The sequence below is a fragment of the Limnohabitans sp. Rim8 genome (assembly GCF_943326455.1).
Lineage (GTDB): Bacteria > Pseudomonadota > Gammaproteobacteria > Burkholderiales > Burkholderiaceae_C > Limnohabitans_A.
Genome location: NZ_CALPTI020000003.1, coordinates 1 through 229,109, shown reverse-complemented (window position 1 = coordinate 229,109; position 229,109 = coordinate 1). Strand labels below are relative to the sequence as shown.

The 229,109-nt window shown below is 55.5% G+C and carries 221 protein-coding genes, 4 pseudogenes and 1 riboswitch (1 of these 226 running past the window's edge); of the genes and pseudogenes, 106 read left to right on the top strand and 119 right to left on the bottom strand.

Features of this window, described 5'->3' with window-relative positions; all coding sequences use genetic code 11:
* A protein-coding gene (locus Q1M54_RS03635; RefSeq protein ID WP_300554019.1) for a tripartite tricarboxylate transporter substrate-binding protein crosses the window boundary here: on the top strand, positions 1-637 show its 3' portion. The gene continues 323 nt to the left of window position 1, outside the view; 637 of the gene's 960 nt are visible here — the last part of the coding sequence; its start codon lies beyond the left edge, outside the window; the stop codon is at positions 635-637.
* Between the two features lie 99 nt (positions 638-736).
* Here Q1M54_RS03635 and murB read toward each other — a convergent pair whose 3' ends face one another.
* Positions 737-1,789 (bottom strand): UDP-N-acetylmuramate dehydrogenase, encoded by a 1,053-nt coding sequence (gene murB, locus Q1M54_RS03630; RefSeq protein WP_300554016.1) that lies wholly within the window; start codon positions 1,787-1,789, stop codon positions 737-739.
* A 40-nt stretch (positions 1,790-1,829) separates the two neighbouring features.
* On the opposite strand from murB, the gene Q1M54_RS03625 reads away from it, so the two are divergent.
* Complete coding sequence (locus tag Q1M54_RS03625) at positions 1,830-2,315, top strand: YajQ family cyclic di-GMP-binding protein (RefSeq protein ID WP_026039263.1); 486 nt, start codon at positions 1,830-1,832, stop codon at positions 2,313-2,315.
* A 16-nt stretch (positions 2,316-2,331) separates the two neighbouring features.
* Here Q1M54_RS03625 and Q1M54_RS03620 read toward each other — a convergent pair whose 3' ends face one another.
* The 5 genes from Q1M54_RS03620 to Q1M54_RS03600 form a co-directional block, all read right to left on the bottom strand.
* On the bottom strand, positions 2,332-2,694 hold the full coding sequence (locus tag Q1M54_RS03620) for a RidA family protein (RefSeq protein WP_300554009.1): 363 nt from the start codon (positions 2,692-2,694) through the stop codon (positions 2,332-2,334).
* Positions 2,691-3,320, bottom strand: coding sequence for a glycerol-3-phosphate 1-O-acyltransferase PlsY (plsY, locus tag Q1M54_RS03615; protein WP_300554006.1), 630 nt, complete (start codon positions 3,318-3,320; stop codon positions 2,691-2,693). The genes Q1M54_RS03620 and plsY overlap by 4 nt, the downstream gene beginning before the upstream one ends.
* 28 nt (positions 3,321-3,348) lie before the next feature.
* On the bottom strand, positions 3,349-3,840 hold the full coding sequence (locus Q1M54_RS03610) for an aminoacyl-tRNA deacylase (RefSeq protein WP_300554003.1): 492 nt from the start codon (positions 3,838-3,840) through the stop codon (positions 3,349-3,351).
* 9 nt (positions 3,841-3,849) lie between these two features.
* Positions 3,850-4,911, bottom strand: a complete 1,062-nt coding sequence (locus Q1M54_RS03605) for an aldo/keto reductase (protein ID WP_300554000.1) — start codon at positions 4,909-4,911, stop codon at positions 3,850-3,852.
* Between the two features lie 78 nt (positions 4,912-4,989).
* On the bottom strand, positions 4,990-6,759 hold the full coding sequence (locus tag Q1M54_RS03600; RefSeq protein WP_300553996.1) for an AMP-binding protein: 1,770 nt from the start codon (positions 6,757-6,759) through the stop codon (positions 4,990-4,992).
* A 25-nt stretch (positions 6,760-6,784) separates the two neighbouring features.
* Between Q1M54_RS03600 and Q1M54_RS03595 the strand changes: the two genes are divergently transcribed.
* The 5 genes from Q1M54_RS03595 to Q1M54_RS03575 all read left to right on the top strand — a co-directional run bounded on the left by Q1M54_RS03595 (position 6,785) and on the right by Q1M54_RS03575 (position 13,290).
* Entirely contained in the window at positions 6,785-7,699 is a 915-nt protein-coding gene (locus tag Q1M54_RS03595) for an alpha/beta hydrolase (RefSeq protein WP_300553993.1), read from the top strand.
* 44 nt (positions 7,700-7,743) lie between these two features.
* Entirely contained in the window at positions 7,744-8,274 is a 531-nt protein-coding gene (locus Q1M54_RS03590; RefSeq protein ID WP_300553991.1) for a hypothetical protein, read from the top strand.
* 92 nt (positions 8,275-8,366) lie between these two features.
* Positions 8,367-9,471 (top strand): peptide chain release factor 2 gene (gene prfB / locus Q1M54_RS03585; protein WP_300553990.1). Its coding sequence is split into 2 segments (ribosomal slippage): positions 8,367-8,447 and positions 8,449-9,471, totalling 1,104 coding nucleotides; the frame shifts between segments, so codons are not numbered across the junction.
* A 33-nt stretch (positions 9,472-9,504) separates the two neighbouring features.
* Positions 9,505-12,228 (top strand): aminopeptidase N, encoded by a 2,724-nt coding sequence (pepN, locus tag Q1M54_RS03580; protein ID WP_300553988.1) that lies wholly within the window; start codon positions 9,505-9,507, stop codon positions 12,226-12,228.
* Positions 12,229-12,282: 54 nt separating this feature from the next.
* Positions 12,283-13,290, top strand: a complete 1,008-nt coding sequence (locus Q1M54_RS03575) for a class 1 fructose-bisphosphatase (RefSeq protein WP_300553986.1) — start codon at positions 12,283-12,285, stop codon at positions 13,288-13,290.
* 53 nt (positions 13,291-13,343) lie between these two features.
* Here the strand turns inward: Q1M54_RS03575 and Q1M54_RS03570 are convergent, their stop codons facing one another.
* Positions 13,344-14,240, bottom strand: coding sequence for a hypothetical protein (locus tag Q1M54_RS03570; RefSeq protein ID WP_300553984.1), 897 nt, complete (start codon positions 14,238-14,240; stop codon positions 13,344-13,346).
* Between the two features lie 115 nt (positions 14,241-14,355).
* On the opposite strand from Q1M54_RS03570, the gene Q1M54_RS03565 reads away from it, so the two are divergent.
* Positions 14,356-15,090 carry a CoA pyrophosphatase gene (locus tag Q1M54_RS03565; protein WP_300553981.1) on the top strand — a complete coding sequence of 245 codons (735 nt, stop codon included), beginning with the start codon at positions 14,356-14,358 and terminating at the stop codon, positions 15,088-15,090.
* A 7-nt stretch (positions 15,091-15,097) separates the two neighbouring features.
* The gene (locus tag Q1M54_RS03560; RefSeq protein ID WP_300553979.1) at positions 15,098-16,060 is read left to right on the top strand and encodes a CobD/CbiB family protein; all 963 of its coding nucleotides are present in this window, start codon (positions 15,098-15,100) and stop codon (positions 16,058-16,060) included.
* A 14-nt stretch (positions 16,061-16,074) separates the two neighbouring features.
* Here the strand turns inward: Q1M54_RS03560 and rsgA are convergent, their stop codons facing one another.
* The 3 genes from rsgA to Q1M54_RS03545 are packed head-to-tail and all read right to left on the bottom strand — an operon-like array spanning position 16,075 to position 18,629.
* Entirely contained in the window at positions 16,075-17,055 is a 981-nt protein-coding gene (gene rsgA / locus Q1M54_RS03555) for a ribosome small subunit-dependent GTPase A (protein ID WP_300553976.1), read from the bottom strand.
* A gap of 6 nt (positions 17,056-17,061) precedes the next feature.
* The gene (locus Q1M54_RS03550) at positions 17,062-17,373 is read right to left on the bottom strand and encodes a 4a-hydroxytetrahydrobiopterin dehydratase (protein WP_300553973.1); all 312 of its coding nucleotides are present in this window, start codon (positions 17,371-17,373) and stop codon (positions 17,062-17,064) included.
* Complete coding sequence (locus Q1M54_RS03545) at positions 17,370-18,629, bottom strand: M48 family metallopeptidase (RefSeq protein WP_300553971.1); 1,260 nt, start codon at positions 18,627-18,629, stop codon at positions 17,370-17,372. The genes Q1M54_RS03550 and Q1M54_RS03545 overlap by 4 nt, the downstream gene beginning before the upstream one ends.
* A gap of 95 nt (positions 18,630-18,724) precedes the next feature.
* Between Q1M54_RS03545 and orn the strand changes: the two genes are divergently transcribed.
* Together orn and Q1M54_RS03535 are read left to right on the top strand one after the other, a co-directional pair.
* Positions 18,725-19,315: an oligoribonuclease gene (gene orn / locus Q1M54_RS03540; RefSeq protein ID WP_300553969.1), complete on the top strand. Its 591-nt coding sequence runs from the start codon at positions 18,725-18,727 to the stop codon at positions 19,313-19,315.
* 263 nt (positions 19,316-19,578) lie between these two features.
* Positions 19,579-21,657, top strand: a complete 2,079-nt coding sequence (locus tag Q1M54_RS03535) for a DEAD/DEAH box helicase (protein ID WP_300553966.1) — start codon at positions 19,579-19,581, stop codon at positions 21,655-21,657.
* 174 nt (positions 21,658-21,831) lie between these two features.
* On the opposite strand, the gene rplS is transcribed toward Q1M54_RS03535, so the two are convergent.
* The 4 genes from rplS to rpsP all read right to left on the bottom strand — a co-directional run bounded on the left by rplS (position 21,832) and on the right by rpsP (position 24,044).
* Positions 21,832-22,215, bottom strand: a complete 384-nt coding sequence (gene rplS / locus Q1M54_RS03530) for a 50S ribosomal protein L19 (RefSeq protein ID WP_300553963.1) — start codon at positions 22,213-22,215, stop codon at positions 21,832-21,834.
* A gap of 116 nt (positions 22,216-22,331) precedes the next feature.
* Positions 22,332-23,129, bottom strand: coding sequence for a tRNA (guanosine(37)-N1)-methyltransferase TrmD (gene trmD, locus Q1M54_RS03525; protein WP_300553960.1), 798 nt, complete (start codon positions 23,127-23,129; stop codon positions 22,332-22,334).
* A 29-nt stretch (positions 23,130-23,158) separates the two neighbouring features.
* Positions 23,159-23,776: a ribosome maturation factor RimM gene (gene rimM / locus Q1M54_RS03520; protein ID WP_300553957.1), complete on the bottom strand. Its 618-nt coding sequence runs from the start codon at positions 23,774-23,776 to the stop codon at positions 23,159-23,161.
* Between the two features lie 16 nt (positions 23,777-23,792).
* Positions 23,793-24,044: a 30S ribosomal protein S16 gene (rpsP, locus tag Q1M54_RS03515; protein ID WP_019425579.1), complete on the bottom strand. Its 252-nt coding sequence runs from the start codon at positions 24,042-24,044 to the stop codon at positions 23,793-23,795.
* 137 nt (positions 24,045-24,181) lie between these two features.
* Here rpsP and Q1M54_RS03510 point away from each other — a divergent pair, with 137 nt between their 5' ends.
* Complete coding sequence (locus Q1M54_RS03510; RefSeq protein WP_300553954.1) at positions 24,182-24,703, top strand: GNAT family N-acetyltransferase; 522 nt, start codon at positions 24,182-24,184, stop codon at positions 24,701-24,703.
* A 7-nt stretch (positions 24,704-24,710) separates the two neighbouring features.
* Complete coding sequence (locus Q1M54_RS03505; RefSeq protein ID WP_300553951.1) at positions 24,711-25,157, top strand: DUF4153 domain-containing protein; 447 nt, start codon at positions 24,711-24,713, stop codon at positions 25,155-25,157.
* Here Q1M54_RS03505 and folK read toward each other — a convergent pair.
* From folK to Q1M54_RS03480, 5 genes are read right to left on the bottom strand one after another with little or no spacing between them, the layout of a single operon-like run.
* Entirely contained in the window at positions 25,147-25,647 is a 501-nt protein-coding gene (gene folK / locus Q1M54_RS03500; RefSeq protein ID WP_300553949.1) for a 2-amino-4-hydroxy-6-hydroxymethyldihydropteridine diphosphokinase, read from the bottom strand. The genes Q1M54_RS03505 and folK overlap by 11 nt on opposite strands.
* A 25-nt stretch (positions 25,648-25,672) precedes the next feature.
* Positions 25,673-27,238 (bottom strand): polynucleotide adenylyltransferase PcnB, encoded by a 1,566-nt coding sequence (gene pcnB / locus Q1M54_RS03495; RefSeq protein WP_300553947.1) that lies wholly within the window; start codon positions 27,236-27,238, stop codon positions 25,673-25,675.
* Positions 27,235-27,903, bottom strand: coding sequence for an HAD family hydrolase (locus tag Q1M54_RS03490; protein WP_300553944.1), 669 nt, complete (start codon positions 27,901-27,903; stop codon positions 27,235-27,237). Before Q1M54_RS03490 ends, pcnB begins: the two co-directional genes overlap by 4 nt.
* The gene (hda, locus tag Q1M54_RS03485) at positions 27,900-28,586 is read right to left on the bottom strand and encodes a DnaA regulatory inactivator Hda (protein WP_300553941.1); all 687 of its coding nucleotides are present in this window, start codon (positions 28,584-28,586) and stop codon (positions 27,900-27,902) included. Before hda ends, Q1M54_RS03490 begins: the two co-directional genes overlap by 4 nt.
* On the bottom strand, positions 28,583-29,698 hold the full coding sequence (locus Q1M54_RS03480) for an AI-2E family transporter (RefSeq protein ID WP_300553938.1): 1,116 nt from the start codon (positions 29,696-29,698) through the stop codon (positions 28,583-28,585). Before Q1M54_RS03480 ends, hda begins: the two co-directional genes overlap by 4 nt.
* A gap of 130 nt (positions 29,699-29,828) precedes the next feature.
* Here Q1M54_RS03480 and purM point away from each other — a divergent pair, with 130 nt between their 5' ends.
* Positions 29,829-30,860, top strand: a complete 1,032-nt coding sequence (purM, locus tag Q1M54_RS03475) for a phosphoribosylformylglycinamidine cyclo-ligase (RefSeq protein ID WP_300554072.1) — start codon at positions 29,829-29,831, stop codon at positions 30,858-30,860.
* A gap of 78 nt (positions 30,861-30,938) precedes the next feature.
* Here purM and Q1M54_RS03470 read toward each other — a convergent pair whose 3' ends face one another.
* Positions 30,939-31,799 (bottom strand): tetratricopeptide repeat protein, encoded by an 861-nt coding sequence (locus tag Q1M54_RS03470; protein ID WP_300553936.1) that lies wholly within the window; start codon positions 31,797-31,799, stop codon positions 30,939-30,941.
* Between the two features lie 10 nt (positions 31,800-31,809).
* Positions 31,810-33,375 (bottom strand): murein biosynthesis integral membrane protein MurJ, encoded by a 1,566-nt coding sequence (gene murJ / locus Q1M54_RS03465; protein WP_300553934.1) that lies wholly within the window; start codon positions 33,373-33,375, stop codon positions 31,810-31,812.
* 152 nt (positions 33,376-33,527) lie between these two features.
* On the opposite strand from murJ, the gene rpsT reads away from it, so the two are divergent.
* On the top strand, positions 33,528-33,830 hold the full coding sequence (gene rpsT / locus Q1M54_RS03460; protein WP_300553931.1) for a 30S ribosomal protein S20: 303 nt from the start codon (positions 33,528-33,530) through the stop codon (positions 33,828-33,830).
* Between the two features lie 236 nt (positions 33,831-34,066).
* Here the strand turns inward: rpsT and Q1M54_RS03455 are convergent, their stop codons facing one another.
* Positions 34,067-34,387 carry a DUF3579 domain-containing protein gene (locus Q1M54_RS03455; protein ID WP_300553928.1) on the bottom strand — a complete coding sequence of 107 codons (321 nt, stop codon included), beginning with the start codon at positions 34,385-34,387 and terminating at the stop codon, positions 34,067-34,069.
* Between the two features lie 187 nt (positions 34,388-34,574).
* On the opposite strand from Q1M54_RS03455, the gene Q1M54_RS03450 reads away from it, so the two are divergent.
* The 6 genes from Q1M54_RS03450 (at position 34,575) to Q1M54_RS03425 (ending at position 41,181) form a co-directional block, all read left to right on the top strand.
* Complete coding sequence (locus Q1M54_RS03450; RefSeq protein WP_300553925.1) at positions 34,575-35,777, top strand: aspartate aminotransferase family protein; 1,203 nt, start codon at positions 34,575-34,577, stop codon at positions 35,775-35,777.
* A complete protein-coding gene (argF, locus tag Q1M54_RS03445; RefSeq protein ID WP_300553923.1) occupies positions 35,774-36,742 on the top strand; it encodes an ornithine carbamoyltransferase in 969 nt (322 codons plus the stop codon). Before Q1M54_RS03450 ends, argF begins: the two co-directional genes overlap by 4 nt.
* A 1-nt stretch (position 36,743) precedes the next feature.
* Complete coding sequence (locus Q1M54_RS03440; RefSeq protein WP_300553920.1) at positions 36,744-37,052, top strand: YkgJ family cysteine cluster protein; 309 nt, start codon at positions 36,744-36,746, stop codon at positions 37,050-37,052.
* A gap of 24 nt (positions 37,053-37,076) precedes the next feature.
* On the top strand, positions 37,077-38,372 hold the full coding sequence (kynU, locus tag Q1M54_RS03435; protein ID WP_300553917.1) for a kynureninase: 1,296 nt from the start codon (positions 37,077-37,079) through the stop codon (positions 38,370-38,372).
* Positions 38,373-38,449: 77 nt separating this feature from the next.
* Positions 38,450-38,917: a (2Fe-2S)-binding protein gene (locus tag Q1M54_RS03430; RefSeq protein ID WP_300553914.1), complete on the top strand. Its 468-nt coding sequence runs from the start codon at positions 38,450-38,452 to the stop codon at positions 38,915-38,917.
* Entirely contained in the window at positions 38,914-41,181 is a 2,268-nt protein-coding gene (locus Q1M54_RS03425) for a molybdopterin cofactor-binding domain-containing protein (protein ID WP_300553912.1), read from the top strand. The genes Q1M54_RS03430 and Q1M54_RS03425 overlap by 4 nt, the downstream gene beginning before the upstream one ends.
* Positions 41,182-41,183: 2 nt before the next feature.
* Here the strand turns inward: Q1M54_RS03425 and Q1M54_RS03420 are convergent, their stop codons facing one another.
* From Q1M54_RS03420 to Q1M54_RS03380, 9 genes are all read right to left on the bottom strand, one after another.
* Positions 41,184-42,413: a lytic murein transglycosylase gene (locus tag Q1M54_RS03420; RefSeq protein WP_300553909.1), complete on the bottom strand. Its 1,230-nt coding sequence runs from the start codon at positions 42,411-42,413 to the stop codon at positions 41,184-41,186.
* 88 nt (positions 42,414-42,501) lie between these two features.
* Complete coding sequence (locus Q1M54_RS03415; RefSeq protein WP_300553906.1) at positions 42,502-43,701, bottom strand: FAD-dependent monooxygenase; 1,200 nt, start codon at positions 43,699-43,701, stop codon at positions 42,502-42,504.
* 54 nt (positions 43,702-43,755) lie between these two features.
* The gene (locus Q1M54_RS03410; protein WP_300553903.1) at positions 43,756-44,751 is read right to left on the bottom strand and encodes an aldo/keto reductase; all 996 of its coding nucleotides are present in this window, start codon (positions 44,749-44,751) and stop codon (positions 43,756-43,758) included.
* Positions 44,752-44,915: 164 nt separating this feature from the next.
* The gene (locus Q1M54_RS03405) at positions 44,916-45,878 is read right to left on the bottom strand and encodes an MBL fold metallo-hydrolase (protein WP_300553900.1); all 963 of its coding nucleotides are present in this window, start codon (positions 45,876-45,878) and stop codon (positions 44,916-44,918) included.
* A gap of 148 nt (positions 45,879-46,026) precedes the next feature.
* Positions 46,027-47,049 carry a hypothetical protein gene (locus Q1M54_RS03400; protein WP_300553897.1) on the bottom strand — a complete coding sequence of 341 codons (1,023 nt, stop codon included), beginning with the start codon at positions 47,047-47,049 and terminating at the stop codon, positions 46,027-46,029.
* A 174-nt stretch (positions 47,050-47,223) separates the two neighbouring features.
* Positions 47,224-49,815: a bifunctional aconitate hydratase 2/2-methylisocitrate dehydratase gene (acnB, locus tag Q1M54_RS03395; RefSeq protein WP_300553894.1), complete on the bottom strand. Its 2,592-nt coding sequence runs from the start codon at positions 49,813-49,815 to the stop codon at positions 47,224-47,226.
* Between the two features lie 31 nt (positions 49,816-49,846).
* Positions 49,847-50,434: a hypothetical protein gene (locus tag Q1M54_RS03390; protein ID WP_366146246.1), complete on the bottom strand. Its 588-nt coding sequence runs from the start codon at positions 50,432-50,434 to the stop codon at positions 49,847-49,849.
* A gap of 164 nt (positions 50,435-50,598) precedes the next feature.
* A complete protein-coding gene (locus Q1M54_RS03385; RefSeq protein ID WP_366146247.1) occupies positions 50,599-51,513 on the bottom strand; it encodes an aldolase/citrate lyase family protein in 915 nt (304 codons plus the stop codon).
* Between the two features lie 110 nt (positions 51,514-51,623).
* A complete protein-coding gene (locus Q1M54_RS03380) occupies positions 51,624-52,610 on the bottom strand; it encodes a malate dehydrogenase (protein WP_300553887.1) in 987 nt (328 codons plus the stop codon).
* A gap of 236 nt (positions 52,611-52,846) precedes the next feature.
* On the opposite strand from Q1M54_RS03380, the gene Q1M54_RS03375 reads away from it, so the two are divergent.
* From Q1M54_RS03375 to leuB, 10 genes are all read left to right on the top strand, one after another.
* Entirely contained in the window at positions 52,847-53,632 is a 786-nt protein-coding gene (locus tag Q1M54_RS03375) for a GntR family transcriptional regulator (protein ID WP_300553885.1), read from the top strand.
* Between the two features lie 128 nt (positions 53,633-53,760).
* The gene (sdhC, locus tag Q1M54_RS03370; RefSeq protein ID WP_300553882.1) at positions 53,761-54,192 is read left to right on the top strand and encodes a succinate dehydrogenase, cytochrome b556 subunit; all 432 of its coding nucleotides are present in this window, start codon (positions 53,761-53,763) and stop codon (positions 54,190-54,192) included.
* Between the two features lie 38 nt (positions 54,193-54,230).
* Positions 54,231-54,599, top strand: coding sequence for a succinate dehydrogenase, hydrophobic membrane anchor protein (sdhD, locus tag Q1M54_RS03365; protein WP_300553880.1), 369 nt, complete (start codon positions 54,231-54,233; stop codon positions 54,597-54,599).
* A 51-nt stretch (positions 54,600-54,650) separates the two neighbouring features.
* Entirely contained in the window at positions 54,651-56,456 is a 1,806-nt protein-coding gene (gene sdhA, locus Q1M54_RS03360) for a succinate dehydrogenase flavoprotein subunit (protein ID WP_300553878.1), read from the top strand.
* 61 nt (positions 56,457-56,517) lie between these two features.
* Entirely contained in the window at positions 56,518-57,222 is a 705-nt protein-coding gene (locus Q1M54_RS03355; RefSeq protein WP_019427020.1) for a succinate dehydrogenase iron-sulfur subunit, read from the top strand.
* On the top strand, positions 57,222-57,530 hold the full coding sequence (locus Q1M54_RS03350) for a succinate dehydrogenase assembly factor 2 (RefSeq protein WP_300553873.1): 309 nt from the start codon (positions 57,222-57,224) through the stop codon (positions 57,528-57,530). Before Q1M54_RS03355 ends, Q1M54_RS03350 begins: the two co-directional genes overlap by 1 nt.
* Before the next feature lie 42 nt (positions 57,531-57,572).
* Positions 57,573-58,871 (top strand): citrate synthase, encoded by a 1,299-nt coding sequence (locus Q1M54_RS03345; protein ID WP_300553870.1) that lies wholly within the window; start codon positions 57,573-57,575, stop codon positions 58,869-58,871.
* Between the two features lie 253 nt (positions 58,872-59,124).
* Positions 59,125-60,546: a 3-isopropylmalate dehydratase large subunit gene (gene leuC, locus Q1M54_RS03340; RefSeq protein ID WP_300553868.1), complete on the top strand. Its 1,422-nt coding sequence runs from the start codon at positions 59,125-59,127 to the stop codon at positions 60,544-60,546.
* Positions 60,547-60,566: 20 nt separating this feature from the next.
* Positions 60,567-61,220 carry a 3-isopropylmalate dehydratase small subunit gene (leuD, locus tag Q1M54_RS03335; protein WP_300553865.1) on the top strand — a complete coding sequence of 218 codons (654 nt, stop codon included), beginning with the start codon at positions 60,567-60,569 and terminating at the stop codon, positions 61,218-61,220.
* Between the two features lie 26 nt (positions 61,221-61,246).
* Positions 61,247-62,332, top strand: a complete 1,086-nt coding sequence (gene leuB, locus Q1M54_RS03330) for a 3-isopropylmalate dehydrogenase (RefSeq protein ID WP_300553862.1) — start codon at positions 61,247-61,249, stop codon at positions 62,330-62,332.
* A gap of 65 nt (positions 62,333-62,397) precedes the next feature.
* On the opposite strand, the gene Q1M54_RS03325 is transcribed toward leuB, so the two are convergent.
* Together Q1M54_RS03325 and Q1M54_RS03320 are read right to left on the bottom strand one after the other, a co-directional pair.
* Positions 62,398-64,152 (bottom strand): amidohydrolase family protein, encoded by a 1,755-nt coding sequence (locus Q1M54_RS03325; protein WP_300553859.1) that lies wholly within the window; start codon positions 64,150-64,152, stop codon positions 62,398-62,400.
* On the bottom strand, positions 64,133-65,008 hold the full coding sequence (locus Q1M54_RS03320) for a bile acid:sodium symporter family protein (protein WP_300553856.1): 876 nt from the start codon (positions 65,006-65,008) through the stop codon (positions 64,133-64,135). Before Q1M54_RS03320 ends, Q1M54_RS03325 begins: the two co-directional genes overlap by 20 nt.
* A gap of 311 nt (positions 65,009-65,319) precedes the next feature.
* Between Q1M54_RS03320 and asd the strand changes: the two genes are divergently transcribed.
* From asd to accD, 6 genes are all read left to right on the top strand, one after another.
* Positions 65,320-66,450, top strand: a complete 1,131-nt coding sequence (gene asd / locus Q1M54_RS03315) for an aspartate-semialdehyde dehydrogenase (RefSeq protein WP_300553853.1) — start codon at positions 65,320-65,322, stop codon at positions 66,448-66,450.
* A gap of 81 nt (positions 66,451-66,531) precedes the next feature.
* Positions 66,532-67,317, top strand: coding sequence for a tRNA pseudouridine(38-40) synthase TruA (gene truA / locus Q1M54_RS03310; protein WP_300553850.1), 786 nt, complete (start codon positions 66,532-66,534; stop codon positions 67,315-67,317).
* Positions 67,314-68,021 (top strand): phosphoribosylanthranilate isomerase, encoded by a 708-nt coding sequence (locus Q1M54_RS03305; protein WP_300553847.1) that lies wholly within the window; start codon positions 67,314-67,316, stop codon positions 68,019-68,021. Before truA ends, Q1M54_RS03305 begins: the two co-directional genes overlap by 4 nt.
* 84 nt (positions 68,022-68,105) lie before the next feature.
* Positions 68,106-69,389: a tryptophan synthase subunit beta gene (gene trpB, locus Q1M54_RS03300; RefSeq protein WP_300553844.1), complete on the top strand. Its 1,284-nt coding sequence runs from the start codon at positions 68,106-68,108 to the stop codon at positions 69,387-69,389.
* Positions 69,390-69,399: 10 nt separating this feature from the next.
* Entirely contained in the window at positions 69,400-70,209 is an 810-nt protein-coding gene (gene trpA / locus Q1M54_RS03295) for a tryptophan synthase subunit alpha (protein WP_300553841.1), read from the top strand.
* A gap of 51 nt (positions 70,210-70,260) precedes the next feature.
* The gene (gene accD, locus Q1M54_RS03290) at positions 70,261-71,133 is read left to right on the top strand and encodes an acetyl-CoA carboxylase, carboxyltransferase subunit beta (protein ID WP_300553838.1); all 873 of its coding nucleotides are present in this window, start codon (positions 70,261-70,263) and stop codon (positions 71,131-71,133) included.
* A gap of 80 nt (positions 71,134-71,213) precedes the next feature.
* Here the strand turns inward: accD and Q1M54_RS03285 are convergent, their stop codons facing one another.
* Positions 71,214-71,762, bottom strand: coding sequence for a YggT family protein (locus tag Q1M54_RS03285; RefSeq protein WP_300553836.1), 549 nt, complete (start codon positions 71,760-71,762; stop codon positions 71,214-71,216).
* Between the two features lie 33 nt (positions 71,763-71,795).
* Here Q1M54_RS03285 and Q1M54_RS03280 point away from each other — a divergent pair, with 33 nt between their 5' ends.
* Positions 71,796-72,458 carry an LON peptidase substrate-binding domain-containing protein gene (locus tag Q1M54_RS03280; protein ID WP_300553834.1) on the top strand — a complete coding sequence of 221 codons (663 nt, stop codon included), beginning with the start codon at positions 71,796-71,798 and terminating at the stop codon, positions 72,456-72,458.
* Positions 72,459-72,608: 150 nt separating this feature from the next.
* Positions 72,609-74,186 (top strand): lysine--tRNA ligase, encoded by a 1,578-nt coding sequence (lysS, locus tag Q1M54_RS03275; RefSeq protein WP_300553832.1) that lies wholly within the window; start codon positions 72,609-72,611, stop codon positions 74,184-74,186.
* Between the two features lie 54 nt (positions 74,187-74,240).
* Here lysS and Q1M54_RS03270 read toward each other — a convergent pair whose 3' ends face one another.
* From Q1M54_RS03270 to Q1M54_RS03185, 18 genes are all read right to left on the bottom strand, one after another.
* The gene (locus tag Q1M54_RS03270) at positions 74,241-74,561 is read right to left on the bottom strand and encodes a hypothetical protein (RefSeq protein WP_300553830.1); all 321 of its coding nucleotides are present in this window, start codon (positions 74,559-74,561) and stop codon (positions 74,241-74,243) included.
* An 18-nt stretch (positions 74,562-74,579) separates the two neighbouring features.
* Positions 74,580-75,665, bottom strand: a complete 1,086-nt coding sequence (gene nagZ, locus Q1M54_RS03265; protein ID WP_300553828.1) for a beta-N-acetylhexosaminidase — start codon at positions 75,663-75,665, stop codon at positions 74,580-74,582.
* A gap of 37 nt (positions 75,666-75,702) precedes the next feature.
* On the bottom strand, positions 75,703-76,110 hold the full coding sequence (gene acpS, locus Q1M54_RS03260) for a holo-ACP synthase (RefSeq protein WP_300553826.1): 408 nt from the start codon (positions 76,108-76,110) through the stop codon (positions 75,703-75,705).
* Positions 76,107-76,868, bottom strand: coding sequence for a pyridoxine 5'-phosphate synthase (locus Q1M54_RS03255; RefSeq protein ID WP_300553824.1), 762 nt, complete (start codon positions 76,866-76,868; stop codon positions 76,107-76,109). Before Q1M54_RS03255 ends, acpS begins: the two co-directional genes overlap by 4 nt.
* Positions 76,865-77,614: a DNA repair protein RecO gene (gene recO / locus Q1M54_RS03250; protein ID WP_300553821.1), complete on the bottom strand. Its 750-nt coding sequence runs from the start codon at positions 77,612-77,614 to the stop codon at positions 76,865-76,867. The genes Q1M54_RS03255 and recO overlap by 4 nt, the downstream gene beginning before the upstream one ends.
* A gap of 11 nt (positions 77,615-77,625) precedes the next feature.
* Positions 77,626-78,681, bottom strand: a complete 1,056-nt coding sequence (gene era, locus Q1M54_RS03245; RefSeq protein ID WP_300553818.1) for a GTPase Era — start codon at positions 78,679-78,681, stop codon at positions 77,626-77,628.
* On the bottom strand, positions 78,678-79,388 hold the full coding sequence (gene rnc, locus Q1M54_RS03240) for a ribonuclease III (protein ID WP_300553815.1): 711 nt from the start codon (positions 79,386-79,388) through the stop codon (positions 78,678-78,680). Before rnc ends, era begins: the two co-directional genes overlap by 4 nt.
* Position 79,389: 1 nt before the next feature.
* Entirely contained in the window at positions 79,390-80,355 is a 966-nt protein-coding gene (lepB, locus tag Q1M54_RS03235) for a signal peptidase I (protein ID WP_300553812.1), read from the bottom strand.
* Positions 80,355-82,163 carry a translation elongation factor 4 gene (lepA, locus tag Q1M54_RS03230; protein ID WP_300553810.1) on the bottom strand — a complete coding sequence of 603 codons (1,809 nt, stop codon included), beginning with the start codon at positions 82,161-82,163 and terminating at the stop codon, positions 80,355-80,357. The genes lepB and lepA overlap by 1 nt, the downstream gene beginning before the upstream one ends.
* Before the next feature lie 493 nt (positions 82,164-82,656).
* Positions 82,657-84,129 carry a DegQ family serine endoprotease gene (locus Q1M54_RS03225; protein ID WP_300553808.1) on the bottom strand — a complete coding sequence of 491 codons (1,473 nt, stop codon included), beginning with the start codon at positions 84,127-84,129 and terminating at the stop codon, positions 82,657-82,659.
* Between the two features lie 586 nt (positions 84,130-84,715).
* Complete coding sequence (gene fabF, locus Q1M54_RS03220; RefSeq protein WP_300553806.1) at positions 84,716-85,960, bottom strand: beta-ketoacyl-ACP synthase II; 1,245 nt, start codon at positions 85,958-85,960, stop codon at positions 84,716-84,718.
* Between the two features lie 6 nt (positions 85,961-85,966).
* Positions 85,967-86,203 (bottom strand): acyl carrier protein, encoded by a 237-nt coding sequence (acpP, locus tag Q1M54_RS03215; protein WP_019427049.1) that lies wholly within the window; start codon positions 86,201-86,203, stop codon positions 85,967-85,969.
* Positions 86,204-86,264: 61 nt separating this feature from the next.
* Entirely contained in the window at positions 86,265-87,008 is a 744-nt protein-coding gene (gene fabG, locus Q1M54_RS03210) for a 3-oxoacyl-ACP reductase FabG (RefSeq protein WP_300553803.1), read from the bottom strand.
* Positions 87,005-87,955, bottom strand: a complete 951-nt coding sequence (fabD, locus tag Q1M54_RS03205) for an ACP S-malonyltransferase (RefSeq protein ID WP_300553799.1) — start codon at positions 87,953-87,955, stop codon at positions 87,005-87,007. Before fabD ends, fabG begins: the two co-directional genes overlap by 4 nt.
* Positions 87,956-88,032: 77 nt before the next feature.
* Positions 88,033-89,010: a beta-ketoacyl-ACP synthase III gene (locus Q1M54_RS03200; RefSeq protein ID WP_300553796.1), complete on the bottom strand. Its 978-nt coding sequence runs from the start codon at positions 89,008-89,010 to the stop codon at positions 88,033-88,035.
* Positions 89,007-90,071, bottom strand: coding sequence for a phosphate acyltransferase PlsX (gene plsX, locus Q1M54_RS03195; protein ID WP_300553793.1), 1,065 nt, complete (start codon positions 90,069-90,071; stop codon positions 89,007-89,009). The genes Q1M54_RS03200 and plsX overlap by 4 nt, the downstream gene beginning before the upstream one ends.
* 108 nt (positions 90,072-90,179) lie before the next feature.
* The gene (rpmF, locus tag Q1M54_RS03190; RefSeq protein WP_005794249.1) at positions 90,180-90,362 is read right to left on the bottom strand and encodes a 50S ribosomal protein L32; all 183 of its coding nucleotides are present in this window, start codon (positions 90,360-90,362) and stop codon (positions 90,180-90,182) included.
* A gap of 124 nt (positions 90,363-90,486) precedes the next feature.
* Positions 90,487-91,035 carry a YceD family protein gene (locus tag Q1M54_RS03185; protein WP_300553789.1) on the bottom strand — a complete coding sequence of 183 codons (549 nt, stop codon included), beginning with the start codon at positions 91,033-91,035 and terminating at the stop codon, positions 90,487-90,489.
* A gap of 50 nt (positions 91,036-91,085) precedes the next feature.
* On the opposite strand from Q1M54_RS03185, the gene Q1M54_RS03180 reads away from it, so the two are divergent.
* Positions 91,086-91,706 carry a Maf family nucleotide pyrophosphatase gene (locus tag Q1M54_RS03180; RefSeq protein ID WP_300553787.1) on the top strand — a complete coding sequence of 207 codons (621 nt, stop codon included), beginning with the start codon at positions 91,086-91,088 and terminating at the stop codon, positions 91,704-91,706.
* Positions 91,703-92,476 (top strand): SAM-dependent methyltransferase, encoded by a 774-nt coding sequence (locus Q1M54_RS03175; protein ID WP_300553784.1) that lies wholly within the window; start codon positions 91,703-91,705, stop codon positions 92,474-92,476. The genes Q1M54_RS03180 and Q1M54_RS03175 overlap by 4 nt, the downstream gene beginning before the upstream one ends.
* Positions 92,477-92,495: 19 nt before the next feature.
* Here Q1M54_RS03175 and Q1M54_RS03170 read toward each other — a convergent pair whose 3' ends face one another.
* The 4 genes from Q1M54_RS03170 to Q1M54_RS03155 are packed head-to-tail and all read right to left on the bottom strand — an operon-like array spanning position 92,496 to position 95,549.
* Positions 92,496-93,512 (bottom strand): S49 family peptidase, encoded by a 1,017-nt coding sequence (locus Q1M54_RS03170; RefSeq protein WP_300553782.1) that lies wholly within the window; start codon positions 93,510-93,512, stop codon positions 92,496-92,498.
* Positions 93,513-93,514: 2 nt separating this feature from the next.
* On the bottom strand, positions 93,515-93,880 hold the full coding sequence (locus Q1M54_RS03165) for a Rieske 2Fe-2S domain-containing protein (RefSeq protein WP_300553779.1): 366 nt from the start codon (positions 93,878-93,880) through the stop codon (positions 93,515-93,517).
* 12 nt (positions 93,881-93,892) lie between these two features.
* A complete protein-coding gene (locus Q1M54_RS03160; RefSeq protein ID WP_300553776.1) occupies positions 93,893-94,561 on the bottom strand; it encodes an HAD-IA family hydrolase in 669 nt (222 codons plus the stop codon).
* Positions 94,533-95,549 carry an RluA family pseudouridine synthase gene (locus Q1M54_RS03155; protein WP_300553773.1) on the bottom strand — a complete coding sequence of 339 codons (1,017 nt, stop codon included), beginning with the start codon at positions 95,547-95,549 and terminating at the stop codon, positions 94,533-94,535. The genes Q1M54_RS03160 and Q1M54_RS03155 overlap by 29 nt, the downstream gene beginning before the upstream one ends.
* A gap of 591 nt (positions 95,550-96,140) precedes the next feature.
* On the opposite strand from Q1M54_RS03155, the gene Q1M54_RS03150 reads away from it, so the two are divergent.
* Positions 96,141-99,164, top strand: a complete 3,024-nt coding sequence (locus tag Q1M54_RS03150) for an Rne/Rng family ribonuclease (RefSeq protein ID WP_300553770.1) — start codon at positions 96,141-96,143, stop codon at positions 99,162-99,164.
* A gap of 124 nt (positions 99,165-99,288) precedes the next feature.
* Here Q1M54_RS03150 and Q1M54_RS03145 read toward each other — a convergent pair whose 3' ends face one another.
* The 4 genes from Q1M54_RS03145 to hemC are packed head-to-tail and all read right to left on the bottom strand — an operon-like array spanning position 99,289 to position 103,432.
* Entirely contained in the window at positions 99,289-100,584 is a 1,296-nt protein-coding gene (locus Q1M54_RS03145; protein WP_300553766.1) for a heme biosynthesis HemY N-terminal domain-containing protein, read from the bottom strand.
* A 6-nt stretch (positions 100,585-100,590) separates the two neighbouring features.
* Positions 100,591-101,652, bottom strand: coding sequence for a uroporphyrinogen-III C-methyltransferase (locus Q1M54_RS03140; protein WP_300553763.1), 1,062 nt, complete (start codon positions 101,650-101,652; stop codon positions 100,591-100,593).
* Positions 101,649-102,500, bottom strand: a complete 852-nt coding sequence (locus Q1M54_RS03135; RefSeq protein ID WP_300553760.1) for a uroporphyrinogen-III synthase — start codon at positions 102,498-102,500, stop codon at positions 101,649-101,651. Before Q1M54_RS03135 ends, Q1M54_RS03140 begins: the two co-directional genes overlap by 4 nt.
* Before the next feature lie 14 nt (positions 102,501-102,514).
* Positions 102,515-103,432 carry a hydroxymethylbilane synthase gene (gene hemC / locus Q1M54_RS03130; protein WP_300553758.1) on the bottom strand — a complete coding sequence of 306 codons (918 nt, stop codon included), beginning with the start codon at positions 103,430-103,432 and terminating at the stop codon, positions 102,515-102,517.
* A gap of 74 nt (positions 103,433-103,506) precedes the next feature.
* On the opposite strand from hemC, the pseudogene Q1M54_RS03125 reads away from it, so the two are divergent.
* Positions 103,507-103,728 (top strand): annotated as a pseudogene (locus Q1M54_RS03125) (phosphoenolpyruvate carboxylase); the annotation flags it as partial.
* Positions 103,729-103,774: 46 nt separating this feature from the next.
* Positions 103,775-105,223: an argininosuccinate lyase gene (argH, locus tag Q1M54_RS03120; RefSeq protein ID WP_300553755.1), complete on the top strand. Its 1,449-nt coding sequence runs from the start codon at positions 103,775-103,777 to the stop codon at positions 105,221-105,223.
* Positions 105,224-105,232: 9 nt separating this feature from the next.
* On the opposite strand, the gene Q1M54_RS03115 is transcribed toward argH, so the two are convergent.
* The gene (locus Q1M54_RS03115; protein ID WP_300553752.1) at positions 105,233-105,961 is read right to left on the bottom strand and encodes an SOS response-associated peptidase family protein; all 729 of its coding nucleotides are present in this window, start codon (positions 105,959-105,961) and stop codon (positions 105,233-105,235) included.
* Between the two features lie 75 nt (positions 105,962-106,036).
* Between Q1M54_RS03115 and Q1M54_RS03110 the strand changes: the two genes are divergently transcribed.
* The 4 genes from Q1M54_RS03110 to Q1M54_RS03095 all read left to right on the top strand — a co-directional run bounded on the left by Q1M54_RS03110 (position 106,037) and on the right by Q1M54_RS03095 (position 108,291).
* Positions 106,037-106,573, top strand: coding sequence for a pseudouridine synthase (locus Q1M54_RS03110; protein ID WP_300553748.1), 537 nt, complete (start codon positions 106,037-106,039; stop codon positions 106,571-106,573).
* A 94-nt stretch (positions 106,574-106,667) separates the two neighbouring features.
* A complete protein-coding gene (locus Q1M54_RS03105; protein ID WP_300553745.1) occupies positions 106,668-107,306 on the top strand; it encodes an NAD(P)H-dependent oxidoreductase in 639 nt (212 codons plus the stop codon).
* A gap of 117 nt (positions 107,307-107,423) precedes the next feature.
* Positions 107,424-107,564 carry a hypothetical protein gene (locus Q1M54_RS03100; RefSeq protein WP_019427071.1) on the top strand — a complete coding sequence of 47 codons (141 nt, stop codon included), beginning with the start codon at positions 107,424-107,426 and terminating at the stop codon, positions 107,562-107,564.
* 40 nt (positions 107,565-107,604) lie between these two features.
* Positions 107,605-108,291 (top strand): RluA family pseudouridine synthase, encoded by a 687-nt coding sequence (locus tag Q1M54_RS03095; protein WP_300553740.1) that lies wholly within the window; start codon positions 107,605-107,607, stop codon positions 108,289-108,291.
* A 4-nt stretch (positions 108,292-108,295) separates the two neighbouring features.
* On the opposite strand, the gene Q1M54_RS03090 is transcribed toward Q1M54_RS03095, so the two are convergent.
* Positions 108,296-109,195 (bottom strand): DMT family transporter, encoded by a 900-nt coding sequence (locus tag Q1M54_RS03090; RefSeq protein WP_300553738.1) that lies wholly within the window; start codon positions 109,193-109,195, stop codon positions 108,296-108,298.
* A 112-nt stretch (positions 109,196-109,307) separates the two neighbouring features.
* On the opposite strand from Q1M54_RS03090, the gene Q1M54_RS03085 reads away from it, so the two are divergent.
* The gene (locus Q1M54_RS03085) at positions 109,308-109,598 is read left to right on the top strand and encodes a 2Fe-2S iron-sulfur cluster binding domain-containing protein (RefSeq protein ID WP_300553735.1); all 291 of its coding nucleotides are present in this window, start codon (positions 109,308-109,310) and stop codon (positions 109,596-109,598) included.
* Positions 109,599-109,647: 49 nt separating this feature from the next.
* Here the strand turns inward: Q1M54_RS03085 and ntrC are convergent, their stop codons facing one another.
* The 6 genes from ntrC to Q1M54_RS03055 all read right to left on the bottom strand — a co-directional run bounded on the left by ntrC (position 109,648) and on the right by Q1M54_RS03055 (position 116,402).
* Positions 109,648-111,150: a nitrogen regulation protein NR(I) gene (gene ntrC / locus Q1M54_RS03080; RefSeq protein WP_300554068.1), complete on the bottom strand. Its 1,503-nt coding sequence runs from the start codon at positions 111,148-111,150 to the stop codon at positions 109,648-109,650.
* Positions 111,151-111,186: 36 nt separating this feature from the next.
* The gene (gene glnL / locus Q1M54_RS03075; protein WP_300553732.1) at positions 111,187-112,248 is read right to left on the bottom strand and encodes a nitrogen regulation protein NR(II); all 1,062 of its coding nucleotides are present in this window, start codon (positions 112,246-112,248) and stop codon (positions 111,187-111,189) included.
* Positions 112,245-112,799: a hypothetical protein gene (locus Q1M54_RS03070; protein WP_300553731.1), complete on the bottom strand. Its 555-nt coding sequence runs from the start codon at positions 112,797-112,799 to the stop codon at positions 112,245-112,247. The genes glnL and Q1M54_RS03070 overlap by 4 nt, the downstream gene beginning before the upstream one ends.
* Before the next feature lie 122 nt (positions 112,800-112,921).
* Positions 112,922-114,337 (bottom strand): type I glutamate--ammonia ligase, encoded by a 1,416-nt coding sequence (gene glnA, locus Q1M54_RS03065; protein ID WP_300553729.1) that lies wholly within the window; start codon positions 114,335-114,337, stop codon positions 112,922-112,924.
* Positions 114,338-114,610: 273 nt separating this feature from the next.
* Positions 114,611-115,426, bottom strand: a complete 816-nt coding sequence (locus tag Q1M54_RS03060) for a molybdopterin-binding protein (protein ID WP_300553727.1) — start codon at positions 115,424-115,426, stop codon at positions 114,611-114,613.
* 37 nt (positions 115,427-115,463) lie between these two features.
* On the bottom strand, positions 115,464-116,402 hold the full coding sequence (locus Q1M54_RS03055) for an EI24 domain-containing protein (RefSeq protein ID WP_300553725.1): 939 nt from the start codon (positions 116,400-116,402) through the stop codon (positions 115,464-115,466).
* Between the two features lie 109 nt (positions 116,403-116,511).
* On the opposite strand from Q1M54_RS03055, the gene Q1M54_RS03050 reads away from it, so the two are divergent.
* Positions 116,512-117,336, top strand: coding sequence for an alpha/beta hydrolase (locus Q1M54_RS03050; protein WP_300553722.1), 825 nt, complete (start codon positions 116,512-116,514; stop codon positions 117,334-117,336).
* Here Q1M54_RS03050 and Q1M54_RS03045 read toward each other — a convergent pair.
* Positions 117,326-118,045 (bottom strand): 16S rRNA pseudouridine(516) synthase, encoded by a 720-nt coding sequence (locus tag Q1M54_RS03045; RefSeq protein ID WP_300554066.1) that lies wholly within the window; start codon positions 118,043-118,045, stop codon positions 117,326-117,328. The two genes, Q1M54_RS03050 and Q1M54_RS03045, sit on opposite strands and share 11 nt — an antisense overlap.
* 155 nt (positions 118,046-118,200) lie before the next feature.
* On the opposite strand from Q1M54_RS03045, the gene Q1M54_RS03040 reads away from it, so the two are divergent.
* Positions 118,201-118,404, top strand: a complete 204-nt coding sequence (locus Q1M54_RS03040; protein ID WP_300554063.1) for a hypothetical protein — start codon at positions 118,201-118,203, stop codon at positions 118,402-118,404.
* Between the two features lie 72 nt (positions 118,405-118,476).
* On the opposite strand, the gene Q1M54_RS03035 is transcribed toward Q1M54_RS03040, so the two are convergent.
* The 5 genes from Q1M54_RS03035 to Q1M54_RS03015 are packed head-to-tail and all read right to left on the bottom strand — an operon-like array spanning position 118,477 to position 121,393.
* A complete protein-coding gene (locus Q1M54_RS03035; protein WP_300553719.1) occupies positions 118,477-119,064 on the bottom strand; it encodes a malonic semialdehyde reductase in 588 nt (195 codons plus the stop codon).
* Positions 119,065-119,093: 29 nt separating this feature from the next.
* On the bottom strand, positions 119,094-120,101 hold the full coding sequence (locus tag Q1M54_RS03030; protein ID WP_300553717.1) for a tripartite tricarboxylate transporter substrate binding protein: 1,008 nt from the start codon (positions 120,099-120,101) through the stop codon (positions 119,094-119,096).
* Positions 120,102-120,136: 35 nt separating this feature from the next.
* Entirely contained in the window at positions 120,137-120,754 is a 618-nt protein-coding gene (locus Q1M54_RS03025) for a nuclear transport factor 2 family protein (protein WP_300553715.1), read from the bottom strand.
* Positions 120,755-120,772: 18 nt separating this feature from the next.
* Positions 120,773-121,075 carry a Dabb family protein gene (locus Q1M54_RS03020; RefSeq protein WP_300553712.1) on the bottom strand — a complete coding sequence of 101 codons (303 nt, stop codon included), beginning with the start codon at positions 121,073-121,075 and terminating at the stop codon, positions 120,773-120,775.
* 12 nt (positions 121,076-121,087) lie between these two features.
* The gene (locus tag Q1M54_RS03015) at positions 121,088-121,393 is read right to left on the bottom strand and encodes a YciI family protein (protein ID WP_300553710.1); all 306 of its coding nucleotides are present in this window, start codon (positions 121,391-121,393) and stop codon (positions 121,088-121,090) included.
* Positions 121,394-121,703: 310 nt separating this feature from the next.
* On the opposite strand from Q1M54_RS03015, the gene Q1M54_RS03010 reads away from it, so the two are divergent.
* From Q1M54_RS03010 to Q1M54_RS02995, 4 genes are read left to right on the top strand one after another with little or no spacing between them, the layout of a single operon-like run.
* A complete protein-coding gene (locus Q1M54_RS03010) occupies positions 121,704-122,597 on the top strand; it encodes a dioxygenase (protein ID WP_300553707.1) in 894 nt (297 codons plus the stop codon).
* Between the two features lie 29 nt (positions 122,598-122,626).
* A complete protein-coding gene (locus tag Q1M54_RS03005; RefSeq protein WP_300553704.1) occupies positions 122,627-123,430 on the top strand; it encodes a citryl-CoA lyase in 804 nt (267 codons plus the stop codon).
* Positions 123,427-124,605 (top strand): CoA transferase, encoded by a 1,179-nt coding sequence (locus Q1M54_RS03000; protein WP_300553701.1) that lies wholly within the window; start codon positions 123,427-123,429, stop codon positions 124,603-124,605. The genes Q1M54_RS03005 and Q1M54_RS03000 overlap by 4 nt, the downstream gene beginning before the upstream one ends.
* A gap of 50 nt (positions 124,606-124,655) precedes the next feature.
* Positions 124,656-125,642, top strand: coding sequence for a tripartite tricarboxylate transporter substrate-binding protein (locus tag Q1M54_RS02995; protein ID WP_300553698.1), 987 nt, complete (start codon positions 124,656-124,658; stop codon positions 125,640-125,642).
* Positions 125,643-125,747: 105 nt separating this feature from the next.
* Here the strand turns inward: Q1M54_RS02995 and Q1M54_RS02990 are convergent, their stop codons facing one another.
* On the bottom strand, positions 125,748-126,734 hold the full coding sequence (locus tag Q1M54_RS02990; RefSeq protein ID WP_300553695.1) for a tripartite tricarboxylate transporter substrate-binding protein: 987 nt from the start codon (positions 126,732-126,734) through the stop codon (positions 125,748-125,750).
* A 148-nt stretch (positions 126,735-126,882) separates the two neighbouring features.
* Complete coding sequence (locus tag Q1M54_RS02985) at positions 126,883-128,925, bottom strand: fused MFS/spermidine synthase (protein WP_300553692.1); 2,043 nt, start codon at positions 128,923-128,925, stop codon at positions 126,883-126,885.
* Positions 128,926-129,520: 595 nt separating this feature from the next.
* On the opposite strand from Q1M54_RS02985, the gene Q1M54_RS02980 reads away from it, so the two are divergent.
* Genes Q1M54_RS02980 through Q1M54_RS02970 form a run of 3 tightly spaced genes read left to right on the top strand, consistent with a single transcriptional unit; the run spans position 129,521 to position 133,419 of the window.
* The gene (locus tag Q1M54_RS02980) at positions 129,521-130,378 is read left to right on the top strand and encodes a class I SAM-dependent methyltransferase (RefSeq protein ID WP_300553689.1); all 858 of its coding nucleotides are present in this window, start codon (positions 129,521-129,523) and stop codon (positions 130,376-130,378) included.
* A gap of 40 nt (positions 130,379-130,418) precedes the next feature.
* Positions 130,419-131,786, top strand: coding sequence for an amino acid permease (locus tag Q1M54_RS02975; protein WP_300553686.1), 1,368 nt, complete (start codon positions 130,419-130,421; stop codon positions 131,784-131,786).
* Between the two features lie 4 nt (positions 131,787-131,790).
* Entirely contained in the window at positions 131,791-133,419 is a 1,629-nt protein-coding gene (locus tag Q1M54_RS02970) for an AMP-binding protein (RefSeq protein WP_300553684.1), read from the top strand.
* 2 nt (positions 133,420-133,421) lie between these two features.
* Here the strand turns inward: Q1M54_RS02970 and Q1M54_RS02965 are convergent, their stop codons facing one another.
* The 7 genes from Q1M54_RS02965 to Q1M54_RS02935 form a co-directional block, all read right to left on the bottom strand.
* A complete protein-coding gene (locus Q1M54_RS02965) occupies positions 133,422-134,723 on the bottom strand; it encodes a serine hydrolase (protein WP_300553681.1) in 1,302 nt (433 codons plus the stop codon).
* 79 nt (positions 134,724-134,802) lie between these two features.
* Positions 134,803-135,234, bottom strand: a complete 432-nt coding sequence (locus tag Q1M54_RS02960; protein ID WP_300553679.1) for a hotdog fold thioesterase — start codon at positions 135,232-135,234, stop codon at positions 134,803-134,805.
* A 289-nt stretch (positions 135,235-135,523) separates the two neighbouring features.
* On the bottom strand, positions 135,524-136,501 hold the full coding sequence (locus Q1M54_RS02955; RefSeq protein WP_300553676.1) for a D-2-hydroxyacid dehydrogenase family protein: 978 nt from the start codon (positions 136,499-136,501) through the stop codon (positions 135,524-135,526).
* 20 nt (positions 136,502-136,521) lie between these two features.
* A complete protein-coding gene (locus tag Q1M54_RS02950) occupies positions 136,522-137,565 on the bottom strand; it encodes a tripartite tricarboxylate transporter substrate binding protein (protein ID WP_300553673.1) in 1,044 nt (347 codons plus the stop codon).
* Between the two features lie 106 nt (positions 137,566-137,671).
* Positions 137,672-138,070, bottom strand: coding sequence for a cupin domain-containing protein (locus Q1M54_RS02945; protein WP_300553670.1), 399 nt, complete (start codon positions 138,068-138,070; stop codon positions 137,672-137,674).
* Positions 138,071-138,106: 36 nt separating this feature from the next.
* Positions 138,107-139,177 (bottom strand): Ldh family oxidoreductase, encoded by a 1,071-nt coding sequence (locus Q1M54_RS02940; RefSeq protein ID WP_300553667.1) that lies wholly within the window; start codon positions 139,175-139,177, stop codon positions 138,107-138,109.
* Between the two features lie 9 nt (positions 139,178-139,186).
* The gene (locus Q1M54_RS02935; RefSeq protein WP_300553664.1) at positions 139,187-140,167 is read right to left on the bottom strand and encodes a tripartite tricarboxylate transporter substrate binding protein; all 981 of its coding nucleotides are present in this window, start codon (positions 140,165-140,167) and stop codon (positions 139,187-139,189) included.
* Positions 140,168-140,291: 124 nt separating this feature from the next.
* On the opposite strand from Q1M54_RS02935, the gene Q1M54_RS02930 reads away from it, so the two are divergent.
* Positions 140,292-141,221 carry a LysR family transcriptional regulator gene (locus tag Q1M54_RS02930; RefSeq protein WP_300553661.1) on the top strand — a complete coding sequence of 310 codons (930 nt, stop codon included), beginning with the start codon at positions 140,292-140,294 and terminating at the stop codon, positions 141,219-141,221.
* Between the two features lie 29 nt (positions 141,222-141,250).
* Here Q1M54_RS02930 and Q1M54_RS02925 read toward each other — a convergent pair whose 3' ends face one another.
* From Q1M54_RS02925 to Q1M54_RS02915, 3 genes are read right to left on the bottom strand one after another with little or no spacing between them, the layout of a single operon-like run.
* Positions 141,251-141,706, bottom strand: a complete 456-nt coding sequence (locus Q1M54_RS02925; RefSeq protein WP_300553658.1) for a BLUF domain-containing protein — start codon at positions 141,704-141,706, stop codon at positions 141,251-141,253.
* 37 nt (positions 141,707-141,743) lie between these two features.
* A complete protein-coding gene (locus Q1M54_RS02920; RefSeq protein WP_300553655.1) occupies positions 141,744-142,271 on the bottom strand; it encodes a demethoxyubiquinone hydroxylase family protein in 528 nt (175 codons plus the stop codon).
* 48 nt (positions 142,272-142,319) lie between these two features.
* Entirely contained in the window at positions 142,320-142,709 is a 390-nt protein-coding gene (locus Q1M54_RS02915; RefSeq protein ID WP_366146245.1) for a DUF411 domain-containing protein, read from the bottom strand.
* Between the two features lie 454 nt (positions 142,710-143,163).
* On the opposite strand from Q1M54_RS02915, the gene Q1M54_RS02910 reads away from it, so the two are divergent.
* Together Q1M54_RS02910 and Q1M54_RS02905 are read left to right on the top strand one after the other, a co-directional pair.
* The gene (locus tag Q1M54_RS02910) at positions 143,164-144,150 is read left to right on the top strand and encodes a tripartite tricarboxylate transporter substrate-binding protein (RefSeq protein WP_300553649.1); all 987 of its coding nucleotides are present in this window, start codon (positions 143,164-143,166) and stop codon (positions 144,148-144,150) included.
* 70 nt (positions 144,151-144,220) lie between these two features.
* Positions 144,221-145,147, top strand: coding sequence for an NAD(P)-dependent oxidoreductase (locus Q1M54_RS02905; protein ID WP_300553647.1), 927 nt, complete (start codon positions 144,221-144,223; stop codon positions 145,145-145,147).
* 98 nt (positions 145,148-145,245) lie between these two features.
* On the opposite strand, the gene Q1M54_RS02900 is transcribed toward Q1M54_RS02905, so the two are convergent.
* Positions 145,246-145,671 (bottom strand): heme-binding protein, encoded by a 426-nt coding sequence (locus Q1M54_RS02900; RefSeq protein WP_300553644.1) that lies wholly within the window; start codon positions 145,669-145,671, stop codon positions 145,246-145,248.
* 318 nt (positions 145,672-145,989) lie between these two features.
* On the opposite strand from Q1M54_RS02900, the gene Q1M54_RS02895 reads away from it, so the two are divergent.
* Both Q1M54_RS02895 and Q1M54_RS02890 read left to right on the top strand, forming a co-directional pair.
* Positions 145,990-146,766: an SDR family oxidoreductase gene (locus Q1M54_RS02895; RefSeq protein WP_300553641.1), complete on the top strand. Its 777-nt coding sequence runs from the start codon at positions 145,990-145,992 to the stop codon at positions 146,764-146,766.
* 27 nt (positions 146,767-146,793) lie between these two features.
* Complete coding sequence (locus Q1M54_RS02890; protein WP_300553638.1) at positions 146,794-147,702, top strand: alpha/beta hydrolase; 909 nt, start codon at positions 146,794-146,796, stop codon at positions 147,700-147,702.
* Positions 147,703-147,778: 76 nt separating this feature from the next.
* Here the strand turns inward: Q1M54_RS02890 and Q1M54_RS02885 are convergent, their stop codons facing one another.
* The gene (locus tag Q1M54_RS02885) at positions 147,779-148,573 is read right to left on the bottom strand and encodes an IclR family transcriptional regulator C-terminal domain-containing protein (RefSeq protein ID WP_300553636.1); all 795 of its coding nucleotides are present in this window, start codon (positions 148,571-148,573) and stop codon (positions 147,779-147,781) included.
* A 129-nt stretch (positions 148,574-148,702) separates the two neighbouring features.
* Between Q1M54_RS02885 and Q1M54_RS02880 the strand changes: the two genes are divergently transcribed.
* The 5 genes from Q1M54_RS02880 to Q1M54_RS02860 are packed head-to-tail and all read left to right on the top strand — an operon-like array spanning position 148,703 to position 153,396.
* Entirely contained in the window at positions 148,703-149,698 is a 996-nt protein-coding gene (locus Q1M54_RS02880) for a tripartite tricarboxylate transporter substrate binding protein (protein ID WP_300553633.1), read from the top strand.
* Between the two features lie 8 nt (positions 149,699-149,706).
* On the top strand, positions 149,707-150,939 hold the full coding sequence (locus tag Q1M54_RS02875; protein WP_300553630.1) for an aromatic ring-hydroxylating dioxygenase subunit alpha: 1,233 nt from the start codon (positions 149,707-149,709) through the stop codon (positions 150,937-150,939).
* Positions 150,936-151,400 carry a nuclear transport factor 2 family protein gene (locus Q1M54_RS02870; protein WP_300553628.1) on the top strand — a complete coding sequence of 155 codons (465 nt, stop codon included), beginning with the start codon at positions 150,936-150,938 and terminating at the stop codon, positions 151,398-151,400. The genes Q1M54_RS02875 and Q1M54_RS02870 overlap by 4 nt, the downstream gene beginning before the upstream one ends.
* A 5-nt stretch (positions 151,401-151,405) precedes the next feature.
* A complete protein-coding gene (locus tag Q1M54_RS02865) occupies positions 151,406-152,386 on the top strand; it encodes a 4-hydroxythreonine-4-phosphate dehydrogenase PdxA (RefSeq protein ID WP_300553625.1) in 981 nt (326 codons plus the stop codon).
* Between the two features lie 2 nt (positions 152,387-152,388).
* On the top strand, positions 152,389-153,396 hold the full coding sequence (locus tag Q1M54_RS02860) for a 2Fe-2S iron-sulfur cluster-binding protein (protein ID WP_300553622.1): 1,008 nt from the start codon (positions 152,389-152,391) through the stop codon (positions 153,394-153,396).
* 113 nt (positions 153,397-153,509) lie between these two features.
* Here the strand turns inward: Q1M54_RS02860 and Q1M54_RS02855 are convergent, their stop codons facing one another.
* Together Q1M54_RS02855 and Q1M54_RS02850 are read right to left on the bottom strand one after the other, a co-directional pair.
* Positions 153,510-154,694, bottom strand: coding sequence for a serine hydrolase (locus Q1M54_RS02855; RefSeq protein ID WP_300553619.1), 1,185 nt, complete (start codon positions 154,692-154,694; stop codon positions 153,510-153,512).
* A 389-nt stretch (positions 154,695-155,083) separates the two neighbouring features.
* Complete coding sequence (locus Q1M54_RS02850) at positions 155,084-155,962, bottom strand: class II aldolase/adducin family protein (protein ID WP_300553616.1); 879 nt, start codon at positions 155,960-155,962, stop codon at positions 155,084-155,086.
* Positions 155,963-156,079: 117 nt separating this feature from the next.
* On the opposite strand from Q1M54_RS02850, the gene Q1M54_RS02845 reads away from it, so the two are divergent.
* Positions 156,080-157,084, top strand: coding sequence for a tripartite tricarboxylate transporter substrate binding protein (locus Q1M54_RS02845; RefSeq protein ID WP_300553613.1), 1,005 nt, complete (start codon positions 156,080-156,082; stop codon positions 157,082-157,084).
* A 142-nt stretch (positions 157,085-157,226) separates the two neighbouring features.
* Here the strand turns inward: Q1M54_RS02845 and Q1M54_RS02840 are convergent, their stop codons facing one another.
* The 3 genes from Q1M54_RS02840 to Q1M54_RS02830 all read right to left on the bottom strand — a co-directional run bounded on the left by Q1M54_RS02840 (position 157,227) and on the right by Q1M54_RS02830 (position 159,884).
* Positions 157,227-157,847, bottom strand: a complete 621-nt coding sequence (locus tag Q1M54_RS02840) for a histidine phosphatase family protein (RefSeq protein ID WP_300553611.1) — start codon at positions 157,845-157,847, stop codon at positions 157,227-157,229.
* A 24-nt stretch (positions 157,848-157,871) separates the two neighbouring features.
* On the bottom strand, positions 157,872-158,666 hold the full coding sequence (locus Q1M54_RS02835; protein WP_300553609.1) for an alpha/beta hydrolase: 795 nt from the start codon (positions 158,664-158,666) through the stop codon (positions 157,872-157,874).
* Between the two features lie 108 nt (positions 158,667-158,774).
* Entirely contained in the window at positions 158,775-159,884 is a 1,110-nt protein-coding gene (locus Q1M54_RS02830) for a VWA domain-containing protein (protein WP_300553605.1), read from the bottom strand.
* Between the two features lie 272 nt (positions 159,885-160,156).
* Between Q1M54_RS02830 and Q1M54_RS02825 the strand changes: the two genes are divergently transcribed.
* The 6 genes from Q1M54_RS02825 (at position 160,157) to Q1M54_RS02800 (ending at position 165,896) form a co-directional block, all read left to right on the top strand.
* Positions 160,157-160,885, top strand: coding sequence for a trypsin-like peptidase domain-containing protein (locus tag Q1M54_RS02825; RefSeq protein ID WP_300554061.1), 729 nt, complete (start codon positions 160,157-160,159; stop codon positions 160,883-160,885).
* Positions 160,886-160,980: 95 nt separating this feature from the next.
* Positions 160,981-161,940, top strand: a complete 960-nt coding sequence (locus tag Q1M54_RS02820; protein ID WP_300554059.1) for a MoxR family ATPase — start codon at positions 160,981-160,983, stop codon at positions 161,938-161,940.
* Positions 161,930-162,823: a DUF58 domain-containing protein gene (locus Q1M54_RS02815; protein ID WP_300553603.1), complete on the top strand. Its 894-nt coding sequence runs from the start codon at positions 161,930-161,932 to the stop codon at positions 162,821-162,823. The genes Q1M54_RS02820 and Q1M54_RS02815 overlap by 11 nt, the downstream gene beginning before the upstream one ends.
* Before the next feature lie 166 nt (positions 162,824-162,989).
* Entirely contained in the window at positions 162,990-163,817 is an 828-nt protein-coding gene (locus tag Q1M54_RS02810) for a VWA domain-containing protein (RefSeq protein WP_300553600.1), read from the top strand.
* 233 nt (positions 163,818-164,050) lie between these two features.
* On the top strand, positions 164,051-164,317 hold the full coding sequence (locus Q1M54_RS02805) for a hypothetical protein (RefSeq protein WP_300553597.1): 267 nt from the start codon (positions 164,051-164,053) through the stop codon (positions 164,315-164,317).
* Between the two features lie 193 nt (positions 164,318-164,510).
* Positions 164,511-165,896, top strand: coding sequence for an MFS transporter (locus Q1M54_RS02800; RefSeq protein WP_300553595.1), 1,386 nt, complete (start codon positions 164,511-164,513; stop codon positions 165,894-165,896).
* Here Q1M54_RS02800 and Q1M54_RS02795 read toward each other — a convergent pair.
* From Q1M54_RS02795 to Q1M54_RS02785, 3 genes are all read right to left on the bottom strand, one after another.
* On the bottom strand, positions 165,893-166,864 hold the full coding sequence (locus tag Q1M54_RS02795) for an NAD(P)H-binding protein (RefSeq protein WP_300553592.1): 972 nt from the start codon (positions 166,862-166,864) through the stop codon (positions 165,893-165,895). The two genes, Q1M54_RS02800 and Q1M54_RS02795, sit on opposite strands and share 4 nt — an antisense overlap.
* Before the next feature lie 263 nt (positions 166,865-167,127).
* Positions 167,128-167,577 (bottom strand): CBS domain-containing protein, encoded by a 450-nt coding sequence (locus Q1M54_RS02790; protein WP_300553589.1) that lies wholly within the window; start codon positions 167,575-167,577, stop codon positions 167,128-167,130.
* A gap of 93 nt (positions 167,578-167,670) precedes the next feature.
* Positions 167,671-168,030 (bottom strand): phosphate-starvation-inducible PsiE family protein, encoded by a 360-nt coding sequence (locus Q1M54_RS02785; RefSeq protein WP_300553587.1) that lies wholly within the window; start codon positions 168,028-168,030, stop codon positions 167,671-167,673.
* Between the two features lie 437 nt (positions 168,031-168,467).
* Here Q1M54_RS02785 and Q1M54_RS02780 point away from each other — a divergent pair, with 437 nt between their 5' ends.
* The 3 genes from Q1M54_RS02780 (at position 168,468) to Q1M54_RS02770 (ending at position 171,958) form a co-directional block, all read left to right on the top strand.
* Positions 168,468-169,304 carry a phytanoyl-CoA dioxygenase family protein gene (locus tag Q1M54_RS02780; protein ID WP_300553584.1) on the top strand — a complete coding sequence of 279 codons (837 nt, stop codon included), beginning with the start codon at positions 168,468-168,470 and terminating at the stop codon, positions 169,302-169,304.
* A 42-nt stretch (positions 169,305-169,346) separates the two neighbouring features.
* Complete coding sequence (locus Q1M54_RS02775) at positions 169,347-170,498, top strand: mandelate racemase/muconate lactonizing enzyme family protein (RefSeq protein ID WP_300553582.1); 1,152 nt, start codon at positions 169,347-169,349, stop codon at positions 170,496-170,498.
* Positions 170,499-170,737: 239 nt separating this feature from the next.
* Complete coding sequence (locus tag Q1M54_RS02770; RefSeq protein WP_300553580.1) at positions 170,738-171,958, top strand: MFS transporter; 1,221 nt, start codon at positions 170,738-170,740, stop codon at positions 171,956-171,958.
* Positions 171,959-172,057: 99 nt separating this feature from the next.
* Here the strand turns inward: Q1M54_RS02770 and Q1M54_RS02765 are convergent, their stop codons facing one another.
* Positions 172,058-172,936: a LysR family transcriptional regulator gene (locus Q1M54_RS02765; RefSeq protein WP_300553577.1), complete on the bottom strand. Its 879-nt coding sequence runs from the start codon at positions 172,934-172,936 to the stop codon at positions 172,058-172,060.
* Positions 172,937-173,047: 111 nt separating this feature from the next.
* Here Q1M54_RS02765 and Q1M54_RS02760 point away from each other — a divergent pair, with 111 nt between their 5' ends.
* The 10 genes from Q1M54_RS02760 (at position 173,048) to Q1M54_RS02715 (ending at position 185,399) form a co-directional block, all read left to right on the top strand.
* Positions 173,048-174,034: a tripartite tricarboxylate transporter substrate binding protein gene (locus Q1M54_RS02760; RefSeq protein WP_300553574.1), complete on the top strand. Its 987-nt coding sequence runs from the start codon at positions 173,048-173,050 to the stop codon at positions 174,032-174,034.
* 12 nt (positions 174,035-174,046) lie between these two features.
* Complete coding sequence (locus Q1M54_RS02755) at positions 174,047-175,246, top strand: M20 aminoacylase family protein (protein ID WP_300553571.1); 1,200 nt, start codon at positions 174,047-174,049, stop codon at positions 175,244-175,246.
* Between the two features lie 124 nt (positions 175,247-175,370).
* Positions 175,371-175,469, top strand: a riboswitch (glycine riboswitch).
* A gap of 170 nt (positions 175,470-175,639) precedes the next feature.
* The gene (locus Q1M54_RS02750; RefSeq protein ID WP_300553569.1) at positions 175,640-176,893 is read left to right on the top strand and encodes a D-amino acid dehydrogenase; all 1,254 of its coding nucleotides are present in this window, start codon (positions 175,640-175,642) and stop codon (positions 176,891-176,893) included.
* 273 nt (positions 176,894-177,166) lie between these two features.
* Positions 177,167-178,642, top strand: a complete 1,476-nt coding sequence (locus tag Q1M54_RS02745) for an NADH:flavin oxidoreductase (RefSeq protein WP_366146244.1) — start codon at positions 177,167-177,169, stop codon at positions 178,640-178,642.
* A 151-nt stretch (positions 178,643-178,793) separates the two neighbouring features.
* On the top strand, positions 178,794-179,774 hold the full coding sequence (locus Q1M54_RS02740; RefSeq protein WP_300553566.1) for a tripartite tricarboxylate transporter substrate binding protein: 981 nt from the start codon (positions 178,794-178,796) through the stop codon (positions 179,772-179,774).
* A gap of 106 nt (positions 179,775-179,880) precedes the next feature.
* Entirely contained in the window at positions 179,881-181,065 is a 1,185-nt protein-coding gene (locus Q1M54_RS02735; RefSeq protein ID WP_300553563.1) for a dihydrodipicolinate synthase family protein, read from the top strand.
* Positions 181,066-181,144: 79 nt separating this feature from the next.
* On the top strand, positions 181,145-182,146 hold the full coding sequence (locus Q1M54_RS02730; protein ID WP_300553559.1) for a tripartite tricarboxylate transporter substrate binding protein: 1,002 nt from the start codon (positions 181,145-181,147) through the stop codon (positions 182,144-182,146).
* Positions 182,147-182,149: 3 nt separating this feature from the next.
* Positions 182,150-182,953: an alpha/beta fold hydrolase gene (locus Q1M54_RS02725; protein ID WP_300553556.1), complete on the top strand. Its 804-nt coding sequence runs from the start codon at positions 182,150-182,152 to the stop codon at positions 182,951-182,953.
* Positions 182,954-183,156: 203 nt separating this feature from the next.
* The gene (locus Q1M54_RS02720) at positions 183,157-184,266 is read left to right on the top strand and encodes a hypothetical protein (protein WP_300553554.1); all 1,110 of its coding nucleotides are present in this window, start codon (positions 183,157-183,159) and stop codon (positions 184,264-184,266) included.
* Between the two features lie 263 nt (positions 184,267-184,529).
* Entirely contained in the window at positions 184,530-185,399 is an 870-nt protein-coding gene (locus tag Q1M54_RS02715) for a class I SAM-dependent methyltransferase (protein WP_300553551.1), read from the top strand.
* 19 nt (positions 185,400-185,418) lie between these two features.
* On the opposite strand, the gene Q1M54_RS02710 is transcribed toward Q1M54_RS02715, so the two are convergent.
* Complete coding sequence (locus Q1M54_RS02710) at positions 185,419-186,372, bottom strand: LysR family transcriptional regulator (RefSeq protein ID WP_300553549.1); 954 nt, start codon at positions 186,370-186,372, stop codon at positions 185,419-185,421.
* Positions 186,373-186,477: 105 nt separating this feature from the next.
* On the opposite strand from Q1M54_RS02710, the gene Q1M54_RS02705 reads away from it, so the two are divergent.
* Positions 186,478-187,908: a sulfatase-like hydrolase/transferase gene (locus Q1M54_RS02705; protein WP_300553546.1), complete on the top strand. Its 1,431-nt coding sequence runs from the start codon at positions 186,478-186,480 to the stop codon at positions 187,906-187,908.
* Positions 187,909-187,926: 18 nt separating this feature from the next.
* Complete coding sequence (locus Q1M54_RS02700) at positions 187,927-188,901, top strand: tripartite tricarboxylate transporter substrate binding protein (RefSeq protein WP_300553544.1); 975 nt, start codon at positions 187,927-187,929, stop codon at positions 188,899-188,901.
* Between the two features lie 135 nt (positions 188,902-189,036).
* Here Q1M54_RS02700 and eno read toward each other — a convergent pair whose 3' ends face one another.
* From eno to Q1M54_RS02665, 7 genes and pseudogenes are all read right to left on the bottom strand, one after another.
* On the bottom strand, positions 189,037-190,323 hold the full coding sequence (gene eno / locus Q1M54_RS02695; protein WP_300553541.1) for a phosphopyruvate hydratase: 1,287 nt from the start codon (positions 190,321-190,323) through the stop codon (positions 189,037-189,039).
* The gene (locus Q1M54_RS02690; RefSeq protein ID WP_300553538.1) at positions 190,320-191,327 is read right to left on the bottom strand and encodes an aminoglycoside phosphotransferase family protein; all 1,008 of its coding nucleotides are present in this window, start codon (positions 191,325-191,327) and stop codon (positions 190,320-190,322) included. Before Q1M54_RS02690 ends, eno begins: the two co-directional genes overlap by 4 nt.
* Positions 191,320-192,276, bottom strand: a complete 957-nt coding sequence (locus tag Q1M54_RS02685; protein ID WP_366146243.1) for a 2-dehydropantoate 2-reductase — start codon at positions 192,274-192,276, stop codon at positions 191,320-191,322. The genes Q1M54_RS02690 and Q1M54_RS02685 overlap by 8 nt, the downstream gene beginning before the upstream one ends.
* 195 nt (positions 192,277-192,471) lie before the next feature.
* Positions 192,472-193,220 (bottom strand): annotated as a pseudogene (locus Q1M54_RS02680) (transposase); the annotation flags it as partial.
* A 108-nt stretch (positions 193,221-193,328) separates the two neighbouring features.
* Positions 193,329-194,120: pseudogene (locus Q1M54_RS02675) on the bottom strand (carbon-nitrogen hydrolase family protein); the annotation flags it as partial.
* 32 nt (positions 194,121-194,152) lie between these two features.
* The gene (locus Q1M54_RS02670; protein ID WP_300553535.1) at positions 194,153-194,569 is read right to left on the bottom strand and encodes a hypothetical protein; all 417 of its coding nucleotides are present in this window, start codon (positions 194,567-194,569) and stop codon (positions 194,153-194,155) included.
* 404 nt (positions 194,570-194,973) lie between these two features.
* Positions 194,974-195,885 carry a LysR family transcriptional regulator gene (locus Q1M54_RS02665; RefSeq protein WP_300553533.1) on the bottom strand — a complete coding sequence of 304 codons (912 nt, stop codon included), beginning with the start codon at positions 195,883-195,885 and terminating at the stop codon, positions 194,974-194,976.
* A gap of 112 nt (positions 195,886-195,997) precedes the next feature.
* Between Q1M54_RS02665 and Q1M54_RS02660 the strand changes: the two genes are divergently transcribed.
* Genes Q1M54_RS02660 through Q1M54_RS02650 form a run of 3 tightly spaced genes read left to right on the top strand, consistent with a single transcriptional unit; the run spans position 195,998 to position 199,257 of the window.
* Positions 195,998-197,287 (top strand): Rieske 2Fe-2S domain-containing protein, encoded by a 1,290-nt coding sequence (locus Q1M54_RS02660; RefSeq protein WP_300553531.1) that lies wholly within the window; start codon positions 195,998-196,000, stop codon positions 197,285-197,287.
* Positions 197,288-197,298: 11 nt separating this feature from the next.
* Positions 197,299-198,210, top strand: a complete 912-nt coding sequence (locus Q1M54_RS02655; protein ID WP_300553529.1) for a TauD/TfdA family dioxygenase — start codon at positions 197,299-197,301, stop codon at positions 198,208-198,210.
* 30 nt (positions 198,211-198,240) lie between these two features.
* Positions 198,241-199,257: a tripartite tricarboxylate transporter substrate binding protein gene (locus Q1M54_RS02650; RefSeq protein ID WP_300553526.1), complete on the top strand. Its 1,017-nt coding sequence runs from the start codon at positions 198,241-198,243 to the stop codon at positions 199,255-199,257.
* A gap of 226 nt (positions 199,258-199,483) precedes the next feature.
* Here Q1M54_RS02650 and Q1M54_RS02645 read toward each other — a convergent pair whose 3' ends face one another.
* Both Q1M54_RS02645 and Q1M54_RS02640 read right to left on the bottom strand, forming a co-directional pair.
* On the bottom strand, positions 199,484-200,806 hold the full coding sequence (locus Q1M54_RS02645; RefSeq protein ID WP_300553523.1) for a TRAP transporter large permease: 1,323 nt from the start codon (positions 200,804-200,806) through the stop codon (positions 199,484-199,486).
* Positions 200,799-201,440, bottom strand: a complete 642-nt coding sequence (locus tag Q1M54_RS02640) for a TRAP transporter small permease (RefSeq protein WP_300553520.1) — start codon at positions 201,438-201,440, stop codon at positions 200,799-200,801. The genes Q1M54_RS02645 and Q1M54_RS02640 overlap by 8 nt, the downstream gene beginning before the upstream one ends.
* 671 nt (positions 201,441-202,111) lie before the next feature.
* Between Q1M54_RS02640 and Q1M54_RS02635 the strand changes: the two genes are divergently transcribed.
* From Q1M54_RS02635 to Q1M54_RS02605, 7 genes are all read left to right on the top strand, one after another.
* Positions 202,112-203,176 (top strand): C4-dicarboxylate TRAP transporter substrate-binding protein, encoded by a 1,065-nt coding sequence (locus tag Q1M54_RS02635; RefSeq protein WP_300553518.1) that lies wholly within the window; start codon positions 202,112-202,114, stop codon positions 203,174-203,176.
* 189 nt (positions 203,177-203,365) lie between these two features.
* Positions 203,366-204,847, top strand: a complete 1,482-nt coding sequence (locus Q1M54_RS02630) for a coniferyl aldehyde dehydrogenase (protein WP_300553514.1) — start codon at positions 203,366-203,368, stop codon at positions 204,845-204,847.
* Between the two features lie 407 nt (positions 204,848-205,254).
* Positions 205,255-206,046, top strand: a complete 792-nt coding sequence (locus Q1M54_RS02625; RefSeq protein WP_300553511.1) for an SDR family oxidoreductase — start codon at positions 205,255-205,257, stop codon at positions 206,044-206,046.
* 1,065 nt (positions 206,047-207,111) lie between these two features.
* The gene (gene dctP, locus Q1M54_RS02620) at positions 207,112-208,146 is read left to right on the top strand and encodes a TRAP transporter substrate-binding protein DctP (protein ID WP_300553508.1); all 1,035 of its coding nucleotides are present in this window, start codon (positions 207,112-207,114) and stop codon (positions 208,144-208,146) included.
* Positions 208,147-208,158: 12 nt separating this feature from the next.
* Entirely contained in the window at positions 208,159-208,653 is a 495-nt protein-coding gene (locus Q1M54_RS02615; RefSeq protein WP_300553506.1) for a TRAP transporter small permease, read from the top strand.
* A gap of 26 nt (positions 208,654-208,679) precedes the next feature.
* A complete protein-coding gene (locus Q1M54_RS02610; protein ID WP_300554051.1) occupies positions 208,680-209,948 on the top strand; it encodes a TRAP transporter large permease in 1,269 nt (422 codons plus the stop codon).
* A 16-nt stretch (positions 209,949-209,964) separates the two neighbouring features.
* Positions 209,965-211,515: an AMP-binding protein gene (locus tag Q1M54_RS02605; protein ID WP_300553502.1), complete on the top strand. Its 1,551-nt coding sequence runs from the start codon at positions 209,965-209,967 to the stop codon at positions 211,513-211,515.
* A gap of 26 nt (positions 211,516-211,541) precedes the next feature.
* Here Q1M54_RS02605 and Q1M54_RS02600 read toward each other — a convergent pair whose 3' ends face one another.
* Complete coding sequence (locus Q1M54_RS02600) at positions 211,542-212,510, bottom strand: nitronate monooxygenase (RefSeq protein ID WP_300553499.1); 969 nt, start codon at positions 212,508-212,510, stop codon at positions 211,542-211,544.
* Positions 212,511-212,570: 60 nt separating this feature from the next.
* On the opposite strand from Q1M54_RS02600, the gene Q1M54_RS02595 reads away from it, so the two are divergent.
* Positions 212,571-214,130, top strand: a complete 1,560-nt coding sequence (locus tag Q1M54_RS02595; protein ID WP_300553496.1) for an AMP-binding protein — start codon at positions 212,571-212,573, stop codon at positions 214,128-214,130.
* Between the two features lie 81 nt (positions 214,131-214,211).
* Complete coding sequence (locus Q1M54_RS02590) at positions 214,212-214,874, top strand: TetR/AcrR family transcriptional regulator (protein ID WP_300553493.1); 663 nt, start codon at positions 214,212-214,214, stop codon at positions 214,872-214,874.
* Positions 214,875-214,908: 34 nt separating this feature from the next.
* Here the strand turns inward: Q1M54_RS02590 and Q1M54_RS02585 are convergent, their stop codons facing one another.
* Genes Q1M54_RS02585 through Q1M54_RS02570 form a run of 4 tightly spaced genes read right to left on the bottom strand, consistent with a single transcriptional unit; the run spans position 214,909 to position 219,137 of the window.
* Positions 214,909-216,165 carry a thiolase family protein gene (locus Q1M54_RS02585; protein ID WP_300553491.1) on the bottom strand — a complete coding sequence of 419 codons (1,257 nt, stop codon included), beginning with the start codon at positions 216,163-216,165 and terminating at the stop codon, positions 214,909-214,911.
* Between the two features lie 25 nt (positions 216,166-216,190).
* Positions 216,191-217,405, bottom strand: coding sequence for a cytochrome P450 (locus Q1M54_RS02580; RefSeq protein ID WP_300553489.1), 1,215 nt, complete (start codon positions 217,403-217,405; stop codon positions 216,191-216,193).
* The gene (locus tag Q1M54_RS02575) at positions 217,402-218,391 is read right to left on the bottom strand and encodes a PDR/VanB family oxidoreductase (RefSeq protein WP_300553486.1); all 990 of its coding nucleotides are present in this window, start codon (positions 218,389-218,391) and stop codon (positions 217,402-217,404) included. Before Q1M54_RS02575 ends, Q1M54_RS02580 begins: the two co-directional genes overlap by 4 nt.
* The gene (locus Q1M54_RS02570; protein WP_300553484.1) at positions 218,388-219,137 is read right to left on the bottom strand and encodes an SDR family NAD(P)-dependent oxidoreductase; all 750 of its coding nucleotides are present in this window, start codon (positions 219,135-219,137) and stop codon (positions 218,388-218,390) included. Before Q1M54_RS02570 ends, Q1M54_RS02575 begins: the two co-directional genes overlap by 4 nt.
* Positions 219,138-219,268: 131 nt before the next feature.
* On the opposite strand from Q1M54_RS02570, the gene Q1M54_RS02565 reads away from it, so the two are divergent.
* On the top strand, positions 219,269-220,111 hold the full coding sequence (locus tag Q1M54_RS02565) for an enoyl-CoA hydratase/isomerase family protein (RefSeq protein ID WP_300553482.1): 843 nt from the start codon (positions 219,269-219,271) through the stop codon (positions 220,109-220,111).
* 31 nt (positions 220,112-220,142) lie between these two features.
* On the top strand, positions 220,143-221,180 hold the full coding sequence (locus tag Q1M54_RS02560) for a zinc-dependent alcohol dehydrogenase family protein (RefSeq protein ID WP_300553479.1): 1,038 nt from the start codon (positions 220,143-220,145) through the stop codon (positions 221,178-221,180).
* Positions 221,181-221,274: 94 nt separating this feature from the next.
* Here the strand turns inward: Q1M54_RS02560 and Q1M54_RS16395 are convergent, their stop codons facing one another.
* From Q1M54_RS16395 to Q1M54_RS02535, 7 genes and pseudogenes are all read right to left on the bottom strand, one after another.
* Positions 221,275-221,496, bottom strand: coding sequence for a tyrosine-type recombinase/integrase (locus tag Q1M54_RS16395; RefSeq protein WP_366146242.1), 222 nt, complete (start codon positions 221,494-221,496; stop codon positions 221,275-221,277).
* An 18-nt stretch (positions 221,497-221,514) separates the two neighbouring features.
* Complete coding sequence (locus Q1M54_RS02555) at positions 221,515-222,249, bottom strand: hypothetical protein (protein WP_300553476.1); 735 nt, start codon at positions 222,247-222,249, stop codon at positions 221,515-221,517.
* Between the two features lie 178 nt (positions 222,250-222,427).
* A complete protein-coding gene (locus Q1M54_RS02550; RefSeq protein ID WP_300553473.1) occupies positions 222,428-223,207 on the bottom strand; it encodes an SDR family oxidoreductase in 780 nt (259 codons plus the stop codon).
* Between the two features lie 10 nt (positions 223,208-223,217).
* Positions 223,218-224,099 (bottom strand): amidohydrolase family protein, encoded by an 882-nt coding sequence (locus tag Q1M54_RS02545; RefSeq protein ID WP_300553470.1) that lies wholly within the window; start codon positions 224,097-224,099, stop codon positions 223,218-223,220.
* Between the two features lie 127 nt (positions 224,100-224,226).
* Positions 224,227-224,856, bottom strand: a complete 630-nt coding sequence (locus Q1M54_RS02540; RefSeq protein ID WP_300553468.1) for a zinc-binding dehydrogenase — start codon at positions 224,854-224,856, stop codon at positions 224,227-224,229.
* Between the two features lie 105 nt (positions 224,857-224,961).
* Positions 224,962-225,216: pseudogene (locus tag Q1M54_RS16390) on the bottom strand (alcohol dehydrogenase catalytic domain-containing protein); the annotation flags it as partial.
* Between the two features lie 88 nt (positions 225,217-225,304).
* Positions 225,305-226,099 carry an IclR family transcriptional regulator gene (locus tag Q1M54_RS02535; RefSeq protein WP_300553465.1) on the bottom strand — a complete coding sequence of 265 codons (795 nt, stop codon included), beginning with the start codon at positions 226,097-226,099 and terminating at the stop codon, positions 225,305-225,307.
* Between the two features lie 94 nt (positions 226,100-226,193).
* Between Q1M54_RS02535 and Q1M54_RS02530 the strand changes: the two genes are divergently transcribed.
* Together Q1M54_RS02530 and Q1M54_RS02525 are read left to right on the top strand one after the other, a co-directional pair.
* The gene (locus Q1M54_RS02530; RefSeq protein WP_300553462.1) at positions 226,194-227,171 is read left to right on the top strand and encodes a tripartite tricarboxylate transporter substrate binding protein; all 978 of its coding nucleotides are present in this window, start codon (positions 226,194-226,196) and stop codon (positions 227,169-227,171) included.
* 1,643 nt (positions 227,172-228,814) lie between these two features.
* On the top strand, positions 228,815-229,109 hold a 295-nt coding region (locus tag Q1M54_RS02525; protein ID WP_300553460.1), incomplete at its 3' end, for a hypothetical protein.

The following is a 229,109-nucleotide window of genomic DNA, read 5'->3' as shown; positions in this document are numbered from 1 at the left end:
CATCAAAAGTTTTGCACCAGTTGGTTCGGTCGGTGCCCTCCCTTTGGTGGTGGTGGCTCACCCTTCTCTTCCTGCCAAAAATACGACAGAACTTGTCGCCTTGCTCAAGGCCAATCCGGGCAAGTACAGTTATGCGTCCCCAGGTGTTGGTACCGTACACCATCTGGCCATGGAGCTTTTCAAAAAGCAAGGCAATTTTGACTTCGTGCATGTGCCCTACAAGGGCGCAGCGCCGATCATCCCGGATTTGATCGGGGGCCAGATTCCGTTGGCCATTATTTCTGCATCTCCGGCCTTGGTACAAGCCAAAGCAGGCAAACTCAAAGCCATTGCGCTGACCAGTCCTGGCAAGCTCAGCAGTGCACCAGACTGGCCGGCTTTGGCAGATACTTTTCCCGGTTTTGATGCATCACCGCGTCTTTTCGTTCTGGCGCCTGCAGGAACACCACCGGCCATCATTTCCCGACTCGATAACGCCATCAAGTTGATGTTGACCAAATCAACCGTGCAGGAAGCACTCGTTTCTCAGGGTGCAACAGCAGTCCCTGGAAGTGCAGAGGAACTTGGCGTTTTCATGGCCAACGAAGTCCGAAAATGGAGTGTGGTCGCGAAAAATTCTGGCGCAACTGCTCAGTGATAACAGCCACTGCAAGACCCGATAGACTCATTCAAAAGCAAGGCCGCTTGGCCATTTGGTCCTGAACGCTGTTGAAACGGCCATCCCAATGGAGCCTTCTCAAATGACCACAGGTTCAGGCTCCAGCCGAATTCCAAACCGCTCGTACACGCTGGTCTGTATGGCCTTGGCCAGCGTCATCACCTCACCGCCTGTACAGGGGCTCTCTCGCCCACCCCGGTTCACCAAAACAAGCGCCTGCTTTTCATACACGCCGGCGTGGCCCACGGTTTTGCCTTTCCAGCCACAGGCATCGATCAACCAGCCTGCCGCCAGCTTGATGCTGCCATCTGGCATGGGGTAATGCACCACCTTGGGGTCTCGGGCGATGATGTCGGCGCACTGCTCTGCGGTGACCGTGGGGTTTTTGAAGAAACTGCCCGCGTTGCCAATCACCTGCGGGTCGGGCAGTTTGGCGCGGCGGATCGCCACCACCCAGTCGAAAATCTGCCGGGCATCGGGGCTGTCGATGCCGGTCTCGGCCATCTTGCGCTCCAGGTCCAGATAGCCCAGCTCAGGCTTCCAGCGCTTGGGCAGCGCAAAACGCACCCGCAAAATGACGGCTCGGCCTGCCAGGCCCAGACCCTCGGGGCCGCCCGAGGCATGTTTGAACACAGAATCGCGGTAACTGAAGCCGCATTGGGCTGCGTTCAAGCTGAACAACTCGCCGGTGAACATGTCCATGGCATCCAGCGAGTCAAACCTGTCTTGCAGCTCCACGCCGTAGGCACCGATGTTTTGCACGGGTGAAGCGCCCACCGTGCCAGGGATCAGGGCCATGTTTTCCAAACCTGGATAGCCGTTGTCCAGCGTCCAGGCCACAAAAGCATGCCAGTCAACGCCCGCGCCCGCCTCGATCACCCAATGCTTATCGGTCTCGCTGGCCAGGCGCAGTCCAGGCACTTCGATTTTGAGCACCAAGGCTTTCACATCACCGGTGAGGACAATGTTGCTGCCCCCGCCCAGCACTTGCCGAGGCAGACTCGCCAATTGCGGGTCAGCCAACACGGCCAGCAGGTCACCATCGGAGCGTATGCGCACCAAAGCCTGGGCCTTGGCGGCGATGCCGAAGGTGTTGTAGGGCTGCAGGGCGACATTTTTCTCAAGGAACATGGGAGAATTGTCGCATTCTCAACCTTTGACTTTTATCACCATGCCCTCGTTTGATACCGTTTGCGAACCCAACATGGTCGAAGTGCGCAACGCTGTTGACACCTCTGCCAAAGAAATCGGCACCCGCTTTGACTTCAAAGGCACTTCGGCCAACATCGAACTCAAGGACAAAGAGATCACGATGTTCGGTGATGCCGAATTTCAACTCACGCAAGTCGAAGACATCCTGCGCAACAAGCTGACCAAGCGCAACGTGGACGTGCGCTTTCTGGACATCGGCAAGGTCGAAAAAATCGGTGGCGACAAGGTCAAGCAAGTGGTCAAGGTCAAAAACGGAATCGAGACCGAGGATGCCAAAAAGATCACCCGCCTCATCAAGGACAGCAAGATCAAGGTGCAAGCGTCCATTCAGGGCGACGCTGTGCGCGTCACGGGCACCAAGCGCGATGATTTGCAGGCCGCCATGGCGATGCTTCGCAAAGACATGCCGGACTTGCCCCTGTCTTTCGACAACTTCAGAGATTGACGCGTCCCGTCAGCCCTCAGCGGCTATTCACAGCCGCAGTGACCACCACCTCGATCAAATAAGCCGGATTGGCCAGGGCGGCCTGCACCGTGGCTCGGGGCGGTGCGCTGCCTGAGACCACCCAGGCATCCCATACCTCGTTCATGGCCGCGATGTCGGTGATGTCCTTCAGGAAAATCTGGGTGCGCAAAATACGGGTTTTGTCGCTGCCCGCCTCGGTCAATCGCTGATCGATCTGGCGCAGCACATCGGCCGTCTGACTCCGGATGTCGGTGGCTTCGCACTCAGGCACCATGCCCGCCAGGTACACCACGCCGTTGAAGACGGCTGCCTCGCTGTATCGGACAGCCACATGCAGTCTTTGAATGTCCTGGCTCATGCTTTTTTCTTTCCCAGTTGGGACTCGGTGCCCGCCAACAATCGCTGGATGTTCTCGCGGTGCCGCCAAACCAGCAGCAAGGCCATGACCGCCAAGCTCACAACCTCGGGCGCAGACGCTTGCCAAGCGACCCCATCACCGAACAGGTAAAAAGCGGGGGCGAACACCGCGGCGACCATCGAGGCCAAAGACACGTAGCGCGAGAAAAACAACACGATGGCAAAGCTGAGAACCACCGCCAGCGCCAAGATGCCGTTGACACCCACCAACACGCCCACAGCCGTGGCCACGCCTTTACCCCCGGCAAAGCCAAAAAAAACCGGGTACAGGTGCCCTAAAAAAGCGGCCAAACCAGCCACAGCTGCCAGCTCCGGACCCAAGCCAAATTCTGGGCCCCAAGCCAGAACCAAAGCCACCGGCAACCAGCCCTTGAAAGCGTCCAGGAACAACGTCAAGATGGCGGCCTTTTTGCTACCGGATCTCAACACGTTGGTGGCTCCTGGGTTTTTACTGCCATAACTGCGTGGATCGTTCAGGCCCATCAACCGGCTCACGATCACCGCAAAACTGAGTGAACCCAACAAATATCCGGCCACCACCACGGCCACTGGCATCAACGCATCCATCCTAAGCACCCTTGTTCTTGTATGAGCGTCATTCTGCCAGTGCGCAGTTCACGGGCTTGGCATCCAGCAGTTGAACGCAGACCTGCGGGTTGATGCCCACCAAATAACCTCGCCTGCCGCCGTTGATGCAAATGCGCGGCAAAGTCAAGATGCTCTGTTCGATGAAAACCGGCATGGCACGACGCGTTGCAAAGGGCGAGGTGCCCCCGACCAGGTAGCCGCTGTGCCGGTTGGCCACCTCGGGCGCGCAAGGCTCGACCGATTTCAAGCCGATCTGACGCGCCAAATTTTTTGTAGAGACTTTGCGATTGCCGTGCATCAGCACCACCAGGGGTTTGGCGTCCTGGTCTTGCATGATCAGGGTTTTGACGACGGCAAAGGGGTCGATGCCCAGCACCTGCGCACTGTGCTGGGCGCCGCCATGCTCCAGGTAATCGTAGGGGTGCTCGGTGAAGCTCACCCCCTGCTGGCGCAAAAGCGCCGTGGCCGGGGTTTCGCTGACTTTGTCTTTTTTGGCCATGGACCGGAATCACAAAGCCGGGTCGCGCATTTCCCAACGGATGGCGTCAATGGCCTTGAGCACATCGGGACTCAACTCGGTGTTCCAAGCCCCCAAGTCTTCGTTCAACTGCGCCACCGAGGTCACCCCGATGATGGTGCTGGCCACGCTCCAGCGGTGGTAGCAAAACGCCAGCGCCATCTGCGTGGGCGTCATGCCGTTGTCGCGGGCCAACTGGTTGTAGCGGCGTGCGGCGGCAAGGGCTTCGGGGCGGCCCCAGCGCTGCTTGCGCATCGATTCGTAGCGGGCAATGCGGCCGCCATCGGGCACCAAGGGGCCAGATAAATCTTCTTGATCGTATTTGCCAGTGAGCAAGCCAAAACCCAGCGGCGAATACGCCAACATGGACACGTTCAAACGGTAGCAAGTCTCGTCCAAACCGTTGTCGTAAGCGCGGCTGACCAAGCAATAAGGGTTTTGTACCGTGGTCACGCGCGGAAGACCGTGCTGCTCGGCCAAGCGGACAAATTCGTGAACACCATACGGGCTTTCGTTGGACAACCCGATGTAACGCACCTTACCTGCCTTGACCAATTTGGAAAGCGCTTCGAGTTGCTCGTGGATCGGGGTGACGGACTTGTCTTTACTCGGGTCAAAGTAGGCCATGCCAAACACCGGCACATGGCGCTCAGGCCAGTGGATCTGGTACAGGTCGATCACATCCGTTTGCAAACGGCGCAAACTGGCATCGCAAGAATTCAGAATGTCTTGCCCTGTCATGCCCGAGCCCTCGCGAACCCAGGGCATGCCTCGCGAGGGGCCCGCCACTTTGGTGGCCAACACGAGCTTTTGACGAACACCAGGATTTTTGGCGAACCAGTTGCCGATGTAGGTTTCGGTGAAACCACAAGTGTCTGCGGTGGTGGGCACGGCATAGATCTCGGCGGTGTCGATGAAGTTGATGCCTGCGTCCAGAGATCGGTCCAAGATGGCGTGCGAATCGGCTTCATTCACTTGCTGGCCAAAGGTCATGGTGCCCAGGCAAATGGGGGTGACGTGTAAATCGGATTGTCCGAGTTGAACGGTTTTCATGGTGTTTCCTTGGGGTTTCGTGTCAGCTGCTGCGCCCCAAACTCAAGCCCAGGGCGAATGGGAAGATTTTGTCACGCGTTAGGCCTTGGCAGCGACGCCGGCTGTCGCGCGTGCTTCCTCCAGCAAACGCAACACGCGGCGCTGCACCTTGCCCGTGGTGGTCATGGGCAGTTGGTCGATGAACTCGATCTCTTTGGGGTATTCGTAAGGGGCCAGCAAACCTTTCACATGGGACTGGAGTTCGCGGCGCACCGCGTCGTCAAAGTCAGCTTGCTGCACACCCGAAGGCCGGCGAGCCAGCCAGTCGGGCGACAACACCACATAGGCCTTGACCACCGCACCACGGTCAACATCGGGCTTGGGCACCACAGCGGCATTCTGCACGGCCGGATGTTTCACCAAACAGTTTTCAATCTCGCCCGGCCCAATGCGGTAGCCCGCCGCTTTGAACATGTCATCGGTGCGGCCTTGGTACCAAAGGTAGCCGTCCTCATCCGCCACCGCCATGTCGCCTGTGCGGCACCAGTCGCCCGTGTATTTGGCCTTTGTGGCCTTGTCGTTGTTCCAGTAACCCAAAAAGAACACCGGATCGGGCTGGCCGTGCACATCCAAACGGTTCACGGCCACCTCGCCCGGCGTGCCGGGTGGGCACAACCGGCCTGCCTCGTCGATGACCGCGACCTGGTGGCCCGGGTAGCCCTTGCCCATGCTGCCGGGCTTGGCCGGCCATAGGCGGGTGCAATTGCCCACCACGTAGTTGATCTCGGTCTGACCAAACATCTCGTTCACCGTGACGCCCATCTGCTGCTGGACATAGGCAAACACCGCGTCACCCACCGCTTCGCCTGCGCTCATCATGGCTTGCAGCTTGAGCTTGTAACGGGCTTTCACGTCGGGCACGGCCTTCATCATGGCTTTGAGTGCGGTGGGGAACAAAAAGGTGTGCGTCACGCCCTGTTTTTGCAAAATCTCAAACGCCGCTTCGGGCGAAAAGCGCCCGTTGAAGGCCACGATCGGCCGCCCAAAGTACAGACTGGGCAGCAAGGCGTCCATCAAGCCCCCGGTCCAGGCCCAGTCCGCCGGTGACCAAAACACCGCTTTGGACGCTCGGCTGGCGTCAAACGGGTCAAAACCAAACCAATTCTGGCTGCACACAAACCCCGTCAGGTTGCCGATCAGCGCCCGGTGCGGGATGAGTGCGCCCTTGGGGTTGCCGGTGGTGCCACTGGTGTAGATCAGCACAGCCGGGTCTTCGGCCAGAGTGCTGACAGCTTTGAACGATGTAGCTTGGCTGGCCATGGCCTGCGCGCAATCCAAATCGGCCAGTGCCCCGGCTTGCCCCACCCCGATCAGGGTTTGCAAACCAGGGCAATCGGGCCTTGCCTGTTGCAAAGCCTGCACAGTCGATTCATCGCACACCGCCACGCGGGCCTGGCTGTCGTTGATGCGAAAAGACAGCGCCTCAGGCCCGAACAGCATGGACAAAGGCATGGCCACCGCCCCCATTTGCAACACGGCCATGTAAGCCACAGCGGTTTCAAAACGCTGGGGCATGACAATCGCCACCCGGTCACCGCGCTGCACGCCTTGGCTGTGCAGCACATGGCTCAAGCGGTTGGCCGCATTTTGAAGCTGACCGAATGTCCAGCTTTGCCCCAAACCCTGCCCCGCTACATGCTCTTGAATGGCCACACGCCGCGAGGTGGCAGCTTGCGCCGCCCATTGCCCGCAGCACGCTTGGGCCATGTTGAAGCGACGCGGCACTTTCCAGCCAAAGCCCTGATGAATAACCGCATAGCGGTCCAGGGTGACTGGGTTGTTGCGGTCTTGGTTGCGACTGACGCTCATCGTGTGTCTCCTTATGATCGAAAGTATGTACCAAGTTTTACGCGAATCACACAGCCACTGGGTGCCGCTGCGCGGCTGCCGCTACCACGTCCGTCAATGGGGGACACCCTCACCCGCTGCGACGCCGCTCGTGCTGGCCCACGGCTGGATGGACGTGGCCGCCTCTTACCAGTTCATGGTCGACGCCTTCAGCGAGGCTTTTGTCAGCCAACGCCCCATCGTCGCCATGGACTGGCGAGGCTACGGCCTGACTGAGACCCCGGCCACCGACAGCTACTGGTTCCCCGATTACCTGGCCGATCTGGACGCCCTGCTCGATGTGCTCTACCCCGGACAAGCCATTGACCTGGTCGGCCACAGCATGGGCGGCAACGTGGTCATGATGTACGCGGGCACCCGCCCAGAGCGCATCCGCCGCTTGGTTAACCTCGAAGGCTTTGGCATGGCCGACACCCAGCCTGCCCAAGCCCCCACCCGCATGGCCCAGTGGCTCGACGAACTCAAAGCGCAACGCGCGGGCGACAACTCGCTCAAACCCTACCCCGACGCCGCGGGTGTGGCGGCCCGCCTGATGAAGACCAACGCTCGCCTGGGCCAAGACAAAGCCAACTGGCTGGCCCAACACTGGGCGCAACCGGACCCCAACGGCCAGTGGCGCATACTGGGCGACACGGCGCACAAGGTCATCAACCCGTATCTTTTCCATGTCGAAGAAGCGCTGGCCATGTACTGCCGCATCAGCGCCCCGGTTCTGGTCGTGGAAGCTTCAGATGACTCGCTCAGCCAGTGGTGGAAAGGCAAATACACGTTGGCCGAGTTTCACGAGCGCCTGAAATCCGTGCCCACCCTGCAACAAGCCGTGATCCAGGAAGCCGGACACATGCTGCACCATGACCAACCTCAGGCTTTGGCTGCACTGCTTGAAAATTTTCTGAGCTGATCGGCAACTTACAATCCGCCAACTTTTTTCACAACGAGCTCCTCATGAAACTGTTGGCCCACTCCAAAATTCAGGTCATCCTCTGCGCCTTGGCACTGGCGGCCCTGCCCGCGATGTCCCAAGAAACCCGCTATTGCCCTTCTTTTTTGGGTGTCAAAGGCGCAGCTGAGCCCGTAAAAAGGGGTGAAATCACGTTTTCCCCTTATACCCATCACTGGAGTCACAACCCGGAACACAAACATGTGGTGCTCTTGGCCTTGGACGAGCAACTGCCAGGCAACCGTTTTTGCGGAGTGAGCTTTTTCAGCAACTCATTTGGTCAACCCTCGGTGTATCTCTACGCTGGTCAACAATTCAATGGCTTGCTGGGTTCGCCTAAATTGTTTGTGAAAGTGACGGCAGGCATTCTTTACGGCTACGTGGCGCCCTACGAAGACAAAGTGCCCTTGAACCACCATGGTTTTTCACCCGCCATCATTCCTTCTTTGGGCTACAAGATCAGTCCACAAGACTCTCTGCAAATGAAAATTTTGGGTAATGCGGGATTGATGTTCTCTTGGGGTCGTCTTTTTTAATTTTTCTGGAGCCACCTGACAGCGCTGATCAGCACAGCTTGAAGCGGGCAAGTCATGAGAAAATGCCCGGTTTACCGGATCGGAGTTTCCCCATGGACGCAGAACACATCAACCAAATCGGCGCATCCCTCACAGACCTGACCGCTCGTACCCACGAGTTACGGGGGTATCTTTGACTACGATGCCAAATCTGAACGGCTGAGAACCGTCAACGCATCCCTCGAAGATCCTGCGGTCTGGAATGACCCCAAAAAAGCCCAAGAACTGGGCAAAGAAAAAAAAGCCTTGGACGGCGTGGTGGTGACCATCACCAACCTGACCAGCGAACTGGCGGATAACCTTGAACTCTTCGAGATGAGCAAGGAAGAAGGCGATGACGATGGACTGAGGACCATTGAAGCGGAAGCCGCCAAATTGACTGCACTGGTCGAAGACCTCGAGTTCCGCCGAATGTTCCGCCACGAAGCCGACCCGCTCAATTGCTTTGTCGACATCCAAGCGGGCGCGGGCGGCACCGAAGCCTGCGATTGGGCCAGCATGCTGTTGCGCCAATACATCAAATACGCCGAGCGCAAGGGCTTCAAGGCCACCGTGGAAGACGAAACACCGGGTGATACCGCAGGCATCAAGGGCGCTACCATCAAGATCGAAGGCGAGTACGCTTTTGGCTTGCTGCGCACCGAAACTGGCGTCCACCGTTTGGTCCGCAAGAGCCCGTTCGACTCATCGGGTGGCCGTCATACCTCATTCGCCTCGCTGTTTGTTTACCCCGAAATCGACGACTCGATTGAGATCAACATCAACCCGTCTGATGTACGCACCGACACTTTTAGAGCCAGTGGCGCGGGGGGTCAGCACATCAACAAAACCGACTCGGCTGTGCGCCTGACGCACATTCCCACTGGCATCGTGGTCCAGTGCCAAGATGGCCGCAGCCAGCACAGCAACCGCGACGTGGCTTGGCAACGCCTGCGCTCACGCCTGTATGACTTTGAAATGCGCAAACGCATGGAAGAACAGCAAAAGCTGGAAGACACCAAGACCGATGTGGGATGGGGTCACCAGATCCGCAGCTATGTGCTGGACAACAGCAGGATCAAAGATCTGCGCACCAACGTCGAGATTTCGGCCACCCAAAAAGTGCTCGATGGCGACCTCGATGCTTTCATCGAAGCCTCACTGAAACAAGGCCTCTGAGCTGCTCAGACCTCAAAGAAAATGGAGTTAGTGATGCGTGAAGGACAACCCACCGCAATCCACCGGGAGGCTTATGTCGCCCCGGCTTTCTGGATTGACACAGTCGATTTGACGTTCGACTTGGACCCCGCCAAAACCCGGGTTTTGAACAAAATGCGCTTGCGTCGAAACACTGGCGTAGCGGCACAACCCCTGCGCTTGGATGGCGAAGAGTTGAACTTGGCCCGCGTGTTGGTCAACGGTGCGGGCACCTCATTCAAGATGGATGGTGGGCAGTTGGTATTGGAAAATTTGCCTGAAGACTCTGAAGCCTTCGATCTGGAAATTTTCACGACCTGCAACCCCGAAAAAAACACGCAGCTGATGGGCTTGTACGTCAGCCAGGGGACGTTCTTTACGCAATGCGAGGCTGAGGGTTTTAGACGAATCACCTATTTTTTGGACCGTCCGGACGTGATGGCCAGCTACACCGTCACGCTGCGTGCCGACAAGGCCAAGTACCCGGTGCTGCTGAGTAATGGCAATTTGGTCGAGCAAGGCGCTCTGGAAGACGGCCCCAACGGCCCGAGACATTTTGCCAAGTGGGTCGATCCGCACAAAAAGCCCTGCTACTTGTTTGCACTGGTCGCGGGCCAGCTGGTCGCGCGTGAGCAACGCATCACCAGCCGCAGCGGCACCGAGCATTTGCTGCAAGTGTTTGTGCGTCCTGGCGACCTGGACAAAACCGAACACGCCATGAACTCGCTCATGGCCAGCGTGGCTTGGGACGAAGCCCGCTTCGGTCTGCCGCTGGATTTGGAACGTTTCATGATCGTCGCCACCAGCGACTTCAACATGGGCGCAATGGAAAACAAGGGCCTGAACATCTTCAATACCAAGTACGTGCTGGCCAACCCAAACACCGCCACCGACATGGATTTCGGAGGCATCGAAAGCGTGGTGGGCCATGAGTACTTTCACAACTGGACTGGCAACCGCATCACCTGTCGCGACTGGTTTCAATTGTCCCTCAAAGAGGGCCTGACGGTCTTCCGCGACCAAGAGTTCAGCCAGGACATGGCGGGCGAAGCCAGCGCCCGCGCAGTCAAGCGCATCGAAGACGTGCGTGTTTTGCGCACCGTGCAGTTTGCCGAAGACGCTGGACCCATGGCACACCCGGTGCGCCCCGACAGTTATGTGGAGATCAACAACTTCTACACGGTCACCATCTACGAAAAAGGCTCCGAAGTCGTTCGCATGATGCAAACGCTGGTGGCCACACCTGCTGACAGCCAAGGCCGCGATGGATTCGCAAAGGGCATGAAGCTCTATTTTGAACGCCACGACGGCCAAGCTGTGACCTGTGACGATTTTGCGCAAGCTATTGCTGATGCAAACCCTGGCTCGGCACTGGCCAATCACTTGGCTGAGTTCAAAAACTGGTACAGCCAAGCCGGTACACCGCGCCTGCAAGCCAGCGGCGCCTTCAACGCCGCTGAGCGAAGCTATACCCTGACACTCAGCCAAAGCTGTCCAGCGACGCCTGATCAAAACCACAAAGCGCCCTTCGTCATTCCCGTCACTTTGGGTTTGCTCAGTCGCGAAGGGGCAGCCATGCCCTTGCAACTCGCAGGTGCTGATGATTCTGCAGCACAAGTGACCTTGGTGCTCACACAAGCCAGCGCCAGCTACACCTTTGTCAACATCGACAGCGAGCCCGTGCCCTCTTTGCTGCGTTCCTTCAGCGCCCCTGTTGTGCTGGAAGATGGCCTGAACGCCGACGACCTGCTGATCTTGTTGGCCCACGACAACGATCCCTTCAACCAATGGGAAGCAGGCCAACGCCTGATGCTGCGAAGCGCATTGGAGGCGATCCAAAAAAACAAGGACTTGACGGGCCAACCCGTGCTGTCCGAGGCTCTGGTCGCGGCCTTGCGAAATGTGCTGCGCCATCCCAAGTTGGATGCGGCTTTCAAAGACTTGGCGCTCACGCTACCGTCTGAGAATTACATCGCCGACCAGCTGGATGTGGTGGATCCCCAGCGCGTGCACGCCCTTCGCGAGAACATGCGTCTACAACTGGCCTCAACCCTCCACGCCGACTGGCAATGGGCATGGGATGCCCACAAGCACAACGGTGCCTATACGCCCGACGCCAAGTCGAGCGGTCGACGTGCCTTGGCAGGTCTGTCCATGACCATGCTGTGCGTGGCCGCCGTGCACAGCGGTGACTCAATCACGCCCGGACGCGTTTACCAGCAGTTCAAGGACGCGGGCAACATGACCGACCGTTTCAACGCCCTGTCAGCCTTGGTGGTGAGCGGGCATGCATTGGCACAGGAAGCCTTGGCAATGTTCCACAAGCAGTTCGAGCACGAAGCCTTGGTGATCGACAAATGGTTTGCCTTGCAAGCCGGTGCCCCCGACCGCGCCGGCGACGTCTTGCCGCGTGTGCGCCAGCTCATGCAACACCATGATTTCAGCCTGCGCAACCCTAACCGCGCCCGCAGCCTGATCTTCAGCTACTGCAGTGCCAACCCGGCTGGCTTTCACCGCGCCGACGCTGCTGGCTATGTGTATTGGAGCGAACAAGTATTGGCGCTTGACGCCATCAACCCGCAAGTGGCTGCCCGCTTAGCCCGCGCCATGGACCGCTGGAGCCGTCTGGCAGAGCCCTACCGTAGCGCAGCCAAAGTCGCCATTGAGCGCGTGGCCGCCAAAGCTGACCTCTCCAACGACGTGCGCGAAGTCATCAGCCGTGCCCTGAAAGGGGCATGACGTCAAGCTCGAAGTGCAGCACCAGACCTCGACGCCAGAACCCAAGGAATGAAGATGAGCTCGAAAATTTCCCTCTCCCGCTACCTTGTCGAACAACAACGCGACAAAGGCCACATCCCGGCCGATTTGCGCTTGTTGCTCGAAGTGGTGGCTCGCGCTTGCAAAAGCATCAGCCACGCCGTGAACAAAGGTGCTTTGGGCGGGGTACTGGGCAGCGCTGACAGCGAGAACGTGCAAGGTGAAGTGCAAAAGAAACTGGACATCATCGCCAACGAGGTGCTGCTCGAAGCCAACGAATGGGGTGGGCACCTAGCGGCCATGGCCAGCGAAGAGATGGACAGCATCTACCTGGTACCCAACCGTTACCCACAAGGCGAATACCTGCTGATGTTTGACCCACTCGATGGCTCTTCCAACATTGATGTCAACGTCAGCATCGGCACGATTTTTAGCGTGTTGAAAAAATCCGACGGTGGTCAAGGCGTGACCGAGCAAGACTTTTTACAACCGGGCAAACAGCAAGTGGCCGCCGGCTACTGCGTCTATGGTCCTCAAACCACGCTGGTGCTCACCGTGGGCGATGGCGTGGCGATGTTCACCCTGGATCGCGAGCAAGGCTCCTTTGTTTTGACGCAGGAGAACGTGCAGGTACCCGCCGACACCAAAGAATTCGCCATCAACATGAGCAATATGCGCCACTGGGACGAGCCCGTGCGCCGCTACATCGAAGAGTGCCTCCTAGGCAAGGACGGCCCCAGAGGCAAAGACTTCAACATGCGCTGGATCGCCAGCATGGTGGCCGATGTGCACCGCATCTTGACCCGTGGTGGTGTGTTCATGTACCCCTGGGACAAGCGCGAACCGCACAAACCCGGCAAACTTCGCCTGCTTTACGAAGCAAACCCTATGAGCTGGCTGATTGAACAAGCTGGCGGCGCTGCCACCAACGGCAAGGAACGCATTCTGGATTTGCAACCCAGCCAGTTGCACGAACGCGTGAGTGTGGTTTTGGGATCCAAAAACGAAGTCGATCGTGTGACGCGCTACCACACCCAAGCCTGAATTCGCGCCGCTGAGACATTTGCAAAAAAGCAACCACGCAGGGCGCGGCTTGATCAATCGTCAGTGTCTGGCGGCAACCCGGCCAATGCTGAAGATGCCTGAGGTGAAGGTGCAGCAACCACTGTCCGCAGGGTTTCGCGCAACATTTTTTTCTCAGGGAGGCTCAAGGCTCGGGTCAAACGCTGACGCATGCGCAGCAAAAGCTGGCGGTCCACCTCTTGCGGAATGCCGCGGCTGACTTGCAGCGCGTCGCGCAAATCTTCACGCAGGTCTTCGGGTTCATCGGTCCACCAAGCCGTGATGACCTCGTGCATGGATTGACGCAGTTCTTCCACATCCTCAACAGCCAAACCCATACCAACAGGCAACTTGCCTTGCAGCATGTCGGCCAAAACTTGTGAATTGACCACCACCCTGCGGTCCGCTTGAGCCAACAAACGCGCCCAGCCCGGGTCGGTACGGACCATTTGAGGCATGTTCCGAGCCGATTCATCCGCCAAAATGTGTACACTGATACCGCCAAGTTGGGCCTCATCAATGAGGGACAAAAAGCGCTCATCGTCACTGGCCATCAACACATGGTCACACGCATGGTGCTGGACCAACTGCTTGAGGTCATGACCCAAGGAACGGATCAAAGAGGCACCACCATCGGTATCGTGTGTTTGAACCAAGCGCACAATTTGATCGTCGATGACCAAACCATCTGGTCGATCGCTGTACCAATAAATGCGTCGCACATCGACATCCAAACCCGATTGCGACAGTGCCAACGACAACAAGTTCAACAAACCCTGCCGATTGACCGAATCACCCGTGGCCCCTGTGGCACCTTGTTGTGCAAGCCACATCAAAAATCTGCCATCGATCAGGGCCATGCATGTGCCGCCGCGGTGCTCGCCAAAGCGTCGCTCAGTTCGGTTGTCTTGGGAGGAAAAATCGCGTTTCATCACTATTCCGTATTTCTAAATCAATAACGTTGCTAAGGTACGCAACATGTCGATTTTACGGCTTGAACTGAGGGCGAGGCAGAGCCCTTGATCTTCTCGGTTATAAATACCCACTGTGTCCAAAAAACCTCTCTTTGATCCGCGTCAGGTGCCCGTTTGGCAGATCGATCACGATTTGCCCGCCGTGCCGTCCTCGCATCTCTCGCCCCAAGCATTGAGAGCGCGTTTTTTGAATCCACCGTTCTGGCAACCCGAGGTGGTGAGGGAAAACTTTTCTTCCGATCGAGCTCCGGCGCAGGCTGCAGTATTGGTGCCGATCATCATGCGTGGACCCAATGCCTGCTCGCCAACGGTTTTATTGACGCAGCGTGCCGCACACATGAACACACATTCCGGACAAATTGCCTTTCCGGGTGGCAAAGTGGACCCCGAAGATGCCAACCACCAGGCAACGGCTTTGCGAGAGGCGCAAGAAGAGGTCGGACTCGACGCCAAGCATGTTCAAGTCATTGGTGAATTGCCCACCTACATCACGGGCACTGCATTTTGGGTGACGCCAGTGGTTGGCTTGGTCTCACCCGATCTGGTGCTTTGCCCCAATGCAGACGAAGTGGACGATGTTTTTGAAGTGCCCCTTTCTTTTTTGATGAATCCAGCCAATCACCAACGGCACGCCATGGATTGGCAAGGCCAAAAGCGACACTGGTTTTCCATGCCCTACCTCGAAAGTCGCGCCAACCAAACCACTCAAAACGGCGAGCTTGAGTCGATTGAGCGCTTTATTTGGGGCGCTACGGCCGGCATGTTGCGAAACTTTTACCGCTTTCTAGCGGCCAAACCGACCCCATGAGGCAACCATGAGTTTTTTTGCCATCTTGCTGGCTCTTGTCCTGGAGCAGGCACGCCCACTCAAGGCCGATAACGTGGTGTTTTCGACGGTCAACCGTTGGATACTGTGGACTGTGCGCACGCTTGATGCGGGCGCTCGCTCTCAAGCCTGGATCACATGGGGTGTGACAGTGATTGGGCCTGCCCTGCTGGTCATGCTGGTGCATTGGGTGCTGACATGGGGACTGGGTTGGTGGGTGGCTGTGTTGTGGAATATCGCCCTTCTATATGCCACGCTGGGATTTCGCCAATTCAGCCACCATTTCACGGGTATCCGTGAAGCTTTGGACGGGGGCGACGAGGACAAGGCCCGAGAGCTTTTGGCCCAATGGCAACAGGTGCAGGTCGGTCAAATCCCCCGCAGCGAAATTGTTCGCCACGTGATCGAGTACTCGGTGATCGCCGCACACCGCCATGTGTTCGGTGTCTTTTTTTGGTACGCCGCCTTGTCCATCTTCGGACTCGGTCCCGTGGGCGCCGTGATTTACCGGCTGACCGAGTTGGCGCAGCGCCGCTGGCAAGAACCCGCAGCTGATGGTTCGTGGGCCAGCGAGGTGCTGCGCTCTGTCAGTTTGCGGGCATGGCGAGCCATGGACTGGCTTCCCTCTCGCATGACCGCCTTGGGTTTTGCCATCGTGGGCAGCTTTGAGGACGCCATGGATGGATGGCGAAACCATGCGCAAAGCTTTCCGGACGACAACGATGGTGTCATTCTGGCGGCCACCGCTGGCGCCATCAATATCCGCTTAGGTGGCGCTGCCCTCGCAACCTCCAACGAGGATGAGTCCAACGAACAGGGTGACAGCAGCAGCACACCAGGACGAATCGCCAGTTTGGCTCACTTCGCACAAGTGGTTGGGCTGGTTTGGCGCACCGTGATCTTGTGGCTGCTGTTATTGGCCTTGTTGACCATGGCCAATTTGGTGGGCTGAAAAGGCCTGCGTCTTCACCAGCGTTGCTGGCCCAACTCTTCAAACAGCTGCGCATAAATACGGTGGCGACGCACGCTGATGGTGCCCGACTTTTCTGCGCTTTCCACCTGCGCCAAAACGGCGCAACCGGGCTCATGCAAATGCGTGCAGTTATAAAATTTGCATCCACCCAAGTGCTTTCGCAAATCGGGCATGCAGTCGGCCAAGCGGGCGGGTTCGATGTGGTTCAAGCCAAACTCTTGAAAGCCTGGCGAATCAATCAGTGCTCCGCGCATGGCCCCCGATTCGGCAGAGGCATCGAGCGCAGGCACCCAATACCAGCGCGTGCTGGTGGTGGTGTGTTTTCCTGAATTGAGTGCCAACGAAATTTCGCCAGTTTCGACCTGCGCATCGGGTACCAATCGGTTGATCAGCGTGCTTTTACCGCTGCCCGACGGCCCCAGTACCAGCGTGGTCAGGCCTTGCAATAAAGCGCACAATTGCGCCACGCCGTCATCGGTCACAGGGCTGCGTGGGCTCAAGCTGATGGGCATGACGCTGTAACCCATGGCACGGTAAGGGGCCAAGCGCTCCCAAGCCAGGGCAAATGGCTGAGCCAGATCGCTTTTGTTGAGCGCAATGATGGGCGTGATGCGCTCGGCTTCGGCCGCAACCAGCGCACGCGAAAGCTGACTTTCAGAGTATTCAGGGTCAGCGGCGATCAGGATCAGCACGCGGTCCAAGTTGGCAGCAAAGGATTTGGTGCGGATTTCGTCTTGGCGATAAAACAGATTGCGGCGATCCTGCAATTTTTCGATGCTGCCCTCGTCACCGGCTGTTTGCCATAAGACTTGGTCGCCTACCACCACCTGGTTTTTCTTACCCCTGGGGTGGCAAATCAGGCGTCGGCCTTCGGGCGTCTCAACCAAGCAGTGACGGCCATAGGTGGCGACCACAAAGCCTGTCTCCAGATCTTGGGCTTGGGGCAAGGCCGGACGCGCTTTGGGTTTATTCATGCCGCATCATGCCGGTAACAATGCATCGGTTTGGGTCGCGGCCTCAAAGTCCAGTCGGCTCAAACCGCGCACATCGTGCGTGTTCCAGCGCACCACGCAGCGGCGGTAGGTCAACACCAGCTCCGGGTGGTGGTTGAGCATTTCAGACAACCAACCCACGCTGTTGACGAACAGCAGCGCATGGGTATGCTCAGCAAATTGAAAGGTTTTCTCAATCGCGACGTTCTCGCCATCACCCGTTAATCGCCATCCTGCAATCTGGCCAAGCGCCATGATGATTTCGGTGGGTTTCAGTGCGCGAACTTCAGGGGTGTTCATGCGGCTTTCATCCTCAACAAACGCTCACTGGCGGGTGGGTGTGAGTAATAAAACTTCACATACCAAGGGTCTGGCGTCAGGGTTGCGGCGTTGTCTTGATAAAGCTTGAGCAAGGCAGAAGTCAAGTCTTTGCTTGGAGTTTGAGACACTGCATAAGCATCGGCCTCAAACTCTGCTTGGCGTGAACGCCATGCAGAAATCGGGGCAAAAAAGAAGGTGAATACAGGGATGACCAACATGAACAAGACCAAAGCCAGCGCATCGTTACTGCTGGTCAAATTGGGCATCACACCCAAACCGGTGTAAAACCATAGCTGCTTTGCCAACCAGCCCAACAAAGCCAAGCAGCCCAAGGTCATGGCAAAGCTGGTCGCCATCATTTTGACAATGTGTTTGTGCTTGAAATGCCCCAGCTCATGGGCCAGCACCGCTTCCATTTCAGCCGGGCTCAGTTGCTTGAGCAAGGTGTCGAAAAACACCACGCGCTTGCTGGCCCCAAAGCCTGTGAAAAACGCATTCGAGTGCGCCGAGCGACGGCTACCGTCCATCACAAAAAACCCTTTGGCGGTGAAACCTGCGCGTTGCATCAATGCCTGCACGCGCTCCTTGAGCGACTCGTCCTCCAAGGGCGTGAATTTGTTGAACAGCGGCATGATGACGTTCGGCGCAATCGCCATCAAAAACAACTGCCAGCCCACCAACACGCCCCATGCCCACAGCCACCACCACTCGCCCCCGGCCTGCATGAGCCACAGCACCACCCACAGCAGAGGCAGGCCCAGCAGAAGGCCCAATGTCAGACCTTTGACCATGTCGCCCAGCCACAAGGCAGGCGTGATCTTGTTGAAACCAAACTGCTGCTCCACGCCAAAGGTTTGCATCAGCGACAAGGGCAAACCGATCAGGCCGCCCACCAAGGTGAAGCCCAACACCAAGGCCATTTGCTGAACCAGACCAGGACCCATCCAGCCCAGCAGCACTTGGTTGAGCGCATCGAGCCCACCCAGAAGCGTCCAGCCCAGCAGCACCGCGGCATCCAGGGCGATGTCAATTTGCGACAGACGTGCTTTGGCCAAGGTGTAGTCAGCCGCTTTTTGGTGGTCAGTCAAGCCCATGGTGTCAGCGTAAGCCAACGGCACCGAATCGCGGTGGCGGGCCACATTCCGCACTTGGCGTGCGTTCAGCCAGAACTTAAGAGCCACATGGGCCAGTAAGGCCACCACCAGTGTCAGAGTCAAAGTCAGAGATGCATTCATGCTGTCATTGTAGAAGCCGCATGCGGCAAGCTCTTGAGAGCGCAGCGATTCAAGCCCACCACCAAGGGGCTCATGGCATCGGCGACAATCTTGGCATGTCTGATGCGAACCCCCACACCCCCTCCACTGAAGTTGCAGAGCTGCCAAAGTCCGATCAAAACTTGGTTTGGATCGATTGCGAAATGACGGGCCTCGACCCTGAAAAAGAACGCTTGCTTGAAATTGCCGTGATCGTGACCGGCCCACACCTGTCCCCCCGAATCGAAGGCCCTGTTCTGGTCATTCACCAAAGTGATGAACTGCTCAATCAAATGGACAAATGGAACAAGGGCACACACGGCAAGAGTGGGTTGATCGACAAGGTGAAGGCCTCGACCACCAGCGAAGCCGATGCCGAAGAACAAATCCTGGCCTTTTTGAAAAAGTACGTCCCCAAGAACAGTTCACCTCTTTGCGGCAACACCATCAGCCAGGACCGCCGCTTTTTGGTCAAGTTCATGCCCAAGTTGGAAGCGTTTTTTCACTACCGAAACTTGGATGTGAGCACGCTCAAGGAACTGTCGCGTCGCTGGAAGCCTGAGGTCTACGCCAGTTTCAAAAAACAGCAAAAGCACACGGCACTGGCCGATGTGCATGAATCCATTGATGAATTGACGCATTACCGTGATCAATTCATTCGACTTTGAAATTTTTCAGGGAAAACCCTAGATTTTTTCTTTGGGTCATGTCATAATTGTTATCTTGCTGCACTACAGGTGCTGCATTTCTCACATCTCCCTTCATGCCTTGACCCAAAGATAGGGTCACTCACAGCGGCCAGGCAACATGCCAAGCGCCACTCGCGAGCACCGTTTGATGGTTGATGTTTTTTCAACCTTGCGGTGCCTGCGGCCATCAGCAACAGTTATCTGTTAGCGGCCGTTGTTCCGTGCGAGTTTTATACACACACATGACTGACACTTTGAACACAGTGCAGGACGACTTGTCGCCTGCCCAAATCACATCCATGACCGACGATACGACTGCTCAAGCCGCCCAGAAAAACTTGGCCACCGAAATCATGGTCGCCGCAGCGGCCGAGGTTGTCCCTGATGCATTACAAGAAGCCACGACTGAAGTGGCCGAAGAAATTGAAGCCATCTCTGATGTGCCCAATGGCTTCATCGAACTGGGCCTAGCCCCTGAACTGGTTCAAGCCGTGGCCGATCTGGGCTACACCCAGCCTACCGCCGTGCAATTGCGCGCCATTCCCTTGGCATTGCCCACAGCGGGTGGCTCCAAAGACGGCAAGTCCAATGGCTACACCGACTTGATGGTTTCCAGCCAGACCGGCAGCGGCAAAACCGCAGCCTTCTTGCTGCCCGTGCTGCACACGCTGATTCAGCAAATGGCCGATCAAGAAGCCGCCGAGCGCGCTGAATTTGACCAGGCCTGCGCCGATGCCGTAGCCAAAGGTGAACCAGCCCCCAAACGCGCCAAACGCAAAGACCCTACCAACCCACGCAACTTCAAGGCCCCAACACCTGGTGCGCTGATCTTGTGCCCCACTCGCGAGTTGGCCCAGCAAGTGGCGCAAGACGCCATTGAACTGGTCAAGCACACACGCGGTCTGCGCGTGGCCAACGTGGTCGGCGGCATTCCATACCAATTGCAAATTGCCAAGTTGCAAAATGCCAACTTGGTGGTGGCCACCCCTGGCCGTTTGCTCGACCTGCAACGGTCCATGCAAATCAAGCTGGACAAGGTGCAATTTTTGGTTGTGGACGAGGCCGACCGCATGCTCGACTTGGGCTTCTCGGACGACTTGGCTGACATCAACGACATGACCAGCCAGCGTCGCCAGACCATGATGTTCAGCGCCACCTTTGCGCCACGCATTCAACAATTGGCGATGCGTGTCATGCACGACGGCGGCTCTTCGGTCCAAAAAATCCAAATCGACAACCCCCAGGAAAAGCACAACAACATCAAGCAGGTGTTGTTTTGGGCTGATAACGCTCAACACAAGCGCCAGATGCTTGACCACTGGTTGCGTGACGCCACGATTGACCAAGCCATCGTGTTCTCCAGCACCCAAATCGAATGCGACGGCTTGGCCGCAGACTTGCAGCAAGACGGCTTTTCTGCTGTGGCCCTGCACGGCGCTTTGAGCCAGGGCATCCGCAACCGCCGCTTGATGGCGCTGCGCAATGGCCAAGTTCAGATTTTGGTCGCCACCGATGTGGCCGCTCGCGGCATTGACGTGCCCACCATCACCCACGTGTTCAACTTCGGCCTGCCGATGAAAGCCGAAGACTACACACACCGCATTGGCCGCACAGGCCGTGCTGGTCGCGATGGCTTGGCCGTGACCTTTGCTGAGATCCGTGACCGCCGCAAGATCGGGGACATCGAGTCCTACACACGGCAGCCCTTCAAGGCCGAAGTGATTCCGGGCCTGGAGCCCAAGGTTCGCATGCCTGAAGCCCGCAAGCCCATGGGACGTGGCGGTGACCGCTTTGGTGGTGAGCGCAATTACGCCAATGCCGGTGGCGGTTTCCGTGGTGGTCGTCCTGTCCCGGGCGGTCGCGACTTCGGTGGTAACCGCGACCGTGACCATGGTGGTGGTTTTGATAACCGCGCTCCGCGTGGCAACTTCCGCGACGAGCAGCCACGCTTTGACGCCCGCAAAGAAGGTGGTGGTCGTTTTGATGCCCCTCGTGGCGACAGCCGTCATGACAACCGCGGCGGTGACCGTTTTGAACAGCGTGCGGCTCCAGCCCATCCTTGGGACAAAGGCGATAGCCGCCCTGCCCCGCGTCAAGACGCGCGTCAAGACGGTCCTCGTCAAGGTGGCCGTTGGGAAGAGCGCGGCGGTGACAACCGCAACGCAGCCCGTCCAGCACCACGCGGTGCCGCCGGCGCCGGTGACAAGTTTGCCCGTGGCCCCAAGCAATTTGGCGCCGGCAACTTCAAACCACATGCTGCAGGCGATGGCCCTGCTGGCAAGCGCGGCGGTACCCGTGTCTTGAAAATCACTCGCGGTTGATCGTATTCCTGGGCCGATCCCAGGACTTCAAGATCCTATGAAAGGTCTTGCCCTCACCGGCAAGACCTTTTTTCTTGAGCATCAAAATTTGATGGTTTGATCGCTTTGAACGTGCCCATAAAAAAACCGCCCTGGGCGCAAACCCGGGCGGTTTTTCATTGGGCCGAAAAGGCTTTACGCTTTGACAGCAGGTGCTGCTTTGCGCTGGGGCAACTTTTCTTTGATACGAGCCGACTTGCCGCTGCGGTCACGCAGGTAGTACAACTTGGCGCGGCGCACATCACCACGGCGCTTGACTTCAATGCTGGCGATCACAGGGCTGTAAGTCTGGAACGTACGCTCCACACCTTCGCCACTGGAGATCTTGCGCACAGTGAAGCCGCTGTTCAGACCACGGTTACGTTTGGCGATGACAACACCTTCGTAGGCTTGGACACGCTTGCGCGCACCTTCCACCACGTTGACGCTGACAATCACAGTGTCGCCAGGGGCGAAATCAGGAAATACTTTACCCAAACGGGCAATTTCTTCCTGCTCAAGAGTTTGAATCAAATTCATTTTTGAACTCCGTCCGATCATGCCTCGCTACACAAGGGGCGTTCTGTGTTGTAAGGGCCATGCATACAACATGACTGAACCAGATCGCGGCGGGTAGAGGATCGAAAAGCCCTTGATTATAGCTTTTTCTTTGGACTGGGCTGTGCAACTTGGGTCATGTTGGCTTTTAACCTCTGGAGCGAAGACTCGTCTTGACGGCTGAGCTTGCCAAGCTGTCGGGCCTGCTCCAGCAATTCGGGGCGGTGAATGGCCGTCAAACTCAGGCTTTGTTCGCGCCGCCACCGTTCGATGTGCGCGTGGTGGCCCGACATCAATTCAGGCGGTACAGCATGGCCTTGCCAAACTTCGGGGCGGGTGTAATGCGGGCTGTCCAGCAAACCATCGAGCGACGGATTGAAGCTGTCCAGTTGATGGCTTCCCTCGTCGTTCAACACACCCGGCTGCAAACGGGCTAAAGCATCCAGCAGGGCCATCGCCGCGATTTCGCCTCCCGAGAGCACAAAGTCGCCCAAGCTGATTTGTTGGTCAACATACTGGTCTATGAAACGTTGGTCAACGCCTTCGTAACGGCCACACAACAACACAGCACCCGCGCTGGCTGACCATTGCGCCACGGCAGTGTGGTTCAAAGCTTGGCCTATGGGCGAAAACAGCACCAAGGGTGCGGGTTCTGCTTCTCTCCGATCGTCTCTGATCGCGCTCAAACACTTGAACAACGGCTCGGCCATCATGACCATGCCAGGACCACCGCCAAAAGAACGGTCATCGACACGGCGGTAATTGCCTTCGGCGTGGTCGCGGGGGTTCCACAGATGAACATCAACCAATCCGGCCTCATAGGCGCGGCGGGTGATACCGCTGGTCAAGAGCGGCGCAAAGAGCTCGGGAAACAGCGTGATGATGTCAAAGCGCATGGGGATGGCCCTCTACGGCCGAATACAACTCAGTAATCGGGCTGCCAGTCAACAGTGATGCGCTTGCCAGGCAAGTCAACACCATCAACAAAGGCCGAAACAAAGGGGATCATGCGCTCCAAAGCTTTACCGCCTTCGGTTTCAGGCGCTGCCTCGATGACCAACACCGTTTGCGGGCCCGTGGACATGAGATCTCGCACTTGACCCAAGTCAAGACCCTCGCGATTAACCACTTGCAAGCCCAGCAAATCGACCCAGTAGTACTCGCCATCGGCGGCGGCTGGGAAACTGGAACGTGGCACAAAAATGCGTGCGCCGCGCAAAGACTCAGCCGCATTGCGGTCTTCCAGGCCATGAGCGCAGGCCACCACCGAATCGGAGTGGTTCTTGACTTCTTTGATGGGGAGCAGCAAAGGCTCGTTCCAGTTCGTCTGAGAGACCGGCGCTGAAGCCGTTGCAGTCGAACGCTTGGGTTTCATAGGCCGATCAGGCGGCAACAAAAACCAAGCCTTGGATGAAAAAAGCGCCTCAGGGGAGGCGCTGTGGGGCAAGACCTTGAACCAGCCTTTGATGCCCCATGCATCGGTAATGCGCCCGATTTCGATGGCATCGGCCGGCAAAGCGGCACTTTCCAAAGACGGGTGCATGACCTTGCTGGGCTGATCAGGCAGCTGTTTTGCCAGCTTGACGGATCAGGCGTTCCACGGTGGGAGATGCCTGAGCGCCAACGCCTTTCCAGTAGGTCAAGCGGTCTTGAGCAATGCGCAGACCTTCTTCGCCGCCTTTGGCTGTAGGGTTGTAGAAACCAATGCGCTCGAGGAAGCGGCCATCGCGACGCACGCGCTTGTCAGCAACGACGATGTTGAAGAATGGACGTGCCTTAGAGCCGCCGCGGTTCAAACGAATAACAACCATGATTTATCCTTGGGTGGTTGGGTCTCTCCGGAACAATTGCCGGGAAACCCGTTTTCTTTCAGAGTTTGAGACACGCAAGTGGCCACCCGGCCATTGACACACTGAAAAGCCCACCATTATACAACGGGAGCCTTGCCTTGCCTCTGATCCGACCCAGCCGTGACGAAGACGTCACCGCCATTACCGCCATCTACCGGCACCACGTCCTCACCGGCACGGGTACCTTCGAAATAGATCCTCCCAACGAGGTCGACATGGCCAACCGGCGAGAAGACGTGCTGTCCAAGGGTTTGCCATATTTGGTGGTTGAAGACGAAGGCCGTGTGATCGGATTTGCTTATTGCAATTGGTTCAAACCACGCCCAGCCTATCGATTTTCTGCCGAAGACTCGATCTACATGGCGCCGGATGCGCACCGAAACGGCTTGGGCAAGGCTTTGCTGGCCGAGTTATGCGCTCAAGCTGAACGCGCGGGCGTTCGAAAGCTTTTAGCGGTCATCGGTGATTCGGCCAATGCAGGCTCCATTGGGTTACACCGTGCATTGGGCTTTGGCCATGTTGGGACGCTCAAATCGTGCGGTTGGAAATTTGACCGCTGGCTGGATGTGGTGATGATGGAAAAGCCTTTGGGTGCAGGTGACAGCAAGGCTCCGCAATAATCAAAGCATGAAAAATAAAACTCTCGCGACTTGGTTGGCTTTTTGGGGAGGCCCGTTGGGCTTGCACCGCTTCTACCTTCACGGCTTCAAAGACATGTTGGCGTGGATGTTGCCTATCCCGACCGCGTTGGGGTTTTATGGTTTGGAACGGGTCAAGCAGTTTGGACAAGACGACACGCTCAGTTGGATGTTGATTCCCTTGCTGGGCTTTACCTTGGCCGGTTGCGCCATGACTGCGATTTTTTATGGGCTCATGTCCATTGAAAAATGGAATGCCCGTTTCAACCCGCAAGCCGAAGCTCTGAACCCGGCAGGCCAAACGCAATGGGCCACCATCATCGGCATTGTCACGGCTTTGCTGCTGGGCACAACCGTCATGATGTCCAGCTTGGTCTTCAGCTTCCAACGTTATTTTGAATTCCAGATTGAAGCGGCCCGCCTGATCAGCCAGTGAGGCTATCCGGCTGCGAGAAACGCTCAATCTGCTGATCAGCAACCGCTGCCAGCAACTCTTGCGCAACAAGGCTTGGGCAAACATCTGCCAAAGGCACCAAGACAAATGCACGCTCGGTCCACCGGGGGTGGGGCAAAGTCAAACGAGGACTTTGCACGCGGGCATCCCCGTAAAACAACAAATCAAGATCCAAAGTACGCGGGGCATGGGAGTAAGGCCTCAAGCGACCCGCTTGATGTTCTAGGCTGAGCAAGGCGTCCAATAGATCAGGCGCACTCAATCGGGTGGCAATTTCGGCCACCGCATTGACAAAATCAGGTCCTAGCGCCTCATGGGGGACCGTGCGATAAAGACTCGACCGAGCGGTCAGCTGGGTGCCCGGCAAAAGCGCCAGCGCATCAAATGCCCGAAGCACTGTTTGTTGGGCTTCGCCCAGATTGGCACCCAACGCCACGTAAGCCATGACGGGGGCTTTTTGTAACTGGGGCATGGCCGAAATTCAAGCGCCCAGTCGATCAAAACTGGGGTTCTGTTGATTGACTGCCCGCATCGCCACTTTCACCCGGTTTGCGGCGACGGCGGCGACGCTTTTTGGGCGCACCCTCTTGTGCATGATCGGGTGCCGTGTCTTCAGGCCTTGATTCTGTGGCTGCAGACGCAGCAGCACCCTCGGGGCGAGGTGCACGACGCACGCGCGGTTTGGCGGCTTGTGCCATCTGCTGTTCTGCCTTGGCCGCTTGTATCAAGTCTTCACGCTCCGAGTCACTGGCCATGCTGAACTCTTGCCACCAGTCGGCCAAACGGATGTCGACCTCTTCAATGTCGGCACGCAATCGCAAGAAGTCAAAGCCTGCGCGAAAGCGTGGCTGCTCGACCAAGCCAAAAGGCGTGCTGCCCACGCGCTTTTCAAAGCGCGGCTGCATCATCCAGATCTCGCGCATGTCAGCGGCCAGCTTGCCGCGCCCGGACACATCGCCAATGCGCGCATCAAACACTTCATCGATGGCATCTTGCAAAGCCGGGTGCGGGTGCTCCTTGCGCGCCAAGCGCTTGGCCCAGCCCTCTCGCACATCGGCCCACAGCACGCAAGCGAGCAAAAAGCTCGGCGCCACGGGCTTGCCCTCGCCCACGCGGCGGTCGGTATCGGCCAGGGCCACTTGCACAAAAGCGCTGTCGGCCCGCTCCACCACCACATCCAGCAGGGGGTAAATACCGGTGGCCAAGCCCAAATTTTTCAGCTGTGCAATCGAGGCCAGGGCGTGCCCGGTTTGCAGCAGCTTGTGCATCTCGTCAAACAGGCGGCTTTGCGGCACGTCGGCCAACAAAGTCGCGGACTGGGCCAAAGGCTTGGCTGTTTTGGCTTCAAGTTTGAAGCCCAACGGATTGAGTTTGGCCGAAAAACGCACGGCACGGATGATGCGCACCGGGTCTTCGCGGTAACGCGCCACCGGGTCGCCGATCATGCGCAACACGCGCTTTTTCGAATCCTGAATGCCGCCGTGGTAGTCCACCACGATTTGCGACTCGGGGTCGTAGTACATGGCGTTCACCGTGAAGTCACGGCGCGTGGCGTCTTCATCTTGCGGGCCCCAAACGTTGTCGCGCAAAACGCGACCACTGGAATCGACTGCGTGCTGCATGCCTTCAAGTTGACGCTTGCTGGTGCGCTCATTGCCTTTGACCTGTTCTGCGGCCACGTTGTCCAGGTGCGCCCTGAAAGTAGAGACCTCAATCACCTCGTTGTCACGCCCTCGGCCATACACCACATGGACGATGCGAAAGCGACGCCCAATGATGAAAGCACGTCGAAACAGGCCCTTGACCTGTTCGGGCGTGGCATCGGTGGCTACATCAAAGTCTTTGGGGCGCAGGCCCAGCAGCAGGTCTCGTACCGCGCCGCCCACGATGTAGGCCTCAAACCCCGCTTGTTGCAGTGTGCGTGTCACGTGGATGGCGCGCTCGTCTACCAGGTTCGGGTCAATGCCATGCACCGATGCGGGCACCTCGGTGCGGCGGCCAAAGTGGGGCTTGCTGTTTTTGGGCGTCTTGCCCATCAGCTTGTCGATGAATTGTTTGATCATTCTTGAAAGAGGTCGAGGATGCGCCAGCCGCGTTCCGTGGCCAGTTGACGCAACCGAGCGTCAGGGTTCGTTGCCACCGGATGGTGGGCTTTTTCCAGAAGGGGCAAGTCGTTCATGGAGTCCGAGTAGAACGTCATTTCCACGTCGCTCCAGCCCAAACCTTTTTGGTCCAACCAATGCGAAACCCGGATGACTTTACCCTCCCTGAACGACGGGATGCCACGGATCTCGCCCGTGATCCAGCCGCTGGCATCGCGTTCCAGGTCTACCGCGATCAATTCGCTGACCCCGAAGGCCTGGGCAATCGGGCGGGTCACAAACTCGTTGGTGGCGGTCACGATCACAACCGTGTCACCCGCGTGCTGGTGCGATCGTACCAGCGACAGCGCCTCGGGCGTGATCCGCGGACGGATCACTTCGTCCATGTAGCGAGCATGCGCCTGCGCAGCCTCGGCTGCGCCGCGTTCTCGCACTGCGCGGGTGGCAAAGCGTACGTAGTCATGAATGTCCAGCGTACCTGCTTGGTAATGGGCATAGAACTCATCGTTGCGTTGACTGAAAACCGCTGGATCGGTCCAGCCCATTTCTGTCGTGAACACGCCCCAAGTGTGGTCAGAGTCCAGCGGCAACAAGGTGTGGTCCAAGTCGAAGAGGGCGAGTTTCATTCATTCTCCAGCATGGCGCGCACCAGTGGAATGGTCAGCGCGCGCTGCGTTTGCAAAGCATAGTGGTCCAGGTGGTCGAGCAGCTGCATCAGACTGCCCAAATCACGCGAAAAGCGATTGAGCATGTAGGACATGACCTCATCGCTCAAAAAAAGTCCCCGAGCATCGGCCTCTTGGCGCAGCACAGCGCGGCGCTCAGACTCGTCCAACACCTGAAGGGCATCCACGCGGCCCCAACCCAAACGGCTGCGCAGGTCATCGCGCAGCTTCAAATCAGCGGGCGGCAATGCCCCTGTCGCCAGGACCCAGCGCGGCAAACCTGTTCGAGGGGTCAGCGCGTTCACAAACCAATTGAATGCCGTGTGCTGTTGCTCAGCGTTGTACAAATGCACGTCGTCCATCAACACCACCGCCCAATCGTCGTGGAACTCTGGCGGATTCATGGTGTGGGCGTCCAGCCAGCCGACTTGGACGCCCTGCTCGTTCAAGACATGGTGAACAGCGTGCAACAAATGCGTTTTACCGGAACCGCTTTCACCCCAAATGTACGTGGGCACTGGCGCGCGGCTGCTCGAAGCCGTCCACAAACGCAAATGGTTCAAAGCGTCGGCATTGGGGCCCGGGAAAAAATTTCCCAACGTTGGCTTTGAGGCCAAGCCGATGTCCAAAGCCAACTGCTTCATGCCTGATCAGGCCCCTGCTCTGACGCACCCGAGCCGCTTTTTTGGTAGAGATCGCTTTGCAGGTACTGATCTCGCAGTCTGCGCAAGCCCACCAACAAAACCGCACTTGCAGGCAAAGCCATCAAGACACCCACAAAGCCGAACACCTGACCAAAAGCCATCAATGACAAAATGACAGCGAGCGGGTGCAAGCCAATGCGCTCACCCACCAATCGGGGCGTGAGCACGAAACTTTCAAGCAACTGCCCGAGCCCGTAGACCACGGCCACCATGACCAGCGCTTGTGCCGAGGCGAATTGCAACAAGCCTGCCAACAAGGCCAAAACCAAACCAAGTCCAAAGCCCAGATAAGGCACAAACACGGCCAAGCCAGTGAACACACCAATGGGCAAGGCCAAATCCAGACCAAACAGGCCCAAACCCACGGTGTAGAAGACCGCCAAAGCCAACATCACCAAAAGTTGCCCCCGCAGGTATTCGCCCAAGACCAAGTCGCAGTCGTGCATGAAACTGTCAAAACGCTCCCGCCAAGAGGGGGGAACCAGCACCAAAACGCTGTTCACCAGACGCGTCCAGTCGTAAAGCATGTAAAACAAGGCTACAGGCACCAGCACCGCATAACCGGCCAAGGCCAAGGCCACACTCCCACCCAGCTTGAGCGAGGACATCAATGGTGCCCACCAGTCCTCCCGGTTGGCACTCAAATAGGTGACCAAATGGTTTCTGAGCTCGGCAACGTCCAAAGAGATGTTCAAACCCAGTTGGGCCAACAAGGGGTTGATCACCCCACCCATACGGTCCAGCAAGACCGGCAATTGCTGCTGCAGCAAGGGCCATTCGCGCACCAAGATTGGCACCAAAAGCAACAACAACCCCAAAAGTGCCAGCAGCGCTACGGCTTCAACCAAGACAACGGCCAAAGCGCGGGGCAAGCGTGGGCCGGCAAGCCTCTCCAATTTGAGCACCAAAGGATGCAAAACATAAGCCAATACCGCAGCGATGACAAAGGGCGCCAAGACCGGCGCCAGCAACCAAAAAACCACGGCCAGAACCAAGCCCACACCCAACCATGCGGCCAATCGGGTCATCAAAAAAGGAAGGGGTGCTTGCATGGGTTGGTGTGTTTTGTCAGGCAAGGCCATGGTGGGACTGGGTCAAGCCTTAAAATAGGCCTTGATTTTAGTCTGCCGGCTCATTGATAGGCCCCTGCTTCACTCTGAATGCCCCATGCGGGCCAAAACCATGACCCAAACCCCACTTTCTTACAAAGACGCTGGCGTCGACATTGTCGCGGGAGATGCTCTGGTTGAGCGCATCAAGCCCTTGGCCAAAAAAACCATGCGCGAAGGCGTACTGGCTGGCATCGGCGGTTTTGGCGCGCTCTTTGAGGTGCCCAAACGCTACAAAGAGCCTGTACTGGTCAGCGGTACCGACGGGGTGGGCACCAAACTCAAGCTGGCGTTTGAGTGGGACATGCACGACACCGTGGGCATCGATTTGGTGGCCATGAGCGTGAACGATGTGCTCGTGCAAGGTGCTGAGCCGTTGTTTTTCCTCGATTACTTTGCATGCGGCAAGCTGGATGTCGACACCGCCGCTGCCGTGGTGGGTGGCATTGCCAAAGGCTGCGAATTGTCTGGCTGCGCTCTGATTGGCGGTGAAACCGCCGAGATGCCCGGCATGTACCCTGCTGGCGAATACGACTTGGCCGGATTTGCGGTGGGGGCGGTCGAAAAATCCAAAATTTTGACAGGCCAGAATGTGAAAGCAGGCGATGTGGTTTTGGGCCTGGCCTCCAGCGGCGTGCACTCCAATGGTTTCAGTTTGGTGCGCAAATGCATTGAACGCGCTGGCACCAACGCCCCCGCCACGCTGGACGGCCAACCGTTCAAACAAGCCCTGATGGCTCCCACACGGCTTTATGTGTTGAACGTCTTGGCCGCGCTGGCGGCACACCCTATCAAAGCACTGGCCCATATCACGGGCGGCGGTTTGCTGGAAAACATCCCTCGCGTTCTGCCCGACGGCCTGGCTGCGCACCTGCAAAAAGGCAGCTGGCCACAAACTGAATTGTTCGCTTGGCTGCAAGCGACTGCAGGCATTGATGACGTCGAAATGAACCGGACCTTCAACAACGGCATTGGCATGGTGGTGGTGATTGACGAAACCGAGGCCCAAGCCTGCGCCGCAACCCTGCGTGCATCTGGTGAGCAGGTCTACACGATTGGCCGCATTGCACCTCAAGGCGACACAGCACAAGTGTTGGTTGCCTGATCGTATTCAAAACTCGTCTTTTAAAACGTTTCTGTGCGCTGGATTTGAGCAGGGGCCTGCCTACAAAAAGTTGGGCGATCAAAGGCCGGAGAGCTCGCTTACCCGTTCCCTGAGCGCCGCTGTGTCCGGCGCCGAAGGTGCAGCATCCAAGTAAATCCTCAAGTCCTGCAAGGCTTCGTGCACCTGACCCATCTCAGCATGCACCAAACCCCGATCACGCCGCGCGGTCCAGGCCTCAGGCAACAAAATCACCAACCGGTCTTGCACTTGCAACATGCGAGGCCAATCCTCTTGTGACCTGAAAATTTCTTTCAAGTTGCGCAGCATTCGGGCCAACAGATCGCGCGGTGGGCAAGCTTGCAAATACAAACCCAAGGGTGTCTCTCCGTCGTCCAAGTCCGGGGCGGCTTTCTGGTCGATGGGGTCGCGATAAGGGCTCAATCGCTCGGCCAAGTTGTCCAAGCCCAAGGACTCGCCCGATAGGGGATCAAGGACCACCAAGCCCCCATCCAACGACACCTTGACCAAAAAATGACCCGGGAAAGAAACTCCTTGCGCTTGCAAGTCGAGTGCCTGGGCCAACTCCAGCCAAATCACGGCCAAAGAAATCGGGATGCCACGGCGCGTCCTCAACACATCGTTGATGTAACTGTTTTCAGGGGCGTAGTAATCGTTGGCGTTGACGCCAAATCCGAGGTCTTTGTAAAAAACCTGCGTCAATATGGCCAAACGGGTCAGGTCATCGGCGTCATCGGGCATGCGCGCCGTGACCCTTTTGAGTAAGCGTGCCACGTCGTCCAGCACCTGCTGCACGTCCAGCGCAGGCTCTTCGTCTTGGGCCAAGCTCGCTGCGGCTTCCATCAAGGGAAACTGGTCATCGCTCTGCACCAAACTGGCGAAGTAGCTCAAAGGGGTCAACGGTGACAGATTCAAAGTCATGAATGAAGTTTCAACGCTTGAGGAAGGACTTGAGCCTGAGACCCGTGGCCCACAATACACTGAAATAAAGCAAGCCAGCGCTCATCAATACAAGCACCATCCAACCGATGCGGGACCAGGCTTCTTGGCGCATGCCCACCCAATTCAGATGATGGGCGGCCACCCATAACAGGGCTGTCAACAACACCGTTGCCAGTACCACCTGCAAGGCAAAACGCCACCAGCCTGGCTGTGGTTTGTAAACGCCCTTGCGCACCAAACCCCACAACAGCCAAAGTGCGTTGACCAATGCCCCTAAACCGATGGACAAAGCCAGTCCAGCATGGGCTAAAAATGGCACCAAAATCAGATTGAAAATTTGGGTCAACACCAGCACCACCACCGCGATGCGTACCGGCGTCCGAATGTCTTGGCTGGCGTAATAACCCGGCGCCAAAACTTTGATGGCCACCAGCCCCAAAAGGCCCACACCATAACCCGTCAAAGCCAATGTGGTTTGCTGCACATCGCGATCGGTAAACGCCCCATAGTGGTAAAGCACCGACACCAAGGGTTGAGAAAACACCAACAGCGCAGCAGCGCAAGGCAAGGCCAAAAGCAAAACCAAGCGCAAACCCCAATCCAACATGGCTGCATAACGGTCATCGTCTCCATTGGCCTTGGCTGTGGCCAACTGCGGCATCAGCACCACCCCAAGCGCCACCCCCAAAATAGCAGTAGGGAACTCCATCAGGCGATCGGCATACGTCAGCCAACTGACACTGCCAGGCGCCAAGTGCGAGGCAATTTGCGTATTGATCAACAAGGAAATTTGGGCCACCCCTACGCCGAGCAAGGCGGGCCCCATGAGCCGCAGGATGTTCAAGGTGGCGGGGTTGGTCCAGGCTTTTTTGGCAGCGGAGGGTCGAAGGCCCAAACGGGGCAACAAGCCCAACCGGGCCAATGCAGGTATCTGCAAAGCCAACTGCAACACACCACCGGTCATCACACCTACAGGCAAGGCGAAAATGGCCTCAATGCCTTGTCGTTCAAACCAAGGTGCCAACCACCAAGTGGCTCCAATCACGCTCACGTTCAGCAACACAGGGGTTGCGGCCGGCACTGCAAAACGCTTCCAAGTGTTCAAAATGCCGGCCGACAAAGCCACCATCGACATGAAAGCAACATAGGGGAACATCCAGCGCGTCATGTTGACGGCCGCGCCGTAACCTCGGGGGTCTTGCTGCAAACCACTGGCCATGGCCCACACCAACCAAGGCGATACCAGCACACCCAAGACCGACAAAACCAACACCGACCAGGCCAAGGCTGTGGCCACGCTGTCGATCACCTCCCGTGTGGCTTCGTCGCCGTGCTGGGCTCGGCTGGCGGCCAGCACCGGCACAAAGGCTTGACTGAAAGCCCCTTCGGCAAACAAGCGACGAAATAAATTTGGAATTCGAAAAGCCACATTGAAGGCGTCGGTCAAGGCACTGGCACCAAACATCGACGCCATGAGCAATTCGCGCACCAAACCCGTGACCCGAGAGGCCAGGGTGAAAATGGACACAACAGAGGCGGATCTGAGTAGGCTCACAGTGGGCGAGTGTAGCGGCCCCCAAGCCGAACACGAAAGACCCCAAGTCTCTGAGCGAAGAGAGACCAATCGGCCAGTCCGAAAGCATTTGTCAGTCTGCTAGAATGCCGGGTTCGCTGGACATCATCCTCAGACACTGAAAGATTATTTACATGGCATCCGCTAAACCCAAAAAGAAAAACCCCCGTCTTGCTTCCGGCCGCAAACGCGTCCGCCAAGACGTCAAGATCAACGCTGCAAACTCCTCGCTGCGTTCTAAATACCGCACCGCTGTCAAGAACGTCGAAAAGGCAGTCTTGGCTGGTGACAAAACCAAAGCCACTGAGTTGTTTGCCAAGATGCAAACCGTGGTGGACACCATTGCCGACAAGGGCATCTTCCACAAAAACAAGGCTGCTCGCGATAAGAGCCGCCTGAGTGCCAAAGTGAAAACTTTGGCTCTTGCCGCAGCCTGATCCGCTCTACCAGATCAACAGCCCGGCGAGGCTTTGTCCTTGCTGCCGTTTGAAACGGGTGCGCTGTCCGCGAACACTGAACCGCCTTGGTGCAAACCAACGGCGGTTTTTTCATGTCTTATTGGCAGATTGGCTGGGGTTGACTTGGCGCAACTCAGCGAGATTCACCGCAACCTATTGAATCAAATCGTGCTGGCAATAAAAAAAACCGCTCTTGGGCGGTCAATTCTTGAGTCTTACTTTTTGGGGGGCGGGTCAGGCAGCAAGCAAGCTTCTGCCACTTGCAAATCATTGTCACGCGCGAAGTTCATCACGAAGTCCCAGGCCATGACATCGTGATCGCGCAGGTCATGGTGTACCACCACGCATTTGACGTTGCCCATTGTGGTGGGAATGCACCAAGGGGAATAACTCAAGTGGCTGCCAGGAACAGCACCGCCTGGCCGAAACTGGCTCATCACACCCGCCAAACGTTCAGCCCAATCACTGGGCCTGAAGGTCTTTCCGTCATGGGTAATGCCCTGAATAAAGACTTCTTTGGCGGAGTTAAAAACCATCGGATAGAGGGGTTGAAGTGGACACCAAAAACACCGGGATCGCCGATGTTTTCGCACGAAAAGTATTATATCTTATATAAGACTTGAGGCCATATGCAAGACCTTAAAAGCCCTGGTCATCTGCCTCTAAAATAATCACTCAGCGGCCCTAAAGTATTGGGCCGATTTTTATTTCAGGAGTTCACGCATGTCCGCTCACATTGAAGCCGCCTCACCGCACACCATGAACACCTATGGCCGACTGCCGATCGCACTCAGCCATGGTCAGGGTTGCCGTGTTTGGGACATCAATGGCAAATCCTACTTGGATGCGCTGGCCGGCATTGCAGTGAACACATTGGGTCATAACCACCCTGACTTGGTTCCCGCGCTGCAAGACCAGCTGGGCAAGATGATCCACAGCTGCAATTACTTTCATGTGCCCAACGCCGAGGTATTGGCGGCCAAGCTGGTGGAAATGTCGGGCATGACCAATGTTTTCTTTTGCTGCACAGGCCTTGAAGCCAATGAGGCGGCCATCAAGTTGGCCCGCAAATACGGTCATGACAAAGGCATCGACAAGCCTGAAATCGTGGTCTATGAAAAAGCCTTTCACGGCCGCAGCATCGCCACCCTGAGCGCCACCGCCAACGAAAAACTGAAAAAAGGCTTTGGCCCCATGCTCGACGGCTTTTTGCGCGTCCCGGTCAATGACATCGAGGCCCTGAAAAAAGCCACCGAAGGCAACCCCAATGTGGTGGCCGTGTTCATGGAAACCATTCAGGGTGAAGGCGGCATCAACCCGATGCGCATCGAATACCTGCAGCAAGTGCGCGCGCTGTGCGACCAGAAAGACTGGTTGATGATGATCGACGAAGTGCAGTGCGGCATGGGCCGCACCGGCAAATGGTTTGCCCACCAGTGGGCGGGTATCGTCCCCGACGTGATGCCATTGGCCAAGGGCCTGGGCTCGGGCGTGCCGATTGGCGCGGTGGTGGCTGGGCCCAAGGCCGCCCACATCTTCCAGCCTGGCAACCACGGCACCACTTTCGGCGGCAACCCGCTGGCCATGCGGGCGGGGGTCGAGACCATACGCATCATGGAAAAAGACGGCCTGATGGCCAACGCAGCCAAAGTGGGCGCACATTTGCGTGGCGCGCTGGAGAAAGCGTTGGTCGGCGTGCAAGGTTTGAAAGAAGTTCGCGGCCAGGGCCTGATGCTGGGCATCGAGCTGGATCGCCCTTGCGGCGCCATTTGGACACGGGCAGCTGAAGCCGGTCTTTTGCTGAGCGTGACGGCCGACAGCGTGATCCGGTTAGTCCCTCCATTGATCATGACCGAGGCCGAGGCCGACGAAGTGGTCGCCATTTTGGTGCCCCTGATCAAAACCTTTTTGGCAGAAACCGCATGAGCCTGACACCACCGGTGCCTGTGCGGCACTACCTCCAGTTCACTGATCTCACAGCCGACGAGTACGCGCACCTGTTTGCACGCGCTGCCGAGATCAAGCGCAAGTTCAAGGCTTACGAAAAATACCACCCACTGGCCGACCGTACGCTGGCCATGATTTTTGAAAAAGCCAGCACCCGCACCCGCGTGAGCTTTGAAGCAGGCATGTACCAACTCGGAGGCTCAGTGGTGCACTTGACCACCGGCGACAGCCAGCTGGGCCGCTCCGAGCCCATCGAAGACAGCGCACGCGTCATCAGCCGCATGACCGACATCGTCATGATTCGCACATACGGCCAGGACAAGATCGAACGCTTTGCCGCGCACTCGCGCGTGCCGGTCGTCAACGGCCTGACCAACGAGTTTCACCCCTGCCAAATCTTGGCTGACTTGTTCACTCTGCTGGAGCACCGGGGCCTTGACAGCCAAGGCCAACCGGACCCCTCATACCTCAAGGGAAAAGTGGTGGCCTGGGTGGGCGACGGCAACAACATGGCCAACACTTGGCTGCAAGCGGCCGAGTTGCTCGGTTTTACCGTACACCTGAGCACGCCCAGCGGCTATGAAGTGGACCAGGCCGTGGCCGGTTTGCGCAGTGCCGACAGCTACAAAATTTTCAAAGACCCTGAGGACGCTTGCCGAGGTGCCGACCTGGTCACCACCGATGTGTGGACCAGCATGGGCTACGAGGCCGAAAACGAAGCACGCAAAAAAGCCTTTGCCGATTGGTGCGTGGACGAAGCCATGATGCAAGTGGCCAAGCCCGATGCCCTTTTCATGCATTGCCTGCCCGCACACCGAGGCGAAGAAGTCAGCGCTGAAGTCATCGACGGCCCGCAATCGGTGGTCTGGGACGAAGCCGAAAACCGCATGCATGTACAAAAAGCACTCATGGAGTTTTTGCTATTGGGACGCGTCAAGGCCTGACATGTCTGCCTGCACCACTTGCGGCGCATGCTGCGTGAGTTTCCGGGTGGACTTCTCGGTCTACGAATACGAAGAAGGCGGCGGCCATGTACCTGCAGGCCTGGCCTCGCCCATCACCGAGCACACCTGCCGCATGCGCGGCACCGACCACAGCCCTCCGCGCTGCGCCGCGCTGTATGGCAAAACCGGCGAAAAAGCCATTTGCGGCATCTACGAATGGCGGCCATCGCCCTGCCGTGAATTTGAGGAAGGCAGCCCCGCTTGCGATCAAGCCCGCCGGCGCCACGGCTTGCCCTCACTGAACGCTTGATGCCGTGCTTCAAAGTAGCCCACCATGATTTTCACCCCCACCTTGCAAGAATGCGAACTGCTGGATGCACAAGACCCACTGCGGTCCCTGCGCCACCAATTTGACCTCCCTGCAGGCGTGATCTACCTGGACGGTAACTCGCTGGGCGCACTGCCCAAAACCGCCCTGGCGCGGGTGGCCCATGCCATCACCCACGAATGGGGCAACGACCTGATCAAAAGCTGGAACAGCGCAGACTGGTTCACCCTGCCCCAGCGGGTGGGAGACAAAATCGCCCGAGTCATCGGCGCTCAGCCCGGCGAAGTGGTGGCCGCTGACAGCACTTCGATCAACCTGTTCAAAGTATTGGCCGCTGCGCTGCACATCGCCAAAACCGACCACCCGCACAAAACCAAAATCGTCAGCGAGCGCAGCAACTTCCCCACGGACCTCTACATCGCCGAAGCCTTGTGCAACGAACACGGCTACGCCCTGCAACTGGTGGAAGCCGAGGAAATCGCTGCCGCCTTGCAAGCCGATGTGGCCGTGCTCATGCTCACGCATGTGAACTACCGCACAGGCGCCATGCACAACATGCAGGCTGTCACCGAACAAGCCCACGCGCAAGGCATCCTGACGGTGTGGGACCTCGCGCACAGCGCAGGTGCGGTGCCGCTCGACCTGAAGGGCTCGGGGGCCGACTTTGCCGTGGGCTGCGGTTACAAATTCCTCAACGGTGGCCCCGGCGCACCTGCCTTTGTGTGGGTGCACCCGCAGCACAGTGACCGCCCCGACCTGCCATTCATGCAACCGCTGGCCGGTTGGTGGGGCCATGCCGCGCCCTTTGCCTTCACCCCTGATTACCAACCAGCCAAAGGCATCACGCGCTTCCAATGCGGAACACAGCCCATCCTCAGCCTTACCGCGCTCGACTGCGGGCTGGACACCATGTTGGCCGCCGAGCCACTGGGCGGCATGACTGCCCTGCGTCAAAAATCATTGGCACTCACCGGCCTGTTCATGCAGTTGGTGCGCACGCGCTTGCACAGCCACGGCTTTGGTATCGCCACACCGGCTGAGGAAGCCCGGCGGGGCTCGCAAGTGAGCCTGACCCGCGCTGAAGGCGCTTACGCCATCGTGCAAGCCCTGATCGCGCGTGGCGTCATCGGTGACTTTAGGGCAGGTGATGGCGGCTTGCACGCCGACATCCTGCGCTTTGGCTTCACGCCGCTTTACATCAGCTATGCCGATGTGTGGCAGGCCGCAGAGCATTTGCGCCAAGTCATGCAAAGTGGCGAATGGCAAGAAGCCGGCTTTGCACTCAAAAAGGCGGTGACTTGAAAGGTACGCCATGTGTTCTGCAGCCATAAAAATGAGCGCATTTTTATTATGACGACTTCACTCACCGGAAAAACACCTTGCAACTGAACATCAACGGCCTAAGCCACAGCACAAGCTCAGACCCGAGCATGCCTTTGCTGTGGGTGCTGCGTGACGAACTGAACCTCACCGGTACCAAATTCGGCTGCGGCATTGCCGCTTGCGGAGCCTGTACGGTGCACGTGGGCGGTCAGCCCGTGCGCTCGTGTGTGATGCCCGTCTCGGCGGTGGCCCATCAGGCGATCAAAACCATCGAATCTTTGGGCACTGCAGAAAAACCCCACCCGCTGCAAGCGGCCTGGATCGCCGAGCAAGTGCCTCAGTGCGGCTATTGCCAAAGCGGCATGCTGATGGCCGCTGCGGCCCTGCTGGACAAAAATCCACAGCCCAGCGACTCAGACATCGACGCGGCCATGACCAACCTGTGCCGCTGCGGCACCTACCAACGCGTGCGCGCCGCCATCCACCGGGCTGCTGCCAGCTTGAAGAAAGGTGGTGCCGCATGAAACGCCGTACCTGGCTCTTGAGTGCCCTGGGCGCCACCGGCGCATTGGTCGTCGGCTGGGGCGTCATGCCCGCACGCTCGCGCTTGGGCTCACCCAATCTGATGCTCAAAACCCAAGGCGATGTGGCCCTGAACGGCTGGGTCAAGATCGCCTCTGATGGCGGGGTGGTTTTGGCCATGCCGCGCAGCGAAATGGGCCAGGGCGTGCACACGGCGCTGGCCATGCTGGTGGCCGAAGAGTTGGATGTACCCCTTAGCCGCGTTCGTCTGGAGCAAGCCAGTGGCGACAGCATTTATGGCAACGTGGCCATGCTGGTGGCCAGCCTGCCCTTTCACCCTCTGGACAGCGAAGGCGAGCACAAGCCCACCAAAATCAAGATGGGCGAATGGCTGGTGGGCAAAGTCGCCCGCGAACTGGGCCTCAACGCCACAGGTGGGTCCTCCTCTATCGCTGACCTGTGGGACCCTTTGCGCATGGCCGCTGCCACCGCACGCGCCAGCTTGTTGCAGGCCGCTGCGGCCGCATGGAAAGTGCCCGCCAACGAGATCACCGTGGCCTCTGGCGTGATGCAACATGCTTCGGGTCAATCGGCGCACTATGGCCAGATGGTGGCTGCCGCTTCGGGCGGCACGCCCTCGGGCATCCAAACCAAATCACGCGAACGCTGGCAGCTCATCGGTCAACCCGCACCGCGCACCGACGTCCCCTCCAAAGTCACAGGCCAAGCCACTTTCGGGCTGGACGTGCGACTGCCCGGCATGCTGTTTGCTGCGGTGCAAATGTGCCCCATGTTGGGCGGGACAGCCGCCTCCATGGACACGAAGGGCGCCTTGGCCCTCAAGGGCGTGTCCAAAGTCGTGGCGCTCGACGCCTGGGGCGGCGGCACAGCAGGCTTGGCCGTCGTGGGGCAAACCACCTGGCACGCCCGCCAAGGCGTTCAGGCGATCAAGGTGCAATGGCAGGCCCCTGCCACGGGCGCGGTGGACACCCAGCGCATCCAGGCCGACTTGCTCAAAGCCTTGAACACCGAAAGCGGCTTCACCTTCCACGAACAAGGCGTGCCCACACAGGCCGAAAAAGCCGCCACCACCCGCATCGACGCGCTGTACCAAGCGCCCTACCTGGCCCACATCACGATGGAGCCGATGAACTGCACAGCGCAAGTCAAAGATGGCAACGTAGAGATCTGGGTGCCCACTCAAGTGCCGCAAATGGCACGTGACATGGCCGCCAAAGTGGCCAAGGTCGACGTGACACAAGTCACCGTCCACGTCACCCAATTGGGTGGTGGTTTCGGTCGTCGTCTGGACGTCGACTTTGTTGGCCAAGCTGTCCAAGTGGCCATGGCCTGCGAGGGCCAGCCAGTGCAACTGAGCTGGTCTCGCGATGAAGACATGAAGCACGACTTTTACCGGCCGATGCACCTGGCCAAGTTTCAGGCCTCGCTGGACGATAAAGGCGAAGTCAGCAGCTTGCGCATCAAATCAGCCGGTGACGCCATCACCCCACGCTGGATGGCGCGAGCAGCGCCGCTCCTGTCGGGTCCCATCGACATGCCCGACAAAACCACCTCCGAAGGACTGTTCGATTTACCCTACGGCTTTTTGAACCAGCACATGAGCCATGTGGCCACCCAATCGGGCGTGCCGGTGGGCTTTTGGCGCTCGGTTGGTCATTCGCACAACGCATTTTTCTCGGAAAGCTTCATCGACGAGCTGGCCATGGCCACGAAGCAAGACCCGCTGGCCTTCCGCCTGAAGCTGTTGAAAGACGCGCCGCGCTACGCCGCGGTGCTCAAGCTGGCCGCCGACAAAGCAGCTTGGGGCACGCCCCTGCCCGCAGGCCGTGCGCGGGGCATCGCGCTGCACAAATCCTTTGGCGCCATCGTGGCGCAAGTGGCCGAAGTCTCGTTGGCCAACGACCAGATCCGTGTGCACCGTGTGGTGTGTGCCATCGACTGCGGCACCGTGGTCAACCCCGGCACCGTGGCCCAACAAATGGAAAGCAGCGTGGTCTATGCACTGAGCGCCGCGCTTTTCGGTCAAGTCGACATTGTGGGCGGCGTGGTGCAACAAAGCAACTTTTCTGACGCACCCATACTCTCGCTTGATCAGACTCCGGTGGTGGAAACCCACATCGTGTCCAGCACCCGCCACCCAGCAGGCGTTGGCGAACCGGCTGTACCGCCATTGGCACCGGCCGTGGGCAATGCGCTGTTTGTCCTCACGGGCAAGCGGCAAAGAGCCTTGCCTTTGGTGGTGTGAGCTCAGCCGCCCCGAAGGGCCTTGAGGATTTTTTGGCCACCACGGCCATTGGCCTCGAGGCCCAGACGCTGCTGCTCGGCCCGAACCGCCTGGCGCGATTTGTCGCCCAGCATGCCGTCGATCGGGCCGATATCATGACCACGCATCACCAGCAGGCCCTGCAACTCGCGTCGCTCGGCGCGTGACAGGCCCCCGTCATCAGTGGGCCAAGGTGTGGCGAATGGGCCAGCGCCGCGCAGGCGGTCGCTCAGGTGGGCAATCGCTAAGCCGTAACTTTCGGCCGCGTTGTAGCTGTAAAGCGCATCAAAGTTGCGCGTCACCAAAAACGCCGGACCATTGGCACCCGCCAGCGTCAGCAAGCCCACTGAACCCAAACTTTCTGGCAAGGCAGAGCCATCCATGCGGCGCACGCCACGGGCGGTCCATTCAGCCACCGGGCGTTTGCTGCGTCGGCCTTCTCCGGCCAATGAGATGCCTGCTGGCAGCTTCACCTCGATGCCCCAAGGCAGGCCAATTTGCCAACCCGCACGGGCCAAAAAGTTGGCGGTTGAGCCCAGTGCATCCACGCTGCTGTCCATCAGGTCGGCACGGCCGTCGCCGTCAAAGTCCACCGCCAAGCGTTCAAACGTGGTGGGCATGAACTGGGTGTGCCCAAAGGCCCCCGCCCACGAACCCACCAAGCGCTCAGGGGCGATGTGACCGGCCTGCAAAATGCGCAGCGCCGCAAAAAACTCACCCCGGAAAAAATTTTGTCGACGCCCGTGGCACGACAGGGTGCCCAGCGCTTGCACCAACGGGTATTTGCCAAAGGTTTGGCCAAAATTGCTCTCCACACCCCACACAGCCACCACTGTGGCAGGGTCCACGCCAAAGCGTTGTTCGGCGCGGACCAAGGCTTGGCGCTGCTCAGTCAGACGCGCGGCACCATCGGCCACACGCTCATCGTCCACCAAGGCCGACATGTAATCCCAGATGGGCATGCGAAATTCGGGCTGGAAATTCAGCTTTTCGATCACACTGAAATCGGCTTGCAAGCCCGCCGTGTGCCGCGTCCAGGTGGCATCACTCACCTTTCCAGTGCGAGCTGCCGGGCGCAGCTCGGCCATGCAGGCCGATAAATCGGAGCTTTGCGCCCAAGCTGTTGGGCTAAGCCATGAGCTGGCCATGACCGCGCTTAAGGCGGCTGCCCGCACCAGGACCATGGTGAATGGGTTGGATGGACGTGGTGTCATGAAGGAAAGTTCCGGAAAGTTTGCAAGCGTCTGAATGCGCGCCAGCGAATGAACAGCTTAAAGTGCACGGACGATAAACGCTGGGCTTTCAGCGATCCAAGCTTGCCCCACCCGCATACAACCAAGGCACATCCATCAAGCGCTCGCCCAACAGGCGCATGGACAAGTTGCGCCCCCAAGCCACTGGGCCAGTCGCATGGAAGATGCGGCCATTGCGGATGGCCCGCGCTTGCACGCGCGCATTACGCGCCCAGCGTTGCTGAGCATAAGCTTGTAAACGCTCTGGCACGCCGCCAGAGTCTTGGACTAGGCACTGCGCCAGCACCTGCGCGTCTTCGATGGCCATGCCCGCGCCCTGCGCCAAATAAGGCCGCATGGGGTGCGCCGCGTCGCCCAGCAAAGCCACGCGGCCTTGCGCCATGTCGCTGGCACCGCTAACGGGCGCTCGGTCGTGCAGCGCCCACTGCCGCCAAGCGGGCACCGATGCCAATCGCTCGTGCAAATCGCGGCCCACCGCGCCCATGGCCTGCATCAGTGCCAGGGTATGCCCGGCCTTGTCCCATTCTTGGGCTTGTTCTGGCTTGACGCCGTGCACGATGGCCACCAGGTTGAGCCACTGCCCGCTGCGCACCGGGTAATGCACCACATGCAGTCGCGGCCCCATCCAGACGGTGACCTGGTCGCTGCGCAAGTGCGCGGGCAAATCGGCCTGCGCTACAAGCGCCCGATACGCCAAGTGCCCAGTAAAACGCGCCGGGGCATCGCCCAGCAACTGCTGGCGCACCGTGCTCCATACGCCATCGGCCCCGATCAAGGCGCTGGCCTGCAAGCTGAGGCCCTCCGCCGTGTTCACTTCCAAAGCCGCTTCGCTGTCCTGCCAACCTTTCACGGTCTGACCCAGCAGCATGTCCACCCCAGCGCTCTGAGCTGCCCGGTGCAACAAGCCCTGCAAATCTGCCCGGTGGATGGTGACGTAAGGCGCGCCATAACGTGCCTGAGCCCGTTCGCCCAAAGTCAGCGTGCCCAGAACCTGCCCGGTTTGGGCATCACGCGCTTGCAACTGCTCAGGGAAAGCCGCCAACTGCGCCAGCGCTTTTTCCAGACCCCAGGCTTGCAAAATGCGCGTCACATTGGGTCCAATCTGGATGCCTGCACCCACCTCGCTCAGTTGCGGTGCGCGCTCTAGCAACTTCACTTGCACGCCGCGCTGCGCACACGCCAAGGCAGCGGCTAAGCCGCCTATGCCGCCGCCCGCGATCACCACCTGTTCATGCTCTTGGCTTGCCATACTTGGATTGTGCGGCAAACCCAAGTTTGGCCAGCTGCAAATCATCAGGCAGTTTCAGCGCCCATTCATTGGATATGAAGGATCGTTGTATCCCGGTGTGGACGGATGCCCTGGTGCCACCAGGCTGTTGACCAAGGCTTCGTCTTCGGCGCTGATCTGCACCTGCAGCGCCCCGGCGTAGTCTTGCCACTGGGCCAAAGTGCGCGGGCCTGCGATGACCGCACTCACATGGCGGTTGGCCAGCACCCAGGCTGTGGCAAAGTGGGCCAAAGACACGCCTTTGCTCTGGCAATGCTGCAACAAAACTTGGGCCACTTGCAGGGACTCTTCTCGGAACTCGGTCTCCAAAATACGTTTGTCACCCCGGGCGACGCGGCTGCCCTCTACGGGCGTCTGGCCTGGCGCATATTTGCCGGTGAGCACCCCACGCGCGATGGGGCTGTAAGGCACCACGCCCAAGCCGAAGTGACCACAAGCCTCCAGAATTTCCACCTCGGGCAAACGGTTGAGCAGGTTGTAATAAGGCTGGCACACCACCGGGCCGAGCATGTTCATCTGGCGCGCCATGTTGACCATCTCGGCAATGCGCCAGCCCCTGAAGTTGGACACGCCCCAGTAGCGAATCTTGCCATCGCGCAACAAGGCCTCAATGGCCCGCAAAGGCTCTTCCAAGTTCATACCGTTGTAGTCGCGGTGCAGGTAATAGATGTCCAGGTGATCGGTGCCCAAGCGGCGCAAGCTGTCCTCGCAGCCACGCAGCATCCAACTGCGCGAGTAGCCTTGCTGGTTGGGCTGGTCCGACATCGGGTTACCGACCTTGCTGGCCAAGACCCACTGCTGGCGTTGCCCCTTGAGGATTTGACCCACCATCTCCTCTGACTTGCCCCGCGTGTACACGTCAGCGGTATCGATGAAGTTGCAGCCTTTTTCGTGCGCATCGGCCACAATGGCGCGTGCATCATCCAGCGGCGTTTGGTCACCAAACATCATGGTGCCCAAGCACAGACGAGAGACTTTCAGGGGGCTTTTGCCCAAGGTGGTCAATTGCATGTCGAGTTCTCCAAAGAAACAGGGAAGCCGCAAGCACTTGGACTCTGACTCGCGGTACACAAAAGATCTTAACCACGCGGCCTATAGGGGGCTGTCCAAAACGGACACAAAAAAGCCCGCGCTGCTAGGCGCGGGCTTTGAAGTGCTGTGAAGCAGCGGAACGCTTAGGCCACCGGCACAAACTGGTAGCCATTGCCCGATGGTGTGATGGAGCCAAAGGCCGGGAACGGAAAGTGGAAGCCACCGGCCATCATTTTTTCATTGACCAGCATGTCAAAGATGCGGCGGCGGCTTTGGCGGGCCATCTCTGGGTTCATGTCAAACAACACGGCCCAATCGGGGTTGCGTGCAAACAAAGACGGCACGTTGGTGATGTCGGCCACATAGGCAAAGGACTGTCCTTCAGAGCGCGCCGTGAACAAGGTGTGACCCGGAGTGTGGCCAAAAGCGGCCACTGATTGGATGCCGGGGGCCAAGTTGCTGCCTGGCTCGAACTTGACCAATTGGTCTGCTGTCAAACCCGTCAAGGCACGCTTGACGGCCCCAAAAGCGCCTTGCATCTGCGCTGGTGCTGCCGCGATGCGGGCTTCGTCCGTCCAGAAGGCGTGTTCGGGCGCCGGGACATGCACGCGGGCGTTGGGGTAAACCAAGTTGCCGTTTTTGAAACGCAAGCCATTGATGTGGTCGCCATGAAAGTGACTGAGCACCACGTTGTTGATGTCTTCTGGCTTGAAACCCGCTGCGGCCAGGTTGCCCAACAACTTGCCTGTGGTGGGCGGACCGTTGTCGGCAAAACCAGTGTCAAACAAATAGCGCTGGTTGCCGTTGATCAACAAAAACGGGGTGTATGGCACATCGATGTAATCGGTGGGCAGATTTTGCGAGGCCAGCAGGGCCTTGACTTGGTCGAGCGGCACGGCGGGCACGAACTCCTGACCCAGTGGGCGGCGCACCGCGCCATCGTTCAGGGCAATGACCTCCATGGTCCCCAATTTCATGCGCCGAAAGCCCACCGAGGGCAAGTCGGGTGCGCCGAACTGTGGCGTGTTTTGTGACCAAACGGAAGAAAAGGTCAAGGCAGTGGCACTGGCCAGGCCTGTACCCAGAAAATGGCGGCGGTTGAGCATGTGTTCTCCAAAAAAGTGCTTCTACCTTACGCTTTAGCTGGCCCCTGCCCAAAACCAAGCAAATTGACCATGGTCTGTGCTCGGACATGGATCAGTGGGTCAAAGACGCGCCCTGACTCAGCCTTCGCGTTAAACAATCGCTCAAAATTCAGAGGTAACTCGCTTTGATGGCCTTCATCAGGTCAGAGACAAAACGGTTGGCTGCATTGGAACTCGCCCCAATCCAACCAAAGCGCTGAGAAGCCGTGGGGCCGGAACCGTAAGTGCGCATACCTCGATCGATAGGCCCCAACAACAACCCATGTGCAGCTTCATCGTAGAACCAGAATTCCAGCGGCTGGCCCTCGGCCCTGAGTTGCTCTCCCCATTGGAAAGGCGAAAGACCCAGCACCGCTGGATTGACCTGCAGGCTGCATCGTTGGGCCGTGCCTGGCGCAGCGCCTTCTGCGGGCTGATTCACCACACAGGGGTCGGTTCGCAGGTGCATCCAATCGTCTGCCGTTCTGCCGCCGTAGTTGTCGATCTTGCCGAACACCATTTTCAGGGGCACCCGAATCTGATCAGGCATGCCGATGCCTGCCGAAGGCGCCCCTTCAGAAAACACCATCCGGACATGCGCAGGATCAACCACAGCAGCCATGTTCAGCGCCACGGTGCCTCCGTTGGATAACCCATGGATGTAAAGGCGTGTGGTATCAATGCGGGCGTTTTGACGAATCCAGTGGTAAGCCCCAAGGGTGGCTTTGAAGATCATGCGCTGGCGCGATTCATTGGTGGTGCCGGTCAAAAACAGAGAGGTGCCACGGTACTGAAAGCCATTCATCTCATAGGCATCAAACAACAAGGTGGCCACACCGCGCGCATTCATCCGCCTGACCATTTCCTGCTCGGCTGAGCCGGGTCCATTGCCCCCGTGGGCAATGATCATCAAAGGCGGCTTGTCGGCGAGCTTGTCCGCAAAAACACCAGGCATCGACAATTGAACAGAACGGTGGCAGGGATCGAACACGGCCAATGGCCCTTGGACACGATGAAAGCCGGGACGAATTTCAAGCAATTGGGCCACGCCCGCGGGCGCGGGCCGGCAATCGGATTGAGCTTGCGCAGAGGTCATCAAGACCATGGCTGTCAGGAAAGTGCAGACACTGAGACCGTGAAAAGCAAAAGCCATTGAAAAGTCTCCAAGAGATTCTTGTGCCCCCTCAAGAGAGAGGAAACTGGTCAGAGAATACAACGTGGCCCAGGTGAAGAAACAAATGTCAGTGAACCAGAGGTCACACCCATTGTGATCACCAACACGAACGGCCCCGAAGGGCCGTTTGTGCTCTCAGCGAGGGACCTTAGCTTACGCCGTCACGCCCTTCGCGTTCTCCACGTACTCTTCAATCTGGTTGAAGTTCAGGTACTTGTAGATCGCAGCGTTGTCCTTGTTCACGATGCCCATGGCTTCGTGGTACTCAGCCACCGTAGGGATATGGCCCAGCTTGGACGCAATCGCCGCCAACTCGGCACTGGCCAAAAACACGTTGGTGTTCTTGCCCAAGCGGTTGGGGAAGTTGCGGGTGCTGGTGGACACCACCGTGGCGCCTTCGCGCACTTGGGCTTGGTTGCCCATGCACAGGCTGCAGCCGGGCATTTCGGTGCGGGCACCGGCGGCGCCGAAGTTGGCGTAGTGGCCTTCTTTGATCAGCTCGCTCTCGTCCATCTTGGTCGGTGGGGCCACCCACAGCTTGACGGGGATGTCGCGGCTGCCGCCGAGCAGCTTGGCTGCAGCGCGGAAGTGGCCGATGTTGGTCATGCACGAACCGATGAAGGCTTCGTCGATCTTGGTGCCGGCCACGTCGGACAAGAACTTGGCGTCGTCCGGGTCGTTGGGGCAGCACAGGATAGGCTCTTTGATGTCGGCCAAATCGATTTCGATGACGTGCGCGTATTCGGCATCTTTATCGGCTTCGAGCAGATTGGGCGCGGCCAACCATTGTTCGACTTTCTCGATACGGCGCGCCAGTGTGCGGGCGTCGGCATAACCATCTGCGATCATGTTTTTCATGAGCACCACGTTGGACTTCAGGTACTCCTCGACCGGCTCTTTATTAAGCTTGATCGTGCAACCTGCAGCAGAACGCTCAGCGGACGCGTCGGACAATTCAAACGCTTGCTCGACCTTGAGGTTGGGCAGACCTTCGATTTCCAAAATGCGGCCCGAAAACTCGTTGATCTTGCCGGCCTTGGCCACGGTGAGCAGACCCTTCTTGATGGCGTACAGCGGAATGGCATGTACCAAGTCGCGCAGTGTTACGCCTGGCTGCATCTCGCCTTTGAAGCGCACCAAGATGGATTCGGGCATGTCCAAAGGCATGACGCCCGTAGCCGCACCAAAGGCCACCAAACCCGAGCCTGCGGGGAAGGAAATGCCGATCGGAAAACGGGTATGCGAGTCACCACCAGTGCCCACGGTGTCGGGCAACAGCAAACGGTTGAGCCAGCTGTGGATCACTCCGTCGCCGGGGCGCAATGACACGCCACCGCGGTTGCTCATGAAGGCAGGCAATTCGCGGTGCGTCTTCACGTCCACCGACTTGGGGTAAGCGGCGGTATGGCAGAACGACTGCATGACCATGTCGGCCGAGAAGCCCAAGCAAGCCAAGTCTTTCAGTTCGTCGCGGGTCATCGGGCCAGTGGTGTCTTGCGAACCCACGGTGGTCATCTTGGGTTCGCAGTAAGTGCCAGGACGCACGCCTTGGCCTTCTGGCAAACCAACCGCACGACCGACCATCTTCTGGGCCAAGGTGAAACCGGCCTGGGTAGCAGCTGCAGGTGCTGGCAGACGGAACACAGTGGAAGCGGGCAGGCCCAAGAACTCACGCGCCTTGGCAGTCAGCGAGCGGCCAATGATCAGGTTGATGCGGCCACCGGCGCGCACTTCGTCAAACAGCACATCGCTCTTGAGCTGGAAGGTGGTGACGGTTTCGCCATTGCGAACGATCTTGCCGTCGTAGGGCAAAACGTCAACCACATCGCCCATGTTCAGACCGCTCACATCGACTTCGATGGGCAAAGCGCCGGAATCTTCTTGGGTGTTGAAGAAGATGGGGGCGATCTTGCCGCCCAAGGTCACACCACCAAAACGCTTGTTGGGCACGAACGGAATATCCTGACCAAAGCCCCAGATGATGCTGTTGGTGGCCGACTTACGGCTGGAGCCGGTGCCCACCACGTCGCCCACGTATGACACCAAATGGCCTTTTTTCTTGAGCTCTTCGATCATGGCCATGGGGCCGCGCTTGCCGTCTTCTTCGGGCTTGAAGGGGGCACCTTCGCGGGTGTTCTTCAACATCGCCAGGTAGTGCAGCGGGATGTCGGGGCGGCTCCAGGCGTCAGGTGCGGGCGACAAGTCGTCGGTGTTGGTCTCGCCCGGCACCTTGAAAACGGTGATGGTGATTTTTTTCTCAACCTCGGGGCGGCTGGTGAACCACTCGGCATCGGCCCAGCTTTGCATGACTTCTTTCGCCTTGGCGTTGCCGGCCTTGGCCTTTTCAGCGACATCGTTGAAGAAGTCGAACATCAACAAAGTTTTCTTGAGGGCTTCAGCGGCCACAGCAGCCACCTCGGCGTCGTCCAGCAACTCGATCAGGGGATGCACGTTGTAACCGCCCACCATGGTGCCCAGCAACTCCGTGGCTTTGGCCTTGGAGATCAAACCCACTTGGATTTCACCATGGGCGACAGCTGCCAAAAATGAAGCCTTGACCTTGGCCGCATCGTCCACGCCGGGTGGCACGCGGTGTGTCATCAACTCCATCAAAAACGCTTCTTCACCTGCTGCAGGTGCTTTGATCAACTCGATCAATTCAGCCGTTTGCTTGGCATCCAAAGGCAAGGGCGGGATGCCCAAGGCAGCGCGTTCTGCGGCGTGTTCACGGTAGGCTTTCAACATGGTTTTCTCCGGTAAATCAAGGTTTCAAGGGTTATCGCCCCATGCCTTTGGTGTCAATCAGGCTGGGCGGGGGATTGGTTTTCATGGTTTCGGCAAAAGCCAACTGATCAGGGTGAGCGCATTCATCGGCCAGACGTCGGCCCCTTTTTTGGTCCATCAACATGGATTTGTTGGCCAATTGAAGCCAAACAGCGCCCGCTTTTTTATCTTCCAGTCTCAGGGCGCCTGTGCTGGTTTGAACAGGGAACATCCGGTAGCGAAAGCCTTTGCCATGCACATGGAAAAAACCGGGTTGCGTGGCATCGGCTTCAATGCGAACGCTGGCACCCAGCTCGCAGGGCAAATGGCCCTGGTGAATTTGTTGGGCAATCAACAGCTCTGGTATCAGGGTGGGCAACACAACTGCTTCTGGTGACGGCATTGGCGATCGCTCAATGGCAGACGCTGGCTGAGGCTGCACAACTGCAGTGGGCTGCGCAGTCGCTGCGGACGCCGGCATCTCTGGGGCCAACGAGGTGCTTGATGCCATCAACGCGGCAGCGCGGGCAGCGGCTTCGGCGGCAGCCAAAGCTTGCAATTGGGCTGTGATGTCCGGGGAAACCACATGTTGTGGGGCCACTTTGTTTTTAGTTGCTGCTGTCGCCGGCTTGGAATGGGGTTTAGCTTGGGGTTTGGAGTTGGTCTTGGCTGGAACATGGACTGGACTCTGCGCCGAAGAGGGATGGACTGAAACTGCCACCAAAGGCATCACGCAGCAGAGCCAACGAGCCCAAGAAATCTGACTCATTTTGCGTGTCCCCTGGCCGCAGAAGCATCAAAGAACAACTGCACCTCAGGCGGCAAAAAACAACCCGTCTGGTGGGCGCGGTTGATCAATTGCCAAAAAAAACGGTAACTGGCGCGGTCGTGCAATTGACCCGCATGGCTGATCGGTGCCCACTCTGCAGCTTGGGCCGCCAAGATGATCTGAGCGGCTTGTTCGATCTGAGCCTCGCTGGGGGCCATGGCCGCCAAAATCGGATGAATTTGGTCGGGGTGGATGCTCCACATTCGGGTGTAACCCAACTCACGGGTCGCTTTTTGAGCCGCCATGCGAATGGCATCGGTGTTCTTGAACTTGGTCACCACGCAATGCGAAGGCACTTTACCGTGGGCATGGCAAGCACTGGCAATCGCAAGCTTGGCACGCAAAACAAGCGGATGGGTGAACTGCCCCTCTATGCCCATGCCTTCGGCAGGAATGGCACCGCCATGCGCAGACACAAAGTCCATCAGTCCAAAGCTGATCGATTGCACACGCGGGTGCGCAGCAATCTCAAAGGCACGGTGCACTGCAGCGGGTGATTCGATCAGCACATGCAATGGCAGATCGCGGGCCCCCGCTTCGATCAAGGCCTGCTCTGCCTGCTGCACATCGGTCACCGACTCAATCTTGGGCACCATGATGTGACTCAATCGATGCCCCGCTTGGCCTGCGATGGTGGCCATATCGGCCTGAAAACTGGGGTGATCAACGGGATGAACGCGCACACCCACGCGGGCCTCAGGTGCTGCGCTCAAAGCCAACTCGGTGACGAGCACAGCATGCTCAGCTTCTCCGCCCACAGGCGCACCATCTTCACAATCCAAAGTGACATCAAAAACGCAAGTTCCAAACTCTTGCGTCATGTCGGCTTGCAACTGCAAGCTTTTGCGCATCCTCGCTTCGACACCGCTGTAATGGTCGCAAACCGGCAACTGCACACGGCCGGCTTGCGCTCCTAACAGGACGTCGCCAGGATGAGTCACTGAGTGTCTCTCAAAGGCAATCAGATCAGGTGGGCAACGCCCGCTTGCTCGTCGGTCAGCTCTTTGAGCGTCTTGTCGATGCAGCCTTGGCTGAAAGCGTCGATTTCCAGACCTTCAACCACTTTGTACTGGCCGTTTTCGCAAGTGACAGGGAAGCCGAACATGACATCTTTGGGGATGCCATACCAGCCTTGCGATGGGATGCCCATGGTGACCCACTTGCCGTTGGTGCCCAAGGCCCAGTCGCGCATGTGGTCGATCGCAGCGTTGGCTGCCGAGGCGGCAGAAGACAGGCCACGGGCTTCAATGATGGCCGCGCCGCGCTTGCCCACGGTGGGCAAGAACACGTTGGCGTTCCACTCTTGGTCATTGATCATGGCCTTGACCGACTCGCCCTTGATGGTGGCGAAACGGTAGTCGGCGTACATGGTGGGCGAGTGGTTGCCCCAGACGCACAGTTTTTCGATGTCGGCCACGGCTTTGCCGGTTTTGGCAGCGATTTGAGACAGGGCGCGGTTGTGGTCCAGGCGCAGCATGGCGGTGAAGTTGCCAGGCTTCAAGTCAGGTGCAGCCTTCATGGCAATGTAGGCGTTGGTGTTGGCGGGGTTCCCCACCACCAGAACCTTGACATCACGCGAGGCAACGGCGTTCAAGGCCTTGCCCTGGGCCGTGAAGATAGCGCCGTTGATGGCCAGCAATTCGGCACGTTCCATACCTGGGCCGCGTGGGCGCGAACCGACCAACAAAGCGTAGTCCACATCCTTGAATGCAGTCATCGGGTCACCATGGGCTTCCATGCCCACCAGCAAGGGGAAAGCACAGTCTTCGAGCTCCATCATCACGCCGCGCAAGGCTTTTTGGGGGCCTTCAACGGGTACTTCGAGCAACTGCAAGATGACGGGCTGGTCTTTACCCAGCATTTCGCCCGAGGCGATGCGGAACAACAATGCGTAACCGATTTGACCTGCTGCACCTGTAACGGCAACGCGGACGGGCTTTTTGCTCATGGTGGAAAACTCCGAATGATTGAAAACAAGGTTTGCAGCCTTTTGCCAACATCCGTGCCAGCAGGGCCATCCGGTGAACCGGACCCACGCCACCTGACATTTATAAAGCCTGGGGCGCAAGCAAACAGCCACAGAGTGTACCCGCGAAAACCCCAAATCGTCAATTTGTCTTATGTCTTATATAAGATATGATGTCTTACCTGATCTGCAATCGGCACACACGCCTTGCTTTCTCCATGAACGACCACATGACTTTGAACGAAGCACCCGCAGGAACGATCGACCCGTCCCTTGCCACCCCTGCTTTCAGCCCGCTTTACCAGCAGATCAAAGGTTTGATCCTGCAAAGCCTTCAAGCCAGCGAATGGAGGCCCGGCGAATCCATCCCCAGCGAAATGGAATTGGCCTCGCGCTTCCGCGTCAGCCAAGGCACGGTGCGAAAAGCCATCGATGAATTGGCCAACGAACACCTGCTGATCCGCAAGCAGGGCAAGGGCACTTTTGTGGCCACCCACGCCGAGCACCAGGTGCAGTACCGGTTTTTGAAACTGGTTCCCGACCAAGGCGACCTCAACACCGAAGGACCTGCGCAACGCCACATCGTGGACTGCAAGCGCCTGAGGGCCACAGCCGAAATCGCCCGCGCATTGGCTCTGCGCGCAGGAGACACCGTGCTGCAAGTCAGGCGCGTCCTTTCGTTTGCAAATGTGCCCACCATCCTAGAGGACTTGTGGTTGCCGGGCGCGCCCTTCAAAGGTTTGACTGCCGAGAGACTGTCTGATTACAACGGTCCGATGTACGCGCTTTTTGAAACCGAATTCGGTGTTCGCATGGTGCGGGCTGATGAAAAAATCAGGGCGGTCTTACCTGACAAAACGCAAAGGGAATTGCTCCATTTACCGGTCCACAGTCCTTTATTGAGTGTGGAACGCATAGCCTACACCTACAACGACACCCCGATGGAGTTGCGACGCGGCTTCTATCGCACCGACACACACCACTATCACAACGCATTGAATTGAAATAACCACACGACCCACAAAATTGTTCAAACTGTCACTGAAATGCTCATGTCAGTTTGCTGCGTTGCAATAGAATCCAACGGTTTGTTATCCATGTCACGAACGCGTTACACCCAGAAAGTAAACACATGACTGAACTCGCCCGCAAGCGGCCTGAATTCCGCAACATCAACGCCCTCAAAGACCTGCCAACTTACCGCCTGCCGGCCGCCGGCATCGTCTCCATCCTGCACCGCATCAGTGGCTTTTTGATGTTTGTGCTGATGCCCTTGATCATCTGGATGTTTGACAACTCCATTACTTCAGAGATTTCATTCGCAAAACTCTCCGCCGCATTCAGTCTGGGCATCGGTTTTGTGCCGGGCTGGTTCTTCAAATTGGTAGCCCTGGCCTTGATTTGGGCTTATTTGCACCACTTTATTGCGGGTATTCGTCACATTTACATGGACGCTTTTCATGCCGTGAGCAAGGAATTCGGCAAATCCTCAGCGGTGTTCACCTTGGTGTTGAGCTTGGGCTTGACCGCCGTTCTGGCTGCCAAGCTGTTCGGCTTGTACTGATCTCACGTCCACCCCCCATAACAACAAGGAATCCAACCATGTCGTCTGTGAACTACGGCTCCAAACGCATCGTGACCGGTGCTGGCTACGGCTTTCGTGACTGGCTCGCCCAACGTGTGACTGCGGCCCTGATGGCTTTGTTCACTGTGGTCTTGCTGGGCCAAGTGATCTTCACCACGGGTCCTATTGGTTACGAAGAATGGGCAGGCATTTTTGCTTCTCAGTGGATGAAGGTCCTGACTTTTTCCGTGATCATCGCTTTGCTTTACCACGTCTGGGTGGGCATGCGCGACATCTGGATGGACTATGTCAAACCTTTGGCAGTTCGCCTTGTTTTGCATGTTTTCACCCTTGTCTGGCTGATCGGCTGTGCTGGCTGGTCTGTTCAGGCCCTGTGGCGCCTTTGATGCGTCAGCCCTCACTTTCATTGTGCTGAATCCACACCTACCCATTTACCCATGAGCTATACCAAAGACAAAATCACCACCCGCAAATTTGACGTCGTGATCGTCGGTGCCGGTGGTTCGGGCATGCGTGCCTCGCTGCAACTGGCCCGCGCGGGTCTCAATGTAGCCGTCCTGTCCAAAGTGTTTCCTACCCGTTCGCACACTGTCGCGGCCCAAGGCGGCATCGGTGCCAGCTTGGGCAACATGTCGGATGACAACTGGCATTACCACTTCTACGACACCATCAAGGGTTCCGACTGGCTCGGCGACCAAGATGCAATCGAATTCATGTGCCGCGAAGCGCCCAAAGTTGTCTATGACTTGGAGCACATGGGCATGCCTTTTGACCGCAACCCAGACGGCACCATTTACCAACGTCCATTTGGCGGCCACACCGCCAACTACGGCGAAAAGCCTGTTCAACGTGCTTGCGCTGCCGCTGACCGCACCGGTCACGCCATGCTGCACACCCTGTACCAGCAAAACGTCGCCGCCAAAACCAGCTTCTTCGTGGAGTGGATGGCGCTCGACCTGATCCGCGACGCCGAAGGGGATGTGGTGGGCGTCACGGCCCTGGAGATGGAAACCGGCGACCTGCATGTTTTGCACGCCAAAACAGTCCTCATGGCGACCGGTGGCGCTGGCCGCATTTATGCCGCCTCCACCAACGCATTCATCAACACCGGCGACGGTCTGGGCATGGCCGCTCGTGCGGGCATACCTTTGGAAGACATGGAGTTCTGGCAATTCCACCCCACCGGCGTGGCCGGTGCTGGTGTGCTTTTGACCGAAGGCTGCCGTGGCGAAGGCGCGATCTTGCTCAACAGCAATGGCGAGCGCTTCATGGAGCGCTATGCCCCCACTCTGAAAGACTTGGCCCCGCGTGACTTTGTGTCTCGCTGCATGGACCAGGAAATCAAGGAAGGCCGTGGCTGCGGTCCCAACAAGGATTTCGTGTTCCTCAAGCTCGACCACCTGGGCTCCGACACCATCCACAAACGCCTGCCCTCGGTGTACGAAATCGGCGTCAACTTCGCCAACGTCGACATCACCAAAGAGCCGATCCCAGTGGTGCCCACCATCCACTACCAGATGGGCGGCATCCCGACCAACATCAACGGCCAGGTCGTGACGCAAAGCGCCACCGACCACAACGCCGTGGTCAACGGCTTGTACGCCGTGGGTGAATGCTCTTGCGTGTCGGTGCACGGCGCCAACCGCCTGGGCACCAACTCGCTGCTCGACCTGCTGGTGTTTGGCCGCGCAGCGGGCAACCACATCGTCGACTTCGCCTCCAAGACCAAATCCCACAAAGACCTTCCAGCAGATGCCACCGACCGCACCCTGGAGCGCTTGAACAAACTCGAAGGCCGTGGCGGTGAATACGCCCAAGACGTGGCCAATGACATGCGTGCCACCATGCAGCAACATGCTGGCGTTTTCCGCACCCAAGCCTCCATGGACGAAGGCGTGCAAAAGATCGCCGCTATCCGCGACCGAGTCAATGCGATTGGCCTGAAGGACACCTCCAAAGTGTTCAACACCGCCCGCATCGAAGCGCTGGAAGTGGAAAACCTCATCGAAGCCGCGCAGTCCACCATGGTGTCTGCCGCAGCCCGCCGAGAGTGCCGCGGCGCCCACACCGTGAGCGACTACGAGCGCCCAGTGGACGACGCCACAGCCCCATTGGGCCGCGACGACGCCAACTGGATGAAGCACACCCTTTGGCACAGCGCCGACAACAGCCTGACCTACAAGCCAGTCAAGCTCAAGCCCCTGACTGTGGACTCCGTGCCTCCCAAGGTTCGCACTTTCTAAAAATTGCCGGGACCGCCACATTGGGCGGCGGTCCACCACCGAATACACCAGGAGTTCTTTCATGACCCTACGCACTTTTCAGATCTACCGCTACGACCCTGACAAGGACGCCAAGCCCTATATGCAAACCATCCAGGTTGAGCTGGACGGCAACGAACGCATGCTGCTCGACGCCCTGATGAAGCTCAAGGCCGTTGACCCCAGCATTTCATTCCGCCGGTCTTGCCGCGAAGGTGTGTGTGGCTCGGATGCGATGAACATCAACGGCAAAAACGGTTTGGCATGTTTGACCAACATGAACACCCTGCCCGGCACCATCGTTTTGAAACCGCTGCCCGGCCTGCCCGTGATCCGCGACGTGATCGTGGACATGACCCAGTTCTTCAAGCAATACCACTCGATCAAGCCTTACTTGATCAACAGCACCATTCCGCCCGAAACCGAGCGCTTGCAAAGCCCAGAAGAGCGCGACGAGCTGAACGGCTTGTACGAATGCATCTTGTGCGCCAGCTGCTCCACCAGCTGCCCCAGCTTCTGGTGGAACCCTGACAAATTTGTCGGCCCCGCTGGTTTGCTGCAGGCTTACCGCTTCATTGCTGACAGCCGCGACGAGGCCACGGCCGAGCGCCTTGACAACTTGGAAGACCCTTATCGATTGTTCCGATGCCACACGATCATGAACTGCGTCGATGTCTGCCCCAAGGGTCTGAACCCCACCAAGGCGATCGGTAAGATCAAAGAGATGATGGTTCGTCGGGCCGTCTGATGACCGTCACACCGCTGCTCGAAGATGCGTCTTTGGTCGACGCAGACCGTCAAGCGCTTTTGAGCGAGCGGTCTCTCAGCAAGCTGCGCTGGCGCAGTCGCCGCGGCTTGCTCGAGAATGATTTGTTCATTGAGCGATTTTTCAACCGCCATGCCGATGGCATGACGGTGGGCCAGGCCAGAGGCATGTATGTGCTGATGGACCTGTCAGACAACGATCTCATGGACTTGCTGCTGCGCCGAAAGGAATTGCAGGGCGAGATCAGCACCGATGAGGTGCATGAAGTCCTGAACATGCTGAGAGCGTGAACCCGAAAAGGTTCTCACCTGGAAACTAATAGGAAACCCACCATGAAACTTGCCGATAATAAAGCCACCCTGTCGTTCTCCAATGGCAGCCCCAGTGTCGAAATGCCCGTTTACTCTGGCAGCATCGGTCCGGACGTCATTGACATCCGCAAGCTGTATGGTCAAAGCGGCATGTTCACTTACGACCCGGGTTTCTTGTCCACCGCATCGTGCCAATCGGCCATCACCTACATCGATGGTGACAAAGGCGAGTTGCTCTACCGTGGTTACCCCATCGAACAATTGGCTAAAAAGGCCGACTTTCTGGACACGTGCTACCTGCTTTTAAACGGTGAACTCCCTGTAGGCCAGCAAAGCAAGGACTTCCACAAGCTGGTCAACCAGCACACCATGGTCAACGAGCAGATGCAGTTTTTCCTGCGTGGCTTCCGTCGTGATGCACACCCCATGGCCGTTTTGACGGGCCTGATTGGCGCTTTGTCGGCTTTCTACCACGACAGCACCGACATCAACAACCCGGAGCATCGGCACATCGCCGCGATCCGCCTGATCGCCAAAATGCCCACGCTCGTGGCCATGGCTTACAAATACGGTGTGGGCCAGCCCTTCATGTACCCGCAAAACAGCCTGAGCTATTCTGGTAATTTTTTGCGCATGATGTTTGGCGTTCCTTGCGAAGACTATGTGGTCAACCCGGTGCTCGAGCGCGCCATGGACCGCATCTTCACTTTGCATGCAGATCACGAGCAAAATGCCTCGACTTCCACAGTTCGCCTCTGCGGTTCTTCCGGCACCAACCCATTTGCGGCCATCGCTGCGGGCGTGGCCTGTCTGTGGGGCCCTGCGCACGGCGGCGCCAACGAGGCTTGCCTGAACATGCTGGAAGACATCCAGCGCATGGGCGGCATCACCAAAGTCGGCGAATTCATGGAAAAGGTCAAAGACAAGAACTCCGGCGTCAAGCTCATGGGCTTCGGTCACCGCGTGTACAAAAACTACGACCCACGCGCCAAACTGATGCAAGAGACTTGCGACGAAGTTTTGAAGGAATTGGGCCTCGAAAACGACCCGCTGTTCAAGTTGGCCAAGGCCTTGGAAAAGATTGCTCTGGAAGACGATTACTTCGTCAGCCGCAAGCTTTACCCCAATGTGGACTTCTACTCCGGCATCGTGCAGCGCGCCATCGGTATTCCAGTGAACCTTTTCACGGGTGTGTTCGCTCTGGCACGTACCGTCGGCTGGATCGCCCAGCTCAACGAAATGATCAGCGACCCCGAGTACAAAATCGGTCGCCCTCGCCAGTTGTTCACCGGCTCACCTCGCCGCGATGTGATGCGTTGATCGGTGAACCACCGAATAACGAAAGCCCGCCTTGTGCGGGCTTTTTTTACATCTTTGTGTTGTCGACATCCCGATGTGGTGGCAGTGCCGTGGCCCGGCAGGCCGATTTGCTGGCGCGAAGCGACCGATGAGGCCTGGCGGGCCACGGCGCTGGCGTCACAAGCCTACGCGATGCTTGACGGCTCGCGCGCAAGAGTGACTTTGAAAGCCTGCGAACCGCATAAAATGGCAGGCTGCACAGCAAGGAACCCCCATGGCCCGCACACTCTACGACAAAATCTGGGACGAACACGTCGTCCACACCGAAGAAGACGGCACCTCCGTTCTCTACATCGACCGCCATTTGGTGCACGAAGTCACCAGCCCCCAGGCCTTCGAAGGCATTCGCCAAGCGGGCCGCAAAGTCTGGCGTGTCAGCTCCATCGTCGCCACCGCCGACCACAACACCCCAACCACTGGCTGGGAGCTGGGTTACGACGGCATCACCGACCCGATCAGCAAAGAACAAATCACCACGCTGGATGCCAACATGAAGGAGTTCGGCTCTGCCGCCTTCTTCCCCTTTCTGTCCAAGCGCCAAGGCATCGTGCATGTCATTGGCCCTGAAAACGGTGCCACCCTGCCCGGCATGACCGTGGTTTGCGGCGACTCGCACACCTCCACCCATGGCGCTTTTGGCGCACTGGCCCACGGCATCGGCACCTCCGAAGTCGAGCACGTCATGGCCACTCAAACGCTCTTGGCCAAAAAAGCCAAGAACATGCTCATCAAGGTCGAGGGCAACCTGGCCAAAGGCATCACCGGCAAAGACATCGTGCTGGCGATCATCGGCAAGATCGGCACCGCGGGCGGCACGGGCTACACCATCGAATTCGCAGGCTCGGCCATCCGCAGCCTCTCCATGGAAGGCCGCATGACGGTCTGCAACATGGCCATCGAAGGTGGCGCGCGTGCGGGCCTCGTGGCGGTGGACGAAAAAACCATCGAGTACGTCAAAGGCCGTTTGCTCTCGCCCAAAGGCGTTGAGTGGGACCAGGCCGTGACCTACTGGAAGACTCTGCAGTCCGACCCCGGCGCGCATTTTGACGCCGTGGTCGAGCTGGACGCCAGCGCCATCGTGCCGCAAGTCACCTGGGGCACCTCGCCCGAAATGGTGCTGGGCATCGACGGCCACACGCCCGACCCCGACAAAGAAAAAGACGAGGTCAAGCGCGACGCCATTGAACGTGCATTGACTTACATGGGCCTGCAGCCCGGCAAAGCCTTGTCAGACATCACCATCGACAAGGTCTTCATCGGCTCGTGCACCAACAGCCGCATCGAAGACATGCGCGAAGCCGCAGCTGTGGTCAAAAAGCTCGGTCAAAAAGTGGCCAAAAACGTCAAACTGGCCATGGTCGTGCCCGGTTCGGGTTTGGTCAAAGAACAAGCCGAGCGCGAAGGTCTTCACGAGATCTTCAAGGCTGCAGGTTTTGAGTGGCGCGAGCCCGGCTGCTCCATGTGCCTGGCCATGAACGCCGACCGCCTGGAGCCCGGCGAGCGCTGTGCCTCGACCAGCAACCGCAACTTCGAAGGCCGTCAAGGTGCGGGTGGCCGCACCCACCTGGTCAGCCCCGCCATGGCCGCAGCTGCAGCCGTGCACGGCCACTTTGTTGACATCCGCAAATTCGCCTGAAGCGACCGGGAAATCACACCATGCAGAAATTCACCCTCCTCCAAGGCATCGTGGCACCTATGGACCGCGCCAACGTGGACACCGACGCCATCATTCCCAAACAATTCCTCAAGTCAATCCGCAAGACCGGTTTTGGCCCTAACTTGTTCGACGAATGGCGCTACCTCGATGTCGGCCAACCCGGCGTGCCCGAAAGTCAGCGCAAGCCCAACCCAGACTTCGTGCTCAACCAGCCACGTTACAAAGGGGCCAAAGTCCTGTTGGCCCGCAAGAACTTCGGTTGCGGCTCCAGCCGCGAACACGCTCCCTGGGCCATCGACCAATACGGCTTTCGCTGCGTGATCGCGCCCAGCTTTGCCGACATCTTCTTCAACAATTGCTTCAAAAACGGCCTGCTGCCCATCGTCTTGCCCGAGGCCGCCGTGGACCTGCTGTTCAACGAAGTGGCAGCCTTCCCCGGCTACGAACTCACGGTGGATCTGGAACGCCAAGCGGTGGTGCGCCCCCAAGGCGAAGAGATCCCCTTCGAGGTGCAGCCCTTTCGCAAGTACTGTCTGCTCAACGGCTTGGACGACATCGGCCTGACCCTGCGCCACGCCGACAAGATCAAGGCCTATGAAGCCGAGCGCTTGGCTACGAAGCCTTGGCTGGCGCACACCGCCGTCAATGCTTGAGCCCTCCAATAATCACTGGAACCCCCATGAAAATCGCAGTCCTTCCCGGTGATGGCATCGGCACCGAAATCGTCGCCGAAGCCGTCAAAGTCCTGAACACGCTCGACCTGAAGTTCGAGATGGAAACCGCCCTGGTCGGTGGCGCGGCCTACGACGCCTTTGGCCATCCCCTGCCCGAAGCCACGCTGAAATTGGCCATGGACAGCGACGCCGTGTTGTTTGGCGCAGTCGGTGACTGGAAATACGACAAGCTCGACCGCCCCCTGCGCCCAGAGCAAGCGATTTTGGGACTGCGTAAAAACATGGGCCTGTTCGCCAACTTCCGCCCTGCCATTTGCTACGAGCAGTTGGTGGGTGCATCGAGCCTCAAGCCCGAGTTGATTTCAGGTCTAGACATCCTCATCATCCGTGAGCTGACGGGTGACATTTACTTTGGCCAGCCTCGTGGCCGCCGCATCGCGACCGACGGTCACTTCCCCGGCTCGGAAGAAGCTTTTGACACCATGCGCTACTCCAAGCCCGAGATCGAACGCATCGCGCATGTGGCCTTCCAGGCCGCCCGCAAGCGCAAGGCCGCAGGCACCGAGGGCCGCGTGACCAGCGTGGACAAAGCCAACGTGCTCGAGACCTTCCAGTTTTGGAAAGACGTGGTCACCGAAGTGGGCAAAGAGTACCCCGACATCGCGCTGGACCACATGTATGTGGACAACGCCGCCATGCAACTGGTCAAGGAACCCAAGCGCTTTGACGTGGTGGTCACCGGGAACATGTTTGGCGACATCCTGAGCGACGAAGCTTCTATGTTGACGGGCTCCATCGGCATGCTGCCATCGGCCAGCCTGAACACAAAAAACCAAGGCCTTTACGAGCCCAGCCACGGCAGCGCCCCCGACATCGCTGGCAAAGGCGTGGCCAACCCGCTGGCCACCATCTTGTCAGCCGCCATGATGCTGCGCTTCAGCCTGAACCAGCCCGAAGCGGCCCAGCGCATCGAAGCGGCTGTGCAAAAAGTGTTAGCCCAAGGCCTGCGCACGGGCGACATTTACAGCGAAGGCACGACCAAAGTGGGCACCGCGCAAATGGGCGATGCGGTGGTTAAAGCCCTCGGCTGATCGACCTGCGCCCATAAAAAAGCCCGGCACCTGCAAAGGTGGCCGGGCTTTGTTTTTAACCGTCCTCAGGCCTGACCCATGCGCACCAAGCGCCCCGGGCGGGCCGCGGTGATCTCGCCTTCGCATTGCACCTGCTCGCCTGCCACCCAGGTGGCCACATAGCCTTGGGCCTTTTGCACAAAGCGCTTACCGCCTGCAGGCAAGTCGCGCACCAGGCGGGGCAGGCCCACACTCAGGCGTTTGGGGTCGATGGCGTTCAGGTCGGCACGCATGCCCGGCGCGATCACGCCTCGGTCTGACAATCCCAGGTACCGGGCATTGCGGCTCGTGAGCATCTCTACCGCTGTTTCAAGTGGGATATCGTCACGACCTCGGTCACGCACCCAGTGCGTGAGCATGAAAGTCGGAAAGCTGGCGTCACACACCGTGCCCACGTGCGCACCCGCGTCACTCAGGCTGCTGAGCGCTCTGGGGTGGGCCAGCATGCGGCGCACCGTGTCGAGCGAGCCCTCGTTGTAATTGAAAATTGGGAAATAAATCAGGCCTTCGCCTGGGCCTGCACTCAGGTGGTCGTAAATCGCCTCCAGTGGCGTGATGCCCGCCTGCTTGGCCCGTACCAGAAAGCTCTGCATCACCGAGGGTTCGTAATTGAGCGTGTCCTCCAGCGCGAACATGCGCCCACTGATCTGGTCGATCTTGGCCAACAAAATGTCTACCAAGGGCGGTATGGCGCTGCCATCACCCGCCAAACGCTCGGATTTTTCGGACAAGATACGCGCCCTGCGGGCCGGATCGCGCAGCGCCTGTGCGCGCTCGGCCAAAGGCAAATGCGCCACCTCTTTGTAAGACGGGAATCCCATGAAGGGGTGAAAGCTGGCGTCCAGCCCGTTGAGCACGCCGATGCCGCGAACTGCCGTCTGCATGTACAGCGGCAGGCCCGCTTGCACCGCAGCTTCGACCCGCTGCTGAATTTTGAGGTACTGCTCACCGCCCGGGTCGCGTTGCAGCCAGGTCATGGACACCGGCTTGCCACTGGCCCGAGCCAGCGCTTCCACGCTGTCGAACTCTGCGTCGAACTGATCGGGGCCGTTCAACAGGTTGAAGTCGCTCACGATCTGCACCACGCCGTGGCTTAAGCCCTCAAAGGCCTGTGCCAGGCCCGTCAATTCGTCGTTGCCAGCATTCGCGGCAGGGGTGTCCTTGCCCTCGGAGGTCCGGTGGTTGTCGCTGCGCCCGGTGCTGAACCCGGCGGCGCCAGCCTGCAGGGCTTCGCGCAAAAGCGTACGCATGGCCTGAATGTCTTGCGCGGTGGCCTTCTCGTGGGCCAGGGCGCGTTCCTTCATCACATACATGCGCAAGGGGTCATGCGGCACTTGCACCAAGTAGTCCAGACTGCGCGGCGTGACGGCCAACGCGTCCATGTACTGCGAAAAGCTTTCCCAGTTCCAGCGGATGCCCTCGTGCAGCGCGGCACCCGGTATGTCTTCGACGCCCTCCATCAGCTTGATCAGGTCGCCCTCGTGGCCCGGTCGTTTGGGGGCAAAGCCCACACCGCAGTTGCCCATGAGCAGCGTGGTCACCCCGTGGTAAATGCTGGGTGTGAAGCACTCGTCCCAGGTCACTTGCCCGTCGTAGTGGGTGTGGATGTCCACAAAACCGGGGGTGATCCACAGGCCTGTGGCGTCCACGGTTTGCAGGGCGGGTTCGTCCACCTGGCCGACCGCCACAATGCGGCCCCCGCGCACCCCTACATCGGCCACACGGGCGGGCGCACCCGTGCCGTCCACCACGGTGCCATTCTTAATCAAGCAATCGAGCATCTTTTCTCTTCCAATAAAAGGCCAAACCCAAGCCACTCACGATGTGCCAGATGCCCCACAGGCTGGCCAGTGTGACCATGCCCAGATCGCTGCCAAACTGCAAAGCAATGATGCCCAGCGCAAGGCCCGAGTTCTGCATCCCGCCTTCGATCATGATGGCCCTGCGGTCACGCTCGCTCATGCGCATGGCTTTGGCTGTGGCCCAGCCCAAAAACAAGCCGCTGGCGTTGTGCAACACCACAAGCAACAAGGTGGGCAAGAGGCCCAAGGTCAGCAGTTGCCGCTCCTTGATAAGTCCCGCCACGATGAACAAAATCAAAGCGCCCACGGCAAAGTTACCCAACGGCTTGCGGATGCGCTGTGTGAGGGCAGGCAGCCGGTGCGAAAACAGCAAACCCAGCGCCAGCGGGATGCCCAGGACCATCAACAAACTCAGCCAAATGCCTGACGGGTCGATCGACAACTCGCGCAGCCAAGAAGCGGTTTCAGGGTTGGCCGCAATCATCCAGCTGAAGTTGAACGGGGTGGCAAACAGCGCAATCAAACTGGCCACGGCAGAGATACTGACCGACAGCGCGGTGTTACCCCGTCCCATGTGGGTGATCACGTTGCTCAAACTACCGCCCGGGCAGGCCGCCACCAAAATCATGGCCGCCTCCACATTGGCGGGCAAATCCAGCGCCAGCGTGGCCAGCCAGGTGCCCACTGGCAACAGAATGAACTGAGGAATCAAGCCACACAAGACGGCTCGCGGGGTTTTAGCGACCCGCCTGAAGTCATCAATCCGCAACTCCAGCGACACCGAAAACACCATGGTGGCCAGCACCAAGCTCAAGATCAATTGTTGTGAAGTCATGCATTTTTCCTTGCGAAAAGTATAGACAGCGCCAACAAGCTGAAGACAAAGGGTTTACGCGCAGATCGACCGAGGCTTTGTCAGGTCCGCACAAGGCCATCCGTTACAATCACCGCCTATGTTTAACCCATGTGCGTTCTCTTGGAACCCTGCAACCACCGCTCAGGTGCATGCAGTCATGGGTGCGATTTCCACAAAAACCACGACCATTAAGGGCTGATCCAGTCTGGTTCGTCGTGCGCCCCCCCGGCCAGACGAGCCGGGCAAACAGTCTGGTCTGACACTGTTTTAAAAACTGAAAGGGCGTTGAAATGAGCAAGTTAGTAGGTTTGGTTGGCTGGCGCGGCATGGTCGGCTCGGTGTTGATGGACCGGATGGTTCAGGAAAAAGACTTTGACCTGATCGAGCCATTGTTCTTCTCCACATCGAACCCAGGTGGCAAAGCCCCTGCGATGGCCAAGAACGAAACCACGCTGCAAGACGCTTTCGACATCGAGCAACTCAAGCGCTGCGAGATCATCATCACCGCCCAAGGCGGTGACTACACCTCTGAAGTGTTCCCCAAGCTGCGCGCTGCGGGCTGGAACGGCCACTGGATTGATGCAGCGTCGACCCTGCGCATGGATAAGGATGCGGTCATCATCTTGGATCCGGTCAACATGCCCGTGATCAAGAACGCGCTGACCAACGGCGGCAAAAACTGGGTGGGTGGCAACTGCACCGTGTCGTGCATGTTGATGGGCGTGGGCGCCCTGTACAAAGCCGGTTTGGTCGAGTGGATGAGCACCCAGACTTACCAAGCGGCGTCGGGCGGCGGTGCACAGCACATGCGAGAGCTGCTGACCCAATACGGCACCCTGAACGCCGAAGTCAAAGCCCTTCTGGATGACCCCAAAAGTGCCATCTTGGAGATCGACCGCATGGTCGTGGCCAAGCAACGCGCACTCACGACGTCTGAAACCGCCAACTTTGGCGTGCCACTGGGCGGCTCCTTGATTCCTTGGATCGACAAAGATCTCGGCAACGGAATGTCCAAGGAAGAGTGGAAAGGCATGGCTGAGACCAACAAGATCTTGGGCCTTGGCGAAGCATTCAATTCAGCGGCCATTCCGGTGGACGGTTTCTGCGTGCGCGTGGGCGCCATGCGCTGCCACAGCCAGGCCCTGACCTTCAAACTCAAAAAAGACGTGCCCGTGGCCGACATAGAAGCCATGATCGCCGCCGACAACGAGTGGGTCAAACTGGTGCCCAACACCCGCGAAGCCACCATCAAAGATCTGACGCCCGTGGCCGTGACCGGCACCATGACTATTCCTGTGGGTCGTGTGCGCAAACTGGCCATGGGGCCTGAGTATGTGGGCGCCTTCACCATCGGCGATCAGCTGCTGTGGGGCGCGGCCGAGCCGCTGCGCCGCATGCTGCGCATCTTGTTGGACGCCTGATCTCAACATGATCTGCGTCTCCTGTGCACTGAACACCTGGCGTGGGCTGTTCATGCGCTGGGCACTCCAAAGGCCTGCACGATGAGACTGGCGCTGGGCATCTGCTATACAGGTACGGCCTACCAAGGCTGGCAGAGCCAGTCCACGGGGCTGACGATTCAGGACAAGCTTGAAAAGGCCTTGTCCAAATTTGCAGATGTGCCCCGCATCAGCACTTTGTGCGCCGGCCGCACCGATGCGGGGGTGCATGGCCTGATGCAAGTGGTGCACTTTGACACCGAGCTGGACCGCGACACGCATTCTTGGGTGCGCGGCACCAACCGCTACTTGCCCTCCGACATCGCCGTGCAATGGGCGCAGGTGATGCCCGAAAGCTTTCATTGCCGGGCCAGTGCTACGGGCAGGCGCTACATCTATGTCGTGCTCGACTCGGCTGTGCGGCCCAGTCTAGAAAGCGGCCGTGTTGGCTGGGTGTACCGCCCCTTGGCCGAGGCAAGCATGCGCAAAGCCAGCCAGCATTTGCTTGGCGAACACGATTTTTCATCTTTCAGGGCCAGCAGCTGTCAGGCCCTGTCGCCCATCAAAACCCTGAGGCACATCCGGATCACCAGGCACGGTGCTTATTGGCGCTTTGAGTTTGAAGGCAACGCTTTCTTGCACCACATGATCCGCAACATCATGGGTTGCTTGGTGACGATTGGCCAGGGCCACCAGCACCCCGACTGGATGCGCGAGGTGCTGCTGGCCCAAAGCCGCGATGCCGCTGCCCCTACTTTTTCGCCCGACGGCCTGTACTTTGCAGGGCCAATTTACAGCCCTGAATGGGGCTTGCCCGACACCACCCCTGCTTTTGATTGGTTGCCATGAGCCTAGCCAACACGACTGACCTCACCGCGCCGCAGCAACGCACCCGCATCAAGATGTGCGGTTTCACCCGCGAAGCTGACGTGCTGGCCGCCTGCGCCGCTGGGGCAGATGCCATCGGTTTTGTGCTCTATCCGCCCAGCCCGCGCAGCGTGAGCATCGAGCGCGCAGCCGAGCTGGCTCGCCTGCTGCCTGCTTTTGTGACGCCGGTATTGCTCTTCGTCAACGAGACGCCTGAGCGCATTGAAGTCGCTTGCGCAGCCGTGCCGGGCGCTTTGCTGCAGTTTCATGGTGACGAATCGGCCGAGTTTTGTGCGGCCATGACGCTGCGCACTGGCCGCCCTCATCTCAAAGCCGCCCGAATCCCCCTGTCCGCGGTCCATGACTTCGACTTGCTAGAATTTGCGCTCTTTCATCACGCAGCCCAAGCCCTCTTGCTCGACGCCCATGTCGACGGATACGGCGGCGGCGGACAAACATTCAATTGGTCACTCCTGCCACCAAACGTCAATGCTCACCTCGTTTTGTCTGGTGGACTCACACCTGCAAACGTGGGCGATGGCATACGGGCGCTGCACACGCATGGCCTGTCTCTGGCTGTTGACGTGAGCTCGGGCATCGAAGCAGGCAAGGGCCTGAAAGATGCCGACAAAATGCGGCAGTTTGTCCAAGCGGTGCGCGCCGCTGACAGCACCCTTCACTTTTGATCATTTTCGGTCCGCTTGGATCCCGCTTGCAGTGCCTCAGGCTTGCAAGCACCGAGCGGCCCCGCACCAACTGAGCACCACACCATGTTTGATTACCAACAACCCGACCTCAAAGGCCATTTCGGCATTTATGGCGGCAGCTTCGTCAGCGAAACCCTGACCCACGCCATCAACGAACTCAAGGCCGCTTACGCCCAGTACCAGCACGACCCGGCTTTCATCGCCGAGTTCAAGTCCGAGCTGGCGCACTTTGTGGGCCGCCCCTCCCCCGTTTACCACGCGGCTCGCATGAGCCGTGAAATGGGCGGCGCACAGATTTTCTTGAAGCGCGAAGACCTCAACCACACCGGCGCCCACAAGATCAACAACACCATCGGTCAGGCCATGCTGGCCAAGCGCATGGGCAAGCCTCGCATCATTGCCGAGACCGGCGCAGGCCAGCATGGGGTGGCCACCGCCACCATCTGTGCCCGCTATGGGCTGGAATGCGTGGTGTACATGGGCGCCGAAGACGTCAAACGGCAAAGCCCCAACGTCTACCGCATGAAGCTTCTGGGCGCAACGGTGGTGCCCGTGGAGTCGGGCAGCAAAACCCTCAAAGACGCCCTGAACGAAGCCATGCGCGACTGGGTCGCCAACGTGGACAACACCTTCTACATCATCGGCACCGTGGCCGGCCCGCATCCCTACCCCATGATGGTGCGTGATTTCCAAAGCGTGATCGGCGAAGAGTGCCTGACGCAAATGCCCGCGATGTTCAAGACACTCCAAATGGCGGAGCAGCAACCCGATGCGGTGATCGCTTGCGTAGGCGGTGGCAGCAACGCCATGGGCATCTTCTACCCCTACATCCCGCACGAAAAAACCCGACTGATCGGCGTGGAAGCGGCGGGCGAAGGCTTGGATACGAACAAGCACTCGGCCTCGCTGCAACTGGGCAGTCCCGGCGTGCTGCACGGCAACCGCACCTACATCCTGCAAGATGAGAACGGCCAAATCACCGAGACGCACAGCGTGAGCGCGGGTTTGGACTACCCCGGTGTGGGCCCCGAGCATGCTTTCCTGAAGGACATCGGCCGTGCTGAATATGTGGGCATCACCGACAAAGAAGCACTCGAGGCCTTTCACTACCTGTGCCGCACCGAAGGCATCATCCCTGCGCTGGAGTCCAGCCATGCCGTGGCCTATGCCATGAAGTTGGCCAAAACCATGCGCACGGATCAATCCATTCTGGTGAACCTCTCGGGTCGCGGCGACAAAGACATCGGCACGGTGGCCGATCTGTCCAACGCCGATTTCTATTGCCGCCCCAGCTGCCAAGGCCAATCGGTCAAAGGTGGCGAGCAGCCCGTGAATTTTGTGAAGTGAGGGCCAGAACATGAGCCGCATTGACGCCACCCTCTCCGCCCTGAAAGCCCACGGCCGCAAAGCCCTGATCCCTTATGTCACGGCCGGTTTCCCCCAGCAGAACACCACCGTGTCACTGATGCACGCCATGGCCGAAGCCGGGTCAGACATCATCGAGCTGGGCGTACCGTTTTCGGACCCCTCCGCCGACGGCCCGGTCATCCAAAAAGCGGGGGACAAGGCCTTGGCGCTGGGCATTGGCACGGTGCAGGTGCTGGCCATGGTGCGCGAGTTCCGCCAGACCAACACCACCACTCCGGTGGTGCTGATGGGGTACGCCAATCCGGTGGAGCGCTACGACCAAAAACACGGTGCTGACAGCTTCATTCGCGACGCATCTGCCGCCGGCGTAGATGGCGTGCTGATCGTGGATTACCCCCCTGAGGAGTGCGTGGAATTTGCGGCCAAGCTGCGTGCCCACAGCATGGACCTGATCTTTTTGCTGGCCCCCACCAGCACCGATGAACGCATGCAACAAGTGGCCAAAGTGGCCAGTGGCTACGTTTACTACGTATCGCTCAAGGGCGTGACCGGTTCGGGCACTCTCGACACCGATGCGGTCGAAGCCATGCTGCCGCGCATCCGCCAACATGTGAGCGTCCCAGTCGGCGTGGGCTTTGGCATTCGCGATGCAGAAACCGCCAAGGCGATCAGCAAGGTGGCCGACGCGGTGGTGATCGGCTCGCGCTTGATTCAGCTGATCGACGCGGCCCCTGCCGATCAGGTCAACGCGGTGGCGTCTGATTTTTTGCGCGGTATTCGCCAAGCTCTGGACGCCTGAACAGGCCGACCGAGGTTTCAACGATAATTCGCCGCACAAGGAGATCCCCTCATGAGTTGGCTCGAAAAACTGCTCCCACCCAAGATCCAGCACACCGACCCGGCCGATCGGCGCACGGTGCCGGAAGGCTTGTGGGTCAAGTGCCCAAGCTGCGAAACGGTGCTCTACAAAACCGACCTGGAAGAAAACCACAATGTTTGCCCAGGCTGCTCGCACCACCTGCGCATCGGTGCTCGCGCTCGCCTGAACGCCTTCTTGGACGGTGAAGGCCGCTACGAGATCGGTCAAGAAGTCGTGCCGGTGGACCCGCTCAAGTTCAAAGACAGCCGCAAGTACCCCGAGCGCCTGAAAGAGGCCATGGACAACACCGGTGAGACCGATGCTCTGGTGGTCATGGGCGGCTCGGTGCACAGCATCAATCTGGTGGTGGCTTGCTTTGAATTCGATTTCATGGGCGGCTCCATGGGTTCGGTTGTGGGCGAGCGTTTTGTGCGCGGCGTGGAAACTGCCATCGCACAAAAGGTGCCTTTCGTGTGCTTCACCGCCACGGGTGGTGCACGCATGCAAGAAGGCCTGCTCTCGCTCATGCAAATGGCCAAGACCAACGCGGCGCTGACGCGACTGGCCAAAAAAGGCCTGCCCTACATCAGCGTGCTGACCGACCCCACCATGGGCGGCGTGTCGGCTGGCTTTGCCTTCTTGGGCGATGTGGTCATTGCCGAGCCCAAAGCCCTGATTGGCTTCGCCGGCCCCCGTGTGATCGAAAGCACCGTGCGCGTGACCCTGCCTGAAGGCTTTCAGCGCGCCGAGTTCTTGCAAAGCAAGGGCGCGGTGGACTTCATCTGCGACCGCCGTGAACTGCGCAAGACCATCGCCACCACTTTGGCCATGCTGCAGCGCCAGCCAGCCGATGCAGTCAGTTGATCAAGTGCGCTCGCGCCATGCAAAAGGCCCTCCATGGAGGGCCTTTTGCATGGCGCGGGGGGCTGCGCGAAAACGTCGCCTCAGCGCAAACCACCCATCTGCAGACCCATCAAAACAATGCCCACCATTTGCAGGGCCAAGAGCAAGACCAAAGGCGATAAATCAATGCCGCCAATGAGCGGCATAACGCGTCGAATCGGACGCAAAATCGGCTCCACCAGCTTCAATACCAAGTCATTCAATGGCGAGTGAGGGCTGATCCACGACATGACCGCGTAGACCAAGACCAAAGCGCTCAGCGCTGAGACCATCAGCTGAAGCAAACTCAAAATACTGAACCAAGGCAACAAAAACCACGGCGCGTGGCCTCCAGACACCAGCCACAACAAGGACACCTGAGCCAGCTTGATCAGCCAAGCCCCCGCCAGACTGGACAAGTCCCATGCCGACCAAGACGGGATTATTTTGCGCAAAGGCAGCACCAGCCAATCGCTCAGTGCAAACACGAATCGGCCCACGGGCTGGTGAAACGAAATGCGTTGGCGCTGCATCAGCAAACGCAGCAAGCACGTGCCTGCCAACAAACCTGCCACCACGTCCAAAACCAAACTGACCATTTGAAACCACATCGATTTTTCTCCTGCTCGTGCGATGATACCCAGATGCCTTCAAGCCCTGCCCCTAACCACATGACCCCGACGGAACTGCCCCTTTTCCCATTGGGCACGGTGCTGTTTCCTGGTGCTTTATTGCCTCTTCAATTGTTTGAATTGCGCTACCTGCAAATGATCGGCGAATGTGAACGGCAAGGCACCGGCTTTGCTGTGGTCACGCTCACCCAAGGCCGTGAAGTGCACCGCCCAGGGGCCAGCGCCGAGCAGTTTGAAACCCTGGGCACGCGGGTGCACATTGAGCGGATTGAGCGGCCCCAAGCCGGGCTGGTCAGGGTCTGGTGCCGAGGCATAGAAAAAATCAGCATCCACAACACGCGTCAGCGCAGCGACGGCTTGTGGACAGGCCAAGTCAAAGCCCTCCCCCCTGAGCCGTCTGTTCAAGTGCCCGAAGACCTGCAACATCTGTCTGCACAAATGCACGAGGCCCTGACCCAGCTGAGCGCTCAGCCCAGCCAGGTGCCCCACTGGGCCGAAGCTTGGCGGCTACAAGACTGCAGCTGGTTGTCCCACCGCTGGGGCGAGTTGCTGCCCTTGCCTTTGCAAATGAAATACCGCCTGTTTGCACTGCAAGAGCCCTTGATGCGCTTGGAGTTGATCGGCGACATGGTGGCCCCCTCAACGTCACCACCTCAACCACCCTCTCAGCGATGACCGCAGCCAGAGGCCACGCCGCCCAACAGATTCAGCCCCAAGCCCTCCGCAAACTCTTAAAATAGCGGGTTTTGCGCTCTTGCGCAGCCTCACTTTCTCTTTATTCGCAATCTAGGCTCAAACCCGTCCTGAGCCCAACCACCGCCCGCCATGTCCGATACGAACGCCACCGCCGCAGCCGCACCAGCCCCCCAAGATGAAAACCAGCTGATCGCTGAGCGCCGCGAGAAACTCAAAGCCATGCGCCAAGCGCAAACCGATGGCAAGGGTGTGGCATTCCCCAACGACTTCAAGCCCGAGCACCACGCCGCCAACCTGCACCAGGCGCATGGCGACAAAGACGCCGAGACCCTGAACGGCGAAGGCGTGGCCAAAACCATGGCCAAGGTGGCTGGCCGCATGATGCTCAAGCGCGTGATGGGCAAGGCCAGCTTTGCCACACTGCAAGACGCCTCGGGCCGCATTCAGGTCTATGTGACCCGTGACGACGTGGGTGAAGACCTGTACGCCCTGTTCAAGCACTGGGACCTGGGCGACATTGTGGGTGTGGAAGGCCACCTGTTCAAAACCCGCACAGGCGAGCTGTCGATCCACGCCACCAGCATCCGCATGCTCACCAAGAGCCTGCGCCCCATGCCTGACAAGTTCCACGGCGTGGCCGACCAGGAAGTCAAGTACCGCCAGCGCTATGTGGACCTGATGACCGACGAAAGCGCCCGCAAGCGCTTTGCGGCCCGCAGCAAGGCCGTGAGCGGCATCCGCGAGTTCATGGTCCAGCACGGCTTCCTCGAAGTCGAAACGCCCATGCTGCACCCCATCCCCGGTGGCGCCAACGCCAAGCCGTTTGTGACGCATCACAACGCGCTGGACCAAGAGATGTTTTTGCGCATCGCGCCAGAGTTGTACCTCAAGCGCTTGCTGGTGGGTGGCTTTGAGCGGGTGTTCGAGATCAACCGCAACTTCCGCAACGAAGGCATCTCGGTACGCCACAACCCCGAGTTCACCATGATGGAGTTCTACGCGGCGTACTGGAACTACCAGGACCTGATGGGTTTTACCGAAAGCCTGATCCGCGACGCGGCCATGACCGCTGCGGGCACCTTGGACTTGAGCTACAACGGCAAACCGGTCGACCTGAACAAGCCTTTCGCCCGAATGACCATCCGCGAAGCCATCGTCAAACACACCGAAGCCGGTGAAGTATGTGAAACCGGCACAGGCGCACGGGTGGACAACGCCGAGTGGCTGATCAATGCCCTGAAAAAGCTGGGCATGAGTGAAGCCAAGGACAAGCTGTCCAGCCGCAGCTTGGCCAGCCTGCAGGTGTTTTACTTTGAAGAAACCGTGGAAGACAAGCTCTGGGAGCCCACCTTCATCATGGATCACCCCACCGAGATCAGCCCGCTGGCCCGTGCCAACGACACCCGCCCTGAAGTGACCGAGCGTTTTGAGCTCTACATCACCGGCCGCGAGTTCGGCAATGGCTTTTCAGAATTGAACGATGCCGAAGACCAGGCTGCTCGCTTTCAGGCCCAAGTGGCCGCCAAAGACGACGGCGACGATGAAGCCATGTACTACGACCACGACTTTGTGCGTGCCCTGGAATACGGCATGCCCCCTGCCGGCGGCTGCGGCATCGGCATTGACCGCCTGATGATGCTGCTGACCGACAGCGCCAGCATCCGGGATGTGATCCTCTTCCCTGCCCTGCGGCACGTGCAGGCGTAAAGACCTTTAACAACAAACCCGGCCTAGGCCGGGTTTTTAATTGGAAAGACCCGCTCAGAGGCGTCGGTCCGTGGGCAATCGCGGCGCATCTTCCACCACCTCGCGCACCTCCACATCCACCACCCGGTCATCGTGGGCGCTTTGACGTCCCTTGGGACCTTCAAAGCCCTGAGATGTTCCGGCACGAAAGCCGCCTTGCCTGAAGTTCTGGCGCATGGCACTGAACTGTTGCCAGACCAGCACCACCTGGGGCTTGCGGCCGGTCAGCAACCAACGCACCGTGGCATAAACGATGTAACAGGCCAGGCCAAAGAGCAAGGCAACCAGAAGCGCGAGCCCGATCAGGCCCATGAAAATTTTGGCGATCCAGTTCATCCAAGGGTCCTGTTCAGGTCAAGGCAGGCGATCGAGCGCCTGCATGTAGTCGGCCGAGCGCACCAGCTCGTCCCAGGGGCGAGCGGGAGATCGGGGCAAGAGGTTCAGGCGCCGCTCTTCGCTGATCTCGCTGGGTATCCAGTGGCCCTTGAGTTGGGCTTCGGCCAGCTGATCGAGGACTTCGTTCAGCTCTGCACCGTCGTTCACCGCCGAGCGGTTGCACAGCAGGGCCAGGTCACAGCCCGCGTGCAGCGCGGTGATGACGGCCTGGGTATAGCTGAGGGTGTGCCCCTCCAGCTGGCGTGCGGCGGCCATCGACAGGTCGTCGGTGCAGACCACGCCCTGAAAGCCGAGCTGGGCGCGCAGGATGTCTTGCAGCCAGCGCGGCGAAAAGCCCGCCGGGCGGCTGTCCACCTTGCTGTAGATCACATGGGCAGGCATCACGGCCGTGAGCAGGCTACCTAGCCAACGGTAAGGCTGCGCGTCGTCGGCGAGGATGGTCTTGAGGCTGCGCTTGTCGACCGGCAGCGCCACATGCGAGTCGGCCTTCACGGCGCCGTGACCCGGAAAGTGCTTGCCGCAATTGCCCATGCCCGCCTGCAGCAGGCCGTGCATCAGGCTGCGGGCCAGCAGGCTCACCACACGCGGGTCACGCGCAAAAGCGCGGTCGCCAATGACACCACTCTCGCCATAGTCCAGATCGAGCACCGGGGTAAAGCTGAAGTCCACACCACACGTACGCAGCTCGCTGGCCAGCACAAAGCCGGCAGAGGTGGCCGCCTCGCAGGCCTTGAGCACCCCAGTGCCGGGTTGGCCCTTGTCGTCTTGGCCCCAGAGTTCACCCAGCGCCCGCATGCTTGGCAAGTGGGTGAAGCCGTCGGTGCGAAAGCGTTGCACCCTGCCCCCTTCGTGGTCCACCGCGATCAAGAGGTCGGCCCGGATGCTTTTGATGTCTGCGCACAAATCTGTGAGTTGCGCACGGCTTTGCCAGTTGCGGCCAAACAGGATCATGCCGCCCACCAGCGGGTGGGCCAGGCGGCGCCGGTCCACGTCGGTGAGTGTGGTGCCGGCAATGTCCAGGATCAGGGGGGCGTGAAGTGTCATGAGTGGTTCATTCCATGTGGGGTGCCAGCGCGGCAAATCAAGGGCGCGGGGGGCTTTGGGTTTCGACCACGCAAAAGCTGGCGGCGTATTCGGATTCGTCGGTCACGGTGATGTGGGCGCTCAGACCCTTGGCCTCGAACCAGTCTTTCAGGCCGCCGTGCAGCACGATGACCGGCTGGCCGCTGGGCAGCTTGGCCACCTCGCACAGACGCCAGGTCATGGGCATGCGCATGCCCAGACCAATCGCTTTGCTGAACGCCTCTTTGGCCGAAAAACGTGTGGCCAGGTAACGCACACCGCGCTCGGGCCAGCGGGCGCTGCGCGCCTTCCAGGTGGCCATTTCTGCATCGGTCAGCACCTTGGCGGCAAAGCGCTCGCCATGCTTGTCCAGGCTGGCCCGGATGCGGCGGATGTCGCAGATGTCGGTGCCGATGCCGTAGATCATGTGTTCAGGCAGTCCAGATAAGCCTGTACCGTGGCGGTGTAGCCCAGCTCCAGCGCGTCGGCCATGAAGGCGTGGCCAATGGAGACTTCTTGCAAGCCTTTCACAGCGGCCACAAAGGCCGGCAGGTTATCGCGGTTGAGGTCGTGGCCTGCATTGATGCCCAGACCCGCTTGCGTGGCAGCTGCGGCTGCATCGGCATAACGCTGCAGCTGCTGGTTTTGCTCTGGCGTGCCAAAGGCGGCGGCATAAGGCTCGGTGTACAGCTCCACCCGGTCGGCCCCCACGGCGCGGGCGGCGGCCATTTGCTCTGGCATTGGGTCCATGAACAGGCTCACCCGAACACCCAGCGACTTGCACTCATCGATCAAGGGCTTCAGGCGTTCGGCGTCCTGCGGGAAGGTCCAGCCGTGGTCGCTGGTGAACTGGCCTTCGCTGTCGGGCACAAAGGTCACCTGGTGTGGACGCACGGCACGCACATGCGCCATCAGGTTGTGAAAAGGGTTGCCTTCGATGTTGAACTCGCGATCGGGCCAGGCCTGCATGAGCGCGTGCAGCTCGGGCACGTCGCTGGCTCGGATGTGGCGCTCATCGGGGCGGGGGTGGATGGTGATGCCTTGCGCGCCTGCTTGCAGACACAACTGGGCTGCGCGAACCACGCTGGGGATGCCCAGGTGGCGCGAGTTGCGCAGCAGCGCAACTTTGTTGACGTTGACCGACAAGGCCACGCGTTGGGAAGATGTGGGCATGGAGGAGTTCATAAAGTTTGCAAGTCCAGCATCATTTGGCGGGTGCGCAAAGCGCCTACACCGCAATGGTAGTTGAGCATGAGGCGCAAGGGGCGCTGAAGCTGCACCAGCAGGTCGGCGCATTCGCGCAGCAAAGCCGCCAAGGGGCTAGGGGATGCCAACGCCGCATGCAGCGCCAGCCACTGTTCCCCACGCAAGGCGTGGCGCGGGTCATCGCTCACCCACTGCAAGCCCGCTTCGGGCACGAGCTCGTAACTCTCCGTGGGCGACAAAGGCTTGAGCGTCAGGGTCTGCAGGTTCAGCGCGGGCAGCAAGCCCATTTCTTTGAGCAGCAGCAGCTCAAAGCCACGCAAAGCCCATTGCAGGGCATCGGGGTCGCCACTGGCCAGCAGGCGCACAGCCGCGGCATACACCTCAAACAACTGCGGGTGCGGGTCATCACGCGCGGTCAGGCGCATCAGCAGCTCATTGAGGTAATAACCGGACAGCAAGGCCTCACCCGTGGGCATGACGTGGCCGCCCACCCATTCGGCCGATTTGAGGGTGCGGATGTCGCCGTCGCCACCAAAAGCCAGCGACAAAGGCTGCAAAGGCAAGAGCACCGGGCGAAAGCCAGACGTGGGCCGTTTGGCCCCTTTGGCCACCAAAGCCACCCGGCCATGTTGGCGGGTGAAGACCTCGAGGATCAGGCTGGTTTCGCTCCAGTCGTAGCGGTGCAGCACATAGGCTGGCTCCTCTGCGATCCGCTTGGTGGCCATTGGCAGTGGAATTACTCGTAACCGAAGCTGCGCACGCGGGCTTCGTCGTCGGCCCAACCCGAACGCACTTTGACCCACAACTCGATGAAGACTTTGGCGTCCAGCAGCTTTTCCAGCTCCACGCGGGTCTCGGTGCCGATGCGCTTGAGCTTTTCGCCCTTGTCGCCGATCACCATGGCCTTGTGGCCTTCACGCTCGACCACGATGGTGGCGGCAATGCGCAGCATGCGCTTGGCGGTGCGACCGGCCTCTTCCTCAAACTTGTCGATCACCACGGTGGAGGTGTAAGGCAGCTCGTCACCCGTCAGGCGAAAGAGCTTTTCGCGCACCATTTCGCTGGCCAGGAACTTCTCGCTGCGGTCGGTGAGTTCGTCTTCGGCATGCCACCAGGGCTGCTCGGGCAGGTATTTTTCGCAAATGCCCAATAGGCGCTCGATGTCCTTAGGCTGCTTGGCCGACATGGGCACGAACTCGGTGAAGGCATGGCGCTCTTGCATGCTTTGCAGCCAGGGCGCGATGTCGCCACGGCGGTGCACGTTGTCCAGTTTGTTGGCCACCAGCAAGACTGGAATGCCGGGCTTGAGCAGCGCCAGCACTTTGGCATCGGCCGTGGTGAAGCTGCCCGCCTCGACCACGAACAGCACCAGGTCCACATCGCTCACCGCGCCGACCACGGTTTTGTTCAGCGACTTGTTGAGCGCGGTGCCATGGATGGTCTGGAAACCCGGTGTGTCCACGAACACATACTGGGCAGCGCCCTGGGTGCGGATGCCGGTGATGCGGTGGCGCGTGGTTTGGGCCTTGCGCGAGGTGATGCTGATCTTTTGACCGACCAAGGCGTTGAGCAAAGTGGACTTGCCCACGTTGGGTTTTCCCACAATGGCCACCAGGCCGCAGCGCTGACCTTCCACCGGCACAGGCGCGGGTGCGGCAGCAACCGGCGCCAAAGAAGCGTCCTCCGAGGATGAGCGTGGCTGAATCGTCACACCCGCGATTTGAACGGGGCGGCGCATGGTTTGCTCTTGCGGCGTGCGTTCAGTTTCAGGCGTTTTTTTGTCGGTGCTCATGCGGCGCTTTCGGATTTCAGGATCTGCAGCATGGCGGCGGCCGCTGCTTGTTCGGCGGCGCGACGCGATGCGCCCGAGCCTTGTTGGGTTTGGCGCAATTCGGTCACTTCGCAAGAAACCTCGAACTGCTGCCGGTGGGCGGCGCCAGAAGTGCCAACCACGGTGTATTTGGGCAACGCCAGTTTGCGCCCTTGCAACCACTCCTGAAGCTCGGTCTTGGGATCTTTGCCCACGGCCTGCATGTCGGGTTTGATGTCAACTTTGGCAAACAGGCGCTCGATCAAGGCTTGGGCTGCTGCGTAACCACCATCAAGGTAGACCGCACCGATGATGGCCTCAAGCGCGTCAGCCAAGATAGAGGGGCGACCTTGACCGCCCGAGCGCATCTCGCCCTCGCCCAAGCGCATCACAGCAGGCAAATCCAAGGTTTTAGCCAATTGGTGCAAGGTGTCTTGCTTGACCAAATTGGCCCGCACCCGAGACAAATCGCCTTCGGGCAAATTGGCCAGTTGCGTGTAGAGCAAGTGAGCCACAGACAGGTTGAGTACGGAGTCTCCCAAAAACTCCAAGCGCTCATTGTGGTCAGCGCTGAAACTGCGGTGCGTTACCGCTTGTTGCAACAAACTGGCTTGGCGGAATGCGTAACCCAAGCGTGTTTGCAACTCTGACAAGGACAAGGTGGCAGACGTTGAGGTGTTCACGCTCACCTCAATTGAAAGCGCCGATGCGCTTGAGATTGCCAAAGTTCATCCAGACAAAAAAGGCTTTGCCGACGATGTTGGCGTCCGGCACAAAGCCGAAGTAACGGGAGTCTAAGGAGTTGTCGCGGTTGTCACCCATCATGAAGTAGTGACCTGCAGGCACTTTGCAAGTCACGCCTTCGACGGTGTAGTTGCAGTTTTCGCGTCCAGGAAACTGGTCGGCCCCGGGGACAAATGCAGGACGGTCATCGTCTTGCAAGGTCTGATAGGTCTTGGTACCCAGGGTTTCACGGCGGTGCTTGTGATAACGCATGGTGGATTCATCAAAGAAATCGGGCAAGACTTCGGTCGGAACAGGTTGGCCGTTGATGCTGAGCGTTTTGTTGATGTAGGCCACCTCATCGCCCGGAAGTGCGACCACGCGCTTGATGTAGTCGACACTGGGCTTGGGAGGGTAGCGGAACACCATCACATCACCGCGCTGCACGGGCGTGCCCTCGGTCAACTGGGTGTTGGCCACTGGCAAGCGAATGCCGTAATGAAATTTGTTCACCAATATCAGATCGCCGATGTGCAGCGTCGGAATCATGGAGCCGGAAGGAATCTTGAAAGGCTCAAATAAGAAAGAGCGCAGCACAAAAACCACCACAATCACAGGGAACAAGCCCGCTGTCCAGTCCAGCCACCAAGGCTGCATGAGCAGTTTCTCGCGGGACTCGCGGATATCTGTGTCCACTTTATCGATGCCCATTTTGGCCAACTCGGCACGGCGCTGGGCGGTTTCGGCTTCAAGCTTCAACACCGCTTTTTGGCGCTGAGGCAAAAAGAAAAAGCGCTCGGCCAGCCAATAAATGCCGGTGACCACGGTAGCCAACAGCAACAACAGCGCAAAGTTGCCCTCGATGAAACCCAGATACCAAGAACCGGCATAGCCAACAAAAGCGGCCAAGACCATAGACGTGATGAACTGCATCAATCTTCCACCTGCAAAATGGCCAAGAATGCCTCTTGTGGCACCTCAACCGAACCAATTTGTTTCATGCGCTTTTTACCGGCTTTTTGCTTTTCCAGCAGTTTGCGTTTGCGCGAAATGTCGCCACCGTAGCACTTGGCCAAAACGTTCTTGCGCAAGGCCTTGATGCTTTCCCGGGCAATGATGTTGGCGCCAATCGCGGCCTGGATCGCCACGTCGAACATTTGGCGGCTGATGATCTCGCGCATCTTAGCCACCACCGCCCGGCCCCGGTACTGAGACTGCGAACGGTGCACGATGATGGAAAGCGCATCGACTTTCTCGCCATTGAGCAAAATGTCAACTTTGACCACATCGGATGCGCGGAACTCTTTGAATTCGTAATCCATCGAGGCATAACCTCGGCTCACAGATTTGAGCTTGTCAAAGAAGTCCAGAACGATCTCGCCCAGCGGCATTTCGTAGGTCAGCATGACCTGACGACCGTGATAAGCCATATTGAGCTGCACGCCACGTTTTTGGTTGGCCAGCGTCATGACGGGGCCCACATAGTCTTGCGGCATGTACAAATGCACCGTGACGATGGGCTCACGGATTTCTTGCAACTTACCTTGGTCGGGCATCTTGGAGGGGTTTTCCACCAACACGACCTCGCCACCTGGCTGGACCACTTGGTAAACCACGCTGGGCGCAGTGGTGATCAGATCCTGGTCAAACTCACGCTCCAAGCGCTCTTGCACGATTTCCATGTGCAACAAACCCAAGAAACCACAACGGAAACCAAAGCCCAGCGCTTGCGAGACTTCAGGTTCGTAGTGCAAGGATGCGTCATTGAGCTTGAGCTTTTCAAGTGCGTCGCGCAGTCCATCGTATTGGTTGGCCTCGGTGGGGTACAAACCAGCAAAGACCTGTGGCTGGATTTCCTTGAAGCCAGGCAGCGCCTCCGCAGCAGGCCCCAAATTGTTAGGCAGCTTCTTTTCCAGCGTCACGGTGTCGCCCACCTTGGCGGCTTGCAACTCCTTGATGCCGGCAATGATGTAACCCACTTCACCCGCTCTCAAAGACTGGCGCGGCTCGTTGGCGGGGGTGAATACACCCAGGCTGCCCGCTTCGTAGACCGCGTTGCTGGCCATCATCTTGATGCGCTCGTTTTTGAGCAGCTGACCATCGACCACACGCACCAACATCACCACACCCACATAACTGTCGAACCAGCTGTCGATGATCATCGCGCGCAGCGGCGCATCGGGGTTGCCCTTAGGCGGAGGAATGCGGGCCACCACGGCTTCCAGGATTTCTTCGATGCCCATGCCGGTCTTGGCCGAACAGGGAATCGCATCGGTGGCATCAATGCCGATCACATCCTCGACTTCGCTGCGTGCGTTGTCTGGATCGGCGTTGGGCAAATCCATTTTATTGAGCACTGGCACCACCTCGACACCCAAGTCCAGGGCGGTGTAACAGTTGGCCACGGTCTGGGCTTCCACGCCTTGGCTGGCGTCAACCACCAGCAAAGCACCTTCGCAGGCCGAGAGCGAACGCGACACTTCATAAGAGAAGTCCACATGGCCGGGGGTATCAATCAAATTGAGGTTGTAGACCTGACCATCTTTGGCCTTGTATTGCAGCGCGGCGGTTTGCGCCTTGATCGTGATGCCGCGCTCTTTCTCGATGTCCATCGAGTCCAGCACCTGCGCTTCCATATCCCGGGCTTCCAAGCCGCCACAGCGTTGGATCAAGCGGTCTGCCAGCGTGGATTTGCCGTGGTCAATGTGGGCAATGATCGAAAAATTTCTGATGTGATTCATCAACGAAGTTCTGCAAATAGGAGTGGATCAATGATCCGGAAAAGAAAAAAGGGCGCGTCTGGTGGTGACGCGCCCTGAACCAACAATCAATGGCAACTGCGATAGTTGGGACCTCATTGTAGGCAAAATGGCCCATTCGCACAGCCCCAACTTCGGGTCCAGCAGGTCGTTGCAGACAAGCAACACAGAATTTATACACAACTTATCCACAATAGAGCCAGCTTCAAAGTGAACAACTTGTGGGCTGTCTGTGGATCATCGGTGGACACCTGTTTGAAATATCGCATGGTGAATCCAGGCCTGCTTCTGACACCATAAATCGTCGTTCAAGACCCATGATTTTAGCCAAATTCGTCATGACCGACGAAAAATGTTAGTGTTCGCACACGTTGAAAAAATTTTCAGGCAGCGCAAAAAAACCAAAAAAATCACAAAGACCCTACAAGCTTAAAACCCATAGGGATTTCAGGTTTTATAAGGGCATGGGCTTGCATCAGGGTGCAGGACGGATGGTCACAAAGTCAGCCGCATTGCCCCTGCGAATCAACACGCTGACGGGTTTGGTCTTGTCCAAACGGGCCACCAAGGCCTCAAAGACCTGTACCGATGGCACCTCGGCATTGGCAACAGCCAAGATCAAATCACCCTCCCGAATTCCAGCCCGGGCTGCCGCATCGAGCGCAGCATCCACGCGAACACCGGCACGAACACGCGATTCTTTGCGCTGTTCGTCAGACAAATCGCTCAAAGTGAGGCCCAAATGCGCAACCGTGGCGGGTGGTGTTTGTTTCTCAGGCACCACAGCCGCTGTTTTCTCAGGTTCCACCTCGGCCACCGTGACAGACAGATCGCGGTTACTGCCGCGTCTGAAAACGGTCAGTGTCACGCGGTTGCCGGGCGGCGTATTTCCCACTGCGCGAGGTAGATCGGCGGTTTTCTCAATGGGTTTGCCGTCAAAGCGCAGGATGATGTCGCCTGCCTCCAAACCCGCTTTTTCTGCTGGTGAACCCTCTTCGACGCCTCGGACCAAAACACCTTGCGCTTTGCCCAAACCTATCGATTCGGCCACATCCTTGGTCACGGGCGCAATTTGAACGCCGATTCGACCGCGACTGACACGACCCTTCGAGCGCAACTGGTCACTCACACGGGTGGCCTCGTCCATGGGAATGGCAAAAGAAATACCCATGAACCCACCTGAACGCGAGTAGATTTGGCTGTTGATGCCCACCACTTCGCCCCGCATGTTGATCAATGGTCCACCCGAATTGCCGGGATTGATGGCGACATCGGTTTGAATGAAAGGCAAGAAGTCTCCCGTATCGCGTTGCTTGGCACTCACGATGCCGGCGGTGACGGTATTGTCCAAACCAAAAGGCGAACCGATGGCCATGACCCATTCACCCACTCGCAGGCGACTGACATCGCCCACTTTCACAGCCGGCAAGCCCGAAGCCTCGATTTTCACAACCGCCACATCCGTTCTTTTATCAGCACCCACAATGCGCGCCTTGAATTCACGCTTATCGGGCAACGTGACCAAGACCTCCTCCGCGCCTTCGACCACATGCGCGTTGGTCATGATGAAACCATCTGCACTCAAGATGAAACCTGAACCCACGCCTCGGGGTTGAGCCTCAGGTGAGGGTGAGGGTCGATTCGGTCTGGGGGCTTGCCTTGGCGCGTTGGGCATCGGCACCCCAAAGAAGCGCCGAAACAACTCTTGCATTTCTTCATCGGCCCCGCCCGATGCGGGGGCAGTGGTTCGCGCTTTTTCAAGGGTGCGAATGTTCACCACTGAGGGGCCAACGCGCTCGACCAATTCGGTGAAGTCTGGCAAACCCCTGACCAACGCTCCCGAGGATTGCGCCAAAGCAGCGGCCGAGGGGATGAAGACCAAACCTGAAACCAAGGCACCGCTCAAAAGAGCTGCTGTCGCAGCTTGGGTCCAATTTTTTTTGCTCACGAAAGCCTCCTTGTCGTCTTTAAATGCGGATTCAACTCAATACCAGATGGGGAAGAAAAGGACCGATTCAAGGTGGGCTAGTGGCGGTCAACCCCCAATTCATTTTGGATTGCATGGGTCTTTGGGCGCGAATATACAGCGCATCTAAAACCATGCCACTTTGAGGGCATCGCATCCGCTTGTAGCCATGCACTGATCAAGGGTCCTTTTACCTTGCCCTGATGGTCCACACTGTTAACCCACAACAAAAGACCCGCACCCGTATCCCATGCCACCGTCAAATGGACAGCTTGAAATTGCCCTGACAAGGCTTGCTCGGCTTGCCAAAACCAAGCATCGCCCGTCCAGAACAAGTTACCCCCCGAAATGCGTTGTTGGGGTGCCCAAAGCGCAGCAGCCAACCCACACGACAACCAGATGCCCCATGCCAGGGACACCAGAAGTGGTGTCACTTGGCTTTGAATTTGCCAAGCGATCAATCCCAAAGCAGACAGTCCGAAAGCCGACATCCCTATACAGCGGCCCCAAACAAAACGCCCCACCGGGAAAGCCACAGGCGGGGCGTTGTGCATGGTCTTGTCTCAGGTCAGATGCGTTTGAACACCAAAGAACCGTTGGTACCACCGAAACCAAAGTTGTTTTTCAGGGCCACATCGATTTTCATATCGCGAGCCGTGTTGGCGCAGTAGTCCAGATCGCACTCAGGATCGGGATTGAGCAGATTGATCGTAGGCGGTACTTTTTGATGGTGCAATGCCAGCACAGTGAACACGCTCTCAATGCCACCTGCGCCACCGAGCAGGTGACCGGTCATGGACTTGGTCGAGCTGACCACGGTTTTGTAGGCGTGGTCACCCAAAGCCGCCTTGATGGCGTTCGTTTCATTGATATCACCCAGCGGCGTGGAGGTGCCGTGTGCGTTCAAGTAGTCGATTTGGTCGGCATTGACACCCGCATTGCGCATGGCGTTCAGCATGGCGCGACGGGGGCCGTCCATGCTGGGCGCAGTCATGTGACCCGCGTCGGCGCTCATGCCGTAACCACCCAACTCGGCGTAAATTTTCGCACCACGGGCTTTGGCATGCTCGTACTCTTCGAGCACCATCACGCCGGCGCCTTCACCCAGCACAAAGCCATCGCGGTCTTTGTCCCAAGGGCGTGAGGCAGCTGCAGGGTCTTCATTGCGGGTAGACAAAGCGCGCATGGCTGCAAAGCCACCCACACCCAACGGCGAGACAGTGCCTTCGGAGCCACCAGCGATCATCACGTCGGCATCGCCATACTCGATCAGACGACCGGCTTCGCCAATGCTGTGCAGTCCGGTGGTGCAAGCCGTGACCACGGCCAGATTAGGGCCTTTGAAGCCGTGGCGCATGGACACATGACCCGAGATCATGTTGATGATCGAGGCCGGCACAAAAAATGGGGAGATGCGACGCGCACCACGCGACACATATTCGATGTGGGTTTCTTCGATCAATGGCAAGCCACCAATGCCTGAACCAATCACCACACCCGTACGGCAGGCGGCTTCTTCATCCAAGGCTTCGCCAGCGGGCAGACCGGCATCTTGGATGGCCTGTGCTGCTGCGGCGATGCCGTAGTGAATAAACCGGTCCATGGTCCTGGCTTCTTTGGCCGAGATGTAGGACTCAAGGTCAAAATTTTTGACTTCACCCACGATTCGGCACGACATGGCCGAAGCGTCAAAGCGGGTGATGGGACCAATACCGGATTGACCGGCAAGCAGGTTGGTCCATGCATCAGCGACCGTGTTGCCCACGGGGCTGACGCATCCCAAACCCGTGACAACAACGCGGCGCCGGGTCATCGTCGATCAGGCCTTTTTGCTTTGGGCGTAATCGATCGCAGCTTGCACCGTGGTGATTTTTTCTGCGTCTTCGTCAGGAATTTCAATGCCGAACTCGTCTTCGAGTGCCATCACCAGTTCCACAGTGTCCAAGGAGTCGGCACCCAAATCGGCCACGAAGGCTTTTTCATTGGTGACTTGTGACTCTTCAACGCCGAGTTGTTCGGCAATGATTTTTTTGACACGTGCTTCGATATCGCTCATGGGGTCCCTCTGAGGGTTGTGAAAAATGAAGATTTTACCTGTCCGAAAGGGGTTCCGGGAATCAGGCCATGAACATGCCACCATTGACATGCAATTCTTGTCCGGTGACATAGCCAGCACCCGGTCCGGCCAGGTAGGCCACCGCATGGGCGATGTCATCGGGTTGACCCAAATGGCCCAGAGGGATCTGGCCCAGCAAGGCTTTTTGTTGTTCTTCGGGCAAGCTGGCGGTCATGTCCGTGGCGATGAAACCGGGCGCTACGCAATTGACCGTGATGTTGCGGCTGCCCAGTTCGCGCGCCAAAGCACGGGTCATCCCGGCGACACCCGCCTTGGCTGCAGCGTAATTGGCCTGACCCGGGTTGCCCGAGGCCCCCACCACGCTGGTGATGCTGATGATGCGGCCATAGCGCTGCTTCATCATGGGACGGATCACGGCGCGGCTCATGCGGAAAACAGCCTTGAGGTTGGTGTCGATCACTGCGTCCCAATCGTCGTCTTTCATGCGCATGGCCAAGGTGTCACGGGTGATGCCCGCGTTGTTGATCAGCACCTGCAGGCCACCATGTTCTTTCACGATGGCATCAATCAAGGCTTCGCCTGCGGCCGCATCGTTGACGTTCAGGTTAGCGCCCCGGCTGCCAGGATAGGCCGACAGGGTCTGGCTGATTTTGGCAGCGCCGTCGTCACTGGTGGCGGTGCCAATGACGACATAACCCGCTTTGGCCAAATGCAAAGCAATGGCGGCTCCAATACCGCGTGAAGCGCCTGTGACCAGTGCAACTTGTTTTTGTACTTCACTCATACCAACAGTCCTTTCACTTCGGCCAAAGTGGCCGGGTCATACAGCGGCACGCCGTTCAATTCAGGGTCAATGCGCTTGGTCATGCCGGCCAGCACCTTGCCAGGGCCGCATTCGACCAAGGTGGTCGCGCCACGGGCCTTGATGGCCTGCACGCATTCGACCCAGCGCACCGGTCCAAAGGCTTGACGGTACAGCGCATCACGGATGCGGTCAGCATCGGTTTCGATGGCCACATCGATGTTGTTGAGCACCGGGATCTGCGGCACCCCTAAAGAAAGGGTGGCCAACTGTTCACGCAGCTTTTCGGCCGCAGGTTTCATCAGGCTCGAATGGAAAGGCGCCGACACAGGCAAAATCAGTGCACGCTTGGCCCCCATGCCCTTGAGCACTTCGCAGGCTTTGTCCACCGCAGCCTTGCTGCCCGCAATCACGGTTTGCGCTGCGTCATTGAAATTCACGGCCTCAACCACTTCAGCACTGCCAATACCAAAGCTGGCTTGAGCAGCTTGGCAGCCCTCGATCACCTTGTCCGAGGCCAAGCCCAAAATGGCAGCCATGGCGCCCACGCCCACGGGCACGGCTTCTTGCATGGCCGAGGCACGCAGGCGCACCAGCGGCGCTGCTTGCGTCAAGGTCAAAACACCCGAGGCCACCAAGGCACTGTATTCGCCCAACGAGTGACCAGCCACCACAGACGGTTTGGCACCGCCCTCAAACAGCCAGGCGCGGTAGGCCGCCACAGCCGACACCAGCATCACAGGCTGTGTGTTGGTGGTCATCGCCAGCGCCTCTTTGGGGCCTTCGTGAATCAGCTGGGCGACGTTTTCACCCAAGGCATCGGAGGCCTCATTCAAAGTTTCGAGGACCACGGGGTGGTCGCCCCAAGCGTCGAGCATGCCGACAGATTGGGAACCTTGGCCAGGAAAAACAAAAGCAAATGAAGTCATGTACAAATTGAGTATTTGGAATGAACTGGGTCTGGCCAACAGGCAGTGCAAACGGAATTGATCCAGTCGGAGTCTGGTCAGTAACGCAAGAGGACTGAACCCCAGGTGAATCCACCGCCTACGCCTTCGAGCATCAGGGTCTGACCGCGCGTGATGCGTCCGTCGCGAACAGCGGTATCCAGAGCCAAGGGAATCGAGGCCGCCGAGGTGTTGCCGTGCTGGTCCACCGTGACCACCACTTTGTCCGCGCTCAGCCTCAGTTTCTTGGCCGTGCTTTGCATGATGCGGATGTTGGCCTGATGAGGAATCAACCAATCGATGTCTGTGTCGGTCAAATTCGCCTTGGCAAGGCTGGCACGGGCGGTTTCTTCGAGCACGCCCACTGCGAGTTTGAATACAGCTTGACCGTCCATCTTGAGCACCGGGTCGCCCAAAATACCGCCACGATTGACATGACCCGGCACGCACAAAATGTCTTTGTACTTGCCATCGGCATGCAAATCGGTGGCCAAGATACCGGGAGTATCTGAGGCTTCTAACACCACAGCGCCAGCGCCGTCGCCAAACAACACGCAAGTGGTTCGGTCCTTGAAGTCAAGGATGCGGCTGAAAATTTCGGAACCAATCACCAAAGCGCGCTTGGCTGAACCCGTCTGAATCATTGAATCGGCCACGGTCAGTGCGTAAATGAAACCACTGCACACCGCTTGAACATCGAACGCGGGACAACCTGACGCACCCAACTTGTGCTGAACCATGGTCGCCACCGAAGGAAAGACCATGTCAGGGGTGGATGTGGCCACAATGATCAAATCGATGTCTTGAGCGGTCAAGCCTGCCGCGCTCAGGGCTTGCTGTGCGGCCTGGGTGGCCAAGTCGCTGCAGCCCTGCTCATCGGCAGCGAAGTGCCGAGCGCGAATGCCCGTTCGTTCTGCGATCCAATCGTCAGAAGTTTCGACGCCTTGTTGAGCCAGTTCAGCGGCAAGGTCGGCGTTGCTCAGGCGTCTCTCGGGCAGATAGCTGCCTGTACCCAAAATGCGTGAATAGATGCTCATACAGTGGCGACCGCGGTGTCTGATGGCTCTGCTTGTGCGCCCTTCAACAAGGGGGCTGCGTGGGCAATTCGCTCTCGTACGCGATCCAACAATTGGTTTCGGGCTGCATCATAAGCCCGGTTCAAGGCATTCTCAAAAGCCAACTCGTCAGCCGATCCATGGCTTTTGAACACCAGACCACGCAAACCCAGCAAGGCTGCGCCGTTGTATCGACGATGGTCAACCCGTTTTTTAAACGCCGTTAACACCGGATAAGCCAATAAAGCGGCAATTTTGGTGAAAATGCTGCGCGAAAACTCCGCCTTGAGAAAGCCGCTGACCATGGTGGCCAAGCCTTCGCTCGCTTTGAGGGCCACATTGCCGACAAAGCCATCGCAAACCACAATATCGACCGTACCTTTGAAAATATCGTTGCCTTCCACGTTGCCATGAAAGTTCAAATCACCCGAATTGGCAGCAGATCGCAACAATTCGCCAGTTTTTTTGATGATTTCATTGCCTTTTATGGCCTCTTCACCAATATTGAGCAAGCCCACAGTAGGTTGGTTTTTGTTTTGCAATACCGAAACGAGGGCTGAGCCCATGACGGCGAACTGCAACAAATGCTCTGGTGTGCAATCCACATTGGCCCCCAAATCGAGCATGGTGGTGCCACCGCCCTTGAAGTTGGGCATTTGACCTGCAATCGCTGGACGGTCAATGCCTTCCATGGTCTTGAGGACATATCGCGCAATGGCCATCAAGGCGCCAGTATTACCTGCGGAGACTGCCACTTGAGCCTGACCATCACGCACTTGCTCGATGGCCAAACGCATCGATGAGTCTTTTTTCTTGCGCAAAGCCACTTCCAGTGGGTCATCCATTTCCACCACTTCGGTCGCCACAACCAATTGCGCCCGCGGATCAGAAAACCCCGCCAAAGCTTCCGCCCGACCCACCAAAATCAAGCGTGCTTCAGGATGCGCGGTCAAAAATCGACGACAAGCAGCAAGCGTGACGCGAGAACCATGGTCGCCGCCCATGCAATCGACAGACACAGTGATCGGGTTGGGTGATGTCATGTCATCCTTCGGATCAAAATCGGGAGAAATACAAGCCATAAACTAAAAAGCCCGAGGCTACTTAAAAAGTAGCGCCGGGCCTCAGAAGGCTTGAAGGCCGGGGGCCGATCAGGCTTCCGATTTGTTTTTGAGCACTTGGCGGCCACGGTAAAAACCGTTGGGGCTGATGTGGTGGCGCAGGTGTGTTTCGCCAGTGGTGGGCTCAACTGCGATGCCAGGCACGTTCAGTGCGTTGTGCGAACGGTGCATGCCGCGCTTGGAAGGCGACTTTTTGTTTTGTTGGACGGCCATGGTGGCTCCTTGAAAGCTTGGAGGCAGCGCCGAAGTGAACGCAGCTTCTGGTTGAAGGGATTGTCACTTGGCATACCAAGCGAAGCTCATGATTATAGCCCATGCCGCATCGAAGGCATGGAACTTATTTGGCCCCACCCGTTTTGAGACCTGCCAAGACACCAAAAGGGTTGGGGCGTTCAGAGGCGGCTTCGAACTCCGGATCGGCCACGGACATGGGTAAAACCTCTGGGCACACCTCGTGCAATGGCACCAAAGGCAAGGCCATGATCAACTCATCCTCCACCAAGGCATGGGCATCAAAGTCCCGACTGATGACCAAAATATCTTCTTCCGATTCGTCATCCAAAGCCGCTGCAGTCGCCTCATCGGCCACAAAACGAAACGACCGCTCGACTGAAACCACCTGCAAAACAGGGGTCAGGCAGCGCTGGCATTGCATGGGCAGCTGCACAGAAGCCTGCAAATCCAGCCAAATCTGGTCTGCACCGCCCGCTTGCTCTAACAAACGACCCTGAAGCTGCCAAAGCACAGGACCTGCAGCCAACTCCTGACCATGCTGCTCGACAGCCAAACGAGGCCAATCGGCCAAAGCGCCCTCTCCGCGCAATGCCAAGCCCTCTCGCGCAAACGACTGCAAATCCAGGTGTTGGGGGTCGGTTTTTTTATCCATGGGTTGCAGTGTAAGAGAATCACTCTTGTACACACACTGGAACCTGCGCTTTGACAACGACTTTTGCCAATTCAACCCTTCAAACCCCTGTCAGTCGTTCTGTGGTCCTGGGCTCGACCTCCCGCTACAGGCGTGAATTGCTGGAACGGCTGCGCATCCCCTTTCAGGTGACAGCACCTGAAGTGGACGAAACACCTCAGGCAGGCGAGCGCCCTAGGGCTTTGGCCTTGCGCCTGGCTTTGGCCAAAGCCCAAGCGGTTGCAGCGCTTCACCCCGAAGCGGTGGTGATCGGCTCCGACCAGGTGGCCGATCTGGCGGGACAAGCCTTGGGCAAACCGGGTGAGCATGCCCGCGCCGTGGCCCAGTTGCGCCAAATGCGTGGCCAAACCGTGATTTTTCAAACCGCTTTGGCGGTGGTCTGTTTGGCTTCCGGCTTTGAAAAAGTCGACTTGGCCGAGGTGCGGGTGGTTTTTCGGGACTTGAGCGACGCCGAAATCGAGGCATATCTTCAGGCAGAACAGCCCTATGACTGTGCGGGCAGCGCCAAAAGTGAAGGCCTGGGCATTGCACTTTTGGAGTCCATCGACAACGATGACCCGACAGCCCTGATCGGGCTGCCGCTCATCCGCACGGCCCGACTGCTGCGCCAAGCTGGAGTCAAACTCCTTTGAACACCCCCACACCACCCAAGGGTCGCCTGTTTTTGGTGCCCACCCCCCTCGACTTCGGTTGTGCAGCGCAAGCGCCCATCCAGGATGTGCTGCCGAGCCACACCTTGGTTTGCGCCGCGCGCATCCAACACTGGGTGTGTGAAAACGCCAAAAGCACCCGGGCATTTTTGAAGCGCGTGGGCGAAACCCACAGCTTGATCGCGTCTCTCCCCGAACAGACCATCACCGAACTGCCTCGCCACGTGCACAAAAAAGGCGATCACCAATCGGGTTTTGATGGCAAGCCCCTCTTGGCCGCGGCTTTGCAGGGGCATGATGTGGGTTTGGTCAGTGAAGCAGGCATGCCTGCGGTCGCCGACCCCGGTAGCTCTGTGGTGCGCGCGGCGCACGATTTGGGCATCACCGTGGTGCCCTTGGTGGGCCCGGTATCGCTGCTGCTGGCCCTGGCCGCCAGTGGTCTCAATGGCCAAAATTTCGCGTTTGTGGGGTACTTACCGCAAGACACAGCGGAGCGGTCAGCGCGCCTTAAACAACTGGAATCGTTGGCCCTCAAAACCGGGCAAACCCAGCTGTGGATCGAAACCCCTTACCGCAATGCCGCCATGTTGAGCGGCTTGCTGCAAAGCCTACAAACCCAAACCAGGCTGGCCATTGCCAGCGGCCTGACCTTGCCATCTGTGAATATCCAAAGCCACAGCGTGGGCCAATGGAAAAAGGGCCTCAAAGGCCCTGATGGACACACGCCCGCGGTCTACGCCATCGGGCCTTGATTTTTGGAATGTGCGGTGATCAGCGCAAGACCGCCGTGCGGTTCAACACACGAACAGAGCCCTCGCCCACCGCAACACCAAATCGCTTGACCAAGCGTTCGGCCACGTTTTCACGCTGGGTGTAATCGATCACGTCAGGCGCTTTCACCACGTCTCTGGCCACGCCATCGATGCTGCCCAAACTGTCGGCCAAACCCAGATCCACGGCTTGCTGCCCGCTCCAAAACAAACCACTGAACATGTCTGGATGGTTTTTGAGCCGATCTCCCCTGCCCTTTTTCACCACGTCAATGAACTGCTTGTGGATTTGATCCAACATGGCCTGTGCATGCAAGCGCTGGGGCGCGGTTTGAGGACTGAAAGGGTCAAGAAAACCTTTGTTCTCACCGGCCGTCATCAAACGCCGCTCAACCCCCAACTTGTCCATCAAGCCTGTGAATCCAAAGCCATCCATGAGGACGCCAATGCTGCCAACCAGACTGGCTTTGTCCACAAAAATTTGATCGGCAGCTGCGGCAATGTAGTAAGCCGCCGAGGCACAAGACTCTTCCACCACGGCATAAATGGGTTTTTTGTGCAATGCCCGCAAGCGGTTGATCTCGTCGTTGATCAACCCGGCTTGTACCGGACTGCCGCCGGGTGAATTGATCAACAACACCAAAGCCTTGGATCCGGGGTCTTCAAGTGCGGTACGCATGGAGGACATGATGTTTTCTGCACTGGCCTCCGTGTCAGAAGAAATTTCACCCACGATGGTGACCAAGGCTGTGTGCGGGAAGCTGGTACTGGTCGCAGGCGAGCCGAAACTAAAGACTTGCCACAGAACAAAAACAACAATGCCCATCCAAGTCAAACGCAATCCCACTTTCCAACGGCGATCGCTTTGCTGCTCTTTCAAATTGGCAAAAGCCAGTTTTTCCAAGGTTTCGCGCGCCCAACTTTCCTGCGTGGCCAAAGCGGGCGCATGGACAGCGTCAGCCGAAGGCAAAGGAGAGTTTTCAAGGGGCTTGGACGTGTTGTCCTGGGGTTCTTGCATGGTCAAAATTCGAGGGGTTTTAAGTTATAAGCAGTATGCCAGTGAACCACACCTTCACGCTCTGACAAGTCTATTTTGACCAAGCCGCCTCGACACGGACCACCGGAGCAAGCACCGGTATCAGGCTGGTAAGTGGCGCCGTGCGTGGCGCACATCAACCAACGACCGGTGTTGTCAAAAAACCGGTCCGGTTGGTAATCCATCTCCATGGCCACATGGGTACAGCGGTTCAGATAGGCGTGCACCTGGCCTTGGTAACGGATGGCAAAAGCCCGGCAAGTCTGCCCGGCGTACACGATGTCAAAGGGCACAGCCCGCCCCCCGTTGACCAGGTCGGCGCTGTTGCACAAAGGGACTGTAGGCTCCATGAACGCTCCGGATCAGGCGTGTTGCAGCAACCAATCGTGCAGATCACGCACGCTGTGCGCCACATGACGCGGTTTCAGGGCATGGAAGGCCTCGGGCTCGTGAGCGCCGTAACTCACGCCCACGCTGGCACACCCGGCATTCAGCGCCATTTGCAGGTCGTGCGTGGTGTCTCCAACCATCAAGGTGCGCTCGGGTTCAACGCCAAACTCGCGCATCAACTCGTGCAGCATCAAGGGGCTGGGCTTGCCCGCAGTTTCATCGGCCGTGCGTGATCCGTCAAAACGGTGACGCAACTCGACCGCCTGCAGGGCCTCGTTCAGGCCATGGCGGCTTTTGCCGGTGGCCACCGTCAGCCAGTGGTGCCGGGCTTTCAGTTCGTCCAACATGACCAGCACGCCATCAAACAGGCTGATGTCGTTTTGGTGCTGAAGGTAATGGTGCCGGTAGCGTTCACCCAGGGCCGGGTATTTGTCCTTGGGTACATCGGGTGCGGCATGGGCCAACGCTGGCAAGAGGGACATGCCGATCACAAAAGAGGCCGCTTCTCGACTGGGCTCTTGCCCTCCCACATCGACCACCGCCCGCTGAATGCAGCGGGTGATGATGGCGGTGGAATCGAACAATGTGCCGTCCCAATCAAAAGCGATCAGGTCAAACTGACGGGGTCTGGAGTTGGGCATGGTTGATGTAGGTTTTCAATTCAGAAGGTAAATCGGCTTGCAGAGCAACGCGCTCGGCGGTCACCGGGTGGTTGAACTGCAAACGCCAAGCGTGCAAAAACATGCGTTTCAGGCCTGGGCTGGCCCCCGGCCTTTGCAACTGACGGTTCCAATCGAAATCACCGTATTTGTCGTCGCCCGCAATCGGGTGACCTTGCGAAGCCAGGTGGACCCGAATCTGGTGGGTGCGCCCAGTCTTGATGGTCACCTCCAGCAGCGTGGCACCCGGCAGGCGCTGCGCCACCTTGACCAGCGTGATCGAACGCATGCCGTCCGGGTCTTCTGCCGTGGTCACGCGCACGCGGCGCTCGCCTTCTTGACCATCTTGGCCAGGCAGCAGGAATTTATGCAACGGCTGGTCGATCACCTTGAGTTTGGAGGGCCAATCCCCTTTGACCAGCGCCAAATAGGTTTTACCGGTCTCGCGCTCACGAAATTGGTCTTGCAGATGTTTCAAAGCGCTGCGCTTTTTGGCTACCAGCAAAATGCCGCTGGTGTCACGGTCCAGGCGGTGCACCAATTCCAATAATTTGGCGTGCGGGCGGGCCTGGCGCAACTGCTCAATCACACCAAAACTCACCCCGGAGCCGCCATGCACGGCCACCCCTGACGGTTTGTCGATGGCCATCAGGCTGTCGTCTTCAAGCAAAACCGGAAATTCACGGCCAGGAGCAGGGTGCGCGACTTTCTCGGCCACTTTTTCAGAAACGCGTACAGGCGGCAAACGCACCTCGTCGCCGTTTTCCAGACGGGTTTCGGCCGAAGCCCGGCCCTTGTTGATGCGAACCTCACCGCTTCGGATGATGCGGTAGACGTGCGTTTTGGGCACGCCTTTCAGATGACGCATTAAAAAGTTGTCCAAACGCTGCCCCGCCGACTCTTCGTCCACCAACAACCATTTGACAACAGGCGTGGTATCGGCCGTCTTGGACCCTATAATGTGATTCACTGGCAGTTGGCTGTAAGTGGTTGATTCAAATGGAAATGAATTCCTGCAAAGCTGGAGTTTAGTCCACCACCACCGCGCCAAACCAGATGGTCGATGCCACCCTCGGCACGATTTTGCAGACTGAAGGCCAGCGCCGACAGTGGCAAAACGCCCCGGAGGTTGGGCCGACGCCCAGAAACCCAGATACGGAATACCCCAAGTTGAGCAGCCCCCGAGGCTGCTCAACGGATCAAAGCGAGATGGTTGTGTTGTTCGGAACTTTGCTGATGTGGATGAGATGGCTCACGAAGCCATGCGTCTTTGTCACGCCTTGTGACCGGCAGTTTGTCTTAGACACCGGGGGAAACCCCCGGCAGTGGACGAATATCCGCACACCTTTTGACTCGCCCCATCCACGCGCCACGACACCCATTCCTGTGCGCATGCACAGCTGAGTGGTCGGTCTACTTCGGCAGTTCCCTTCGTTTCAGGCGTCAGCTCCGGCAACGTGGGCTTTGCGGTTCTCAAGAACGCAAAGCCGGTTGTGTAAACAGGTTTTGAGTGCGGTCACTTTCTGCGCCAAAGCCAAGCTGAACAGAAAAGGAATGCATCATGAAACGGATGCTGATCAACGCCACGCAAGCTGAAGAGCGACGCTTGGCCATCGTCGATGGACAAAAACTCCTTGACTACGAAATCGAAATCGAAGGCCGCGAGCAACGCAAGGGCAACATCTATAAAGCTGTGGTGACCCGCGTCGAGCCCTCACTAGAGGCCTGTTTCGTTGACTATGGTGAAGACCGCCACGGTTTTTTGCCCTTCAAGGAAATCTCGCGCCAATACTTTGCTGAAGGCGTGTCCGTCAGCCAAGCCCGCATCCAAGACGTCATCAAAGAGGGCCAATCCCTGTTGGTGCAAGTCGAAAAAGAAGAGCGCGGCAACAAAGGCGCAGCCCTCACTACCTTTGTCAGCTTGGCTGGCCGCTACGTGGTGCTCATGCCCAACAACCCGCGCGGTGGTGGCGTCAGCCGTCGCATTGAGGGCGACGACCGGGCCGAGCTCAAAGAAGCGATGGACCAACTGGAATACCCCAAGGGCATGTCCATCATCGCCCGCACCGCAGGCATTGGCCGCTCCGCGCCCGAGCTGCAATGGGACCTGAACTACCTCCTTAAGCTGTGGTCCGCCATCGACGGCGCCACACAGGGCAAAGGTGCATTCCTGATTTACCAAGAATCGTCGCTGGTCATCCGCGCGATTCGTGACTATTTCAACAATGACATCGGCGACATCCTGATCGACACCGATGACATTTATGACCAGGCTCAACAGTTCATGAGCCACGTCATGCCAGAATTCGCGCCCCGCGTGAAACGTTACCGAGACGACGCGCCACTGTTTTCCCGCTTCCAGATCGAGCACCAAATCGAATCGGCTTACGCCCGCACCGTGCAACTGCCGTCCGGGGGGGCCATCGTGATCGACCACACCGAAGCTTTGGTGTCGGTGGACGTGAACTCGGCCCGAGCCATCAAGGGCGGCGACATCGAAGAAACCGCCACCCGCACCAACTTGGAAGCTGCCGACGAAGTGGCCCGCCAGATGCGTTTGCGCGATCTGGGCGGCCTGATCGTGATCGACTTCATCGACATGGAAGAGGCCAAGAACCGCCGCGAGGTAGAAAACCGCTTGCGCGATGCGCTGCGCCAAGACCGTGCGCGCGTGCAATTCGGCTCGATCAGCAAGTTTGGCCTGCTGGAGATGAGCCGCCAACGCTTGAAGCCTGCCTTGAGCGAGGGTGCGTCCATCCCCTGCCCTCGTTGCGGTGGTGCGGGCCACATCCGCGACACCGAGAGCTCGGCACTGCAGATCTTGCGAATCATCCAGGAAGAGTCCATGAAGGACAACAGCGCCGCCGTGCACGCCCAAGTGCCCGTCGAAGTCGCATCTTTCCTGCTCAACGAAAAGCGCTCCGAAATCGCCAAGATCGAGCTGCAGCAACGCATCAACGTGCTGCTGGTGCCCAACAAATCGCTTGAAACACCGCACTACAAGCTTGAGCGCTTGAAGCACGACGACCCGCGCCTGGACCGCATCGAAGCCAGCTACAAGATGGCGGAAGAGATCGAAGACGCGACCACCGTGACGCGCCGCTCCCAAGAGCCCACCAACAAACAAACGCCTGTCATCAAAGGCGTGCTGCCGGATGCACCTGCCCCCATGGCGCCGGTCAAGGCCGAGGCCCCTGTTGCCAAATCAACAGCCAAAGTGCCAGCACCTGCGCCAGTGCCTGCGGCCCCAGCCAGGGGTGGCTTCTTGACTTGGTTGAAGAACCTGTTCAGCGGGACGTCTTCTGAACCTGCTCCTGCAACTGCAGACAAAAAAGACGACAAGGCTCGCGATGCCCGCCGTGATGGTGGCCGTGGCGATGGTCGGCGTGGTGGGCGCGATGGTCGGCGCGGCGAACGCAGCGAAGCTGTCACGGGCGAAGTTCGCACGCCACGCGAAGGCGCTCGCCGAGGCGAAGGTCGAACTGAAGGCCGTGATGGCGAAACTCGGCCAGCGCGTGCTGAACGCACAGAACGTGGCGAGCGCACTGAGCGAGGTGAACGTCCCGCTCGCGAGGGCCGTCGCGAGGGCCGATCCGAAGTGCGTGCTGAAGGTCGGGGTGAGGGGCGCACCGACACACGTGCAGAAGCCCGCGCCGATGCGCCGCCAGAGCTCAATGCCGATGGCACCGAAGTGCGCCAGGAACGTGCGCCGCGCGAAGGTCGCCGCGACCGAGGTGAGCGTGGCGGTGAAGGACGTCGTGAACGCGGTGATCGGGGGGAACGTCGCCAAGCCGATGCGTCTGGCCCAGAGCTGAATGCCTCCGAAACATCGGCCAGCGCAGCGCTTAGCTTGGACGGCAACCAGTCGACCGAAGGCACCAACAGCACAGAAAACACCGGTGAGCGCCGTGAGCGCCGTTCACGTGACCGGTACGGTCGTGATCGCCGGGAGCGCAACGGTGAAACGCGTCAAGACAATGCGCCAGAAGAAGGCCAGGCTGAAATTGCAGCGTCATCAGACACGCCAGCCACAACTCCGGCGCAAGCCGAAGAGCGGCCGGCTGGACGTTCATACTTTGAACGTGCTCAGGCTTCATCTGCACCAGCGCCATCAGCAACAGCACCGGACAGTCTCATCCCAGTGATTCCCGAAGCAGCACCGATGGCCGCAGCAGCCGCATCTTCAGCCGCCTTGGCAGAAGAAACACCCGCCAAAGCGCCTGCACCAACGCCGTTACCAACGCCGATCTCTGCACCTGTAACCGCTACGCCTGTTGCACCCGCAACGACCATGGCCTCAGCACCGACTGCAGCAACGACGCCAGCAGCACCCGTCAAGGGACTGCCGACCGTCAGCAGCTTCGATCTGCCCATCGAGAGCTTGGCGCAAATTGCCCAATCGTCTGGTTTGGTTTGGGTCAACTCTGACATGGCCAAAGTAGCTGCAGTGCAAGCGGCCATCGCTGCCGAACCCCAAGCAGTGCGTGTACCACGCGAGCGTCCTCCAGCTGTGGTCCTTGATGAAGGTCCCTTGGTCTTGGTGGAAACGCGCAAAGACCTGAACACACTGAAGGTACCCTTCTGATCGAGGCACGGGTGTCTTGAGTCAACATGAAAACGGGCCTCAATGGCCCGTTTTTTTGGCGAGTCCCTCAGCTCATGAGCTTCAGGCTTGCATTTACAAGATCAATTGCCAAAGCGATTTGAGATCAATGGGCAGCGCACTGTGCGGCTTGTTTCCATGCCAGTAAGGCCTCATCAGCATCTTGGCGTTGCTCGGCCAATTCAGCAAGCGCCATCCATGCTTTTCGCTTGAGCGATGGGCTCTCCAAACTTTTCGTGGCTTGGGTCAACAACCCCTGGGCCTTCCCCCAAAGGCGATGGCGCAGACACAGCATGCCGGCCAAATACTGCAAATGAGCAGCCCTGGGCTGTGCTTGCTGGGCACTCTCTAATCGGGCAAGCCAGACCAGTGCGTCAGGGGCATCGACGCCCGGCAAACAAGCATCCAGGGCATGTACCACACCAAGCAACTGATCTGACGACCAGTCCCGGTTTGACGACTGAACCAGTGCCCACAGGTCTTGCAACCAGGACCGCGCGGTTTGGGGGTCCCCCTCCAATTGCAACCATCGCACAACCGCTTGCGATGCCACCTCGGGCATCAAGCGCTGCGCTGGTGTCAAGCGCAGCCAAGTGCGCTGCAAGGTGTCCGCATCGTGCGTGTGTGAGATCAACTCCAAGACCAAGCGTGACACCAAACTTTCAGCGGCAGCGGGGGAAAAAGCCTTGTGCTTGGCCAGCAATGTGGCCGTCTCCAGCGCCTGTGCTGGCTGTCCGGACAAGCGGGCGGCTTTGAGCTGAAGTCGCATGGCCACCATGCGCCGACCGGCAGCAGGCGGTAATGCTTTGATTTTTCCCAAACTGGCAGCAGCATCACGGTCGTCCAACAACCAACGCGCCGACCGCAACAAAGAGCCCTCCATCAAGGTTTGGCCAGCGCTGCTTTGGTTATCGGCCGCTTGTGCCAAAGCCAAATTCAAATGGTGTTGCCGCTGTGCTTTGTCTTGCAATGCATGGCTGGCCTCGGCTGCCATGATGTGCGCCAGAGTTCGCAATGCAGCGGCATGCTCCAAATTCACACCCGCTGCCGCCAGCAATGCCTCTTTGTCCAAGGTTTGCTCGGCCGACTTTCGGGCCCGCAAAAATCGCCCCGCCATGAAGTGTCCGATTGAATCGAGCAAAGCGGCGTGGCTGGCTCTTTCTTTTTGTTGCAAACGCCAGCGCTGGGCTTTTTGGGGCAATGAAAAAAAAGCCTCCAGCGCTCGCTGGGCAAGTATCACCAGCAAAATCACCGACAAAACCATCAAAAAAGCGAGGTTGAGCGAGATGTCCACCCGGTGAGGGTAAAGAAACAAACTCACCGTGCCTTGGTTGTTTCCCGCAAGCCAAGCCCCAGCGGCAGCCAAGGCGAACAAAATGATGAGCCACAGAGCTGCACGCATGTTGATTTACCTCCCAGCAGCAGCTGTGCTGAGGGCTGTCAAAGAAGCTTCAATGCGAGGCACCTCGGCCGTTCGAACTTGTTCAGTGGTTTGTTCTAATAACTGCAACAACTGTGTGGTACGACGGGATTGCGGCTCAGCGTAGCGACGCACCAAAATCGCCGAGGCATTGAGGTCGGCACGCACGCCATCCTTTTGTCGCGCCAGCAGTCCCAAGCGGGCATTGAGCAACTTGAGCTTGAGGTTTTCGCGCACGAAAAAGGCTTGCTCAGGCGACAGCAAGGCGGCCTCTGGGGTGTCAATCCGGCTGACCCTCAACAAACTTTTGAACTCATCTCCCATCCGGGTCAAACCAGCCATCCACCAAGTCGTTGGCACAGAGGACACCGTAGTCTCTGTCTGTTGGCGCAACTTGTTTTGCTGAGAATTGGCATCGTTGGCCAGCACAAGCCCATCCACCAAAGCGACACCTTCGTCAAGCTTGACCATCAAACCCGGCAAATCAAAGCTTGGCACGCTGTTGATTCGCTCCAAGTCTTTCTCCAGAGCCCGCGCCAGCGGCATCAGACGCGGCTGCGATGTTCGCTGGACCCGCCTTTGTGCCGATTGCAGCGCCGCCAACAAAGGTTCTGTGCTGCCTGTCATCAAGGCTTGCTGCTGAGCAATGCGCAAAGCCGATTCGATGTCCACCAACAAATTTTCATCGCGCGAACGGGACAAGCTTTGCATCAAGTCTTCCAACTGGGCGCGTTGCAAAGCCACTTCGGCCAGTCTTGCCTCCATGAGCGCGATCCTGGCCGCGCTGTCCTGCACGGTTTCTTGGGCTTGTTTGGCCCAAGTCTTGGCCTCCAATGCCTGAACCCCAGAGTCCGCGCTTTGGCGAGCCAACTGCTCCTGGATACGTGAAAGTTTTTGCCACAAGAAAACCGAGGACAACAGGGCAAAAGTCGCCAAAGCGCCCACCAATGACAAAACCAGCCAAGAGCGCTGCGCCGCAGCAGGTGCGACAGAAACAAGCGGCTCGTTGGCAGGCTGGGGGTCAGGGACGTCTACTGAGGGGGGTGTCATGCCATTGATTTTATAGACAGCGCTTGCGCCTCAAGGCCAGCCGGGACCAAATCAACACACGACCAACCCGATTGCTTCAACCTGAGGGCGATGCGCGGATGAGTAGCCAAAGCTTTGGCTTGATCCAAAATCAGATTGGGGCAAGCCTGCAAAAGGTGTTGGGCGGCCTCTGAACTGCTGAACAACCACCTGCTGTCGTCGTTCATGGCCAAGTGAGCACGGGTTTGTTGCGCATCGCTCAGGCGAGGAGCCCGGCGCACATACGCCACCGTCTGCAGCACCTCCAAACCCGTAGCCTCCATTTGCAAAGCCAGCCAGTCACGACCGGCCAGTTGACCGTGCGCATCGGCACCGCGCACGATCAATACCTGAACTGACGACGCTGCAGCGGCTGTACCCCTTGCCAAGCCCATGGCTTGGGTCGCAGCGACCACGCGCGGGGCCACCAAGGACCACAAGGCTTCCGAGTCAAATTGCGGCGCAGACTCGTCTGGTGAATCGATCAACTCGGCCGGCCAGCCTGCCGCCAGCAAAGCCGCTCGGGTGCCTGGTCCGGTCGACCAAGCGCGGCAAGATCCAATCGGCGAACCCGCAGGTCTCGACGCCAAAAAAAATCGAACGGCATTGGCACTGACAAACATCACAGCCAAAAGCTGGGGCACAGCTTGCCACGCGGTCGTCAAAGGGGTTGAATCTTGCAAGCCGGTTATGTCTATCAAGGGCAGTGTCTCGCAAGCCACCCCTCGCGCCTGCAAGGCATCGGCCCAAGCCTGCGCTTCGCGCTCGGGTCGGGTGACGATCACCCGCCAAGCGGCATCGGCCCGACGACTTGAAGGCGCCAGCGCCATGTCAGCACCAGACCTCAATGCGCTCCGCCGTCGCGCAGGGCCTGGGCTACGCTCAGGCCCAAAGCCTCGGCGGCCTCTAAGCCATCTGTGCTGGCATTCGCGTCGGCAGTGACCAAGGTGGCCGCACCTTCCGGATCGCCCCAAGCCGCTTGCAGCTTGAGCACACCGCCCTCGATGGTCGCATGCGCGGCCAAAGGCATGGAACAACTGCCGCCCATAGCGCGGCTGACGGCCCGCTCTGCCGCCACACGGCGCCACGAGGGCGCGTCGGCCAGCTGCGCCAGCAGGGCGCGCAAATCGGCCCGGTCGCTGCGGATCTCTATGCCCAAAGCGCCCTGGCCTGCTGCGGGCAGCATTTGCTCGGTTTCAAAAATATGACGAATCCGCTCAGACAGGCCCAAGCGCTTGAGGCCCGCAGCCGCCAGCACAATGCCCGCGTACTGGCCTTCGTCGAGTTTGCGCAGGCGCGTGTCCAAGTTGCCGCGCAGGGGCTCAATTGTCAAATCGGGGCGCAATGCCCGCAGCAGTACCGTGCGGCGCAGGCTCGATGTACCCACCACAGCGCCTTGCGGCAAGTCTTCCAAACGGGCGTACTGCGACGAAACCCAAGCGTCGCGGGGGTCTTCACGCTCCATCACGCAGGCCAGCTCAAAGCCCTCGGGCATGTCCATGGGCACATCTTTGAGCGAGTGCACCGCGATGTCGGCGTGGCCCTCTTGCAGCGCCACCTCCAATTCCTTGACGAACAAGCCCTTGCCGCCCACTTTGGACAAGCTGCGGTCCAAAATTTGGTCGCCCTGGGTGGTCATGCCCAGCAACTTGACGGTGTAGCCCAATCCTTCCAGCAAGGATTTGACATGCTCTGCTTGCCACAAGGCCAAACGGCTCTCTCGGGTGGCGATGACGATGGCGGGTTGGGTGGACTCGGTCACAGAAGGATTCCTGAAAAAAATTTTGATTGCAATTAAATGAAATCAACGGGTCAATTTGTCTCTCCGACAATGCTAGCATGATGTCAAGAGAAATTGACACTTTTCAAAAGCTCTTTGCTGTCAACCCTGCGCTCGACCACTCGATCCGCCACCGCTTCCCCTTGATCGACCCACTGCACCACCTGCAAGTCGAGCTGATCCGCCGCTACCGGGCCGGAATTGCAGACGAACGCGCGCGGCGGGGCATCCACACTTCGATCGATGGGATTGCGGCGGGTTTGCGTAACTCGGGTTGAGCCTGTTTTCGGATGACCTCAGGTCGCCCGATAAAATCTTCAACCTATGACAAACCAACTCGACAAAAAATCCCAAGCTTGGTCCGCGCTTTTTTCTGAACCCATGAGCGAGTTGGTCAAGCGTTACACCGCCAGCGTGTTCTTTGACAAGCGCCTGTGGCAAGCCGACATCACCGGCAGCCTGGCCCACGCCGAGATGCTGGCCGCGCAAAACATCATCGCCGCCCAAGACCTGGCCGACATCCAACGCGGCATGGCGCAAATCACGGATGAAATCGAATCCGGCGCTTTTGAGTGGAAGTTGGACCTGGAAGACGTGCATCTGAACATCGAGGCGCGTCTGACCCAGCTCGTGGGCATTGCTGGCAAACGCCTGCACACCGGGCGCAGCCGCAACGACCAGGTGGCCACCGACGTGCGCCTGTGGCTGCGCGGCGAGATGGACCTGATCATCGGCTTGCTGACCGACCTGCAAAAGTCACTTGTGGATGTAGCCGAGCGCAACGTCGAGGTCATACTGCCGGGCTTTACCCATCTGCAAGTGGCGCAGCCCGTGAGCTTTGCCCACCACCTGTTGGCCTATGTGGAAATGTTTGCCCGCGATGCTGAGCGCATGGTCGACGTGCGCCGCCGCACCAACCGCCTGCCATTGGGCAGCGCCGCTTTGGCCGGCACCACCTACCCGCTGGACCGCGAGCGCGTGGCGCGCACCCTGGGCATGGTCGACGAAGCGGGCAACCCGCAGGTCTGCCAAAACAGCCTGGACGGCGTGAGCGACCGCGACTTCGCCATCGAATTCACCGCCGCCGCCAGCCTGTGCATGGTGCACATCAGCCGCTTCTCTGAAGAGTTGATTTTGTGGATGAGCCAGAACTTTGGTTTTGTGAAGATCGCCGACCGCTTCACCACAGGCTCGAGCATCATGCCGCAGAAGAAAAACCCCGATGTTCCCGAACTGGCACGCGGCAAGACCGGCCGCGTGGTCGGCCACCTGATGGGTCTGATCACCCTGATGAAGGGCCAGCCCCTGGCCTACAACAAGGACAACCAGGAAGACAAAGAGCCGCTGTTCGACACCGTGGACACGCTCAAAGACACGCTGCGCATCTTCAGCGAAATGGTGGGTGGCCAGGTCAACCCCGCCACGGGCCAAAAAGAAGGCGGCATCACCGTCAACGCTGTCGCCATGGAAGCAGCCGTGAAAAAGGGCTATGCCACTGCCACCGACTTGGCCGACTACCTGGTGAAGAAGGGCTTGCCGTTTCGCGATGCCCACGAAGTGGTTGCCCACGCAGTCAAGACCGCACAAGGCTTGGGTGTGGACCTGTCTGAGCTGCCGCTCGAAACCCTGCAAAAGTTCGACAACCGCATCGAAGCCGATGTGTTCGGGCCGCTCAGCCTGCACGGCTCGCTGAACGCTCGCAACACCTTGGGTGGCACGGCGCCGTCGCAAGTGCGCTTGCAAATTGCGCGTCACCGTACCCGACTGGTCTGAACCCCCGTACTATTTTTTCTGCACCGGGTTGGCCAGCAGCAATTGGGCCGGATAGGCCCGCATGAATTCGCGGGCTTTTTCCAATGGGGCGCTGAGCCAAGCACCGTACGCGCCTTCGTTCAAAATGGCAGGCATGCGTTTTTCATTGCCGTTTTGGCCGTAGCGGTTCATCAGCGCGTGGCTGTTGGCGTTCACGGTGAGCAGGGTGAAGCTGACGATTTCTTCGTCGCCTTGTTTCCAGCACTCCCACAAGCCTGCCACGCCCATGGGTTTGCCGTCCACCCGGGCAATCCGTGTGGGTACAGCTCTGCGGCTGCGCCAGTCGTCTTCGAAAAATGCTTGCATCGGGATAATGCAGCGCTGAGCACGCAGCCACGTCTCGCGGGTGGGCGTGGCGGTGCTCATCGTTTCATAGCGGGTCACGGCCAACTTGGTGGAACGCAGCTTGGCGTCTGACGCCGACTTGACCCAAGTGGGCACCAAACCAAACTGACCTTGGGCCAACTGCAAAAGCAACGGGGCGGCAGTTGAGGCTGGCTGGCTATGTTCTGCCTGTTCATTGTCAAGATGGCTTTCTGGTGATCCCAAAGGGACAGCCTCGGGTGCAGCGGCTTTGCGAATGAAAAAGCCCAGCTGACGGGGCCAGACTTCTTTGCCCAGCAAGGCTTCGGGTGCGGCAATGCCAAAGGCCTCGGCGTACAGGTCGGGGCTTTTCAGGCATTCGTATTGGGTGCTCATGCGGGTGATGCTACCCCACCGCCCTGATGGGTGGACCTGATACGCTCTGGCCTCAATGACAACACCTGCCTTTTCATGCTGATCCGCTTCAACAAACCTTATGGCGTGCTCAGTCAGTTCACCCCTGAGGGGCGTTGGACCGGGTTGGCAGACCACATCGATCTGCCCGGTGTGTACGTGGCCGGACGGCTAGACGCTGACAGCGAAGGCTTGCTGCTGCTGACCAGCGATGGACAAGAACAGGCCCGCATTGCCGACCCGCGCTTCAAGATGGAAAAGACCTATCTGGTGCAGGTGGAGGGCATCGTGACCGACCAAGCCCTGACCGCATTGGCCCGGGGCGTGAGTCTCAAGGACGGCCCCACACTGCCCGCCCGCGCCCGCGCCGTGGCGCCACCTGCTGAGTTGTGGTCCCGCAACCCACCGATTCGCGAAAGGCAAAGCATTCCCACCTCTTGGCTGGAACTGAGCATCCGCGAGGGCCGCAACCGCCAAATTAGGCGCATGACAGCGGCAGTGGGCCTGCCCACACTGCGCCTGATACGGACTGCGATAGGGCCTTACAACCTGGATGGACTGCCCTCGGGCACTTGGCAAAAAATAACGCCATGACAACGAACTGAGGCTGCATGCATCTGCGCTGCTGAGCCAAATGGCCTGCGTCTTCAGACACAATCACTTATCTTTTACCTTGAATGGAACCCCCATGTCTGACTTGCTGAACAAACTCGAATGGCGTTATGCCTGCAAAAAAATGGACCCAACCCAGGTCGTACCGCAAGACAAAGTGGACCGCATCGTGGAAGCCGCTCGATTGGCCCCCACCTCCAGCGGGTTGCAGCCGTTTGAGGTGTTTGTGGTCACCAACACCGAACTGCGTGAAAAAATCAAACCCAAGGCTTGGGGCCAAGCCCAGATCACAGACGGTTCGCACCTGTTGGTGTTTGCTGCCTGGGATAACTACACGGCCGACCGAATCAACATGATGTTTGACCTCACCAACGCTCAGCGGGGTGGCACCAACGAAGGCTGGGAAAATTACCGCCAGATGTTGCTCAAGAACTACCCTGCTCGAACACCCGAAGTGAACTTCGAGCACGCCGCACGCCAGGCTTACATCGGTTTGGGCGCTTCTTTGATTGCCGCTGCTTTCGAAGAAGTTGACGCCACGCCCATGGAAGGTTTTGACCCCAAAGCGGTGGACGAAATTTTGGGTTTGAGCGCCCGCGGCCTGCGCAGCGTGGTGATCGTGCCTCTGGGCTACCGCGCCAGCGAGGGCGATTGGTTGGTCAACTTGAAAAAGGTGCGCCGCCCCACCGCGCAATTTGTGACCGAGGTCAAATAATCGCAGCACCCGCCGAAGGCGAGCACGTTTCATACCCCGACAAAGCCGCAAATCCTGCGGCTTTGTGCTTTAACATCGGGTGCTTCCCAAGCCGGGATGTCTATCAAAGGAATCAACATGGCCAAAGGCGAACAACGCAGCAACAAAATGGCCAAAAAGCCAAAGAAAGACACATCACCCCCAAAGACCTTCACCTCGGACCGCCCCATGGCCCCGTCCACCTTTGTGGCGCCTCGCGGCAAGGTCAAAGACAAGTGATTTTTTCAGCCGAGCACCCTGCCCGCTCGGCTCGCCCTGCATGACCCCGATCCATGAAGACGAGCACCTGCTGGTGTTGGAAAAACCCAGCGGCTTATTGTCTGTGCCCGGTCGCGGCCCGGACAAGCAGGATTGCTTGTCCAAGCGGGTGCAAGACCGCTACCCCGAAGCCCTGATCGTGCACCGACTCGATCAAGACACATCGGGCTTGTTGCTCATGGCCAGGGGCATTGAAGCTCAGCGTCGTCTGAGCAAACTGTTTGAAACTCGGCAAGTCAAAAAGCGCTACATCGCTGTGGTGGCAGGTCTGCCCTCGCAAACACAAGAACACGTGCCACCAGACGAAGACGGCTGGCGCACCATCGATGGCCCCATCCTGCTCGACTGGGAGCGCCGCCCACTGCACATCATTCATGCCGATGGCAAAGCCAGCCGCAGCCGATGGCGCACGCTAGAGACCAGTGCCAGCGCCAGCCTGATTGAACTGGAACCCGTTACAGGCCGCACCCATCAGTTGCGCGTACACCTGCAAAGCATTGGCCACCCCATGCTGGGTGACTCGCTGTACGCACCGCCCAACACCAAGGCGCTGAGTCCCCGCTTGTTGCTGCACGCGCAAGAGCTGGCCTTTGTGCACCCCTTCACCGAGCAAGCTTTGGCATTCAAGGTCCCGGTGCAATGGTCGGCCCTATCGCCTTACATGGCCAGTCATCACCCCGGGGGTTGATCACTCAGGCTTGGCTTGCGAACTTGATTCGGCTCGACACCAGGCCACACAGCACCACCAAGGCCATGCCCGTGAAAGCCCAGGCATCAGGGATGTGGTCGAACAACCACCAACCGAGCAAGGTGGAAAAGCCCACAGCGGTGTACAAAAAAGGCGAGACCACGGAGGCTGGGGCTTTGGAAAAAGCCACGATCAGCAGGTACTGACCCAGCGTGGCGGCCAAGCCCACCAAAAGCAGCAGCAGCCATTCATTCAGACTTTGTGGCGTGACCCACGCATTGAACACCAGCAGCGTGCTCACAGCCCAACCGACCCAGCCTGTGTAGAGCTGCATCACGGCGGGGTCTTCGGTGCGCGTCATGTGGCTAGTCACGGCCTGGAATACAGCGTAAGTCACCACCACCGTCAGCGCCATCCAGCCCACCGTGCTGTCGACCTGCCCACCCGGGCGGATAACCAGCAAGGCCCCGACCAGGCCACCCACCACCATGAGCCAGCGCAGCGGTGAGACCTTCTCCTTCATGACAAAACGGGCCAATACCGTCAGCACCAAGGGCGTGAGCATGACGGTGGCGGTGAACTCGGCCACGGGCATGCGCTGCAAACAGTAAAAAGCCAACAGGCTGCACGACACCATGAGCAAGCCGCGCAGCAACTGCCAGCGCAAGCTGTGCGTGCGCCACATGGCGCGGCCCCGCAGTGGGGCCAGCACCAAGGTGGTGCCCAAGGCCTGCACGGCATAGCGAAACCACAGCACCATCACAGGCGAAACACTGAGCAAAACCCATTTGCTGGTGGCATCGCTGAAACTCAGACTGGCCATGGCCAGCACAGCAAAAACGATGCCGGACCCCACCCAATGGGCTTGGCTCAATGGCGCTGACAATTGCGTTGGCTGGGTCACTGGGGGCTTCCAAATCGGTACTGCAAGATCTTGGCACAGCTTGTCGTTGAGCACTGTCACGCAAAACCGTGGCGACCAAACCACAGGTTTTTGGCCGCTAAACTCACCCACCATGTCCCCTGAAATACCTTTTTTCAACGCCTGCATCACGCCCGATGGCGTCAGTTTTGACGCCTGGAAATCACAAAGCTTGCTCGACTCAATGGAACAAGGCGGCTTGCAGTGGCCCAGTTCCTGCAGATCGGGCACTTGTCGCACCTGCATCGGGCAGCTGGTCTCTGGACAGGTGCACTATGAGATGGCATGGCCCGGTCTCACGGCCGAAGAAAAAGCCGAGGGCTGTGTGCTGCCTTGTGTGGCAAAACCCCTCAGCGATGTGGTGCTGCGTGACCCATTCGCCTGAAAAAATACAAGGCCATGGGGTCCAAGTTGGCCGTCTGAACCTGGATCAATCAACTCTCGTCGATCCCTAGCTCCTGAATTTTTCGGGTGATGGTGTTGCGACCAATGCCCAGTTTCTGTGCAGCCTCAATCCGGCGACCGCGTGTGGTGGCCAAAGCAGCTTGGATCAAACTGGTCTCAAAACGTCGGGTCAGGGCATCCCACACATCGGTGCGCCCGGCATTCAACAAAGCCAAGGCCTCCTGCTCCAAACCCGCATCCCATACAGCGGCACCCGTGCTTGGCCCGAGCAGTGCAGCAGCATCCAAGCCTGCTGTAGCCACAAAATCTGCACTCAATGCACCATCATGACCTGAAGAAGCAGGGGTCAAAACAGGCACACCCGACACACCACCCGTATCCAGCACTTCGGGCGGCAAATCCTTGACTTCGATGAGCTGCGATGGCGCCATGACGGTCAACCAATGGCAAATATTTTCCAGCTGGCGCACATTGCCGGGGAATTGAAAATGACCCAGACGCTCCAGCGCAGCGTCGTCCATGCGTTTGGGTTCAACGCCCAGCTGCTGCGCACTGCGCTGCAGAAAATAGCGTGCCAAAACAGGCACATCTTCGCGCCTCTCACGCAGCGCAGGCAAACGCAAACGGATGACATTGAGGCGGTGGTAAAGGTCTTCGCGGAACACGCCTTCTTTGACACGCTGCTCGAGATCTTGGTGCGTGGCGGCAATCACGCGCACATTGGCTTTGACGGCGCTGTGGCCACCCACGCGGTAGAAGTTGCCATCCGACAGCACGCGCAGCAAGCGCGTCTGCAAATCGAAAGGCATGTCACCGATCTCATCCAAAAACAGTGTGCCACCATCGGCCTGTTCGAAGCGGCCTCGGCGCGACGCTTGAGCACCTGTGAACGCACCACGCTCGTGTCCGAAGAGTTCACTCTCCAGCAGGTCTTTCGGAATGGCCGCTGTATTGATGGCCACAAAAGGTTGATTGGCACGGGGAGAGTGTTTGTGCAGCGCATGCGCCACCAGCTCTTTGCCTGAACCCGACTCGCCCGTGATCAAGACCGTCACATGGCTTTGCGCCAAACGGCCGATGCCGCGAAACACATCTTGCATCGCCGGGGCTTGCCCCAGCATTTCAGGCGCATCGACCATCTTTTCTTCGGCCACGTCTTCCCGCTGGCTCTCGCCCACGGCACGGCGGATCAGCTCCACCGCCTTGGGCAAATCAAAGGGTTTGGGCAAATACTCAAACGCGCCACTGGAAAATGCAGAAACGGCGCTGTCCAGATCCGAAAACGCGGTCATGATGATGACGGGTAAACCAGGCATGCGCTGCTTGATGGCCGTGAGCAAATCCAGGCCCGATCCACCGGGCATGCGGATGTCACTGACCAAGACCTGGGGCCCTTCACTTTCAGCCTCCAAAGCCTTCATCACCTCCCGTGGGTTGGTGAAACTGCGTGTAGGCAACCCTTCGCGCAGCAATGCTTTTTCGAGCACAAAACGGATGGATTGGTCATCGTCTACGATCCAGATTGGCTTCATCAACGTAACGCTTTCAGTGTTCACGGGCATTGGCTTTCAGGGCAACGGAATCAAAATTTTGAAATCCGTCCGGCCGGGCTCGCTGTCACATTCGATCATGCCGTGGTGCTGTTGCACAAAGGTTTGCGCCAAAGTCAGCCCGAGGCCAGAACCGCCTTCACGTCCCGAAATCAACGGGAAGAAAATCCGGTCCTTGATCGAGTCTGGAACACCAGGCCCGTTGTCCATCACATGCAATTCCAATGCCAGGCGATACCGCTGTTTGCCAAAAGTGACCTGCCTCAAGATACGGGTACGCAGTGTGATCTGGCCATCGCCCTGAGCAATTCGCTCTTGCAGCGCTTGCGCAGCGTTGTGTGCGATGTTCAGCACCGCTTGAATCAGTTGCTCGCGGTCGCCCCGAAACTCCGGAATAGAGATGTCATAGTCTCGCAACACCTTCAGGCCGCGAGGGAATTCGGCCAATATCAGGGCCCTGACGCGCTCGCAGACTTCATGAATGTTCACGTCACCGACCACATGTGGCCTGCGATGCGGCGCAAGCAAGCGGTCCACCAGCGTTTGCAGGCGATCGGCCTCGTGGATGATGACTTGCGTGTACTCGGTCAGCTCTTTGTCATCCAGCTCCATCTCCAGCAACTGGGCCGAGCCCCGAATACCTCCCAACGGGTTCTTGATCTCGTGCGCCAAATTGCGAATCAGCTCCTTGTTGGCCTGAGCTTGGTCCAGCAGGCGTTCCTCACGCTCTTGCCGCGTTTGCTGCTCCACAGGCATGAGCTCCACAATCACCTCATCGGGCTCATCTGTCGCGGCCACGATCACATGAACGGGCAAGATGTCTTCGTGGTGCAGACGGCGCAACTGTGCTTCATAACGCAAGGCGGCAAACTCGTTGGACTGTGCCCCCAACAAAGCCGTCATCAGCGGTTGGGGATCCAAAAAAAAATCAGGCAAGTGCATGTCGTACAGCGTTCGGCGCGACATGCCCAAAGCGTCTTCTAGGGCGGCATTGACAAAAAGGATCCGCCCCTGCCCCTGCATCACCGCAACGGGGGTGGCCAATAAATCAAATGCTTGAAAACGGGCAACTTTACTCATGGGGTGCGGGTGCTGACGACAGCCGGACGGCGTTCAAGCTCACGTTGCAAACTTTCAATGTCACGTTGCGTGCGTTCAATGGAGGCCTTGAGCGAGGAGACCCGGTCCAAGTACCTTTGGTGGTGACGACTTTCAGAGGCCCATTTGACCGGCTCCCCATCGTTGTACTCCTGCACCAATACGGTGAGTTGCTGTCGCGCCTTGTCCAACTCATGACCCACAATGGTGCGGGCATGCAGATCGCGTTCGGCTTGAAGTGCCGGTAAGGGACGAAACAACTCAGCACTGCGCGCTTCAGTGGATGCGGCGCTGGGCACGGGGGCAGGGGCACGAGCAGGCGAAGGTCTGGTTCCAGTGATGACCGTGACAGCCTGCGGCGCCAGGCGCTCGCACTGGCGAACATCACTGGGCGCGTTGGTGTATTCCTGACCGCAACGGTAAATGGCTTCTTGGGCCGAAGCAACCCCCATAGCGGCGACCGACACACTGAAACCCAAGGCCCAGAGATGGCCCACCATGAAGCCGTTTTGGAAACGTCGAAGCGCGAGCATGATTTGACTCCTTTGCCGACTGGCAGTGGACACCATCAAAACCCTATTGAACCAGAAAAAAAGGACGGCCGAAGCCGTCCTGAGGGCGCATTGCACAAGGCGTGCAATGGAACGCATGCCAATCAGAGCGAGTAGTACATGTCGTATTCGACAGGCGAAACTTCGACACGGCTGCGGTTGACTTCTTGCATCTTCAATTCGATGTAAGCGTCGATCCATGAGTCAGTGAACACGCCGCCTTTGGTCAAGAAAGCACGGTCTGCATTCAGTGCGTCCAAAGCTTGGTCCAAGCTGGAGCAAACGGTAGGGACCAATTTGTCTTCTTCTGGAGGCAAGTGGTACAGGTCTTTGGTCGCTGCTTCGCCTGGGTGAATCTTGTTTTCGATACCGTCCAAGCCCGCCATCAACAAGGCTGCGAAGCCGAGGTAAGGGTTGCACAGTGGATCGGGGAAGCGGGCTTCCACTCGACGGCCCTTGTCAGACGCGACGTTGGGGATGCGGATCGAAGCGGAGCGGTTCTTGGCCGAGTAAGCCAGCTTGACCGGCGCTTCGTAGTGAGGGACCAGGCGCTTGTAGCTGTTGGTGCCGGGATTGGTGATCGCGTTCAAGGCGCGAGCGTGCTTGATGATGCCGCCGATGTAGTACAGGGCGAATTCAGACAAGCCAGCGTAGCCGTTGCCTGCGAACAGGTTCTTGCCGTCTTTCCAGATGGACTGGTGCACGTGCATGCCAGAACCGTTGTCCCCAGCGTAAGGCTTGGGCATGAAAGTGGCGGTTTTGCCGTAGGCGTTGGCCACGTTGTGGATCACGTACTTTTGCAACAGTGTCCAGTCAGCACGCTCCACAAGCGTGGAAAACTTGGTACCGATTTCGCACTGGCCAGCGCCTGCCACTTCGTGGTGGTGCACTTCGACTGGGATGCCGACGGATTCGAGGATGAGCGACATCTCGCTGCGCATGTCGTGCGTGCTGTCAACTGGAGGCACTGGAAAGTAACCACCCTTGACGCGGTTGCGGTGGCCTTTGTTGCCGCCGTCCATCTTCGCGCCGCTGTTCCATGGGGCTTCGGCTTCGTCGATGGCGTAGAAGGTGTTGTTGGGCTCAGTGCTCCAGCGCACTTCGTCAAACAAGAAGAATTCTGGCTCGGGGCCGAAGTAAGCGGTGTCGCCCAAGCCCGATTGCTTGAGGTACGTCTCGGCGCGCTTGGCGATGGAGCGGGGATCGCGCTCATAAGCCTTGCCATCTGTGGGCTCGATCACGTCGCAGATCAGGACCAGTGTGACTTCTTCAAAGAATGGGTCAATGATGGCGCTGTTGGCATCGGGAATGAGCAGCATGTCGGAGGCTTCGATGCCTTTCCAGCCGGCAATCGAAGAGCCATCAAAGGCCTGACCGTCTTCGAACTTGCTTTCGTCAAACTGGGACACGGGCACCGTGATGTGCTGCCATTTGCCACGGGTATCGGTGAAACGGAAATCAACGAACTTGACTTCGTTGTCTTTCACCATGGTCATCACATCTGCGACGGTCTTGGCCATCAAATTCTCCTGGATAAAAAGGGATTGAAAAGTTTACTGACAGGTCTTGCAGTTTTTGTGCCAACTTGACACATTCAACCACTGCCAACAGACCGAGATTGTGCCCTGAGCGCATGCTTTTCTAGCTTTGCACTGCAGAAAAAAGCACAAGTCTTCACTCCAATCACGCACATTAACCCATGTGCCTCAAAAAAGCCAACTCTTCGGGTGGCCTCAAAATCCCAGCGATGCACTTAAATAGTGCAATTGCGCATTATATTGGTGCAAAATCAATTACCGCACCATTTCGGGGCCATATTCCAATGAAAAAGCTTGCAAGCCTTGGCGCAGGCCCGCATAGGCGAGATGGGCTGCGGCGGGCTCGCCCTTGACACCCAATTCGATATGCCGCCCCCACTGAGGGTGGTCCACGCTCGGCAAACTGAAGACCTTGACCTCAGGGTGGGCCGCTTCAATGGCTTCCATGAGTGGGGTCAAAGTAGCCTCCATAGCGCCCAAAATGATGACCGACTTCTCAATGTACGCGTTGAGCCTGAAATGCGCACTGTAGTGGGTGTCTAAAACCGATTCGATCATGGGCCAAGCCATGACCGGGAAGCCGGGCACGAAATGAACGCAGCCTCCAGAAGCTCCTTGGCAGCTGAAACCGGGGATTTTGTTGTATGGGTTGCGGATGATGGTCGCCCCTTGCGGAAACACACCCATGTTGAGACGGTGGATGTTGTCGGATCGCTCGGGTTCATAGGCGACGCCCTGCTCTTTGGCAGTGTCCTGCATGCGCTCTTGAATCAAAGCCTTGGCTTCTGGGTGCAAAACCAGTGGCACGTCCAGCGCCCGTCCTGCACATTGGCGGGTATGGTCATCCGGGGTCGCACCAATGCCGCCGCAGCTGAAGACCACGTCATTTGATTCAAAAGCCCGCTTCAGCGTGGCGGTGATGCGACCGGGGTCATCACCGATGTATTCAGCCCAGCCCAGATTCAAGCCGCGAGCGGTCATCAATTCGATGACTTTGGGCAAATGTTTGTCCTGGCGTTTGCCGGACATGATTTCGTCGCCAATGATGATCAGTCCAAAGTGAGGGGTCATGGTGCTGGTGAAGGTCAGATGAGGGGGAACAAAGGGGTCAAGAGCCGCGCCGAGGATCGACATCGGTCACATCGGTTTTAGGGGAGTTGCTGAGCCCTTGCGAAACATTGGCAGCTAAACGGGCCTCAGAGTGCGGCGAGACAGGCTGCGCAGAAAAAATTTCACCGGCAAAGCTTGGCGGTGCCTCAAGGCGCATGTCTTGCAAGGCACTCAAGGCGTAATGTGCAAACCATAAAGATGCAAACGCAAAAACCAAGGTGTAGATCCAGATCGCCAAGGGCACCAAGATCACAAAAGCGGCTGCAAACAATGCGCCCGATGCCCAAACCAAGCTGGGTGCGGCGCCCATCATGCCAGTGATCACGCCCATACCCAAAAGACTCAAACGGTGACGAGACAGCAGAGTTTGTCGCTCTGAGGGGCTGGCAAACTCGGCCAACACATCAAAAGCCATGATGCGGTAGGTGAGCCACCCCCAGATCAATGCGGGCAAAAGCATGGCCAAAGGCGGCACCAACCACATGGGCAAGGTGATCAACAAGGCCCCCAAGGCCAGCAACACAGACCACAATGTCCAACCCAAACCGGACAAAACGCCTGCGCCGTGCTTTGGCTCTAGCCCAACAAAGCGCCTTTGGGCGACCATGCGGGCCAAGGCCGGCGTCATCAACCAAGAAACCAGCACCAGGCAAACGACAACCACCATGGGGGTGATCAGGAAAATGACCACCAAAGGCGCCACGACCGCTTTCAAATCAGGCAAGCCTACGCCTTCCAACCAGCGCCACACCGTGTCCAGCCAACTGGAGGCGTCCAAGCCCGTCCTCACCAGCGCGATGGCGTCATCCCAGTACAAGTAGCCCAGCAACCAGGACAGGGCGACCATCAAAAACAGGGGCAACAGCGACAAGCCGATGACACGGGGATGAAAGCAATATGCGCCAGCACGCCAAAATGAGTCCATCAACAACTTCATGCCTTAAAGCTTAACAGCTGACAACAGCCGACCGCGTTACGGGTGCTTAACCGCCCACTTCAAAACGCCATCAAAATAGCGCTCATCTTTGAATTTGAAAGCCCCTCAGATGCTTTTGCCCGTGAGCGAAAAAACAGACGTGTTTGGCATCCAGCTGGAGACCCAGTTCATACCAGCGCCAGCGGGCCAAGAACACCCTGTTCTGGTTTTTTTGCACGAAGGCCTCGGCAGTGTGCACATGTGGCGCGACTGGCCACGACTGCTTTGTCAGCAACTCGGCTGCGCTGGTTGGGTCTATTCTCGCCAAGGCTATGGCCTATCCGATGCCGTGGCAGATGTGCGGGGGCCCGCCAAGCAAAGCCCGGAAGGTCACATTCGAAGCGGCCGTCTCCAGCCAGACTACATGCACCGTGAGGCCCAAGTGGTCTTGCCAGAATTGCTAGACCGTTGGGGCATTCAAAGACCAGTTCTGATCGGTCACTCGGACGGCGGCACCATTGCTTTACTTCACGCCGCTCATAGCGATGTTCATGCTTGCATTGCCATGGCGCCCCATGTCATGGTCGAAGACATGTCGATTCAGGCCATCCAATTGGCCCGCGAAGCCTTTGAAAAGGGCTCTTTGCGCGAACGCCTCAAGACTTTTCATGCAGACGTGGACTGCGCCTTTTGGCAATGGAACGATGTCTGGCTGAGCGAGGGCTTTCGCAGTTTTGACATGCGTGACACCCTGACCAAGATCCGCGCCCCAGTGCTGGCCATTCAGGGAGTGGACGACCCCTATGGCAGCATGGCTCACATCGAAGACATCGCGCGCCTTGCGCCCCAAACCCAATTGCTCCAACTGACCCGCTGCGGCCATTCTCCCCACCGGGACCAACCCTTGGCAGTGAATCAAACGATCGAGGCCTTTTTGAAGAACCTCAGGGCTTGAGCAAAGCCAAATCTTGCTCGGTCAGCCAGCGCCATTGACCAGGTGCCAAATCGTTCAACTCCAAACCGCCAATTCGTGACCGGTGCAGCCCTTCCACCCGGTTACCGACCGCCGCCAACATGCGCTTGACTTGGTGGTACTTACCTTCCTTCAAGGTCAACCTGAGGTGCAACTCTCCCACGGCCTCACAATCCGCGGCTTTCACGGGCTTGGGGTCATCGTCCAGCACCACGCCGCTGAGCAATTTATCCACCATCTCTGTCGTGATCGGGTGCTTGGTCGTGACTTCATAGACCTTGGGCACATGGTGTTTGGGAGAGCTCATTTTGTGGATGAACTTCCCATCGTCGGTGAGAAGCAAAAGTCCCGTGGTGTCTTGGTCCAGCCGCCCAACCGCCTGCACCCCCTGAACCGCCGCTTTTTGAGGGCGCTGACGCAAAGGTGGTGGCAGCAAGGTGTAAATGCTCGGCCAAGTCGATGGCTTTTGAGAACATTCGGTTCCTGCAGGCTTGTTCAGCATCAAATAAGCCTGCGCTGCGAAGGGCCAGTCTTCCCCTTGCACCTGAAACCGAAGGCCATGAAGGTCGAAAAAATCACCCGCATCGACCACGGTCTCGCCATGGACTTGCACATGACCTTGCTGGATCAATCCAGCACAGACCCGCCGGGTGCCAAAACCCTGACTGAACAAAATGTCTTCCAGGCGCATGGGTTTAAGAGTTGGAACATTCATGGGGCATGATTGTCGCTTCGAAAACACCTTCAACCCACAGCCTTTTGAAGATGACCCAGAACTCAAGTCCGCTGGACGCTATGACGCATGCCCTCAAGCAGTGCGAGCAAGGCGAAACATCCACCGCCAAAATGGTACAAATTTGGCGCGCACAAGCGGCTCAATTACCCCTGCCTTCAAGATACGGCGAAGTGCTGAATGGGCAGCTGGATCGCATGGAGTCCAGCGCTTTGTTCAGCGAGGAAAGTTGTTCTTTCAGCCAAAAAGACCAGCTGGACGCTTTGAGAATTTGGCTTGAAAAAGCACGTGAACAACTGAACCGCCCAGTCTTGTGATGCGCTTGGCTTGAGCACGCAAGCCTGACCGACCGCCGACCAGACCCCACAGCCTAGGTCTCATCCTCATGCTCAGTAAACGGTGCAGGCCTGCTCAAAAGACAATCGTGGATGACGCGGGAAAAGCTTGCTGCTGTCGCCATAGCCCAAATTGATCAAGAAATTGGCTGTGAATCGGCCATCTGGGAAGAATTCGGCATTCACCTTGGCCAAGTCTACGCCGCTCATTGGACCGCAATCGAGTCCCAAAGCACGTGCGGCAATCATGAAATAAGCGCCGCTCAAAGTGCCATTGCGTGATGCAGTCCCTTGGGCCATTGCCGCATTGCCTTCAAACAATGCTTTGGCATTCGGATTGCTCGGAAAAACAAAGGGCATGTGCTCAAAGAACTGGCTGTCGGTTGCCACAATCACACACACCGGTGCCGATTGGGTTTTGACCACATTGCCCGGACTCAAAGCGGGCATGAGTCTTTGCTTGGCCGCATCGCTGGTCAGAAACACGTAACGCGCAGGCTGCGAGTTCATGGATGTCGCCCCCATCTTGGCGATGTCGTAGATCTCCTGCAACAAGGCCGCGGGCACAGGTTTGTCTAAAAAACCATTGGCCGTGCGGGCGTCCAAGAACAGCTGCTGGAGAGAGGCATTGTCAATTTTCATGGGGCTTGTCTGAGTGAAGAGTAAAGTGTTTATTCTGCCTTGATGCCGATGTCGCGAACCAATTTGGACCAGCGCTCGACATCTCTGCGAACCAAAGCCCGCGTCTGATCGGCGTTCAGGCTCAGTGGCTTGCCACCCGCTTTGCGAAAAGTTTCTTGTAAATCGGGCTGTGCAATCACCTTGGCCAGTTCGTTGCGCAAGCGGTCTTGAATGTCCATCGGTGTCCTTTTGGGCACGAAATAACCAAACCAAGACTCCAAGTCCAGGTTAGCAACACCACTTTCCACAACGGTGGGAACATCTGGGTGCATGGGATTGCGCTCAGCACCCGAGACGGCCAAGGCCTTCACACTGCCAGCGTTCACGTGCACACGGGCCGTGGACGATAAATCAAAGAAAAGGTCAACGCGACCACCTAATAAATCCAAATACGCGGCCTGCGCGCCCCGATACGGAACGTGCACAAGGTCAGTGCCGGCCAAATGCCACAAAGCCGCTGGCAGCACATGCTGGCCCGATCCGACACCCGCTGAAGCGTAAGACAATTTGCCAGGATTGGCTTTGGCGAATGCAACGAGGTCTTTGAGCGAATTGAGAGGGAGGTCCTTGCGCGCCATGAGCGTGTAGCTGTAACTCACGGCCAGGCCGACCGGCTCAAAGTCGCGCAAACTGTCGTAAGACAATTTGTCGTACAAGCCCATGTTGAGCGCAATATTGGAGACCGAACCCACCAAAATCGAATAACCATCCGGATCGGCTTTGGCCGCCGCGTCCGTACCCACCAGCGTGCCCGAACCAGACCTGTTTTCGACCACGATACTCTGTCCCAGCGATTTGGACAACCGCTCGGCCAACGCACGCGCGACAAAGTCAAAACCACCGCCTGGTGGCTGAGGAACGATCACCTTCAAGGGGCGGTTAGGGTATCCCCCTTGCGCCCAAACACCAGGCGTCAAGCCCAACATGCCCATGGCTGGCAGTGCCCGCAAGATGCCACGACGATCCGCGTTCACCCCAAAAATTTGTTCTTTGTTCATCCGTGTCTCCTTGAGAAAAGTGTGCCTCAATGTGCTCAGCGCTCTAGGGCACCACCGGCCAACCAGCGTGCGCCACGTCGGTAGAGTTCTTCGACCACAGGCCCTTTGAGCATGGGCATGTCCATCTTGACCGTATAACCAATCCGCGTTTGTATATACGCCAAATGGCGATAACCCTCTGGGAAGGTCGCCAGCGCGGCAGTATCCAACTTCAACACGGCTGTCGAGTCCACGGGGTCGATGCGGTCTTTTTCATAGATGGGCTGACGGTGCAGCAGCTTCCATTCACCCTCGTGACGGATGACAAAATCGTAAAAACGACCTGTGCACACCACATCGCACAATACAGGGCCGTTTTCGCCCTCCACCATACCCCGCTGAGAGATGGTCATTTTGGTCTGGGCTATGGCACGGTCACCCACCACTTCGATGGCAGAACCGCCCAAAAAATGCAAGATGCTGACCCCTTTGGCCCAACCCTCTTGCGTCACACGGATGAACTCACGGAAGGGCCCCTGAAACCAGGTGGCCATCATCACGCCTTCGGGATGCCAAACCGTTGCGAAACGATCCCAGTCACCCGCGTCACGCCAAACCGCCCAGCGCTCGACCATTTGACGCACCCGTAATTCGTCACTGAATGATGGGTTCATGCTTTATCTCCTGAAAAATCAATGGGGGGTGTAATCCACTTGGAAACGGGAAGTTCGCAAATTTGCCACCTCCTCCTTCACGCGCAGGTGCTCTGGGTGACTGGCGTACGCGTTCAAAGCGTCCTGGGTGTCAAACTCTGTGTACAAAACCACGTCGCAGGCATAGTCAATGCGGCTGGTGTCAATGCCCAACTCAAGGTGCAATAGACCCGGGATTTGGCCCCGTAAGCTTTCGAAACTGCTTTTCAACTGCGCGATGGACGTCGCTTTTTCTGCTTCAGATGTGCCTCGTACATGCCACATCACAATGTGTTTGATCATGTCATCGCCTTTTTAAGTCACAGAAGGGAAGCCCGTTTTTTGAGGCCATAGGTTGACAAATGCATGGACTGCCACGCTGCCATACAAACCCGCCTGCGTGAAAGGCTCTTGATCCAACCATGCAAGGGCAGCCTCACGGTCTGGAAAGTCCATCACCAACAAGCTGCCCAACATGGTTTGGCCATCGTCCTGCATGAGCGGCCCGGCAAAAGCAACCCGATCAGCCACAGTGGACAAATAGGCCTTGTGGGTAGGACGCAAGCGCAGACGCAACTCAGCGCTATGGGGTTTGTCCATCAGGACGAATGAGAAAAGCATTATTTGAGTTTTGACATCGAATCACCAAATTTTTGCATGGGCAAACTCCGCAAGGAGTCGTGTACAAGACACCCCTCCTTTTTATTTTTGCTGATGATGGCAAGAGGTGCATGACGAGTTCGACCCAGCCGCAAGAGGGCGACCCTGAAGCTCACAAACAGGGCGCCCAATCGGCTGTCCAAAAAAGATTCGAAAGGGCAAGCAAGCATTGAGACCATCCAATCCATTCGGGACTGATTCGATTTTCAAAAAGTCGCGCCAAACATCAAGCCCCGTTCCACTTAACAACACCATTTCACGAAAGACTTCCATGGCAAATCCAGAGACGCACGACATCGCGCAGGCAGTTATTGACAGAATGGCTGATAGCCAAGACCCCCGGTTCAAAGCCGTGATGACGTCACTGGTCAAACATGTTCATGCTTTTCTTGAAGAAATGCAGATCACACCCGAAGAGTGGATGAATACCATCGAGTTTTTGACCGCCACGGGCAAAATGTGCGATGAAAAAAGGCAAGAGTTCATTTTGCTGTCCGACACCTTGGGCATATCCATGGCGGTGGTGGCCATCGCGCAAGCCAAAGGGTCGGCATCTCTCAAACACAACCCACCCCAACTGGCGCCCACAGAAGCCACCGTGCTCGGCCCATTCTTTTGGGAGGGCGCGCCTGAGTTGCCCTTGGGCTCAGACATCCGGGGCAGCAGTTCTGGCACACCCGCTCTGTACTGCGGCCGCGTCACCGATACCGCAGGTCAACCCATTGCCCATTGCACTTTGGATGTTTGGTCTGGGGATTCTGATGGTTTTTACGATTTGCAAAAAGGCGCTGAAGCCCCGATGGAGCTTCGAGCACGATTTCACACCGACGCTCAAGGGCAGTACAGTTTTTGGTCGATCAGGCCCACTTGCTACCCGGTGCCGGACGATGGTCCGGTTGGCGTGATGCTCCGGAAAATGGGCAGACACCCATTCCGTCCCGGACACATGCACACGATGCTCAGCGCAGCAGGACATGAAACCTTGATCACCCACTTGTTTGTGGCAGATAGCCCTTACCTCGAATCCGATGCCGTATTTGGCGTGCGCAACAGTTTGATTGTTCCGTTTCAAGCGCACCCAGCTGGTACCGCGCCTGATGGCACCCAGATGTCTGAGCCTTACCACGTGGCCCAATTTGATTTCGCCTTGGTGCCCACCGTTTAAATCGTCAACCCACTTACCGGAGTGTTATCGTGAAAATTGGCAAAGCCACCGTTCCAAGATCGGCGATCTGTACGTCAAACCAAGACACGATCGTCGTGCGCGGCGCAGACTTGGCGCGCGATCTGATTGGGCACATCAATTTTGGGGATTATTTCTTCCTGCTTTTGACTGGCAAGCGTGCCGACAGCGCCACCAGTGCCGTCCTCAACGCCACCTTGGTCGCGATTGCAGAGCATGGTTTGGTGCCCAGCGTTCAAGCCGCACGGATGACACTGGCTGCAGCACCCGACGCCATGCAAGGCGCTGTTGCAGCGGGTCTGCTGGGATCGGGCTCGGTCATATTGGGTGCATCAGAAACTGCTGGGCGACTTTACTTGGCCATTGAAAAGGAGTCAGCCAATCATGGTGGCGATCTGAGAGCAGCAGCTCGGGTTGTTCTGAGCGATCTGCGTGCACGCAAGTTACCCATCGCTGGCTATGGGCACCCCGAACACAAAAGCCAAGACCCTCGCGTTGGACGTCTCTTTGAAGTCTCTGCACAAGCGGGTGGTGGTCAAAAATACATTGAAATGGCCAAAATGGTCGAGGACCTGATGCCTGAGGTCGTCGGCAAACCACTCAAGCTGAATGTGTCTGGCGCCATACCGGCCGTGTTGCTGGGCGTCGGCTTTCCAGTCAATGCACTGAAGGGTGTTCCCATGTTGGCACGCACGGCCAGTTTGATCGCCCATTTGAACGAAGAGATGGAGGACAGCATTGGTTTTGCGCTGTCTTACCAAGCCACTCGCGAGCAGGAATACACTGGCGAGATGCCTTTGGGTGACGACGCATGACCCAAGTTCTCGCAGACCTCAAAGTGGTCGAGCATGGCACCTTCATCACTGGTCCGGCAGCTTCTATGCTTTTGGCAGATTTGGGCGCAGATGTCGTGAAGGTGGAGCTGCCTGGAACAGGCGACCCATTTCGCGCCTTCAAGGGTGAGCTTTACAGCCCACACTTTCAGACCTACAACCGAAACAAGCGCAGCATCACCCTCAACACCAAAGACAAAGCCGACTTGGCAAAATTCGATGCGCTGATTGCCGAAGCCGATGTTTACATCCAAAATTTTCGGCCTGGCTTTGCGGAGCTAATTGGCGCTGGACATGAGCGTCTTCGCGCCATCAATCCCCGACTCATCTATTGCGCCATCAGTGGGTTTGGCCCTACTGGACCGTATGCCAAACGTCCCAGTTACGACACGGTGGCTCAAGCCGTCAGTGGTTTTTTAGGCTTGCTGATCAATCCAGCAGATCCACGCGTCGTAGGCCCTGCTATGGCCGATTCTCTTACAGGTTTTTATGCGGCTTATGGCGTGCTGGGGGCGCTGTATGAACGCAATACCACCGGCCAAGGTCGGCTGGTAGAGGTCTCCATGATGGAGGCCATGACCCATTTCAACTTGGATGCATTCACACATCTCTTTTCGGCACAAGAGGTCATGGGCCCTTTTAGCCGCCCCAATGTGTCGCAGTCGTATGTCATGTGTTGCAGCGATGGCCTGTGGCTGGCTTTGCACATGTCTTCGCCACCCAAGTTCTGGGAGGGTCTGGCCAATGCTATGGAAAGAGAAGATATTTTCCAAGACCCCCGATTCTCAAGCCGTCAAGCGCGCATTGATCACCAGCAAGATCTGATGCTGGTGCTCAGAGATATTTTCAAACTTCGCACGCGAGCAGATTGGTGCGCGCGTTTGGTGGCACAAGACGTACCCCATGCCCCCATGTACACCACCGAGGAAGTCCCCCACGATTCACAAGCACAACATCTGGAGCTTTTTGTGGAAGCGCCTCACCCTACCAGTGGTGTTTTTAAGACTGTGCGATCACCCGTTTCCTTTGACGGCAAAAGGTCTTTAGACGTCACCGCCCCCCCTCTGTTGGGTCAGCACAACGATGAATTCAATGCAGGTTGGCCCGTACGCAAAGGTCTGGCAAGGTTGGCGGCCAATGACCACCAACTTCCCTGATAAATCAGCATCAATTTGTTTTCTCCCTCCCTCACACATAAGGAAATGACATGCGCTTCTCAAGAAGAACCCTGGCAAAAATAACGACTCTTGGTGCTTTGCTGACATTGGCCAATGTCACTCAAGCCCAAACCGCCGCTCCAGCAGACTGGCCCAACAAAGCCATTCGAATCGTGGTCGGATTTCCACCAGGAACGGCACCAGACGTCTTTGCCCGCATGTACGGTGACCAGGTATCCAAGAAGCTCGGGGTTCCCGTTGTGATCGACAACAAACCAGGTGCTGCCACCAACTTGGCAACCGATCTCGTTGCCAAAGCACCGAGCGATGGCTACACCGTTTTGTACGGCTTATCGACCGCATTCACCCTCAACCCATTCATCTATTCGAAACTGCCTTTTGATCCCGCCAAGGACTTGGTGCCTGTGGCCACCACCATGGTTCAAGGCTTGGTGTTGATCACCAATCCCAAGTTTCCAGCCAACAACATTCGCGAACTGGCCGCTGCAGCGCGGGCCAAGCCTGGCGCGATTTCACATGCATCCTACGGTGCGGGCAGCCCATCGCACATGATTGCCGAGTGGTTCAAAGATGAAGCCAAAATCGACATGCTCCATGTGCCCTACCGCACACCGCCCATGACCGATTTAATTGGCGGACAGGTCGATACATTGATGGAGCCCATCTCCACGGCAGTGCCCATGATTGCTGGTGGCCGTGCCAAAGCACTGGCTTATTCGGGAGCAACGCGCCATCCATCCTTGCCAGATGTGCCCACATTTGCTGAAATTTACCCAGGACTGACAGTGATGTCGTGGCACGGCATCTGGGCACCTTCTGGCGTTCCCATACCCATTGTTAACCGGTTACACACAGCATTTGTGGAAGTGACGAGAGATCCAGAGATGCAAAAACGCATCAAGGATTTGAACGTAGAGCCGCTGGGTATCTCCAGAAGCGAAATGTCCGCGTTGGTTCGTCGCGATGCCGAGATTTTCAGCAAGATCGCCAAAGCCAAGAACATCACCTTGGACTGAGTTGGGGGACATGGCCCTTTGGATGGATCCAAAAACCTGTTCTTTCATGAAAAAGGGGCGCTTACACAAGCGCCCCTTTTTTTAAGTCAAGCTTAAGGTGTGAGCTCAAGAATCGGCACGGAAACCCAGTGCTCTGACCAATCGGCCAGAGAACTCGGTATCGGCCTTCATGCGTTCGGCAAACTGTTCCTGCGTGGTGGGCGTCACTTGGACAGCCAAAGGCGCCACGGCTTCAGCCACATCCGGCTGAGACAGTGCGGCACGCAGCAAGTTGGAAGCGCGGTCACGTATGGCAGCAGGGGCCGTGGCGGGCAAGAAGAAGCCAAACCATTCGCGCATGACCAGTTCATCAAAACCCTGCTCCCGGTAAGTGGCCACATTGGGGACAAAGGTGGACCGAGTGGGGCCCGATGTGGCCAAAATGCGTGCACGACCTGTGGCGTGGTGCTGAATCCAGTCGCCCAAAGGCGAGGACATCGAGGTGATTTGCCCACCCAGAAGCTGAGGTACGCCAGGGCCGGAGCCGGCGAAGGGCACGTTCAAGGATTGGATGTCGGCAATTTGGGCAAAACGCCCTGCCAACAAATGTGGCATGGAGCCAGCACCCGGGTTACCCACCGTGGCTTTGCCAGGGTTGGCTTTGGCCCAAGCCACGTACTGGCGCAAATTCGTCACTTCAGCAGGCACGGCTGGGCCCACCACGAAGGCATGGTCGGTGGCGTGACCAATGCTGATGGGCGCGACATCGGCCTGCGAGTAAGGCAGCTTGGAATAAGAGTGAGGGTACACAGTCAACATGGACGCAGGCGTGTACAACATCGTTGCACCGTCGCCTGCTGCGGCTTTCAAGGTGGACACGCCAATTTGGCCACCCGCCCCTGGGCGGTTTTCAATGATGATGTTGGTGGCATAGACACCGCGCAGCTTCTCACCGATGCGACGCGCGAACGCGTCGGTGGTTCCACCCGGTGGAAAGCCCACCACAATCCTCAAAGTCTCTGGAATGGCTTGCGCGAAGGCAGGCAAGTTCCCCAAGCCTAAAGCAGCAACAGCACTGGCGCCCTGAATCAGGGTTTGACGACGGGTTTTCATGTTTGACTCCTGGTTTTTGATGTTGAAGGTGAAAACCAATCCATCGTAAGCGAGCAAGTTCAATCAACCAAATGAAATCAAGGCGAATCCTTACATTTCATAAGCATTTGATGCAAAAATAAAACACAAGGATACGGCCTTCAAGGCCTCATTTGGCAATGGGTGCAATGCTGCTGAATTGGTCGGTCCACAACCTCAAACCGGGTTGGTCTTGAGGCTCATGCCTTAGAAAACGACCCGCTGCATCCCTTACCTCGCGGTTCACAGAAGGGTAGGCTTTCAGGTAAGCCTGATCCTGGGTCATGATGAAGTGCAAGTTTCTGCGTATATTGCGAACCTCGTCAGCAGCTTGAGATTTGTGCCGAAACGCCATGCCCAAGCCCTCAGACTGCGCCTTCACGACGGGGTACAGGTTGAGATAGGCGTTGGTGATGTTGATGGCAATGTAACCGTCAGGTTTGAGGTGATCGCGGTAAATCTGGAAGGCTTCCCGCGTCAGCAGATGGATGGGCACCGATCCGCCAGTGAACGCGTCCAGCACAATCACGTCATAAAGCTTGTCTTTGGGCAACTGCTCCATGCGCAGCCGCGCGTCACCCAACAAAATATTTTGCTCGCGCGCTTTGCAAGAGGACAGGTTGTCAAACCATTCTTGTGCAAATCGTACGGCTGCTGGATTGATCTCGTAAAAATCGTAAGCATCTTCTTCCCGGGCAAAATTGGCCAAGGTTCCGGCGCCCAGACCAATGAGCGCCACCGAAAGATTCGGCTTTTGCGACATGGCCCACAACAGGGTTTCGCCTATGCCGCTGTCGCGAGCGTAGTAAGTGGTGGGCACATGTCGAAGGGTCTCAGACAAAAACTGCTGGCCATGGGTCACGTTGCCACTGAAAAACACCCTGTCGTTGCGCTCAGGTTCGTTCAAAAATCGGCGTTCTTTGACCGAAACCGTGCCGTAAAAATTTCTGTCTTGGTCCAGCAGTACTTCTGTGCGGTCCGCTTTGCGCACCTCGCGCCAAGACCACGGGTTTTGCATGGCCACCAACAAAGCCACCATGATGATGGCTGTGAATACGCCCACAAGACGCTCCCCCAAGCCAGGACGCTTTGAGTCTGAGCGAAACAACACTTGGCAGGCCAACAAAGCCACCAAAACCAACGCCATCAGCCATTCGTGGTAATCGTCAAACCATTGGGTTGCCACCAAGGTGACAAACAGTCCACCGAATGCCCCACCCACGGACATGCACAGGTAAAACTCAGTCAGGCGACGTGTATCCACAGGTCGGCGCTTGTAAAGCTCTCCATGGCAGAGCATGCAAACCACAAACAACAAGGCGAAATGCGACCAACGCACTTCGTTGACGCCATAGTCCCACTCAATGCCCAACCAACGCGGAATGTCACTCATACCGGCAGTGACCAGCAGCAACACCAAGGTCAAAAAGGCAAACAACTTGGGGCGGTACCACCGAGGGTGGTCAAAGGTCAGGATGAAAGTGACCAAGTACAGGCCCAGGGTGGAGATCCACAACCGGGGCTCTGGCGCCACGTCGTGGCTGATTTGATCGGTGGCGGCAATGAAAACCAGTGAGGCCAATGCGGGCAAAGCAACCCACGAAAACCGCTGTGCCAATGATGTCGTGGCTTGATTGGCGTCTTGTTCATTGGCTTTGGGCAATAAGGCCTCTTCGCCTTGACCTTTGGCGGCAAGAGCGTTCGCAGGCTTGTTTTGCCAAGCTCCCAAAGCTACCGGCAAACAAAGCAGGACGAAGACCCAAAACCCGGCTGTCCAGAGTTGTCCCATTTCTTGCTGTTCGAGCCATGGTTCCAAAACATATGGAAAAGACAACAGGGCCAAAAAAGAACCCACATTGGACAATGCGTACAAACGGAAAACAGACGATGCGTGTGCCGTGCTGGTGAACCAGTGTTGAACCAAGGGCCCGGTGGTGGCGAGACAAAAATAAGGCAAGCCAACGCTGACACCCAAAATGAACAAGACCTGAAACACAGGTGAGTCGGGGGACTCTGGCCGCAGTTCTGCTCCTGGCAATACCCTGGAGGCCAACAGGGCAGCGATCACCAACAAAACCACATGGATCCGTGCCTGTATTTGGCGAGACGGCACCTTGGCCAACGCATGCGCATACAGGTAACCCAAGCACAACAAGGTCTGAAAAAACAGCATGGCTGTGGTCCAAACCGCAGGACTGCCACCAAACCATGGAAGTATTTGCTTGCTCAGCAGGGGCTGAACTTGGAACAACAAAAAAGCGCTCGTGAATATCGTGAGTGCGAATGGCAGAAAACTCCAAGGGTTTGAAGATTGATGGGCAAGGTGAGGATTCATGGTTTTGATGATGTCAACAAAAGTGCGATAAACATTCGCTTAACAGGAATGATGGTCTAACAAAAATTATCGGAGATGAGCTACGCTTGATTGATCAATGATCTTGGCGCAAACCGATTAATGCTGACAGGTAAAAAGATTAGATTTTTAAGCTAAACGGCGCAGATTCTACAAGCCAAAGATCGGAGCATGTACCCTCTGAGCAAGCGCATAAACCTTTTTAAAAAAGGTTTTGTCGGCACCCTATTTAAGCACCGTCTCACTGCAATTTTTCCTCGAAGAAAATCGTTGAAACCAAGGGTTTATACGGAACACTGCTGTCTTCCTCAGCTCATCAAAGCTGCACTTTGAAATGGTTTAATTGAACCGTATGAGTTTGGACTTCCGCATTTTTTTGAAGTACCCAACTGAATTTAAACATCAGGAGTTTTGAATGCATTCGACGCGTTTCTTTATGGCCACACTGATGGCGTGTTCCATGACTCTGGCTCAAGCCTCTTCGACAGCTGGAGCAGCCGACCCTAAAGCACCCAACGCTGCCTATGAGCCCATTCGGGGTCAAGCGGGCAAAGATGTGATCTGGATCCCCACACCCGAAGGTCTGATCGACAAAATGCTGGCTGCAGCCAAAGTCACCGAACAAGACCGTTTGTTCGACCTGGGTGCCGGTGACGGGATCATCGCCATTACGGCTGCGCGCAAGTTTGGCGCGCAATCGGTGGGCATTGAGTACAACCCCGACATGGCCCAATTTGCCCGTCGTAAGGTCAATGAGGCGGGACTGAACAACAAGGTCCGAATCATCACTGGCGACATCTTCAAAGAAGACTTCACATCAGCGACTGTCGTCACGCTTTACCTGATGCCGCATCTGAACCTTCAGCTTCGACCCACTTTGCTCAAAATGAAACCAGGCACCCGCGTGGTGTCGCACGCATTCACGATGGGCGATTGGGAGCCTGACGAAACCATGCAACACGAGTACTCACGCGCTTATTACTGGATGGTGCCTGCGCAGGTTGCAGGTGACTGGGTCATCACGGGCTTGGAAGGCGGTCCTGTGCGCTTGAGAATGAACCAAACCTTTCAACACATAGGCGGCACCATGACCCGTGGCGGCGTGACTCAAGCGCTCATGGGCGCAAAACTTCAGGGTGAAGAACTCAAATTCCGCTTCAGCACGCCCGACCAAACCGTCCACACATTCACGGGGAAGGTGGAGGGCAAACGCATGACCGGCAGCGTGAGTTCAGGCTTCACAAACGCTTCCATTGAAGGCGTTCGTCAGTGATCTTCTCGTTCTCCGAACTTTCCCACTTTTTTCTCAGACCATGAACGCCGAAAAAACAGCCCCCGTGAATATGTTGCGCTTGCTTCATCCTTTGTCAGCCATTGCACTGATCGTCGGCATCGTGATTGGCGCCGGCATTTTCAAAACCCCATCGATGGTGGCGGGCATCAGCGGCGATGCTGGCTGGGCCTTGGTTCTTTGGGTTGCTGGAGGGCTCATCTCCATCATCGGTGCACTGTGCTATGCCGAACTGTGCACGGCATACCCCAGTGCTGGCGGTGACTACCATTTTCTAAAGCGCGCCTTTGGGCGTGATTTTTCTTTCATTTACGGATGGTCGCGCGCCACCATCATCAACACGGGCTCTATCGCCCTTTTGGCTTTTGTTTTCGGTGATTACATGAGCACACTGGTGCCCTTGGGTGCTTTTTCGAGTGCCATCTGGGCGTTGGGCGTTGTGGTTTTTCTGACAGCTGTCAACTTTCTCGGCATACAAGCCTCCTCCAAAATCCAGAACTGGCTGACCGCAACAGAAATCGTCGGATTGCTGGCCATTGTGGTGGCGGGTTTTTGGGTGGATGCCCCCGCCTCAGGGGCAATCCAATGGTTCGCACAAGCGCCCGCGGCCTCACAGTGGGGTCTGTGTTTGGTCTTTGTTTTGCTGACCTTTGGCGGCTGGAACGAATCCGCTTACATCTCTGCCGAATTGCAAGGTGGCCCGCGTACCATGGTCTGGGTCATCCTGGCCAGCATGGTCGCTTTGGCCGCGATTTATTTGCTGGTCAATGTGGCGCTGCTCATGGGCTTGGGTTTGAGTGGCTTGAGTCAGAGCAAAACTGCAGCGGCCGACCTGCTGGGTTTGGCATTCGGTCCTTGGGCGCAAAAGGCTTTGGGATTGTTCGTGGCCATTGCTGCATTGACCAGCATCAACGCCACCATGTTTGTCGGCGCTCGCACCAACTTCGCGGTTGGCACTGATTGGAAGGCCCTGCGCAAATTGGGGCAGTGGCAATTGGAGATCGGTAGCCCCAAACCCGCCTTGCTGCTGCAAGCTCTCATCAGCATCGGTTTGATCATCTTGGGCACGCAAGAAGCCGATGGCTTTTCTGCCATGGTCGAGTTCACTGCCCCTGTCTTTTGGGGATTCTTGTTTTTGGTGGGTCTGTCTTTGATCTGGTTGCGGCAAACAGATGGCCAGACCACCAGACCGTTCAAAGTGCCGCTCTATCCCATCTTGCCACTTGTTTTTTGTGCCGTCTGCGCCTGGTTGACTTATTCCAGCATCACTTACGCCATCTCGCAAAAGGCGATTCATGTCTCTATGTGGCTCATTGCCAGTGGTGTCCTGGCTTTGCTGATTTTGCGAATCCGTGAAAACTCCATCGACAAACTTTCAGCCCAGACCTGATCCGATGAAAACGCCATTTCCTGCTTTTGACTACGAGGCTGCTCGCGCCCATTTTTCTTACACCGTTCCAGAGTTTTTTAACTTTGGATTTGACGTGGTGGACAAACGTGCTCAGACGAATGACAAGCTGGCCTTGATCGCTATTGACCGAAGCGGCCAGAACGTCACGCACTACCATTACAGCGACCTTGAGCGTGAGTCGAACCGTTTCGCAAACGCCCTGTTGGCTCTGGGTGTTGGCAAAGGTGACTCGGTATTGGTGGTGCTCCCGCGCATTGCACAGTGGTATTTTGTGCTGTTGGGTTGCGCCAAAATCGGGGCCATTGCCATGCCTGGTACCAACCAACTCAAAGCCAAAGATCTGGAGTACCGGGTCAACCGATCCGGCGCATCGGTGGCCGTGGTGGGCACCCCCCATGCAAAGGCCCTTGAATCGATCGAATCAGTTTGCCCAACCCTCCAACACAAAATACTGGTGGGCGATAGCAAAGCCGGTTGGTATTCGTTTGAAGACATGTGCGCGGCGCAATCGCCCGGCATAGACCGCCAAAAAATCCCGCTCACCCGATCGGATGAGTGCATGCTGATCTATTTCACCTCTGGCACCACCTCACTGCCCAAGATGGTCGAAAGAGACCACGCCTACGCCTTGGCCCATTCGATCACTGGGCGTTACTGGCAAGACTTGCGCGAAAGTGATGTGCACTGGACCTTGACCGATACCGGCTGGGCCAAAGCTGCCTGGGGCCTGCTTTACCCCCCATTGACAGCCGGCGCCACCATCGTGCTTTACGACGGTGAAGGGTTTGATCTGCCAATGCATTTGGACATCATTGCCAAATACAAAGTGAGCACGTTTTGCGCACCGCCCACTGTTTACCGCGTGATGGCCAAGGCCGATTTATCGGGCGCTGACTTCAGCTCGCTTCGCCACTGTTTTGGTGCAGGTGAACCCCTCAACCCAGAGGCCATGCGGGCTTGGAAGATCGCTACGGGATGCGACATTTACGACGGTTATGGCCAAACGGAAACGATCAACATCGTGGCCAATTTCCCGGGCATGGCGATTCGACCTGGCTCTATGGGCAAACCTTGCCCCGGTTTGCATGTCGATGTGATCGATGATGATGGTCAAGTGGTGGCCGATGATGAGGTGGGGCACATTGCCGTCAAGGTCACAGACCCTTATCCTCCAGGTCTTTTCCGTGGCTATTATGGTGACCCCCAAACGACCGCCAAGGCGTTTCGGCATGGCTGGTACTACACGGGTGATACCGCCAAACGAGACAACGACGGCTACATCTGGTTTGTGGGCCGCTCGGACGACATCATCTCGTCCTCCAGCTACCGGATCAGTCCTTTTGAGGTGGAGTCGACCCTCATCGAACACCCCGCCGTGGCGGAAGCCGCTGTGATTGGCAAACCCGATGAATTGCGCGGCGAAATCGTCAAGGCCTTCATCATTCTGGCAAAGGGTTACACGGCTTCAGACGCGCTGGCTGTCGAGATTCAAAATTTCGTCAAAGAGCAAACCGCGCCCTACAAATACCCCAGAGAGATCGAATTCAGGGACACACTGCCCAAGACCATCTCCGGAAAAATTCGAAGGGTGGAGTTGCGTGGCGAAGGGTAAAGTCAATCGGTCGAACCGCCCAAGCTTTTGAGGATGCCAGACCAAAGCGCATCGCGCATTTGGTAAGGTCGCATGTCTTGCCTTCCGCTGGCTTGGTCGTTCACCGAGGTTTGAACCATCACGATGCCCGTCTTTGGCTGAACAAGAATGTGTTGACCATGAATGCCTTGAAGGGCGAATGTCCGCTCTTTAAAGGGCATCAACCAAGTTTGGTAACCATATCCGTGTCCGGGCGTGGCAACCCGGGGACGAAACGCTGGCGGCTGCCTTGCTGAGTCGGTGGCGTCCAGTAAAAATTGACGCGGAATGACCGATACCCCATCTCGAAAACCATCATTGGCCAGCAAAATACCTAGGCGAGCATAATCGCGCAAAGTGGCATTGAAACTTCCGCCGGTGCCCTCACCTCGGTCGGTTCCTGCCAGCAACCAACGGGCTTCCGACTCAGCACCCATAGGCTTCCAAAGCCACTCTTCGGTCAATTGGCTGATGCTCATGCCGCTGGCCCGTGCCAGCACCCTGCCCACAATTTCTGTCTCAATCGTGGCGTACTTGAACCGCACGCCCTGCTCCACCTCGCGCGAGGTCTTGGTATTGAGAAATTCAACAATTTTTTCGGGTCGCATACGATTTTCGGGCAGGTTCAACACCCTCCCCCACACCCAAATATCGTCATCGGGAGTCCAGGTATACAACTCGCGAAAAGGGACTCCAGAGGCCATGCGAAGCAAGTTTCGAATACTCGTTTGACCATAAGCTGATGGCGATATTTCTGGCCAATAATCAGCGGCCTTGTCATCCAATGAGCGAATCATGCCTTTCTCATGCGCGATGCCCACCAGCATGGCCGTGACCGTTTTCGCCATGGAAAACGATCGAAATCGCATGTTTGGCTGTCGGTCGTATTGGTAGCGTTCAGCCACCACTTGGCCATCTTTGATGACGATCAATCCCGTGGTTTTGGTGTCGGCCAAGAAATCATCCAGTGTTTTGCTAGAAAACCCCCAGCGGTAAGTGATGGGCGGACCACCCACCATCGCTGGCAAGTGCAAAACTTGATCGGATGCTCGAACCACCGCGCTGATGGCCACTTTGTCATTGCTTGACCATGTCCCAACTCTGCACTCTGGACGAGTCAGAGCTTGGGGACACACCGGATAACCCTGCTTCATACCCAAACGCTCTGCATCTGGCCCATCTGCACGGGTTTTGAGGGTATCGGCGGAACAAGCCATACCGACCCCAAACAAAAACCAAAAAAGAACTGCCGATAAAAAGTTTTTCAAGAATGTTTGCTGACCCATGGTCCACCTTGGAAGTCGAATAACAGCCATTGCTTTGCGGGTCTTCCAAAATGACAGACAGCAGCCGCATCATCGTGAATCAGTAACGCATAGACCCCTGAAGAACCGCCATAGTGACTCTGGAGATGCAAACCAGTTGACCCGCATCGTTGTAAATTTTGACCTCCCAGACATGAGAGCTTCTACCGATGTGAAGTGGACGGGCTTCGCCATGAACCCATCCAGAGGTCACAGCCCGGACATGGTTGGCATTGATTTCCTGACCTACACAATGGAAATGATCTGGGTCCACCACATAAGCTGCCGCCCATGAAGCCAAGGTCTCGCAGAAAGCCACGGAGACACCTCCGTGCAAAACACCTGCGGGTTGACGGGTTCGAGGATCCACAGGCATGCGGCCTCTCAAAAAATCCTCCCCCGCCTCAAGGATTTCAATGCCCAAATGACCGTTGGCACAAGCCTTGCCTTTTTGGTTAACAAGATCAATGGGAAAAGGAAGATGCCAAATCATAGGCGGTTTGGATGGATCAAAAAACTCATAAAAAGTTTATCGCCGAAGAGTCAGCGAGTCCAAAACATCAACTGTTTCGGTTGACCAACTCCACAAGCACTGCGATGACGCACAAGACAATAGAAAAAACAAATATACCCACAGCGTAATAGCCTGCAGAAATATTTCGAATGTTGGAAATTTTCAGTTTATTCATGACCCATTCTCGCATGGCACCCACACTGCAATCAAAGGCTAATTGATACAACAGTTTGAAAAAACCACAAGATCTCTTCAGACGCCGAAGCGTTCAGGTCCAGGAAAAGTTCGGAACGACTCCGGGATTGGCCAAATTTTGTGGTTTGCGGTCTGCAAATGCATTCACGTTGTCAAATGCCATTCCGAAATAATGTTCGTAGTTGTCACGTTCAACATAGCCAATGTGCGGGGTGCACAAGGCATTGGGTAATTTGAGCAAAGGATGATCAGCAGATAACACCGGCTCGGACTCATAAACATCCACCGCAGCGAACCCTGGCCGGCCTGATTGCAAAGCCTCAACCAATGCACCATGCACAAGCAACTCGGCTCTGCTGGTGTTGACCCATAAGGCGCTCGGCTTCATGGAGGCCAGGTCTTCCAAAGTGACCAAACCACGGGTTTGAGCGTTTAACCTGACATGCAGACTGATCACATCACTGGCGGCTAAAAACTCAGCGCGTGATGTCGCCAGCTCGAACCCATCGGCTTGGGCTCTGCTCATGGAGCCCTCACGACCCCAAACCCAAACATGCATGCCGAAAGCGCGGCCAAACAAAGCCACCTGTCGACCAATGCGCCCATAGCCCCATATGCCCAGGCGCTGCCCAGACAATTGTTGCCCCAAGTACCCTTGCCACAGACCATCTTGCATGCGACGCGCTTCACTCAACAAGTGACGTCGACTGGCCAAGATCAACGCCCAAGTCAGCTCTGCTGTTGCTGATCCCGTTCCTTGACCCTCTGACACCGCCACACCGCGCGCAGTGCAAGCGACCAAGTCAACATGTCCCGCAATTTTTCCAGTTTGGCTAATGAGCCTCAAGCTGGGTACCTGGTCCAAGATGCCTGCACTGATGGCCGTACGCTCGCGCGTCAAAACGACCGCATCAAAGCCCTGCAAACGCGCTGCCAAGTCATGGCCTTTGACAGTGTCATGAAATACCACCACCTCATGCCCGACCAGTTTTGAAAAGCAATTCAGGTTTTGAATGCAGTTTTGGTAGTCGTCAAGAATCGCCACACGCATACGTTCGCCTTTGGGTGGGTCTATTCAAGTTTGATGCCCAGTTGATCCACCATGCGTTTCCAATGCTGTAAGTCGGCACGAATGATTTGCTGGAATTCGGCTGGGGGCATGCCACCGGGCTCAATGCCTTGAGCTTTGAAAAGATCTCTCACTTCACGAGTTGCCAATGCAGCTTTCACTTCTGAATGCAAGCGATCTAAAGTGGCTTGGGGTGTGCCAGCTTTGGCCATTAAACCGTACCAAGCTCGGATATCAAAACCAGGATAACCCTGCTCAGCAATGCTGGGGACATCGGGCAGGCCTTCAAAACGACGGGCAGGTGCTACGGCCAAAGCACGCAGTTTTCCAGCTTGAATCTGGGACAAGGCCGAACTCATGTCCAAAAACATGAATTGCACTTGTCCACCCAACAAATCTTGCAATGCAGGACCGGCGCCTCGGTAGGGCACATGTGTGACCCGAATGTCTGCACGAGAGGCAAACATGGCTCCAGCCAAGTGAGCTGAAGTCCCGTTGCCAGAAGAGGCGTAAGCCATGGTGCCAGGTTTCGCTTTGGCTAGGGCCACCAAACCAGCCAGATCTTTGGCCGGGAAGTCGGGCTTGACCACCAGCGCATGAGGAATAAAACCCACTACCGTGACCGCACTGAAATCTCGGGCAATGTCATAGGGGTAATTGGGCATCAGCGCCGGATTGGTCACCGCCAAAATAGACGGAAACATGAGAGTGTGACCGTCTGCGGGTTGCCGGACGATTTCGCCGAAACCAATCAATCCCCCACCACCCGGCTTGTTGTCAACCACCACAGGCTGCCCCATCGATGCCGCCATGTTTTTACTGATCGCTCGGGCCATCAGGTCAGTGGGGCCGCCAGGTGCAAACGGCACCACCAAACGCACCGGCTTGTTCGGGAAATCAGTCGCATTGGATTGGGCATGGGCCTTGTGTGCAAAAGAACCCAGCACCATCACCGAGCTCAAAAACAATGCGCGAGCGAACCAGCGATCAGACCGATGCGCACCAGAGGGTAAGCCAGCAGTCTGGCATTGGAGGAAGAAAAGCATCTCGGTGTCTCCGTTTTTTTAATCAATTGTTGGGCCGAAGAAGCAGCTTTGGCTGAAACCCATTCCAGCCCCTGTGTCCACCTGCTGCCCATTCAAAAACAAACGTTTATTTGTTGTGCTCAGCGGTAATAGGCCTTGTCTCACCGCTTTCAGTCAACGTGCGCGTGGCGTTGACAGAGGCATAAGTCCAAAAAATCTTCATCGGCTCGGTGTCCGATTTGTTGCGAAAACGGTGTGGCACGTTGGGAGGGATAAAAGTGGTGTCATGCGGCTTGAGTTCATGCACCTCGCCATCTATGTCCAGAAAAGCATGCCCCGTCAGCAACATCACGCTTTCTTCACAGTTGTGTGAGTGAAAAGGAATGGCTGTTTTGGGCGCAAATTCGGTGATGCCGTTGATGAAAGTTGTAGCGCCCAATGCGGGCAGCACCAAAGGGGTTGTCCGCGCCCCACCGCCACGGTCATGGCTTTTGAGTTGATCAGGTTGTAGAACAGCGTGTTTCATAGGGACTCCTTAAAAGTTGCGCAGCTTAGCGCCAAATCATGCCAATTCGTCGTGATGCAAAGAGGCGATACCCAACTCCACAGCCAACGCATGGAGGTCGGCCACCAAAGCGGGCGCCAAGGGAATGCCATCACGCTGATATCGACCGCGTTTTTCGTGACTTTGTTCGCCGGGCACCCAAATCCGCTCAACACCGGGCAGCTTTTCACTGTTTCGCAAATCGCGCACCAAAGCATCGACCTGAAGTTTGAAATGCTCAGGGTCACCAAACGCTGACAAGTCAATCACCAGTATCGCTTGCCCTGTATTGGTCACGCTGACATGGTCTGCATTGAAGTCAATGACATCGCGCCCCATGGCAGCGCCGCCCAAGGTGCCCGCCAAAAGACCCACCACCAATGCCAGACCATAGCCTTTGTGTTCACCAATGGGCAACAAGAAACCATCGCCTGCTTTGTTGGGATCCAACAAAGGCTGGCCCTGACGGTCAATCATCCAGCCTGGCGGCATCATTTCTCCGCGCTTGGCTTTGGCTTTGACCTTGCCATACGCAGCGACCGTGGTCGCCATATCCAGAACAACAGGGGGTTCATCCAGCGTTGGAATACCTGCTGATATCGGGTTGGTTGACAGCAACATGTCTGTACCTCCCCATGGCGGCAAATGATTGGCGTTGCCCACAGCGAAATACAGACCCAACATGTTGTGCTGGAGTGGGCGCCGAGAATAAAGAGACGCAGGCCCGGCGTGGTTACTCCATCGCGTACTGACCCAAGCAACACCCGTTTCGCTGGCTTTTTGGATGGCCAAATCTACCGCTTGGGAAACCACCAAGTGCCCCATGCCATTGTCACCGTCCAAAACGGCCATGGCTGCCCGCTCTTGCACCACTCGAATTTTGGGGTTTTTATTGATACCGCCTGCGCGTATTCGCTTGATGTATTGAGGTAAACGGATGACACCGTGACCGTCAGATCCTTGCAAGTCAGCCTCAGCCATGAGCTGAGCAATCAGATGGGCATCCTTTTTTGGAATACCTTGGCTGATGAAGGCGGCTTCAATGAAAGATTGAAGCGCACCAAACGGAATATGAATAGAAGAACTCATCTGAAAATCTTAATCAGCACGGATGCCTTTTTCTTGGATCAGTTTGCGGTACAACTCAAATTGGGTGCGGGTCGCTGCACCGAACTCAGCTGGGGTGGTGCCCCGGGGAGTGACGCCCAAACCGATGAGTTTTTCGCGTGTCGCTGGATCGTTCATGGCTTTGCGCGACTCCTCGCTGAGTCTGTCCACGATGAACTTGGGTGTTCCAGCAGGTGCGACCATCGCAAACCACGAATTGAACGTAAAGTCTTTCAGGCCTGCTTCGGTGAATGTAGGCGTCTGAGGGTATTGGACCAAACGAGCGGGTGTTGAAACTGCCAAAAGTCTGAGCTTGCCCGACTGAATCAAAGCAGTCACGGTGCCGAGACCTTGCATGGCGGCATCGACCTCGCCTGCAGCCACAGCAACGGCAGCAGGTGTTGCCCCTTTGTAAGGCACATGCATCAAATCAACATTGGCCCGGTTGGCCACCAACGCCATACCAATGTGCTGGGGGCTACCGTTTCCACCAGAACTGTAGTTGAGCTTGTTGGGGCTTGCTTTGGCCGCATTTAAAAAATCAGACAATGTTTTGTAGGGTCCATCCGCCTTGACGACCAAACCCCATTCAATGGTGCCCACCAAAGAAATGGGCTCAAAGTCAGTCAACGCGTTCCAAGGCATCTTGGGAATGAGATGCGGAACCATGGTCAAAATGCTGTCGTTATAGCCGCCAATGGTGTAACCGTCAGGTGCCGCTCGGGCCACACGCTCGGCGCCAATCAAACCAGAAGAGCCGGTGATGTTTTCGATCACAAAGCCTTGCCCCATGTTTTCAGCCATCTTCAGTGTCAACACACGAGCTGCATTGTCAACAGCACTGCCTGCAGCCAACGGAATGATCATCCTGATGGGTTTTTGCGGATAGGCCGTCTGCGCACTGCAAATAGCGCCTATGCCCCATAAAGCCAGCCAAGCAAGCGTACGGATCTTTTTAATTTGTTGATTCACTCTTTGTCTCCAAACGGGTTGATTAAAACAACACACATCAAGATTAAAAGTTGATTTCGGTGCTGTCCAATACTCTTTTCATTTTTTGCCATAGCATATTGAAATAACACAAAGCCATGAATCCATGCATTTGCGAACTATTCAATACTTTTTAGCCATTGCTGACGCTGGCAGCTTGACCGCAGCAGCAGCGGCGATCCCCTTGGCACAGCCAGCCCTCACGCGTCAAATGCGTGATCTTGAAAAAGACATGGGAGTTCAACTTTTGCAACGCCTGCCAAGAGGCGTCCTGTTGACCCCTGCTGGCGTGACTTTTTACGAGTCCGCCCAGAGGATCCTGAACGAAGCGGCCATGCTTCGGCAACGTTTGTCGCACCAGAAAAACAACCAACACGCCCGAGTAGTTCTGGGAGTGTCGCCCACCTTGGCAAGGGTTTTGCTGCCCGGGTTGCTCGAAAACTGCTTCAATATTTTGGACAAAGTCGAATTGAGAACGCGTGAGGCGTTTACACCCGCCTTGATGGATTGGCTCGAAAAAGGCGTGATCGATATGGCCATCATGACCAACCCGGGCCCTGGTCGAAACTTCTCCTATTTGCCTCTTTTGGGTGAACCCTTCGCATTGGTTTCCAACAAATCCATGCGCTTGGGGTCGGTTGTGTCGATCCATCATTTAATACGAATTCCGCTGCTGATGACCAGTTTGCACCGCCACTTGGTTGAGAAGCAAATGCAAGCTCTGGGCATGCAGCTGAATGTCCACTCGGAAATTGATTCCGTTGACTCTATTCGCGAATTGATTTCGCGTGGACCATGGGCAACCGTCATGCCCGTGTCGGTTTTCAAAGACCTGCCTGTCGACACCCACATCACCATGTCAGAAATCTCTGGCATTCAAATCAACAGAATGCTGGTGCTGGCCACCCGAATGAATGCAAAGAGCAGTCAAGAACTGAGTCAGGTTCAAGAACTGGTTGAATCCGAAGTTTCACGCTTGATGCGACACGGTGTGTTCAGCTTTGGCGGCTCATCACCGGCCAATCTGGGGGTTTAAAACCGACGCCATCAGACAATTGGATTTTTTCAAGCCTGGGGCGGGCGACTTTTGAGTTCTCGCAGCAGCAAAGACAGCATCTGCTTTTGTTTGTCGTCAGAGGCTTCTTTCAGGGCACCCTCCAGGACGACGCTGATCTCAGACGCCTCCACCAGCTCCATGTCCCAATCCGGGAACAATCGGTCACGCATTTCGTCCTCTTCACTCAGCACAACCACATTCAAATGGCGAGGGTCATCCGCAATGATCTTCATCAGGCTAGAAACGTTATCCCGGGGACCTTCGAGCCATTGGAAGAATATTCCACTGCCATACACCAACAAACCCGTGATGCCATAGCGCGGGTTGTGATGTTTGGCCGTGGCAATGATCTTGCCCACTTCACCAGGCTGCATCGCGGGTGCCGCTAGGCTGCAATAAATGAGGTTGTAAAGGGACCGCCCCTCAAGACCCTCATCATGCTGCGTACTTGGGGTGTGATGCATGAATTTTTCCTTGTGATTGTTTAGAGTCTTGGCGCCATTAAACACGTCGAGCCAAAACCACCGCCACTTCAGAGCCCCAACCCACAGTCCAACACCACGCCCGTAGAAACCAAGGACGCAATGGACCCGCCAATACTGCTGCCTCATCCCTGTGGTGTTGTTCGTCAGCTTGACACTTGACCAACATCTCTAACAAACCTTCAGGACCGCCATGTTGGTTGATGTGATCGATCTGCTGTTGGTAATGTCGGTCAACAAAGGTTTCAACCGCTTCGATCGTGGCGTAGACAGCATGCGATCCGAACAATGCGGGCAAAGCACCCGTCAGCCAACCTGCCAAACGCCAAGGTCCTAAAAGAGAACTTCGCAAGCTCACTGGCAACCACACCTCGACCAATGCCAAGTGCTCTGCCTCGGTTGTGCCGTGCATGTGTGCAAAAGCAAGCATTTGTGGGTCTCCTCGCCACTGAGCAACCGCCGCGATGCCTCGGTAAATGCTCACCGCGCCGGTTTCACCAGCATGGTCAGAGCGCAACTCACGCTCTAAAAATAGGGACAGAGGCATTGACAACATAAAACCCAAATGGTCCCCCAGCACTTGCGGGACAACTGGTTAGACCATTCGCCCATGGGCGGGGTAACGCTGAAAGCTTTTGAAAGTGCCATCTTTTTGCACCAGCAGCACATCAAAGGCGTCTTTTTTGCCCTTGTATTCTGGGCCATCCATACCAGGACTGCCAATGGGCATGCCGGGCACAGAAAGGCCCAAAGCAAGCGGGCGCTCTTTGAGTAAACGGCGAATATCGGCCGCGGGAACATGCCCCTCAATGACGTAACCTTGAACAGTCGCGGTGTGGCAAGAACCTAATTTTTCAGGCATGCCCAATCTTTGACGAGCAGCGGTATTGCCCACATCGCGCACATTGACCTTGAACCCATTGGCCTGCAAATGCTCCACCCACAGTTGGCAGCAACCACAATTGGGATCTTTCCAAATTTCCATCGTGGTCGATTGAGCGAATGCGGTTGTTTGCAAGATCGACGTCGACAATCCCGTTAAAAAAGCGGCTTGGAGCCATTGGCGTCTTTGCATGGTGGTTTTAAAAGGTGATGTCAGATGACACCATCATGCACCCTGGGCAATGCCCCCTGCCCCAATAAGCCAAATGCGTTGTGTATCGGATGGGTCATGAGTCCAATCGGACTAAAGATGGTCGCCGATCAGGCCATACCCATTTTGGCGATGCCAGTTTCAATTATCTGCACTGCGGCTTGGCCCTGTAACCTGCGCGTCTTGCTTCAGGAATGACACTGTGTACAAACATGGTTCTGCCATTCAAGTTGTTTTCCATGTTGAATATTTTCAAACATGAGGTTGTGACTTGTCTGTTGTTCAGAGGGAGCGGCTCTCCCTGTCAATTTGCTTGGATTCATCAATAAATCTGGAGACCTGTCTTATGAAACGTCGTGAATTACTGACACAAGCGGCGGCTGCAGCCACCGGCCTGGCACTGCCCAATGCTTTTGCGCAAACAGCGAGTTACCCGAACCGCCCAATACGTTTGATCGTTCCCTTCCCTGCCGGTGTGTCTCCTGACGTGGTGGCCCGGTTGATCGGCGACAAACTGAGCAATGCCATGGGCCAGCCCGTGCTGATCGACAATCGCCCCGGAGCCGGCGGCATGATTGGCGCTTTGGCTGCAGCGGCCACGCCGGCTGACGGCTACACCTTGTTTTACAGTGTCAAGGCGTCACACGCGATCGCACCCAATGTGTACCGCGATCCCAAGTACAACCCACCTCGTGACTTCAAAGCCGTTAGCCAACTGCTGCTGGTTCCGCATGTGTTGACCGCCACCCTCAAAGCGCCCTATAACAACATGCGAGAGCTGGTCGACTACGCCAAAAAGAATCCCGGCAAAATCGACTTCGCTTCCCTGGGTGTGGGCTCTCAGCCCCATGTGGCTTTAGAAGCTTGGTCGCAAAGACTGGGCATCAAGCTCAACCATGTGCCCTACAAAACCAACCCTTCACCCGATGTGATGAGCGGCGTGATCAGCCTGTCGGTAGAAGCCTCCACTACAGCCATTCCATTGATCAAAACAGGCAAAGTCAAGGCACTGGGTATTTCAGGTGCTCAGCGCATCCCCAGTTTGCCAGATGTGCCCACCATGACCGAATTTGATGCCAACCTCGATGTCAACGGTGTGATCGGAAGCTCTTGGCACGGTATTTTTGCCCCAACGGGTACGCCCAACGATGTGATCGCCAAGCTCAATGCTGAGATCGTCAAGATCGTCAAAACGCCCGAAATTCAAGCCCGGATGTTGGACTTGGGCCTGACGCCCACCGGCACGACCTCGGCAGCGTTGGACGCAGTGGCCAACTCTGACTACGCCTTTTGGAACAAAGTGGTCAACGACCTGAACATCAAAGTGGATTGAAGACGTCCAGTGATTGTTTTGCGTTCAACAGCGTTTACCCTAAGGTCAATTTGACCGCTGGGCTCGGCTCATGACCCAACTTGCTTCCAAACTGCTAAAAAACCAACCCATCCTGCCCATCAAACGCATAGGCGTCTTGGGCGTTGGAATCATGGGATTGGCCATGGCCACCAACTTGGTCAAAGCCGGCTTTCAAGTGTCCGGCTATGACCCCAATCCCAAAGCGCTCAAGCGACTGAAAGCTGCAGGCGGCAAAGCGCAGCCCAACGCCGCTGCAATGGCTGCTGAAGTGGACGTGATCATTTGCGCTTTACCCGGACCGCAGGCATTGCATGAGGCCATCCAACAGATCGTTGCCAGTGGCAACCGTCAACTCGTCGTGATGGAAACCAGCACACTGGATATTCAAGACAAAAAGACGGCGCGTGAAGCTCTTAAGACACACTCGATCGTGATGCTCGACTGCCCCTTATCGGGTACAGGGGCTCAAGCTGCAGTCAAAGATCTCACCGTGTATGCGAGTGGGCCAAGATCGGTCATACGACGCTTGACGCCGGTTTTTGAGGGCTTTGCCAAGAACTGCTTCGATCTGGGGCAGTTTGGCAACGGCATGAAGATGAAGCTGATGGCCAATTTGCTGGTTGCTGTTCACAACGTAGCCACCGCAGAAGCTCTTTTGCTGGGGCAACGTTGGGGGATTGCACCGTCGAGAGCCGTCAAGGTGCTCAGCGACGGCGCTGGAGGCTCTCGCATGCTGCAAATAAGAGGGCCTCTGATGGAAAATGAAGGTTGGACCCATGCCACCATGAAAGTGGCGATTTGGCAAAAAGACATGGCCCTGATTGCTTCTGCATTGGCTGAAGCCCAAGTGCCAGCTCCGGTCTTCTCGTCGACTGTTCCGGTTTATAACGCGGCCATGGCTTTGGGTCACGGCGAACACGACACAGCGTCGGTTTTCAACGTCTTGTCGAGAATGTCATCTTCAACATCTAAGTGACCATAATGCCAGCGCCTGAGCGCAACGCCTCTCCGCGGTCAGACCCTGAAGCCAAGTATCAGTGGACATCTCACGATGTCTAGATCAGATGAGGCTGTTTAGCCTGCAAACAAACCGACCGCTTGAATGCCGGATACGCAAATCTGCTCATCTTCATCGCCAGTGCCTCCACTGGCTCCAGCCGCACCCAGAATTTGACCGCTTGCATCCTTGATCAGAACTGCGCCAGGTTGCGCTAAAAATTTACCTTCTGCAGTGGCGGCCAATGCAACGAAAAAGTTAGGATTGTCTTTGGCGCGTTCAGCCAAAGCGCGGCTTGACGAACCCATGCCCACAGCACCCCACGCCTTCCCTCTTGCAATGTCAAAGCGGAACATGCTAGCGCCGTCTTCTCGTACAAAAGCCATCAACTGTCCAGATGCATCGAGAACCACAACACCCATCGGTTTGAACTGGGCCGACCGCGCAGCGCTGAGCGCGCCTTGACATATTTTGAGTGCTTGTTCGCAGGTCAATGTATTCACGATGATTCCTTGTTTATAAAAATTTGAAGCCCATCAGACTACCAGAACGTACCATGAAGCTTGTCTTATTTTTGACAAGAATGGATGGGTTGATGAGCTGACAACAAGCTATCGCTGCGATAGGCCAATTCACAGAGGACTCTGGTTATTTACAGGTCTTGAGTTTTCGCCAAAAGAGTGGCTTGGTGCACAACCAACAGTCTCGATTTTGCGCTCTGCTGTCGCTCAGAAATGCTTGATTTGCCGCTCAGAAAATTCTTATGATTGCCAAACAAGCTGATTCAATGAAACTTTTTTGACCGAATGAAAGGCACCGTGATGAATCAAACGCCAAGTCCTCAGCAGCGCATTGCCATGGTGACCGGTGGCGCCATGGGTATCGGTGCAGAAGTTTGTGCGCACCTCTCGGCAGCAGGCCACTTTGTTTTGGTGGCCGACCAAAACATACAAGAGGCCACAGCAACTGCACATCGCCTGTCAGGGCTTGGCGGCAAAGCCATGGCGGTGAGTCTCGATGTGGGATCTTCAGAATCCATTGCCCAAACTTTTTCGGTGATTGGAAATGACTTTGGCCGCTGCGACATGCTGGTTAACTGTGCCGGCATCGCCAAAGTTTTTCCTTTTTTAGACTTCCCGCTTGATCATTTTGTCGCCACGATGAATGTCAATGTCACGGGGACACTGCTTTGCTCACAAGCCGCAGCGCGGCTTATGCTGCCCAATCAATGGGGCCGCATTGTCAACATCGCTTCTGTGGCAGGCATCAGAGCGGTTGGCTCCGGGCGAACAGCCTACGGAACATCCAAAGCCGCTGTCATCGCTTTGACGCGACAAATGGCCGTTGAATTGGCTGACCACGGCATCACAGCCAATGCAGTCGCGCCAGGTCCAGTGGATACACCCATGACCCGCACTTTGCACAACGATAGATTCCGCGAGGAATACACCAAAGCCATCCCCATGAACCGTTACGGATCCACCACAGAAATAGCCGCCGCGGTCATGTATCTGGTGTCTGAAGCCGCTGCTTACACATCGGGTATTGTCTTACCGGTTGACGGTGGTTTTCTGGCTTCTGGCGCACGCAGCCTTTGATTTTGACAAACCGAATCGAAAGAAAACATGGTTCCTGCACTTCAATTTGTGGACACATCCTTGTTGCGCATAGGCTATGAGGAGTGGAATCCAGATGCGTCTCGGACAGTGATCTTGCTCCACGGATGGCCTGACAGTCCCCGCACTTGGGCTGCCATTGCACCAGGCTTAGCCGAAGCTGGTTGGCGCGTGCTGGTTCCAGCACTCCGCGGTTTTTTGCCCACTCGGTTTTTAAATGACGAAACGCCACGCACGGGTCAACTTGCATCACTGGGTTGTGACTTGCTTGAGTTCATTGACGCGCTTGGCCTCAAAACACCTGCACTGGTAGGTCACGATTGGGGCGCACGGGCAGTGGCCATTGCCTGCGGTCTGAGGCCTGGTGTTGCCAGTCATTTGGTCATGTTGTCAGTAGCCTACGGTACCAACGATCCTGCGCAGACATTGAGCATGTTACAGGTCCGCAATTATTGGTACCACTGGTTCATGGCAACACCTCGGGGCCAGCAAACCGTCCGAGAAGACGGACGCCATTTTGCCCAAACCATGTGGGACACGTGGTCTCCAGCGGGTTGGTATTCACAAGAAGAGTTTGCGGCCACTGCGCAAGCTTTTGACAACGCCGATTGGGCAGACATCACGCTGCACTCTTACTGCCACCGATGGGGGCATGCGCCTGCAGATCCGCGTTATGCCAGCGAAGAAATGCTCCTGAACCCGGCACCCGTCTTAGAAGTCCCCACTTTATTGCTGCATGGCGATGCAGATGGCGTGAATCATCCCAGCAGCAGTTTGGGTAAAGAAATATTTTTCCGCGGTCTTTACCAACGCGTATTGATTGCCGACGCGGGTCACTTTCCGCAGCGTGAAAAACCAGCAGATGTGCTTGCGACCCTACTCGGTTTTATGAATCAAAAAAATCAATCGAAGGCGTGAGCTTGTGTGACGCAATTTTGGTCATCAAGAATTGGCCCACAGCCATTCACACACAGCACGCGAACAGGCTGCTTGGTCAAATTAAGACCGTCAGTTTTTGTTTGGCCCTCTCTAATTCGGGCAACAACTTTTCGATGATTTTTGCAATGTCCATTCGGCTTGTCGCAACCGACAAACTCATGGCGGCAACGACTCGACCTTGTCTGTCGCTGATGGGGACTGCTATCGATCTCAATCCCAACTCTAATTCTTGATCACAAATTGCGTAGCCCTGCTGCTTGGCCAACTCAATCTGACCCAGCACATCGGCAATTTGAGTTTTGGTCTTGGCTGTCAGCATCGGACGGTTCATTCTGTTCAAAATGAACAAGGTCCAGTCCTTGGGCTGGCCCGCGAGCAAAACTCGCCCGGTTGCGCTCGCATAGGCTGGCAACCGTGCACCTGCGCTCAGCCCCACAGACAAACTTCTTCGGTGTGTTGCCCTCGCCACAAAAACAACGTCTTGCATGTCTAAAACAGCCATGGAAGCAGATTCCCTGGTGGTTTCAGCTGCCATCTCTAATATAGGTTGCGCCAGACGCGTCAAATCATCACTGAGAACGAAGGCCGAACCCAATCTCAAGGCGCGTGGGGCTAATTGAAATTGCCGTCCTGTTTGCAAGGCATAGCCCAAACGGCACAGTGTATGCAATGAGCGCCGAACCGAAGCCTTGGTGTTTCCTGTCATCTCGGAGATTTCAGTCAATGTCGCCGAAGCACGTAAACGACCAAAAGCTTCAATGATGGCCAAGCCTTTTTCCAGCGCAATCACATAGTCTCGGTCAACAACTGCTGCCGAATCGGTCTCATTTTGATCACGCCCATGTTTCACGATACACCCCATCAGTTCGCTGTGCGAACATTATTTGTGATTTTCTTGATTTGACCCGTCACCAAGCCTAAACTTTCTCGGCGTGAAGTTTTTCATGTTGCCCCCTGAATCCATCCATCAAAGGAAATCATGACCCATTCAAAAATGGCCATCCAACGCCGAATCGTCATTTCATCCATGGTCTTGGGCATGTGCTCAATGATGTCGACCCCTACATTTGCGCAAACCGACTCAACAGCGAAACCCTTGCGCATGGTGGTTCCATTTCCCGCTGGAGGTACAGCCGATGTGCTGCCCAGGATCTTGGCCGAAAAAATGCGCGATGCCTATCCAGCAGGTATCTTGATTGAAAACCGAACAGGCGCCGGCGGGAATGTGGGGGGGGAATTCGTCGCGCGAGCAGAACCTGATGGCACGACTTTGTTGGTATCGCCGCCAGGCCCTGTGGCGATCAACCACAACCTTTACAAGACCATGACGTTTGATCCCACGAAATGGGTACCCATCACGGTGATCGCAACGGTTCCAAACGTCTTGGCGGTATCGAACAAACTGCCCGTCAGTAACTTCAATGAATTTGTGGCTTACTTGAAAGCCAACCCTGAAAAAGTTTCATATGCATCTCAGGGCAACGGGTCGACTTCGCATCTGACCGCCAACCTTTTCATGCAATTGACTGGTACCCGAATGCTTCACGTTCCTTACCGTGGCACAGCACCCGCATTGAACGATTTGGTCAGTGGTCAGGTGGATGTTTTCTTTGACAACATTGCATCATCCGCGCAATTTCACACCGCAAAGCGCATCAAAGTTTTGGCTGTGGCAGACACGCGTCGCTCGCGAGCATTGCCAGATGTTTCAACTTTTTCAGAGCTGAATCTACCGGCCATGCAGGCGGTAACTTTTTTCAGCGTGGTTGCCCCGCCCGGCACCCCTGCGACCGTCGCCCGGCGAATTCACGGCCAACTCGCTGCTGCCATGGCATTGCCTGATGTGAAAGAAAAATTCGCAGCCCAGGGTGCAGAGCCAGGAGGTCAAACACCTGAGAACACTGCCACCTTCATTCAAAACGAATCGGCCAAGTGGAAGAAAGTGATCAGCACAGCCAATGTGACCTTGGATTGATCGAACCCATGCAAATCAAAGCGATCCAATGGGCAAAAGAACTGAGCAGGGTCCCTTATGCCGTTTATGCCGACACGAACGTCAGAGACATTGAAGAGGCTCAAATTTTCCAAGGTCCAACATGGAATTACCTTTGCCTAGAAGCTGAACTGACAGAGCCTGGCTGCTACAGAACCACGTTTGTGGGGGAAACACCCGTGATCGTGGTTCGCGACAACGATGGTGAAATTTATGCATTCGAAAATCGTTGCGCCCATCGTGGCGCATTGATCGCTTTAGAAAAATCTGGAAAAGCCGACAGCTTTCAGTGTGTTTATCATGCCTGGACATACAACCGACAGGGCGACTTGACTGGGGTTGCATTTGAAAAAGGTGTGCGCGGTCAAGGAGGCATGGGTGAAAGCTTCTGCAAATCAGACCATGGTCCAAGAAAACTCAGAGTCGCCACTTTTTGTGGGCTGATCTTTGCCAGCTTCGACGAAGATGTACCTCCCATTGAAGAATATTTGGGCGAAGAAATCTGCGACCGCATTGAACGCGTGCTGCATAAACCTGTCAAGGTGATTGGACGATTTACACAAGCCCTGCCAAACGATTGGAAGCTGTATTGTGAAAACGTGAGGGACAGCTATCACGCCAGTCTTTTGCACATGTTCTTCACCACCTTTGAGATCAATCGCCTGTCTCAAAAGGGCGGCGTGATTGTTGACGAATCGGGTGGCAACCATGTGAGCTTTTCCATGATTGACCCTGCCGCCAAGGACACCTCTTACAAGGATCAAGGACTGCGTTCGGACCAAGATCGTTATCGGCTCAAAGACACCAGTTTATTGGCAGGATTCAACGAATGGCCGGATGGCATCAGTTTACAAATTCTGTCTGTTTTTCCTGGTTTTGTGCTTCAACAAATTCAGAACTGCTTGGCCGTTAGGCAGTTACTGCCCAAGGGCCATGAACGAAGTGAACTGAACTGGGTGTACCTCGGCTTTGAGGACGATACGCCAGATCAACTCAAAGCGCGGCTCAAACAAAGCAACCTGGTTGGCCCTGCTGGTTTCATATCCATGGAGGACGGTGCTGTGGGCGGTTTTGTCCAAAGAGGTATTACCGGTGCAAACGACAAGCAAGCGGTTGTTGAAATGGGCGGTCACGATGTCGCCAGTGGAGAAGGTCGAGCCACAGAAACTTCGGTCAGGGGATTTTGGAAAGCATATCGCCATCACATGGGTATCCAAGAATGATCGACTTATTGAGTTTGATGGCTTTTCAGGCCGCTTATGCCTCCACCATTGACAGTGATCAACTTGAACTGTGGCCTGATTTTTTCACGCACGACACTTTTTACCGAATAACGCATGTCGAAAACGAAATGGAGAACTTGCCTGCAGGCATCGTGTGGGCTGACTCGCGCCACATGCTCGAGGACCGTGTTGCGGCGCTGCGTGAGGCCAATATCTATGAAAAACAACGCTACCGACACCTGATGGGCATACCCCTGCTGAAGTCTGCAGACTCCAGCTTTGCAACCGCTGACACACCTTTCATGGTGGCAAGAATCATGGCCAGTGGTGAAACTGAACTTTTTGCGACCGGGGTTTACAGAGATCGCTTTGTCAAACAAGACGGTCGTCTGCTTTTGGCCGAGCGCGTGGTGGTGTGCGACAGCACTGTCACCGACACGCTGATGGCATTGCCACTGTGAGCCCAATGAGCACCACCGCTTTATCGCGTATTGCTTTGACTGTGGGTGATCCTCATGGCATCGGACCAGAAATTGCACTCAAGGCTCTGGCCTCTCTCGATGTCCAGGAACTCGCACAAATCACCCTGTTCGCGCCCATCGATGTTCTGACGGCAACTGCCAATCAATCCGGTCTTCATCGTTTGCTCGCCCAATTGAATTGGATCGAAGCAGGCACACTTTCCGGACCAGTCACACCGGGAAGGATAGACCCCGCAGCCGGACGCAGCGCCATCGAAAGCGCGACTGCAGCCATCCAAGCTTGTCGTTCAGGCCTTTACGACTGTGTTGTTGCCGGTCCACACCACGAAACAGCCATTGCACAAGCGGGCATCGAGTTCAGTGGATACCCCAGCTTGGTGGCGTCTGTATGCGAAATGCCACAAGGAAGCGTTTTTTTGATGCTCGTCGGAGCTGGCCTCAAAATTGTGCATGTCACTTTGCATGAAAGCGTCGAAACTGCTTTGAGAAGGCTGGATACCGACCTCGTGGTCTCAGCGGCTCAAGCCGGGGTGAGTGCATGCATGCGGTTAGGTGATTCGAATCCAACAATTGGCATCTTTGGCATCAACCCTCATGCTTCAGAAGGCAGCCTGTTTGGGCCCCATGATTTGGCATGCACAGTTCCTGCGGCAGAACTTCTTCGCAAGTCAGGTTTGAATGTCAGCCCTCCAGCTGGGGCCGATGTCCTTTTGTCAGAGCACGCCACCAAGCCTCACGGGCTTTATGTAGCCATGTTTCATGACCAAGGTCATATTCCTATTAAATTGCTGGCACCACATGCAGCCAGCGCTTTTTCAATTGGTGCCAATGTCTTATTGACCACCACTGGCCATGGCTGCGCCATGGACATTGCAGGATCTGGCCAGGCCCAACCCGACGCTCTGCTCCGTAGTCTCAAGACTGTCTTAAAAATGCCTCCTGCGAATTCAAAAAACAAGTCTTGACCATGAGCTACCAAGTCCACATCGCAGGTTCAGATGTCAGTTTTGGTTGCGATCCAGGTGTTTTTATATTGGATGCAGCGCTCAAGGCGGGCATACAAATTCCTTATGCATGCAGAAAAGGCGCATGCGGCAACTGTGCTGTTCGCATAGAGTCCGGACAAGTACAGAGGTTTGTGACCCACCCCGAAACCTCTGCTGCGGGCGATGATCTTTTGTGCCAATGTAGGCCACAAAGTGACCTCATCATCCGACCTGCAGACTGGCGTCAAGGTCAACCTAACGAAACCAAGCGTCTTCAGGTCAAGGTGTATCGCAACACGGCTGTTGCGCCCGATGTCAGCATGCTGCACTTGAGACTGCCTGCAGGGCAAAGGGCGAAATTCAAAGCAGGACAATACTTGGATGTTTTGTTGCCAGATGGCCATCGCCGCAGTTATTCAATGGCGAATCCGCCACATGAAAGTGATGTGCTTCAAATTCATGTACGTCATGTAGAGGGTGGCCGTTTCAGTCAAATGGCAAGCGGCCTAACTGCCGGAGACATGCTGGAAGTTGAATTTCCCTTTGGACAAGTCACGATTTCAAACGATCCCAATGATCCGCTTCTGTGCGTGTGCGGCGGCACCGGATTTGCACCCATCAAATCTTTGTTGGACGACATGGCCAAACAGAAATCTGCGAGGCCTGTCACTTTAATTTGGGGATCCCGTGATTTAGCTGGTCTGTACTTGTTGCCACAAATCGATAAGTGGAAGAAGTCATTGCCCAACTTTCAATTTGTAGCAGCCATTGAAATGGCTGTTGAGCCGCAAGATTTCGAAGTCTTTCAAGGGCGCGTTGACCAAGCCATTACTTCCAAGGCCAGCAGCTTGGCACCCAAAGAAGTCTACTGTTGTGGCAGCTCAGCCATGGTGACTGCCGTGAAAAAAATATGCCTGGATACCCTGCAAGTTGAGGCTTCTCAATTTCATGCAGACGAATTTGTTATGAATCCGTTGCAATGCAAATGAGAAGTACCATTGAGTTCGTCAATGCCTCTTGGATGAGCTGATGAACACGTCGATTGCATCACTGACGTTGAAGAGCCTTCACCCTAAGGCAGACCACTCAACAAGCCGGAGGCTTATGCATCCAAAGATTGCATTACCTTGGCAATGCATTCATTGGTTTTGGCTGCATCAATCCAACGCATGATGCAAACCAACTCCAACACAGGGTCTACCCATGTGATGGATGAACCCGCACCAATGGCAAACCATGAACTGCGGGGCGCATCTTTGAACAGTACGCCGTCTTTGTTCAACCAAATCAGGTAGCCATAGTAGGGTGCTACATCACAGGGCCGCTGCATCATTTGGAGCCATTGCTTTGACAAAATTTGTCGGCCATTGAATTGCCCTTGTTCCATGAGCATGAGACCAATGCGCGCTTGGTCCATGGCCGAGATGGAGATACCACCACCCCAATGACTTCCACCTGGTACCGACATCATGCGTTGACCATTGACTTGGGTTAAGCCTTGCTCATACCCCACCCATTGGAATGGATCTGAACATCCCAGAGGTTTTCTGAAAAATTCCTCAAACACTTCAGGCAACGGCCGCTTGAACAGATGCAGCAAGGCCAAAGACAATTGGTTGATGCGAACGTCGTTGTATTCAAACTTAGTGCCCGGTTCAACCAAGGGTCTCGCTTCGCCCTTGATCCCTTCTGCTTGCCCGGTTTGGTAGGCCAGCCAACGGTACCGGTCAACTTGTTCCGGGATACCTAAGCAAGTCCCCTCCCATTCGCTGGTTTGCTGCAATAAATGGTGCCAGGTGATGCGCGACAAACGATCACCTTCAAAGCCAATGCCGGGACATTGTTGAACGACCGGGGTATGAACATCTTCCAAAAGCCCTTGGTCAAATGCCAAACCCGCCAGTAGGGCCAAGTAAGTTTTGGCAACGCTGAAGGTCAGGTCTGCCTTGTGAGGTTCTCCCCATTCGACCAACATCTTGTTTTTATGAAATAAAACCCCAGAAACAGGACCACGCCCATGGATCGGACCGTACAGGCGGTTGTAGGGCGGGGGATCCAAATCGTGGATACCCCAAGGCGGCGATGTGTCGCGCGACCACGAAGTTTCACAAGATTGGATGAATGCAATGGTCTCAGCCAGGGAATGGTTCATGTTGACAACCGAAAATTGTTGGCGATCTGATGGTGAGCATGAAGGATGATGCACAGGAGCATCATCCTTGCTTGTTGTGAATAGAACGTTCGCGGGGGCGACTCCAGATGAGATGCGCTTATGGCTTACAGACAAATAAACCCCACAAGTAACAGATTATTTACACATTAAATTGTCAGATTTTTGTTACATTGATCTAATATGTGAACTTGAGACTAGGTAAACCACCAATTCAGGTGGCCCTCATCAGGGAGATTGCCTTGAACATTTACATCTATCTGTTCCTCTTGTTTGGCTGTGTTTTCGGCCTCTCAACGTTCTCTTATATGCACCTCTTCAGCGAGGGGCCACACAAAGTTGAGACGGCGCAAAATGGCTCCACTTTGGGCGGTCGCGTTTTGTGGGCCATGGTCTGCACTTTTTTGTGGCCAATCATGATCCTCACTGGTCTCAACTCAGCCAGGATTCTGGCCAAGCGCAAACGGCAGACGGTGGCTGCGAACCACTGATTTAACCTCGACGACTCAATCAGCGTAGCCTGGGTTGATGCGATCCAGGATGCGCATATTGGCTTCAAAATAAAGTCTTTCGCGGTCGCCACGGGGGTGGCGGTCATTGCCGGAAGGATGAAGGACACGTTGAATGACATCGTCACTCAAGATGTTCAAGGCTTTGCCCGTGCTCATGGCCAAGACTTGTGTTTGACAAGCTTTTTCCAGTTTATACAAGCGGCGATAAGCTTGTGCCACCGTATCGCCAATGGTCACAACCCCATGGTTTTTCATGAACAAAACTGTCTTGTCACCCATCAATGCGGCAAGACGTTCACCTTCTTCTAAAGACGATGCCAAACCTGTATAGGTATCGTCATAAGCGATGCGCCCATGAAAAAAAGCAGCCGTTTGGGTAGCGGGTAACAAACGATTGTCTTGCAACATGTTCAGCGCGGTGGCCCAAGGTTGATGTGTATGCAAAACCACTTTTGCACCGGTTAATCGGTGCAGGGGCGCATGAATGCTTTGGGCCGAAAGCTCTACAACGCCCTGCCCTTCAAGGGTCTGCCCTTGCTCGTTAAAGATCATCATGTCGCTGGCCTTGGCTTCAGACCAATGCAAGCCGAACGGCAAAACAAAGTACTGATTGGGATGGCCGGGAACACAGGCGGTGAAGTGGTTGTCAATGCCTTCTTCAAAGCCATCTAAAACCGCCATTCGCAAAGCAGCCGCCAAATGAATCTTGACCTCTTGAACAGCCGCATCTTGCGCGCCAACGGTTGGGAGTGGGTGGACAGACATAAATGGATCAACGCAGTTAAGTAGATGGCTCAAGACTACGCGATATGGATCAAAATTCAAGCGCCCCAAGCCAAAACCGTGCAACTCTGGTGACTTCAAATCTGCCAACAAATATCCAGCAGTCAAAGAAGGGCTTGCACTTCACAATCATTTCCAATAATCTGAGTCCCTGACTTCAAAAGTAATGCATTTTGGAGTTCGATTTCAATAACTAGGAGACATCACATGGCATTCATCAAATTAAAACCCTCATTTTCTTGGGTCACATCTTTGGCGGTTTCATTGGGCATGGCCGGCGCATTGCTGTCATCCCCAGCCGCCTTGGCACAGGCTTTTCCAAATAAACCCTTGCGACTGATTTGCCCGTTCCCCCCTGGCGGTGCTGTGGATATCGCTTCGCGGGCGATTGCTCAAGAACTGTCCAAAAATTTAGGCCAGCCTGTGACCGTCGAAAACAGACCCGGTGCAGGTGGGAACATTGGTGGCGCCGAAGCGGCCCGCGCCAATCCTGACGGTTACACCATTTTCATGACCACCAGTGGCATACAAGCCATCAACCCTGTGCTGTACGCCAAGATGCCCTTCGACCCCAGCAAAGACCTGGTTCCCGTCTCTGCCCTGGTCTCTTTGAACAATGTCTTGGTTTTGCACCCCTCCATCAAAGCGAACTCTGTGCCTGAAGTCATTGCGTTGGCCAGGTCTCAACCCGGAGCCATGAATTACGCGTCCAGCGGTAGCGGCACCAGCATTCACATGTCAGGCGAGATGTTCAAATCTTTGACTGGCGTCAACATCACGCACATCCCCTACAAAGGCAGTGCACCAGCCATCACCGACCTTCTGGGTGGGCAAGTCATGATGATGTTTGACAATATTCCTTCTGCCATTCCTCACATCAAATCAGGCAAGCTTAAGGCACTGGCCACAACAGGTGCCAAGCGTGATCCCTTGCTGCCCGAATTGCCAACCTTGGCAGAAGCCGGTGTATCGGGCTATGAGTCTGGCGTGTGGTTTGGTTTGGCAGTGCCCGCCAACACACCTCGCGACGTGATCATGAAACTGAACGCTGAAGCCATCAAAGGCACAAGATCACCCGAATTCGTCAAACGAATGACTGAGCTGGGTTACAACATCATGGGCACAAGCCCTGAGGTCATGACCGACATGAGCAGGGCCGAAGTGCAACGTTGGGGCCCGATTGTCAGAGCCTCTGGCGCGAAGGCAGACTGAACTCTGCAATGTTGAATAGCCAGACAAACTGAGCCAGTGGCTTGGTTTTCAAAGCCAAACAACAGGCCTCAAGGCAGTAGCCAACACGGACCTTACTACTTAGATCAAAAAAGCACTTAGGGACACCTCTAAGTGCTTGATCTCAATAGAATCTAATTTTCCCCAGAATCCTGGGCTTGTCACCGGGCTCGAAGACTGCAGCCTCACCCTCCTCCAAGAAAATTCTGGCTTCAGAAAGTCCAAAGTCAGTGCTGAGCACACCTTGGGTAAACGTTACCCCATGCCCAACGTACACATTGTTTTTGCCTGATGGCGCCTTGTTGAAGAAACCCTGGGTCGGAACCGATCTCAACGCTCTGTCTAAGTCTGGCTTGAACACACCAGGACGAACCACCAACCAATCCGTCGATGTAAATCTGTCAAAAGCCAGCTTGGCGGTTTCTTCACACCGACAAAAACTGCTGGCGTAAACCTCGCCAATTGGAATATTGAGTGCTTTGATCCTTTGGCCTATTCGCCTGCTTTGCGCCCTGCCCTCATCATTGAGCTGTCGCGAACCAGATGAACAGTCATGGGGCCGTTCAGTGGGCGGATTGAATTTGACCGGATCCTTACCAGGCGTGATGGCATGCCTGATAAAAATATTGAATCCACCTTGCTGCAATTTTTCAATCAACAGTTGCTCCTGGGCTTGCGAAAAGCTCGTCGAAAGCAACAGGATCAATCCAAGAAATTCAACAATCTTTCCGCGGAATAAATGCATTTCTAAAAAAATGGGTGATGGGTTTTATTTTTTAAGCCAAGCCAAAATTTGATCCGTGACCGCCGCAGGTTGCTCTCGATGCAAAAAATGACCTGCTTGATCGATCAGTTGAAAGTCATATTCAGCAGTGAAGTATTGAGACTGATCCAACATCAACTCAGCACGCAGATCCTGGGCACCACACAATGCAAGCGTTGGCACGCCAATTGGACGCGCCATTTTGATCCTTGAATCAGCATGCTCAGGATTGGATTTGTCTTGGTCAAACATCGCTCGGTAATAGCCCAGGGTGGCTTTGAGAACACCAGGTTGAGACAACATCGCTTTGATGCTTCGGATGTGATCTACGTCCTGAAAGCCTTCAACAGTCCAATAGGCCCACAAGTAATCGATGAAAGCCATGTCGTTTTGCAGGATGGCTTTTTCCGGTAAGTCTTTCAACTGAAAGAACCACCAATGGAATGACCGATGGATGTGCTTGGCCTCCAGAATACTTTGCCCGACCTTTTCGGGGTGAGGAACGGCCATCAGTACAGCCCGCTTGAACAATTCTGGATACGCCGCCAAAAGGCCATAGCCAATGATCGCGCCCCAATCTTGTCCGACCAAATGACAAGTCTCTTGACCACAAATCATTTGAGTGAACTGCGCAATTTCATGAACCAGCGTTGCTTTGTCATAAAAACAATCCGGCGGAACCTCTGTGGGTGGATAGCCCTTCAGGTAAGGCGCTATCACCCGGTACCCCTGCGCACTCAGCGCGTCAATCTGATGACTCCAAGTCAAAGCGTGGTCAGGAAAACCATGCAGCAAAATCACAGTGGGGCCAGTGCCCTGTTCAATGAATGCAAACTTCAAGTTACCGACTTGAATGAATTGATTTTCGTACTTTTGCATTTCAAAAACCCATATGGATCAAGCGTTGGTTTAAGGCTGGTCATGACGGAAAATTTTCATCGGCCCCGGATCCCCAATGCGAAACCAAATGGCCGACAAAACAAGGGCAATGACCACCAAGAACAAAGCGGCGCCAGAGAGCAGTGCCGTGATTTCTGTGTCTCTTTTTTCCAAGGTGAATTGATTCGACAAGTGCTGATAAACTTTTTTCAAGTCATCCGCAGATCCTGCTTTGAAATATTCAGCCTCTGTGATCTTGGCGACGGCTTTGAGTGATTCTTCATCGACCTGGGTAAAAAACGAAGAGCCCTCAAAGCCTGGGATGAACCCGTTAGGGGTTCCAAACCCCACGGTGTAAACACGAACACCCAAGTCGGCTGCTTTTTGAGCCGCCCACAAAGGGTCGGGACCTGACGTTCTGCGGCCGTCCGTTAACAAGACAATGGCTCCCCCTTTGAAGGAGCCAGGTGGCTCAGGCGCGCGCTCTTTTTCGGACGGTTTAGCATCCAAACTGCGACCACCATTATTCAGGCCACCCCCAGCGTCACCACCGAAGCCAGCGGGGCTGGGGGGAAAGAGCAGCTTTTCCAAATCAAGCTTGGCTTCAGGCCGCAGCGTGGCCAACGCCATCAGCAAACCACTGCCCGTCGCGGTGCCTCTTTGCAATTGAAAACGGTCAATCGCTTCGACCAACTCTTCCCGTTGAGGGGTCACGTGCTGCACAACTTGTGCGTTGGCGGCAAAGGACACGATGCCCACGCGGATGTTGGGGGGTAAATCTTGCAAAAAATCTTTGGCCGCTTTTTGCGCCGCTTTGATGCGACTGGGATCCACATCTTCTGCGAGCATGCTGCGTGAAACGTCCATGGCCATGACAAGGGTCATGTAATCGGCTGGCAATGTGACCCGCGCCACGGGTCTGGCAGATGCGAATAACAGCAGCCCCATGGCCAGGAACAACAGCGCTGGCGGCACATGGCGTCGCCATGCCGATGGTGTTTCGATGTTTTGCAGAATCCATGAGACGGCCGAAAAAGAAACCACCTGTTGACGTTTGCGCCTCAAAAGCCAAACATACACACCTGCCATCAGTGGCATCAGCAAAAAAGACCAAAGCATGAAGGGCTGTAAGAATTGCATCTTTATCAGGGTTTAAGCCAGTTTCGCCAATTTACCATTGACGCTTATGCTTTGGGTTATTTATGAAACGTGATGCCGTTTTCAGCAAAAGTCTCCGTCCAAGGGGAACTGGATCGCTTGCGTCCGAGTTGAATCCTCCAACACCTGACCTGTCGTTAATCACATCCAAATCAAAAACAACAAAAAACAAATACATTGATTTAAAAAAAATCAAATCCAGATCTGATCTTCTTGCTGTTTTTTTGTTTGGAGTACTTGTCAGCTTGTTGGGTATGGGGCTTTTTACGAACGCATTTGAAAGCCGACAGGTACTCACGCAAAAAGACATTGATGCTGCAGTTTTGCACACGCTTCAATCCAAAGAATTGCCTTCCCAAAGCAGCAAAGCAGCCGCTGCCGTTCAAGGTGCTGTGGTCCGTGTTCTGGCTTTTGCCGCAGATCCTAAAAACAAAAATACCGACATTGAGAGTGGCGTAGGCACCGGAGTCGTCATCAAGGACGATGGCACGATACTGACCAATTTTCATGTGGTTGCCGGTGCAAAAAAACTGCGCGTCACTTTTTTCGATGGCACAGAAACAGAAGCGTTTGTGGTCAGTGTCCAGGCCGACAAAGATTTGGCAGTTTTGAAGCCGCAAAAAATTCCGGACGATTTAGAGGCGGCCATTTTGGGCTCCAGTCAACAACTGGTACCCGGAGATGTCGTGGTTGCAGTCGGTTTCCCTTACGGGATTGGTCCCTCGGTGTCATCAGGTGTTGTGTCCGGCTTGAATCGACACTTCAAATCACCCGATGGTCAACACATGCTCAAAGGATTGATCCAATTTGACGCGGCAGCCAATCCAGGCAACTCAGGCGGACCCTTGGTCAACACGACAGGCGAAGTGGTTGGCATTGTCACGGCCATCTTGAACCCCACATCGGCTCGGACTTTTATTGGGATTGGCTTTGCCACCACCATTGAAAGTGCCGGTAGCGCTGTGGGTCTGCCACCTTTTTAAAATTCAAAGGAAGACATATGGCGAATGCAAATGAGGCTTGGCGCGGTGCCCATCGGTCCACGTACAACACAGATCCCGAGAAAGCTGCAGCCCTGATGCAGCGTTTGTTGTACGAAGTCAAACGGGTGGTGGTCGGACAAGACGTTTTTTTAGAGCGCGTCCTGATTGCTTTGTTGGCGCAAGGCCATCTGCTGATTGAAGGTGTTCCCGGTCTCGCCAAAACACTGACCGTCAACACATTGGCCAAATCACTCAACGGCAGTTTCAGTCGGATCCAATTCACGCCGGATTTGTTGCCTGCTGATTTGATCGGCACACGGATCTTCAACCAACAGACCAGCGAATTCAGCACCGTGCTGGGTCCCGTCTTTGCCAATCTGTTGTTGGCCGATGAAATCAACCGAGCGCCTGCCAAAGTTCAAAGCGCCTTGCTGGAAGTGATGCAAGAGCGGCAAGTCACCATCGCAGGACAAACGCACCGTGTTCCATCGCCATTTTTGGTCATGGCGACACAAAATCCGATCGAGACAGAAGGGACCTATCCACTGCCAGAAGCCCAGGTTGACCGTTTCATGATGAAGGTGCTGATTGACTATCCCAGCGAGGACGAAGAATTTGTGATCGTCCAAAGGGTCATTGCCGGTGGCGCTAAAGCAACGGGCGTCGTAAGCCTTGAAGAGCTCCAATCGCTGCAAATACAGTGCCGTCACTGCTATGTGGACCCCAGCTTGGTTCACTATGCGGTCAAGCTCGTATCAGCGACCCGTTTCCCTGAGCAATATGGCATGGCATCTATCAAGGGACTGATCAGCTTCGGCGCCAGCCCACGGGCCAGCATCGGCCTCATCGAAGGTGCCCGCGCATTGGCATTGCTTCGTGGGCGTGATTACGCATTGCCCCAAGACGTGGCCGATTTGGTACCCGATGTCCTCAGACATCGCTTGGTTTTGTCTTACACCGCATTGGCCGAAGGCAAAAATGCGGAAACTTTGATTCAAGATGTGATGCGCGCCGTGCCGATGCCAGACCAGCCGCTGGAAGCGCATGTCCGCTGAGGCTTTACTCCAACATTTGGAGTGGACGGTCATCCGACGGCTGGACGGCTTGCTCCAAGGTGATCACAGAACTTTGTTCAGAGGATCAGGTTTGGAACTGGCAGACCTGCGCGAATACCAAGCCCATGACGATGTGAGACACATCGACTGGAATGTGACGGCTCGCATGCAAACACCCTTTGTGCGAGAGCACCAAGAGGATCGAGAAATCAATGCTTGGTTTTTGTTGGACTTGAGTGGGTCCATGGACTTTGGCAGCACCGATATGACCAAGCGTGATGTAATGCTGCGCTTCGTAGGCGTGATGGCCAAACTGCTCATGAAACGCGGAAATCGAATCGGTGCATTGGTCTTAAACCCTGCGGAACCCGAAGGTTTCAAGTACGTTCCTGCACGCATGCACAGACGCCACTTGTTGCATTTGTTGCATGTCTTAGAGACATCACCCGTCACCCAGCAATCTCATCAAACCCGATTGACGGATTGGCTCAGAAAAGCCAATGGCTTATTGAAACGCAGGTCCAGCGTGTTTGTTGTCTCTGACTTCATGGGGGCTTTCAACTGGGCAACCGAGCTGAGCGCACTGGGCCAACGACACGAAACAGTCGCGGTGCGTTTGTTCGACCCCGCAGAAATCAATCTGCCCAACGCAGGCTTGGTGTTGATGCAAGACTCAGAAACCTCAGAACAATTGCTGCTGGATACAGCCAACAAAAGCTTCAGAACCCGTTATGCCCAAACGGTTGAAAAGAGAGAGCAGCAACTGGCTGACTCGTTTGCACACGCAGGTGTCGATGCATTGGAACTGTCAACAGATGAAGACTTGGCCAGTGCTTTGATACGCTTCTCTGAATTGAGAAAACGGAGAGTTTGGCGTGCCTGATTTCAGCTCGATCTATTTTTTATGGCCCTTGATGCTTTGGGCATCTGCACTGGTCCCCGCCCTAGCTCTTGTTTATTCGCTGAAAACGCGCAAGAGACCTTCCGTCGTTCTGGGCTTGGGGTTGTTGTTGCTGTGCATTTCGTTGGCAAGGCCTCAAACTGTGCTGATGACCCCAATGCGTGATGCCACGGTGATGCTGGTCATGGACACTTCTGGCAGCATGCGCGCCAAAGATCTTCAACCATCACGCATCGAAGTGGCACAGAAAGCCGCGCAACAATTCATTGAAGACAAGCCCCGCAGATTGCGCGTCGGTTTGGTGACCGTAGCGGGCACTGCTGCCCTGGCACAAGCCCCGACCGATGATCGCGATGTTTTGCTCAAAGCGATCGATTACTTACCGCTGCAATATGGCTCTGCCTTGGGTACCGGGATCTTGGTCTCGCTAGAAGCTTTGCTGCCTGGAGCAGGCATTGATGCGCAAAAGATCATCAACGAATCGGCTGAACCAGGTGGCGCCAAGAACCAAGCCAACTCTGGCCAATCCTTGGACGATAAAAAAACAGCCCCCAATACGGCCAGCCCATCGACAGGTCAGGGGCGACAGATGGCCATCGTTCTGATGAGCGATGGCCAAAGTAACATGGGGCCAGAGCTGAAGCAAATGGCGGATTTGGCCGCCACACACCAGGTCAAAATTTACACCGTTGGCATCGGCACCACCGAAGGCGATGTGGTTCAAATGCAAGGCCGCAGCATGCGTGTCAAGTTAGAAGATGAGGCTCTCAAAAAAGTTTCAGCGATCACGCAAGGCGAGTATTTCAAAGCCGACAGTGCCCAAGCGTTGAAGAGCATCTACAACCAATTAGGCCATCGGCTTCGGTTTGAAAAACGCGCCATGAGCGAGGTCACCGCCTATGTGTCAATTTTGGGTCTGCTCCTTGTTTTGGCAAGCGTAGCGCGCAGCTTTGTCAGGATGGGGAAAATCATATGAGTCCGTTGTCTGCAATAGCCTTTTTCCGATTCCTTGCTTGACCTCTTCGAAAGCTGTTCATTCAGCGAATCCGTGCACCTGTCCATCAAGCGTTTCCCCTGTGATGACGGTGGCAGCCGCCATGTTTCCAAAGTCAAGGACCGTGCATATTTTGAAAATATCAAAGTCATCCCTCTTGCAAAGTATTATTAATTTTGTTAATTTTTGAGTTGGCTTTCAACCACGGAAATCAAATGAAAAAATCAACTGTCTTGCTGTATGTTGCCCTCATGACTTTGAGTGTCCCCTCTTTTGCTGCCACTTGCGAAGCACAAGCCGCAGAGAAAAAACTGGCAGGCGCTGCAAAAAACAGTTTTGTTCAGAAGTGCGAAAAAGACGCTGCAGCTGCCTTGGCCACCGCCACCGCCACGTGTGAGGCACAGGCTACTGATAAAAAACTGGCAGGTGCGGCCAAAAACAATTTCACCAAAAAATGCATCAAGGATGCCACTGGCGGCTGACCTTCTCGGTCACACACGGGCTCATTCGACAACTCAGATCAGCACAAGGAAACTGACATTTCAGCCGCTGGGCTGATGATTGGATTCCGGCATACTTTGCCAAATCGGCGATCCTGTAAAAACCACATCCGAGATGGCGGATCCCAAAATCCGGTGCCTGTGTACAAAAGATCAGCCTAATTCAGATACCTCGATGAGCCAGCAGCAGACCCCTATTTCTTTGCCGGATGGTGATCCAGCACAAAGCCGCCTGGTCAAGGTGCTGTTTGTCGGCGTCTTCATGGCGGCACTTGATTCAGCCATCGTGGGGCCTGTCCTGCCAGCATTGATTGCCGTCTTTGGCATCGACAACCGAACCGCTGGACTGATAACGACTGTTTTTTCCCTGAGTTCCTTGTGCAGTACAGCGTTGATGGCTTACTTCAGCGACCGCCATGGCCGCCGACCGGTGTATCTGGCCAGTGTGGCGCTTTTCGCCATCGGCTCTTTGATCATCGCCGCTGCACCCGACTTTGATACGCTGCTGGTGGGCCGTGCCATCCAGGGCATCGGCGCAGGGGGCATAGCGCCGGTAGCCAGTGCTGTGATTGGTGATGTGTTCACAGCCGAGCGAAGGGGCCGTATTTTAGGACTGGTTGGTGCCACCCACGGCATGGCCTTTGTGCTTGGGCCACCTCTGGCGACCGTGCTCACTTCCACGCTGGGCTGGCGCTGGCTGTTTTTGGTGAATATTCCCGTCGCACTGGTCGTGTTGTGGTGGGGCGCCCTCAGCTTGCCAAGCCAACGCACCCGCGCGGCACCAGGGCACATTGACTTGGCAGGTATCACCTGTACCTTGTTATTTCTGCTGTGCTTGGTGCTGGGCATTTCGCGCCTGCCGGACTCGGCTACCGCGATGGTGTTGTGGCCTTGGTTTCTGGCGGCAAGTGGGGCACTGCTGGTCGCTTTGGTGGTCATTGAGAAACATCAGGCGCAACCACTGATTCCGATCGAGCTGTTTGCAAACCGACAACTGGCTTTTGCCTATGTGCTGACGCTGGGTGTGGGTTTCTCCATGGGGGGCATTGTATTTTTGACCACCATCGCTACGCTGGCCTATGGGGTCAGCGTTGAATCTGCGGGGCTGGCCCTGCTGCCTCTGGTGCTGTGCTCCATGGTGGGCTCTATGGCGGCAGGGCGGTTGCTCAACCGACTGGGCGCTCGAAGCATGGTGATCTTTGGCTTCGGTATGCTGACGCTGGGATACCTGCAAAGCGCCATGCCACAGACCGGCTTTACTGCGTTCTTGATCGCGACTGTTTTGGTCGGGATTGGCGTGGGTGTGGTGGTCAGCGGTGCGCTGCGCACCATTGCGATAGATGAAGCACCCCCTGCCCAGCGAGGCACAGCCCAGGGGCTGATCAATATTTTCAATGCCGTAGGGACGCTCTTGGCGGTGACCTGCATCAGTGCCATTGCTGACTTTGAAGGCGGCGAGTTAACCGCCTTTAGCCATGCTTACTTGGCACTGGCTTTGAGCATGCTCGTGATGCTGTTGATGGCGTTCGGTCTGAAAAAGAAGTCACCCAAGCCCGCTTAAAAAACAGCGTGCTCCCCTCGATCGGGCGCGCCCTCGCCTTTGACCCAACGGGCATAGGCATCGAACAGCGTTTGTGAACCGTGTGAGGGTGTGGCCGGGTCATCGTAGCGCTGCGCCTGTGCATCCCACACCAACATGGATTCAGTGGCGTAATACCGCCCAATGCGGGCCAGCTCGGCCTTTTCTGCAGCTGCTGGAATGAGCTTTCCCAAGACGCTCAAAACACCCACGATGACATCCAACAGACCCACCGGGACACGCTTGAAACGCGGCGATTTGCCCAACAAAGCAAACAATTGCTCGCCCTGCGCCAGCGGCGTGATGGCAGGCCCCGGCCCCCCGATGGGCAAGATCTGGTTATGCCGCGACCCATCGTCCAGGCACCCTACCAGAAAATCAGCCAAATCGTCGTCGCTGATGGGCTTGCAGGCGGTCAATTGCCCGTCGCCAAAAATCAAAAAAGGCTTACCTTTCTTGACACGATCGAGTTGGCCCGACAGCGATTTGAAAAAAGCTGTGGGCCGCACGATGGAATAAGTCAGGCCTGATTCGATCAGGGCTTTTTCAAAGGCCAGCTTGGCATGTTGAAAAGCCAACAAGGGCTTTTGCACGCAGATGGCCGACAGTTGAACAAACTGTTTCACACCCGCAGCTTGTGCCGCTTGCAGCGCCCACACATGGGCTTGGTGATCGACCCGCCAAGCGTCTTGGGGCGAGCCCATGCGCGAGGCCATACAAGAGACCATCGCATCAAAATGAAAGTGCGCCAAATCCGCTTGTTTCCAAAAATCCTCCTCGGCCGCATGTCCCCAAATGAGCTTGACCCCAGCCAGACGTTCTGAAAGCCCTGTGTCGGCCTGCGTTGAGCCCACACCTTCGCGCTGCCGGACCAGACAAACCACCTCATGGCCTCGACGAAGCAGCGCCCGTGCAGTGGCCATGCCGATCGTGCCCGTCGCCCCGAGCAAAAGAACACGCTTTGTAGACCTTGATTCCAAGCCCGTCGCTGGCGATGTTGGGGTGCTGTCTGAGCTAGACAAAGGGCTGGAAAGCATATCGGTGGTCACCCCGGGAACTCCCAAAATATTCAGAGATTCAATGATGATGTGATTTGAGTGATGGGAATTGGCGATGCCATGAACGAATCGATCTCACTGCCGATTTTGGATGACCCTTGAAGATGACCCAGAGCCGATACAAGTTACTCAAAGAATGGTCTAAAAATCACCCATCAAAGCGCAGCACTGTGCCCTTTGATGTAAGTCTCTAAAAACCCAATCTGCTGACCCATTTGTCGGATATTGTCTTTGACGACATCACCAATAGAAATAACGCCAACGACCCGCCCAGCCTCCACAACCGGCAGATGACGGAAGTTACGGGAAGCCATCAAGCCTGTGCAGGCTTCAATCGGATCGTCTGGTTTGACCGAGACCGGGTCGGCTGTCATGACATCTTGAACGAGGACTTGTTTGGCATCCAGACCGGGTAACAGGACCTTGATGGCACAGTCGCCCTGAGTGATGATGCCCATCAGCTTTTCGTCACGAATCACCAGAATCGCACGCACACGGTTGTCCCGCATCAGCTGCAAAGCCACGACCACTTTTTCGTCAGGCTTGATGCTGATCACGTTAACGGTTTGTCCTTTTTGCGCTAAACATGTTTTGACGCTGGTCATCTGAGTTCCTATTGACGATGGCTTAATTGATAAATTTTCTCACAGTGATTGAAATCGTGCATGCGATGACTTAGTCAACTCAAGCGCCTTTGGTTAATCGCGGTCTTGTATTTTGCTGATCACCCAACAGGCAATAGCAATCATCAAAATAGCGCCACTTTCATACAAAAGAATCGAAGGGTCACCGTCTTTACCCTGAAGGATGATCAAGCGGCTCAATGCGGTCATGGCAATGACCAAAGGTATGGTGATTGGAATTCGGTGGCTGCTGTAAAAAGCTCCTAACATACCTAACACTTCCGCATAAATAAACATCAGTAACAAGTCCTTCAGCGCTACGCTACGCTGTTCTATCAACAGCATGACTTCTTGCACCATGGCACCCACAGTGAACAGTGCGATAGTGATGAGAAATACTTTTTCAGTCACATCAATCATTTTTTTGATGGGCATAAGATCTCCAGCTTCAAGGGTTGATTGGGTCATTATTGAATGGATCCTGTGATTCAAGCTGCTCATTTTTGAAGCACTTGGAAATTTTCGAACTTTTGTATAAATTCAGTCAGGACATAGGAACGGACCGTCGTTCATCAAGCCATCGGTCCAACAACGACCAGACATCGTCTTTTCCCAAGTCGTGCCCACGTTCCATTGACAATGGTTAACCAAGACGCCAGAGAGCCGACAGCCGGTGGTTGCCAAGGCCTTGGCAGTCAATTGGGCGACGCTAAGTGACTGCAATCTGCCCAATGTGCTGTTTGATCTTGGTTCACAGTGGTTTCATGAATGTGTTTGTGATCATCGATATGCGCCACTGATGGTTAGGGTGCAATAGTTTTTGCAATACTGGCCTTGCTGTGATTGAATCTGCAAAAACTCTTGGAGACAATATGCCCGGCTCGATTCTCACACCCGAACAACGCGCTCATTACGAACAGGACGGCTACGTGCTGGTCCGCAAGCTTTTCGATGATGAGGAAATTTCAATCCTGCGCACCGCGATTGAAAACGACGAATCAATGCGCAGTCGTTTGTATGACCGGAACGATTCATCTGGCAAATCCACGCGAATGGCCACTTGGAATCATCCCGGTGACAGCGTCTACGGTCTTGCTGCACGCTCCCATCGTGTGGTCGACACCATGGAAGATCTGCTTGGCGGCGAGGTCTATCATTACCACTCCAAATTGACTGCCAAAGAGCCATTCGAGGGAGGGGCTTGGGAGTGGCATCAGGATTACGGCTATTGGTATCACAACGGCTGTGTATTCCCCTACATGGCAAGCGTGATGGTTGCGCTCGACCGCAGCACTCGCGAAAACGGCTGTCTACAAGTTGTCAAGGGATCGCACCACTGTGGCCGCATTGAGCATGGCGTCCTGCCTGGCGAGCAGGTCGGAGCCGATCCGCGGCGGGTCGCTGAAATGCTCAAGCTGATGCCGATTGAGTATGCCGAGATGGAACCTGGCGATGGCCTTTTTTTCCACAGCAATGTGCTGCACCGATCAGACCAAAATCGCTCAGAAAATCGCCGCTGGACTGTACTGCATTGCTACAACGCTGCGCGCAACAACCCTTACCTAGAGCATCATCATCCTTTTTACACGCCGCTCGAGAAAGTCGACGATGGCGCTATCAAGCGCGCAGGTGTGAAGTTTTCCAGCGGAATCAATGAGTTTAGGGAAAAGTCAGCCAACCCACCTGAATTAAAACAGCGACTCAGCTGACCATTTTTATCTCGACCCCTTTTCAATTTGAAAAGCAGCGATATGAAAATCGTCGACATCAAAATTCACGTTCTGAAAAGCCCGCTTGCAGAACCTTTCGCGTTCTCACAGGGCTGGGTTCGCCAGCGCAGTGCAACGCTGGTGGAAGTGCTCACTGAAGAGGGCATTACCGGCTGGGGCGAGGCGTTCGCTCAAGGTTTGGAGCCACCAGAAATCGCTGCGGCTGCTGTTCAATACGCGCTGAAACCACTCCTTTTGGGCGCCAACGCATTGGATACCGAAGTGCTGTGGCACAAGATGTATCACGCTACACGTGACTTCGGCCGCAAAGGCTCGGTGATCGCTGCGATCAGCGCAGTCGACATTGCACTTTGGGACATCGCCGGAAAGACGCATAACGTTCCGATTCACGTCTTGCTGGGCGGTGCATTCAGAACCCGCGTTCAGCCCTATGCAACAGGCTTTTACCGCGTCAATGGTCAGGGCGAATCCGCAAGACTGGCGGACGAAGCCATTCGGCACCACGATGCTGGCTTTAGGGCGATGAAGGTCAAGCTCGGCTACGGCGTTGACGATGACATCCATTGCATGAAAGCCATCGGTGCGGCGATTGATGGCCGCGGCATTACGCTGATGATTGACACCAACCATGCCTATGGCCGCGCGGAAGCGCTGCGCCTCGGTCGTGCACTGGAGCGCTACAACTTGCGCTGGTACGAAGAACCCGTGGCGCCGGAGGATCTGCGCGGTTATGCGGAGATGAGGGATAAGTTAACGATGCCCATCGCAGGGGGTGAAAATGAGCACACGCTGTTTGGCTATCGCGACCTGTTTGCTGCAAACGCAGTCGACATTGCCCAACCAGACCTGTGTTCTTGCGGTGGCATCAGTGCGGCCCGCCACATTGTGACGCTCGCGCAAGCGCATGGCGTTGCGGTCAATCCGCATGTGTGGGGATCGGCTATTGCCCAGGCGGCATCCTTGCAGCTCATTGCTGCGTTGCCGGTCGCGCACCATTCACTGTTCGCGCAGGAGCCTTTGCTTGAATACGATTGCTCATCTCATCCATTCAGGCAGCAGTTGATCACACAGCCCATCCAGCAACGCGACGGTTGGGTGTCGATACCGAACGGACCGGGGCTTGGTGTTGAACTCGATCGCAGCATTATTGAGCGATACCGTGTTGCTGGATGACCTTGGAAAAAGCGGATCCCAGACTCCTTGGCAACAAACCCTTACGACCGCTGCAGTAGCGTCTTGTGCCTACCGTGATGCGACGTGCCAGCGACATCACCATCAACAAGCATGGCCGCCTCAATCGGTCGGATAAACTGGCTTTCTGAAAAAATGAAAGCGCATCGCATGCCCCACCCTTTCTTGTCCTATCGGCTGGGTCTCGCTTGTCGTGATCGGGTCAGTCTCGCGGGGAAGCGATGAGCGATTCACCCGCCTCACGAGGCATCAGCCGAGGGGCACTCGTCCTGGCTGCGGCCACCGTGGTGAATCTGCCGTTCGGCACCGTCTATGCGTTTTCTGTCTTCCTCAAGCCGATGGAGGCGCTGCTCGGTATTGGTCGGGCCGAGATGGCGATCGTGTTTTCCATGGCGTCGATCTTTCTCACGATCGGCATGCTCATCGGACCCGGCCTTTACCGTCGCTTCGCACCCGTGCCCCTGCTGCTGGTTTGCGGGGTTCTGAGCGCCTCTGGCCTGCTGATCTGCGCCGCTGCACAGGGTATCGAGCATTTGTTGCTGGGCTACGGCGTTCTGTTCGGACTGGGCGGCGGGGTGGCTTTCATCATGATGCAACAAGGTCTGAACCAGACCATCAGCCCGATGAGCGGGCTGGCCAACGGCTACGTGGTGAGCCTGTATCCCATGGGTGCCATGCTGGGTGCACCAGTCTTTGGCTGGGCCATTGAGGCGTTTGGCCTGCGTGCAACCCTCACGGGTCTTGCGCTCACGGTGCTGACTTGCTGCGCCATCGCTGCCATGCTTTGGCATCGTGCCCAGGTTCGCATGCAAGATCCAGGAGCGAGTTCGGCCGACAGCGAAGCCCGCCACTGGGGCTTGTTTGCCCGGTTGTTTACTGTTTTCTTTCTCGCCGCCTCTGCGGGTCTGATGGTGATGAGCCAGGCTGCTGGCATTTTGCAGGCCTATGGCGCAAAAAGTCTGTTCGCGCTGGGCGGCACCACTTTCATCACCGGTGCGATTGCTGCTGCACGCATTGGAGGGGGCTGGCTCATTGATCGTTTCGCGGTGCCTCGCGTGGCCTGCGTGGCCCATCTCATCGCCCTCAGTGGTTCTTGCCTGCTGTTGACCTGGCCAGGGGCGGGCATGGCTGTCCTGTCCATGACACTGATTGGCTGCGGTTATGGCTTCATCTCGGGTCTGACGGCTGGTGCGATTGCGCGCTACTGGCATCCCAATGCCTTTGGCCGGGTGGCCGGACAGTTATACATTGCTTGGTGCATCGCGGCCATCAGTTTGCCGGTGTTGGCGGGCTGGCTGTACGACCAGACCCAGGGCTATGACCAAGCCATGTTGATGGCCGCTGGCGTGAACCTGCTGGGCGCACTGATGGCTTTGAGCTTGCCGACGACAGCGCGATCACCGCTTCAAGTTCAGCCTCAACCAAAAGTCGAGAAGACCTGATCATGCGGATGCACATCCCCAACGGCAGCATCTTGGGTATGCGTGGCAGCGTTGAATGTGCTGATTGTGAGTGCCAACGCAGGCTCAAGGGAACATCAACTATGGCATGACGGTTCGCATCAGCTGCCTGATTTCTGGGAGGAAAAGAGCTTCGGCTTTGTTGGCCACAGTGACCAGTCCGAATCTGGCTTTGATGCGCGGGGCTGGTTGAATCGGCAATTCAACAAAGTCAGGAGCCGAGGCACGAATGGCGAGCAGGACGGTGTCTGTTTGTTGGGTGACTTGAATGAGGTGTGAAATTTCATCGCTTTGCAGTTTCACCAAAACATCCGGATGCGCGATTTCGCCATACCTCTCCACCAAGATTCTTGCGGCTTCTTCACTCAAAGGCGTGGAAGCTATCGGGTAAGTCTTGAGATCAGCAAAGACGAGCTTTTTTTTGTGCACCAGAGGGTGATCTGGTCGGCACATGAACACGCCCTCCATCTCAGCAATTTGCGTGACCCTGAGATCAGGCGTTGGTATCAATGCGCGTATGTCCAATACGGCTGCATCGATCAACCGGTCTCGGAGCATTTGGGCCAAGCTTGCTGTGTTTGATCGGACAATTTCGATGTGAAAGTTCGGAAAATGTGTCCCGAAGTGGGCCAAGATGGGCGTGCTGAGCATGGCCCCCGGCCCGGAACTCAGGCCCAAGCGAATACGCCCACTGTCGCCGGCACTCAGACTGCGACCGCAGTCTTTGAGCTGCTGCGCGTACTCCATGAGTGTGTGACTGCGAGTCAGCACTTCATGCCCAAATGAATTGAGCTCAATTCGTTTGCCGATTCGGTCAAACAGTTGCCTCCCAAACTCCTCTTCCAATGACTTGATGCTTCGACTCAGGGCGGGTTGTGTCATGTGCAAGGCATCCGCAGCTTTCACAAAGGAGCCGACTTTGGCTAAAGCGATGAATTGGCGTAATTGGACAAGCGTCATATTAATCTATGCATTTTAGATTGCATAGATATTACCAACAATGCATTGGACATCATGATATGAGGTCAATAGCATGGGTGCATGTTCTTTTCATTTGAATTGGAGTGGGTGATGAGATTTGCTTTCAAAGTCGTGTCCAGTGTGCTCAGTTCCTTGGTGGTGTGTGGTGCGGTATTTGCTCAGAATTTCCCCAATAAAACCGTCACCTTGATGGTTCCATATCCTGCGGGCGGTGTGTCGGACGTCATTGCACGCACGCTCAACAACACCTTAGCCAAACACCTCGGACAGACGGTGATCGTCGAAAACCTGGGTGGAGCCAGTGGCGGTATCGCTGGCCAAAAGGTTTTGAACAGCCCCGCCGATGGACACATGATCTTTCAGGGTTCACCCAATGAATTGATCTTGGCACCTTTGGCCAATGCAGCCATCAAGTACAAGCCCGAAGATTTTCGACTTGTGCAGATGATCAGCATCAATCCTCTTGTGGTGCTTGCACGCAAAGATTTCCCCGCCGCAAATGGCGATGAATTGATCGCTTACGCTAAAAAGGCAGCTGCTGAGGGTAAGCCTCTGACATACGCCAGCGTCGGTCTCGGCTCTCTCTACCACTTGATGGGTGAGCACATGTCATCGATCACAGGCATTCCTATGACGCATATCCCCTACAAAGGCGGTGCTGCAGCTGTACAAGATTTGATGGGTGGACAAGTCGATATTTTCATGACGCCTTATGGCAAAGGTCAGGTTCAGCTGGTTGAGGATGGCAAGCTCAGGGCTCCCGCTGTCGTATCAGCAGAGCGACAAGCGCTTTTCAGCAAAGTACCAACTTTGAATGAGAGCAAAGCACTCAAGGGCTTTGTCTTTGATACCTGGGCAGGCTACTTTGTCCACAAAGATACGCCAGAGCCAGTGGTTCAGGCTTTGCACAAAGCTTTGAGTGACGTGGCCAGCGATCCAACCATCAAGAGCGCATTGGAAGCTCAAGCCATGATCGTCCCCCGTCCACAAACTTTGTCCGTATTGGGCAAGCTTTATTCAGATAACACGGCCAGGTACCGCGCCATCGCCAAATCGATGGGCTTACAAGCCCAATAACGAAAGCGTTGGATGCAAGACAGCAACTATCTCGCGCATTCTTGGGTGCAGCGCGTTGGTGATTTTATTCAGATCCGTCGTGATATCCATGCGCGCCCTGAACTGGCCTTCGAAGAGCATCAGACCGCTTCTTTGGTTGCCGACAAGTTGAATGGCTGGGGTTATGAGGTCACAACCGGTTTGGGTGGAACGGGCGTCGTGGGAACATTGCGCCGTGGTCAACAGGGCAAGTCCATTGGCCTGCGGGCGGACATGGATGCACTGCCAATCTCAGAGGTAGGCTCTAGCCCCTGGAAAAGTCAAGTCCCTGGAATCATGCACGCTTGTGGCCATGATGGACACACAGCCATGCTTTTAGCGGCCGCCAAGCTGATCGCTGAAGACCTTGAATTTGATGGAACGGTTCACCTGATTTTTCAGCCTGCCGAGGAAGGGGCTGGTGGTGCGCTGAAAATGATGGCCGATGGTCTGTTTGATCAGTTTCCATGCGATGCCGTATTTGCGATGCACAACATGCCAGGCGTTGAAGCCGGTCGCTTGGAGTTCCGAAAAGGTTCAGCGATGGCTTCCAGCGACAACGTGACCATCACTGTGAATGGACGGGGTGGACATGGTGCGTTTCCTCATGAGGCAGTAGATACAGTGGTGGCCGCGTCTTCGATCGTCATGGCGCTCCAGACGATCGTGTCACGCAATGTCGACCCACAGAAGACGTCCGTGGTGACGGTCGGGGCCATCCACGCGGGCATCGCCAATAACGTGATTCCGCAGACTGCCACGCTTGAGCTGAGCATCAGAGCGCTCGACACAGAAATTCGAGCCCTGCTCAAAGAGAGAATTCTGGCGCTGGTTAAGCTTCAGGCAGAAAGCTACGGGGTGCAAGCTGCCATCGACTGGAGAGAAGGGTATGCTGTGCTGGTCAATACGCCTGATGAGACTGAATTCGCGACGCAGGTCGCCACCAAGGTTTTTGGCACGCATCAGGTTGAGCCCAACGGACCTGCCTATACAGCCAGCGAAGACTTCGCATTCATGCTGCAGCAAGTACCTGGCAGCTACATTTTTATCGGCAACGGCGGTCCGGGAACTCGTGGTGCGTGTCACGTCCATAACCCTGGCTATGACTTCAACGATGAACTCATCGCACCAGGAGCGGCATTTTGGCTGGCCTTGGTGGGTGAGTATCTAAAAAAAATGGATCCCCAAAAATAGATGCTCGATAAACCAGTGGCGGCCTTTTTTGAATGTCGTCATGATTCTTTTTGAAGGGTGAGGCATGCACTGGTTCAGGCACACCTCAACACCGTGAATGATTGAAAACCATCGACCTTGTGTCGACATGTGATCGGGAGAGACTGCCACCGCGCTCGCGGCAGGCAGCGCCGAAGGAGCAACCGCCCCGGAAACTCTCAGGCCAAAGGACCGGTCACATGCCAATTCTCTGAAGAGCTGCTGGCGTTTCGTCCGCCAGTGCACCGAAGGAGCAAGCGACGCGCAGCTGTGCGCAGCGTGAATCTCTCAGGTTCTGAACAGAGGGGGCGCTTGGCGGCAGCGACTTGCTGACGCCAAGCTTCCATCCTTGACGTTGTAGAAAGCTCTTTTGTCATGAAAACCATTGCAGTCATCGGTGGCGGCATCACCGGCGTTACCACCGCCTACGCCCTGGCCAAACGCGGATTTGCCGTCACCCTGTTCGAGCGCCATCGCTACGCCGCTATGGAAACCTCGTTTGCCAACGGCGGTCAATTGTCCGCCTCCAACGCCGAGGTCTGGACCCACTGGTCCACCATCCTCAAAGGCATCCAATGGATGCTCAAAAGCGATGCACCTTTGTTGGTCAACCCTGCGCCCACATGGCACAAACTGTCATGGTTTGCGGAGTTCATCGCGGCAATGCCTCATTACGAGCGCAACACCGTCGAGACAGCCCGCTTGGCCGTGGCTGCTCGGCAACATCTGTTTGCATGGGCGCAAGAAGAAGGCATCGACTTTGACTTGAAGAAAGAAGGCATCTTGCACATCTACCGCGACAAGCAGGGCTTTGACCACGCCGGTCGCGTCTCGGCATTGCTGGCCCAAGGTGGCTTGCCACGCCGAGCGGTGACGCCCGAAGAAATGAAAGCCATCGAACCCACCTTGGCTGGTGACTACTACGGCGGCTACTTCACCGAGAGCGATTCGACCGGCGACATCCACAAATTTACACACGGCCTGGCCGAAGCGGCAGAACGTCTGGGTGTGAAAACTTTGTACGGTCAAGACGTCAAGACGGTCAGCAGCGATGGTCAGCAAGCCATCATCACCGTCGCAGGCGATGACGGCAGCCTGGTGCACACCTTCGATGGCATGGTGGTCTGCGCCGGTGTGGCCAGCCGAGATTTCGCGGCGCAGCTGGGTGACCGCGTCAATATCTACCCCGTCAAAGGCTATTCGATCACCGTCAACTTGAACGATGAAAAAAGCCAGGCCGGTGCGCCCAACGTGAGCTTGCTCGACGACGAAACCAAATTGGTGACCAGCCGTTTGGGCCTGAACCGTTTCCGCGTGGCGGGCACAGCCGAGTTCAATGGCGTGAACCGCGACATCCGAGCGGACCGCATCCGCCCCTTGATCGAGTGGGTGGAGCAATGCTTCCCCAAAATTGACACCCGCTCGGTGGTGCCATGGGCCGGACTGCGCCCCATGATGCCCAACATGATGCCCCGCGTGGGCCCTGGTCGCAAAGCCAATGTGTTCTACAACACCGGCCATGGCCACCTGGGCTGGACGCTGTCGGCCGTGACCGCTGACGTGGTGGCCAGCGAGGTGCAAGCAAGGAAGTCTGAATTGAAGGTCAGCCAGGTTTTGCAAATGGTTTGAACAGTTTTTTGAAATTGAATCCGAGCGCTGTCCACGCTGCGAGCCAATCGATGGAATTTTTTCCAACGATTGGCTCCAAATGATTCACAGAGCGCATTGAAAAGATGTTCGATTTTCCAAAATCGGTTACCTACACCCCACCCTCAAACTCTTAAAAGTATCCCTTGAAAATGCGCTTGATACACTGAAGCAAATGGGTATGATGGTTTGAAGGAAAAATAGGCGGCACCCTTTCCAGATTGACTTTCTAAAAACCCTTCTTCGAAAGAGCACATGAAATTTGGAGATTTCGTCAAAGTCAAATCTTTGTCAGACACGCAAAATTTCAAAGAAAACTTGAATCGGCTGGGCTTGCAAATGCCTTGCGATGACCATCTGGAATCGGGTGACACCGCGGCCATGGCCCAAGCTCTGACGGTTTCCGGTCTCAAAATTGGCAACCGTTATGCCATTCACCCGATGGAAGGTTGGGATGGCCAACCCGATGGCAACCCCTCCGACAACACCCGCCGCCGCTGGACTTTATTCGGCAGATCTGGCGCCAAAATGATTTGGGGGGGCGAAGCAGTTGCTGTTCGCCACGATGGGCGCGCCAACCCCAAACAATTGGTCATGAACGCCCATACCCAATCGGGTATTGCGCAACTGCGCGAGGGCCTTGTGCAGGCGCACCGCGACAGCATGGGAAGCGATAAAGATCTGGTGATTGGTTTGCAGTTGACACATTCGGGGCGTTTTTGCAAACCCAATCTTGAAACGCTCATGGAGCCAAGGGTGCTTTACCACCACCCTCTGCTGGATGGCCGCTTTGGCCCGAAAGAAAACATTGTTCTCATGTCTGATGGTGACATTCACCAACTGATCGATGACTATGTTTTAGCAGCGAAGCGTGCGTGGGAATGTGGTTTTCAATTCGTCGATCTCAAGCACTGCCACGGCTATTTAGGGCATGAGTTTTTGTCTGCGAAAACGCGTGACGGTGAATTTGGTGGATCGATGCAAAACCGAACCCGTTTCATCCGAAAACTGGCAGAAGGCATAAGAGCTGAGGTGCCTGGCTTGGCGCTTGGCGTGCGGTTGTCGGCAGTTGATTTTTTGCCCTTCAAAGCAGATCCGAATCTGTCTGACAGTAACGCTCTCGGACCTGGCATTCCCGTTGATTTCGCAAACGCTCTTCCCTACCGCTACGGATTTGGAGTCAACGAACTCAACCCGATGCTTCACGCCTTAGACGAAACAGTTCAGTTTCTCAAAGTCCTTGAATCACTCGACATTTCATTGGTCAATGTGACAGTCGGAAGTCCTTACTACACACCCCACGTCACTCGCCCAGCCCTCTACCCACCATCCGATGGCTACCAGCCGCCAGAGGACCCATTGATCGGCGTCATGCGGCATCTTGAAATCGTTCGAGACTTGAAAAAAATGTTTCCTGCAATGGCTTTTGTTGGCAGTGGTTACACCTACCTGCAAGAATTTCTGCCCTACGTCGCGCAAGCTGCAGTCAAACAAGGCTGGACGGATTTTGTTGGCCTAGGCCGAATGGTATTGGCTTACCCCGAGTTACCAGCGGATGTGTTGGCTGGTCGGATCATGCAGCGCAAGCGGCTGTGCCGCACATTCAGCGACTGCACCACAGCGCCGCGCAATGGCATGGTGTCAGGCTGCTATCCGCTGGATGCCCATTACAAAAAGTCACCTCAAATGGCCATCCTCACCCAAGTGAAAAAAGCCGCCAAGCTGTCCTAGGGTATGTCCTAGGTGCTGCTGGCTTGATTTCAATTGACGCCAAAAATAATGAACCTTATAAAGAAATTAGAAAATTAAAAGCACCAAGCCAATCTATCAGTTTTGATAGATGACAGGTGTTTGAACGGTCATCGCAACATTTGGAGTCAACATGCCTATTTTTCGCCGATCAGTTCTTTTGTCTTTGGCTTGCCTCACCTCATTGACACCATGGATTGCGAGTGCACAAGGCTCTTATCCCAACAAACCGATTCGTGTCATCGTTCCATTTGCAGCTGGCAGCACCACCGACATCATTGCCCGCGCCATTTCCGACAAAATGAGTCAAAGCATGGGACAACCACTGGTGATTGACAACCGCGGAGGCGCCAGCGGAACCATAGGACAGCAAGCCGTCGCCACAGCTGCCCCCGATGGTTACACCATCATGATTCACTCCTCATCACACACAGTCAGTCCTTCAACATTCGCCAAATTGCCTTTTGACACTCTGAACGATTTTGTGGGTGTAACGCCAATATCCAGCACCCCCAATGTGTTGGTGATGTCGCCGTCCAAAAACATCAAGACACTGCAAGAATTGTTGACTGCGGCACGGGCCAAGCCGGGAGGGATGAATTTTGCGTCTGCTGGCCAAGGCAGTGCCACCCATTTGAACGCTGAAAAGTTTAAATTGGCAGCCAAGATAGAGGCGACCAACATCCCATTCAAAGGTTCGAGTGAAGCGGTGACCGAGGTCATGTCGGGTCGTGTGGACTATTACTTCTCTCCCATAGCGCCGGTGATCGGTCAAATTAAAGGTGGCCAATTGGTTGCATTGGCCGTGGGCTCACCCAAACGTGCAAGTGCCTTGCCTCAAGTGCCCACGACTGCAGAGGCAGGTGTTCCCGGCTCAGAGTTCAACTTTTGGATTGGCATGATGGCCCCGGCGAAAACGCCCAAAGACATCGTCAACCGTTTGAATGAAGAGGTCATCAAAGCGCTCGCCACCGCCGAAGTCAAAGAACGATTCGCCACATTGGGAGCCGATGCTTGGACGATGCGTCCCGATCAATTTGATGCTTATATCCGCGATGAAATCAAAACAAATGCTGTTCTGGTCAAAGCCGCTGGACTTTCACCAGCCCCTTGAGGCGCAAGCAGCCCACAGCAAACGCTTTGATTTCTGATGACCGAAATGCTTGTCGAAAGAAAAGCCAAGGTGACTGTTGAATCCTTTACCTTTGTAATTTAAGTCTGTGTCTTTTACCTTAAAACTTCCACAGGCCACGGGCGATTTAGCCAACTACAAGCTCATTGGCAACCCGCCACCGAGCCCCCCAACACGCACGCCCTTCAACCGCATTGCCTTCTCGGCTGCTCATGTGGTGTCGAACCCATTGGCTGCAGGAGATCCTTGGCACCAATGTGCATTGGATTGGGATGCCACCATCGAATACAGACGCCATTTGTGGTCTTTGGGAATGGGTGTGGCCGAAGCCATGGACACTGCACAACGCGGCATGGGTTTGGACTGGACGAGCTCCCTGGAACTTATTCGCCGCACTTTGGATGCGGCCAAGGATTTTCCTGGAGCGCAAGTGGCCTCAGGCTGCGGAACAGATCATCTCTCCATGGACGAGCTCAAAAACGTAGACGATGTGATTGCCGGCTACGAAGCGCAAATGGAGGCGATTGAAAAGTTAGGCGGAAAACTCATCATCATGGCCAGCCGTGCGCTTGCACGTTTCGCGACAACCCCAACCGACTATGAACGCGTTTACAACAGGATTTTGAGTCAAGCCAAACAACCTGTTGTGTTGCACTGGCTGGGGGAAATGTTTGATCCAGGTCTTTCAGGCTACTGGGGCAGCGCTCATGTGGAAACCGCGATGGACACAGCACTGGGGATCATTCAGTCACACGCCAACAAGGTAGATGGCATCAAGATTTCCTTGCTCGACAAAGACAAAGAGATAGCGATGCGCCGACGACTTCCGCCGGGTGTGCGCATGTACACAGGGGATGACTTCAACTACGCTGAGCTGATCGCTGGCGATGGCATTGGACTGGACATCGTGAACCAGCAAAGCGATGCCCTATTGGGAATTTTTGATGCCATAGCGCCCGCCGCAAGTGCCGCGCTGGCGGCTTTGGCGCAAGGGCAACTGGCAACTTTTCACGCCATTCTCGGGCCAACCATCCCCTTGTCGCGGCATATTTTTACAGCGCCGACTCGTTATTACAAAACGGGAATAGTCTTCATGGCTTGGCTCAATGGACACCAAAAGCACTTCAGTATGGTTGGGGGTCAACAGACCACACGATCGATACTTCACTTGGCAGAGTTGTTTCGCTTGGCAGATGCCGCCAATCTCTTGGAAAAACCCGAATTAGCCACCCAAAGAATGAAGTTACTGATGTCTATTCATGGTGCAGATTAAATATTGCAAACCCCGAGAAATTAATTTTATTCAAACAAAGATAACAGTATTTAAAATATTATTGATACCCAAGGAAAAAATGAAAACCATTCAAACCCATTTATATTCAAGACGATCAATGGCCCATCTAATTTTGGGCGCAGCTTTACTTTCCCCCTTTGCATCCAATGCTCAAAATGCGGTTGCTTACCCTCAAAAACCAATTAAAATTTTAGTAGGTTTTTCCCCGGGTGGAGTTCCAGATATTATTGGACGTGTTTTGGCACCAAGGTTTTCTGAAATATGGAAGCAATCGGTCATTGTTGAAAATAGATTAGGGGCCGGCAGTAATATTGCGGCGCAGGCGGTAGCCAATTCACCCGCTGATGGATACACTCTTTTGTCAGTTTCTTCTGCGCATGCTATTTCACCAGCCATTTATCAGAAGCTGGCTTATGATGCATCCAAAGATTTTTCCGGGATCACACTGACAGCCACAGGACCAGCGCTAGTCATTGTGTCACCCGAACTCAATGTGAACACCATGCGTGAATTCATAGCCTTGGCCAAAAGTAAGCCAGGCCAATTTAATTACTCTTCTGCTGGTGTTGGCAGCGGTTCACAATTTGCTGCAGAGCTACTCAAATCCCAAGCGGGTATTCAATTAGCTCATATTCCATTCAAAGGAATCCCAGAGGCATTGACTGATACGATGGCGGGACGGACGCATATTTTTATCGCACCCTACGCCAGTGCCATTAATTTAGTGCGTGAAGGAAAGGCTAAAGCGATTGCAGTGACCAGCACAAATCGTATGCCGGATTTACCTAATATGCCCACAGTTGCTGAAACAGGTGTGCCTGGCTACAAGTGGATTTTTTGGTACGGGCTCATGGCGCCTGCAAACACACCTAAAGACGTTGTCCTGAAAATTCAATCTGAAGTCATTAATGCGCTCAAACAGCCATCGGTCACACAACGCTTCAGCAGCCTAGGCATAGAGCCAATCACCAGCTCCCCTGAAGCATTTGATCAATTGATCAAAGACGAAATTCAACTGTTCAAAAAATTAGCCACAGAAGCAGGTATCAAGGCGGATTGACATATGGCATTTGTTCACGTAAACGGTATTGATCTACATTACACCATTGACGGTACACAGGGGCCTTGGATTTGTTTGTCGCACTCTTTAGCTTGTAACCTCTCAGCTTGGGATGCACAAGTCGATTTACTTAAAAATAAATTTCGAGTTCTCCGATTCGATACGCGAGGGCACGGCAAATCCAGCGCTCCTCCCGGACCCTATACCCTAGACCAACTGGCCAATGATGTTCAGGGTTTATTTCTTCATTTAAAAATAGACCAAGCCCATTGGATGGGTATTTCGATGGGTGGCATGATTGGACAAACTTTCGCTCTTAAAAATCCAAATTTTTTTCTATCTCTGATACTGGCGGATTCTACAAGCCGACGACCACCTGACGCCGAACAAATGTGGGGGCAGCGGATAAAAGTAGCGCGCACAGAAGGTATGAAGGGTCTTTTAGAGAGCACATTGACACGATGGTTCACCGAGGATTTTCGAAAAAACAACCCTATCGCCGTCAATCGCATTGGAATGGGGATACTCAATACACCTTCTGAAGGTTTTATTGGGTGTTGCGAGGCAATTTCAAAAATAGATGTATTAGACAGATTGCATGAAATCAACTGCCCAACTTTAATTCTTGTTGGTGAACATGATCATGGCACCCCACCTGAAATGTCACGCCAAATGCACGACAACATCAAAAAATCTCAACTGTTTATTATTCCTAATGCAGCGCACATCAGCAATATTGAACAAGAACAGGTTTTTAATTCAATGATTGAGAAATTCTTAAACGAGAAATCAAACTGGACATTATAAATTTAAGTTGAACTTGAAAGTGGCGTTCAATTCGGTTAAAAATTTTTGGCTTTAGCTCTGAAATCAATCGATATCATGATTTTCTCGCGGTATAAAATGTTTGTGTCTAAGATTGTGATTGCGCAATATGAAGTCCATTCAATTCATCACCATTCATCGCGGAAAACCAGTTCAATGGGTTGATGATTAAAAATGGGAGAACCATGTCCCCAGATGTCAACATGTCGATACCCGTCGGCCTACTGATTCAAGGCAGCAGTGATTTAAACCCTGCTCAGTCGCTTTACGAATTAGACCGCTTGTTAAAGCGGTTGGGCCTCCAAGAGGTTACCCAGATCAGGCCATCTGCTCAAAATGCAGGCTACTTTATTGAAGTCCGGCTCCAGCAGCGGTATTTCGATCTTTGGTGCCCGGGTTTTGACACACTGCAGGTCAGAACACTTGCTCATGATTTGGATTTGTCAGTCGATCAGGCTCTGGAACACGAAGTGGTCCTGACCATGCTGGCTGCGCCACAGGTCATGACGTTTAAAAGTGTGGCGCAACTCGAATCGCACATACGTGTACGCGTCAATATCGCCATGGCTGCTGCCAAAACCTCTTTGGCATTCAACACCGAAGCTGCCGAGCGACCTTCAGAATACTGGCAAGGAGACTCCGAAAACGGGTTTGTCATCCGGCAAGATGTCAGTCTGGAGGAGGCCATCATCGCTGCGACCCAGCCCGAAATCACTGGTCGTCAGTATGAGTTCTCTTGTTACCGCGCGGCTGAATATTTAGTGCTGCTCGGTCTTGCAGAGGAAGCCAAGCTCACCAACCCCACTTATTTGCTTGAGTTGGAAGCTCAGTGCCGTCTGGCGGTTCCTCGGGCTGATCCATTCCACACCACCTATGTCTATGAATACGGCCTGCCTGAAAATCCAATTCCCATGAAGTATTACGTTCCGGGCGATCGTTTATGGTTCAAGAATCCCGACAATCGGTCATCTGATGTCAAAGGCTTTGAAGGGTCATGGGTGTTTTACCTGGGTGGCGGTTTGTTCAGTAATTTCTGGCGACGAGACAACCCCTTTGACTTGACTTCGAAGTGTCTCGAAATCTACCACTGGCGTGATGGTGCGTGCATCAATTCGAGCGGCGTTCTGTCAATGGATGAAAGCGAAGTTGAGCGACAGATAGAACTCACACGGCAGTCTCCTGAAAAAATGGAATCCGTGATGTCAAAAATGATGGTTTATCGTGACCCCGCAGGTGTTTACGCGAATGGGGGATGCATAGACTCCACACGCGAAGTACCGCGCTCTTTGTTTTGAACGCCAAGCTGGTAAATCTCTTTTCAGTGGCTCAATTTTTAAAGCCCAACCGTATCCGAACCCATTGATTGACGCTTCGCCAAGCCCTGATGCGTCCAAAACCTTAACCTGATCCGCAGGTAAAGGGTAAATACCAATGAAGCAAAAAAACACGCTTCATGAAAAATTTACGCAAACAAACAATAATCTTGTGGTTTAACCAAAGAGCTGCCCCTGCTCAGATCAGCATGGCAAAGTCAAACGCAACTCCTAAGGAATTGATCATGAAGTTATCCCGAGTATTGCTGCCCATCCTGTTGACCAGCTGGCTGAATGTGGCCTGCGCATCCACCACCACAGCCCCAGCCACCAACGCGGCCAGCCCAAAACCCGCCTCAACGTCCTACGAGCCCGTGCGCGGTCAAGCCGGCAAAGATGTGATCTGGATCCCCACCCCGGCAGGTCTGATCGACAAAATGCTCTCTGCAGCCAAGGTCACCGATCAAGACAGATTGTTTGATTTAGGAGCAGGTGACGGCATCATCGCCATTACCGCAGCACGGCAATACGGCACCCAAGCGGTAGGCATTGAGTTCAACCCCGACATGGCCCAATTTGCCCGACGCAAAGTTGCAGAAGCTGGCATGACCGACAAAGTGAGGATCATCACAGGGGACATCTTCAAAGAAGACTTCAGTTCTGCCACCGTGGTGACCCTTTACCTGCTGCCTCAACTGAACTTGAAGCTACGCCCTATCTTGCTCAATATGAAGCCTGGCACTCGGGTGGTCTCGCATGCTTTCACCATGGGCGACTGGGAGCCCGACGAAACCATGTCTTATCAACACTCACAAGGCTACTTTTGGGTGGTCCCAGCACAAATTGAGGGCAATTGGGTCATGACCGGGCTGGATGGCGGGCCCATGCGCATGAGCATGAGCCAATCCTTTCAGAATATTGGCGGGATTCTCACCCGTGGTGGCCATAACCACGCCTTGTTGGGAGCCAGATTGCGTGGCGATGAAATCAAATTCCAATTCATCACTCAGGACCGCAAGGTACACGCCTTCTCTGGCCGTGTAGAAGGTCGCCGCATCACGGGCACTGTTGTCTCTGAATACATGCATACGCCCGTCGAAATCACCCGACCTTGAAACGCATCTTCATTGGACTTCAAAGTCCAAGTGCTTTTTGCAGGGCTTGCATGGTTGCCGAGGGGATCAAGTTTTGCTTGTGCGTGACCAGGTACAGGTCGGGAAGATTGATGGTTGGCTGAATTTTGACAATGGCTAAATTATTGGCGCGCTCTTCTTCCTTGGCTTGGTGCTCACGCATGATGCCAAGCAAGTTGTCATCAAATTGAATCAAGCCTTTCATCGTGATGGCCGACATGGACTCAATGACAGGAATGATGTCTGGGCAATCCATTTTTTTGAGTGCATACATTAACTCTTTTGTCATGAGGGCATCCCTTGGAGGCAAAGCCCAGCGGTGCTTAACAGCTTCCACCCATTGGATGTTTCTGCGCTTTGAGAAGGGATGTTTTGTGGAGGCGACAACACAAAGACTGTCGGTCGAAATAGGCTGAAGCTTCAGAGATTCAGTTCGCACATCTCCCATCATCTCTCTTGAAAAGCTGGTCACCACACAATCCAGTTCATGGTTGATGAGGCCGTTGATCAGTTCTTGAGGAGGACTTTCTTGAATTTGAATTTTGAGTAAGGGCAGTTGCTGGATGACATCAATAACCAGCTTTGGGAAGATGCTGGTTGTAGAAAACGATCCCATCCGCAAAAGACCGCTTGCGCCCTCTCCAATTGAGTTGATTTCTGAGAAGCAGCGATCAAGACTTTGCACCATGTCGCACGCCTGTCGTATCAAAAGTGCGCCTTGGATGGTAGGTTGAACGCCAGTTCTACCTCTTGTAAACAAGGCAGCTTGACTCACAGACTCAATTTCAGAAATCATTTTGCTCACCGCAGGCTGGGTGAGGTTGAGCTTGCTGGCAGCAGCGCTCACTGTGGTCGCTTCACTGAGATGGCATAGCAACTCTAAATGACGCATGCGAAGTCTGCGCAACGCCGAAAGCGTATTGGGGGTCATTGGCTTGAGTTTGAATAGATCCATCTTGTCACCTGTCCATTCCAAATAGTAATGGATCGATTAAAAATAATCACTATTTATTTGCATGGAGACGGACTAGCATGGGCTTTTTCATGTGCAGAGAATCCAATGAGTCCCAAGCAACCTCATATCATTTTCATCATCACTGACCAGCAACGCTATGACACCATCGCTGGCTTGGGATTTCCGCACATGGAAACGCCGAACCTGGACAGGTTGATCAAAGAAGGGACTCACTTTACGCAGTGCCATGTTGCTGGCGCATCTTGTGTGCCGGCTCGCTCGAGCTTGTTCACCGGCTATTACGCCCATACCACTGGCATCTTAAAAAATGCAGACACATGGCGTCACACCTGGGTAGAAAATCTTGCACAAGTTGGCTACACATGCATCAACGTCGGCAAGATGCACACATGGCCTTTAGACACACCTGCCGGGTACCACCAACGTTATGTTGTAGAGAATAAAGACCGATTTTTGGAAGGTCGATTTTTCTTTGATGATTGGGATCGGTCACTGGCTGCGCGAGGCTTGGTCAAACAACAAAGAGTTCAGTACCGAAAATTTCCAGACTACCGCGAAAGACTCGGCGCATTTGAATGGCGCTTACCACCAGACTCGCATTCAGACAATTTTGTTGCCGATAGAGCATGCTGGTGGATTGACACCGCCCCCAAAGCAGAACCCTTGTTTTTACAAATTGGTTTTCCGGGACCGCACCCACCTTACGACCCAACGCCGGACTACCTCAACAGATACATCGACAAAGATTTACCTATCGCCACAGTCACGGAAGAAGATTTGGCAGGACAGCCAAAGCCGTTTCATGTGCTTCGCGAGCACAACGTTGAAATTGACCACGATTCAGTCGTGCACCAACTCGAACCCAGCGATGCGCATCGCCATCGGCAGCGCGCCCATTACCTGGCCAACGTCACCATGATTGACGATGCGGTTGGGCAGATCATTGGATCGCTTGATAAGAAAGGCTATTTGGACAATTGCATCATCGTTTTCACATCCGACCATGGAGACTGTTTAGGAGATCACGGGCACAGTCAAAAGTGGACCATGTACGAGCAAGTGACAAAGGTTCCTATGATTTTGTGGGCGCCCGGAAAGATACCTGAGGCCCAAAAATCTGACGCCCTAATTCAAGCGATGGACATCGTTCCATGGTTACTCACTCAGGCACAAGCCAAACACCCCGAAGGCATGGAGGCCGTTTCTGTAGAGCCTGCTTTCAATGACCCTCAATGGTCTGGGCGTGAAGCCGTTTATTGCGAACAAGGTCGCGACAACATTTTGACGGACGTTGAGTTCATGACCATGGTCAGAACCCGACGGTGGAAGCTGGTGCATTTTCTGAATGAAAGTTTCGGTCAGCTTTTTGATCTTGAAAATGACCCAGAGGAAACCAACAACCTTTGGACGTCAACAACTCACGCGGCTATTCGTCAAGGCCTGATGGACAAGCTGCTGCATTGGCGCATGTCGAGTCAGATCAAGACTCAAAATGTTTTTCGTGACCACCGTTGATCTAAACAGGAGACAAACATGAAACTCAAAAAAATGGGTGTTTTTTTGGCCCTCTTAGGGGGTGCAATTTTCAGTCAACCTCTTCTAGCCCAAGACTTCCCCAACAAACCCATACGAATGGTGATTGGCTTTCCCCCAGGAGGTGGCATTGATCAGCTTGCCCGATTGTTGGCACAAGACATGTCCAGCCAATTGGGTCAAAACGTCATTGTGGACAACAAGCCTGGTGCAGGCACAGCGATAGCTTCCGCAGAAATCATGCGCTCACCCAATGACGGCTACACGATTGGCTTGGGTAATGTGGGGCAGTTTTCTGTTTTGGAACACATTTCCAAGCAACCCATTGTTGATTTACCCAACAAATTAGCGCCCATTGGACAGGTTGGCTATGCCCCCTTAGCGCTTTTTGTCCCAGCCACATTGAATGTCAATTCAGCAGCCGAGTATTTGAGTTTGTTGAAGTCTCAGCCTGATGCCTTTAGCTACGCTTCGGGCGGCAATGGACAAATAACGCACCTTGCTTTTGAAATGTTGAAGTCTGAAGCACAAGTCAAAATTCAGCATATCCCCTACAAAGGCAGCGGACCTGCACTGATCGATTTGATGGCCGGTAGAGTGGTTGGAATGATTGATGCCCTTGGCGCTGGCATGCCGCATGTCAGAAGCGGTAAGTTAAAGGTGTTGGCTCTTACGGCTGCAGAACGTGCACCAGAATTTCAATCCATTCCAACCTTCAGAGAATCTGGTTTGAAAAACTACGTGGTGACCGGCTGGCAAGGGATGGTTGCGCCTTTGGCTACACCGCCAGCCATTGTTCAAAGACTGAACCGCGCTTTGAATGACTCGTTGAACAAGAAGGAAGTTCGGGAAAAGATGATCGGCCTGGGCTACTACCCAACACCGTCCACTGCGGATCAGTTCGGTCTCTTTATGAAAGCCGAATCAGTTCGATGGGGTGCTCTTTCCAAGGAACTCAAAATTGAAGCAGATTGAGGCTCTTATGTTGACGTCGATGACCATCTGATCACGGACGCTGATTTTTGCTTGACCAGTGCATGCAACACGAACGGACTGGTCACACTCCACCCACAAGCTGGTCAAATCGTGGATGGTGTAACAAGATGATGCTCATGGAGTTCTTCTGAATACACTACCGCCAGCAAAACTGGCCTGTGTACCCAGTTGTTCTTCTATGCGAAGCGCATGATTCCACTTGATCATGCGCTCACTTCTGGCGAACGATCCGACTTTGAGTTGCCCGACATTCCAACCAATGGCCAGGTCGACAATGGTGGTGTCTTCGGTTTCACCTGAGCGCGCAGACACGATGGCCGCATAGCCCATCTCTTTTGCCACATCCCAAGCCTTCAAAGTTTCGCTCAGCGTACCTTGTTGATTGGGTTTGAGGAGTACCGTGTTGGCAGCGCCTATAGTGGCGGCCTCTCGAATGAGGTTTGAATTGGAGACCAAAAAATCATCGCCCACAATTTGCAGACGATGGCCAATGGCTTGGGTAAAGCGAGCGAACCCCACAGGATCGTCTTCAGCCAATGGGTCTTCTATGGAGACAATGGGGTACTTCTCAACCCACCCCAGCAGCATTTCAATCATGCCATCGGAGTCCAGCACACGAGATTCAAGTCCAAGGCGGTATTGGCCCTGTCGCCCAAATTCGGATGCTGCAATGTCCAAAGCCATGGCCACTTGATCTCCGGGAATAAAGCCTGCGCGTTCGATGGCAAGTACGAGCATTTCCAGAGCTTGCTCGTTGCTTGTAAAGTCAGGCCACCAACCCCCTTCGTCCGCAACGCCAAACAATGAGCCGCGTTGTGCCATCAGCAGCCCAGCATGGCGGTAGACTTCAGCGGTCCACTCCAAAGCCTGAGCGAAACTGCTTGCGCCAGGACATACCACCATAAAGTCTTGAACATCGACACGCCTGCCGGCGTGCGCACCTCCGCCAAAAATTTGAATTTGAGGCATGGGCAAGCGGCCAATTTTCCCTTGACCAATGTAGCGGTACAAAGGCATGTCAGAGGCAGCAGCCATGGCATGCGCTGCTGCCATTGAAACGGACAAGGTTGCATTTGCGCCTAAGTTGGATTTGTTGATCGTTCCATCAAGATCAATGAGTGCTTGGTCAAGAACAGACTGGTTGTCAGCCTTTGTGCCCACAAGTGCATTAGAAATTTGTCCGTTGACATGTCCGACCGCCTGCATCACATCCAACCCACCAAACCGATCACCCCCGTCCCTCAACTCCAGTGCTTCACGCGTGCCTTTGGATGCGCCAGCTGGCGCAATGGCTCTGCCTCGTGAACCATCGTTGAGGATGACCTCTGCTTCTACGGTGGGTCGTCCACGACTGTCCCAGACGCGTCTTGCGAAGATAGATTGGATGGCAAACGGGCTCATATCCTAAGGTCCTTGGCCCATGCTTGGGCAACTTCTTGCAAATGGCTTGCAGGCTTGATGAGTAATGTGCTTGCGACGTGTCTGACATGATCGCGCTGATGTTCTTGCGTCACATATTCGACAGGAGACTTGCCATCCACTCTGGCCAGCAAAAGTCCAGGCAGCAGCCGTGCCGCTCTGGCTTCAAGATCACTGGGCTCTTCCCAGTCTACTGATGTCAAATAACTATTTTTAAGAACTTTAAAGCAATTTAAAAAATCTGCCGATGAGGCAGGCGTCCACAGACACTTGAGCAATAAATGGTTGAGGCAAAACGCCAAGTCAAATGCAGGGTCACTCCAAGTGGCGCACTCTGCATCCAACAACAAGGGGCCTTGTGGCCCTAGCAGGATATTTTTGGGGCTGACATCACCATGCACCAGCGTTTTTGCATTGTGCTGAGTTTGCAATACCAACTCTTCTAATGCGTGTGCCAGTTTGGGGTGGCGCTCTGCTGTGGCCAGTAAGTAGGGTGCCAGTCTGATTTCAAAAAATATTTTGTCTGTTGGAAATTCACTCGCCAAATGGCTATTTTTTGCGGCGTAACTGTGAATCTTAGAAAGAACTTGTCCCATCGCCTGAGCAGTCTGCGAATCAGCATGGCCAGCACGCAATTCTTGTTTCCAAACGCGATAGTGATCTGGGTCAAGGTATTGCATCACCAAAACACCCAGTTCAGGGTGTTGGCCCAATAATTCTGGCGCGCAAGCTGGAAAAGCTTGGCGGGCAACTTGCAACCATCTGGCTTCAAAAAGATTGCGTTCTACAGGCGCATACCAATCGGCAACCACCCGCAATTTGGACAAAGCACGTTTGGCACAAACTGAACCCTTTTCAGTGTCAATGCGCCAAATATCAGATGACACGCCACCCGTTAGAGGGGTACCCCAAAGGGAAGATGCGTTTGAAAGACTCAGTTCGTTTAAAGCCCGAACGAACTCTTTGGGGACTTCTGATTTAGACATGATCGGTGTAAGTCGATTCAACCAGCTTGACCAATGAAAATAAGGCTTGGTTCACAGGGGTTGCAACACCAAGTGCTTGCCCACGTCTCACAATGAAACCATTCAGATGGTCAATTTCACTGGGTTTAGAGCGCGCCATATCTTGTGCAGTGGATGATTTTTGACTTCCCATCGTGACTGCTATTTTTGCGACGGCTTGCAAAGCGATGGGCTCAGATAAATCGATCCCATCGGCCAGCGCCACTGCGATGACTTCCTTCACCAAAGCTGTCTGGGTGCTGCGAACGGACTCTAAGGCCGCAAGTTTTTCGTATTGAATTTGAGCCAAGCCTGAAATCGCATTGAACGCACAGTTGATCATCAATTTGGACCACAACTCGACCATCACGTTTTCTGAAATCTGAACCTGAACCTGCGCTGAAGCAAATAGATCAACGATTTCTTGAAGCGTTTTCTGCGGATCCCTCAGCCGTGAAGTCTGCATCGTTCCGATCACAAGATCGCCGCGGCCATGGTGCTTCACACAACCCGGGGCAGGAATTTCTGTGGCCACATAGACGACACAGGGGATCACTGCATGGGGTACCTGTTGCGCAATCAGGGCTGAATTCTCTACACCGTTCTGCAAACTCATGATCAAAGCATGCGGTGCGAGGTGGGGCGCCATTTGAAGTGCGACCGATGCGCTGTCTGTCGATTTGACACAGAACAAAACCAAGTCTGCGCTCTGCAAGCTCGATAACTCACTGCTTGCATCGATGTGGACGATTTCTGTTGCAGATGATGTGGCCAAATCTAATTTCAGACCATCGCGCTTGGTCGCAAGCACATGCGCGGGACGGCCGATGAGCGTCACCTTGTGCCCAGCGCGGGCAAGCATGGCACCGTAAAAACTACCAACGGCGCCTGCACCAACAACGGCAATGTGTTTAAAAGTGGGGATGTTCAAGATGACCCTTGGTTTGCTGAAAAATAAAGCTGATTTCTCTCTTTGAAGTGCGTGCTTTTCAGTGGTCAGCTGTGGATGCTATACCTTGGAGGAAGGGGTTCGCTCGATTATCTATGCTCAGTCAAACGACAGCAAATTGAACAGCCCCGGGTTTCGTGGAGGCTGGTTGGCTTCAGTGGATACCTCTTTCGTGGTGCTGGCAGCAGCAAGCTGTCGCCAGTAGTTTGCCTCAGCTTCCGCCGGAGGGATGCCCACAATCGGTTTGAGCCATCGGATGTGATTCGACCAGTTTACCCACTCCAGGGTGGCCAGTTCCACGGATTCTCTGTTTTTCCAAGGTCCCCGGCGGTGAATCAACTCGGCCTTGTATAGCCCGTTGATGGTTTCGGCCAGCGCGTTGTCGCAGAAATCGCCCTTACTGTCGACCGATGGTTTGATGCTTGCCTGGTCCAGCCGCTCGGTGTAGCGGATGCTCACGTATTGCGAGCCCCTGTCCGAATGGTGGATCGAATTGTTGGCCGCAGGCTGGCGGTCGTACAAAGCCTGCTCCAGTGCACCCAGAACAAAGTCGGTCTGCATGTTTCGGCTCACTCGCCCGGTGCAGGTCCACGAATCGCTTTAGCGCTTCAAACGGCGGTCGAGAGCTCCGTCTGGGCAAAAAACGCGCTGGCCAGCTTGAGGATTTCGTTGGTCTTGCACAGTTGTCTGTTCTCGTGTTCGAGTTCCTTGAGTCGGTCTTTGTCCGTCGTGGTCTAGCCCTGGCGCGTGCCGCTGTCAACCTCGTGTTTGCGCATCCATGCATACAGCGTGTGAGGAACGCAGCCGATCCTCGGTGCTAGCGACTCCAGTGCCGCCCACAGCGATGGATATTCCTCTCGGTGCTCATGCACCGTGCCCACGGCCCGCTCGCGGACCTTTGGGGAAAATTTGGGTGACTTGTTCATGGCTCCATTCTCTTAAAGGTTGGAGCCTCCGCGATTCCCGGGGCCGTTCAGCTCTCGAAACCCCTTGCCGACAGAGACAAGTCTGTCCGCTGCAACACCTTCTGTGTTCAGGCGGCGGTGCCGCAAAGCCTGCAAATTTTGACGCACGGACTTCAGACGCTCGGAGTTCATGTCGCCCATCACAACGCCCTCGCCTTCAGGCAATAGCGCGACTACTTCACCCCAAGGGTCAACCAACATGCTGTGACCGTAAGTTTGCCGACCGCTTGCGTGCGTGCCGCCTTGCGCGGCCGCCAACACGTAACATTGGTTCTCGATGGCCCGAGCACGCAACAACACTTCCCAGTGAGCTGAGCCTGTCGGCACGGTAAAGGCCGAGGGCACCAAGATCAGGTCCACCTCGCCCATGGCACGGTAAAGCTCAGGAAACCGCAGGTCATAGCAAATAGACATCCCAACACGCCCAAAAGGCGTGTCGGCAGTCACTTTCGCTGTTCCAGCCACCATGGTGCGGCCTTCGTCCAAATGACGGGTTCCGTCCTGGTAGCTGACGAGATGCATCTTGTCGTAACGGGCCACCACCTCGCCCTCAGGGCTGAAGAGCAAGGCCGTGTTTGTCACCTTGGCCGGGTCTGGGGTCTTGATGGGGATGGAGCCACCTGCAACCCAAATGTCGTGTTGTCGAGCTTTGGAAGCCAGCATCTCTAGAATGGGCCCCTGTCCAAACTCTTCAGCAATCTGAAATTTGTCGGTTTCATGCAATCCAATTTGCACAAAGTACTCAGGAAGAGAAACCAGTTGAGCACCGTCGCTGGCAGCTTGGTCGATCAGCCTTGCGGCAGTGGCCAAGTTCGTTGCCAAATCAGGTGCGGAGACCATTTGGATTGCAGCAATCTTCATGGGTTTTCGATCACATAAAAAATTTGAAGTGGTCAGCGGGTGATCATCACAATCTGATCTGCCGCAATGGTCAGCTCGAATTCAACCAGTTCACCATTTTGAAGCTTCGGGAAGCCAAAGCCTGCCACGTTGAATCGCCCCGGCTTTGCTGCCGGAACAGGCCCTTTGGATTGAACGCCTTCTCCCCGAGCTACAGCTTTGTTTCCATCGCAAACCGACAAAAGAGCTGCCTCAGTCAGCTCAACCGCTCGAACTTGCGTCAATTCGGATTTGTTTTTAACTTTCAAGCTGCGCCCGGCATCATCCAATAGACGCACCGATTGAAACTGCGGTGCCCAGACTGCGTTGTCCATCCGCCCGGCAGTGATGCAAGTCGACGCCTGAACGCCACTCGAGAAAAGACAGGCGGCCAACAAAAGTGATGGTTTGAAGATTGTGTAAGCGCTCATCAGAAGCTCCGATCAAGAGTAATCATCATAAGTTGCAGATCGCGCAGGTACAACCTGCGAACGCTCGCAACATTTCTAAAAATTGATACACCCCCCGGGGTCATCGTTCTAAAAGGCAAGGGGTGTGCTTTTGACCGGAAGGGCCATCGGACGATCAAATTACAGTGCAAAGGCAGACAAGAGTCCCTGTTCAGGATTTGGGGAGTGGGGGTACGGTGGGGTCAGGCTGGTCTCAAATTTGGAAGACCCCGATTGAGCATCCAAGTCCAGCACTCGCTATTGCCAACCCTTGTTACCAAAGTAGAGACTCAGCCCGGCACGCCCTCTTCCTATCGCACGATCACATGCCCCCCAAGCTGATCAATCACTATTCGTTAAAACATTGGTAGAAATACGCCCACCTCCTAATCTGACCGAATTACGAACGCTTCAAACAGAATCCCTCGCAACCATCGATGAGCGGGATCATTGTTAACACTTTTGCTCCAGTGCAAATGTGCATCAAAAACGGGCGAGCGAAACGGTAGAGGCATCCGAGCAAGTCTGCGATTGTCGGCAAAAGAGTCGGCGATGGCGTCAGGGACTGTTGCAATCAAATCTGTACCTGAGAGAATTTGCGGCAAACTCATAAAGTGCGGCGTAGTTAGTGCCGCATTGCGGTGAATCCCCCGCTTTTGTACATAGCTTTCTAAAAGCCCCTGTGAACGCGTAGGCGCCTCCACAACAACGTGTCGCGCCTCGATGTACTTCTTGAGACTGAAATCCCGAATTAAGTCCTGATTATCAGCTCCACAAATGCACACAAAGCCGTGCTGTCCAATTCGTCTTCGAACAAATTCCGCAGACATCAAGTCAGGAAAATATCCCAGCGCGATGTCACCCTGACCCTCTGAAATTACCCGCTGCAATTGCGGTTGTGCCGTTGAAACGACACGAAGTCGAACTCCAGGTGCAACCTTATTCAAAGCATTGAGTGCTCGGGGCAAATACATCGCCTCCGCCGTATCTGAAGCTGCAACTCGAAACTCGCGCTCGTCGGTGGCGGGATCGAAAGATGCCTTATTCAAGATCCGTTGTTCAATAAAAAGTACGGCTTCTCGTATTGGTAAGGCCAGCTCCTTTGCTCGGGTCGTAGGTTGCATTCCGGCAGCTGTATTGATAAAAAGCGCATCCCCTAGGGTATGACGTATTCGGGCCAATGCAGTGCTCAATCCAGACTGACTCATTCCAAGTGAAGTCGCCGCCGCGCCAACGCTGCGATGGTCAAAGACAGCCAAAAATATTCTCATCAACTGAACATTAAAGTTGCCCACCATAAATAGTCACCTTCCAAATATTGCAATGCAACATCGCAAAATAAGATTGTATTGATCTGAATCAAAGATTAATTGGAGTTCTATACTCATTCCAATGCCCAAGGATTGCTTGATGCTGACTCACGAAAATAATGCACTTCTCACCCAATGCGGCCCACAAACAACCATGGGCCGGTTCATGCGCTCATTTTGGATTCCCGCAATGACTGCTGAGCAAGTACCGGCCGCAGACGCCCCGCCGGTACGTCTGACCTTGCTCAATGAGAGACTGGTTGTCTTTCGTGATAGTGAAGGCCGTGTTGGCGTCATTGAAGAAAATTGTCCGCACCGGGGTGCGAGTCTATTCTTTGGACGTAACGAGGAAGGTGGAATTCGCTGCGTCTACCATGGCTGGAAATTTGATGTCAACGGTAATTGCTTGGAGATGCCGGCCGAGCCCAAAACCAGCCGTATGTGCCAAAACGTTAAAGCACGTGCATATCCAGCTCGGATGGCTGGTGCACTTTTATGGGTCTACATGGGAGATGCTCAACCAGTACCCGACCTGCCAGCCTTCGGCTTTATCGGTCAGCCTGATGACCATCTTTACGCTTCCAGGTGGCAACAAGAATGCAACTATGCGCAGGCCATGGAAGGTGAGTTGGACAGCGCTCACGTGAGTTTCCTGCACAAAGAGCTGAACAGAACGAATCCGGACCATCAGGCACTCACCGGTAAGTATTTCCAAGAGGACACAGCACCTTTATGGAAAATCCTTCCAAACGGCGCTGGGTTTATGGCGTGTAACGGACGAAGTGTGGACGGCGACAAACGTTATTGGCGGATCAATCAGTTCCTTTTGCCTTTCTTCACCATGATTCCCCCACGCCCAGGAGATGCGCAGCTAGTGCGCATGTGGGTCCCCATGACCGATGAGCGCTGCTGGGTGATTTGCGTAAGTTGGCGTTCCGACGGGCCCCTGAATGATCAGGAAATAATGGCATGGCGCAATGGAGAGAACTCGCATCGGAAAGTTGTTCCCGGTACGACGGTACCCGTCGAACGCCTTGATAACGATTACCTAATCGATCGACAGGAACAAAAGACCGTTTCATTCACAGGTATCAAAGGCATTCGCGCGCAAGATGCCATGGTGACAGAGTCCGCTGGTCCGATTGTCGATCGCACCCGAGAGCATCTTGGATCGAGCGACATCGCTGTTGTTGCGATGCGGCGTGCTCTCATGGAGGGCGCAACGAAATGCGTTGAGTCTGGATCACCACATCAGGCTGCAGCCAATCCCTGGCTCTACTCGGTTCGTGCAGTTCAGACGGTGCTGCCAAGAGAGCAGAATTTAGAAACGGCAGAGGACTTTTTAGGGTCAGCGCGGGCAACGCAACCAATCCATCCTGCTAATGACTGAGAACTCCGAAAATGCACCCAATATCCTCCTTAGATGCACATCCTGTCCTGGTACATCCCCGTAACTACCGCCACATCGAAGTACAACCACTCACAGGAGTTCTAGGTGCTGAAATTTTTGGCATCGATCTTCGTCATGAACTATCACTGGAAGTCTGGGAAGAAATCCGCGATGCCTTCGTTGACCACCAGGTGATCATGTTTCCGAAACAAACGCCCACTCATGAACAGCACCTCACATTTGCAAGGGGCTTTGGTCAAGTGATTCAGCTTCCGCAACTGCCCAGCATAGAGGGGCATCCAGATATCCAAATGATTCGCCGACTCGCGAGCGACACCGGACGCGTCATTGGCGAGAACTGGCATGCTGATAGCACTTACCTTGATGAGCCCCCACTTGCCGTAGTGATGCGAGCTGTGGACGTTCCAACATATGGTGGAGATACCGGCTTCCTCAGTATGTACGCAGCTTACGAGGCGCTCTCTCCGGCTTTTAAGGAATTGATCGCACCACTGAACATGGTGCACAGCGCTACGCGAATTTTCGGCTCTGCCTACCTTTCACAGAGTCGACGCTATAACGCCTCAGGTGTAAGGTCAGATGTGAACGTAGAACTGGGTGACCGAGAAATGGTGCACCCGCTAGTTTGCACGCATGAAGTCAGCGGTCGCAAGTTTCTGTACCTGAACAAAACCTACACGCAACGAATTGAAGGATTCACTAACGAAGAATCTGCCCCATTTCTGACATTTTTATATGAGCATTGCGCTCGGTTTGACTTTACTTGCCGTGCTCGGTGGAAAAAAGATCAAGTCCTCGTGTGGGACAACCGCTGCACCATGCACCGCGCTATTCCGGATTACACCGGACAGGACCGATTGATGACGCGAGTCACGATTGCGGGCAAGCGGCCAAAGCGTTAACCTTCCTCAACAATGACAGGAGATTTCAATATGCAGACCCAACAAACGATTCGCTCCAGAATCACCCGCATTCTGATGTGCACATTACTTGTCGGTCTTCTCCCAACACTAATCAGTCAACAGGCAGTTGCTGCTGATTTCCCGACAAAACCTGTGACATTGGTAGTGCCTTTTGCAGCAGGCGGAGGACTCGACGTAACAGCTCGCATCATTGGCGAACGGCTTAAGGATGAACTGGGTCAACCTGTCGTCATTTTGAACAGACCAGGTGCAGGTAGTTCTGTCGGTGCCAGGGTGGTGGCTGCTGCACCTGCGGATGGTCACACACTGTTTTTTACATCGGGATCAGCATTTGCCTTTGCCAATCTGCTTGTGCCAAATTTTGAATTAAATATTAAGGACTTTGCACCTGTTGCTGCAGTCGCTTCAAACCCCGCAGTGATTGTGGTGAGCACTAAAGTCCAGGTGAAATCACTGGCAGAGTTGGCCGGATATGCCAACTCCGGAGAAATCAACTTTTGTAGCACCGGCTCGGGTGGCCTTAACCACCTTCAGCTGGAAATGTTTCGTAACATTGTCAAAACAAAAACAAGTAAAAACTATAACGTCACTCACGTGCCTTACAACGGACTTGCTCCTGCACTTATTGGAATCCGTGACGGCAGTGTCCAGGCCTGCATGCTGCCCTACACAGCCCTAGTTAAAAATCTGAATGGCAAAGAGTTGCGTGTTTTGGCTGTTCAAAGCAAGGCGCGTCTGCCTTGGCTTCCAGATGTGCCCACCACGGGACAATTGGGCTATCCGGAGATGGATGGCAACGACTCGTTCGTGAACATTGCAGCACCAAAAGGCACCCCGGAACCTGTTATAGCCAAGCTAGAAATCGCATTGCAAAAAACAATGCAAGACGTCAATGTACGCAAGAAACTCGAAGAGTTGGAAGTTCAAACATTGTTCATGAGCAGTCGCGAGACCACCAAATGGCTGGAGGATGAAGTACGTAAATTCAGCGGGATCATTCGCGAATCAGGACTATCGACTAAGTGAAACTCCTGATGATTCAAAATACAAGTTTCAAGGCCACTCGGACCAAATTTTGCAAAAGTGGTTTTTGAAGTATTGGCCTGTAGACGCCGATGGCCATTTGATCAGTGGCGCTGATTTCAGTCAGATCAATGCGTACCCAACGAACAGGCTGGTCAGAGCACAATCGACACGACGCCCTCAAGCGGGTCAAATCGTGTCTGACGGAAACAAGTATTTGCTAAAAATCTCAGATCAGCGCAAGTGACAGGATTGGAAAAGCCGCAAAGAGGAATAATGCGAACAGCATGACGGCTAGAAACGGAAGCGAACCCACAAAAATTGAGTCCACGGAAACCGACGGGTCGTTCAATGCTGATTTGACTGTAAATACAGAAAGCCCGAATGGCGGGGTCAGCAACCCCATTTCGACCGCGATCACAGTGACTATTCCGAAGTGAATGAGATCAAAGCCCAAGCTGGTAGCGATTGGAGCGGCGATCGGCGTCATGATGAGGAGGATTGAACTGGAGTCAATAATCATCCCCAGCGCAAGCACAAGTATTAAATAAAGGGTCAGGAAACCGTATGGTCCCAACCCGGACTCCTTGATTAGCATACCCAACGCTTGCGGTACTCCCGCCACGGAAATCATTTTGCTGTAATAGCTCGCGGCTATCAAAAGGATCATGATTCCGACAGAGATGGCGCCAGTCTCCTGCAAAACCTTCCAGAGATTGCCTCCGCCCAGTGTCCTACGTGCCAAAGCAATGGCCAAGGCACCAAGGGCACCTACGGCACCAGCCTCAGTTGGCGTAAAAAATCCCGAATAAAGCCCTCCAAGCACCAAAATGATGAGAAGACTGATTGGAAATATCTTCAATCCGAGCTGCCCGGCGCTCAACGTTGGAAGTTTTTGCGCAGTGACATCTATGGTCGTCCGGGAAACGAAGACAAGGTGGGGTTTGAATGTTGCCATCAGCATGATCACGGCGGCAAAGCCAAGAGCAAGCACTACACCAGGAATCAAGCCGGCAATAAACAGTTTGCCGATTGATTGCTCTGCGAGCACCCCATAGATGATCATCAGAACGCTTGGCGGGATCATCATGCCTAAGATTGAACTACCGGCAACGGTACCTGCTGCAAACGTCTTCGTGTAACCGTGCCGCACCATTTCTGGCACCGCGATCTTGGTAAATACAGCCGCCGAAGCAACCGAAACTCCGGTGACCGCGGCAAACATAGCGTTTGCCGCAACAGTGGCTACACCTAAGGAACCGCGCAGGCGACGCAAGAGAGATTCGGCGACATCAAACGTATCTTTTCCAACGTTCGAAATGCTCACGAGCATCCCCATCAAAACGAACAAGGGAATGGTCGCGAAAATATAGTCCGCAATGCCGCCATAAGCTGCTGAATGCATCATTCGCATGGCTATTTCGACATCACCGCGCATTAGCCATATCCCGGCGAACGCCACTGAAAAAAGAGCCACGGCGATCTGCATGCCCAAAAGGACCAACGTCACCAAAGCGCCGATTAAGAATAACCCTGTAGTTAAATCACCCATGATCGACACCCCCTGCCGGTTGAACACCACGAAGAAACGCTACTGCCGAAGCCATAAAGGCGAATGCAGTAAAAGCGGATCCCAATACAAGGAGCGCATGGAACGGCCAACTTGACACCATAAAAACCCCTCGCGTTCCGAAGTAGTCGTTATTTCGCCAAGAGTCAACAAACTCTGGCCATGCAATGAACGTGAGCACGCTGAAAGTAACTGCGCCAACAAGCGAGTAGCTGACTTCCAGAGTTCGTCCAAGCCATGGCGCCCGCCGCCAAAACACCTGAAGCAAAGTATCGCTGCGCAGCATACGACCGGAAGTAATTCCTGCCGCGAGCTGCAGGAAAACGATGGCCACAATGGATCGCGATGCAAACTCCGCCACGCCGGTGATCGGTCTATCAAGGAAATTGCGCCCAATCACGTCGGCAACAATGAGAAACATGAGAAAGGCTATCCATATCGTTCCTATGGACGACGAAAATTGCATGAGTCGGTTGAAAAAGCTGCTGTGAGGTTGTTGTGTCATTTTCGGCTGCCGTGCGGATTTTTGAGTCGTATGCAGGAATTTCGAATGCATAAAAGTAGTTTTACAACTCTTCAAAATAGATTCGAACAAACTCAGCGTACGGATCAACATGACATGAATCAAGTAGGTTTTACCCTCTGGTATTTTTTGATTCAGGGTAAGTGATGCGCCCTTAGCTGCTATCAAAACAGCGCCTGACGCTACCAATAAATATAGTTTCAATCAGCTCATGAGGATCTGCAGTGAAATCGGCACAGGCCTTCTATTCCAGCCCATCAAGCCGTATGAAAAAGCAAGACCACTTCACTGAAGATAGTCAGCATCACACAGGTCAAGTTGAGTAGTGGGCAAGCGTTTTTAGTCGAAAGACCATCAGCGGAACGTTGACACCTTTATCGCCCGGTTGCTGCGGCCCATCAAGAGTCGAACTTCACCCAGTTGCTCAATTTTGGTGCCATAAAACGGCCATGATTTGAAACTGCAAACACAACCTGATTAAGGCGAAAGTATTTGTACAAATTCCAATGAATGAGACGCTGCGAGGGTTATTACCATTCAGGTAAACCACAGTGGAACACTCAATGAGGGGTGCTACCATAAAAATCATCAACGTTCACGGCTGTGTTGACAAAAGCCAAATGAAAAAGATGGCGATAGCCGCCACGGTCTCAGTGTTCGATTGGTTCCTCCTCCCGGGATGTTGGGCAATTAGCCGGCGTTAGTGACGTCGGATGACGCAAAACCAAGGCTCACTCAGTGAAGCCGCGAACATGGAGATACGAATGAAACTCACAAAATGGGCAGTTTTCAGCGCCATTGCTTTCCAAGCCGCAAGCGGCTCATCGGCTTTTGCGCAGCAGCAGATCTCTGTCAACATCGGTTCGAGCTATCCCACCACTAACGTTTGGGCGAATGCTGCAAAAGAGGCATTTCAACCAGAAGTTGATCGGATCTTAAAAGCGAAAGGCAATAAGTTTACGATCAACTGGCGCGAAAGTTATGGAAGCGGTTTGTTCAAGTTCAATGAATCCCGTGCTGCGGTTCGCGATCGAATAGTCGACGTGGCGCCGGTCATCTCTGGCTTTGAAGCCGCTGCAATGCCACTGCAAAACGTCACTGTTTACACGCCATTTGCCACAACCAACCACGAAGCGCTTATCGAAATCTTCGATAAGCTGAACGCCGATCTTTCAGTTCTCAGGGACAGCTGGACTTCACAAAATTTGGTGCCACTCGCGTCCTTGGTCACCGATAGCTACGAAATTTTTACAAAGAATCCCATCAAGGACATTAAAGATCTTCAAAATCGGCGAATCACTGCGCCAGGAAGCACGGCAACCTGGCTCCGAGGAACCGGAGCGATTCCAGTAGCAGGTGCTATCACCACCATGTATACCGACATCCAAACCGGCGTGACTGAAGGGGCTCTGTCTTTCAATACAGGCATTGCCCCAGCCCGAATCTATGAAGTTGCACCACACGGGACGAAAGTGGGAATAGGCGCTATGTACGTCGGCAGCATTGCCATCAACAAAAGATTCTTCGATGGCTTACCCAAGGACGTCCAAGACGCGTTTCGTGAAGCGGGAAAAGCGGCTTCAATTGCACACGGCAAGAACATCACCAGACTGGCCACGACTGCGCTGGATACGATGACAAAGGGCGGGTTAAAAATGTCAGATTTGCCTGAAGCGGCAAGGATGCAGTGGATCAATGGCATGCCTAATCTCCCCCAGCCTTGGCTGGAAGCTAACGGAGAGCCTGCCAGAACGGTTTTGCGAGCCTATTTTTCCGAACTGCGCGCTAAAGGCATCAAGCCCCAGCGTGACTGGTCTTCCGCTCAGTAGTCATTTGCGATCATTGAAGCGGATCTTCATTTTCCGCTCTTTGATCGCAAATTCGCTCCGCAGAGGGCATTTTTACTGATTGATGTTGTGAACCCATATTCCCATTTTTCGGTAATTCTCTGCAGATGATCGGTGGGCGGCACCGAAACAATCAAAACTGAATCAAGCTTTTTGACAAAGGACACTTATATGACGACGACTACACCCACCAAGGCTGATCACTTGTCCGTTTCAGACTCGTTACTCGCCATTCTGGAGAAACAGCGACAAGCGCATTTCAAAGATGGTTCCGTGTCACTTGACAAGCGTCGCGACCGATTGAATCGCTTGATCGCACTCACCTGCGAAAACGCTGATGCCATTGCCGATGCCATCTGTGAGGACTATGCCGGCGCGCGCTCTAGACACACGACACTTGCGACCGAGGTGGTCGCCAAGATTCATGGAATGGAATACGCCCGAGACCATCTCGAAGAATGGACGAAGCCGGAATCCAGGGAATCGAACGAGCTTGCACACAAGGCAGGTGCGACCTCATTCGTTTTGTACCAGCCCAAGGGCGTCGTCGGTCTCATCTCTCCTTGGAACATGCCTTACGGACTCACCGTTTCTCCACTGACGTCGGTGCTTGCGGCAGGTAACAGGGCGATGATCAAACTTTCGGAGTTCACACCCGTCCTGGGCGGCCTTATGCAGAGTCTCGTCCGTGACTATTTTGCCGAGGATGAGATTTCGGTGATTCTTGGCGGACCGGATGTTGGTCGCGCTTTTGCGCACCTCCCCTTCGACCATTTGATCTTTACCGGTTCAACCAAAGTGGGGCGCCAGGTCATGGAAGCTGCCGCTCGCAACCTTGTGCCAGTGACACTAGAGCTCGGAGGCAAATCGCCTGTCATAGTGGGCGCCACTGCAGATCTCGACAGCGTTGCGCAACGGCTCGCATATGGAAAGTTTCTTAACGGAGGCCAACTTTGCCTGGCACCCGACTATGTCCTGATGAGGAGAGGGGATGAACAGGCGTTGATAGACAAGATAGCCACTCGTGTGGAGACGATGTTCCCAAAGCTGCGCGATAACGCAGACGTGACGGGCGTCATCAGTCAGCAGCATTTCGACCGGCTGATGGGATATGTGGAAGAGGCCCGCAGCAAGGGCGCGAAGGTAACCGTGATCGGCGACCATCAGCGTGCCGATGGGGCGGCCACGTCCCACCGTATGCCCCTTTATGTGGTGCAAAACGTTACCTCCGACATGCAGTTGATGCAGGAGGAGATTTTCGGTCCAGTCCTTCCGATCGTCACCTACGAGTCGATCGCCGAGGGAGTATCTTATGTTCGCCGAGGCCCAAAGCCCCTTGCCATCTACTATTTCGGAAACGACGCAGATGAGGAGCAGATGGTCTGTGATCACACCGAAAGCGGCGGATTCACCGTGAACGATCTTTACCAGCACTACCTGCAGGAAGATTTACCCTTCGGAGGTGTAGGTGCCTCGGGAATGGGCGCCTATCACGGGCGAGATGGCTTCATCGAAACGAGCCATGCCAGAGCGGTATTCAGGCAAGCGCCCGGTGTCAAGCCCAGCCCAACCTTGTCTGCACCGTTTGCCCCAGAAATCATGGAGTTATTTCAGAGAGAAATTACCGCCCGCAAGACAGCTGGAAGTCACTGACTGAGGGGCCGCCGCCGCCAACAACACGCCAACGACTCAAGTGCCAGCCTATACCGGGCTGGACGTCAAGGAGTGTATTCGGTGCCAGCGGCGACTTTTGTCAGCTTCAAGCCCGTGCTGCTGATGCGCATCAGCAGCACGGCATGTTTTGCGTTTCTCACCCTAAAGCCGATCAAGAATGACAAGCGGTGAGTTTGTCAAATGCCTTGGTTTTGAGCTGACCACCCGTCGATCGACCGACCGCTCGTCCGCTGACCAACACTTTGCTGTTCGTTTTCGAAACGCACCAGCATTTCATACAGATATCAGGATGTTGACGCTGATGGCGATGTGATCGCGACGGCGAACCATTGAAGGTGTATTCAATGGCTATCAAGACGCAGGCCTGACCCTAGGAAGGATTCATCATGACTGAACGCAAAGTAGCCATCATCACTGGTTCTGGAACCGGCGTCGGTGCAGCGACCGCACTTCTTCTTTCCCAACACGGCTATAACGTCTTGATCAATTACTCACGCAGTGAGACAGAGGCCCAAGCATCTCAGGCGGACTGCCAAGCTGCAGGCGCTGATACATTGTTGATGCAAGGTGATGTCGCGCAAGATAGCGACTGCAGGGCTTTGACACAAGCTGCCATCGATAAATGGGGACGCATTGATGCACTTGTGAACAATGCAGGGATCAGCACCTTCACCGGAGCCGCCAACTGGGAAGTTTTGGATATGGACACCTTTTCACGCATTTACGCGGTGAACACGGTAGGGGCTTTTCAGATGGTGCGGGCTTGTGCGCCACACCTCAAAATGCAACAAGGCTCAGTGGTCAACGTGTCCTCAATCGCAGGTTCGCTGGGCATAGGTTCTTCCGTGCCTTATATCGCGTCCAAAGGTGCTTTGAATTCCATGACACTCTACCTTGCACGTGCATTAGCGCCTGATATCAGAGTGAACGCGGTTTGCCCGGGCCTGATTACATCGCGCTGGTTTGTCGATGGATTGGGCCAAGCTGGCTTCGAAAAAGTCAAAGCCATGGCCGAGTCCATCGCGCCCTTGGAGCGTGCCAGTTCAACCGAAGATGTGGCCGAAGCTATTGTTTGGCTGACCACAAGCGCTCGCACCGTGACAGGTGAACTTTTATTGCTTGACGGCGGGATTCACCTGGGTGGCTCCAAAGCTCAAGTACCCAGTAAACCCGCGTGAGTAAGCTGACTCAGAACAACCAGCCACAATGACAATCTTATGCATCAGACTTTAAGCTTTGAAGTCACCCGTTCGCGGTGCTAAAAAAGTAAACCCACCGTGAAGTTCGTGGGAAACCAGTTCATTGGCCCAAGATTCGCAAACGTTGTAAGCATGAACTTCAGGGAAATGCTGCATGAGTTGAAACTTCCGCATGATGTAGCTGCTCTTGAAATAATCTAAACCGCAACGAAGTCCACTTGAGGAGGTCTGAGATGGCAAGACGTAGCCGCATGAATCACACCTGGGATCAGCTTGCTTAATGACTTCCAACTGAGACTGGTTTTGAGACATACTGAATTTGAAAGCGGCAATTGTCAAAAGAAGCAAAAAAATGGACATATCTAATTTCACAAACAAGCAAATTTCATGACAACTTAAAACGCCCAAAGTTGCACGCTTTTGGGGCTTCGGGCCATCAAGTTCCCTTTAAATAATCGTTTTGGTGCAAGCATGACTCAGAACTCGACATTTGAATGGCGATAAAACAACTTCTCTTCTGAAAATTTATCAGCTTGATTTTTGTTGGTCGCACTTTCTCGGTGTGAATCGCCCCGGGTTTGAACTGGCGCCAAAGAGTTGAACAAACCTAAAGGGGGTTACTTGGGCAAGTAATCAAACCGCCCTGCGCCACACAACCGGTCGTCACATTTCAGCCAACGACCATGTTGGAGTGAGCTGCGCGGTTGACACACTAACCGACTTCCACCGTGCTCGCTGCGAATCTTGCAGTGACATGTGGTCTCAGTGACCACACCTGCTAAGCAACGCCAACATCAACGCCATTCCTCAACAGTAATGCAGCGTCCCAATGCCGTATGCCATGCACGCGCAAACCTGGACGTCGCGATATACCAATCAGGTCAATGCTCGCTTCAATATTGGTCACATTCATTTACTGGGCGGGTAAACCCCTAAAAAAGTCAACAACCAAACGATTGTTTTGTAGGTTCTGAGTCGATAGCATGAGGGGCAAGCTTCACTTCCCGCCACTTGGCAATCTTTTAAAACAACCAGGAGTCATCGATGAAGAAACAATTGTTAGTTACCTTTGCAGCACTCACACTTGCACTGCCATCACAAGCTCAGGACTTCCCAACCTTATCACTCAAAATGGCGCACCCACTGGCTCAGACTTTCCCCGGTGCCGAATGGGACAAGTGGTTTGCAGATGAAATTGAAAAACGATCTGGCGGCAAGATCAAAATTCAGATTTTCTGGTCGGGTCAGCTGGGTGGTCTCACAGAAATCAAAAACTTGGTAGGCAACGGCGCTGTAGACATTGGCGTATTCGCACAAGCTGTTCATGCCGCAGAACTTCCATTGACTTCTGTCTCGGCGGGCCTGCTCAATCGCGTATCCGCTGATGCCAAAACAGGATCTGAACTGGCGCGTGCCAGCTACGCCACCAAAACCGTGACCGATGAACTCCAGGCTCAAAACCTCAAAGTCATCAAGTGGACAGTGCCCTCCCCGTATAAATTGCTTTGCAACAAGGCGATCAATACGTCAGCAGACCTTAAAGGTTTGAAAGTCAGAGCGGTCGGAGGCGCTTATGTGCCGATTTGGATGGAAGCATTTGGCATGGTGCCTACCCGCGTTCAAGCGACTGAAATCCGTGAAGGCCTGCAGCGTGGAACGCTGGACTGCAATTTCGGCCCAATCGAATGGACACCTTTCTCAGACCTGCAAAAAGTCGCGCCATTCCTGTCTGACTTGAATACCGGCTCCTTCACGACTTTCCAGATGTACGTGCCTGCTAAAACATTCAACGCATGGCCACGCTCGGTGCAAACGCTATTCACACAAGTTGCTCAAGAGGCCATGCAAAAAGACCTTGCTGCCTTGCCAAAAGTCGAGGCAGATGCTGTCGACAAATTCAGAGCAACAGGTGGCAGCATTGTCCCGATGAAAGACCTGCAAAACTTCATAACACGTTCACCCGACATGATCCAAATCTGGGTAGACAAGTCCACCAAAGACGGCCTGGGCGAGAAGATCAAAGAATTGATTCCTCTGCAAAGGAAAGCTGCTCAAAGCTTTGTGAATTCTCGCAACTGAACCTGTTAACAGATGAGCAAATTGATCGTCTGGACCGAGAAAGCAGCACTTGCGGTTTGCGCAAGTGCTGTGTTCATCATGATGGCTGTGGGGGCAATAGACATCGTAATGGGCAACGTTTTGGGCTACTACTTGTCTTACAAAGTTGAGTTGTCTGGGACACTTTTGGCGAGCAGTATTTTTCTGGCTTGCAGTCCGGTTCAAAGAGGGAATGAACATATCCGCGTGGACTTGTTTGAATCCTATATGGGTCATAAAACTAAAAAAGCAACCGCATTTCTTGGCACCCTTTGCGGCCTTCTTTTTGTGGGATTGATCACTTACGGTTTATGGAATCAGGCTATCAAAAGCGTGATGATTTGGGAGGTCTCTGCTGACACCTCAGGCTTTCCGATTTGGCCTTGGAAATTGGCGTGCCCCATTGGCGCAAGTCTTTGCGTCTTGACCATGATCGGTCAATTGTTTCAGCAAATTTTCAATGCATCGACAACGAAGGAAAGCCAGTGAATACAGGACTTTTCGGTTTTGTAGCCATGCTGTGCCTTTTGGGTCTGGGTGTGCCTGTGGCGTACGCAGTCGGCGTAGTTGCCATCGTTGGCATTTTTTATGCTGTCGGTTCAACTTTTTTGTTGTCCACTATCCAATCACTGCCGTACGCGTTCGCAAGTGATTACAACTTTGTCGTTGTGCCCTTGTTCGTTTTGATGGGCACTTTGGCATCACGAGCTGGGATCATCACTGATCTGTACAAAGCAGCTTTTCAGCTGACCAGCCAAATTCGCGGAAGCCTCATGATGGCGACCGTGATGGCACAAGCCATGTTCGCGGCCATATCTGGCTCGACAACAGTTGCAGCCAGCATCTTCACACGCATGGCCTTGCCAGAGATGATCCGTTATGGGTACAACCCGGGCGTCTCTGCGGGCTGCGTTGCTGCTGCAGGCACTTTGGCTGGACTCATCCCGCCTTCTATCGCGATGGTGCTCTTTGCTGTGCTGACGGGCGAGCCCATTGGCAAACTGTTGATCGCAGGTATCTTGCCTGGCGTTCTGACCGCTGTGGGCTATATCGTAGGCATTCGGGTCATGCTGATCTACAGACCTGAGTGGGCCCCGCTGATCAGCGAAAGATTCAGCTTGAAGCAAAAATTGCAAGGCATATCGAGCGCCTGGGCAGTTTTCTTGCTGATTGGCCTGGTTGTAGGCGGCATCTATACCGGTACATTTCCACCTTCTGCAGCAGGTGCAGTTGGTGCAACCGGTGTTCTACTGATTGCCCTGTCTACCCAGCGTTTGCCCAAAGGTGCCCTTTGGGAGAGCCTCATTGAAAGTGCGCGCATCTCTGCTGTGCTTTTCTTGATCGTGATGGCCGGACTCTTGTTCAGTCGATTTTTGCTGATCAGCGGCTTCATCGGTGATCTCAAAGCATTGGTGGTCACCCTCGAAATGAGTGCCGCTGTATTTATTGCCTTGGTGGTGATTCTGTATCTGATCTTGGGCTGCTTTGTCGACAGCGTGTCTTTGATGATCATCACGCTTCCTTTTCTTTATCCCATTGCCACGTCTCTGGGGATTCATGGAATTTGGTTTGGTGTATTGATCATCAAACTCATCGAAATTGCAGCCATCACCCCGCCAGTCGGGCTCAATCTGTTTGCAGTTTTGTCATCGGCCAAAGGGCAAGTCAATTCGCGTCAACTGTTTGCGGGTGTCATGCCATTTCTCGTCATGGAAGCTGTACTACTGGCGTTGCTGATTGGCTTTCCCTCCATTGCCACCAGCTTGCCTGATCTGATGGACTGAGAATCAGGAGATAACTATGAGGGCGACAGACGCGCTGGACAAGGCGGGGCTGAGAACGCCTGAAGCCATCTTTGTCAAACAAGGGGGCATCGCCGTCAGCTACCAAGAGGCGGTATCGATGTCTCATCGAATAGCCTCAAAAATCCAGGACATGGGCATCGCACCAGGTACACGTGTTGCCTTTTTATCGCCGAACGACTGGCGCGGTTTGATTTTCATGTACGGGCTTTGGCGTGCGGGCATGGTGCTGGTGCCTGTCAATGTCAGAAACAGTCCGGCCTTGAATGCAGGCATTTTGCGGCAACACAAACCATCAGCCATGGTTTACCACAGCCATATCGCTTCTCTCGCAGAGCATGTCAAAAATGAACTGAGCTCAATGTCTCAATGGTGTTGCCTTGACCAAAAAGATGGTGAGACACCCTCATTACAGGACTGGATGGCACCACCAGGTTCGATCGCCAAAGACCTCCCCAATGACCCCTTGACCCCATGGACTCTTTACTCCACCAGCGGAACAACGGGCAGTTCAAAGGGGGTCATGCACACGCACCTGTCGAACTATGTGACCAGCATGGACATGCTGTTTTCAATGAAAGCACATGAAGCCAAACGACATTTGGTCGTGGCTCCGATGACCCACTTCGCAGGCAGTTTCATCTTCGCACTCACCATGACCGGGTCTACGCACATATTGCTGGACAAGGCGGATCCATTGGAAATTCTGCAAACGATTGAACAAGAGAAGATTCAAATACTCTTTCTCCCGCCCACGGTGATCTACATGCTGCTGTCGTCTGAAAAGATCAAATCGTTTGATTACCGGTCGCTAGAGAATTTCGTCTATGCAGCCGCCCCTATGGCTGAAGAACCTCTGAAGCAGGCATTGTCAGTTTTTGGACCGGTCATGGTGAACATGTATGGTCAAGCAGAAGCCATCGGCCCCATCACGTATTTGTCCCCCAGTGAGCATATGCAGGTCGAATCGCCTGCGACAACCAACGTTCTTCGCTCAATTGGTTCACCCTCCATCAGTCGTCAAGCTCGTGTCATGCGCGATGATGGTCAATGGTGCGAAACAGGTGAGCCCGGTGAAATCGTGTTGCGTGACTGGGTCAGCAGTGCAGCCTACCTTGAGGATGAGGCTGCAAGCACGCTCGTACACCGATATGGCTGGTACCACACAGGCGATGTTGGCGCGATGGACAACGATGGCCGCATCACACTTCTGGATCGAAAAAAGGATGTGATCATTTCGGGTGGATTCAACATCTACTCTGCTGGTGTTGAGCAAGCTCTGATGACGCACCCAGCCGTTCAAGAAGCCTGTGTTTTTGGCATTCCAAACGACAAATGGGGCGAGTCTGTTCACGCCGTTTTGGAACTCAAGCCCGGTTTTGTGGTGGAGGCCGATGAACTTCAGAACTTGGTCAAGACGCAGATCGGCTCAGTGAGTACACCTAAATCACTTGAGTTCACGGATCAGTTGCCAAGAAGCGCGACAGGCAAAGTACTCAAGCGCGAACTACGACTGCGCTACTGGCAAGGAAGAGACAGGGCGATATGAGCCGCCAAAGTGAATCGAAAAGTGATTTATCGGGCAACGACATCAGCGGCCTTGATCCACTCCTGGTGCAGTTTTTCTACCCTGTGCGCCACGGTCTCCACCGCTCCAATAGAAGCCACACCCTGACCTGCACTCCATGCAGTTTTCCAACTCGCCAGATCACTAGCCCCCTTGGGCAACAAACTTCCGTCTGCCTGCATGATGCCTTGGGCAAGCAAAGACGACTTCAAAAAATTCGCTGGAATCCCTGTCACAGCATCGGTCTTCACAATGTCATCGGCACCAGCTGCGACCAACGCCTCTTTGTAGTCTTGCGACGCCATACTCTCAGGCGTAGCGATGAATGGTGTGCCCATGTAGGCCATGTCAGCACCCGCCACCTGAACAGCTCTGACCTGGCGACCCGTTGTTACACAACCAGCAACAGCCAAAGGGCCAGACCAAAAACTACGCACCTCCTCGATGAAGGCAAATGGATTGATCCAACCGGTGTTACCGCCAGCGCCGGCCGTCAGAAGTACCAACATATCAACGCCAGCCTCAATCGCCTTCCTCGCGTGCCTGACAGTGGCCACATCTGCCAAAACACGACCGCCATAGGCGTGGATGCGGCCTGCAACATTGGCCGGCGATCCAACAGAGGTGATCACCCAAGGTACTCGGTGGTTGATCACAATATCCAGGTCATCGTCCCTTCTTCCATTGGATGGGTGAAGTATCAGGTTGGCCGCAACAAGTCCGCTTGCACCGAGAGTTCGATCTTTGATTTCAGATAACCATGCATCCAGCAAAGCTGGCGTTCGCGCATTGAGCGTTGGAAATGCACCGACAATGCCCGCGTTGACAGAGGACACCACAAGCTCAATACCGCTCACCAAAAACATGGGTGCAGCAATCACCGGTACCCTGAATGAAAAAGTCTCTTTGATTTGCATGCTGCACGAACAATAAGGTTTTGAGTCAATGGCCATTGAAGCACTGATCGAGTATTTCAAAGCGACGAGCCATATGCCAACACGTTCCAACTTACCATGAATTCACCGAAGGAGAAAACCTTGTTATCCCTTGACTATGCAGAGATCACGATACCGGAAATATTCAGCAGCCACGGAAAGTTTCGCAAACACCAAGAAGCTGTTGTGTGCGGTTCAGTCAGGCGGACTTGGGGGGATTTCAACGCCAACATGAACCGTGTCGCCAATGCACTCTTGGCGTCTGGCGTTGCACGCGGTGACCGCGTTGTGGTCATGATGGGCAATTCAGTCGAAATACTCGAAGTCATGTTCGGTGTTGTCAAAGCGGGTTGCTGCGTGGTGCCACTGTCCGGTTTGCTGACGGGGCAACAACTTGCTTCCTTGATCAATGATTGTGGCGCTAAACAGGCTTTTGCAACCGCAGACTTCATAGAGAGACTGCGACCATTTCAAGATGAACTGGTTCACCTCAACGCGAAGCATCGCTACGTTGTACATGGTCAAGCCGAAGGTTGGACTAACTACTCCGAGCTCACAAATGGGCAATCAACCTGTACCCCAAGTGCCGTTTATCGCTCCGAGGACGCCTTCAACATCATTTACAGCTCAGGCACAACGGGCCTTCCAAAAGGCATCATGCAGAGCCACCGTGCCAGGGTTCACTGGGCAATTTCAAATTCTATTGAGATGCGGTTCAGTGACCGAAGTCGTGCACTGACCACCACATCCCTTTATTCAAATGGAACCTGGCTCATGATGCTGCCCGTTCTGTTCAGTGGTGGCACCTGCGTTGTGATGCCTGCTTTCGAGCCAACGCAGTTTTCAAGACTGGTTGCGCACGAAAAAATCACCCACACTTTCATGGTCCCGGCCCAGTACATTGCACTGCTTCAAACCGATACGGCTCAGTATGACCACAGTACATTGGACGTACTTCTGTGCGCAGGCTCGCCGCTCAGGAGGGATACCAAACGCCAGGTTATCGAGCGGTTAGGGAACAAGCTCATCGAACTGTATGGCTTCAGTGAGGGCTTTGCAACGATGCTCAAACCCAATGCGCCGGCAGATAAGTTCGATACGGTAGGCACCCCCGTTCTTGGGTTTGAGGTCCGCGTTCTGGATGAGTCAGGCGTTGTACTCGGACCGGGTGAAATTGGCGAAATCGCAGGTTACGGTCCGGGAATGATGTCTGCTTATCATGGCAAGCCGAATGAGACATCAGAGCTGATTTGGCAAGATGAGCGGGGCAGAACCTTTATTCGTTCGGGTGATATTGGTAGCCAAGACGAAGATGGCTATCTCAAGCTGGTCGACCGTAAAAAAGACATGATCATTTCTGGAGGGTTTAATGTCTTTCCAACCGACCTGGAAGAAATAATCGGTCAACACCCAGACGTGCTTGACACCACAGTCATTGGCGTACCGCATGAGCGTTGGGGTGAAACACCGTTGGCCTTGGTCATTCTCAGGCCAGGTGCAGTATTCGACGCCTCGTTGATGCTCCCTTGGTGCAACGAACGATTGGCCAAACACCAAAGACTCTCCAACATTGAAACGCGTGAAGACTTTCCTCGCAATGCCTTGGGCAAGGTTTTAAAACGCGTTCTCAGAGAACCCTACTGGATAAACGTCAAAACTTAAATTTCCAGGTGACACGATTGGGTTGTCCAGAAGAACTCAATCAAGCCTTTACCATGCAGCCAAAACTTTTGCCCTAAAGCGATGAAAACAATATCCAATCCAGCGCCGACATCCAAGAAACCACCTAAAAGTGCGAGCGCTACCAACGCAAAGACCAAAGACAGTGAAGTTGGTTTGATTGTTGACAGAAGAGCTGAACTGATTGAAAAGGCTGCTCTTTTGTTTGGTGCACGCGGGTATGCCAACACTTCAATGCGAGACATCTCGGCTGCATTCGGTATTTTGCATGGATCCATCTACCACCACTTTGGATCTAAAGAGGAACTGTTCATCACTGTCTATTCCTCCGGTGTTGACCGTTTTGTCAAAGACGTTGAAAAGGCCATTGAGCCCTACTCTGACCCATGGCAACGACTTGAAGCCGCATGCATTGCGCATCTTGAAGCCTTACTCATGAGAGAAAGCCCGGCCGCCACGGTGTTGGCCGACTGGTCCGCCAATTACTCAGAGAGCATGCGAACAGCACTGGTTGCGCAGCGTGACAGATACGAAAAGGTGTTTTTGAAATTGACCGATGCGGTGGAGTTGCCGCAGGGCATCAAGAAACGTTACTTCCGTTTGGGCCTTCTTGGGGCGTTGAATGGTGCATTGATGTGGTACCAACCTGGAGGAGATTCGCCCTCTACGGTTGCAAAACAGCTTTTTTCCTTGTTCAGGAAAAAAGCCGAGTCCACAGACATTTGAGATTCATCAAATAACCAAACTCACACCGAGTTGATCAATTGCTTCGCTGCAAAATGGTGATGGAACAAGCCGCCTCATCAAAACCAATCACACCACCGCCGTTCTCAGCAAGTGCGATATTTGCACCTTCAGATTGCCGACTACCGGCTTCTCCACGCAATTGGGTCACCAGCTCATAAATCATGGACAGACCTGTTGCCCCGACCGGGTGACCTTTGGACACCAACCCGCCAGACAAATTGATGGGCAACTCTCCACCAAACGAAGTGGCACCGCTGGCGACATATGAGCCCCCCTGTCCAATTTCGCAGAATCCGAGCATTTCTGCCTGGTAAATCTCACAGAACGATGTCGCGTCATGGACCTCGGCAATATCGATGTCTGAGGGCTTTAGACCGGCTTTTGCATAGGCCTTTTTGGCGGCCACGTGCGAAAGTCCTGGCTCTGCCAAGTCACGGTACTTTCCGCCGGTCATCACGCTTGCGCTTACAGCAATGGCCCTCTCCTGCACACGCTTGGGTAGAGCGCGCAAGAATCGCTCAGAGCAAAGCAATGCAGCTGATGCGCCATCACCCACGGGCGAACACATGGCACGGGTCAAAGGCCAACTGATCTCTCGATCATTCAGCACTTCCTCCGGTGTGATGTTGAACCGGTACTGTGCATTGGGATTGAGGGCTCCCATGGCATGATTTTTAGAAGATGCATAAGCGATTTGCTCTCGCGTAGTTCCAAATGTCTTCATATGGTACGCAGCTTGCATGGCATAGGTATCCATGAACAAGGTGCCTCCACCACTATTGGTCACAAAGGGCTTGCCCGATTGCTCGCCTGCCATTCGGTAATACGCCTGCCACTCTTGCGGATCAAACTGATCAATGCCACCTTGAAAAATTTCCATGGTGCGCTCAGGATCGCCCGGGAAAAATGTTTTTTCCACACCCATGGCCAACGACAAATCACACTCACCAGAAAGAATGTCCTTGTAAGCACCGTGAAACGCCATGGACGCCGTTGCACAGCCGCCTTCTACGTTGATGAGTGGCACCCTTTCCGGAAAGATACCTTCACGCACCAAGGGGGTAAAACAAACTTGGCCACGAATATTGCGTTGACCAAAAGTGCCCATTCCACAATTGCCAAACCATGCCTGATCAATTTGATGAGCAATATCAACTTCTGTATCTGCAATCAGACCCATGAAAGCGTCTCGTGTCAGATCTTTGAAAGTCTTGTCAGCCTGCTTACCAAAGGGCGTACATGAAGCACCAATCACATAAACGTCGCTCATCAGGAACCTCCAGAGATCAAACTGTTTAACTGAGAACCAAGGGCAACTGCGTTGGACCGCGCATGACCAGCGCATCCAACCATTTCACCTCACCTTGCCCAAAACGCATGGCAGGGTATTGGGCAACAAGAGAGCCAATGCACACCTTAGCCTCAAGCCTGGCCAAAGGTGCACCAAGACAAAAATGAAGACCTTGACCAAAGGTCAAATGCCGATTGGGTGTGCGGTCCAGAATCAGCTCATGTGGCCGATCAAATCGACGCGGGTCGCGATTGGCCGCATTGATCATTGCAAAAACGCGGTCACCTGCGACCAACTTCTTGCCATGCAACTCGTGATCGACCGCTGCAACTCTCGCAATGCTGTTGCTGGGACCGTCATACCGTAAAAACTCTTCTACAGCCGAGTCAATCAGTGCGGGTTCCTCATGAAGTCTTTGTTTTTGCTCTGGGTGATTGATCAGCGCCACAATGGCACTGCCCAGCAGACTGGTTGTCGTTTCATGGCCTCCAAATAAAACAAGCATGCACATGGCCACCAGCTCATCCTCGCTCAGCGCACCATTCGCGTCGGTGACAGAAACCATCGCCGTGATGACATCGTCGCCAGGTGAGATTCGCCTCTGTGAAATCACATCCCGAAAATAGGAGGACATGCGATCAGCACCGTCTCTGGCTTTTTTGTATTTGTCGTCTTCTGATCGGGATGTGCCGATAAACAAACGCAGATCATCGGACCACCGTTTAATTTCAGCGAAGTCCTCACGAGGTAAGCCCATCATGTCCAAAATGACGTAGGCGGGCAGCAAGACCGCGACTTTTTCCATGAAGTCCACATCGCGTGACGGATCCATGCCTTCAAGCAATTGCTCAACTGTCTTTTTGATGGCGCCCTCACGCGACTGAATCAATTGAAGCGAGAAGACGACATTCATCATCTTTCGAAGCCGAGTGTGCTCAGGTGGCGCCTTGAACACAAGCCACTCATTGAGATACCGCATCACACCAGACAGAATGTCCCTGCGCTCGTCTTTCAATGCCTCATAAAAAGGGCGCAAACGATCCGACGACATGTTGGATGACATGGCCACCTGACGGACATCGTCGTACCGGGTGATGATCCAGCTCTTGATGGCCGGACTCCAGTGAACTGGATCCCTTTCTTGCAGTGCCTCATAGAAAGGAAAGGGATTGGTTCTGATCGCCTCGTTGGACGGATCATAGACAAGCGGTGCGTTCATAAGTCCAAAACCAAACAGGGGGTTAACGATCGCGAGCAGCAGGGTGTGAAGGCGTCATTTTTCTCATGCTCTTCAGGCAGCATGAACTGATCACGATGGTCTGGAGTGCCCTCCAAGACTCGAGTCAAGCACGAGCCGCAATGTCCTTGCTCACAAGAAACCAGCACGTCAACCCCGGCCGCCGAAAGTGCTTGAACAGCCGTCTGACCCACGGGTACTTCCACAAGGGCACCCGTTGATTGAATCTTGATGGTAAAGACACGATCCATGCGAACAGATCCTTCTGCAACAGTTTCATTTGCGCCGCCAAAGAGCTCTTTTCTTATTTTTGCATCCTGTACACCCACGCCCTTTGCAGCTTCGATGACAGCATTCATGAAGCCTGCGGGGCCGCAGGTATAGAGCGATGCGGTGGCATCTGCGCTTGTAAAAATGGAATCAACGCTGACTGCATTTTCATCATCAAATGAAAAAATAACGCTTGCAGCGTATTTGGATGATTTCAGCTCGTCCACAAACGCTGCACTTCCACGACTGCGTGCGTGATAGTGGAGTCGGAAATTTCGGTTTTGGGCACTGAGCGTTTCGGCCATTGCCAAAATGGGCGTGATGCCAATGCCGCCAGCGACCAAAACGATGGGGTCGGCATCCTTTTCCAAGCCAAACAGGTTCCGAGGTCCACGGACTTCCAGGTTGTGACCGTTCTTTATCTTTTCGTGAAGATTCAGCGAGGCTCCAGTGCCGTTGACATCAGCCAAAATCGCAACTCGCCATTTTTTTTCGCTATGGCGACTGCACAATGAGTATTGCCTGATCGCATCCTTGCCGAGGCGATCACTTGACTTGATGTCGATATGCGCTCCAGCCTCCCAACTAGGCAAGTCAGCCCCATCCGGTCTTGCAAGCTCAGCGATCATCACATTGGCGCCCTCGATCGACCAATTGACAACTGTCAGTTCTGTAAATTTTGCTGAAGCTTCATTCATAGGGATGGCATCCTGAGACCGCCATCCAGTCGAATGGTTTCCCCATTGATCATGGGATTGGCCGCAACGGCCATAACAAACTCTGCAAACTCCTCGGGTTTACCAGGGCGCTTGGGCCAGGCGGCGTTTTGCAACAACCCATCAAGAACCTCCTGCGTCACATGGGCTTGAACCATGGGTGTCATGAATACGCCAGGACAAATGGTGACAACACGGATCGCGTGCTTGCCCAACTCCCTGGCCAGCGGCAAGGTCATGCCAGCAACGGCTGCTTTGGAGGCCGAGTATGCAGCTTGCCCAATTTGGCCATCAAAGGCTGCTATCGATGAAATGTTGATGATCACTCCCCTTTGACCGTTTTCCGTCAAAGGCAGTTCAATCATTTGCTCGGCGGCCAAGCGCAGGACATTGAATGTGCCAAGCACATTGACATCCATGACTTCTCTAAAGAGTTCAAGCGTATGGACACCCTTACGGCCAAGCAAACGTGCGTTTTTACCCACGCCAGCACAGTTCACGATCAATTGAGGCGCGCCAAATTTTTCAGCTGAGTCATTCAATGCATTTTTGACTTCAGACTCCGATATGACATCACAAATCACATACCGAACTGATGCCAGCTGCGGTCCATCGTGGCGATCCAAAACAGTCACCTTGATACCGGATTCGCTCAACTTGCTGACCAAAGCCAGCCCAAGACCGGATGCGCCTCCAGTCACCACCGCGGTATTGATTAACTGTTTCATGCTGATAAGCTTAGCAGAATGAACGTCACCAAACAAGTGGTTGGTTGGCAGTATTTTTAGACACATTGAGTTTCATTCAAAATCATTTGAAAAGCACTCAAACCTCTGTTGATTCCAACTGGAGAACCTGTATGGACACCCCACGGAAAGACTGGAAAGGCTCACGCCTGTCAATGACCCGCGAAGACGGTGTAGCCGTCATCCATCTGTTCAATCCACCTCACGGATTCATGGACGAAGCCATGGAGTCTGAGCTTCTCGAAGCGCTGGATCAGCTGGATGCATGGAACGATGGTCGAGTTGTCGTGATCACGGGAGGCGAGCCTGACATGTTTGTTCGCCACTACGACGTTTCGATCCTGCAGCGTCGCTCACAGGCCATGATCGAACGCGGTAAAACCTTTTCGATAGAACGCCCAGTCCCTAAAAGTGTTATTCACCAGTGCATAGAACGCATTGATAACAGCCCACTTATTTTTATTGCCGCGCTTAACGGTACTGCAATGGGGGGCGGCTTTGAATTGGCTCTTGGATGTGACATACGACTGGCACAAGATGGCGTTTACCAGCTGGGACTGCCCGAGCTGAATTTGGGTCTACTGCCTGGCGCAGGCGGGACACAAGCCATGGCCTCATTGATCGGAGCGGGCCCCGCCCTATTCAGTCTTTTGACGGCCAAGGTTTTTACCCCTCAAGAACTGCTTGCCGTGGGCTTAGTTTCCATATGCTCAGATGATGTGATGGCCGATGCCATGAAGCTTGCAAGACAAATCCAAACCGTTCCATCGAGAGCATGTGCCAACATCAAAAAACTGGTCCGAAATGCCACGCGATGGAGTCATGAACAAGGCTTGGCTGCTGAGCGAACTCTTTTTTGCGACTGCATGGTAGACCCAGAAGCACAACCCCTGATGGAAGCTGTAGTGAGCGGAAATCGAACAATTGCTGATCAACCTGTGCTTCTCAAACGCTGATATTCAACTATTGATTGTGAAGGCTCACCCCATGGACCATTTTTTGAACGAATCACACAATCCGAGGACGGTTGAAGTCATCAGCTGCGATCCTCAGGTACCGGTATCTGAGCGCCTTCGAATTCGCCAAGATGCTCGAATGCCCCTTGCGCCTAAGGAAGTCCGCATTGGTATGTTGGCCATGAATATTCTTCCAGCAGACTTGCTGCAAATGAATCGGCAATACGGTCATCAGCCCTCTGTACCCTACGTTCCGGGACATGAGGGCGTAGCTGTTGTGCTTGAAACAGGCAGTGAGATCACCGACCTCCATGCAGGTGACCGAGTGCTTCCCATTGGCGTTTTCGGTGTGTGGGCTGATGAACTTGTTGTTCAAAGACGGTCTTTGATCGCTGTTCCATCGAATTCGGATGTGCTCCAGCAAGCCATGCTGGCTGCCAACCCAGCAACTGCTTGGGTACTTCTTAAACATCAAGTGGAAATCCAACCCGGGCAGTGGGTTGTTCAAAACGCCGCGAATTCCGCTGTTGGTCAGTGCTCTCGACAGTTGGCTGCCCACTTCAACATCAATTTGATCAATGTCGTACGCCGTCCTGAGGCCGTGGCGTCTGATGAAGGCGGATACTGGTTAGTCGACGATGGCAAGGATCCGGACTCACTCAAGGCTGAGGTTCAGAAAATAACGCGTGGTGAGACCGTTGTGCTGGGCTTGGATGCTGTAGGAGGCGTTGCCTCACAAGCCCTTGCAGCCAGCTTGAGTCCGCAAGGTCGATTGGTGCTTTACGGTCTTCTCAGCGGGGCTCCCAGCACCATTTCAGCACACGACCTGGTTTTTCGAAACATCCAAGTTCAAGGATTTTGGCTGGCCAACTGGTTCAGCGATCCCGAAAACAGACAAAAGGCAAAAACCGTATATCCAGCCTTAATTGAGACAGCAGCTCAGAACGTATTGCGAATGAACGTTGAAAAGATTTACGAGTTAAGCGACATACACGAGGCAATCGTTCACTCAGCTCAAGGTGGTAGGCAAGGCAAGGTCCTACTAAAGGGAATGTACTTTGATGACTGAAATAAATCATCCCGGTATCTGACGAGGCTCCACACTTTGAGAAACTGGAGACCTCGGCAAGAATTCACACTTCCCCGAGCCTAATGTCACAACTTCACACCGCAGCAAACGACCATCTTGGATTGAGCAGCGCGGTTAACGCTTTGACCGATTGCCACCGTGCTTGTTGCGCCTCGAGAAGTGACATGTGGTCTAAGTGACCATACCGACGCAGCAGCATGGTCTGATCCCGATGACCAAGGATTTGAGAAGCCACCCCAACACCCACGCCATTCCTCAACAGTGATGCAGCGACCCAATGTCGGATGTCATGCACGCTCAGATCTGGACGTCGCTACATGCCCGTCATGCTGCGCCACTTCTTTCGATAGCAAATGGGCGTGATGCCGTTCTTGCCCGCAAAGATCAATCGATCCGCAGAACCGACAGCCAATGCAGGCTTTAACCTTTTGGCCAATGCTATCTTTTCTGGCATAAAGAACAGTGTTCGCGAATCATCGTTCTTGGTTCTGGGCACGATGAGTTTGCCGCCAACGATATCGAGTTCTTGCCATGACCTTTGAAGCAACTCACTCTTGCGTGCGCCAGAGTCCACCAGCATCCAGACGAACAGCGTGAACAAGCGGTCCCTGCCCATTTTTGCGGCCAGGCGCAAAGACAAAATATCCTGCTCTGACGATGCCACATACCGAATTTTTTCCTCGAAGCGCTTGACGGCAAGTGTGGGAGAGATAAATCCTCTGGGAGCCATCCGACGATTCACAACAGCCCATGTATAGACTTGTCCCAAGGCACCAATATCTCTGTTGACTGTGGAAGTTGCATAGCCTGATTCGACCAACGCCTCTGCTGCCTTTTGCAGCCGTTCACTGGAAATGGACCATGCCGATTCATGACCAAAACCATGGACTGGATCGCACCATTTTCTGAGCCGCAGCGCCAGTTCAAGACGAGGTTTTGCCAGCGAATGCGCTTGAACGAGTTCAGCCAACGTGACGTCAACGGGAACAAAAGATGAAGCCGCATCCGCTGCAGCTTTGAGATCGATGGGGTGTTTGAATTTGCGCATGGGATTTCCTAGAACACTGCCTTAGAAAACCTAAAACAAGTGTGAAGAAAACCCTAACAGCCGTTGATTTGGAAGAGGAAATTCCAAAAGTGGTGGGCGATGCAGGCCGAAGGCAGCGCCGACGGGCCCTTTTTTTAAATCCAGTGCAATCGCGAAGTTACCCAACTGCGTCCAACAGTTAGATCACGCCGGGGTAAGTGCCCCCGTCTATCTGCAAGTTCTGCCCTGAGATGAAGCCCGCCAGGTCGCTGCACAAATAAGCACATGCCGAAGCGAATTCCTCTGGCGACCCGAACCTGCGTGCAGCAATGGTGTTGGTGATCGTTCGTCTCGCTTCCTCAACTGAGACGCCGTCCAGCTTAGCCCGCCGCTCGATCATGAACTTCTGCCGTCCCGTGTCAATGCGCTCAGGAAGTAAATTATTGATAGTCACGTTGTCCACCGCCACTTCCCGTGAGATCGCCTTGCAGAAGGCCGTAAGGCCTGCACGAGCTGCCGTAGACAGCGTCATGTGTGCCAGTGGCGCCTTAACCATGGCCGAAGTTATATTCACCACCCGGCCAAATTTGCGCTGACGCATTCCAGGGACAAAAGCTTGGATAAGGTCGATGGGTGCAAGCATGTTGGATTCCATAGCCGCAAGCCAATCGTCACGCTGAAAATCCACCCAGTTACCCGGCGGGGGACCCGCATTGTTGTTGACTAGGATGTCGAGTTGCGGGCAGGCAGCGATGATCCGTTCGCGTCCCTCAACCGTGTTCAGATCCGCCACGATCGTTGCCACATCGGCGCCAGAACGCTCCCGAATCTCTTCCCGCGCTAGCTCCAGAGCTTGCGAATCACGTCCGTTGATCGTCACGTTGCACCCTTCAAGCGCGAGCGCCGAGGCACAGGCGAGCCCGAGGCCCTTGGACGACGCGCAGACCAACGCACTTCGGCCCGATATTCCTAGATCCATATGGCCTCCACTACGATGCGTCGACGGGCTTGCTAACGTCCCATCGCAACCATCTGCAGAGGGCGTCACCCAGGATTAGAGCCTTTTCGCTCTGCGATAAGAAGGACATGTGGTCGGTGACGAGTGCAGCCCCGTCCTTGTAGTCGACTCCATATTTTCCCAACATGCGTGAAAAGTCCGAGCCCCAGAAACAGCGCTCAGCGCCAAACGCTTTCACAAGTTGCTGTACATGAGGCATCACGTTAGCGAAGGGATACCCGGCCGTCGAGAAACTCGGGATGTTAGATAACTTCACCGTCACGTTCGGATGTGACGCTAGTGCTACCGTCGCATCAATGTATGGCGCGATCCGATCATCCGTTGTGTTACCGAGAATACCCATGTGATCAATAGCAATGCGCAGTTTCGGGTGTGCCTTGGCAATTTTCGCAACCTTGTCCTTGCCATTCGGCACGAGCATCATCACCGGTATATCGTGCTCCTCTGCGTATGGCCAGAACCAGTCTGCTGTGCCGTCGTGGATCCAGTCCCGCTCGACCTCGAAGCTGAACGTCAGCCGCACGCCTGCCACGCCCGGTTTGCCGCGTAATTGCTGCAGCATCTTGCGTGCCTCATCAGGCTTGTTCACCGGAATTCGCGTCATCACTCGAAAGCGATCCGGAAACTGGCACCAGGCTTCGAGCGCTACGTCGATACGGTCCTGGTCCCAGGTGGGCGGAACGAGGACGGCGCGATAGATACCGCCTTCATCCATCTTGCGCACGAGGTAATCGACGCCGAGCGACGGCAAGTGTCCCATGTGGCGCAGGCGTTCTTGTCCGCCCGGAATCCAGGGGCGATCAGGAGTTTCATCGCCCCAAACGTGCACTTGTGAGTCAGTAATCATCACCATGTCTTAACCCTTCTTGGAAAATTTGAACTTTAGAGATCCTGGTGCGCAGCGGCAAGGCACGGACGCGATGGATGTCCACAATATGGAACGGGGCTTACGTGGGTTACCCGTCACACCATTCAGTCGGTCATGGCACGAGCACGATCTTTCCTAGAAGCGCAGGTCCGTCTAGGAGTCGGTGCGCCTCTTGGGCGCTCCGCAAGGGAAAGCTCTGAGGCATAGGCGGCCGGATGCGCGACTCCCCCAGTAAGTCGATCACGGTCTGCATCAGTTCCCGCCGGCGAACAGGGTCGTGATCTAAAACGTGTATGGAGTAGCTGCGGATAGCGACGCTGCGATCGAGCCGCCTACGCAGTTCCGCCACCATATTCTCTTGCGGAATTCCCTGCAACACGTTGTATGAGAGCAGAGTGCCTCGTGCGGCCAGAAGGTCTAACTGGGCGACGAAGCCAGAGCCGCCAATGTGGTCAAAAACCATGTCGACACCACGCCCCGCAGTGATTGCCTGCACTGCCTCCCGTAGATCCCCGCTGCCGCGCAGATGAACGTAGTGGGCACCGGCCGATTTGATGTAAGCACACTTCTCCTCAGTCCCGCCCACGGCAATCACCTGTATGCCGTGTGCCGCTGCAGATTGGACCAGCGCGATGCCAACACCGCCGGCTGCAGACTGTACGACGATGGATCTTGGGGGGGCTGAGCCGGAGTCAAAGAGCATGCCCATCGCAAGTTGGTAGTTGCCCATGCTCACCGCCATCAGAGGATCCACGCTCTGTGGCAACAAGAAGAGCGATGCCGCAGGTACGCATATGCGCTCCGCATAACATCCACCTCGAGTCGATAACTCTCGCGAACTAACGAGAACGCGTTGTCCGACTTGCACTCTGCCTGCATCAGGCCCAAGCGCCTCCACTACGCCAACCATCTCATTGCCGGGGATGGCTGGGAGCGATGGCATCCAAGGGTAGACGCCCGTGCGGATCATTACGTCCGGCTTTCCTACACCAATTACCTCAGCCCGAACAATGGCGTCGGCCGGTCCAGGTTGCGGATCGGGTAGATCTACATACTCCAACACTTCGGGTCCGCCGGTGCTTCGGATTTGTATAGCTTTCATCTTGCCGGCCCAAGTCGAAAATTGCGAATTTAGCCGCAAGGCCCTCCCCTGGGATACGCATCGCCTGCGAATGTCCACATAATGAACATTATTTTGATCGCGCTCGGAGTTCGTTGTGTCGCTTTGAGATCTGTTGGGACGTATCTCGCAATGCAGCGACGACGCCGGCAAGCCGGCGTTCGTGCAGTCGTTCCGTCATCCCAACCACAGTCACAGCTGCCAGGGGACTGAAGTGCTCATCAAGGATCGGGATGGCTACGGCGCTAGTGTTCGGCACCACTCCTATTGGTGCCCAGGCGTAATTGAGCGCCCGTGCTTCCTCCACCCGCGCCTGAAGGGTCTCCACACTCACGCCGAGCCTGGCCAGTCGCCGCGCGTTGCGACTGGTGATATCGACGGCTTGGACGGCCGGAAGACTGGCGAGGATGGCGACACCCGCGACACCCGCTCCGAGTGGCCTGCGTACGCCTGTCTCAGTAGCGAGTACTTGAATTGCATAATTCCCAGTGACGCGATTGATGGCGATGCTGTCGCATCCCTGCCGAATGGTCAGGAACACTGTGTCGCCCACCTTGTCTGCCAGTTCGTGCAAAAAGGGTTCGGCGATTCCGCGAATGGGGAACCGGTTGCCGCGTGCCATACCAAGCAGTGCAAGCTCCGCGCCGACACGATAGCGGCGGGTCTCCGAGTCCTGCTCGATAACACCTTCCTCACGCAGAACCTGGAGCATGCGATGAACCGTAGGACGGTTGAATCCGGTACCCTCCACCAAATCGACCAGACGGATACCTCGTTCCTGGGTCTCGGCCACTATTCGCAGTACGGCAAGAGCCCGGCGTAAACTTTGTGCGCCTTGCGTCAAGGTCTTGGACTCAGCGTCCATGTTGTGGACTTTCTCGCATCGAGCGGATTGTAGAAGTCGCACAGTGGGCCTTACAGTTTTCCTGAGCACCCGCTCTGCAACCTGGAGGGAACTGATGAAGAGACGCCAAATTCTAACGACCTCGGTCGCGCTAGCTGCCTGGCAACTGCCCGGATCGGCGCACTCCCAGCCAGCGGAGTATCCGAACCGTCCTATACGCCTGCTGGTGGGCTTCGCCGCCGGAGGCACGCCGGACACGATTGCGCGTAACGTAGCGGAGGCCATGTCACGGGCATTGGGTCAGCCCATTAACGTGGACAACAGGGCGGGCGCCAACGGAATTATTGCGGCCGAAGCACTGGTTAAGGCGGCGCCTGATGGCTACACGCTCCTGTTGACCACAGCATCCCTCGTGATTAACCCGAGCGTCTACAAGAAGCTCCCCTATGACTTGGAGCGCGACCTAGCGCCTATCACCAACATTGTGCTGGGAGATGGTTATCTTCTGATCAGCAATCCCAAGCTAGGCGCCTCAACGATCGCCGAGTTGGTCGCCTATTCGAAAAGCAACAAGGGTTTGGCATTCTCATCGCCCGGCATTGGCAATACGCTGCATCTAGCCGCCCAGACCTTCGCCGACAGCACAGGGTTCGAATTAACACACGTCCCATACAAAGGCGCTGCACAAGCGCTTAACGCAGTCATCAGCGGAGAAGTCCAAGCCATGTTCATTCCGCCGACAGTCGCGCTGCCACAGATCAAGGCGGGCAAGGTAAACGTATTGGGCTTCACCGGAGCAAAGCGCTGGAGCTTGCTGCCAGAAGTGCCGGCGATTACCGAGTCCGTAAAGGGCTTTCAGTTCGACAGCGGCTGGCACGGTCTCTTCGCGCCGGCTGGCACTCCCCCATTGATCATTGACAGGCTAAATGCCGCTGCCCGCCGCGCTTTGGCTGAGCCCAAGTTGCGCGATTTCTTGGTGCAAGGTGGTTACGAGCCAGACCCAAGATCCCCGGCTGACTACACGCGATACTTGCAGTCTGAGCGCCAGAGGTATGCGGGCATAGTAAAGTCGGCCAAGATTGAGGCCCAGTGAGTAATGCGCTCGGCGCAATTCCGTCGTCTCGCGCTCATCAAAAGGGTCGCATTTGTGAGTAAATGCCCACGGCTAATGCTCCTGACTGGACCGCAGTCCGTCATCAATGACGGTAACTTTTGTCCATTGGTGATTTAAAAGCCAATCGCCCAACTTAGGTACTTGCGGGGGCTTTAAATCCGCTAAACGTCCCAGCACTCCTGACCTAGCGTGCAACATGGGCGTAAACCAATGTTGACGAGGTGCAGGAGTTTGTTCATGACTGATCAATTCCGTGGTCTGCGTTGCCGCCCTGGCGACTTAGCCGTCATCGTTCAAGACGAACCCGAGTGTCACCAACATCGGCCAGCTCGTACGCGTCGTCTGCGTGAGCTACGAATTCCCCGACGAGCTTGGCTTTCACTTGGAAATCCAGCCGCTCTCATCGAAGCCCTCCCCCTTCGTCGTCTCTAGCCGCGCTGACAAAAATCTCAATGAATCGCCCCGGGTTTCGTGGAGGCCGCAGCACTCAATCCTCAAAATTCTCTGAAGGGGCTCAAAACAGTTTGGTGCGAGCAACTTCAAATCTGCCGTGTTCACCGCAGTAAAAGTGAACCCTTTTGGGGCTCCGAAAACAGGCGTTTAGGATATTTTTAGGACACCGCAAATAAAAAAGCACATAGAGTTTACTCTAAGTGCTTGATTTCATTGGGAATTTTTGGTGGGCGATGCAAGTTTCGAACTTGCGACCCCTGCAGTGTGAAAACGCCAACATTTCACCTTTTTCCCTTTTAAAAACAACAACTTAGCTGTTTTTGACTGGGTCAAAGTAGTATACTTGTAGTATACCCATATAATTATAAAGTGATATTTAAATTTCACTTCCGTGACGCAAGCTGTAAACCAGTGTCATTTCTTTTTACGGTGCTGGTTTTTTAAGCACCTGTAGAGCAAACATTGTGGCTCGGAATTGGCTCAATGTATAAAGAGTTTTCGCTTGAACTGACTCAATGTATATAAATTTTCGCGCCGCAGACTGGCCAATGTATATAAAGTTTTGATGGCGACGATTGAGCACCCTCTTCCTATGAGTTGGGCGCCGCAGGATGGGGATTGATTTGTGCGCGCTCGATCCAACGTCAATGTACAGAATTTGATGTCAGTTAAATCGTCGGAACAATTCCATAGCTGTGATCAAGTGTCATTTTTTTACGCTGAGAAATTTTCGAGCCACAACTTTCAAGCGAGTCACACGTAGAGCCGTCGATCAATGTATATAAATTTTTTGTTTGAAGTGCCCGATGTGCATGAAGTTTGTGATTTGTACTTCGACCTACCCCCTTCGCTTTGCTGACGATTAGCGGCAGGGAGCTCATAAATTTCACCTGCGTCGATGACTCACCAGGTTATTTTTTATAACTGCAATGCAGCGGTTGCAGTCGTACGCATAAAACAGCTGACCGTCTGCTACCGGCCAAAAGCGGCCAGCCACAAATTATTGTTAATTTGCAAACAATGAAAAGTCGTATTGGATAAACGTAAATTGGAACGCTTGCCAAAGCATCTGAATCCTTCTTTATTGACCTCAACCTCCACGGGGACAAATAAATGCCCGGTGACTTTGAAAAATTTGAGTCGCTAAAATTTAAACTATGAGACGGTACTTGGCGATTTTTTTGCTGGTTTTGTTGCCCTTGCAGTTCAGTTGGGCAGCAATGGCAAGCTATTGCGAGCACGAAACCAGTGTGACTGCCAAGCACCCTGGTCACCACACCCATGACCATGCGTCAGTTGACCACCAAGAGTCCAGCAAAAACTCACCCCAATCGGCGGGCATGGACCATGACTGTGCCACTTGCCATATGGGTTGTGCAGCTGCTCTGGTCAACGATCTGAACACGACCACAGCAGCGGTCTCTGACGATAATCCACTTCACCCTCAGGTGATTGTTTCTCAGC

Coding starts and splice junctions, on each gene's coding strand:
- Q1M54_RS03070 (WP_300553731.1), bottom strand. CDS start 112,799: ATGCTCGCGCTTCGACGTTTCCAAAACGGCTTCATGGTGGGCCATCTC.
- Q1M54_RS03605 (WP_300554000.1), bottom strand. CDS start 4,911: ATGAAAACCGTTCAACTCGGACAATCCGATTTACACGTCACCCCCATT.
- rimM (WP_300553957.1), bottom strand. CDS start 23,776: ATGCACCCGTCTTTGGAAAGTGCCGCTTTGCCGGCCGATGCCATCGAA.
- Q1M54_RS02610 (WP_300554051.1), top strand. CDS start 208,680: ATGCTGTGCCTTTTGGGTCTGGGTGTGCCTGTGGCGTACGCAGTCGGC.
- Q1M54_RS02575 (WP_300553486.1), bottom strand. CDS start 218,391: ATGAATGAAGCTTCAGCAAAATTTACAGAACTGACAGTTGTCAATTGG.
- Q1M54_RS03185 (WP_300553789.1), bottom strand. CDS start 91,035: ATGGATAAAAAAACCGACCCCCAACACCTGGATTTGCAGTCGTTTGCG.
- leuD (WP_300553865.1), top strand. CDS start 60,567: ATGCAGAAATTCACCCTCCTCCAAGGCATCGTGGCACCTATGGACCGC.
- hda (WP_300553941.1), bottom strand. CDS start 28,586: ATGAAGCAGTTGGCTTTGGACATCGGCTTGGCCTCAAAGCCAACGTTG.
- Q1M54_RS02555 (WP_300553476.1), bottom strand. CDS start 222,249: ATGCGCAAATTCAAACACCCCATCGATCTCAAAGCTGCAGCGGATGCG.
- Q1M54_RS03305 (WP_300553847.1), top strand. CDS start 67,314: ATGAGCCTAGCCAACACGACTGACCTCACCGCGCCGCAGCAACGCACC.
- rpsT (WP_300553931.1), top strand. CDS start 33,528: ATGGCATCCGCTAAACCCAAAAAGAAAAACCCCCGTCTTGCTTCCGGC.
- Q1M54_RS03400 (WP_300553897.1), bottom strand. CDS start 47,049: ATGGCTTTTGCTTTTCACGGTCTCAGTGTCTGCACTTTCCTGACAGCC.
- Q1M54_RS02760 (WP_300553574.1), top strand. CDS start 173,048: ATGAGATTTGCTTTCAAAGTCGTGTCCAGTGTGCTCAGTTCCTTGGTG.
- Q1M54_RS03015 (WP_300553710.1), bottom strand. CDS start 121,393: ATGCTTTTCTCATTCGTCCTGATGGACAAACCCCATAGCGCTGAGTTG.
- argH (WP_300553755.1), top strand. CDS start 103,775: ATGACAAACCAACTCGACAAAAAATCCCAAGCTTGGTCCGCGCTTTTT.
- Q1M54_RS02945 (WP_300553670.1), bottom strand. CDS start 138,070: ATGAAACACGCTGTTCTACAACCTGATCAACTCAAAAGCCATGACCGT.
- Q1M54_RS03575 (WP_300553986.1), top strand. CDS start 12,283: ATGAGCTCGAAAATTTCCCTCTCCCGCTACCTTGTCGAACAACAACGC.
- Q1M54_RS02665 (WP_300553533.1), bottom strand. CDS start 195,885: ATGGTGGGCAACTTTAATGTTCAGTTGATGAGAATATTTTTGGCTGTC.
- era (WP_300553818.1), bottom strand. CDS start 78,681: ATGAGCACCGACAAAAAAACGCCTGAAACTGAACGCACGCCGCAAGAG.
- Q1M54_RS03550 (WP_300553973.1), bottom strand. CDS start 17,373: ATGAACACCCCTGAAGTTCGCGCACTGAAACCCACCGAAATCATCATG.
- Q1M54_RS03045 (WP_300554066.1), bottom strand. CDS start 118,045: ATGCGCCTGGAAGACATTTTGTTCAGTCAGGGTTTTGGCACCCGGCGG.
- leuC (WP_300553868.1), top strand. CDS start 59,125: ATGGCCCGCACACTCTACGACAAAATCTGGGACGAACACGTCGTCCAC.
- Q1M54_RS02975 (WP_300553686.1), top strand. CDS start 130,419: ATGAACGCCGAAAAAACAGCCCCCGTGAATATGTTGCGCTTGCTTCAT.
- Q1M54_RS03095 (WP_300553740.1), top strand. CDS start 107,605: ATGACCCCGATCCATGAAGACGAGCACCTGCTGGTGTTGGAAAAACCC.
- Q1M54_RS02970 (WP_300553684.1), top strand. CDS start 131,791: ATGAAAACGCCATTTCCTGCTTTTGACTACGAGGCTGCTCGCGCCCAT.
- Q1M54_RS02715 (WP_300553551.1), top strand. CDS start 184,530: ATGAAGTTATCCCGAGTATTGCTGCCCATCCTGTTGACCAGCTGGCTG.
- Q1M54_RS02670 (WP_300553535.1), bottom strand. CDS start 194,569: ATGAGCGCTTACACAATCTTCAAACCATCACTTTTGTTGGCCGCCTGT.
- Q1M54_RS02750 (WP_300553569.1), top strand. CDS start 175,640: ATGAAAACCATTGCAGTCATCGGTGGCGGCATCACCGGCGTTACCACC.
- Q1M54_RS02860 (WP_300553622.1), top strand. CDS start 152,389: ATGAGCTACCAAGTCCACATCGCAGGTTCAGATGTCAGTTTTGGTTGC.
- Q1M54_RS03415 (WP_300553906.1), bottom strand. CDS start 43,701: ATGGCAAGCCAAGAGCATGAACAGGTGGTGATCGCGGGCGGCGGCATA.
- Q1M54_RS02955 (WP_300553676.1), bottom strand. CDS start 136,501: ATGCGTGTGGCGATTCTTGACGACTACCAAAACTGCATTCAAAACCTG.
- plsY (WP_300554006.1), bottom strand. CDS start 3,320: ATGGATGCGTTGATGCCAGTGGCCGTGGTGGTGGCCGGATATTTGTTG.
- glnL (WP_300553732.1), bottom strand. CDS start 112,248: ATGAGTAAAGTTGCCCGTTTTCAAGCATTTGATTTATTGGCCACCCCC.
- Q1M54_RS03610 (WP_300554003.1), bottom strand. CDS start 3,840: ATGGCCAAAAAAGACAAAGTCAGCGAAACCCCGGCCACGGCGCTTTTG.
- Q1M54_RS03350 (WP_300553873.1), top strand. CDS start 57,222: ATGACCGTCACACCGCTGCTCGAAGATGCGTCTTTGGTCGACGCAGAC.
- argF (WP_300553923.1), top strand. CDS start 35,774: ATGAGCCTGACACCACCGGTGCCTGTGCGGCACTACCTCCAGTTCACT.
- Q1M54_RS03590 (WP_300553991.1), top strand. CDS start 7,744: ATGAAACTGTTGGCCCACTCCAAAATTCAGGTCATCCTCTGCGCCTTG.
- Q1M54_RS02655 (WP_300553529.1), top strand. CDS start 197,299: ATGCACCCAATATCCTCCTTAGATGCACATCCTGTCCTGGTACATCCC.
- Q1M54_RS03160 (WP_300553776.1), bottom strand. CDS start 94,561: ATGCCCAACTCCAGACCCCGTCAGTTTGACCTGATCGCTTTTGATTGG.
- Q1M54_RS03325 (WP_300553859.1), bottom strand. CDS start 64,152: ATGCTCGATTGCTTGATTAAGAATGGCACCGTGGTGGACGGCACGGGT.
- Q1M54_RS03620 (WP_300554009.1), bottom strand. CDS start 2,694: ATGAGCCAGGACATTCAAAGACTGCATGTGGCTGTCCGATACAGCGAG.
- fabG (WP_300553803.1), bottom strand. CDS start 87,008: ATGAGTGAAGTACAAAAACAAGTTGCACTGGTCACAGGCGCTTCACGC.
- Q1M54_RS03375 (WP_300553885.1), top strand. CDS start 52,847: ATGAACGACCACATGACTTTGAACGAAGCACCCGCAGGAACGATCGAC.
- rplS (WP_300553963.1), bottom strand. CDS start 22,215: ATGAATTTGATTCAAACTCTTGAGCAGGAAGAAATTGCCCGTTTGGGT.
- Q1M54_RS03480 (WP_300553938.1), bottom strand. CDS start 29,698: ATGCAAGCACCCCTTCCTTTTTTGATGACCCGATTGGCCGCATGGTTG.
- Q1M54_RS02805 (WP_300553597.1), top strand. CDS start 164,051: ATGAAAAAATCAACTGTCTTGCTGTATGTTGCCCTCATGACTTTGAGT.
- Q1M54_RS02985 (WP_300553692.1), bottom strand. CDS start 128,925: ATGCTGTTTTTTCAGACCTTGTTGTGCTTGGGTTACCTGTATGCGCAT.
- Q1M54_RS03420 (WP_300553909.1), bottom strand. CDS start 42,413: ATGACACCACGTCCATCCAACCCATTCACCATGGTCCTGGTGCGGGCA.
- Q1M54_RS02950 (WP_300553673.1), bottom strand. CDS start 137,565: ATGCTTTTCTTCCTCCAATGCCAGACTGCTGGCTTACCCTCTGGTGCG.
- Q1M54_RS02650 (WP_300553526.1), top strand. CDS start 198,241: ATGCAGACCCAACAAACGATTCGCTCCAGAATCACCCGCATTCTGATG.
- Q1M54_RS02705 (WP_300553546.1), top strand. CDS start 186,478: ATGAGTCCCAAGCAACCTCATATCATTTTCATCATCACTGACCAGCAA.
- recO (WP_300553821.1), bottom strand. CDS start 77,614: ATGGCCACCAAGCGGATCGCAGAGGAGCCAGCCTATGTGCTGCACCGC.
- Q1M54_RS03085 (WP_300553735.1), top strand. CDS start 109,308: ATGTCCCCTGAAATACCTTTTTTCAACGCCTGCATCACGCCCGATGGC.
- Q1M54_RS02615 (WP_300553506.1), top strand. CDS start 208,159: ATGAGCAAATTGATCGTCTGGACCGAGAAAGCAGCACTTGCGGTTTGC.
- Q1M54_RS02645 (WP_300553523.1), bottom strand. CDS start 200,806: ATGGGTGATTTAACTACAGGGTTATTCTTAATCGGCGCTTTGGTGACG.
- Q1M54_RS02840 (WP_300553611.1), bottom strand. CDS start 157,847: ATGCATTTATTCCGCGGAAAGATTGTTGAATTTCTTGGATTGATCCTG.
- Q1M54_RS02580 (WP_300553489.1), bottom strand. CDS start 217,405: ATGAACGCACCGCTTGTCTATGATCCGTCCAACGAGGCGATCAGAACC.
- Q1M54_RS02565 (WP_300553482.1), top strand. CDS start 219,269: ATGGACACCCCACGGAAAGACTGGAAAGGCTCACGCCTGTCAATGACC.
- Q1M54_RS02740 (WP_300553566.1), top strand. CDS start 178,794: ATGCCTATTTTTCGCCGATCAGTTCTTTTGTCTTTGGCTTGCCTCACC.
- Q1M54_RS03545 (WP_300553971.1), bottom strand. CDS start 18,629: ATGAATGCATCTCTGACTTTGACTCTGACACTGGTGGTGGCCTTACTG.
- rpmF (WP_005794249.1), bottom strand. CDS start 90,362: ATGGCCGTCCAACAAAACAAAAAGTCGCCTTCCAAGCGCGGCATGCAC.
- Q1M54_RS02550 (WP_300553473.1), bottom strand. CDS start 223,207: ATGGATCTAGGAATATCGGGCCGAAGTGCGTTGGTCTGCGCGTCGTCC.
- Q1M54_RS03010 (WP_300553707.1), top strand. CDS start 121,704: ATGGCAAATCCAGAGACGCACGACATCGCGCAGGCAGTTATTGACAGA.
- Q1M54_RS02995 (WP_300553698.1), top strand. CDS start 124,656: ATGCGCTTCTCAAGAAGAACCCTGGCAAAAATAACGACTCTTGGTGCT.
- Q1M54_RS02880 (WP_300553633.1), top strand. CDS start 148,703: ATGACCCATTCAAAAATGGCCATCCAACGCCGAATCGTCATTTCATCC.
- Q1M54_RS02875 (WP_300553630.1), top strand. CDS start 149,707: ATGCAAATCAAAGCGATCCAATGGGCAAAAGAACTGAGCAGGGTCCCT.
- Q1M54_RS02965 (WP_300553681.1), bottom strand. CDS start 134,723: ATGGGTCAGCAAACATTCTTGAAAAACTTTTTATCGGCAGTTCTTTTT.
- Q1M54_RS02660 (WP_300553531.1), top strand. CDS start 195,998: ATGCTGACTCACGAAAATAATGCACTTCTCACCCAATGCGGCCCACAA.
- Q1M54_RS03425 (WP_300553912.1), top strand. CDS start 38,914: ATGAAACGCCGTACCTGGCTCTTGAGTGCCCTGGGCGCCACCGGCGCA.
- fabF (WP_300553806.1), bottom strand. CDS start 85,960: ATGACCCGGCGCCGCGTTGTTGTCACGGGTTTGGGATGCGTCAGCCCC.
- Q1M54_RS02890 (WP_300553638.1), top strand. CDS start 146,794: ATGGTTCCTGCACTTCAATTTGTGGACACATCCTTGTTGCGCATAGGC.
- Q1M54_RS02745 (WP_366146244.1), top strand. CDS start 177,167: ATGAAATTTGGAGATTTCGTCAAAGTCAAATCTTTGTCAGACACGCAA.
- Q1M54_RS03600 (WP_300553996.1), bottom strand. CDS start 6,759: ATGAGCGTCAGTCGCAACCAAGACCGCAACAACCCAGTCACCCTGGAC.
- dctP (WP_300553508.1), top strand. CDS start 207,112: ATGAAGAAACAATTGTTAGTTACCTTTGCAGCACTCACACTTGCACTG.
- Q1M54_RS02915 (WP_366146245.1), bottom strand. CDS start 142,709: ATGGAAATTTGGAAAGATCCCAATTGTGGTTGCTGCCAACTGTGGGTG.
- Q1M54_RS02535 (WP_300553465.1), bottom strand. CDS start 226,099: ATGGACGCTGAGTCCAAGACCTTGACGCAAGGCGCACAAAGTTTACGC.
- Q1M54_RS03380 (WP_300553887.1), bottom strand. CDS start 52,610: ATGAGCAAAAAGCCCGTCCGCGTTGCCGTTACAGGTGCAGCAGGTCAA.
- rpsP (WP_019425579.1), bottom strand. CDS start 24,044: ATGGTTGTTATTCGTTTGAACCGCGGCGGCTCTAAGGCACGTCCATTC.
- Q1M54_RS02960 (WP_300553679.1), bottom strand. CDS start 135,234: ATGATTTGGCATCTTCCTTTTCCCATTGATCTTGTTAACCAAAAAGGC.
- orn (WP_300553969.1), top strand. CDS start 18,725: ATGTCTGATGCGAACCCCCACACCCCCTCCACTGAAGTTGCAGAGCTG.
- Q1M54_RS02570 (WP_300553484.1), bottom strand. CDS start 219,137: ATGAAACAGTTAATCAATACCGCGGTGGTGACTGGAGGCGCATCCGGT.
- Q1M54_RS02780 (WP_300553584.1), top strand. CDS start 168,468: ATGCCCGGCTCGATTCTCACACCCGAACAACGCGCTCATTACGAACAG.
- Q1M54_RS03135 (WP_300553760.1), bottom strand. CDS start 102,500: ATGGCGCTGGCGCCTTCAAGTCGTCGGGCCGATGCCGCTTGGCGGGTG.
- acnB (WP_300553894.1), bottom strand. CDS start 49,815: ATGTTGAAAGCCTACCGTGAACACGCCGCAGAACGCGCTGCCTTGGGC.
- Q1M54_RS03110 (WP_300553748.1), top strand. CDS start 106,037: ATGCTGATCCGCTTCAACAAACCTTATGGCGTGCTCAGTCAGTTCACC.
- Q1M54_RS03355 (WP_019427020.1), top strand. CDS start 56,518: ATGACCCTACGCACTTTTCAGATCTACCGCTACGACCCTGACAAGGAC.
- sdhC (WP_300553882.1), top strand. CDS start 53,761: ATGACTGAACTCGCCCGCAAGCGGCCTGAATTCCGCAACATCAACGCC.
- Q1M54_RS03105 (WP_300553745.1), top strand. CDS start 106,668: ATGTCTGACTTGCTGAACAAACTCGAATGGCGTTATGCCTGCAAAAAA.
- Q1M54_RS03320 (WP_300553856.1), bottom strand. CDS start 65,008: ATGACTTCACAACAATTGATCTTGAGCTTGGTGCTGGCCACCATGGTG.
- Q1M54_RS03470 (WP_300553936.1), bottom strand. CDS start 31,799: ATGACTTTGAATCTGTCACCGTTGACCCCTTTGAGCTACTTCGCCAGT.
- Q1M54_RS03405 (WP_300553900.1), bottom strand. CDS start 45,878: ATGCTCAACCGCCGCCATTTTCTGGGTACAGGCCTGGCCAGTGCCACT.
- Q1M54_RS02635 (WP_300553518.1), top strand. CDS start 202,112: ATGAAACTCACAAAATGGGCAGTTTTCAGCGCCATTGCTTTCCAAGCC.
- kynU (WP_300553917.1), top strand. CDS start 37,077: ATGATTTTCACCCCCACCTTGCAAGAATGCGAACTGCTGGATGCACAA.
- Q1M54_RS02605 (WP_300553502.1), top strand. CDS start 209,965: ATGAGGGCGACAGACGCGCTGGACAAGGCGGGGCTGAGAACGCCTGAA.
- Q1M54_RS02930 (WP_300553661.1), top strand. CDS start 140,292: ATGCATTTGCGAACTATTCAATACTTTTTAGCCATTGCTGACGCTGGC.
- Q1M54_RS02710 (WP_300553549.1), bottom strand. CDS start 186,372: ATGGATCTATTCAAACTCAAGCCAATGACCCCCAATACGCTTTCGGCG.
- Q1M54_RS02895 (WP_300553641.1), top strand. CDS start 145,990: ATGAATCAAACGCCAAGTCCTCAGCAGCGCATTGCCATGGTGACCGGT.
- Q1M54_RS02920 (WP_300553655.1), bottom strand. CDS start 142,271: ATGCCTCTGTCCCTATTTTTAGAGCGTGAGTTGCGCTCTGACCATGCT.
- Q1M54_RS03255 (WP_300553824.1), bottom strand. CDS start 76,868: ATGAACTCCTCCATGCCCACATCTTCCCAACGCGTGGCCTTGTCGGTC.
- glnA (WP_300553729.1), bottom strand. CDS start 114,337: ATGGCCAAGACCGTCGCAGATGTGATGACCATGGTGAAAGACAACGAA.
- rsgA (WP_300553976.1), bottom strand. CDS start 17,055: ATGAATAAACCCAAAGCGCGTCCGGCCTTGCCCCAAGCCCAAGATCTG.
- Q1M54_RS02905 (WP_300553647.1), top strand. CDS start 144,221: ATGACCCAACTTGCTTCCAAACTGCTAAAAAACCAACCCATCCTGCCC.
- sdhA (WP_300553878.1), top strand. CDS start 54,651: ATGAGCTATACCAAAGACAAAATCACCACCCGCAAATTTGACGTCGTG.
- Q1M54_RS03140 (WP_300553763.1), bottom strand. CDS start 101,652: ATGACACCCCCCTCAGTAGACGTCCCTGACCCCCAGCCTGCCAACGAG.
- Q1M54_RS02790 (WP_300553589.1), bottom strand. CDS start 167,577: ATGACCAGCGTCAAAACATGTTTAGCGCAAAAAGGACAAACCGTTAAC.
- Q1M54_RS02775 (WP_300553582.1), top strand. CDS start 169,347: ATGAAAATCGTCGACATCAAAATTCACGTTCTGAAAAGCCCGCTTGCA.
- trmD (WP_300553960.1), bottom strand. CDS start 23,129: ATGCGCTTTGACATCATCACGCTGTTTCCCGAGCTCTTTGCGCCGCTC.
- Q1M54_RS03100 (WP_019427071.1), top strand. CDS start 107,424: ATGGCCAAAGGCGAACAACGCAGCAACAAAATGGCCAAAAAGCCAAAG.
- Q1M54_RS03050 (WP_300553722.1), top strand. CDS start 116,512: ATGCTTTTGCCCGTGAGCGAAAAAACAGACGTGTTTGGCATCCAGCTG.
- pcnB (WP_300553947.1), bottom strand. CDS start 27,238: ATGATCAAACAATTCATCGACAAGCTGATGGGCAAGACGCCCAAAAAC.
- nagZ (WP_300553828.1), bottom strand. CDS start 75,665: ATGACACTTCACGCCCCCCTGATCCTGGACATTGCCGGCACCACACTC.
- Q1M54_RS02545 (WP_300553470.1), bottom strand. CDS start 224,099: ATGGTGATGATTACTGACTCACAAGTGCACGTTTGGGGCGATGAAACT.
- trpA (WP_300553841.1), top strand. CDS start 69,400: ATGAGCCGCATTGACGCCACCCTCTCCGCCCTGAAAGCCCACGGCCGC.
- Q1M54_RS02540 (WP_300553468.1), bottom strand. CDS start 224,856: ATGGCGGTGAGCATGGGCAACTACCAACTTGCGATGGGCATGCTCTTT.
- Q1M54_RS03020 (WP_300553712.1), bottom strand. CDS start 121,075: ATGATCAAACACATTGTGATGTGGCATGTACGAGGCACATCTGAAGCA.
- Q1M54_RS03030 (WP_300553717.1), bottom strand. CDS start 120,101: ATGAACAAAGAACAAATTTTTGGGGTGAACGCGGATCGTCGTGGCATC.
- Q1M54_RS02800 (WP_300553595.1), top strand. CDS start 164,511: ATGAGCCAGCAGCAGACCCCTATTTCTTTGCCGGATGGTGATCCAGCA.
- Q1M54_RS02530 (WP_300553462.1), top strand. CDS start 226,194: ATGAAGAGACGCCAAATTCTAACGACCTCGGTCGCGCTAGCTGCCTGG.
- sdhD (WP_300553880.1), top strand. CDS start 54,231: ATGTCGTCTGTGAACTACGGCTCCAAACGCATCGTGACCGGTGCTGGC.
- Q1M54_RS03055 (WP_300553725.1), bottom strand. CDS start 116,402: ATGAAGTTGTTGATGGACTCATTTTGGCGTGCTGGCGCATATTGCTTT.
- Q1M54_RS03345 (WP_300553870.1), top strand. CDS start 57,573: ATGAAACTTGCCGATAATAAAGCCACCCTGTCGTTCTCCAATGGCAGC.
- Q1M54_RS02690 (WP_300553538.1), bottom strand. CDS start 191,327: ATGTCTAAATCAGAAGTCCCCAAAGAGTTCGTTCGGGCTTTAAACGAA.
- truA (WP_300553850.1), top strand. CDS start 66,532: ATGAGACTGGCGCTGGGCATCTGCTATACAGGTACGGCCTACCAAGGC.
- Q1M54_RS03270 (WP_300553830.1), bottom strand. CDS start 74,561: ATGAACTGGATCGCCAAAATTTTCATGGGCCTGATCGGGCTCGCGCTT.
- Q1M54_RS03385 (WP_366146247.1), bottom strand. CDS start 51,513: ATGCGCAAAAGCTTGCAGTTGCAAGCCGACATGACGCAAGAGTTTGGA.
- Q1M54_RS02625 (WP_300553511.1), top strand. CDS start 205,255: ATGACTGAACGCAAAGTAGCCATCATCACTGGTTCTGGAACCGGCGTC.
- Q1M54_RS03535 (WP_300553966.1), top strand. CDS start 19,579: ATGACTGACACTTTGAACACAGTGCAGGACGACTTGTCGCCTGCCCAA.
- Q1M54_RS02815 (WP_300553603.1), top strand. CDS start 161,930: ATGTCCGCTGAGGCTTTACTCCAACATTTGGAGTGGACGGTCATCCGA.
- lysS (WP_300553832.1), top strand. CDS start 72,609: ATGTCCGATACGAACGCCACCGCCGCAGCCGCACCAGCCCCCCAAGAT.
- Q1M54_RS02910 (WP_300553649.1), top strand. CDS start 143,164: ATGAAACGTCGTGAATTACTGACACAAGCGGCGGCTGCAGCCACCGGC.
- Q1M54_RS03455 (WP_300553928.1), bottom strand. CDS start 34,387: ATGGTTTTTAACTCCGCCAAAGAAGTCTTTATTCAGGGCATTACCCAT.
- Q1M54_RS03040 (WP_300554063.1), top strand. CDS start 118,201: ATGGTACAAATTTGGCGCGCACAAGCGGCTCAATTACCCCTGCCTTCA.
- Q1M54_RS02585 (WP_300553491.1), bottom strand. CDS start 216,165: ATGAGCGACGTTTATGTGATTGGTGCTTCATGTACGCCCTTTGGTAAG.
- Q1M54_RS03035 (WP_300553719.1), bottom strand. CDS start 119,064: ATGAAAATTGACAATGCCTCTCTCCAGCAGCTGTTCTTGGACGCCCGC.
- leuB (WP_300553862.1), top strand. CDS start 61,247: ATGAAAATCGCAGTCCTTCCCGGTGATGGCATCGGCACCGAAATCGTC.
- Q1M54_RS03165 (WP_300553779.1), bottom strand. CDS start 93,880: ATGGAGCCTACAGTCCCTTTGTGCAACAGCGCCGACCTGGTCAACGGG.
- Q1M54_RS03280 (WP_300553834.1), top strand. CDS start 71,796: ATGCCTTCAAGCCCTGCCCCTAACCACATGACCCCGACGGAACTGCCC.
- Q1M54_RS02865 (WP_300553625.1), top strand. CDS start 151,406: ATGAGCACCACCGCTTTATCGCGTATTGCTTTGACTGTGGGTGATCCT.
- Q1M54_RS03170 (WP_300553782.1), bottom strand. CDS start 93,512: ATGCAAGAACCCCAGGACAACACGTCCAAGCCCCTTGAAAACTCTCCT.
- eno (WP_300553541.1), bottom strand. CDS start 190,323: ATGAGCCCGTTTGCCATCCAATCTATCTTCGCAAGACGCGTCTGGGAC.
- lepB (WP_300553812.1), bottom strand. CDS start 80,355: ATGCAGTTCATCACGTCTATGGTCTTGGCCGCTTTTGTTGGCTATGCC.
- Q1M54_RS02990 (WP_300553695.1), bottom strand. CDS start 126,734: ATGAAAACCCGTCGTCAAACCCTGATTCAGGGCGCCAGTGCTGTTGCT.
- Q1M54_RS02730 (WP_300553559.1), top strand. CDS start 181,145: ATGAAAACCATTCAAACCCATTTATATTCAAGACGATCAATGGCCCAT.
- Q1M54_RS02725 (WP_300553556.1), top strand. CDS start 182,150: ATGGCATTTGTTCACGTAAACGGTATTGATCTACATTACACCATTGAC.
- Q1M54_RS03150 (WP_300553770.1), top strand. CDS start 96,141: ATGAAACGGATGCTGATCAACGCCACGCAAGCTGAAGAGCGACGCTTG.
- Q1M54_RS03145 (WP_300553766.1), bottom strand. CDS start 100,584: ATGCGTGCAGCTCTGTGGCTCATCATTTTGTTCGCCTTGGCTGCCGCT.
- Q1M54_RS02845 (WP_300553613.1), top strand. CDS start 156,080: ATGGCATTCATCAAATTAAAACCCTCATTTTCTTGGGTCACATCTTTG.
- ntrC (WP_300554068.1), bottom strand. CDS start 111,150: ATGAAGCCAATCTGGATCGTAGACGATGACCAATCCATCCGTTTTGTG.
- purM (WP_300554072.1), top strand. CDS start 29,829: ATGACCCAAACCCCACTTTCTTACAAAGACGCTGGCGTCGACATTGTC.
- Q1M54_RS02940 (WP_300553667.1), bottom strand. CDS start 139,177: ATGAGTTCTTCTATTCATATTCCGTTTGGTGCGCTTCAATCTTTCATT.
- Q1M54_RS02770 (WP_300553580.1), top strand. CDS start 170,738: ATGAGCGATTCACCCGCCTCACGAGGCATCAGCCGAGGGGCACTCGTC.
- Q1M54_RS03505 (WP_300553951.1), top strand. CDS start 24,711: ATGAAAAATAAAACTCTCGCGACTTGGTTGGCTTTTTGGGGAGGCCCG.
- pepN (WP_300553988.1), top strand. CDS start 9,505: ATGCGTGAAGGACAACCCACCGCAATCCACCGGGAGGCTTATGTCGCC.
- acpP (WP_019427049.1), bottom strand. CDS start 86,203: ATGAGCGATATCGAAGCACGTGTCAAAAAAATCATTGCCGAACAACTC.
- Q1M54_RS02720 (WP_300553554.1), top strand. CDS start 183,157: ATGTCCCCAGATGTCAACATGTCGATACCCGTCGGCCTACTGATTCAA.
- Q1M54_RS02640 (WP_300553520.1), bottom strand. CDS start 201,440: ATGTTGATCCGTACGCTGAGTTTGTTCGAATCTATTTTGAAGAGTTGT.
- Q1M54_RS03450 (WP_300553925.1), top strand. CDS start 34,575: ATGTCCGCTCACATTGAAGCCGCCTCACCGCACACCATGAACACCTAT.
- murB (WP_300554016.1), bottom strand. CDS start 1,789: ATGTTCCTTGAGAAAAATGTCGCCCTGCAGCCCTACAACACCTTCGGC.
- Q1M54_RS02630 (WP_300553514.1), top strand. CDS start 203,366: ATGACGACGACTACACCCACCAAGGCTGATCACTTGTCCGTTTCAGAC.
- asd (WP_300553853.1), top strand. CDS start 65,320: ATGAGCAAGTTAGTAGGTTTGGTTGGCTGGCGCGGCATGGTCGGCTCG.
- plsX (WP_300553793.1), bottom strand. CDS start 90,071: ATGACATCACCCAACCCGATCACTGTGTCTGTCGATTGCATGGGCGGC.
- Q1M54_RS02830 (WP_300553605.1), bottom strand. CDS start 159,884: ATGCAATTCTTACAGCCCTTCATGCTTTGGTCTTTTTTGCTGATGCCA.
- Q1M54_RS02785 (WP_300553587.1), bottom strand. CDS start 168,030: ATGCCCATCAAAAAAATGATTGATGTGACTGAAAAAGTATTTCTCATC.
- Q1M54_RS02870 (WP_300553628.1), top strand. CDS start 150,936: ATGATCGACTTATTGAGTTTGATGGCTTTTCAGGCCGCTTATGCCTCC.
- Q1M54_RS02825 (WP_300554061.1), top strand. CDS start 160,157: ATGGGGCTTTTTACGAACGCATTTGAAAGCCGACAGGTACTCACGCAA.
- Q1M54_RS03000 (WP_300553701.1), top strand. CDS start 123,427: ATGACCCAAGTTCTCGCAGACCTCAAAGTGGTCGAGCATGGCACCTTC.
- Q1M54_RS03285 (WP_300553836.1), bottom strand. CDS start 71,762: ATGTGGTTTCAAATGGTCAGTTTGGTTTTGGACGTGGTGGCAGGTTTG.
- fabD (WP_300553799.1), bottom strand. CDS start 87,955: ATGACTTCATTTGCTTTTGTTTTTCCTGGCCAAGGTTCCCAATCTGTC.
- Q1M54_RS03560 (WP_300553979.1), top strand. CDS start 15,098: ATGAGTTTTTTTGCCATCTTGCTGGCTCTTGTCCTGGAGCAGGCACGC.
- Q1M54_RS02925 (WP_300553658.1), bottom strand. CDS start 141,706: ATGCATCACACCCCAAGTACGCAGCATGATGAGGGTCTTGAGGGGCGG.
- Q1M54_RS03115 (WP_300553752.1), bottom strand. CDS start 105,961: ATGAGCACCCAATACGAATGCCTGAAAAGCCCCGACCTGTACGCCGAG.
- Q1M54_RS02810 (WP_300553600.1), top strand. CDS start 162,990: ATGACCCCAATGCGTGATGCCACGGTGATGCTGGTCATGGACACTTCT.
- Q1M54_RS03490 (WP_300553944.1), bottom strand. CDS start 27,903: ATGAAACTCGCCCTCTTCGACTTGGACCACACCTTGTTGCCGCTGGAC.
- Q1M54_RS03200 (WP_300553796.1), bottom strand. CDS start 89,010: ATGAGCATCTATTCACGCATTTTGGGTACAGGCAGCTATCTGCCCGAG.
- Q1M54_RS03440 (WP_300553920.1), top strand. CDS start 36,744: ATGTCTGCCTGCACCACTTGCGGCGCATGCTGCGTGAGTTTCCGGGTG.
- Q1M54_RS03595 (WP_300553993.1), top strand. CDS start 6,785: ATGTACCAAGTTTTACGCGAATCACACAGCCACTGGGTGCCGCTGCGC.
- trpB (WP_300553844.1), top strand. CDS start 68,106: ATGTTTGATTACCAACAACCCGACCTCAAAGGCCATTTCGGCATTTAT.
- Q1M54_RS02755 (WP_300553571.1), top strand. CDS start 174,047: ATGCAAGACAGCAACTATCTCGCGCATTCTTGGGTGCAGCGCGTTGGT.
- Q1M54_RS02590 (WP_300553493.1), top strand. CDS start 214,212: ATGAAAACAATATCCAATCCAGCGCCGACATCCAAGAAACCACCTAAA.
- Q1M54_RS02820 (WP_300554059.1), top strand. CDS start 160,981: ATGCAGCGTTTGTTGTACGAAGTCAAACGGGTGGTGGTCGGACAAGAC.
- Q1M54_RS03025 (WP_300553715.1), bottom strand. CDS start 120,754: ATGAACCCATCATTCAGTGACGAATTACGGGTGCGTCAAATGGTCGAG.
- Q1M54_RS02700 (WP_300553544.1), top strand. CDS start 187,927: ATGAAACTCAAAAAAATGGGTGTTTTTTTGGCCCTCTTAGGGGGTGCA.
- Q1M54_RS02765 (WP_300553577.1), bottom strand. CDS start 172,936: ATGACGCTTGTCCAATTACGCCAATTCATCGCTTTAGCCAAAGTCGGC.
- Q1M54_RS03060 (WP_300553727.1), bottom strand. CDS start 115,426: ATGACCCCTCACTTTGGACTGATCATCATTGGCGACGAAATCATGTCC.
- folK (WP_300553949.1), bottom strand. CDS start 25,647: ATGCCCCAGTTACAAAAAGCCCCCGTCATGGCTTACGTGGCGTTGGGT.
- Q1M54_RS02560 (WP_300553479.1), top strand. CDS start 220,143: ATGGACCATTTTTTGAACGAATCACACAATCCGAGGACGGTTGAAGTC.
- Q1M54_RS03625 (WP_026039263.1), top strand. CDS start 1,830: ATGCCCTCGTTTGATACCGTTTGCGAACCCAACATGGTCGAAGTGCGC.
- acpS (WP_300553826.1), bottom strand. CDS start 76,110: ATGATCTACGGCATCGGCACCGACATCTGCGACATCCGCCGCATCCGG.
- Q1M54_RS02980 (WP_300553689.1), top strand. CDS start 129,521: ATGCATTCGACGCGTTTCTTTATGGCCACACTGATGGCGTGTTCCATG.
- lepA (WP_300553810.1), bottom strand. CDS start 82,163: ATGAATCACATCAGAAATTTTTCGATCATTGCCCACATTGACCACGGC.
- Q1M54_RS03570 (WP_300553984.1), bottom strand. CDS start 14,240: ATGAAACGCGATTTTTCCTCCCAAGACAACCGAACTGAGCGACGCTTT.
- accD (WP_300553838.1), top strand. CDS start 70,261: ATGAGTTGGCTCGAAAAACTGCTCCCACCCAAGATCCAGCACACCGAC.
- Q1M54_RS03410 (WP_300553903.1), bottom strand. CDS start 44,751: ATGCAATTGACCACCTTGGGCAAAAGCCCCCTGAAAGTCTCTCGTCTG.